The organism is Acidianus ambivalens (assembly GCF_009729015.1).
Lineage (GTDB): Archaea > Thermoproteota > Thermoprotei_A > Sulfolobales > Sulfolobaceae > Acidianus > Acidianus ambivalens.
The window spans coordinates 113,296-340,271 of sequence record NZ_CP045482.1 but is presented as its reverse complement, the minus strand read 5'-3'; the positions used below and the strand labels follow the sequence as shown (position 1 = coordinate 340,271).

At 33.9% G+C, this 226,976-nt stretch carries 257 protein-coding genes, 10 tRNA genes and 3 pseudogenes (2 of these 270 only partly in view); 145 read left to right on the top strand and 125 right to left on the bottom strand.

Annotated features, from left to right (window positions below):
- On the bottom strand, window positions 1–2,868 hold the 5' portion of the coding sequence (rgy, locus tag D1866_RS02015; protein ID WP_152941090.1) for a reverse gyrase. Its footprint begins 591 nt before the window's first position; only the first 2,868 of its 3,459 coding nucleotides appear in the window; its start codon is at window positions 2,866–2,868; its stop codon lies off the left edge, out of view.
- Window positions 2,869–2,984: 116 nt separating this feature from the next.
- On the opposite strand from rgy, the gene albA reads away from it, so the two are divergent.
- Together albA and D1866_RS02005 are read left to right on the top strand one after the other, a co-directional pair.
- Window positions 2,985–3,281, top strand: a complete 297-nt coding sequence (gene albA, locus D1866_RS02010) for a DNA-binding protein Alba (RefSeq protein ID WP_048054665.1) — start codon at window positions 2,985–2,987, stop codon at window positions 3,279–3,281.
- Between the two features lie 73 nt (window positions 3,282–3,354).
- Window positions 3,355–3,675 carry a hypothetical protein gene (locus D1866_RS02005; RefSeq protein ID WP_013776209.1) on the top strand — a complete coding sequence of 107 codons (321 nt, stop codon included), beginning with the start codon at window positions 3,355–3,357 and terminating at the stop codon, window positions 3,673–3,675.
- Here the strand turns inward: D1866_RS02005 and D1866_RS02000 are convergent.
- Window positions 3,650–3,925 (bottom strand): hypothetical protein, encoded by a 276-nt coding sequence (locus tag D1866_RS02000; RefSeq protein WP_152941088.1) that lies wholly within the window; start codon window positions 3,923–3,925, stop codon window positions 3,650–3,652. The genes D1866_RS02005 and D1866_RS02000 overlap by 26 nt on opposite strands.
- 104 nt (window positions 3,926–4,029) lie before the next feature.
- On the opposite strand from D1866_RS02000, the gene D1866_RS01995 reads away from it, so the two are divergent.
- Entirely contained in the window at window positions 4,030–4,533 is a 504-nt protein-coding gene (locus tag D1866_RS01995; RefSeq protein WP_152941086.1) for a hypothetical protein, read from the top strand.
- Here D1866_RS01995 and D1866_RS01990 read toward each other — a convergent pair.
- Together D1866_RS01990 and D1866_RS01985 are read right to left on the bottom strand one after the other, a co-directional pair.
- Entirely contained in the window at window positions 4,500–6,134 is a 1,635-nt protein-coding gene (locus tag D1866_RS01990; RefSeq protein WP_152941084.1) for a DEAD/DEAH box helicase, read from the bottom strand. The two genes, D1866_RS01995 and D1866_RS01990, sit on opposite strands and share 34 nt — an antisense overlap.
- Window positions 6,094–6,462 (bottom strand): hypothetical protein, encoded by a 369-nt coding sequence (locus D1866_RS01985; RefSeq protein WP_155861015.1) that lies wholly within the window; start codon window positions 6,460–6,462, stop codon window positions 6,094–6,096. Before D1866_RS01985 ends, D1866_RS01990 begins: the two co-directional genes overlap by 41 nt.
- A 34-nt stretch (window positions 6,463–6,496) precedes the next feature.
- Between D1866_RS01985 and cutA the strand changes: the two genes are divergently transcribed.
- The 5 genes from cutA to D1866_RS01960 are packed head-to-tail and all read left to right on the top strand — an operon-like array spanning window position 6,497 to window position 10,290.
- Window positions 6,497–6,814, top strand: coding sequence for a divalent-cation tolerance protein CutA (gene cutA, locus D1866_RS01980; RefSeq protein ID WP_152941081.1), 318 nt, complete (start codon window positions 6,497–6,499; stop codon window positions 6,812–6,814).
- Entirely contained in the window at window positions 6,811–7,101 is a 291-nt protein-coding gene (gene gatC, locus D1866_RS01975; RefSeq protein WP_013776203.1) for an Asp-tRNA(Asn) amidotransferase subunit GatC, read from the top strand. Before cutA ends, gatC begins: the two co-directional genes overlap by 4 nt.
- Before the next feature lies 1 nt (window position 7,102).
- Window positions 7,103–8,521, top strand: coding sequence for an Asp-tRNA(Asn)/Glu-tRNA(Gln) amidotransferase subunit GatA (gene gatA, locus D1866_RS01970; RefSeq protein ID WP_152941079.1), 1,419 nt, complete (start codon window positions 7,103–7,105; stop codon window positions 8,519–8,521).
- Between the two features lie 39 nt (window positions 8,522–8,560).
- A complete protein-coding gene (gene twy1, locus D1866_RS01965) occupies window positions 8,561–9,640 on the top strand; it encodes a 4-demethylwyosine synthase TYW1 (RefSeq protein WP_152941077.1) in 1,080 nt (359 codons plus the stop codon).
- The gene (locus D1866_RS01960; protein WP_152941074.1) at window positions 9,634–10,290 is read left to right on the top strand and encodes a DUF120 domain-containing protein; all 657 of its coding nucleotides are present in this window, start codon (window positions 9,634–9,636) and stop codon (window positions 10,288–10,290) included. Before twy1 ends, D1866_RS01960 begins: the two co-directional genes overlap by 7 nt.
- On the opposite strand, the gene D1866_RS01955 is transcribed toward D1866_RS01960, so the two are convergent.
- Together D1866_RS01955 and dph5 are read right to left on the bottom strand one after the other, a co-directional pair.
- Complete coding sequence (locus tag D1866_RS01955) at window positions 10,287–10,955, bottom strand: DUF357 domain-containing protein (protein WP_152941072.1); 669 nt, start codon at window positions 10,953–10,955, stop codon at window positions 10,287–10,289. The genes D1866_RS01960 and D1866_RS01955 overlap by 4 nt on opposite strands.
- The gene (gene dph5, locus D1866_RS01950) at window positions 10,943–11,701 is read right to left on the bottom strand and encodes a diphthine synthase (RefSeq protein WP_152941070.1); all 759 of its coding nucleotides are present in this window, start codon (window positions 11,699–11,701) and stop codon (window positions 10,943–10,945) included. Before dph5 ends, D1866_RS01955 begins: the two co-directional genes overlap by 13 nt.
- 40 nt (window positions 11,702–11,741) lie before the next feature.
- Between dph5 and D1866_RS01945 the strand changes: the two genes are divergently transcribed.
- From D1866_RS01945 to D1866_RS01935, 3 genes are all read left to right on the top strand, one after another.
- Window positions 11,742–12,488 (top strand): metallophosphoesterase, encoded by a 747-nt coding sequence (locus D1866_RS01945; RefSeq protein WP_152941068.1) that lies wholly within the window; start codon window positions 11,742–11,744, stop codon window positions 12,486–12,488.
- A 75-nt stretch (window positions 12,489–12,563) separates the two neighbouring features.
- Window positions 12,564–13,130, top strand: a complete 567-nt coding sequence (locus D1866_RS01940; protein ID WP_256445595.1) for a TATA-box-binding protein — start codon at window positions 12,564–12,566, stop codon at window positions 13,128–13,130.
- A 23-nt stretch (window positions 13,131–13,153) separates the two neighbouring features.
- Complete coding sequence (locus tag D1866_RS01935; RefSeq protein WP_013776195.1) at window positions 13,154–13,354, top strand: DUF5622 domain-containing protein; 201 nt, start codon at window positions 13,154–13,156, stop codon at window positions 13,352–13,354.
- On the opposite strand, the gene D1866_RS01930 is transcribed toward D1866_RS01935, so the two are convergent.
- Window positions 13,346–14,395 carry a DUF373 family protein gene (locus tag D1866_RS01930; protein WP_152941436.1) on the bottom strand — a complete coding sequence of 350 codons (1,050 nt, stop codon included), beginning with the start codon at window positions 14,393–14,395 and terminating at the stop codon, window positions 13,346–13,348. The genes D1866_RS01935 and D1866_RS01930 overlap by 9 nt on opposite strands.
- Complete coding sequence (locus D1866_RS01925; RefSeq protein ID WP_152941066.1) at window positions 14,367–15,275, bottom strand: coiled-coil protein; 909 nt, start codon at window positions 15,273–15,275, stop codon at window positions 14,367–14,369. Before D1866_RS01925 ends, D1866_RS01930 begins: the two co-directional genes overlap by 29 nt.
- Window positions 15,276–15,486: 211 nt before the next feature.
- Between D1866_RS01925 and D1866_RS01920 the strand changes: the two genes are divergently transcribed.
- The 3 genes from D1866_RS01920 to D1866_RS01910 all read left to right on the top strand — a co-directional run bounded on the left by D1866_RS01920 (window position 15,487) and on the right by D1866_RS01910 (window position 17,077).
- Window positions 15,487–15,759 (top strand): H/ACA ribonucleoprotein complex subunit GAR1, encoded by a 273-nt coding sequence (locus tag D1866_RS01920; RefSeq protein WP_013776192.1) that lies wholly within the window; start codon window positions 15,487–15,489, stop codon window positions 15,757–15,759.
- Window positions 15,756–16,634 (top strand): transcription initiation factor IIB, encoded by an 879-nt coding sequence (locus D1866_RS01915; protein ID WP_013776191.1) that lies wholly within the window; start codon window positions 15,756–15,758, stop codon window positions 16,632–16,634. Before D1866_RS01920 ends, D1866_RS01915 begins: the two co-directional genes overlap by 4 nt.
- A 68-nt stretch (window positions 16,635–16,702) precedes the next feature.
- Window positions 16,703–17,077: a winged helix-turn-helix domain-containing protein gene (locus D1866_RS01910; protein ID WP_152941064.1), complete on the top strand. Its 375-nt coding sequence runs from the start codon at window positions 16,703–16,705 to the stop codon at window positions 17,075–17,077.
- Here D1866_RS01910 and D1866_RS01905 read toward each other — a convergent pair.
- Genes D1866_RS01905 through D1866_RS01885 form a run of 5 tightly spaced genes read right to left on the bottom strand, consistent with a single transcriptional unit; the run spans window position 17,060 to window position 21,439 of the window.
- Window positions 17,060–18,199: a tRNA (guanine(26)-N(2))-dimethyltransferase gene (locus D1866_RS01905; protein WP_152941062.1), complete on the bottom strand. Its 1,140-nt coding sequence runs from the start codon at window positions 18,197–18,199 to the stop codon at window positions 17,060–17,062. The genes D1866_RS01910 and D1866_RS01905 overlap by 18 nt on opposite strands.
- Entirely contained in the window at window positions 18,180–19,076 is an 897-nt protein-coding gene (locus D1866_RS01900; RefSeq protein WP_152941060.1) for a helix-turn-helix domain-containing protein, read from the bottom strand. The genes D1866_RS01905 and D1866_RS01900 overlap by 20 nt, the downstream gene beginning before the upstream one ends.
- 1 nt (window position 19,077) lies before the next feature.
- Entirely contained in the window at window positions 19,078–19,503 is a 426-nt protein-coding gene (locus D1866_RS01895; RefSeq protein WP_152941058.1) for a DUF61 family protein, read from the bottom strand.
- Window positions 19,504–20,205 (bottom strand): fibrillarin-like rRNA/tRNA 2'-O-methyltransferase, encoded by a 702-nt coding sequence (locus D1866_RS01890; protein ID WP_013776186.1) that lies wholly within the window; start codon window positions 20,203–20,205, stop codon window positions 19,504–19,506.
- A gap of 4 nt (window positions 20,206–20,209) precedes the next feature.
- Entirely contained in the window at window positions 20,210–21,439 is a 1,230-nt protein-coding gene (locus D1866_RS01885; RefSeq protein WP_152941056.1) for a C/D box methylation guide ribonucleoprotein complex aNOP56 subunit, read from the bottom strand.
- Between the two features lie 62 nt (window positions 21,440–21,501).
- Here D1866_RS01885 and D1866_RS01880 point away from each other — a divergent pair, with 62 nt between their 5' ends.
- Genes D1866_RS01880 through D1866_RS01865 form a run of 4 tightly spaced genes read left to right on the top strand, consistent with a single transcriptional unit; the run spans window position 21,502 to window position 25,971 of the window.
- Window positions 21,502–21,657 carry a 30S ribosomal protein S30e gene (locus tag D1866_RS01880; protein ID WP_152941053.1) on the top strand — a complete coding sequence of 52 codons (156 nt, stop codon included), beginning with the start codon at window positions 21,502–21,504 and terminating at the stop codon, window positions 21,655–21,657.
- A 31-nt stretch (window positions 21,658–21,688) separates the two neighbouring features.
- The gene (gene gatD, locus D1866_RS01875; RefSeq protein WP_152941051.1) at window positions 21,689–23,008 is read left to right on the top strand and encodes a Glu-tRNA(Gln) amidotransferase subunit GatD; all 1,320 of its coding nucleotides are present in this window, start codon (window positions 21,689–21,691) and stop codon (window positions 23,006–23,008) included.
- Complete coding sequence (gene gatE, locus D1866_RS01870; RefSeq protein WP_152941049.1) at window positions 23,001–24,908, top strand: Glu-tRNA(Gln) amidotransferase subunit GatE; 1,908 nt, start codon at window positions 23,001–23,003, stop codon at window positions 24,906–24,908. Before gatD ends, gatE begins: the two co-directional genes overlap by 8 nt.
- Window positions 24,901–25,971, top strand: coding sequence for a hypothetical protein (locus tag D1866_RS01865; protein ID WP_152941047.1), 1,071 nt, complete (start codon window positions 24,901–24,903; stop codon window positions 25,969–25,971). The genes gatE and D1866_RS01865 overlap by 8 nt, the downstream gene beginning before the upstream one ends.
- On the opposite strand, the gene D1866_RS01860 is transcribed toward D1866_RS01865, so the two are convergent.
- The 3 genes from D1866_RS01860 to D1866_RS01850 form a co-directional block, all read right to left on the bottom strand.
- Window positions 25,961–26,335, bottom strand: a complete 375-nt coding sequence (locus D1866_RS01860; RefSeq protein ID WP_152941045.1) for a transcriptional regulator — start codon at window positions 26,333–26,335, stop codon at window positions 25,961–25,963. The two genes, D1866_RS01865 and D1866_RS01860, sit on opposite strands and share 11 nt — an antisense overlap.
- Window positions 26,336–26,383: 48 nt before the next feature.
- Complete coding sequence (locus tag D1866_RS01855) at window positions 26,384–28,912, bottom strand: adenosylcobalamin-dependent ribonucleoside-diphosphate reductase (RefSeq protein ID WP_420809229.1); 2,529 nt, start codon at window positions 28,910–28,912, stop codon at window positions 26,384–26,386.
- Between the two features lie 93 nt (window positions 28,913–29,005).
- Window positions 29,006–29,362 (bottom strand): DUF1059 domain-containing protein, encoded by a 357-nt coding sequence (locus D1866_RS01850; protein WP_152941041.1) that lies wholly within the window; start codon window positions 29,360–29,362, stop codon window positions 29,006–29,008.
- Between the two features lie 86 nt (window positions 29,363–29,448).
- On the opposite strand from D1866_RS01850, the gene D1866_RS01845 reads away from it, so the two are divergent.
- Window positions 29,449–29,646, top strand: coding sequence for a DUF1059 domain-containing protein (locus tag D1866_RS01845; RefSeq protein WP_152941039.1), 198 nt, complete (start codon window positions 29,449–29,451; stop codon window positions 29,644–29,646).
- Window positions 29,647–29,778: 132 nt separating this feature from the next.
- Here the strand turns inward: D1866_RS01845 and D1866_RS01840 are convergent.
- Together D1866_RS01840 and D1866_RS01835 are read right to left on the bottom strand one after the other, a co-directional pair.
- Window positions 29,779–29,853 (bottom strand) — tRNA-Arg (locus tag D1866_RS01840).
- A 10-nt stretch (window positions 29,854–29,863) separates the two neighbouring features.
- Window positions 29,864–31,735, bottom strand: a complete 1,872-nt coding sequence (locus tag D1866_RS01835; protein ID WP_155861014.1) for an arginine--tRNA ligase — start codon at window positions 31,733–31,735, stop codon at window positions 29,864–29,866.
- A 53-nt stretch (window positions 31,736–31,788) separates the two neighbouring features.
- Here D1866_RS01835 and D1866_RS01830 point away from each other — a divergent pair, with 53 nt between their 5' ends.
- Window positions 31,789–31,983: a hypothetical protein gene (locus D1866_RS01830; protein ID WP_152941037.1), complete on the top strand. Its 195-nt coding sequence runs from the start codon at window positions 31,789–31,791 to the stop codon at window positions 31,981–31,983.
- On the top strand, window positions 31,970–32,350 hold the full coding sequence (locus tag D1866_RS01825; protein ID WP_152941035.1) for a hypothetical protein: 381 nt from the start codon (window positions 31,970–31,972) through the stop codon (window positions 32,348–32,350). The genes D1866_RS01830 and D1866_RS01825 overlap by 14 nt, the downstream gene beginning before the upstream one ends.
- A 7-nt stretch (window positions 32,351–32,357) precedes the next feature.
- Here the strand turns inward: D1866_RS01825 and D1866_RS01820 are convergent, their stop codons facing one another.
- Complete coding sequence (locus D1866_RS01820) at window positions 32,358–32,657, bottom strand: regulatory protein RecX (RefSeq protein WP_013776174.1); 300 nt, start codon at window positions 32,655–32,657, stop codon at window positions 32,358–32,360.
- A gap of 109 nt (window positions 32,658–32,766) precedes the next feature.
- Here D1866_RS01820 and D1866_RS01815 point away from each other — a divergent pair, with 109 nt between their 5' ends.
- Entirely contained in the window at window positions 32,767–33,126 is a 360-nt protein-coding gene (locus tag D1866_RS01815; RefSeq protein ID WP_155861013.1) for a hypothetical protein, read from the top strand.
- Here the strand turns inward: D1866_RS01815 and thsA are convergent.
- Window positions 33,123–34,811: a thermosome subunit alpha gene (thsA, locus tag D1866_RS01810; RefSeq protein ID WP_152941030.1), complete on the bottom strand. Its 1,689-nt coding sequence runs from the start codon at window positions 34,809–34,811 to the stop codon at window positions 33,123–33,125. The two genes, D1866_RS01815 and thsA, sit on opposite strands and share 4 nt — an antisense overlap.
- Window positions 34,812–34,916: 105 nt before the next feature.
- Here thsA and D1866_RS01805 point away from each other — a divergent pair, with 105 nt between their 5' ends.
- Window positions 34,917–35,666 (top strand): hypothetical protein, encoded by a 750-nt coding sequence (locus D1866_RS01805; protein ID WP_152941028.1) that lies wholly within the window; start codon window positions 34,917–34,919, stop codon window positions 35,664–35,666.
- Here the strand turns inward: D1866_RS01805 and D1866_RS01800 are convergent.
- From D1866_RS01800 to D1866_RS01780, 5 genes are all read right to left on the bottom strand, one after another.
- The gene (locus D1866_RS01800) at window positions 35,569–36,378 is read right to left on the bottom strand and encodes a hypothetical protein (RefSeq protein ID WP_152941026.1); all 810 of its coding nucleotides are present in this window, start codon (window positions 36,376–36,378) and stop codon (window positions 35,569–35,571) included. The genes D1866_RS01805 and D1866_RS01800 overlap by 98 nt on opposite strands.
- An 11-nt stretch (window positions 36,379–36,389) precedes the next feature.
- On the bottom strand, window positions 36,390–36,731 hold the full coding sequence (locus D1866_RS01795) for a hypothetical protein (protein WP_048054658.1): 342 nt from the start codon (window positions 36,729–36,731) through the stop codon (window positions 36,390–36,392).
- Between the two features lie 155 nt (window positions 36,732–36,886).
- Window positions 36,887–37,597, bottom strand: a complete 711-nt coding sequence (locus tag D1866_RS01790) for a helix-turn-helix domain-containing protein (RefSeq protein ID WP_196773457.1) — start codon at window positions 37,595–37,597, stop codon at window positions 36,887–36,889.
- 122 nt (window positions 37,598–37,719) lie between these two features.
- Entirely contained in the window at window positions 37,720–38,781 is a 1,062-nt protein-coding gene (locus tag D1866_RS01785) for an ATP-NAD kinase family protein (RefSeq protein WP_152941024.1), read from the bottom strand.
- Entirely contained in the window at window positions 38,759–39,376 is a 618-nt protein-coding gene (locus tag D1866_RS01780; protein ID WP_152941022.1) for a DUF4443 domain-containing protein, read from the bottom strand. Before D1866_RS01780 ends, D1866_RS01785 begins: the two co-directional genes overlap by 23 nt.
- A 31-nt stretch (window positions 39,377–39,407) precedes the next feature.
- On the opposite strand from D1866_RS01780, the gene argF reads away from it, so the two are divergent.
- Window positions 39,408–40,331, top strand: coding sequence for an ornithine carbamoyltransferase (argF, locus tag D1866_RS01775; RefSeq protein ID WP_152941020.1), 924 nt, complete (start codon window positions 39,408–39,410; stop codon window positions 40,329–40,331).
- On the opposite strand, the gene D1866_RS01770 is transcribed toward argF, so the two are convergent.
- Genes D1866_RS01770 through thrC form a run of 5 tightly spaced genes read right to left on the bottom strand, consistent with a single transcriptional unit; the run spans window position 40,324 to window position 45,712 of the window.
- On the bottom strand, window positions 40,324–41,556 hold the full coding sequence (locus D1866_RS01770) for an Nre family DNA repair protein (RefSeq protein WP_152941017.1): 1,233 nt from the start codon (window positions 41,554–41,556) through the stop codon (window positions 40,324–40,326). The two genes, argF and D1866_RS01770, sit on opposite strands and share 8 nt — an antisense overlap.
- Window positions 41,553–42,170, bottom strand: a complete 618-nt coding sequence (locus tag D1866_RS01765; RefSeq protein WP_152941015.1) for a PHP-associated domain-containing protein — start codon at window positions 42,168–42,170, stop codon at window positions 41,553–41,555. Before D1866_RS01765 ends, D1866_RS01770 begins: the two co-directional genes overlap by 4 nt.
- The gene (gene asd, locus D1866_RS01760) at window positions 42,167–43,219 is read right to left on the bottom strand and encodes an aspartate-semialdehyde dehydrogenase (RefSeq protein WP_152941013.1); all 1,053 of its coding nucleotides are present in this window, start codon (window positions 43,217–43,219) and stop codon (window positions 42,167–42,169) included. The genes D1866_RS01765 and asd overlap by 4 nt, the downstream gene beginning before the upstream one ends.
- Window positions 43,207–44,544, bottom strand: coding sequence for an aspartate kinase (locus tag D1866_RS01755; protein ID WP_152941011.1), 1,338 nt, complete (start codon window positions 44,542–44,544; stop codon window positions 43,207–43,209). The genes asd and D1866_RS01755 overlap by 13 nt, the downstream gene beginning before the upstream one ends.
- Window positions 44,531–45,712 carry a threonine synthase gene (gene thrC / locus D1866_RS01750; protein WP_152941009.1) on the bottom strand — a complete coding sequence of 394 codons (1,182 nt, stop codon included), beginning with the start codon at window positions 45,710–45,712 and terminating at the stop codon, window positions 44,531–44,533. The genes D1866_RS01755 and thrC overlap by 14 nt, the downstream gene beginning before the upstream one ends.
- A 97-nt stretch (window positions 45,713–45,809) precedes the next feature.
- On the opposite strand from thrC, the gene D1866_RS01745 reads away from it, so the two are divergent.
- Window positions 45,810–47,255 (top strand): UbiD family decarboxylase, encoded by a 1,446-nt coding sequence (locus D1866_RS01745; protein WP_152941007.1) that lies wholly within the window; start codon window positions 45,810–45,812, stop codon window positions 47,253–47,255.
- Here D1866_RS01745 and D1866_RS01740 read toward each other — a convergent pair.
- Entirely contained in the window at window positions 47,227–47,502 is a 276-nt protein-coding gene (locus D1866_RS01740; protein WP_013776158.1) for a hypothetical protein, read from the bottom strand. The two genes, D1866_RS01745 and D1866_RS01740, sit on opposite strands and share 29 nt — an antisense overlap.
- 73 nt (window positions 47,503–47,575) lie before the next feature.
- Between D1866_RS01740 and cdvB1/B2 the strand changes: the two genes are divergently transcribed.
- Entirely contained in the window at window positions 47,576–48,232 is a 657-nt protein-coding gene (gene cdvB1/B2 / locus D1866_RS01735) for a cell division protein CdvB1/B2 (RefSeq protein ID WP_152941005.1), read from the top strand.
- Between the two features lie 145 nt (window positions 48,233–48,377).
- Window positions 48,378–50,669 carry a pyruvate, water dikinase gene (gene ppsA / locus D1866_RS01730; protein WP_152941003.1) on the top strand — a complete coding sequence of 764 codons (2,292 nt, stop codon included), beginning with the start codon at window positions 48,378–48,380 and terminating at the stop codon, window positions 50,667–50,669.
- Here the strand turns inward: ppsA and D1866_RS01725 are convergent.
- Together D1866_RS01725 and D1866_RS01720 are read right to left on the bottom strand one after the other, a co-directional pair.
- Window positions 50,644–50,934, bottom strand: a complete 291-nt coding sequence (locus tag D1866_RS01725) for a hypothetical protein (RefSeq protein WP_196773455.1) — start codon at window positions 50,932–50,934, stop codon at window positions 50,644–50,646. The two genes, ppsA and D1866_RS01725, sit on opposite strands and share 26 nt — an antisense overlap.
- Window positions 50,912–51,997 (bottom strand): inositol-3-phosphate synthase, encoded by a 1,086-nt coding sequence (locus tag D1866_RS01720; RefSeq protein WP_152941434.1) that lies wholly within the window; start codon window positions 51,995–51,997, stop codon window positions 50,912–50,914. The genes D1866_RS01725 and D1866_RS01720 overlap by 23 nt, the downstream gene beginning before the upstream one ends.
- A gap of 95 nt (window positions 51,998–52,092) precedes the next feature.
- Here D1866_RS01720 and D1866_RS01715 point away from each other — a divergent pair, with 95 nt between their 5' ends.
- The 9 genes from D1866_RS01715 to D1866_RS01675 are packed head-to-tail and all read left to right on the top strand — an operon-like array spanning window position 52,093 to window position 59,825.
- Entirely contained in the window at window positions 52,093–52,365 is a 273-nt protein-coding gene (locus tag D1866_RS01715) for an acylphosphatase (protein ID WP_048054926.1), read from the top strand.
- A 49-nt stretch (window positions 52,366–52,414) separates the two neighbouring features.
- On the top strand, window positions 52,415–53,689 hold the full coding sequence (locus tag D1866_RS01710; RefSeq protein WP_152940999.1) for a TrpB-like pyridoxal phosphate-dependent enzyme: 1,275 nt from the start codon (window positions 52,415–52,417) through the stop codon (window positions 53,687–53,689).
- Window positions 53,686–54,420 (top strand): tryptophan synthase subunit alpha, encoded by a 735-nt coding sequence (gene trpA / locus D1866_RS01705; protein ID WP_152940997.1) that lies wholly within the window; start codon window positions 53,686–53,688, stop codon window positions 54,418–54,420. Before D1866_RS01710 ends, trpA begins: the two co-directional genes overlap by 4 nt.
- Window positions 54,410–55,450 (top strand): anthranilate phosphoribosyltransferase, encoded by a 1,041-nt coding sequence (trpD, locus tag D1866_RS01700; protein ID WP_152940994.1) that lies wholly within the window; start codon window positions 54,410–54,412, stop codon window positions 55,448–55,450. Before trpA ends, trpD begins: the two co-directional genes overlap by 11 nt.
- A complete protein-coding gene (gene trpF, locus D1866_RS01695) occupies window positions 55,440–56,030 on the top strand; it encodes a phosphoribosylanthranilate isomerase (protein ID WP_013776149.1) in 591 nt (196 codons plus the stop codon). The genes trpD and trpF overlap by 11 nt, the downstream gene beginning before the upstream one ends.
- Window positions 56,027–57,307 (top strand): anthranilate synthase component I, encoded by a 1,281-nt coding sequence (locus tag D1866_RS01690; protein WP_152940992.1) that lies wholly within the window; start codon window positions 56,027–56,029, stop codon window positions 57,305–57,307. Before trpF ends, D1866_RS01690 begins: the two co-directional genes overlap by 4 nt.
- Window positions 57,285–57,866 carry an aminodeoxychorismate/anthranilate synthase component II gene (locus D1866_RS01685; protein WP_152940989.1) on the top strand — a complete coding sequence of 194 codons (582 nt, stop codon included), beginning with the start codon at window positions 57,285–57,287 and terminating at the stop codon, window positions 57,864–57,866. Before D1866_RS01690 ends, D1866_RS01685 begins: the two co-directional genes overlap by 23 nt.
- A 2-nt stretch (window positions 57,867–57,868) precedes the next feature.
- A complete protein-coding gene (gene trpC, locus D1866_RS01680) occupies window positions 57,869–58,615 on the top strand; it encodes an indole-3-glycerol phosphate synthase TrpC (protein ID WP_152940987.1) in 747 nt (248 codons plus the stop codon).
- A gap of 13 nt (window positions 58,616–58,628) precedes the next feature.
- Entirely contained in the window at window positions 58,629–59,825 is a 1,197-nt protein-coding gene (locus D1866_RS01675) for a pyridoxal phosphate-dependent aminotransferase (RefSeq protein ID WP_152940985.1), read from the top strand.
- Between the two features lie 13 nt (window positions 59,826–59,838).
- Here the strand turns inward: D1866_RS01675 and D1866_RS01670 are convergent, their stop codons facing one another.
- Window positions 59,839–62,259, bottom strand: a complete 2,421-nt coding sequence (locus D1866_RS01670) for a valine--tRNA ligase (protein WP_231136467.1) — start codon at window positions 62,257–62,259, stop codon at window positions 59,839–59,841.
- Window positions 62,260–62,371: 112 nt separating this feature from the next.
- Here D1866_RS01670 and D1866_RS01665 point away from each other — a divergent pair, with 112 nt between their 5' ends.
- Genes D1866_RS01665 through D1866_RS01655 form a run of 3 tightly spaced genes read left to right on the top strand, consistent with a single transcriptional unit; the run spans window position 62,372 to window position 64,021 of the window.
- Window positions 62,372–63,346, top strand: a complete 975-nt coding sequence (locus D1866_RS01665) for an NAD(P)-binding protein (RefSeq protein WP_152940981.1) — start codon at window positions 62,372–62,374, stop codon at window positions 63,344–63,346.
- Complete coding sequence (locus D1866_RS01660) at window positions 63,327–63,707, top strand: hypothetical protein (RefSeq protein ID WP_013776142.1); 381 nt, start codon at window positions 63,327–63,329, stop codon at window positions 63,705–63,707. Before D1866_RS01665 ends, D1866_RS01660 begins: the two co-directional genes overlap by 20 nt.
- Before the next feature lie 5 nt (window positions 63,708–63,712).
- Complete coding sequence (locus D1866_RS01655) at window positions 63,713–64,021, top strand: hypothetical protein (RefSeq protein ID WP_152940979.1); 309 nt, start codon at window positions 63,713–63,715, stop codon at window positions 64,019–64,021.
- On the opposite strand, the gene D1866_RS01650 is transcribed toward D1866_RS01655, so the two are convergent.
- Both D1866_RS01650 and D1866_RS01645 read right to left on the bottom strand, forming a co-directional pair.
- Window positions 63,982–64,296 (bottom strand): hypothetical protein, encoded by a 315-nt coding sequence (locus D1866_RS01650; protein WP_152940977.1) that lies wholly within the window; start codon window positions 64,294–64,296, stop codon window positions 63,982–63,984. The genes D1866_RS01655 and D1866_RS01650 overlap by 40 nt on opposite strands.
- Window positions 64,293–64,511: a hypothetical protein gene (locus D1866_RS01645; protein WP_152940975.1), complete on the bottom strand. Its 219-nt coding sequence runs from the start codon at window positions 64,509–64,511 to the stop codon at window positions 64,293–64,295. Before D1866_RS01645 ends, D1866_RS01650 begins: the two co-directional genes overlap by 4 nt.
- A 109-nt stretch (window positions 64,512–64,620) precedes the next feature.
- On the opposite strand from D1866_RS01645, the gene D1866_RS01640 reads away from it, so the two are divergent.
- The 6 genes from D1866_RS01640 to D1866_RS01615 all read left to right on the top strand — a co-directional run bounded on the left by D1866_RS01640 (window position 64,621) and on the right by D1866_RS01615 (window position 70,258).
- Window positions 64,621–65,136 carry a hypothetical protein gene (locus tag D1866_RS01640; RefSeq protein ID WP_152940974.1) on the top strand — a complete coding sequence of 172 codons (516 nt, stop codon included), beginning with the start codon at window positions 64,621–64,623 and terminating at the stop codon, window positions 65,134–65,136.
- Window positions 65,078–65,692, top strand: a complete 615-nt coding sequence (locus tag D1866_RS01635) for an N-glycosylase/DNA lyase (RefSeq protein WP_152940972.1) — start codon at window positions 65,078–65,080, stop codon at window positions 65,690–65,692. The genes D1866_RS01640 and D1866_RS01635 overlap by 59 nt, the downstream gene beginning before the upstream one ends.
- 173 nt (window positions 65,693–65,865) lie before the next feature.
- Window positions 65,866–66,840 (top strand): D-2-hydroxyacid dehydrogenase, encoded by a 975-nt coding sequence (locus D1866_RS01630; protein WP_152940970.1) that lies wholly within the window; start codon window positions 65,866–65,868, stop codon window positions 66,838–66,840.
- Window positions 66,837–67,955 carry a pyridoxal-phosphate-dependent aminotransferase family protein gene (locus D1866_RS01625; protein WP_152940968.1) on the top strand — a complete coding sequence of 373 codons (1,119 nt, stop codon included), beginning with the start codon at window positions 66,837–66,839 and terminating at the stop codon, window positions 67,953–67,955. Before D1866_RS01630 ends, D1866_RS01625 begins: the two co-directional genes overlap by 4 nt.
- A 36-nt stretch (window positions 67,956–67,991) precedes the next feature.
- Window positions 67,992–68,279, top strand: a complete 288-nt coding sequence (locus tag D1866_RS01620; protein WP_152940966.1) for a DNA-directed RNA polymerase subunit K — start codon at window positions 67,992–67,994, stop codon at window positions 68,277–68,279.
- Window positions 68,246–70,258, top strand: a complete 2,013-nt coding sequence (locus tag D1866_RS01615) for a DNA topoisomerase I (RefSeq protein WP_231136466.1) — start codon at window positions 68,246–68,248, stop codon at window positions 70,256–70,258. The genes D1866_RS01620 and D1866_RS01615 overlap by 34 nt, the downstream gene beginning before the upstream one ends.
- A gap of 58 nt (window positions 70,259–70,316) precedes the next feature.
- Here D1866_RS01615 and cdvC read toward each other — a convergent pair whose 3' ends face one another.
- Genes cdvC through cdvA form a run of 3 tightly spaced genes read right to left on the bottom strand, consistent with a single transcriptional unit; the run spans window position 70,317 to window position 72,942 of the window.
- Complete coding sequence (gene cdvC / locus D1866_RS01610) at window positions 70,317–71,429, bottom strand: cell division protein CdvC (protein ID WP_048054653.1); 1,113 nt, start codon at window positions 71,427–71,429, stop codon at window positions 70,317–70,319.
- A gap of 4 nt (window positions 71,430–71,433) precedes the next feature.
- Window positions 71,434–72,210 (bottom strand): cell division protein CdvB, encoded by a 777-nt coding sequence (cdvB, locus tag D1866_RS01605; protein ID WP_152940964.1) that lies wholly within the window; start codon window positions 72,208–72,210, stop codon window positions 71,434–71,436.
- Between the two features lie 18 nt (window positions 72,211–72,228).
- Window positions 72,229–72,942, bottom strand: a complete 714-nt coding sequence (cdvA, locus tag D1866_RS01600) for a cell division protein CdvA (RefSeq protein ID WP_013776131.1) — start codon at window positions 72,940–72,942, stop codon at window positions 72,229–72,231.
- 164 nt (window positions 72,943–73,106) lie between these two features.
- Between cdvA and D1866_RS01595 the strand changes: the two genes are divergently transcribed.
- Window positions 73,107–73,355 (top strand): hypothetical protein, encoded by a 249-nt coding sequence (locus D1866_RS01595; protein ID WP_013776130.1) that lies wholly within the window; start codon window positions 73,107–73,109, stop codon window positions 73,353–73,355.
- Between the two features lie 2 nt (window positions 73,356–73,357).
- Here D1866_RS01595 and eno read toward each other — a convergent pair whose 3' ends face one another.
- On the bottom strand, window positions 73,358–74,611 hold the full coding sequence (gene eno / locus D1866_RS01590; RefSeq protein WP_152940962.1) for a phosphopyruvate hydratase: 1,254 nt from the start codon (window positions 74,609–74,611) through the stop codon (window positions 73,358–73,360).
- Between the two features lie 357 nt (window positions 74,612–74,968).
- On the opposite strand from eno, the gene D1866_RS01585 reads away from it, so the two are divergent.
- Together D1866_RS01585 and D1866_RS01580 are read left to right on the top strand one after the other, a co-directional pair.
- Entirely contained in the window at window positions 74,969–75,292 is a 324-nt protein-coding gene (locus tag D1866_RS01585) for a chromatin protein Cren7 (protein WP_152940960.1), read from the top strand.
- Window positions 75,279–75,695, top strand: a complete 417-nt coding sequence (locus D1866_RS01580; protein WP_152940959.1) for a signal peptidase I — start codon at window positions 75,279–75,281, stop codon at window positions 75,693–75,695. Before D1866_RS01585 ends, D1866_RS01580 begins: the two co-directional genes overlap by 14 nt.
- Window position 75,696: 1 nt before the next feature.
- On the opposite strand, the gene gcvPB is transcribed toward D1866_RS01580, so the two are convergent.
- Window positions 75,697–77,205: an aminomethyl-transferring glycine dehydrogenase subunit GcvPB gene (gene gcvPB / locus D1866_RS01575; RefSeq protein WP_152940957.1), complete on the bottom strand. Its 1,509-nt coding sequence runs from the start codon at window positions 77,203–77,205 to the stop codon at window positions 75,697–75,699.
- Entirely contained in the window at window positions 77,189–78,541 is a 1,353-nt protein-coding gene (gene gcvPA / locus D1866_RS01570; RefSeq protein WP_152940955.1) for an aminomethyl-transferring glycine dehydrogenase subunit GcvPA, read from the bottom strand. The genes gcvPB and gcvPA overlap by 17 nt, the downstream gene beginning before the upstream one ends.
- A gap of 39 nt (window positions 78,542–78,580) precedes the next feature.
- On the opposite strand from gcvPA, the gene gcvT reads away from it, so the two are divergent.
- The 10 genes from gcvT to D1866_RS01520 all read left to right on the top strand — a co-directional run bounded on the left by gcvT (window position 78,581) and on the right by D1866_RS01520 (window position 85,970).
- The gene (gcvT, locus tag D1866_RS01565) at window positions 78,581–79,621 is read left to right on the top strand and encodes a glycine cleavage system aminomethyltransferase GcvT (RefSeq protein WP_152941432.1); all 1,041 of its coding nucleotides are present in this window, start codon (window positions 78,581–78,583) and stop codon (window positions 79,619–79,621) included.
- Window positions 79,622–79,629: 8 nt separating this feature from the next.
- Complete coding sequence (gene gcvH / locus D1866_RS01560) at window positions 79,630–80,037, top strand: glycine cleavage system protein GcvH (RefSeq protein WP_013776123.1); 408 nt, start codon at window positions 79,630–79,632, stop codon at window positions 80,035–80,037.
- Window positions 80,030–80,779 carry a proteasome assembly chaperone family protein gene (locus D1866_RS01555; RefSeq protein ID WP_155861006.1) on the top strand — a complete coding sequence of 250 codons (750 nt, stop codon included), beginning with the start codon at window positions 80,030–80,032 and terminating at the stop codon, window positions 80,777–80,779. Before gcvH ends, D1866_RS01555 begins: the two co-directional genes overlap by 8 nt.
- Window positions 80,780–80,784: 5 nt before the next feature.
- Complete coding sequence (locus D1866_RS01550; RefSeq protein WP_152940951.1) at window positions 80,785–81,099, top strand: hypothetical protein; 315 nt, start codon at window positions 80,785–80,787, stop codon at window positions 81,097–81,099.
- 79 nt (window positions 81,100–81,178) lie between these two features.
- On the top strand, window positions 81,179–82,174 hold the full coding sequence (locus D1866_RS01545) for an AbrB/MazE/SpoVT family DNA-binding domain-containing protein (protein WP_152941430.1): 996 nt from the start codon (window positions 81,179–81,181) through the stop codon (window positions 82,172–82,174).
- Window positions 82,175–82,191: 17 nt separating this feature from the next.
- On the top strand, window positions 82,192–82,932 hold the full coding sequence (gene sufC / locus D1866_RS01540) for a Fe-S cluster assembly ATPase SufC (RefSeq protein ID WP_152940949.1): 741 nt from the start codon (window positions 82,192–82,194) through the stop codon (window positions 82,930–82,932).
- Window positions 82,933–83,048: 116 nt separating this feature from the next.
- The gene (gene sufB, locus D1866_RS01535; protein WP_152941428.1) at window positions 83,049–84,488 is read left to right on the top strand and encodes a Fe-S cluster assembly protein SufB; all 1,440 of its coding nucleotides are present in this window, start codon (window positions 83,049–83,051) and stop codon (window positions 84,486–84,488) included.
- Window positions 84,489–85,637 (top strand): SufD family Fe-S cluster assembly protein, encoded by a 1,149-nt coding sequence (locus tag D1866_RS01530; RefSeq protein ID WP_152940947.1) that lies wholly within the window; start codon window positions 84,489–84,491, stop codon window positions 85,635–85,637.
- A gap of 78 nt (window positions 85,638–85,715) precedes the next feature.
- Window positions 85,716–85,841, top strand: a complete 126-nt coding sequence (locus D1866_RS01525) for an aCcr1 family cell cycle regulator (protein ID WP_048054650.1) — start codon at window positions 85,716–85,718, stop codon at window positions 85,839–85,841.
- 42 nt (window positions 85,842–85,883) lie between these two features.
- Window positions 85,884–85,970 (top strand) — tRNA-Met (locus tag D1866_RS01520).
- A gap of 516 nt (window positions 85,971–86,486) precedes the next feature.
- On the opposite strand, the gene D1866_RS01515 is transcribed toward D1866_RS01520, so the two are convergent.
- Entirely contained in the window at window positions 86,487–87,320 is an 834-nt protein-coding gene (locus D1866_RS01515; RefSeq protein ID WP_420809242.1) for an MFS transporter, read from the bottom strand.
- A gap of 351 nt (window positions 87,321–87,671) precedes the next feature.
- Window positions 87,672–88,095 (bottom strand): annotated as a pseudogene (locus D1866_RS01510) (conjugal transfer protein).
- Window positions 88,096–88,542: 447 nt separating this feature from the next.
- Here D1866_RS01510 and D1866_RS01505 point away from each other — a divergent pair.
- A complete protein-coding gene (locus D1866_RS01505) occupies window positions 88,543–89,274 on the top strand; it encodes a GNAT family N-acetyltransferase (protein ID WP_152940945.1) in 732 nt (243 codons plus the stop codon).
- 417 nt (window positions 89,275–89,691) lie between these two features.
- Here D1866_RS01505 and D1866_RS01500 read toward each other — a convergent pair whose 3' ends face one another.
- The 3 genes from D1866_RS01500 to D1866_RS01490 all read right to left on the bottom strand — a co-directional run bounded on the left by D1866_RS01500 (window position 89,692) and on the right by D1866_RS01490 (window position 91,457).
- Window positions 89,692–89,904, bottom strand: a complete 213-nt coding sequence (locus tag D1866_RS01500; RefSeq protein WP_152940943.1) for a pepsin/retropepsin-like aspartic protease family protein — start codon at window positions 89,902–89,904, stop codon at window positions 89,692–89,694.
- Window positions 89,905–91,010: 1,106 nt separating this feature from the next.
- On the bottom strand, window positions 91,011–91,358 hold the full coding sequence (locus D1866_RS01495; RefSeq protein ID WP_152940941.1) for a hypothetical protein: 348 nt from the start codon (window positions 91,356–91,358) through the stop codon (window positions 91,011–91,013).
- Window positions 91,359–91,370: 12 nt separating this feature from the next.
- A tRNA-Thr gene (locus D1866_RS01490) sits at window positions 91,371–91,457 on the bottom strand.
- A 96-nt stretch (window positions 91,458–91,553) separates the two neighbouring features.
- Between D1866_RS01490 and D1866_RS01485 the strand changes: the two genes are divergently transcribed.
- The 5 genes from D1866_RS01485 to D1866_RS01465 all read left to right on the top strand — a co-directional run bounded on the left by D1866_RS01485 (window position 91,554) and on the right by D1866_RS01465 (window position 95,188).
- Window positions 91,554–91,626: transfer RNA gene (locus D1866_RS01485), tRNA-Gln, on the top strand.
- 30 nt (window positions 91,627–91,656) lie between these two features.
- The gene (locus D1866_RS01480; RefSeq protein WP_152940939.1) at window positions 91,657–92,415 is read left to right on the top strand and encodes a hypothetical protein; all 759 of its coding nucleotides are present in this window, start codon (window positions 91,657–91,659) and stop codon (window positions 92,413–92,415) included.
- Between the two features lie 102 nt (window positions 92,416–92,517).
- Window positions 92,518–93,765, top strand: coding sequence for a phosphoglycerate kinase (locus tag D1866_RS01475; RefSeq protein ID WP_152940936.1), 1,248 nt, complete (start codon window positions 92,518–92,520; stop codon window positions 93,763–93,765).
- A complete protein-coding gene (locus tag D1866_RS01470; protein WP_152940933.1) occupies window positions 93,762–94,784 on the top strand; it encodes a phosphorylating glyceraldehyde-3-phosphate dehydrogenase in 1,023 nt (340 codons plus the stop codon). The genes D1866_RS01475 and D1866_RS01470 overlap by 4 nt, the downstream gene beginning before the upstream one ends.
- Window positions 94,781–95,188 (top strand): universal stress protein, encoded by a 408-nt coding sequence (locus tag D1866_RS01465; protein WP_152940931.1) that lies wholly within the window; start codon window positions 94,781–94,783, stop codon window positions 95,186–95,188. The genes D1866_RS01470 and D1866_RS01465 overlap by 4 nt, the downstream gene beginning before the upstream one ends.
- On the opposite strand, the gene glyA is transcribed toward D1866_RS01465, so the two are convergent.
- The 6 genes from glyA to speD (D1866_RS01435) form a co-directional block, all read right to left on the bottom strand.
- The gene (glyA, locus tag D1866_RS01460; RefSeq protein ID WP_152940929.1) at window positions 95,181–96,476 is read right to left on the bottom strand and encodes a serine hydroxymethyltransferase; all 1,296 of its coding nucleotides are present in this window, start codon (window positions 96,474–96,476) and stop codon (window positions 95,181–95,183) included. The genes D1866_RS01465 and glyA overlap by 8 nt on opposite strands.
- 26 nt (window positions 96,477–96,502) lie before the next feature.
- On the bottom strand, window positions 96,503–97,732 hold the full coding sequence (gene hmgA, locus D1866_RS01455) for a hydroxymethylglutaryl-CoA reductase (NADPH) (RefSeq protein WP_152940927.1): 1,230 nt from the start codon (window positions 97,730–97,732) through the stop codon (window positions 96,503–96,505).
- Window positions 97,719–98,126, bottom strand: a complete 408-nt coding sequence (locus D1866_RS01450; RefSeq protein WP_152940925.1) for a Zn-ribbon domain-containing OB-fold protein — start codon at window positions 98,124–98,126, stop codon at window positions 97,719–97,721. Before D1866_RS01450 ends, hmgA begins: the two co-directional genes overlap by 14 nt.
- 2 nt (window positions 98,127–98,128) lie before the next feature.
- Window positions 98,129–99,196, bottom strand: a complete 1,068-nt coding sequence (locus tag D1866_RS01445; RefSeq protein WP_152940923.1) for a thiolase family protein — start codon at window positions 99,194–99,196, stop codon at window positions 98,129–98,131.
- Window positions 99,196–100,242, bottom strand: coding sequence for a hydroxymethylglutaryl-CoA synthase (locus tag D1866_RS01440; RefSeq protein WP_152940921.1), 1,047 nt, complete (start codon window positions 100,240–100,242; stop codon window positions 99,196–99,198). Before D1866_RS01440 ends, D1866_RS01445 begins: the two co-directional genes overlap by 1 nt.
- 137 nt (window positions 100,243–100,379) lie before the next feature.
- Window positions 100,380–100,766 (bottom strand): adenosylmethionine decarboxylase, encoded by a 387-nt coding sequence (speD, locus tag D1866_RS01435; protein WP_013776100.1) that lies wholly within the window; start codon window positions 100,764–100,766, stop codon window positions 100,380–100,382.
- A 147-nt stretch (window positions 100,767–100,913) separates the two neighbouring features.
- Between speD (D1866_RS01435) and D1866_RS01430 the strand changes: the two genes are divergently transcribed.
- A tRNA-Arg gene (locus D1866_RS01430) sits at window positions 100,914–101,002 on the top strand.
- A gap of 67 nt (window positions 101,003–101,069) precedes the next feature.
- Here D1866_RS01430 and D1866_RS01425 read toward each other — a convergent pair.
- From D1866_RS01425 to D1866_RS01350, 16 genes are read right to left on the bottom strand one after another with little or no spacing between them, the layout of a single operon-like run.
- Window positions 101,070–101,687 carry a DUF434 domain-containing protein gene (locus D1866_RS01425; RefSeq protein WP_152940919.1) on the bottom strand — a complete coding sequence of 206 codons (618 nt, stop codon included), beginning with the start codon at window positions 101,685–101,687 and terminating at the stop codon, window positions 101,070–101,072.
- Window positions 101,650–104,358 carry an alanine--tRNA ligase gene (gene alaS, locus D1866_RS01420; RefSeq protein ID WP_152940917.1) on the bottom strand — a complete coding sequence of 903 codons (2,709 nt, stop codon included), beginning with the start codon at window positions 104,356–104,358 and terminating at the stop codon, window positions 101,650–101,652. Before alaS ends, D1866_RS01425 begins: the two co-directional genes overlap by 38 nt.
- Window positions 104,359–104,418: 60 nt before the next feature.
- Window positions 104,419–104,736: a 50S ribosomal protein P1 gene (gene rpl12p / locus D1866_RS01415; RefSeq protein ID WP_152940915.1), complete on the bottom strand. Its 318-nt coding sequence runs from the start codon at window positions 104,734–104,736 to the stop codon at window positions 104,419–104,421.
- A 43-nt stretch (window positions 104,737–104,779) separates the two neighbouring features.
- Window positions 104,780–105,790: a 50S ribosomal protein L10 gene (locus tag D1866_RS01410; protein WP_155861003.1), complete on the bottom strand. Its 1,011-nt coding sequence runs from the start codon at window positions 105,788–105,790 to the stop codon at window positions 104,780–104,782.
- Window positions 105,787–106,443, bottom strand: a complete 657-nt coding sequence (locus tag D1866_RS01405) for a 50S ribosomal protein L1 (RefSeq protein WP_152940911.1) — start codon at window positions 106,441–106,443, stop codon at window positions 105,787–105,789. Before D1866_RS01405 ends, D1866_RS01410 begins: the two co-directional genes overlap by 4 nt.
- Window positions 106,444–106,448: 5 nt before the next feature.
- A complete protein-coding gene (locus tag D1866_RS01400) occupies window positions 106,449–106,955 on the bottom strand; it encodes a 50S ribosomal protein L11 (RefSeq protein ID WP_152940909.1) in 507 nt (168 codons plus the stop codon).
- A gap of 12 nt (window positions 106,956–106,967) precedes the next feature.
- On the bottom strand, window positions 106,968–107,426 hold the full coding sequence (locus D1866_RS01395) for a transcription elongation factor Spt5 (protein ID WP_152940907.1): 459 nt from the start codon (window positions 107,424–107,426) through the stop codon (window positions 106,968–106,970).
- Between the two features lie 9 nt (window positions 107,427–107,435).
- Complete coding sequence (locus D1866_RS01390; protein WP_152940905.1) at window positions 107,436–107,612, bottom strand: protein translocase SEC61 complex subunit gamma; 177 nt, start codon at window positions 107,610–107,612, stop codon at window positions 107,436–107,438.
- Window positions 107,613–107,644: 32 nt separating this feature from the next.
- Window positions 107,645–108,769 carry a signal recognition particle-docking protein FtsY gene (gene ftsY, locus D1866_RS01385; protein WP_155861001.1) on the bottom strand — a complete coding sequence of 375 codons (1,125 nt, stop codon included), beginning with the start codon at window positions 108,767–108,769 and terminating at the stop codon, window positions 107,645–107,647.
- Window positions 108,766–109,209 carry a prefoldin subunit alpha gene (gene pfdA / locus D1866_RS01380; protein WP_152940902.1) on the bottom strand — a complete coding sequence of 148 codons (444 nt, stop codon included), beginning with the start codon at window positions 109,207–109,209 and terminating at the stop codon, window positions 108,766–108,768. The genes ftsY and pfdA overlap by 4 nt, the downstream gene beginning before the upstream one ends.
- Window positions 109,210–109,215: 6 nt before the next feature.
- Window positions 109,216–109,479, bottom strand: coding sequence for a 50S ribosomal protein L18Ae (gene rpl18a, locus D1866_RS01375; RefSeq protein ID WP_013776089.1), 264 nt, complete (start codon window positions 109,477–109,479; stop codon window positions 109,216–109,218).
- Window position 109,480: 1 nt separating this feature from the next.
- Window positions 109,481–110,152, bottom strand: coding sequence for a translation initiation factor IF-6 (locus D1866_RS01370; protein ID WP_152940900.1), 672 nt, complete (start codon window positions 110,150–110,152; stop codon window positions 109,481–109,483).
- Window positions 110,149–110,415, bottom strand: coding sequence for a 50S ribosomal protein L31e (locus D1866_RS01365; protein ID WP_152940898.1), 267 nt, complete (start codon window positions 110,413–110,415; stop codon window positions 110,149–110,151). Before D1866_RS01365 ends, D1866_RS01370 begins: the two co-directional genes overlap by 4 nt.
- A 4-nt stretch (window positions 110,416–110,419) precedes the next feature.
- Window positions 110,420–110,575, bottom strand: a complete 156-nt coding sequence (locus tag D1866_RS01360) for a 50S ribosomal protein L39e (protein ID WP_013776086.1) — start codon at window positions 110,573–110,575, stop codon at window positions 110,420–110,422.
- A complete protein-coding gene (locus D1866_RS01355; protein WP_152940896.1) occupies window positions 110,572–110,922 on the bottom strand; it encodes a DNA-binding protein in 351 nt (116 codons plus the stop codon). The genes D1866_RS01360 and D1866_RS01355 overlap by 4 nt, the downstream gene beginning before the upstream one ends.
- A gap of 9 nt (window positions 110,923–110,931) precedes the next feature.
- Window positions 110,932–111,390, bottom strand: a complete 459-nt coding sequence (locus tag D1866_RS01350; RefSeq protein ID WP_152940894.1) for a 30S ribosomal protein S19e — start codon at window positions 111,388–111,390, stop codon at window positions 110,932–110,934.
- Window positions 111,391–111,446: 56 nt separating this feature from the next.
- Between D1866_RS01350 and D1866_RS01345 the strand changes: the two genes are divergently transcribed.
- The gene (locus D1866_RS01345) at window positions 111,447–112,607 is read left to right on the top strand and encodes a nicotinate phosphoribosyltransferase (protein ID WP_152940891.1); all 1,161 of its coding nucleotides are present in this window, start codon (window positions 111,447–111,449) and stop codon (window positions 112,605–112,607) included.
- A 6-nt stretch (window positions 112,608–112,613) separates the two neighbouring features.
- On the opposite strand, the gene D1866_RS01340 is transcribed toward D1866_RS01345, so the two are convergent.
- A complete protein-coding gene (locus D1866_RS01340; RefSeq protein ID WP_152940889.1) occupies window positions 112,614–113,663 on the bottom strand; it encodes a phosphate signaling complex PhoU family protein in 1,050 nt (349 codons plus the stop codon).
- Window positions 113,664–113,712: 49 nt separating this feature from the next.
- The gene (locus tag D1866_RS01335) at window positions 113,713–114,714 is read right to left on the bottom strand and encodes a DUF711 family protein (protein ID WP_152940887.1); all 1,002 of its coding nucleotides are present in this window, start codon (window positions 114,712–114,714) and stop codon (window positions 113,713–113,715) included.
- 52 nt (window positions 114,715–114,766) lie between these two features.
- On the opposite strand from D1866_RS01335, the gene D1866_RS01330 reads away from it, so the two are divergent.
- From D1866_RS01330 to D1866_RS01315, 4 genes are read left to right on the top strand one after another with little or no spacing between them, the layout of a single operon-like run.
- The gene (locus tag D1866_RS01330; RefSeq protein WP_152940885.1) at window positions 114,767–115,168 is read left to right on the top strand and encodes a DsrE family protein; all 402 of its coding nucleotides are present in this window, start codon (window positions 114,767–114,769) and stop codon (window positions 115,166–115,168) included.
- On the top strand, window positions 115,165–115,389 hold the full coding sequence (locus D1866_RS01325) for a sulfurtransferase TusA family protein (RefSeq protein ID WP_152940882.1): 225 nt from the start codon (window positions 115,165–115,167) through the stop codon (window positions 115,387–115,389). Before D1866_RS01330 ends, D1866_RS01325 begins: the two co-directional genes overlap by 4 nt.
- 55 nt (window positions 115,390–115,444) lie before the next feature.
- Window positions 115,445–116,332, top strand: coding sequence for a cysteine synthase family protein (locus D1866_RS01320; RefSeq protein WP_155860999.1), 888 nt, complete (start codon window positions 115,445–115,447; stop codon window positions 116,330–116,332).
- Window positions 116,329–116,991: a BUD32 family EKC/KEOPS complex subunit gene (locus D1866_RS01315; RefSeq protein WP_152940878.1), complete on the top strand. Its 663-nt coding sequence runs from the start codon at window positions 116,329–116,331 to the stop codon at window positions 116,989–116,991. Before D1866_RS01320 ends, D1866_RS01315 begins: the two co-directional genes overlap by 4 nt.
- On the opposite strand, the gene D1866_RS01310 is transcribed toward D1866_RS01315, so the two are convergent.
- Window positions 116,975–117,160, bottom strand: coding sequence for a zinc ribbon domain-containing protein (locus D1866_RS01310; protein WP_013776076.1), 186 nt, complete (start codon window positions 117,158–117,160; stop codon window positions 116,975–116,977). The genes D1866_RS01315 and D1866_RS01310 overlap by 17 nt on opposite strands.
- Window positions 117,161–117,194: 34 nt before the next feature.
- On the opposite strand from D1866_RS01310, the gene moaA reads away from it, so the two are divergent.
- Genes moaA through D1866_RS01290 form a run of 4 tightly spaced genes read left to right on the top strand, consistent with a single transcriptional unit; the run spans window position 117,195 to window position 120,809 of the window.
- Window positions 117,195–118,121 carry a GTP 3',8-cyclase MoaA gene (moaA, locus tag D1866_RS01305; RefSeq protein WP_152940875.1) on the top strand — a complete coding sequence of 309 codons (927 nt, stop codon included), beginning with the start codon at window positions 117,195–117,197 and terminating at the stop codon, window positions 118,119–118,121.
- The gene (locus tag D1866_RS01300; RefSeq protein ID WP_155860997.1) at window positions 118,115–119,170 is read left to right on the top strand and encodes a M24 family metallopeptidase; all 1,056 of its coding nucleotides are present in this window, start codon (window positions 118,115–118,117) and stop codon (window positions 119,168–119,170) included. The genes moaA and D1866_RS01300 overlap by 7 nt, the downstream gene beginning before the upstream one ends.
- Window positions 119,171–119,221: 51 nt before the next feature.
- Window positions 119,222–119,860: a GTP cyclohydrolase I gene (gene folE, locus D1866_RS01295; RefSeq protein WP_152940871.1), complete on the top strand. Its 639-nt coding sequence runs from the start codon at window positions 119,222–119,224 to the stop codon at window positions 119,858–119,860.
- Window positions 119,861–119,909: 49 nt separating this feature from the next.
- A complete protein-coding gene (locus D1866_RS01290; RefSeq protein ID WP_013776072.1) occupies window positions 119,910–120,809 on the top strand; it encodes a DUF7343 domain-containing protein in 900 nt (299 codons plus the stop codon).
- On the opposite strand, the gene glnA is transcribed toward D1866_RS01290, so the two are convergent.
- The 4 genes from glnA to D1866_RS01270 form a co-directional block, all read right to left on the bottom strand.
- A complete protein-coding gene (gene glnA, locus D1866_RS01285; RefSeq protein ID WP_152940869.1) occupies window positions 120,806–122,221 on the bottom strand; it encodes a type I glutamate--ammonia ligase in 1,416 nt (471 codons plus the stop codon). The genes D1866_RS01290 and glnA overlap by 4 nt on opposite strands.
- A gap of 120 nt (window positions 122,222–122,341) precedes the next feature.
- On the bottom strand, window positions 122,342–122,953 hold the full coding sequence (locus D1866_RS01280) for an ATP-binding cassette domain-containing protein (RefSeq protein WP_155860995.1): 612 nt from the start codon (window positions 122,951–122,953) through the stop codon (window positions 122,342–122,344).
- The gene (gene trxA / locus D1866_RS01275; protein ID WP_152940866.1) at window positions 122,950–123,348 is read right to left on the bottom strand and encodes a thioredoxin; all 399 of its coding nucleotides are present in this window, start codon (window positions 123,346–123,348) and stop codon (window positions 122,950–122,952) included. The genes D1866_RS01280 and trxA overlap by 4 nt, the downstream gene beginning before the upstream one ends.
- A complete protein-coding gene (locus D1866_RS01270) occupies window positions 123,335–124,708 on the bottom strand; it encodes a class I adenylate-forming enzyme family protein (RefSeq protein ID WP_152940864.1) in 1,374 nt (457 codons plus the stop codon). Before D1866_RS01270 ends, trxA begins: the two co-directional genes overlap by 14 nt.
- Before the next feature lie 37 nt (window positions 124,709–124,745).
- Between D1866_RS01270 and D1866_RS01265 the strand changes: the two genes are divergently transcribed.
- From D1866_RS01265 to D1866_RS01250, 4 genes are read left to right on the top strand one after another with little or no spacing between them, the layout of a single operon-like run.
- On the top strand, window positions 124,746–125,606 hold the full coding sequence (locus tag D1866_RS01265; protein WP_155860993.1) for a beta-ribofuranosylaminobenzene 5'-phosphate synthase family protein: 861 nt from the start codon (window positions 124,746–124,748) through the stop codon (window positions 125,604–125,606).
- Window positions 125,597–126,643, top strand: coding sequence for an RsmB/NOP family class I SAM-dependent RNA methyltransferase (locus tag D1866_RS01260; protein WP_196773453.1), 1,047 nt, complete (start codon window positions 125,597–125,599; stop codon window positions 126,641–126,643). The genes D1866_RS01265 and D1866_RS01260 overlap by 10 nt, the downstream gene beginning before the upstream one ends.
- 3 nt (window positions 126,644–126,646) lie before the next feature.
- Window positions 126,647–127,162: a gamma carbonic anhydrase family protein gene (locus D1866_RS01255; RefSeq protein WP_152940860.1), complete on the top strand. Its 516-nt coding sequence runs from the start codon at window positions 126,647–126,649 to the stop codon at window positions 127,160–127,162.
- On the top strand, window positions 127,152–128,120 hold the full coding sequence (locus D1866_RS01250) for a radical SAM/SPASM domain-containing protein (RefSeq protein ID WP_152940858.1): 969 nt from the start codon (window positions 127,152–127,154) through the stop codon (window positions 128,118–128,120). Before D1866_RS01255 ends, D1866_RS01250 begins: the two co-directional genes overlap by 11 nt.
- Here D1866_RS01250 and xerA read toward each other — a convergent pair.
- The 3 genes from xerA to D1866_RS01235 are packed head-to-tail and all read right to left on the bottom strand — an operon-like array spanning window position 128,117 to window position 130,563.
- Window positions 128,117–128,977, bottom strand: a complete 861-nt coding sequence (gene xerA / locus D1866_RS01245) for a site-specific tyrosine recombinase/integron integrase (protein ID WP_155860991.1) — start codon at window positions 128,975–128,977, stop codon at window positions 128,117–128,119. The two genes, D1866_RS01250 and xerA, sit on opposite strands and share 4 nt — an antisense overlap.
- A gap of 45 nt (window positions 128,978–129,022) precedes the next feature.
- Window positions 129,023–129,790: an oxygen-binding di-iron domain-containing protein gene (locus tag D1866_RS01240; RefSeq protein ID WP_152940856.1), complete on the bottom strand. Its 768-nt coding sequence runs from the start codon at window positions 129,788–129,790 to the stop codon at window positions 129,023–129,025.
- Window positions 129,791–129,795: 5 nt separating this feature from the next.
- The gene (locus D1866_RS01235) at window positions 129,796–130,563 is read right to left on the bottom strand and encodes a hypothetical protein (protein ID WP_152940854.1); all 768 of its coding nucleotides are present in this window, start codon (window positions 130,561–130,563) and stop codon (window positions 129,796–129,798) included.
- Between the two features lie 110 nt (window positions 130,564–130,673).
- On the opposite strand from D1866_RS01235, the gene D1866_RS01230 reads away from it, so the two are divergent.
- On the top strand, window positions 130,674–131,576 hold the full coding sequence (locus D1866_RS01230) for an ornithine cyclodeaminase family protein (RefSeq protein ID WP_152940851.1): 903 nt from the start codon (window positions 130,674–130,676) through the stop codon (window positions 131,574–131,576).
- Here D1866_RS01230 and D1866_RS01225 read toward each other — a convergent pair.
- The gene (locus D1866_RS01225) at window positions 131,554–132,072 is read right to left on the bottom strand and encodes a cob(I)yrinic acid a,c-diamide adenosyltransferase (RefSeq protein WP_170254124.1); all 519 of its coding nucleotides are present in this window, start codon (window positions 132,070–132,072) and stop codon (window positions 131,554–131,556) included. The two genes, D1866_RS01230 and D1866_RS01225, sit on opposite strands and share 23 nt — an antisense overlap.
- Window positions 132,073–132,105: 33 nt before the next feature.
- Between D1866_RS01225 and D1866_RS01220 the strand changes: the two genes are divergently transcribed.
- From D1866_RS01220 to D1866_RS01205, 4 genes are read left to right on the top strand one after another with little or no spacing between them, the layout of a single operon-like run.
- Window positions 132,106–132,783 carry a TatD family hydrolase gene (locus D1866_RS01220; protein ID WP_152940847.1) on the top strand — a complete coding sequence of 226 codons (678 nt, stop codon included), beginning with the start codon at window positions 132,106–132,108 and terminating at the stop codon, window positions 132,781–132,783.
- Window positions 132,783–133,517 (top strand): SDR family NAD(P)-dependent oxidoreductase, encoded by a 735-nt coding sequence (locus tag D1866_RS01215; RefSeq protein WP_152940845.1) that lies wholly within the window; start codon window positions 132,783–132,785, stop codon window positions 133,515–133,517. The genes D1866_RS01220 and D1866_RS01215 overlap by 1 nt, the downstream gene beginning before the upstream one ends.
- 41 nt (window positions 133,518–133,558) lie before the next feature.
- Entirely contained in the window at window positions 133,559–134,614 is a 1,056-nt protein-coding gene (locus D1866_RS01210) for an extracellular solute-binding protein (protein WP_152940843.1), read from the top strand.
- Window positions 134,611–135,375: an ABC transporter permease gene (locus D1866_RS01205; RefSeq protein WP_152940841.1), complete on the top strand. Its 765-nt coding sequence runs from the start codon at window positions 134,611–134,613 to the stop codon at window positions 135,373–135,375. The genes D1866_RS01210 and D1866_RS01205 overlap by 4 nt, the downstream gene beginning before the upstream one ends.
- Window positions 135,376–135,475: 100 nt before the next feature.
- On the opposite strand, the gene D1866_RS01200 is transcribed toward D1866_RS01205, so the two are convergent.
- Window positions 135,476–135,567 (bottom strand) — tRNA-Ile (locus D1866_RS01200).
- A 142-nt stretch (window positions 135,568–135,709) separates the two neighbouring features.
- On the opposite strand from D1866_RS01200, the gene D1866_RS01195 reads away from it, so the two are divergent.
- The 3 genes from D1866_RS01195 to D1866_RS01185 all read left to right on the top strand — a co-directional run bounded on the left by D1866_RS01195 (window position 135,710) and on the right by D1866_RS01185 (window position 138,856).
- Window positions 135,710–135,785: transfer RNA gene (locus tag D1866_RS01195), tRNA-Gly, on the top strand.
- Between the two features lie 37 nt (window positions 135,786–135,822).
- The gene (locus D1866_RS01190; protein ID WP_152940839.1) at window positions 135,823–136,503 is read left to right on the top strand and encodes a hypothetical protein; all 681 of its coding nucleotides are present in this window, start codon (window positions 135,823–135,825) and stop codon (window positions 136,501–136,503) included.
- 76 nt (window positions 136,504–136,579) lie between these two features.
- Window positions 136,580–138,856 (top strand): STT3 domain-containing protein, encoded by a 2,277-nt coding sequence (locus D1866_RS01185; protein ID WP_152940837.1) that lies wholly within the window; start codon window positions 136,580–136,582, stop codon window positions 138,854–138,856.
- A gap of 9 nt (window positions 138,857–138,865) precedes the next feature.
- Here D1866_RS01185 and D1866_RS01180 read toward each other — a convergent pair whose 3' ends face one another.
- From D1866_RS01180 to D1866_RS01145, 8 genes are read right to left on the bottom strand one after another with little or no spacing between them, the layout of a single operon-like run.
- Window positions 138,866–139,036 carry an RNA-protein complex protein Nop10 gene (locus D1866_RS01180; RefSeq protein WP_013776052.1) on the bottom strand — a complete coding sequence of 57 codons (171 nt, stop codon included), beginning with the start codon at window positions 139,034–139,036 and terminating at the stop codon, window positions 138,866–138,868.
- Entirely contained in the window at window positions 139,033–139,821 is a 789-nt protein-coding gene (locus D1866_RS01175) for a translation initiation factor IF-2 subunit alpha (RefSeq protein WP_152940835.1), read from the bottom strand. Before D1866_RS01175 ends, D1866_RS01180 begins: the two co-directional genes overlap by 4 nt.
- Window position 139,822: 1 nt before the next feature.
- On the bottom strand, window positions 139,823–140,020 hold the full coding sequence (locus D1866_RS01170) for a 30S ribosomal protein S27e (RefSeq protein ID WP_152940833.1): 198 nt from the start codon (window positions 140,018–140,020) through the stop codon (window positions 139,823–139,825).
- Window positions 140,020–140,307: a 50S ribosomal protein L44e gene (locus D1866_RS01165; protein ID WP_013776049.1), complete on the bottom strand. Its 288-nt coding sequence runs from the start codon at window positions 140,305–140,307 to the stop codon at window positions 140,020–140,022. Before D1866_RS01165 ends, D1866_RS01170 begins: the two co-directional genes overlap by 1 nt.
- A 9-nt stretch (window positions 140,308–140,316) precedes the next feature.
- Entirely contained in the window at window positions 140,317–140,763 is a 447-nt protein-coding gene (gene gins15 / locus D1866_RS01160) for a DNA replication protein Gins15 (protein WP_152940830.1), read from the bottom strand.
- Window positions 140,753–141,760, bottom strand: a complete 1,008-nt coding sequence (gene priS, locus D1866_RS01155; protein WP_152940828.1) for a DNA primase small subunit PriS — start codon at window positions 141,758–141,760, stop codon at window positions 140,753–140,755. The genes gins15 and priS overlap by 11 nt, the downstream gene beginning before the upstream one ends.
- Window positions 141,705–142,439 (bottom strand): DNA polymerase sliding clamp, encoded by a 735-nt coding sequence (locus D1866_RS01150; protein ID WP_152940826.1) that lies wholly within the window; start codon window positions 142,437–142,439, stop codon window positions 141,705–141,707. Before D1866_RS01150 ends, priS begins: the two co-directional genes overlap by 56 nt.
- 40 nt (window positions 142,440–142,479) lie before the next feature.
- Window positions 142,480–143,244 (bottom strand): ATP/GTP-binding protein, encoded by a 765-nt coding sequence (locus D1866_RS01145; RefSeq protein WP_152940824.1) that lies wholly within the window; start codon window positions 143,242–143,244, stop codon window positions 142,480–142,482.
- A 51-nt stretch (window positions 143,245–143,295) separates the two neighbouring features.
- On the opposite strand from D1866_RS01145, the gene D1866_RS01140 reads away from it, so the two are divergent.
- The 3 genes from D1866_RS01140 to D1866_RS01130 are packed head-to-tail and all read left to right on the top strand — an operon-like array spanning window position 143,296 to window position 145,969.
- Window positions 143,296–144,174 carry a ribose-phosphate diphosphokinase gene (locus tag D1866_RS01140; protein WP_152940822.1) on the top strand — a complete coding sequence of 293 codons (879 nt, stop codon included), beginning with the start codon at window positions 143,296–143,298 and terminating at the stop codon, window positions 144,172–144,174.
- Entirely contained in the window at window positions 144,171–145,103 is a 933-nt protein-coding gene (locus D1866_RS01135) for a TRM11 family SAM-dependent methyltransferase (RefSeq protein WP_152940820.1), read from the top strand. The genes D1866_RS01140 and D1866_RS01135 overlap by 4 nt, the downstream gene beginning before the upstream one ends.
- Complete coding sequence (locus D1866_RS01130; RefSeq protein ID WP_152940818.1) at window positions 145,100–145,969, top strand: ribonuclease Z; 870 nt, start codon at window positions 145,100–145,102, stop codon at window positions 145,967–145,969. Before D1866_RS01135 ends, D1866_RS01130 begins: the two co-directional genes overlap by 4 nt.
- Here the strand turns inward: D1866_RS01130 and D1866_RS01125 are convergent.
- Together D1866_RS01125 and D1866_RS01120 are read right to left on the bottom strand one after the other, a co-directional pair.
- The gene (locus D1866_RS01125; protein WP_152940816.1) at window positions 145,966–146,403 is read right to left on the bottom strand and encodes an RNA-binding domain-containing protein; all 438 of its coding nucleotides are present in this window, start codon (window positions 146,401–146,403) and stop codon (window positions 145,966–145,968) included. The two genes, D1866_RS01130 and D1866_RS01125, sit on opposite strands and share 4 nt — an antisense overlap.
- Window positions 146,400–146,930 carry an AAA family ATPase gene (locus tag D1866_RS01120; protein ID WP_269199659.1) on the bottom strand — a complete coding sequence of 177 codons (531 nt, stop codon included), beginning with the start codon at window positions 146,928–146,930 and terminating at the stop codon, window positions 146,400–146,402. Before D1866_RS01120 ends, D1866_RS01125 begins: the two co-directional genes overlap by 4 nt.
- A 39-nt stretch (window positions 146,931–146,969) precedes the next feature.
- Between D1866_RS01120 and thpR the strand changes: the two genes are divergently transcribed.
- The 3 genes from thpR to D1866_RS01105 are packed head-to-tail and all read left to right on the top strand — an operon-like array spanning window position 146,970 to window position 149,361.
- The gene (gene thpR / locus D1866_RS01115) at window positions 146,970–147,518 is read left to right on the top strand and encodes an RNA 2',3'-cyclic phosphodiesterase (RefSeq protein WP_152940814.1); all 549 of its coding nucleotides are present in this window, start codon (window positions 146,970–146,972) and stop codon (window positions 147,516–147,518) included.
- Entirely contained in the window at window positions 147,515–148,768 is a 1,254-nt protein-coding gene (cca, locus tag D1866_RS01110; protein WP_152940812.1) for a CCA tRNA nucleotidyltransferase, read from the top strand. The genes thpR and cca overlap by 4 nt, the downstream gene beginning before the upstream one ends.
- On the top strand, window positions 148,723–149,361 hold the full coding sequence (locus tag D1866_RS01105) for a serine/threonine protein kinase (protein ID WP_152940810.1): 639 nt from the start codon (window positions 148,723–148,725) through the stop codon (window positions 149,359–149,361). The genes cca and D1866_RS01105 overlap by 46 nt, the downstream gene beginning before the upstream one ends.
- Here D1866_RS01105 and D1866_RS13730 read toward each other — a convergent pair.
- Complete coding sequence (locus tag D1866_RS13730) at window positions 149,347–149,556, bottom strand: glycine--tRNA ligase (protein ID WP_155861207.1); 210 nt, start codon at window positions 149,554–149,556, stop codon at window positions 149,347–149,349. The two genes, D1866_RS01105 and D1866_RS13730, sit on opposite strands and share 15 nt — an antisense overlap.
- Before the next feature lie 180 nt (window positions 149,557–149,736).
- On the opposite strand from D1866_RS13730, the gene D1866_RS01095 reads away from it, so the two are divergent.
- The 4 genes from D1866_RS01095 to D1866_RS13180 all read left to right on the top strand — a co-directional run bounded on the left by D1866_RS01095 (window position 149,737) and on the right by D1866_RS13180 (window position 155,500).
- Window positions 149,737–149,833 (top strand) — tRNA-Pro (locus tag D1866_RS01095).
- 348 nt (window positions 149,834–150,181) lie between these two features.
- Window positions 150,182–152,317 carry a glutamate synthase-related protein gene (locus D1866_RS01090; protein WP_152940808.1) on the top strand — a complete coding sequence of 712 codons (2,136 nt, stop codon included), beginning with the start codon at window positions 150,182–150,184 and terminating at the stop codon, window positions 152,315–152,317.
- Window positions 152,314–154,284: a GltB/FmdC/FwdC-like GXGXG domain-containing protein gene (locus D1866_RS01085; protein WP_152940806.1), complete on the top strand. Its 1,971-nt coding sequence runs from the start codon at window positions 152,314–152,316 to the stop codon at window positions 154,282–154,284. Before D1866_RS01090 ends, D1866_RS01085 begins: the two co-directional genes overlap by 4 nt.
- Before the next feature lie 1,003 nt (window positions 154,285–155,287).
- Complete coding sequence (locus D1866_RS13180; RefSeq protein ID WP_231136349.1) at window positions 155,288–155,500, top strand: hypothetical protein; 213 nt, start codon at window positions 155,288–155,290, stop codon at window positions 155,498–155,500.
- A gap of 79 nt (window positions 155,501–155,579) precedes the next feature.
- Here the strand turns inward: D1866_RS13180 and D1866_RS13565 are convergent, their stop codons facing one another.
- Window positions 155,580–155,711, bottom strand: a complete 132-nt coding sequence (locus tag D1866_RS13565; protein WP_269199635.1) for a hypothetical protein — start codon at window positions 155,709–155,711, stop codon at window positions 155,580–155,582.
- Between the two features lie 454 nt (window positions 155,712–156,165).
- On the opposite strand from D1866_RS13565, the gene D1866_RS01070 reads away from it, so the two are divergent.
- Window positions 156,166–157,575: a hypothetical protein gene (locus D1866_RS01070; RefSeq protein ID WP_152940804.1), complete on the top strand. Its 1,410-nt coding sequence runs from the start codon at window positions 156,166–156,168 to the stop codon at window positions 157,573–157,575.
- Between the two features lie 47 nt (window positions 157,576–157,622).
- Here the strand turns inward: D1866_RS01070 and D1866_RS01065 are convergent.
- The 11 genes from D1866_RS01065 to D1866_RS01015 all read right to left on the bottom strand — a co-directional run bounded on the left by D1866_RS01065 (window position 157,623) and on the right by D1866_RS01015 (window position 163,771).
- Window positions 157,623–157,700, bottom strand: a tRNA-Arg gene (locus D1866_RS01065).
- 49 nt (window positions 157,701–157,749) lie between these two features.
- The gene (locus tag D1866_RS01060) at window positions 157,750–158,079 is read right to left on the bottom strand and encodes a transcription factor S (protein ID WP_048054636.1); all 330 of its coding nucleotides are present in this window, start codon (window positions 158,077–158,079) and stop codon (window positions 157,750–157,752) included.
- 26 nt (window positions 158,080–158,105) lie between these two features.
- Window positions 158,106–158,354, bottom strand: a complete 249-nt coding sequence (locus D1866_RS01055; RefSeq protein WP_152940802.1) for a DNA-directed RNA polymerase subunit M — start codon at window positions 158,352–158,354, stop codon at window positions 158,106–158,108.
- Window positions 158,347–158,622, bottom strand: coding sequence for a DNA-directed RNA polymerase subunit L (locus D1866_RS01050; RefSeq protein ID WP_152940800.1), 276 nt, complete (start codon window positions 158,620–158,622; stop codon window positions 158,347–158,349). Before D1866_RS01050 ends, D1866_RS01055 begins: the two co-directional genes overlap by 8 nt.
- Complete coding sequence (locus D1866_RS01045) at window positions 158,612–159,178, bottom strand: exosome complex RNA-binding protein Csl4 (RefSeq protein ID WP_152940798.1); 567 nt, start codon at window positions 159,176–159,178, stop codon at window positions 158,612–158,614. Before D1866_RS01045 ends, D1866_RS01050 begins: the two co-directional genes overlap by 11 nt.
- A gap of 5 nt (window positions 159,179–159,183) precedes the next feature.
- Window positions 159,184–160,179: a diphthamide biosynthesis enzyme Dph2 gene (gene dph2, locus D1866_RS01040; RefSeq protein ID WP_155860989.1), complete on the bottom strand. Its 996-nt coding sequence runs from the start codon at window positions 160,177–160,179 to the stop codon at window positions 159,184–159,186.
- Window positions 160,176–160,706, bottom strand: coding sequence for a 50S ribosomal protein L16 (locus D1866_RS01035; RefSeq protein WP_013776023.1), 531 nt, complete (start codon window positions 160,704–160,706; stop codon window positions 160,176–160,178). Before D1866_RS01035 ends, dph2 begins: the two co-directional genes overlap by 4 nt.
- 25 nt (window positions 160,707–160,731) lie before the next feature.
- Complete coding sequence (locus tag D1866_RS01030; RefSeq protein WP_152940796.1) at window positions 160,732–160,986, bottom strand: KEOPS complex subunit Pcc1; 255 nt, start codon at window positions 160,984–160,986, stop codon at window positions 160,732–160,734.
- Window positions 160,970–161,995, bottom strand: coding sequence for an SSO0295 family DNA-binding domain-containing protein (locus tag D1866_RS01025; protein ID WP_152940794.1), 1,026 nt, complete (start codon window positions 161,993–161,995; stop codon window positions 160,970–160,972). Before D1866_RS01025 ends, D1866_RS01030 begins: the two co-directional genes overlap by 17 nt.
- Window positions 161,964–162,893 (bottom strand): lysylphosphatidylglycerol synthase domain-containing protein, encoded by a 930-nt coding sequence (locus D1866_RS01020; RefSeq protein WP_170254123.1) that lies wholly within the window; start codon window positions 162,891–162,893, stop codon window positions 161,964–161,966. The genes D1866_RS01025 and D1866_RS01020 overlap by 32 nt, the downstream gene beginning before the upstream one ends.
- A gap of 8 nt (window positions 162,894–162,901) precedes the next feature.
- Window positions 162,902–163,771 (bottom strand): HesA/MoeB/ThiF family protein, encoded by an 870-nt coding sequence (locus tag D1866_RS01015; protein WP_152940790.1) that lies wholly within the window; start codon window positions 163,769–163,771, stop codon window positions 162,902–162,904.
- A 64-nt stretch (window positions 163,772–163,835) separates the two neighbouring features.
- On the opposite strand from D1866_RS01015, the gene D1866_RS01010 reads away from it, so the two are divergent.
- Genes D1866_RS01010 through D1866_RS00965 form a run of 10 tightly spaced genes read left to right on the top strand, consistent with a single transcriptional unit; the run spans window position 163,836 to window position 173,095 of the window.
- Window positions 163,836–164,651 carry a transketolase gene (locus D1866_RS01010; RefSeq protein ID WP_152940788.1) on the top strand — a complete coding sequence of 272 codons (816 nt, stop codon included), beginning with the start codon at window positions 163,836–163,838 and terminating at the stop codon, window positions 164,649–164,651.
- Window positions 164,620–165,558, top strand: a complete 939-nt coding sequence (locus D1866_RS01005; protein ID WP_152940786.1) for a transketolase family protein — start codon at window positions 164,620–164,622, stop codon at window positions 165,556–165,558. Before D1866_RS01010 ends, D1866_RS01005 begins: the two co-directional genes overlap by 32 nt.
- A complete protein-coding gene (locus D1866_RS01000; protein ID WP_152940784.1) occupies window positions 165,555–166,607 on the top strand; it encodes a chorismate mutase in 1,053 nt (350 codons plus the stop codon). Before D1866_RS01005 ends, D1866_RS01000 begins: the two co-directional genes overlap by 4 nt.
- Window positions 166,591–167,580: a 3-deoxy-7-phosphoheptulonate synthase gene (aroF, locus tag D1866_RS00995; RefSeq protein ID WP_420809241.1), complete on the top strand. Its 990-nt coding sequence runs from the start codon at window positions 166,591–166,593 to the stop codon at window positions 167,578–167,580. The genes D1866_RS01000 and aroF overlap by 17 nt, the downstream gene beginning before the upstream one ends.
- Entirely contained in the window at window positions 167,577–168,614 is a 1,038-nt protein-coding gene (gene aroB / locus D1866_RS00990) for a 3-dehydroquinate synthase (RefSeq protein ID WP_152940779.1), read from the top strand. Before aroF ends, aroB begins: the two co-directional genes overlap by 4 nt.
- Entirely contained in the window at window positions 168,605–169,393 is a 789-nt protein-coding gene (locus tag D1866_RS00985) for a shikimate dehydrogenase family protein (RefSeq protein ID WP_152940777.1), read from the top strand. The genes aroB and D1866_RS00985 overlap by 10 nt, the downstream gene beginning before the upstream one ends.
- A complete protein-coding gene (aroC, locus tag D1866_RS00980; protein ID WP_152940775.1) occupies window positions 169,371–170,543 on the top strand; it encodes a chorismate synthase in 1,173 nt (390 codons plus the stop codon). Before D1866_RS00985 ends, aroC begins: the two co-directional genes overlap by 23 nt.
- Complete coding sequence (locus tag D1866_RS00975) at window positions 170,516–171,298, top strand: shikimate kinase (RefSeq protein WP_152940772.1); 783 nt, start codon at window positions 170,516–170,518, stop codon at window positions 171,296–171,298. The genes aroC and D1866_RS00975 overlap by 28 nt, the downstream gene beginning before the upstream one ends.
- Complete coding sequence (locus tag D1866_RS00970; protein WP_152940770.1) at window positions 171,279–172,466, top strand: 3-phosphoshikimate 1-carboxyvinyltransferase; 1,188 nt, start codon at window positions 171,279–171,281, stop codon at window positions 172,464–172,466. The genes D1866_RS00975 and D1866_RS00970 overlap by 20 nt, the downstream gene beginning before the upstream one ends.
- Window positions 172,463–173,095: a type I 3-dehydroquinate dehydratase gene (locus tag D1866_RS00965; protein ID WP_152940768.1), complete on the top strand. Its 633-nt coding sequence runs from the start codon at window positions 172,463–172,465 to the stop codon at window positions 173,093–173,095. The genes D1866_RS00970 and D1866_RS00965 overlap by 4 nt, the downstream gene beginning before the upstream one ends.
- Here the strand turns inward: D1866_RS00965 and D1866_RS00960 are convergent.
- Both D1866_RS00960 and thiC read right to left on the bottom strand, forming a co-directional pair.
- Complete coding sequence (locus tag D1866_RS00960; RefSeq protein ID WP_152940766.1) at window positions 173,092–173,406, bottom strand: Rieske (2Fe-2S) protein; 315 nt, start codon at window positions 173,404–173,406, stop codon at window positions 173,092–173,094. The genes D1866_RS00965 and D1866_RS00960 overlap by 4 nt on opposite strands.
- Window positions 173,372–174,700: a phosphomethylpyrimidine synthase ThiC gene (thiC, locus tag D1866_RS00955; protein WP_152940764.1), complete on the bottom strand. Its 1,329-nt coding sequence runs from the start codon at window positions 174,698–174,700 to the stop codon at window positions 173,372–173,374. Before thiC ends, D1866_RS00960 begins: the two co-directional genes overlap by 35 nt.
- Window positions 174,701–175,087: 387 nt before the next feature.
- Here thiC and D1866_RS00945 point away from each other — a divergent pair, with 387 nt between their 5' ends.
- The 3 genes from D1866_RS00945 to D1866_RS00935 are packed head-to-tail and all read left to right on the top strand — an operon-like array spanning window position 175,088 to window position 177,742.
- Window positions 175,088–176,704 (top strand): helicase C-terminal domain-containing protein, encoded by a 1,617-nt coding sequence (locus tag D1866_RS00945; RefSeq protein ID WP_155860985.1) that lies wholly within the window; start codon window positions 175,088–175,090, stop codon window positions 176,702–176,704.
- 2 nt (window positions 176,705–176,706) lie between these two features.
- Window positions 176,707–177,489, top strand: coding sequence for a thioredoxin family protein (locus D1866_RS00940; RefSeq protein WP_152940759.1), 783 nt, complete (start codon window positions 176,707–176,709; stop codon window positions 177,487–177,489).
- 34 nt (window positions 177,490–177,523) lie between these two features.
- Window positions 177,524–177,742: a sulfurtransferase TusA family protein gene (locus D1866_RS00935; protein WP_013776004.1), complete on the top strand. Its 219-nt coding sequence runs from the start codon at window positions 177,524–177,526 to the stop codon at window positions 177,740–177,742.
- On the opposite strand, the gene D1866_RS00930 is transcribed toward D1866_RS00935, so the two are convergent.
- Window positions 177,734–179,599: a hypothetical protein gene (locus D1866_RS00930; protein WP_152940757.1), complete on the bottom strand. Its 1,866-nt coding sequence runs from the start codon at window positions 179,597–179,599 to the stop codon at window positions 177,734–177,736. The genes D1866_RS00935 and D1866_RS00930 overlap by 9 nt on opposite strands.
- 187 nt (window positions 179,600–179,786) lie before the next feature.
- Between D1866_RS00930 and D1866_RS00925 the strand changes: the two genes are divergently transcribed.
- Genes D1866_RS00925 through D1866_RS00915 form a run of 3 tightly spaced genes read left to right on the top strand, consistent with a single transcriptional unit; the run spans window position 179,787 to window position 182,203 of the window.
- Window positions 179,787–180,422: a superoxide dismutase gene (locus D1866_RS00925; RefSeq protein WP_152940755.1), complete on the top strand. Its 636-nt coding sequence runs from the start codon at window positions 179,787–179,789 to the stop codon at window positions 180,420–180,422.
- Window positions 180,423–180,452: 30 nt separating this feature from the next.
- On the top strand, window positions 180,453–181,523 hold the full coding sequence (locus D1866_RS00920) for a nucleotidyltransferase family protein (RefSeq protein WP_152940752.1): 1,071 nt from the start codon (window positions 180,453–180,455) through the stop codon (window positions 181,521–181,523).
- Entirely contained in the window at window positions 181,520–182,203 is a 684-nt protein-coding gene (locus tag D1866_RS00915) for a Rossmann-like domain-containing protein (protein WP_152940750.1), read from the top strand. Before D1866_RS00920 ends, D1866_RS00915 begins: the two co-directional genes overlap by 4 nt.
- Here the strand turns inward: D1866_RS00915 and D1866_RS00910 are convergent.
- Window positions 182,192–183,349, bottom strand: coding sequence for a hypothetical protein (locus D1866_RS00910; RefSeq protein WP_152940748.1), 1,158 nt, complete (start codon window positions 183,347–183,349; stop codon window positions 182,192–182,194). The two genes, D1866_RS00915 and D1866_RS00910, sit on opposite strands and share 12 nt — an antisense overlap.
- A 44-nt stretch (window positions 183,350–183,393) precedes the next feature.
- Here D1866_RS00910 and D1866_RS00905 point away from each other — a divergent pair, with 44 nt between their 5' ends.
- The 12 genes from D1866_RS00905 to D1866_RS00850 all read left to right on the top strand — a co-directional run bounded on the left by D1866_RS00905 (window position 183,394) and on the right by D1866_RS00850 (window position 194,880).
- Window positions 183,394–183,732, top strand: coding sequence for a DUF2175 domain-containing protein (locus D1866_RS00905; protein WP_152940746.1), 339 nt, complete (start codon window positions 183,394–183,396; stop codon window positions 183,730–183,732).
- Between the two features lie 57 nt (window positions 183,733–183,789).
- Window positions 183,790–184,557: an FAD-dependent thymidylate synthase gene (thyX, locus tag D1866_RS00900; RefSeq protein ID WP_013775997.1), complete on the top strand. Its 768-nt coding sequence runs from the start codon at window positions 183,790–183,792 to the stop codon at window positions 184,555–184,557.
- A gap of 98 nt (window positions 184,558–184,655) precedes the next feature.
- Window positions 184,656–185,045: an NADH dehydrogenase subunit 3 gene (locus D1866_RS00895; RefSeq protein WP_152940744.1), complete on the top strand. Its 390-nt coding sequence runs from the start codon at window positions 184,656–184,658 to the stop codon at window positions 185,043–185,045.
- Window positions 185,042–185,539 carry an NADH-quinone oxidoreductase subunit C gene (locus tag D1866_RS00890; RefSeq protein ID WP_152940742.1) on the top strand — a complete coding sequence of 166 codons (498 nt, stop codon included), beginning with the start codon at window positions 185,042–185,044 and terminating at the stop codon, window positions 185,537–185,539. Before D1866_RS00895 ends, D1866_RS00890 begins: the two co-directional genes overlap by 4 nt.
- Before the next feature lie 7 nt (window positions 185,540–185,546).
- A complete protein-coding gene (locus D1866_RS00885; RefSeq protein ID WP_152941421.1) occupies window positions 185,547–186,725 on the top strand; it encodes an NADH-quinone oxidoreductase subunit D in 1,179 nt (392 codons plus the stop codon).
- On the top strand, window positions 186,725–187,786 hold the full coding sequence (nuoH, locus tag D1866_RS00880; RefSeq protein WP_152940740.1) for an NADH-quinone oxidoreductase subunit NuoH: 1,062 nt from the start codon (window positions 186,725–186,727) through the stop codon (window positions 187,784–187,786). Before D1866_RS00885 ends, nuoH begins: the two co-directional genes overlap by 1 nt.
- Window positions 187,777–188,271, top strand: a complete 495-nt coding sequence (nuoI, locus tag D1866_RS00875) for an NADH-quinone oxidoreductase subunit NuoI (protein ID WP_152940737.1) — start codon at window positions 187,777–187,779, stop codon at window positions 188,269–188,271. The genes nuoH and nuoI overlap by 10 nt, the downstream gene beginning before the upstream one ends.
- Entirely contained in the window at window positions 188,255–188,749 is a 495-nt protein-coding gene (locus D1866_RS00870; RefSeq protein WP_152940735.1) for an NADH-quinone oxidoreductase subunit J family protein, read from the top strand. The genes nuoI and D1866_RS00870 overlap by 17 nt, the downstream gene beginning before the upstream one ends.
- A 1-nt stretch (window position 188,750) precedes the next feature.
- The gene (nuoK, locus tag D1866_RS00865; RefSeq protein ID WP_152940733.1) at window positions 188,751–189,035 is read left to right on the top strand and encodes an NADH-quinone oxidoreductase subunit NuoK; all 285 of its coding nucleotides are present in this window, start codon (window positions 188,751–188,753) and stop codon (window positions 189,033–189,035) included.
- A 1-nt stretch (window position 189,036) separates the two neighbouring features.
- On the top strand, window positions 189,037–192,474 hold the full coding sequence (locus tag D1866_RS00860; protein ID WP_152940731.1) for a proton-conducting transporter transmembrane domain-containing protein: 3,438 nt from the start codon (window positions 189,037–189,039) through the stop codon (window positions 192,472–192,474).
- Between the two features lies 1 nt (window position 192,475).
- Window positions 192,476–193,849: an NADH-quinone oxidoreductase subunit NuoN gene (gene nuoN / locus D1866_RS00855; RefSeq protein WP_152940729.1), complete on the top strand. Its 1,374-nt coding sequence runs from the start codon at window positions 192,476–192,478 to the stop codon at window positions 193,847–193,849.
- A complete protein-coding gene (locus D1866_RS00850) occupies window positions 193,846–194,880 on the top strand; it encodes an inositol-3-phosphate synthase (RefSeq protein WP_152940727.1) in 1,035 nt (344 codons plus the stop codon). Before nuoN ends, D1866_RS00850 begins: the two co-directional genes overlap by 4 nt.
- Window positions 194,881–195,097: 217 nt before the next feature.
- On the opposite strand, the gene D1866_RS00845 is transcribed toward D1866_RS00850, so the two are convergent.
- The gene (locus tag D1866_RS00845) at window positions 195,098–197,287 is read right to left on the bottom strand and encodes a hypothetical protein (protein WP_152940725.1); all 2,190 of its coding nucleotides are present in this window, start codon (window positions 197,285–197,287) and stop codon (window positions 195,098–195,100) included.
- 579 nt (window positions 197,288–197,866) lie between these two features.
- On the opposite strand from D1866_RS00845, the pseudogene D1866_RS13795 reads away from it, so the two are divergent.
- Window positions 197,867–198,013 (top strand): annotated as a pseudogene (locus D1866_RS13795) (putative integrase); the annotation flags it as partial.
- A 44-nt stretch (window positions 198,014–198,057) separates the two neighbouring features.
- On the opposite strand, the gene D1866_RS00835 reads toward D1866_RS13795, so the two are convergent.
- A tRNA-Arg gene (locus tag D1866_RS00835) sits at window positions 198,058–198,132 on the bottom strand.
- Window positions 198,133–198,206: 74 nt separating this feature from the next.
- Here D1866_RS00835 and D1866_RS00830 point away from each other — a divergent pair.
- A complete protein-coding gene (locus tag D1866_RS00830; protein ID WP_231136348.1) occupies window positions 198,207–200,831 on the top strand; it encodes a DNA-directed DNA polymerase I in 2,625 nt (874 codons plus the stop codon).
- Window positions 200,832–200,848: 17 nt separating this feature from the next.
- Here D1866_RS00830 and D1866_RS00825 read toward each other — a convergent pair whose 3' ends face one another.
- From D1866_RS00825 to D1866_RS00815, 3 genes are read right to left on the bottom strand one after another with little or no spacing between them, the layout of a single operon-like run.
- On the bottom strand, window positions 200,849–201,286 hold the full coding sequence (locus D1866_RS00825) for a DUF2286 domain-containing protein (RefSeq protein ID WP_155860983.1): 438 nt from the start codon (window positions 201,284–201,286) through the stop codon (window positions 200,849–200,851).
- A complete protein-coding gene (locus tag D1866_RS00820) occupies window positions 201,283–201,768 on the bottom strand; it encodes a protein-lysine N-methyltransferase (RefSeq protein WP_013775983.1) in 486 nt (161 codons plus the stop codon). The genes D1866_RS00825 and D1866_RS00820 overlap by 4 nt, the downstream gene beginning before the upstream one ends.
- Window positions 201,769–201,790: 22 nt before the next feature.
- Window positions 201,791–202,105 (bottom strand): hypothetical protein, encoded by a 315-nt coding sequence (locus D1866_RS00815; protein ID WP_013775982.1) that lies wholly within the window; start codon window positions 202,103–202,105, stop codon window positions 201,791–201,793.
- Window positions 202,106–202,157: 52 nt separating this feature from the next.
- On the opposite strand from D1866_RS00815, the gene pgsA reads away from it, so the two are divergent.
- A complete protein-coding gene (pgsA, locus tag D1866_RS00810; RefSeq protein ID WP_152940715.1) occupies window positions 202,158–202,733 on the top strand; it encodes an archaetidylinositol phosphate synthase in 576 nt (191 codons plus the stop codon).
- On the opposite strand, the gene D1866_RS00805 is transcribed toward pgsA, so the two are convergent.
- Complete coding sequence (locus D1866_RS00805) at window positions 202,703–203,635, bottom strand: DNA primase regulatory subunit PriL (protein ID WP_152940712.1); 933 nt, start codon at window positions 203,633–203,635, stop codon at window positions 202,703–202,705. The genes pgsA and D1866_RS00805 overlap by 31 nt on opposite strands.
- Before the next feature lie 52 nt (window positions 203,636–203,687).
- Between D1866_RS00805 and metG the strand changes: the two genes are divergently transcribed.
- Complete coding sequence (metG, locus tag D1866_RS00800; protein ID WP_152940710.1) at window positions 203,688–205,406, top strand: methionine--tRNA ligase; 1,719 nt, start codon at window positions 203,688–203,690, stop codon at window positions 205,404–205,406.
- Here the strand turns inward: metG and D1866_RS00795 are convergent.
- Window positions 205,384–207,552 carry a V-type ATP synthase subunit I gene (locus D1866_RS00795; RefSeq protein WP_155860981.1) on the bottom strand — a complete coding sequence of 723 codons (2,169 nt, stop codon included), beginning with the start codon at window positions 207,550–207,552 and terminating at the stop codon, window positions 205,384–205,386. The two genes, metG and D1866_RS00795, sit on opposite strands and share 23 nt — an antisense overlap.
- Window positions 207,553–207,616: 64 nt before the next feature.
- Between D1866_RS00795 and D1866_RS00790 the strand changes: the two genes are divergently transcribed.
- Genes D1866_RS00790 through D1866_RS00735 form a run of 12 tightly spaced genes read left to right on the top strand, consistent with a single transcriptional unit; the run spans window position 207,617 to window position 217,837 of the window.
- Window positions 207,617–207,919, top strand: a complete 303-nt coding sequence (locus tag D1866_RS00790; protein ID WP_048054917.1) for a V-type ATP synthase subunit F — start codon at window positions 207,617–207,619, stop codon at window positions 207,917–207,919.
- Between the two features lie 6 nt (window positions 207,920–207,925).
- A complete protein-coding gene (locus D1866_RS00785; protein ID WP_152940706.1) occupies window positions 207,926–208,519 on the top strand; it encodes a V-type ATP synthase subunit E in 594 nt (197 codons plus the stop codon).
- The gene (locus D1866_RS00780) at window positions 208,509–210,281 is read left to right on the top strand and encodes an ATP synthase subunit A (RefSeq protein ID WP_152940704.1); all 1,773 of its coding nucleotides are present in this window, start codon (window positions 208,509–208,511) and stop codon (window positions 210,279–210,281) included. Before D1866_RS00785 ends, D1866_RS00780 begins: the two co-directional genes overlap by 11 nt.
- Window positions 210,281–211,681, top strand: a complete 1,401-nt coding sequence (locus tag D1866_RS00775) for a V-type ATP synthase subunit B (RefSeq protein ID WP_152940702.1) — start codon at window positions 210,281–210,283, stop codon at window positions 211,679–211,681. The genes D1866_RS00780 and D1866_RS00775 overlap by 1 nt, the downstream gene beginning before the upstream one ends.
- Entirely contained in the window at window positions 211,678–212,319 is a 642-nt protein-coding gene (locus D1866_RS00770; protein ID WP_152940699.1) for a V-type ATP synthase subunit D, read from the top strand. Before D1866_RS00775 ends, D1866_RS00770 begins: the two co-directional genes overlap by 4 nt.
- Window positions 212,309–212,476, top strand: a complete 168-nt coding sequence (locus D1866_RS00765) for a hypothetical protein (RefSeq protein WP_170254122.1) — start codon at window positions 212,309–212,311, stop codon at window positions 212,474–212,476. The genes D1866_RS00770 and D1866_RS00765 overlap by 11 nt, the downstream gene beginning before the upstream one ends.
- A 25-nt stretch (window positions 212,477–212,501) precedes the next feature.
- A complete protein-coding gene (locus D1866_RS00760) occupies window positions 212,502–212,807 on the top strand; it encodes an ATP synthase subunit c family protein (protein ID WP_048054916.1) in 306 nt (101 codons plus the stop codon).
- 42 nt (window positions 212,808–212,849) lie between these two features.
- Window positions 212,850–214,295: a proline--tRNA ligase gene (gene proS, locus D1866_RS00755; RefSeq protein WP_152940697.1), complete on the top strand. Its 1,446-nt coding sequence runs from the start codon at window positions 212,850–212,852 to the stop codon at window positions 214,293–214,295.
- A gap of 32 nt (window positions 214,296–214,327) precedes the next feature.
- On the top strand, window positions 214,328–214,618 hold the full coding sequence (locus D1866_RS00750) for a 30S ribosomal protein S26e (protein WP_013775970.1): 291 nt from the start codon (window positions 214,328–214,330) through the stop codon (window positions 214,616–214,618).
- A 37-nt stretch (window positions 214,619–214,655) separates the two neighbouring features.
- Window positions 214,656–215,666 carry a pyridoxal 5'-phosphate synthase lyase subunit PdxS gene (gene pdxS, locus D1866_RS00745; RefSeq protein WP_152940695.1) on the top strand — a complete coding sequence of 337 codons (1,011 nt, stop codon included), beginning with the start codon at window positions 214,656–214,658 and terminating at the stop codon, window positions 215,664–215,666.
- On the top strand, window positions 215,663–216,262 hold the full coding sequence (gene pdxT, locus D1866_RS00740; protein WP_152940693.1) for a pyridoxal 5'-phosphate synthase glutaminase subunit PdxT: 600 nt from the start codon (window positions 215,663–215,665) through the stop codon (window positions 216,260–216,262). The genes pdxS and pdxT overlap by 4 nt, the downstream gene beginning before the upstream one ends.
- A 48-nt stretch (window positions 216,263–216,310) precedes the next feature.
- The gene (locus tag D1866_RS00735; RefSeq protein WP_152941419.1) at window positions 216,311–217,837 is read left to right on the top strand and encodes a holliday junction branch migration ATPase PINA; all 1,527 of its coding nucleotides are present in this window, start codon (window positions 216,311–216,313) and stop codon (window positions 217,835–217,837) included.
- Here D1866_RS00735 and hjc read toward each other — a convergent pair.
- From hjc to D1866_RS00705, 6 genes are all read right to left on the bottom strand, one after another.
- The gene (hjc, locus tag D1866_RS00730; protein ID WP_155860978.1) at window positions 217,820–218,254 is read right to left on the bottom strand and encodes a Holliday junction resolvase Hjc; all 435 of its coding nucleotides are present in this window, start codon (window positions 218,252–218,254) and stop codon (window positions 217,820–217,822) included. The genes D1866_RS00735 and hjc overlap by 18 nt on opposite strands.
- 17 nt (window positions 218,255–218,271) lie before the next feature.
- Window positions 218,272–219,279, bottom strand: coding sequence for a ketol-acid reductoisomerase (ilvC, locus tag D1866_RS00725; protein WP_155860976.1), 1,008 nt, complete (start codon window positions 219,277–219,279; stop codon window positions 218,272–218,274).
- Window positions 219,263–219,592, bottom strand: a complete 330-nt coding sequence (locus D1866_RS00720; protein ID WP_013775964.1) for an ACT domain-containing protein — start codon at window positions 219,590–219,592, stop codon at window positions 219,263–219,265. Before D1866_RS00720 ends, ilvC begins: the two co-directional genes overlap by 17 nt.
- Window positions 219,570–221,288: an acetolactate synthase large subunit gene (locus D1866_RS00715; protein ID WP_152940689.1), complete on the bottom strand. Its 1,719-nt coding sequence runs from the start codon at window positions 221,286–221,288 to the stop codon at window positions 219,570–219,572. The genes D1866_RS00720 and D1866_RS00715 overlap by 23 nt, the downstream gene beginning before the upstream one ends.
- Window positions 221,289–221,508: 220 nt before the next feature.
- Entirely contained in the window at window positions 221,509–221,994 is a 486-nt protein-coding gene (locus D1866_RS00710; RefSeq protein ID WP_152941417.1) for a magnesium-dependent phosphatase-1, read from the bottom strand.
- Entirely contained in the window at window positions 221,969–222,775 is an 807-nt protein-coding gene (locus D1866_RS00705; RefSeq protein WP_152940687.1) for a GTPase, read from the bottom strand. Before D1866_RS00705 ends, D1866_RS00710 begins: the two co-directional genes overlap by 26 nt.
- 34 nt (window positions 222,776–222,809) lie before the next feature.
- Here D1866_RS00705 and D1866_RS00700 point away from each other — a divergent pair, with 34 nt between their 5' ends.
- On the top strand, window positions 222,810–223,763 hold the full coding sequence (locus D1866_RS00700; protein ID WP_152940685.1) for a hypothetical protein: 954 nt from the start codon (window positions 222,810–222,812) through the stop codon (window positions 223,761–223,763).
- Here the strand turns inward: D1866_RS00700 and D1866_RS00695 are convergent.
- Window positions 223,731–224,573, bottom strand: coding sequence for a UbiA family prenyltransferase (locus D1866_RS00695; RefSeq protein ID WP_155860974.1), 843 nt, complete (start codon window positions 224,571–224,573; stop codon window positions 223,731–223,733). The genes D1866_RS00700 and D1866_RS00695 overlap by 33 nt on opposite strands.
- Before the next feature lie 38 nt (window positions 224,574–224,611).
- Here D1866_RS00695 and D1866_RS00690 point away from each other — a divergent pair, with 38 nt between their 5' ends.
- Window positions 224,612–224,803, top strand: a complete 192-nt coding sequence (locus tag D1866_RS00690; RefSeq protein WP_152940683.1) for a PolB1-binding protein PBP2 family protein — start codon at window positions 224,612–224,614, stop codon at window positions 224,801–224,803.
- On the opposite strand, the gene D1866_RS13175 is transcribed toward D1866_RS00690, so the two are convergent.
- The 3 genes and pseudogenes from D1866_RS13175 to speD (D1866_RS00680) form a co-directional block, all read right to left on the bottom strand.
- A complete protein-coding gene (locus D1866_RS13175) occupies window positions 224,780–225,241 on the bottom strand; it encodes a geranylgeranyl reductase family protein (RefSeq protein ID WP_231136347.1) in 462 nt (153 codons plus the stop codon). The genes D1866_RS00690 and D1866_RS13175 overlap by 24 nt on opposite strands.
- A 378-nt stretch (window positions 225,242–225,619) precedes the next feature.
- Window positions 225,620–225,676 (bottom strand): annotated as a pseudogene (locus D1866_RS13725) (hypothetical protein); the annotation flags it as partial.
- The gene (gene speD, locus D1866_RS00680) at window positions 225,676–226,047 is read right to left on the bottom strand and encodes an adenosylmethionine decarboxylase (protein ID WP_148230295.1); all 372 of its coding nucleotides are present in this window, start codon (window positions 226,045–226,047) and stop codon (window positions 225,676–225,678) included. The gene speD (D1866_RS00680) and the pseudogene D1866_RS13725, both read right to left, overlap by 1 nt.
- 194 nt (window positions 226,048–226,241) lie before the next feature.
- On the opposite strand from speD (D1866_RS00680), the gene D1866_RS00675 reads away from it, so the two are divergent.
- Window positions 226,242–226,523, top strand: coding sequence for a DUF211 domain-containing protein (locus D1866_RS00675; protein WP_013775956.1), 282 nt, complete (start codon window positions 226,242–226,244; stop codon window positions 226,521–226,523).
- Window positions 226,520–226,976, top strand: the beginning of a protein-coding gene (locus D1866_RS00670) for a TIGR00269 family protein (protein ID WP_152940681.1). The gene runs 503 nt beyond the window's last position; only the first 457 of its 960 coding nucleotides appear in the window; it begins with the start codon at window positions 226,520–226,522; its stop codon lies off the right edge, out of view. Before D1866_RS00675 ends, D1866_RS00670 begins: the two co-directional genes overlap by 4 nt.

Here is a 226,976-nt window from a genome sequence, read left to right as displayed (position 1 = left end):
AGCTTGCGGATTATCTTCTATTTCCTTTTTTAACTCTTCCGCATCAATTGGCCTAGTAGGTCTTATTGCTTCATGAGTTCCTTCATTACCCCAGCTTCTAGGCATGAAACTTTTTATTAAGCATTTTTTATCTAAATATTCTTTAGCTATTTCTATTCCTTTATTTGAAACATGTATACTGTCAGTCCTATGATAAGTTATAAGGCCAGATTCAAATAGCTCTTGAGCTATTTTCATAACTCTCTCTGCAGGAAGCTTATACAAATTATAAGCATCAATAAGCAGCGAATCCGTAGTATAAGGAGGTAATGGAAGTATTATGTCATCTTTATCTTCCATTTTCTTAACTATTACCTTATCTATTTTTACATTCTTATTATCTAAGAATACCTTATGTGTATAATTTCCTAGTTTTATGCTAGCTACATAACACATGTTTTTCCTATATTCTTCAGTCCTCTTAGTTATCCAGCCTAATACTGGCGTCTGAACTCTCCCTGCACCGAAATTTCTATTAGAGAATTTTATCTGTAATAGTTTACTTAATTCAAATCCAACCCAACGATCTTCAATCCTTCTAACTATTTGGCTTTTTACTAAGTTTAAATCAATACTTGTAGGATTAGCTAATGCTTCCAGAATGCCTTTTTTAGTTACCTCGTGATATTTGATTCTATAAATGTTTGGATTATAAGCTGAAATATTCGCTGCCACATCGAAAGCAATTTTTTCACCTTCAACATCTGGGTCTGTTGCTATGTAAACTTTCTCTACTTCCATGGCTATCTTTCTTATAGCGTTAATTGTAGACATTGAGGACGAAATTAGCGTCGAACCGCAATATGGACATTTATCGATTTCTTGAGAAAATACTCTCTTGCAATTCATGCATTTATATAATGGAGAATAGTAAGGATACTTGTCCTCGTTGCGTATTTCTACTCCATAATATCCTATATTTTCTGTAGTTAAATCAGCTATATGACCTTTAGTAGCAACTATATCTAAGATATGTACATTATTTCCGTCTACTATTACTGTCTCATAGATTGGAACTCCTGCTATGTTTCTTCTTGCTGGGGCACCAAACATCTTTGCAATAGTCCTTGCCTTTGTAGGAGATTCTACTATCATTAGACCAGTGGAAATATGAAGTTCTTCGTTTTTATCATTTCTACTTCTTTCTATTTCATTTTTAACTTTCACTATATCTAAAGAGTCAAAATTAGTAGGATTAAAGTTATATATCATATACTGTAATTTGCGCTTTAACATTTCATATAGCTTAAAATCATCTATTATTGTAATGGCCAAACCTAAAGTGAGACCTCCATTTAATAACCTGCTACTTCTACCTGAGCCTTGCAAGTAAGTTATAGCATCTGGATACTCTATATAAAATTCCTTCCCTATCTTTCTTATTAAGAATGTATCTGAAATTACTTCATTAGAAACGTCCCTTAATGCAGATTTTACTTCGTCTATCTTATCTTCTAAAATCTTCTGAATCTCTCCTAGTTTTCCTGTCAGTTTTTGCGATTTAAGAAATGCAAGTTTTATTAACTGTGCTTCTGATGGAGACAACGAGAGTATCAAGTTATCGTCAATATTTACGTTAAATAACTTTGAAATTTTTAGTAAAGTGTAAGGATTATAAATTGCTTGAGAAAGCCTAACTCTAGATTTAGGAACACCATAGAATATTACATATTTTAACCTTTTTGGTTCGTCTATACCCCTTACTGCTACTCCATAATATGATGCTGAACCTATAATTATATCTATTTCCCCGCTGGAGAATTTCTCTAAAAACTTCCTACCGCTTAAAGCTATAGCTGTTTTAAATCCTAATTTCTCTAAGCTTTCGTTTACCTCTTTTATCTTATCCTTACCGTATTCTTTAGAAACTAGTATTAACCCGCCACTTCCTAATTTATTTACAATATCTACCAGAGGTAATGATGTAAACGCGTCTATAATGTTCCTAGCATATATTTGAGCAGTTGAAACGTCAAATCCAGTTATGTATTTTAAAGCCTTTTGTTTAATCCCCTTAGGTCTTAAAGTTGCACTTGCAACAACTAATTGAGAGGCTGCTCCATAATACTTAGAAATCCTGCTTTCTATCTCAGCAATTTTAGTTTCAATTTCATCTCTTTTTTCCTCTATTGCTAATAGCCTTTTCAGTTTTACAAGCTTTATTGCGTCTTCATAAACTTCTTGCGGTATGCCCATTAATGTTACCAATCTATCTACAGTTTTTCCGCTTTTTACTATGGCGTCGGCATCGTCTACTGCCACAAAATCCGGTCTATACTCTTTTATTTCCTCAAAATTTCTATTTATATAATTCACTGTTACAATACTAATTCCTGGACCTACTTTTCCACAAGACGTCTTACCCCCAATTTTTTCCATTTTTTCACATATTTGTTGCATTAATGACTTCGTTGGAACAATATAAAGTACGTTTTTATTAGAGTTTTGTAAATAAGTTGAATAAACAATTATTGTAGTCGTCTTTCCCATTCCAGTAGGAGCAGACATTGAAAAACTAGAGCCTTCTACAAGCCTTCTTAACCAAAGCTTTTGTAAGGACCATGGTTCCTTACCGGTTATTTTTTTAAAGTAATCAATAATCTCTTGTGATAGTTGATGATAATAATACAAATTCCAATATCCTTTCAGTTTATTTTCATGAACCAGTATGTTGTATATTAGCCTTATTTTCTCATCTAAAGATAGATTTTTGAACGGAGATATATCGCCCGGCAAGCACTTAGAGCAAGGTAAACCAGCCAATGCTCTATAATCCTCTAATGGGCCACCGCAATTTGGACATGCTTTTAAAAATACTGAAGTTACCATTGCTGTTTTTGTTCTATGTTTAGGACTACTTTATAAATCGAAAAACTAGATGTTACCTTGTCGGATAACTTTTTAACTTAGAGTGAGTGTTTAATGACCGAAAATCGGGTGATAAAATGAGCACGACCACTCCAACTCCAAGCAACGTAGTATTAGTTGGTAAAAAACCTGTAATGAACTATGTATTAGCAGCTCTAACTCTATTAAATCAAGGAGTTCCAGAAATAGTAATCAAAGCTAGAGGAAGAGCAATAAGCAAAGCCGTAGACACTGTAGAGATAGTTAGAAACAGGTTCTTACCAGACAAGATAGAGATAAAGTCAATAGGAATAGGAAGCCAAGTAGTAACTAGCCAAGACGGAAGACAATCTAGAGTATCAACAATAGAAGTAACTATCAGGAAAAAGGCATAAGATTAATTTTTTAACATCTCTTTTCCCTCCACTACCTTTAATAGGTTGGAAATAAATTAAGTTTTGATAGTAAATGTCGCAGCCCGCATATAAGGTAGAATTTGAAGGAAAAGCTAAAATAGGACAAATAATGGGAAATCTGGCTTCAATACAACTAAAGCCAGAAGACTTCTCAAGTCCATTATCTCTTCAAATGGCATTATCTAGAATCTATAATGAATTAATGAAAGCAATGTCACAAGGCCCACAAACCCATTACGTTGCTGATGTTAAATTCACGGACTCTTTAGGAAATCCAGTTTCTATAGGGGTAGATTTTGGAGATAAAATTCCGCCACTTTCTAAACAAGACGTTAAAGTAAAGATAACTATTGAATTTTATGACGAAGAGTAGCCCTTCTTTTTAAATAATCAATTGACATTAAATAAATATATTCATCAAAGTTTGATAATCTATATTCTAAGAAATCTACCTTGTTTATTAATCCGATTTTTTGCATATATTTTATAGCAGATAAAGATACTTTCTTAGAGAAGAAAGGTTTTAAAACATCTAACGCTTCACCTAGATTAAAAACATTATATCCAAATTTCCTATATAATAAGAAATAAATTACTATTTCCCTCTTTTTTAACCATCTCATGATTGTCACCAGACGTCGTAAGCCCGGTTACTCATCATTTATTCAGACCTTACGAGCTCGCTTCATCCACTAGTATTTTAAGATTAAAGTTAAAAAATACTCTTGTGCCATACTCTCAAGGAAAATTCTGCTTCCCATTAGAGGTTAAAGAAATAAGAAAAGGGGATATTATACTAGTAAAACCAACAAGCGTTAAGTCTAATGGAGTTCAATTAGTTTTGCCTTCTTTGTCATTAATAAGTGAATCTTGTAGTAGAAAAATTGACTCTTTAATTTGGGTTGATGGAGTAAGAATTCATGGGAATGAGGAAATAATATTTGATGGAGGAAAGTTCAAGGTACAAGGTAAAATTAAGGTAGAAAGTCCAGAATTTTTACCTGGATATACTTTAAAGAAATTGTTAGATGGTAAAGAAATTTTAATAAATAGTTTACAAGTAGACGGAATACCTATAGTTAGTATAGAGAATTATCCATTAATATACATTAAGAGAGACACTAATGGCTGTCTTAAAATTCACGTAAACTCTGTTAATAGTCCAATTTTAGAACTGGCCTCTTTATCTCTGTATTATTACATATCATCTGAATATTCCGAGGAAATCTGAACTTCGTCTAAAATAGAATCTTTTTTCCTCTTCTTTGATTGATATTCCTCTTGTGTACCAGCTACTATAATTTCGTAAAGTATTGCCCTCTTACCATTAACAGGCCTTAATATTCTACCTAGTCTTTGAATGAATTGTCTTCTCGAACTTGTACCAGTAACTATTATCCCAACGCTAGCATCTGGAATATCTAAACCTTCATCACCTACAGTAGTTAATGTAAGTACTCCGTTTTTCATAAATTTAAATGTGTCAAGAACTTTCTTTCTTTCATTTTTAGACATTTTTCCAGAAATTAGTAAAGTATTGAATCTTCTAGCTATTTCTTCTGCTTGATCTATATATTGAGTAAAAATCAGAATTTTCTTTCCTTTCTCTTTATTTAATATCTCCTCTATTTTAAGCATTTTATTCTGGGCAAAATTTACTACTTTTTTAATTTCATTATAAACCTTTAATGCTTCAATTGCATTACTATCTCCGTTTTTAGCTAGTACTATCAGTTCCTTCAATTTTCTATTCTTGGACAATACTCTAAATTTATTGAGTAAAGTAAGATATTTCTTCCTTTCTTCAGCAGTCAAAAAGACCTTAACTTGTATTATATCATAAGGTGCTAAATATCCTTTTTTAATTAACTCATCTACTGGCTTATAATAAATAATGCCTCCCATTAACTTAAATAACTCTTCATGACGTCCATCTTCTCTAAATGGAGTAGCCGATAATCCTAGCCTTTTTGTTGCTAAAATTCCTAATGCCACTTCTCTGAATTTATCTGCAGGCAAATGATGGGCTTCATCTATTATTAATAAATCGAATTTATCACTTAATTCACTAACATGTCTAAATGCTGTTTGGTAAGTTGAAAGCGTTATTTGCCTAATTTCTTTCTCGTTACTATAATATAAGCCGACCTCCGGTCTAATTGAGGAAAATTTCATTATAGTTTCTTTCCATTGCAACATTTGCTCTCTAGTGAAAGTTACTATTAATGTAGGAACCTTTGTTTCTTCTATAGCTTTTATACCAATTATTGTCTTTCCTGCTCCAGTAGGTAATGCTATAACTCCACGATAATTGTTATCCTTCCATTTCTGTATTGCTTCAATCTGATAATCCCTTAAAGTTACGTTTAATGAAAAATCGAATTTCTTAAATTCTAAATTTAATTCTTTTACCGTTAAACCATTCTCTATAAATAGCTCTTTTAAATCATAATAATAATATGGATACGTTTCAAAAACCTTCTCTTGCCTATTATACTTTATAGGTATGTTGTCTTCACTTTTCTTAATAATATCCATAACGTAAACATGGGGAGTAATTATCAATTTTCCTTCGTTTATTGAAAATTCTACATCATATGTGGGAAGTAATTTTTGTAATTCTCTATACTCTTCTTCTGTCAAACTTACGCCAACGTCTTTTAATGTTTCCTTTATTTCTTCTGCCCTTACTCTATTCTTTCTTGCCCTTTCAATATCTATTACGAACTCGGAGACACCATTTTCCCTACCTAAGAATCTAGCAAATGTTAAGAGTTTTGAGAAAGTATCCTCATCTAGCCACTGCGTTAAGTAAAAAGTCTTCGAGAACATTCTTTATCACTTCAACGTAAACTACTCTTTCATTAGTCAACCTATTAATATAATCAACTAAATCAGTTATTTCATAAATAAAATAAGTATTACCTTCCTCATATTTAAAGACACCAATTAGCCTTTTCTCGCTATTTTGTTTAATAGTCATTAAATACGCTTCAATTATCTCATCGGAATATGGATTTACATGTAAAATTATTCCATCTCCGTTTGATAGCGTAATTCCTATAAATTCCTTACCTAAGTACTCAGCCTCTGAAATCCCATATTCTAAAGATTCCTTCAAACCTGGTAAAGGTAAGTCTATTATATCCTTTATTTTCACAAGATTTAATTTACTGCATAATACCTTATTAAATATGACAGTTATCGTAGTTCTTACCACTATTTCTGGATTAGAATCAGGAAAGAAATTAGCTAGAAGCTTGGTTGAAGAAAAGTTAGCCGCTTGTGTTAATATAATTCCATTTGTTAAATCTACTTATAGATGGGAAGGAAAAGTAGTTGAAGACGATGAAAGTTTACTTATTATAAAAACAGATTCTTCTGTTAAAGAGAAAATAATAAAAAGAATTAAAGAACTACATCCATACGAATTACCAGAAATAATTACATTAGATGTTACTGGAGGATTAGAAAATTATTTGAATTGGATAGCAGAGAATGTTCAACAATGAAAATAAAAGTTGATGACCAACTGATAGAAAAGCTTCAAAGATTAGCCCTAGTTGAGATTAACGATAATGAAAAGGAAATTATAAAAAACGATATATCAAAAATCCTAGAGTTCTTTAACAAAATTAACGAGCTAAATCTAGAAAATGTTGATCCTTTATTCCATCCAATACCTCAAGGCAAATTAAGAAAAGACGAAATAAAAACTCCTCTAGATAGAGATTCTGCATTACAAAACGTAAAAAGAAAGGAAAATGGATATATTATAGGTCCTAGTACGGTGGAATAAAATGATTAGTAAGCTTGTAGAAGACTTAAAGAATGGAAATTTAGACCCAGAAGAGTATGTAGCTAAAACATTTGAGAGAATCAATAAATTAGATAAGAAAATTAATGCATTCATTACACTAAGGAATGAGGAAGAAGTAAAAAAAGAAGTAAAGGAAAGTATTAAAAGAGGAGGCAAACTTGCAGGTGTATTAATTGCAGTAAAGGACGTAATTTCTACCAAAGGAATAAGAACTACTTGTGCTTCCAAAATGCTTAGCGATTATATACCTCCTTATGACGCTACAGTTATAGAGAAATTAAAAAACGAAGGGGCAGTAATAATTGGAAAGACTAATATGGACGAATTTGCAATGGGTTCCACAACCGAAACTAGCTATTTTGGTCCCACAAGAAATCCTTGGGATTTAGAAAGAACTCCTGGAGGATCATCTGGAGGTAGTGGTGCTGCATTAGCTGCAGGATATGTAGATCTAGCGCTTGGAAGTGATACTGGAGGATCAATCAGAGCCCCAGCAGCGTTTACTGCGACTTTTGGTTTAAAACCTTCTTATGGCACTGTAAGTAGATATGGTTTAATAGCTTATGCCAACAGCCTAGAGCAAATTGGTCCTATGGCAAAAAATGCTGAAGACCTTGGTTTATTATATTCCGTAATAGCTGGAGAAGATGATAAAGATGCTACAACAATTAAATATTCGGTAGACAACCCTCCAGGTGAAATACCTATAAAAGGAATTAAAATAGGTATACTTAGCGATATTTTAGAAATGTCTGATAAGAGCGTAGTCAGCGTTATTAGAACTGCTGTTGATAAGTTGTCCTCTGAAGGAGCAATAATAGAAGAGACAAAATTAGGTTACGCAGAATATGCTTTACCAGCTTATTATATAATAGCTATGTCAGAAGCTAGTTCCAATTTAGCTAGATACGATGGAGTTAGATATGGATATAGTAAGCACTTCGAAGGAAACTGGATAGAAACATTTAGTAAAAACAGAGGAGAAGGATTTGGAATGGAAGTTAAGAGGAGAATTTTGCTAGGCTCTTTCATTCTCAGTGCAGGTTATTATGAGGAATATTATATAAAGGCTTTAAAAGTGAGAAGACTAATAAAGAATAGTTTAGACCAGTTATTTAGTAAATACGATGTTTTATTATCACCTACAATGCCGGTTTTGCCTCCTAAAATAGGCGAAGTGATTAATGATCCAATAAAGATGTACGCAATGGATGTAAATACTGTAATTGCAAACCTAGCTGCCGTACCTGCGATATCTATACCTGCAGGATTTTATAATAACTTACCCGTTGGTCTCCAAATGGTGGGAAGATATCTATCGGATACCATGCTAATTGGAATATCTATAAATATAGAAAAGATTTTAAATATGCACGATCTAACTGCACCTATTGTATAAGGTTTTTTAAATTAGATGTACTATTTTAAACTGACTATTATGGTTGTCTCAACGTTAAGGATAGACACGTTAAGTAGAATAATGGAAGAAATGGAAAAAGAGAAGTATCATATAATAGGAAATCACAGTGCCTATAAAAAATGTCATTGGACTCATGAAGCGTTAACTGAAGGAAGATATTGTTATAAAGGAAAATTCTATGGAATAGAAAGTCATAGATGCGTTCAAATGACGCCAACAGCAGCATGGTGTTGGTTTAGGTGTATACACTGCTGGAGGCTTGAGCCAGAAGACATTGGCCTAGAATGGGATGAAACTAAATTACCAATAACTGATGATCCGGAGTACATTGCAGAAAAAAGTATTGAAGAACATAAGAGAGCAGTTTCTGGTTATCTAGGAAGAAAAGGAGTAGATCCTAATATGGCTAAAGAAGCTATGAAACCTGCACATGTAGCTATAAGCTTAACTGGAGAGCCTACATTATATGATAGACTAGGGGAATTAATTCATGAATATCATAAGAGGGGATTAACTACATTTCTAGTAACTAGTGGAGTTAGACCAGATGTTCTAGCTAGTTTAGAAGAAGAACCAACTCAACTCTTTGTATCAATACAAGCTCCTAACGAAAGAAAACATAAGCTAATAAATAGACCTATAGTAGCTAATTCATGGAATTTATTCCTAAAAACTCTTGAAATACTACCGAGTTTTAGTTCTCCTACCGTAATAAGAATGACTATGATAAAAGGATTTAATATGAGTGAAGAAGATGCAAAAGATTTCGCAAAATTGATTGAAATGGCTATGCCTACTTATATTGAAGTAAAAGCTTACATGCATGTAGGACCTTCAACATTAAGGTTAAGTAGGGATGCGATGCCAAGGCATTCAGAAGTGAGAGAGTTTGCCAAATTAATGGAAAAGTATACTGGATATAAAATTATTTCAGAGCATGTGCCTAGTAGAATTGTTCTATTAAGCAAGTTAGATAAACCTATACAAATAGGTAATGCATGGAGCGATAAATGGAACTGGGCAACTAAAGATACTGAAGACGACATACACGGAGAGTATGCAGAGGCTGAATTAGGCTCAGGTAATAATCAATGCTAACTGAGATATGCACATTAAGTAGGATAATAAATCTAGTAAAGGAAAGAGGAGAAATAACACAACAAATTCTAGCGAAAGAGTTCAATATTTCTCAACAATCTGTATCTAGGAAATTAAAGGAATTAGAAGATGATAATTTGATAATTAGAATTGAAACCAAAGATGGAGAAATAATAAGACTTACAGAAAAAGGTGAAAATTTACTTTTAAATTGCTTGAACGAAATATCGTCAGCGATAGCGTTTCAACACGAAATAAGAATTAAAGGAAAAGTTACTTCCGGTTTAGGAGAAGGTAAGCTATTTCTTTCTTTACCATATTATGAGAATTCTTTTAAAAAATTTCTAGGATTTACTCCTTATCCAGGGACATTAAATATTGTAATTTATGATAGAATTTCCTTTGAAAATAGGCTACTTTTAGATACTTCGAGGTATATAAATATACCAGAATATAGAGATGAGAATAGAGTATTAGGTGCAGTGAAAGCATATCCTGCCAGAATAAATGATCTAGAGCCCGCAGCAATAGTTATACCTCTAAGGACAACGCACCCTAAAAGCGTAATAGAAATAATTTCTCCTTATTATTTGAGAGAAAAACTTTCTCTTAAAGATGGAGACGAAGTTCTGATAGAAGCTTTAATCTAAGATTTACAATACCTAGAAACAATCTCATTTATAATAGATGTGGTACTACTATGTTTCCATTTATTTATCCTTTCAGGCATCTTCACTATTTCTGCGTTTATACCTCTTTTTTCCAATTCTTTTTTAAATTCGTCTATATTGACATGCTGATCTGGACCTAGGAAAATTATATCTGGCTTTACTCTTTCAACGCTTTTTATGAAGTCTTTTTCGTCTCCTAAAAATGCATCATAAACATACCTAATACTTTTCACTACTTCTAATCTCTGCTCCTCATCGTTTATGGGTTTCCTACCTTTGATTTTCTCAGAATTTTTATCTCTTGCAACAGAGACATAAACTCTTCCTAATCTTGAAGCTTCTCTTAAAAATTCTATGTGACCTGGATGTATTATATCAAATGTACCGCCTACAAAGACCTTTTTTGAAATATCAGAGTCAGGATCCTTATTATTCATAATAAGGACTGCATCTAATAGGCCCTCTGCATATGCTATATCTACTATTGCTGTATCTATGTCGCCTTTATCTAAGTAATATTTAGCATCTTCAGTATATTGCTTGGCTAGATCTATAATTTTTTGGTACTCTGGCATACTAATTTTTGATAATCTATCGTTCATTCCGTTAATATATTTAATTACTCTATCTCTTAATGAAGACATTTCAAAGCCTCAACCTCCATATAATGGAGATTTTTAGATGGAACTATTATAATGTGAGGTGGATCTTTATATTTATATTCTAATGCCTCGCTTATTGTTAAAGCTTTAACTTCTTCGTCTTCGCAACCTAATCTTTGACCTATGATAATTTGAGTGCTAGGAGTTATAATTCCTTCTTTCTTTATCTCTTCCATTTGAAGTAAGAGTGATATTGCGTCCTTAGCACTCATTGGCTTTCCTTCTTTCAAATCAAGATAAAGAATAGTGTGTAACCCTCTAGACGAATTATCCTTTATTACCTCATAAGGAGTAGTATCAAGAATCTTATCGTAAGGATACACAACAGTAACAGATCTTCCAAATTTATATGAAGATAACATAGATTTTGAAATGATGTAACAATGAACAGAAATTCCAGGAATAATTATTACATTATACCCTTTATTCTTAGCTTCTGTAGCTAAACTTACATGAGTTGTAGCGATCATTGGGTCTCCTATAGTTGCTATACCAACTGATTTACCTTCTTCTAAAAGTTTTATAATATTTTTTGAATTATTCTCCAAAGTGCTCCTATCAGCAAGAATAATCTGCCTTTCTAGTAATTTTTCCAAATATTCCTTGTTTATGTCGCAGGAAAGCGAAGTATATGCGTCTAAATATAATACGTCAACTTTTCTCATTGCATCTATAGAAGCTTGAGTAAGAAATTTTTTTGCCAAACCTAAGCCTATAAAGTAGAGCATTTTGCATATTTTTATTCATGGAATATAAAAGGTGTTCGAAATGATAGAAATAGAGAAGGGAATCTACATTGAGGGAGACATACCCGGAATTTATATAAAGAGTATTAATACTGCAGTTATTTCTGACGTCCATATAGGCTATGAAGAAGAAATGGCAAGAAAAGGAATATTTTTGCCTAGGGTCCAGAAGAAAAAATTTTTGGATGTAGTAAATAAGATAATTAGAGAATTTAATACATATAATATAATAGTTGATGGAGATTTCAAACATATTTTTAACGGACTAGGAAAGCAAGAGAAAGAAGATTTGACTTCAGCGCTTTCTACAATAAAAGACTTAGGAGTTAAACTAACATTAATAAGGGGAAATCATGATAACTATATTTCTTTAGTAACTGATAAATTTGATATAGAAATAAGAGATGAAATAGAAACAGATAATATGATAATTTTACATGGCCATAAGGATATAGAACCTAAAGATAATGTTATTTATATAATAGGTCATGAGCATCCACGAATTTCGCTTAGAGATAAATTAGGCTTCTCAAGAAAATTGCAAGCATTTTTACTCGTACCATTAAAAAATGGGTCAAAAGCTTTAATTTTACCAGCTATAGGAAGTTACCAAGCAGGCAACGATGTCTCATTAATTCATAATAATTATATGAGTCCGCTAATAAGAAATTATGGCATTTTAGAAGAAGCTAAACCTTATGTAATAATTGAAGGGGAAGGGATAATGGAGTTCCCCAAATTAGAGCTTTTAAAGAATATTGTAGTTTAAATATGGGTTTATAAATGAGTATATAAGATATTTTATATGGTGATTTAAATCTCTAACTCCATCACTTATAAACCAATTATAAGTATAGAAAATATAGTAGCTACAGTCACTCTTGACCAACAACTAGATTTGTATGCTATGGAAAGAAGTGTACCTAACGTTGAATACGACCCAGATCAATTTCCAGGCCTAATATTTAGGCTTGAAAGTCCAAAGGTTACTTCACTCATATTTAAATCTGGTAAGATGGTAGTAACAGGGGCTAAAAGCACTGAAGAACTAATAAAGGCTGTAAAAAGGATAATAAAAACTTTGAAGAAATACGGAATAAAAATAACTGGAAAACCCAAAATACAGATACAGAACATAGTAGCTTCAGCAAACATGCATGTTCACGTTAATTTAGATAAAGCTGCCTTCCTTCTTGAAAACAACATGTATGAACCAGAGCAGTTTCCAGGATTAATATTTAGAATGGACGATCCTAGAGTAGTACTTTTAATTTTCAGTAGCGGAAAAATGGTAATAACTGGTGCAAAGAGGGAAGAAGAAGTATACAAGGCTGTTAAAAAAATATTTGATAAATTGAACGAGTTAGACTGCATAAAGCCAATAGAAGAGGAGGAAGAATTAGAAATATAAACGTCTTTTTCTTACTCATTCTTATGCTAAAGCATAAGAAATACCTTTACGTCGATACAGGAAAATATTTCATAAAAGTAAGAGTTTTAAAAAATAGAGACGAAAATTCTCCAGATTCATATATAGTAGTAAGTAAGAATATTAAAAAACCTAGAAATGCCTTAGTTAAAAAACTTGAAGATTTACCTATAGAAGTAAGAGATAAAATTAGCAAACTAGCTTGAGCTAAATTTGTATTTTTCTATTAAATTTAATACTATATATGCAAAAATTAGTACCATTGAGGATATCGTTAAAGCATAAAATGATTGAAACTGAATTATATAAATTCCTTCCTCTAAGTTTTTCAATACATCCGTAATAATATAATATGAAATAATTATAGCACTAATTTTTATAATATCGTGAAATAATTTTATACTTTTATCTAGAGCGCTAGATAAGGCTTTTGCACCTAATAATATTAGTACGCTAAATGTAATATAAGGTAACATTGAAGAAATTACTGTAGAAACTACATATACGCTATTACCTTTAATTGAAATATATGTAAAATACCCATTAATGAGTGATATTGCAAAAGATATGGAAGAGAGTAAAGCAGCTATTACCATTATTGTAGAATTTTCCCACCATTTTTCCATCATCTCGTCTAAATCAAATCCTCTTATTATCATAGCACTGCCAATAAGAATCGTAATGACTGGAACTATGTACGAGATTAAACCAAAAACTTCAAGAATTCCTGCAGCAAAAAGTATTGCACCTGGTACCCCTAAAAAAATCCGCGAATATCTTGGCTCATTTAATATTTTTTTGAAATACTTTCCTAAAAGAATATACGTTTCTTCTACTCCTCTATGTTGTTCAACTATAACCCTCTGAACTCCAGAGATTTTTAATCTAGACTGTATTATTGGTAGTGCCTTTGCATCTTCTGGGCTATCATAGACAATTATACTATCCTGAGGATTCAATTCTTTTATTATTTCGTCTAATTGAGCCGATATCCTTCTCTGAGCCTCTAAGCCTCCTTTCTGAGAGCCTGCTAGGAATACAATTTCTACGTCTTGTCCTTCTTTTTTCATTTTCTTATATATATTATAAGCTACTATCATTGAGTTAAAGTCTGAATCGTCAGCCATTATTTCTGAAGCTTTATCTATGGCTTCCTTTACGTTAGCCTCTCCTATTACTGGTGATTTAATTCCTGCTAAACTCAAGTCATCGTCTATATCAATATATATTATCACTGTCTTTACCATCTTCCTTATCATTTTCACCATAAAGTATTAAAAGTTCCTCAAAAGTAAGCCTTTGACCTGACTTTAGCTTTTCTTCGGCAATTTTCTTCTTCTTTTCTATAATTTCTTCTCTTGTTGGTCTTGATGGAGCTTCTACTTTTTCTCCTTTTAGCTGTTTTATATAATTCTCAATTTCGTTATTCTTCTCTTTTATCTGATTATTTATATTGCCTATCTTATTTCTAATTTCTTCTATTTGTTTATTTATTTCATCTATTTCTTTTTTGGTCTTCTCTCTATCTTCTTTTAGTGAATTTAAGATATTTCTTTTCTGAGATAGTTCTGTTACTATACCTGCTATTTGTTGCCTTATTGTGGATAATTCTATTCTCTTAGCTAGATATTCTGCTCTTTCTACTGTACCTTTTTCTTTAATTTCTAGCATTTTTCTTGCTTCTCCTAATTTTTTCTCTAATTCTGCTATTTTTTGAACAATTCTCTTTTCCTCATCTAAAGGTAATGAGGAAGTTTGCAGCCTCCATTCTAAGCTTTGTATTCTCCTTTCTATCGCGTCAATATCTAAACCTTGAGTCTTTTGAAGTATTGCTTTTATCTCATCAAACTGTTTTCTCATTCCTTGAATTTCCTGCAGTAACTGTTGTTTTCTATCTTTAAGCTTCTTTAATTCTTCAAGCCTAAGTGAGAATTCGTTTCTTACAGTGTCTATTTGTGATCTAATTCCTTTGAGCTTTTCTATTTTTTCTAACTTCTTTTGTTTTAATTTGTTTAAATCCTCTAAGGCTTGAGTTTTCTCTTGTTTTAACTTAGAAATTTCATCTTTTATTTCTGCTATTTTCTTATAAATAGCCTCTTCTGCGCTATTGGTAGCTGAATTACTCATCGCATTGGTATTAGGATATCTTATTAATAATTTTTCTCCTAATTATTCTGCAACAGATTATGTTAAATATATCCTTTCTTCTTAGCACCAATTTGGCTTTTAAATATAACTTGCACATAATTCTTAATCCCAATCTTGTATTACCAACGTAATTTTTACGTTGGTATTATTATAGTATAATATAAACGTAGGGTTTGCATAACTTTTGTTTATGAGAAAAGTAAGAATTATTGAGCTTGGACATTTTTATAGGTACACTTTGAAAAATAAGTGGCTCATTAAAATTGAAAATAAGAACATAAATTTTATAAAAAATGATCCAATAGGCTTTGTAGTCCTTGATGAAAATAAGCAAAGAGTAGGTAAAGTTTTAGATATAATAGGGAACGTTAACTCCCCTTACGCGTTAGTAGAACCATTTCCCCATTATAACCCTCCAAAGGAAGTTTACATAGAATTAGTAGAGAAGGTGAGAAGAAAATGAAATGCCCAGTTTGTTCCTCAGAAGATATAAGATATGATCCCGAAAGAGGTCAATATATTTGCGCAAACTGTGGAGCAGTACTGGAAGACGAAGTAATAGATCAAGGACCAGAATGGAGAGCATATAATTATCAAGATAGATTAGAGCGAGAAAGAATTGGATCCCCATTGACTTTGAAAGTTCACGATCAAGGACTTTCAACTAGAATAGGATATGATAAGGTAAAGGATAGAATAAAGCTTATGAAAATGCAAAAATTACAGAATAGAATTAGAGTTTCGTCTAAGGATAAAAAATTAGTAACATACCTTTCAATGCTTAACAGTGAGGCATCAAAACTAGATTTGCCGGAACATGTAAAAGAAACTGCAGCATTTATACTAAGAAAATTAGTTGAGAATGGTTTAGCAAAGAGAATAGATTCATATGCATTAATTGCCGCAGTATTATATTATTCATGTCAAGTAAATAATATACCTAGATATTTGCAAGAGATCAAAACTAGATATTCACTTTCCTCTAGTGAATTATGGAAAGCTTTAGAAAGAGTACATAAGGTATCAAAACAGCTACAAAACTTTAAGCCAAAAATTAAGCCAGTTGAATATATTCCAAAAATTGTAGAAAAATTGGGCTTACCTCAACTCGTAGCAACTAAATCTGCAGAGATGGTTAATATTATGTATAAGAATGGCCTAACTAGTGGGAAAGGCTATCTAGCATTAAGTGCCGCTGCAGTATATTTAATAAGCACTCTTATGGACGTGAAAAAAACTCAGAAAGAAATAGCTGATTCATTAAATATCACAGAAGTAACAATAAGAAACAGATATAAAGAAATTATTAAAAATTTCGATATTGAAGTAAGTTTATAAACAAATCTGACAGCAAAGTAATTAAACTCTAAGCTATATATTATATATTTGGCTATAGGTGATTCTTGATGGAATCAAATATATCAAGTTATGAGAATTTAATACAAGAAAAAATATTAGAAAAAGGCAATGAAGGTATCTCACAACAAGAATTAGCTAAATCTGTAGGATTATCTACAAGAGAATTAAGTATGATTGTTAAAAGACTTATTGAAAAGAAAGTTATTGTTAAAAGGACAGTTAAAGAGAACGGGAAAAGCGTCGTAAAACTCTTTGCTGCTAAGTCCTCATCTATTAATAATGATATTTATATAAATTTGGATACTGTAAAAGAAATACCATGCTTCTCGTGCAAGCTTCTTTATAAATGTAATAATGGGGCTCATGTTAATCCTGGATCTTGCAGTAAGCTTTCGGAATGGATATTATACCTTGTTGGATAAGGTTTTCATGCATTCTAAAATTTCATCAAAGCTTTTGTTAGTCTTTATGCCCTTAGAGCTAAAGTGAGTCTGTGATGCGTCTCCTAGGCATTCTATTATCTTTTCTCTTGCTGGAACATTTATTTTATATTTTGAAGCTACAAATTCCAAGTTATAGTAACCTGGAGGATATTTATTTTCTTGCAAAATTTTATGTAATAATATAGAAACTGCTTCAAAGTTTTTAATGTAGGAAAAGTTTTGTAAATAATCTATCATTTTATGAACAAAACTGTCATCATTTATCTTACCTAGCCATACAGGGCCAGAAATTTTAACTTTATTACCACATCTGGGGCATTTTTCTATTGGGTCTTTTGAAGACCCAGAAAATCCACATTTCTCACACTCATAAAAATATCCTAATTTTTCTATACTTTCATCAGCCCTTTTTGCTCCCCTAGTTACTCTTATTATTACTCTATAGTAGTAATCATTATAAAAAGCAAATATTGGCTCTACAGCTTTTTCTAATATTGCTGCCTCCCTTACTATTTTAGATAGTAAAACTCTTATGCCAACTTCTTTAGAAAAGCTTAACTTTGAATTATTGACATCATATTTTCTTTTACAAGACTTTTTTGAACTTCCCTCTAATGGAGCCAAATCCGTAGCGGTATAAGCTACATGCCCGCCATTCTTTACCGCATTAACAGAGGATAAGATAAAAGGTGAAGGAGAGCCGAACGGATCTATATCCACATAATCTGTTATAACTTCGTATAACAATGAATTAGCATCCCTATTAGTTATTTTTGCAACTTTTACTTCATTTACTTCTATATTCTTACGTATTAGATCTACAGCTACTTTACTTTTGTCATTAAATATAATTTCTTCTATAGGAGAATAGGATTCTAAGTAATATCTTATACCTCTTATACCAGATGCTGCTAATGCGTCTATTATCGATTTGGGCGATATTACAGACACTGCTATAACGCTTATGTCTCTATTAAACGTCATTCTAGGATTATAAAATACAGGAGCCCAAGATGGGTCAAATTTACCGTTTTTTTCATATTCTTTAGGATCTGGAATAAATACTCTTGCTTTACCTTCTTTAATCTCCACTAATCTCATATTTTAACTCATCTAAATTCTGATCTAAATATACTTTGAAGCCATCTTTTTCTAGTTCTTTAGCTCTACTGCTAGACTTGGATATAACTATCATATTTAAGTTAAATTCTTCAGCTATTTTACTTGCCTCTTGAATCTTTTTTATGGAGTTCTCTGGATTTCTTGATTCAATAGTTATTATTAACTTCTTTGAATTGTTTGAAGCTATTATATCTACAGCAGTAAATTTAAGCGTAGCTACCTTAAATCCTTTAGATTCTAGTATATTTATGACCTTGTGATCCTTATCAACACTAACCTTACCGTCTGCTTGATACGTTTCACAGACATCGCCTATGATTTCTGGACCGAAAATATCTATAAGTTTCTCTGCAATCTCTATGGACACGTCGGAATCTCCATTTTCATAGTCGTAAATAGTTTTTCTAGAAACTCCTAGCATTTTGGCTACGTCTCCCATGCTATAATTCATTTCCCTCATTTTTTGCCTTAATACTTCTGGTCTTATCCTTACAAACATTCCTCCCCTAGTTCTATAGACAAATATTTTATCACCTTTAAGTAATCTCTCAAACCCAAATAATGACAGACCAATAACTTTATCTTTCTCAATAGCTATGTCCTCCTCAGTTTCATCAGTTATTATTAAAGGAATACTCTGTGTAAGAGAAGAGAAATTCTTTAAGTCGGTTATTTCATCTTTTCCTATCTTATCGGATGAAGTTTTGACTACTAATTTCTTCTTTTCCTGAGAGCTCCTCTTAAACTCAACTATTATATCTATAGATTTTTTATTTTTCTCTGGATAATTTATAATAGTATAATTTAAGCCTTCATCTTCTAATATCCTTATTACATCATTTACCCTAATCGTCATTTTAGATACCTTCGTCAAGTTCACTATTTGCTGAAAACAATATATTACTACTAAGAGTTATAAAGATTAATGTTTTATATCGCCTTAATAAATCCTCTACGTCTGCAGTATTTAATATAATTTTATCTCCTTCTTCTTTATTAAGAATTAAACTGACTGCTTTTTTATCCCACTCTGAGCCTTCTAAAGAAAACTGGCCTGGTTCAGGTAGTTTCAAAATTATAATAGGAAGATAAACTAATGACCATAGATAAAGAGGAACTTTAGAAGAAAAATCTTTCACTTCAGCTAAATTTAATTCGTGATAAAAACCGTTATTTAGCCTAATCCTATTTTTGCCTTGAAGCGCATCCTTTAAAGTAACTTTTTCTGCGGGAGAACTACCAAAGATTTCCTTTAAACCTAACTCTAGAATTTTATCAAGCATTTACCCTTTAAACCTCGCTAAGACCATTGCGTGATCCTTATCGTAAGGATCTAGGTTTATTACTTGCTTCACGTCAAAATTATTCCTCTCAAGTTTAGAAGCTTCTTCTTTAAATATCTCTTCTGGATTCTTTGTTACGTCAATGCTTCTAGCCTTTATTGCCAGAAGTAAACTTCCGCCTTCTTTTAAGAATATTTTAGCGTTATAAATAGCTATATCAGTTTGATCTGGTTGTGCAATATCAACATAAAGTACATCTACGTTCTCTATTAATGGCATATAACTTTGAGGAAATCTAGCATCAGCTAATATTGGAAATAAATTAGGCCTTCTTTGAGCAACTAAGATAAGCTCTCTTACAACTCTAGGAGAAAATTCTACTCCATAAACTTTTCCTTCTTTCTCTACTATATCTGAAACATGACTAGGTGTAGTTCCAGACGCTGCTCCTAAATAAAGCACTTTTACTCCTTTTTTAACAGGGTTTTCTTTTAATCCTTTTAATATGGCTCCAGCTAGCTTACTCCTAAAAGCATTCCATTCTCTATATTCTATTCCGTTATATTTAATTAATCTCTCTCCGTAAACTGAATATCCTGGAGCTAAATTTTTAGTACATAATCTTGTAGTTCCGTCTTCATACTCACATTCAAATACATTCTCCATTTTTGTTTCTTTTACAGATTTAATACTTTCTGACATTTAATCACCTCCTACCTTTCTTCCCTTTATTTTTCTTCCCGCCACCTCCTCCTTTCTTAAAGTTCTTCTGCTTCGGAGCTTGTGGCTGTGGTTTTCTTGGAGGAGGTTGTGCATATTTAGTTTTTATTTCCTCTATTCTCTTATTTAACTGTTCTACTAATTGATCTCCTATAAATCTCCCGCTATAGTTATCTACTCTAGCAGCTATGGCTAATTTTGCTGCTAAAGCCCTAGCAATCTTACCTCTTTGCCATCTAGGAGAACTATGAATTGCTGGAAACTGGAATATAACACCGTGCTTTGGAGGCCTGCCTCCAGACCTTAGAGCTCTAAATAAAGCTTTTTCGGCACCTAAAACTTGGATAGTACTAGCAGGCATTTTTGCAAACTCCTCTAGGCTACCTGCTAAGCTTAATAGCCTTGCTCCTAGATTTGCACCAACTAGTGCAGTAATATTTGGAGCAACTTCTTTCATTACTGACTCTACATAATCTGATAAACTATTACGAATATTATATAATGATAATATAGCGTCAGAAAGTTGCTTTATTGAATTTATATCATCCTCTGAGATATCTGCACCTATACTTTTACTTGCAGCATCTAATATTTTCTTAGCTTGTTTCTCGTCAATATTAATACTCTTTAATCCTTCTAAAGTTATATTATCTCTATAACCGAAAGTAGAAACAATTTTGGCATACGTCTCGTGGTCTTCTACTAATTTGTCTAATTCTGGGAAATGTAAGCTGTACCATTCTCTTAACCTTTCTGAGAAAAGATTTATTGATTTATCAATATCATCCATTGCTCTAACTGCTTGTATTGCTAATAAGTCTCTTTTTTGCGCGGCAGTCCTTAGTTTCCTCCTTGTATATTCAAAGGAAAGCTGATAAAGGAAATTATATAGCTCGTCTTCAGAAGATACAAATTTTGAATCTAAGGCGAATTTCACTAGTGAAGATCTAAACATTTTGGCTGCTTTATGGTTTAAAGTAGCTGAAGCTTTCACTTTAAGCTTTGGAATTTCTGCCTCATTTTCTATAACTACTTCTTCCGGCTTAAGTTTTGATATTAGTTCTAAAGTTGAGGGAAAAGGTTCTCCTTTTTCATGATTTAGGAGAATTTCAACTAATTTTCCAATGTCCTTTGGATTAAGCACATAATCAACTAATTTACCGTCTTCATCGAAGGCAAATGTACCTATAGCATGCTCAACTAAGTATAACTTCATTATAGTCCCATTGCTTTTTCAACTGTAAGTTTAAATTCTTATTTATGTTATATTAAGTTGATATGCCATCCCACGGTTCGTTAACGAAGGCAGGAAAGGTTAGAAATCAGACTCCAAAAATTCAGCCAAAACCCAAGAGCAAAGAAGTACCCAGAGTTAGGAATAAGAAGGAGTTTGAAAAGAGAATATTAAAAGCTTCTAAGGAGAAAGCTACATAAGCTTTTTTACATTATATAATTATTTTTTCCTATGCTTGAAGGTTATAGAGGGTCCGCTCTTCAGAGCTTATTACAAATTAATGCAGATATAGGGGATTTGATAGAAATAGAAAAGAATGGTAATACTTATAAAGGAATTCTAATGCCTTCTTACTCTCCATATGATGATATAATAGTCATAAAGTTAGACAATGGCTACAATATTGGAGTTTCAATAGCTTCAGCAAAAATAAAGCTTATAAAGAAAAAATCTGAGAGCCGTAAGGAAACTCAGGAAGTTAGTAAAAGTACTAAAAGTGAAATAAAAATAATAAGTACTGGAGGTACTATAGTAAGTAAAATAGAATACGAAACTGGTGCCGTAAGACCTGCATTATCCACAGAAGATATTATAAAATTCATGCCAGAAATAAATAATATAGCAAAAATTTCTGCTGAAATACTCTTTGCAATACTTAGTGAAAATATGACACCAGAGCATTGGGTTAAAATTGCAGAAGCCGTAAAGAGAGCGTTTAAAGAAGGTAATGAAGGAGTAGTTATCGCACACGGAACAGATACAATGGCTTATACTGCATCAGCACTGGCTTTTTCACTAAAATTGCCTGGACCAGTAGTATTAGTTGGTTCACAAAGAAGTAGTGACAGACCTAGTAGCGATGCAGCAATAAACTTGTATTCTTCTGTACTCCTAGCTAAGAAGGCTCCATTTGGTGAAGTAGTAATAAATATGCATGGAGAAAGCTCAGATACTTACACTTTAGCTCACAGAGGAGTTAAGGTTAGAAAAATGCATACTAGTAGAAGAGACGCTTTCCAATCAATAAATGATAAACCGTTAGCTAAAGTAGAGTGGAAAGAAAATAAAGTAGAAATTCTAAGATCAGATTATATTCCCAAAAGAGATGAAGTTGAGGAAGACGCAAAATTTGATACTCACGTATTTCTTTTAAAGTACTATCCAGGTTTAACTCCTGACATTCTAGAATATTTAATGGAGAAGAAAATTAGAGGAGTGATCTTAGAAGGTACTGGATTAGGCCATGTAGCTACATCTTTTGTGGACTATATAAAGAAAATGACAAAGGACGGAGTATTTGTTGGTATGACTTCACAGTGTTTGTTCGGAAGAGTTAATATGAATGTTTATACTACAGGAAGGTTATTGCAAGAAGCTGGGGTAGTTCCATTAGAAGACATACTACCAGAGGTTGCAATAGTTAAATTAATGTGGGTTCTTGCACATGAGTCTGACCAAGAAAAAGTTAAGAAATTAATGCTTACAAATTTAGTAGGAGAAATAAACCCAAGGCACAGTTTAGATTTCTTCCCAAGGTGGAATTATGATTGATTATAACAAGCTCGGACTAAAAGTAGGATTAGAAATTCACCAACAATTAGATACGTCTACAAAGCTATTTTGCAATTGCCCGACTATACTTAGTGAAGAATATAAAAATACATTAGAAAGATATTTAAGACCAGTATTTAGCGAAACAGGAGAAATAGATGTAGCTGCATTATTTGAGTGGGAGAAAAACAAGAAATATGTATATAGAATACCTCAACAAGCTACATGTTTAGTAGAATGTGATGAAGAACCTCCTCATAGAATGAGCGAGGAAGCATTATTAATAGGATTAGCAATGACTCTAGCGTTTCACGGAACACCAGTTGACGAAGTATACGTCATGAGAAAAGTAGTGATAGATGGCTCAAATACTTCTGGTTTTCAAAGGACATCAATAGTGGGACTTGGCGGATATGTAGAAGACGAGGATGGAAAAGTTAGTATTCAAACTATTGCAATAGAAGAAGATGCTGCTAGGAAAATTGAAGATACTAAGGATTCCGTTATTTATAATTTAGATAGGCTAGGAATTCCATTAATAGAAATTTCAACTGGGCCAGATATTCATAGTCCAGAACAAGCAAAGAGAGTAGCACTAAAAATAGGACAAATGCTAAGATTAACTGGGAGAGTAAAGAGAGGACTAGGAACTATAAGGCAAGACTTAAATGTATCAATATCTGGTGGAGTAAAAACTGAAATAAAAGGTGTTCAGGAACTCGATCTGATACCTAAGCTGATAGAGTACGAGGCAATGAGACAATTAAAACTTTTAGAAATAAAGGATGAGCTAATAAAACGTGGTGCTACAAAAGAAAATATATCCTCAGGGTACGTCGTTAAAGATCTAACAGAATTATTTAAGGAAACCAAAAGTAATGTAATCCTAAGAGAGTTAAAGAAAGGAGGTAAAGTTTACGGAATAAAAGTTCCGCATTTCAAAGGAATATTTGGCATAGAACTAATGCCAAATAGGAGATTTGGTACAGAAGTTTCTGATTATGTGAAAGTATTTGCAGGATTAGGAGGAATATTTCACATTGATGAATTACCTAACTATGGAATATCTCAAGAAGAGGTAAACAAGGTAAAAGATGAATTAAACGTAAAAGACTATGACGGTTTTATATTAATTGTAGGAGAAAAATCTAAATTGGATCTAGCAGTTCAAGTAATCAAAGATAGAATATTATATGCCTTAGAAGGAGTACCTAAGGAAACTAGAGGAGCTAATGAAGATGGCACGACAAGGTTCTTAAGACCACAGCCCGGAGCAGCAAGAATGTATCCAGAGACTGATATTCCTCCAATAAGAATAACTGAAGACCTAATTAAAAAAGCAAAAGAAATTACTCCACCTACTCCTGAGGAGAAATTAAAAAGCTTAATTAACCTTGGTTTAAGTGAAGAGTTAGCTAAACAAGTTCTAAATAGCCCTAGATTAGATTCATTCGATTACTTCGTTAAGAAGTATCCTAAAGTGCCGCCTGTTGTCATAGCAACTACCTTAGAGAATACGATAAAATCATTAAAGTCTCAAGGAGGAGATCCAGAGGCAATTACAGATTACGTTCTAGATAGCGTATTTGATGCTTTAAATTCTGGTAAAATATCAAAAGATTCTATACCAGAGATACTTTTAAAGTATAGCAAAGAGAAAAAAGAAGGAGAGAATGTGAATATTGATAAAATTATTAGTAGCTTCTCTTCTTTAAGTGAAGAAGAGTTAGAGAAGATTGTTAAGGAAACTATAGAAACATCTAAGGAGGAAATAATCAAAAAGAGGGATAAGGCGTTTAACATATTAATGGGTAAAGTAATGTCTAAGGTTAGAGGAAGGGCTGACGGTAAGAAGGTAGCAGATTTAATTAGGAGAGAATTAGAAAAGATTAATGGATGAAGAATTACCCCCGAACCCGAGAGATGACGAAAAGGCATTTGTCGGACCAATAATGATAAATTTTTCCATTCCATTTATTAATATTGATACAGTTAAATTAAGTGATGAAGATCTAAATATAGCTCAATTGCCTCAACTTCTTAAGTTGTCTAATGTTAAGAAAGTTCTATGGAAATATAAGGCAAAAATAATAGGAGTAGACGGAAGTGAAATATTAGCTGAAGGAGAAGATAACATAAAAGAACCATTTATAGTACTAACTCCATTAGAAATAAATGCAATACCTTGGAGCTTTACTAAAATAGATGAGAAAGCTCTTATAAATTTAGTTAAAGATCTAATACCTTGTGATGAAGGAGACGGATATTTTAATCCATCCCCTTGGGAAAGGAAAGCATTAATAGAGGAAAGATGGTATCATTTTCGCCCAGGAGAAATAACTGAAAAACTCAATATACACACCAAAGGATACGAGCTTGCAGGATATAAAATAGAAAGTAACTTTTATAATCCCAAATTCTACTTTCTAAATCCTTTCTACATTGAAGAAAGCAGATATCCTATAAGTGCATCAAGCTTTGTATCGCTACAATCAGATTCTGCATTATCTATAATTTCTTCCGATCCATTCAATATGAAATTTAATCTAGGAAAGATAGAAATAGAAAGTGAGAGACCAGTATATATTATCAAATCGAGAAGATGGAACGAAATTAAGCCTGCAAGAATTTCATGGGATCTAAAAAACAACATAATTAGATTAGATTGTAAACCTAAATATAACGTAAGTATTTATAAAATAGAGCCATCATCAGTAATTCCTCTGTATTTTGATTATAAAAATGAAGAGTTATTATTAATTTTAGAGAATTTCTCCGACGACGACATAATTTCAACATTAATTTTCTCTGGGAGAATAGAGAGTGCTACAGCTGATGGAGAAGAGTTAATTACAGAATTCGATAGAGTAAGAATTCCAATAAGAAGATGGGGAATAAAAAACGTTAGAATAAAAATAAGACGACTAATAGAACCTTATTTAAAAAGAAAAATTATTGCTTAAGCATAAGGGATGATTCATAAGCACACAAAGGAACATCTATACCGCTACGTTTAAGAACTTTTTTACCTTCAGAGCATAACATGCAATAATAATTTGATAGATCTTCGTTAGTACCAATATACACTTTTTCGACAAAGTCGGATATCATTTCCATCATTTTCTTATCATGCTCTATGAGCTCCCTAACGCTATTGCCTCTTTTTCTATTCATATAATTTGCTACTGCTGCTGGCGTTATGCCCATTTTCTTTGCTGCTTCATATAATGGAAGACCTTTCTCTTTTACAAGCTTTGTAGCAATTATAGACCTCACTGCAGGCAATATCTCCTTTACTGAAATTTCACATGGAGGAGTAATAGACATAAGTTTATCAATTGAAAATATGATAAAGAAATATAAAAATATTTTGCATTATAGTTCACAAGTCTTACAACCGCCTGCGTAATTCTCATCTACTTCGACAAATTTCTTTTCCATCCTAAATGAAGATGGAATTATTTGCTGCTGTTGTTTCTTTTCCTGTTCTCTTTTCTCCTTCTCTTCCCTTTCCTTCTTTATTCCGAAGTATATTACTTGTTGAGATTTGCTCTTATCTCTATAAACTGTTATTCCTTTAACTCCTAACTTCCATGCCATTAAATATACTCTCTCTACAGTTTCTGGAGGCTCCTCAGACCTTAAGTTTATAGTTTTAGAAGTACCAGAATCGTTCCATTGTTGCCAAGCCGCTTGATGTAATAAATGAAATTCTGGAGGAACTTCATGAGCAGTCCTAAACAGTTTCCTAATTGTTGCTGGCATAAACATGTTTTCTCCAACAGTTCCAGTTTCAGCAACCTTCTTTACAACTTCTGGATTATCTAATTCATACTTCCTCAAATACTCCAAGAATAAAGAATCAATCTCCATAAATTTGCCTACTGCGACGTTCCTAATGAAGGCTAACGCAAATAAAGGCTCTATAGACGATGAAGTTCCAGCAATTATTGATATAGTGCCAGTAGGTGCTACAGAAACTACAGTAGCATTTCTTAATCCATGCTTAATTCTTTCTGCCTTAAGCTCAGAAAAGTCAAGTTTATCAACAATTGCGGTTAGCTTGCGAACATACTCAGAAGGTTTACCTTCCACCTTAGTAACTTCAAGCAAATATTCGAATGGCCTAGCAGATTCCCATATATCATGATATCTTAACGGATCATATACAGGGAAAGAACCTTTTTCTTTAGCTAACTCTATAGAAGTCTTGAACGCGTGATAATAAATGAACTTAGCCACTTGATACGATAAGTATATTGCATCTACGCTATCATAAGGTATACCAAGCTTTATCAACATCCTAGCTAAGCCCATAACTCCTAAGCCTACTTTTCTAGTACTCTTAGTAGCTTGCTCTATCTGCTTAAGCGGATACTTGTTAGCATCAATTACATTGTCCAGAAGTCTAACGGCATATTTTATTGTCTCAGCCAATCCATCCCAATCTATATATTTACCGTTTTCCGTCTCCTTAACAAACTTCTCTAAATTAATAGAACCTAAATTACATGATTCCCAAGGCAATAAGGGCTCTTCTCCACAAGGATTGGTAGCATTAATTTTTCCTAGGTACCAAACTGGATGCCTCCTATTTATCTCGTCTATAAATAATAATCCTGGATCTCCGCTATCCCAAGCACTTTTTACTATCTCGTTAAAGAGGGATCTTGCATTTATCCACCTTATTATAGCACCTTCTTTTTCCGCTATAACTAAAGCTTCATCTACAGTAATTATCTTACTCTCATCAAGCCATACTGCTCCACCTTTTTCTTCCAACTCATTTAATATCTCTTCCTGAGCCCACTCTTCGCTCATATAGTTTCTTGCTTTATTTATATAATAATCGTGATCTGTCCCAGGAATTCTAGTCTTTCTAGGAGTAATTAATGGAACTTCTTCGCCTCTCTCAACCTTTTCCATAAAATAATCATAAACTCCTACAGAAATGTTAAAATTCTGTAATTGTACATCTTTAAGCTTACCAGACTTGGAATTAATGAAATCCTCAATTTCAGCATGCCATACATGCATTACACCCATGTTAGCTCCTCTTCTTTTTCCTCCTTGCTTTACTACGTCAGTTGAAACGTCAAAGATTTTCATAAATGATACTGGACCAGAAGCAACACCTGCTGTCGAGGCAACAACATCTCCTTTAGGTCTAAGCTCTGAGAAATCAAAACCCGTACCGCCTCCTTGCTGATGAACTAAGGCCATAGCCCTTAGAGCATCATAAATACCGTCGCCCTCTGGTGTAGTCATTGAATCTCTAACTGGAATTACAAAGCACGCTGACAAAATTCCCAGTCTGGTTCCACTGTTCATTAAAGTTGGAGTATTAGGTAAGAATCTAAGATTACTCATGATCTCGTAGAATTTCTCCTCTAGTGCTTTTACTTCGCTCTCTGATTTTCCATACTTGAGCTCTACACTAGCTAAGTACTTTGCAACTCTCCTGAACATCATTTGAGGAGTTTCTATATAGCGTAAGGTATTAGGATCTTTTAGTAAATATCTTGCCTCAAGAACTTTGAGTGCATTATAAGTAAGTAAAAGATCCTTTGGGTCAAAATCTTTCCATTTGCCCTTTCCATAAACGTGGTTATAAATCCTTGCTAAAACATATTTCTTTGCCAAATCCATTAATTCTGGATGTTCCAAAGAATTTTCTATTAAATTCCTCTCTACAATATCTGCGATTGTTCTTGTATCAATTGTGTTATCCTTAGAATTCTGAATTATATCGTTAGCTATGCCGTCTATAACTTCAGAAGGAACAAAACCTATTTTTACTAAGATTTTCTCTAGCTTAAATTCCTCCTTTCTGCCGTCTCTCTTTATCACTTTAATCTTATTAAGCGATAATAAACTTACAGTACTAGTTTGCATTGCTATCATATTATATTATTTTCTAACATTTAATTAGATAACGGTGACAAGTAAAGGTATGACCACGAAAACAGAAGAAAAAGACTAAAAAATGTGTTAGTTTTAACTTACCTTTATTTTCTGTTTTATAGCATTTATTGTATCTTGAGGAATATTGTTCATCTTATGACTCATTCTTGCATGAATACTCAATTGCTGAAGTAACTCATCTTCACTTGAAGCTCCTATTATTTCAAATCCGCAATTCATTCCAATGTCTGCACAACTAAATGAATATTTACCAGACTTTCTAATAGCTTTCTTTATCTTATCTATCAATTCTGGTGGAATTGATGTTATTCCGTGATCCATCTTTGCATGAGTTTTTAACATTTCTAATAGCTCCTCTTCACTTCCTGCATTTATTATTTCAAATCCACAGTTCATCCCTATATCTGCACAACTAAATGTGTATTTCATATGCATACTAAGGAGAAATAATACAAAAGGATTAGTTAGAAGATTTCTAACACATACGTTAATACAAGTAATGTGCCTATATTCTTATGAAGCTATTTTCAAAGAAAAAGTATTATTTCGAATGCAAATCGATAGGAATGAATTGCGGATTTGAAGTAAAAGGTTCGTCGAGCGAAGAAGAATTGCTAGAAATCCTTAGAGTTCATGCCAAATCAGCTCACGGAATTTCACAAATACCAGAAGATCTAATAAATAAGATAAAACAAAACATAAGGAAAATGTGAAAGTATTATTTTATTATAAAGGTATGTAATTTTTCTTATATATGAGATTTAATACTCTGAAATTTTTCTTCATACATTACTCACGTTATCGTTACATTAATAGAGAAAAACTTTCAATTTGTGAAATTGTTACGGACCCGCCGGGATTTGAACCCGGGACCACTGGCTCCGCAGGCCAGCACTCCGTCCTGGCTGAGCTACGGGTCCTAGATATTTTTCACATACGAGTTAAAGAAGCTATACCTAAAGTATTAAGCCCATTTCTTAATACAGTCTCTACGCCTTTAACAATAAATAATCTTGTTATTCTCTTTGATTCGTCTGGTTCTTGTAGGACTCTTTCTTTATCATACCATGAATTAAATACATCAGCAACTCTTCTTAAAAATACTGTAAGAACTTCAGGCTGTAAATGATCTACGGAATTGATAAATATATCCGGGAATTTGGCTATCATTAAAAGAAGCGTTCTTTTCTCATTCTTTAACTCATTCTCGTCTATTTTAGAAATATCTAGATTTTCTGTAGATTTAGATAATATGTTGTAAGCTCTAGCATATGTATATTGTAAATAAGGACCGCTATTCTCTTCAAAATTTGCAACTCTTTTTACATCGAACGATACAGGCTTATTTGCGGACACTGAAATTATAGCATATCTTATAGCAGAATTAACTATTTCATTAAGATTCTCCAATATTCCTTTTTTCTCCTCAATTTTTGCCTTAACTACTTCAGCTACTTTATCGTATACCTCGTCCAGCGAAATATACTTACCTAACCTTCCGCTCATTTTCATTCCTTGTAGTGTTACCATTCCGTATGAGAAATGAATCAAATTGATAGCAAATTTTTTCCATCCCAATATATATAAAGCAGCTCTTAATTGCATTTGCGGTACAGATTGCTGTTCAGCTATTACATTTATTACCTCGTCTGCGTTAAATTGTCTAAATTTATAAATAGTGTATGCTATGTCCCTAACTGTATATAATGTTGTACCATCAGATCTCATTAAGACTAGCGGGGGTATTTCTAAACCTTTAGGAATTCTTATCTCCTTTCTAATATCGTCGTCAATATAATTTTGTAAATCTAATGCTGCAGTGCCCTTATAGTTAATTTTAGCAATAGAGGTTAATGCAAAATCTAAAACTAATTTTACATCATTATTCCATAAAAGATCACTTTCATAATCGAAATTATCGAAAGTTATATGCAATTTCTCCAAGCTTTCTCTAAATCCTTCTAACGCAAAATCAACGTATTTTCTTACTATCTTCTTTATCTCTTCTTCTCCTTTTTCATACTTCTCTATTATTTTGGAAATTTCGCCTTCTGGATCTTTATCGTTCATTATTTGATCAGAAAGTTTGTTAAAATATTCTTGATTTCTCTTACTTAATTCAGAGGCTGAAATTAATAACTCGTCCCTTCTCGCTATTTTTTCCTTATATTCTGAATCGTTGGTTGTGCTCTTTAGTTCCTCATTTATTTTCTTAATTTCTAGGATAACATTAGTCATTGCATAGATTAGTCCTAACCATTGGTCTTTTTTCTCTCCACTGGGTGGATCTGGATATCCTAGTTTTGAGAGGCCATAAATAAGTAAAGCTACCTGCCTTCCACTATCATTTACATAAAATCTAACATTTACTTCATGTCCTCTAGCTTTGAGCATCCTGGCTAAAGTATCTCCAAGTATGGCATTTCTTAAATGCCCTATATGCAAAGGATGAATGGGATTAGCACTTGTATGTTCAACCACTATTCTTAAAGGTCTTTCTGTCTTAATTATTCCATAATTTTCAGAAAAATTCGTAAAAATCTCCTTTAATAACTCCTTTTCATTTAACCTCGCATTAATGAATACTCCATCTCTCCAAACTTCTTTTATTAACCTCCCGTTGTATTCTCCTTTAATCTCAATGTCGAATTTCTTAGTTACTGAAGGTAATGGTAAGGCTAAATCTGCTATTTGCTCTTTTGCAGGATATTCAATACTATTTAAAACTTTCTCCTTATCCACATTAAGTACATTACTAAGATAATTGGCTAGTTCATCTTTTGCTTTTGCTAAAGCATACACAAGTGGTATTAGAGGGTTTGATTTTTAATTCTTTGTTACTTAACTCCATATTCATGAAAATAGCAGATATTTTAATAGTTGAAGATTCCTCAAAAAAAGTAAATGAGAATAAGATAAAGGAAGTACTTGATAAAATAAATATAGAAAAACTTGATAAAATAAATATAAACAGGATTCATATACCAGGGTTATCAGATGATGATATCTTAGGAGTCCATGTAATAGTGAGGGATGTTGCAGAAACGTGATATATGCCCTTTTTATAAGAATGGATATTGTATCTCTCCAATGTTGGATTCTCCTTCAGATATAGTAGTAAGTGCTAGCAGATGTTTTAAAACATACAAGACTTGTAGGTACTATGTAGATCAAGGAGAGGAAAAACAAGGATTAGAAAATTTCCAGCAAGATGAAAAAATAGATCAGGATATAAAATTTTATCCTAAAATAAGTTTAATTCAAGAAAAAATTGATAGCGGTTGTGAATTCTTTCAACTTATGAAAACAGAAAACGGCTTTATTGCATCTTGCAAAATATTAAACAGGATAATTACAGAGAGTCAAGCAAAATTATGCTCAAAATACTGGCAAACGTGTCCATTAAGACGTGGCTAAATAGCCTTTATTCTGTACCTAACTTAGCGTATCTTCCATCTTCTAGTAAAGTCACTTGGCCTTTTTCAGTGAGACTAGCTAATGCTCTTCTTATTTTATCTTCACTAGCAATTCCAGATAATTTACTATGTAACTCCTTCAAGTTCATTGGTTTCTCGCTTAGTAAATCTAACAAAATCTGCTTTAGTTCTTCCTCATTTGGAGCCGTCATTACTACAACGTCTTTATCGGAATAAACAACTTTTAATTTATTTTCAACATCTTCTGTCTCATCTGATTCTTTCTTCTTCCTCCTTCTACTACTCATCACTATCCACTATTTTCTTTTTACTTTTCAGACTTTTAAATATTAATTAGGAACTAACTACGTTAATCCTTTTATACATGAGTATAATATATCATGTTTAGGCGAAATAATTTTGAGCCCTCCAGATTTTCTGAGGCATATAGCTAATAAAGTACTGACTCCAAATACTCTAGATCCTAAAAGGTTAGATGAAGTAAGGAAATTGTTAGGAGAAGCTGAAAACAAATATAATTTTTCTGCATATGGAGGAAATCCAAAAAAACTCGCAGATTACTTATTAAGTCCAGATTTTACTGAACTTGTGTTTATTATAGGAATAGATTTAACAAAGAAATTATTAGAAGAAATAATTAGCGATTATGACATAGAAGAAGTAAAAAATACGGCAAAAAAACTTTTGGACGAAATTGATGGATATAAGGAAATTGAAAATTCTGATGCAATACTATATAATAAAAATAGATTTTAGCTACTTGATGAAGTTGAAGATGACTCTTCTCCTTCTTTCTTCTCGCTGCCTTTCTCTCCTTCTTTACTACTCTTTAATTGAGAAGCTGCTATTAAGTCATCAATCTTTAATACTGCAGTTGCTGCTTCAGTAGCACTCTTTAATACTTGCCTCTTTACTCTTATTGGTTCTACTACATTAAGAGTGTATATGTCATCAACTATCTTACCATTTATTGCGTCAACACCAGCATTTACTAATCCTTTAGCATGTTTAGCTCTAAGCTCCATTAATGTAGATATTGGCTCCATTCCTGCAGTTTCAGCTAATATCATTGGAATCTCTTCTAATGCATCGGCATAAGCTTCAATTGCTAATTGTTCTTTCCCTCCTACAGTTCTTGCGTATTCTCTTAGCCTCATTGCCAACTCTAATTCTATAGCTCCTCCGCCTGGAACTATCATTGGTTCTAATAAGATATTCCTTAATGCATGTAATGCGTCGTTAATACTCCTTTCTGCTTCATCTAAGGCCATATCATTTGATCCTCTTAATAATATATTCACTGCCCTAGGATTCTTTGCTCCTTCAATGAATACCATCTTATCGTTGCCTACTTTCCTCTCTTCTACTAGCTCTGCATATCCTAAATCTTCTGGTGATGCGTCTTTAATATTGCTTATTATTCTAGCGCCTAATGCTTTCTCTAACTTTTCAATATCGCTTCTCTTTACTCTTCTTACGGCCATGATTCCTTTCTTTGCCAAGAAGTGCTGTGCTATATCGTCAATTCCTTTTTGGCATATTACCACGTTAGCTCCTATTGATGCTAACTTGTCAACCATATCCTTCAAGTACTTAGCTTCCTCATCTAAGAAAGCCTTTATCTGCTCAGGACTTGTTATACTAATCTTAGCAGAAATTTCTGGTTTTTCAACTTCTAATGAAGCATCTAATACTGCAATCTTTGCTTTCTCAACTCTTCTAGGCATTCCTGGATGAACTACTTCTTTATCAAGTACTATACCTTTAATTAGCTGGCTATCTTCGATACTTCCTCCTTTCTTCTTGTCAATCTTAATTAAGTCTAAGCTAACATTATAACCTCCAGTAGGTAAAGGTTCAGCTACAGTTGCTACTGCGTCTATTACCATGTCCATTATCTTGTTAAATTCTTCTCCTTCTGCTAGGAATTTGCTTGACATTGTAGTATAAACTATTTTCCTTAAATTCTCTCTGGCAGTAGATGAGTTAAGGTCTGATACATCAAGCTTTGTTGCAATTTGTGATAATAATTCTAAAGATTTCGTAAACGCTTTCTTATATCCCTCAATTATAATTGTTGGATGAATATTTTGATCTAATAATGCGTCTGCTTTCTCTAATAAAAGACCTGCAAGAACTACTGCACTTGTAGTTCCGTCACCAACCTCGGCATCCTGTGCCTTAGCAGCTTCAACTAAAAGTTTAGCAGCTGGATGTTGAATCTCCATCTCTTTTACTATAGTAGCTCCGTCATTAGTTATTGTTACGTCACCAAAGCTGTCAATTAGCATTTTATCTAATCCTTTTGGACCAAGACTAGTCTTTAACATTTCGGCCAAGGTTCTTGCTGCAAGGATGTTATTCTTTAAAGCTTCTCTTCCAGAACTTCTAGAAGTACCTTCTTTGAATAATAAGACAGGAACTCCACCAGCAGATGCCATTTCCTCACACCTTTCAGCAGACCTTTAGTATCGCTTATATATAAATTTAACTATTATACTGCACGAGATTAATTTAAAGAAGGTTAAGGAAAAGTAAAAGAAAGTTTGATCTGCACAAAATGTGGTAAAAATCAGGCTGAAGTTCTAATTAGTGGTAAGTATCTTTGTGTTCATTGCGCTAGGAGTGAGATAGTAAAAAGATTTAGGAAGGAATTAAGCTTATCAAAGTTCTTAGATAGAGAAGATAAAGCAGTAATATTAGCAACTGAAAATTTTATGGACGTGGCCAACTTAATAAAAAAACTACTATATAATATATGTAAATCATGCAAATTAGACGTTTTAATTGATAAAATAGATGAAGAGGAAGATATAAATAAGACTTTATGGAAAATCATGATAAAAATTAGAGAATCAGATTTTAAAAAGATTATATTACCATTTACAGCCGATTTTTTCTTATCATATCTCATATATTCAATAAGTATTGGATATATGGGGTATTTAGATTTATACTCGCAATTCACTGAGCTTTATTCGAAAAAAATCTTTATACCTTTCTATTCTACTCCAAGATTTGAGCTTTTAGGATTCTCAGAAATAACCGGGGAGTTAAAAACAAAGGACGCCTTTCTAAATGAGATAATTAAATGGGCAAGTAAACAGTTTGCAGATAATGAGATATACCACACTTTTGGAAGCTCTATTAACGTAATAAGATTAGAGAATAGGAAAAGATGCAAGATTTGCAATGCGATCATTGAGCGTGGGGATTGCTGTAAATATTGCTTAGAGTCTTTTTCTCATCTTTGTTCAGAACAACCTCAAAAGCAAGGACTTGAGGAGAAGGCCTGAATTTCGAAGGGGGAATAGGACCTTCCGCGGTATAGTAAAAATATCCTGAAGTTATTATTTCTTTAAATCCCTCAGGATCTAACGAGTAATAATCTTTTAATATTTGTATAACATTTATTTGTGATTTTAATTCTTTCATGCTCATAACATATTCGCATACTTTACATGATAAGTCTGGCATTATAGAGCTAAATCCACATTTTGGACATATTATAGGAGACACTATTCCATATAAATTCCAATTATATCTCAATACATCTATTAAATCTTTTCTATTTCTTTTTAATGCTTCTCTATAAAGTTTAGGCGCAAGATCTACTATAGCTTTTTTAGTATTATAAACTACAAATTCAAACTGTTCACAATTCATTTTTTCTATATCAATTATTCTAACTAATCTCATTGCAATATATTCCATCATAGCATCTCTATTCGCAGTAAGTCTATTAATTATAGTCTTGGATTTGGGTTTAGTTTTTACTTGACCTACAGCTGCAACAAATGGTTCTTTTAATATTTCCTTGTACTCTTCAGGTTTTAATTTCAGAAAAGATATCCCTAGCCCTAAAACTACTTCATCTAAATATTCGTCTAATAACGCTTCCGCATTAACAAATTTCTCTTTCTTCTGTGCTTTTTTCTTTTTAGTTTTACCCTCCTCATTATTACTTTCTTTTTTGCTTTCCTCATCAGTTTTTTTCTTTCTGGGCAAAAATCATTCCCTTACACTGACTGTGCAAGATCTAAGAAATCTAGAGGAAGTATTTTCTTTTTAGAAGTATATTCTTGATATTTATTATCCAGAAATGCTAGGAATACGGGACAATTGTCATACCTACCTTCTCTATTGCATTTCTTATTACTATCATTACTGCTTAACATAAGGAAACAGTTAGAAGTTTTCTTATCATAATATGGACATAATTTATAATATGTTTTGGCACTTTTTAACATTTTATCAATCCAAATTTTCTTATGATCTCTCTTTTCTGCCTCTTTTTCGGCTTTTGCTAACGCTTTATTTATCTCGTCCTCAGTCATTTTAACTGATTTATTTGAAGACAAATATTCCACCTCAAGTGAAGTCTGGATACATTTGATTAAATAGATTACTACTACTCTATTTAGCTTTTTTGTCTTCAAGAAAAATAAGAGTTTGCATAATGTAACTTAAGCAAACCAAGTGTGACAAAAAATTTGACCTAAAGAAGTAGAAGATTTTAACAGTTCAGTTTCTCTTTAAAGGATTTTGAGAACCCGATTCTCAAGCCTAGTTTAGGGTCTTGATATAAGTAAACTATTCTCTTAGTTTGTAATTGTCTTAGAACTTTAAACAACCAACCTGGATCTGCTTTATACTCTTCTTGGATTTGATCAATGTAAACATATGTTGAGCCCCACTGTTTATATTTATTAATTAAATATAATAAAATATCTTTTTCATCATCATCTAATTTTTCTAGAATTTCTTTAATGCAAACCGTTGGGTCCTTATTTTGTTGTTTTTTTACTGTGTTATTGGTTTTTGAGTCAATAAACGACAAAATTGCCTTCTTTTCTTTTTCCTCTTTTTGTTCATTTTTGTTGTTCATTGGCTCTTTAACCTGTTCTAACATTTGTTTAGCTATAACAAGCATTTCCTTAAACCTGGAATTAGAATATGAGTCAATTATGGCCTTAGCTAAATTTTCTCCTTGTGGAGTAAGATACCATCTTCCGCCATCTTGATAAACTAGCCCTTTCTTTTTCCAATAACTTAAATAACTACTTATATATTTTGTTTGATAACCTAAATTGGATGCAATTTCAGATGTTCTTAAAGGCCTTGCATGTAAAAGTATTATTATTGCCTCAACTAGTTTTGACCTTGGAGAACCTTCTAGTTGCTTAGTTAATTCCTCAGCAAGTTTCTCAACGTCTGTGTCAGTCACACAAATACTTATTCGCCAAAATTTAAAACGGAATAATTAGATTCGCTAAAAAGTAATATCATTAGATTTACGTCAAGTCATACTACACGTCTTTATTGTGTAGTAATATCATTAGATTTACGTCAAGTCATACTACACGTCTTTATTGTGTAAAATTCATCATATCCAACTATAACTTTATAAATTCCGTGTAATAATTTATCTACATTAGGATCTCCAGAATCTATTCTTAAACAATCAATTCTTGAGATTTTTTCTTTTGAAGATACTACTATTATGTTATCTTTTCCTGCTTTTTTAAGAATTTCAGGGCCTATTTCTTGATTTCCTCTGCCAATTAAAAAACCTTGGCCACCTATCGGAGTTAAAATTATCTTTAACTCCCCAGTTAATTGCAATAGTTCCATATAATTTACTCCAGATTTTATTAATCTTTTGCCTAAGAATAAATCTATGCTTAGGAAATTCGTGGTATATCCAAGTTTTTCCTCTATTGCCTTCACTGTACTACCTGGCCCCATGATATAAAATGTTGAGTCTTCCATGTTGTCTATGATGTATTCGGCTATCTCATCAAGCTCGTAAGAAGGTGAAGAGATTTCTTCTTTACTATGCACAAGAAGTCCTTTGAAATTTATTGTTTTTGTAATATAATAAAGTTTAACCTTATAAATTCCTTTTCTATAAGCGTCTTCGTCAATATCCAAGACTTCTGCTTCTACTATATTTGCCATACCTTCTGCATAAGCGTTAACTAACATTCCAGCAGTTTCTGGATTTATAGCAAAAACTCCGCTGTGCATTTTTACTCCTGCAGGTACGCCTAAGATAGGAACTTTTGATTGTGATCCTTCTACAACGTCTCTTGCAGTACCATCTCCGCCTACGAAGACTATTAAATTTGTTATATCCGATAATAACCTTGCTGAAATTATTGTATCCTCTCTTGTAGATTTTTCCTTTCCAGCGTTTATAGTCTCATATTTTTTACCGAATTTCCTTAGAAAATACTCACCCATTTTGAATTTAGGAGAAACAAATTCTATATTACTATTAACTACATCTAAAAATCTCTTTACTCTATTTTCAATCTCTGGATTCTCTATATATAGATCATCACTTCCTTTATAACCTAATCTACCCCCAGAACCTGCATATGGGTTAACTATTAATCCAATTTTCAAATAGTAACAACCCCACCTTATAAGCTAAATGAAGATCTTTAGGTAAAATATAAGTGATTAAATCGTTATTTTCACATAACTTACAGGAATTTTTAATATCCTCTAGTAGTTCCTTCATTCCGAACTCTTCAGTTTTTGGAGGTAATTCTACCTTATTATTCAAAAATACTGAAATTAATACACTATCAGCTCCCAATTTTATTATTTTATCTCTAAGCTCTATAACTTTTTGCTTTTCTAGGATTTTGCTACCACCTTTAACTATTATCATGCTACAATTCCAATTTATTGATTTTAGTTCGGCTTCTCCTATTTTTATTACAGAATTCCACTCTTGTAATGCTTTTTTACCTTCTTCTGTAATTTCGGCTCCACCTACTTTATCTACTTTTATGACACCTAATTCCTTTAATCTTCTCAATAACGTCCTTACTGTAGCATCTCCTAGCTGTAATCTTTTCTCTAAAGTAGGTCTTCCAATTGGTTGTTCTTTTTGGATAATGAGTAAAGCGTGAAGAACGTGAGATTCGTCATATTTAGGTTTATTACCTTGTTTAGGCTTAGTAGCTTCCGTAATTATCGTCAGGATATCCATATTTATAATTTCAAAGTTATACTTTAAAATCATGCTAAAAGGAAATAGTCTTCTTTGCCTTCTAGATTTTGAGAAGCAGGACATTGAAAGGATAATGGAAGTATCATTTTTAATGAAAAATTTTGTAAAAACCAACTCAGTTCCTAAATCTCTTGATGGAAAAAGAGTTGCATTAATCTTCGAAAAACCCAGTACTAGGACAAGAGTTAGTATGGAGTCTGCGATATATTTACTAGGAGGATATCCTATAGTGCTCAATAAGAGTGATATTCAGTTAAGTAGAGGGGAACCAGTTGAAGATACTGCAAGAGTATTAGGTAGATTCGTTCACGGTATTGGTGCAAGAGTATTGTCTCATGAGTCCTTGATAAAACTAAGAGATTATTCAGGATTGCCGGTCATAAATTTGTTAAGTAATTTATCCCACCCTCTTCAAGCTTTAGCAGACTTTATGACAATTAAAGAAAAGTTTGGTACTTATGAGAAACCTATTGCTTTTGTTGGCGATGGTGGGGATAATGTCCTAGTTAGTTTAATGGCATTTGCAGCAAAGATGGGCCTAGAGTTAAGAGTAGCATCTCCTAAAGAGCTTAGGCCAAAGCCAGAGATATGGAAAAGAATAGAAGAGGAGAGCGAGAACTCCGGCGCAGTAATAGAATTTTATGATGATCCTTATTTTGCAGTCAGAGGTAGTTTTGTCGTATATACAGACGTCTGGGTTAGTATGGGTGAGGAGAATATAGCTAATAAGAAAAAGGAACTTCTGAAGAATTATAGAGTAACAGCCGATTTAATGCGTCATGCATCTAAGGACGCAATTTTTATGCACTGTTTACCTGCAATGAGAGGAGAAGAAGTCGATGCTGAGGTTATAGATGGTAAGCAAAGTGCAGTATGGGATGAGGCAGAAAATAGGTTATATATAGCAATGTCAGTCCTCTCATTAATTATTTAGAAGAAGAGAAGAACTGATCTATGCTTTTTTGCTTTAAAATTCTTTTTATAGAATTTAGTTCCCTTAGATCTATTTTCTTTGCATTTAATCTTTGATTAACAAAAGATAATGCGTTCTCTAAGTCTTGGAATCTGCCTATTTTATTTTCCATTGCTTTTCTTACCGTTTCCCTTATGTGCCAATTTCCTAGTGGGGCAAAGTACTCACTTGTTATTTCCCTAATTATTATAATTCCTGCAGATCTTTTTATATTATCTAGATATTCTAGTACGGCTAATCTCGCAGCCATATAACCGCCGTCCATGGTTGAGTATTCTCCCCAATAGTTTTCAGTTAATTCTGATATTGTTAGCTCACTAGCCCATAAGGATAATGGATGCCATATTTCTATCCAAGTTACTTGGTATGCAGAAGGATAAAGAATAACGTGGAAATAATTTCCTAAATACTTTTGATAATATACTTCTACTTCACTTATTTCTTGATAATTCCTTATCTTTTGTATCAAGTTTTTAGCTATTATCGAATCTACAGCAGTTATTGCCCATCTTGTAGGTACTAATTTTCTATTCTTTTTCACTCCAAGTAAGCCTAAAGATAATGCATTGATTATAGTATAGACGTCCTTAATATCCTGGTAAAGCTTAACTACTGCCTCTTCCGCTTTTATGTCATCGAAAATTAATTTATCTAAAGTCTTGTTAATCTTGGGATTTTCGATAACTTCTAAGTTTTGAGTTTTTGCGGAAGGACCTCTAGGCAATACATATCCGTCAAATCGTAATTTAGGTAAAATAGTTCCATCTATTCTTGATTCAGATTGTACTGGCTTTTCAGATACTGCTGCTAATGATAATTCTTTTTCATATAATTTCCATACATCTTCAATTTTTACCTCAAAAACGTTAGAAAGTAAGGATGTACGATAATTTAATATATCATATATTGATGCCTTACCCCACCAACCTTTAGGGTTTTCGTAGTTTTTAGCCTCCTCACCGTAAATATCTGGAGGTATATTAAAAGATATGCTTACTTTAGGGTAATTCTTTTCTCCAATTACTATACTTGGGGGTGTAGATCCTTCAATTTCATTTTTATTATATACTTTATTTACTACATTTATCGTAGACCTAAATCTTTCTAGGATCGGACATGCATGAAGGCCGCAGAGTAACTTATTTCCTTTACATTTTACGCATAATTCTGCAGGTATTGCTCTCAAATTTTCCTCTCAATATACCATTGTAAAATCTTGAATTTAGCTGTTATTGACAATCCAATGCCTATAGGCCTCGCTTTTCCTTTCCTTACGCTTTCAAGTATTTCATCTATATTAAACTCGTTTATTTCGATTTCATTATATGCCGAGCCTATAGCTTCCTTTACGTGTGAGTCGCTATTAGCTAAACCGGGGAGTTTAAGCTCTTTTGCCGCGTTATATGCTTTCTCGTTAGCAGATTTAGGAGCTTTTGAATTGAAAATTTCTATTGCATCAAATTTATACTCAAAAATCCTGTTTCCTATCCCTTTTCTAAAAATATCAAATGGATGCGAAGGAAAAATTATGCAAGAGTTCTCTTTTGCATAGTCAACTAGTGAAGAAATATCTTTAGGAGGATTTGGAGGAAAATTACATAATATAACTACGTGTCCGAATTGAGTTGTGACTTCCTCTCCTGGAATTACTGCTTCTTCTTTTACTTTCTCGTAACCCTTACTGGTATCATGGTCAGTTATTGCAATATATATTCCTTTTCTTTTTGCATATTCTACAAGAGCTTTTGGATCTTCCTTACCATCACTATAATTTGTATGTGTATGAAAGTCGAATTTCATATGTAACCTAACTCTTTCATCACTTCTACTGTTAAAATTGTAATTCCTGCTGCTCCTCTCACTAAGTTATCCCCAAGTACTACCATCCTAAGTACGTTATTTTCTACGCTAATTCTACCTACAGATACAGCCATTCCGTTTTCTATTTTAAGGTCTATTTCTGGTTGTGGTCTGCTTTCATCTTCGTTAACAATTATAGGTTTTTTAGGAGCAGTAGGTAAGTTTTTCTCTTGTGGAAGTGATTTGAAATTTGCTAATTCTCTCTTAATTTCTTCTACATCAATTTTATCGCCTTCATCAAGTAAAATGTTTATAACGCCCATATGGCCAACTTTTATTGGGACTCTTATGGATGTCACTCTGGCATTTATTTTGGCATTCAGTATCTGCCCATCCTGGACTTGACCTAGCATTTTTCCTACTTCTTTAGGAATTTTCTCCTCTTCTCCTTTTATATATGGAATAATATTGTTATATATTGACATGAAAGATAATCCATTATAGCCCGCACCACTTACAGCTTGCAAAGTGGTCATTATTATCTTTCTCTGTGTTATCAACTCTGTTAAAGGTTTTAATGGCAAGGACATTATTGCGGCTGTGCAGTTAGGATTTTTTACTAAGAGTCCTTTCCAACCTCTTTTACTCTGTTGCGTTTTTAGTAATTCTAGGTGTTGCCAGTTTATTTCGGGGTTAATTAACGGAACTTCTGGATCCATTCTATACGGGCTTGCATTAGATACTACTATTTTTCCTGCTCTAACAAGTTTCAGTTCAATATCTTCTGCTAACTCATTAGGTAGTGCAGAAAGTACAACATCTACGTCTTTATGATCTTCTGGTTCCGTTGATACTAATCTCATATCCTTAACATCTTCTGGAATTTCTCCTTCAATCCATTTTACTGCCTCTTCGTATTTTTTGCCTATTTTAGCAGGTGATGCACTAACTTTAGTTAATTCTATAAAAGGATGGTTTGAGAGCATTTTTACCATTTTTTGCCCAACCATCCCAGTTGAGCCTAGTAAAGATACTTTCAATTTATCCATTTTAACACGACCTCGTGCAAACTTTTAGCTAAGTTATATCCTTCTTCTTTTTTAACTATAAATGTAGCACTGACGTTCTTTAAGCCTCTTGACATGGAAAGTATATCATATTGAAGAGCTACATTTTCCACTTCCTTGAATATTTCATTATTCCTAAGTCCGCAACCTACTATACTTACCGCACTAACGTCTTTAATCTCTATGTTATCTATATCTTTAATCTCCTTTAGCTTAGTAGCAAGGATTTCCGCGTCGTTAGAGTTTACAACAAGGCTTATTGTAGTTTCTGATGCTGGCTGTGAAATTGAAACAATATTTACATTTGAATTTTTAGCCTCAGCCATAACTCTTGCTGCAGATCCAATTTTTCCTACTATTCTAGTACTTTCTATATTTATCATTTTTAGGTCATCAAGGATTGTAACTCCTTTTAGTTTGTCTTCATCTTCACAAGAACCACTTACTATAGTCTCTCCTTCTTCATACAATCCTTCAATGGTAACTTTCATATTTGAGGAAAACATTGGCTCAAAAGTTCTAGGATGTAACCTTTTTGCGCCCATTTGGGCTAATTCTACTGCCTCTTCTAGTGATAATCTTTTAATTGTTGTTGCGCTTTCTATTTTTCTAGGATCTGCTGTCATTATTCCTGGAACTTCTGTTACAAGTCTTACATTCTCTACATTTAGAAGCTTCCCTAGTAAGGTAGCAGTATAATCGCTGCCCCCTCTACCTATTGTAGTATATTTTTCATCTATAGTTTTGCCTATAAATCCTGGTATTATCAATATTTTACTCTTTTTACTTAAAATTTTTTCATTAATTTCCTTTAAGGTAAGATCTTCCAAGACATTTGCCTCTCCGAAATTATTGTCAGTAACTAATGGTGGTTCAGGGTAAGCTATTGAATCTAATCTTCTTGACCTTAATGTTGCGTTTAATACTATTGTTGCCATTCTTTCTCCAAAGGACAAAATATAATCTCTAACCCTAGGAGTAATTTCGTCTAAAACTCTTATAGACCAGGCTATTTTAAATAGCTCGTCCGCCATTTTTGAAAGATCTTTAAATGCAATCTCAAATTCTGGGCCATCAGCGACTTTTGATAGAATTTTAATATGTTTATCATATATATTTCCTATTATTTCAGTAGATTTATCTCTATTTTCAGTAGCAGAAATTAAATCATTAGTTATTCCTCTCATTGCAGATGTAATTACAAGTACCTTATCTTCATTATTAGAATATTTCTCTATCTTTTCGGAAATAAGCTCATAATCTCTCTCATCTTTTTGTATAGATCCTCCTATCTTAATTATTATCATTTATCTCACCTAAAACTATATTTTCTATATGTTCTGGATTAATTAGGATTCTTCTTGCATCTAGTCTTAGCATTGCGTCTGGATCTTTTAACGCATGTCCTGTTAAGATTAACACATTCTTTTGATCCTTATCTATTATACCTTCGTTGATTGCCTTTTCATAACCTGCTAAGGCTGCAGCGGATGCAGGTTCTGCTCCTATTCCTTCTTCTCTTGCAAGCTTCTTTTGCGCATCTATAATTTCTTGATCAGAAACTGATAATGCTGTACCTTTTGAACTCCTTATGGCTTTTATTGCTTTTTTCCAATTTACTGGCTTACCTATTCTAATAGCGGTAGCAATAGTTTCTGGATTTTCAAAGAATTCTGGCTCATTAAGTCCTTTTTCTATGGCTTTAGCTATTGGTGCAGCACCTTCTGCTTGAATTCCTATCATTCTAGGTATTTTAGAAATAACCCCAGCCTCTTGCAGTTCAGTGAACCCTTTCCAAATAGCATATATGTTACCTGCATTTCCTACCGGAACGATTACGTTATCGGGCTCTCCTATTTCTTCCGCAATTTCGTATGCAATAGTTTTTTGCCCCTCCAGCCTCCAAGGATTAAATGAGTTGAGAGGATAAACAATTCCTAGATCCTTATACAGTCTCATTACAGATGCCATGGCTATATCAAAACTTCCATTGACCTCTAGTATTGTTGCACCATATAGAATAGATTGGGCAAGCTTACCTAATGCTACTTTGCCTTTAGGTAAAACAAGGTATATTCTTAATCCTGCTCTTGATGCATAAGCTGCTGCTGAAGCTGCAGTGTTTCCTGTAGACGCTGCTGCAACTACCTTATATCCCGTATTTACTGCTGAGCTTACTGCAACGGTCATTCCTCTATCTTTAAAGCTTCCAGTAGGGTTTGCTCCTTCAAATTTATAGAACGTTTGCTTATAAATTCTTGAAGGTATTAATGGAGTATTTCCTTCATTTATACTTACTATCTTAGAGTAATTTCCAGGAATTGCGTCTTTATATCTCCAAACTCCTCTTCCTTTAAGGTTAGAGAATGAGAAGCCTTTTAGTTTTACTTTAATTTCTAAAAGGCCGCCACATCTGGGACAGGTTATTATTTTTTGATTAATATCTGTTTCATATCCGCAGTCTAGGCATTTCATGTATCCTTCTAGTTTGTTTCCAACCTTTTGTCACCAGCCGATTAAGCTGAATTAAATATAAAAATATAAGCTTTGTGCAAAATGAATGTTATAAAATATGACATTTGAAGATCTGAGAGATTATATAAATTTTATGCTTAAGAGGGGCAAAATTGTACAGATTGATGATGAAGTTGACGTAAATTTAGAGATTGCTGAACTAAGTAGGAGAGCTACTTACTCACATTTACCTCCACTTCTATTTACTAACATTAAAAATTATAAAGAATGGAAATTGATTACTAATATTTTTTACTCAATAGACGCTGTTAAGGAAATTTTAGGAGTAGATAATTTAGAGGATATAGGAAAAAATTTTCTAACTGAATTTCAAGGTATACCATTATCTCTTATTGATAAAATAAAATCTCTCCCAAATTTTTTGAAACTAGGAAAAATCATGCCAAAATCTGGAAAACCAAAGTTTAAGGAAAGAGAAATGGGACTAGAAAGTTTCCCTGCACTAAAAACGTGGCCTAAAGATGCTGGTAGGTTTTTTACATTTTCATTAGTAGTAACTAAGGATCCAGAGACTGACGTTCATAATGTCAGCGTATATAGAATTCAGATATTAAATGATAAGGAAGCATTAATGCATTGGCAAGCATTTAAAAGGGGATCGTTAGCTGCGGCAAAATATAAGGAAATGGGAATTAATAAGATTCCCGTAGCAATTGTTAATGGAGTAGATCCAGTAATAGCTTTTACTGCAGCCTCTCCTGTCCCTCCAGGCATTGATAAATACCTTTTTGCAGGTATCTTAAGAGGCGAAGGTGTAGAACTTTATAAGTTAGATAATGGAATTTTAGTTCCTTCTTCTGCCGAGTCTGTAATTGAAGGTTATGTAGATTTAGAAGACTTAAGGCCAGAGGGTCCTTTTGGAGATCATTTAGGCTATTACACGCCGGTAGATTATTATCCTACATTTAAGGTAGATAGAATTTACATCAGAGATAATCCAATATTTCATGCTACCTCTGTTGGAAAACCTCCTCTTGAGGATGCATGGATAGGTAAAGCAGTTGAGAGAATATTCTTACCTTTTATAAGGTTAGTTATTCCTGAACTGGTAGATATGAACTTACCTGAGTATGGCCTTTTTACTGGCATAGGCATTTTCTCAATAAGAAAGACCTTTCCTGGCCAAGCTAAAAGAGTTATGATGTCAATATGGGGAAACGGTCAGCTGAGTTTCCTTAAATTTATTATAATAGTCGATGCTGATGTAAATGTTCACGATATTAATCAAGTAATGTATGCAATAGCTACTACTGTAGATCCCGCAAGGGATGTTTTAATAATTCCTAACGCTATGAACGATTCATTAGACCACACATCTCCTCATCCGCCACTGGGTAGTAAAATAGGCATAGATGCTACTAGAAAATTTAAAGAAGAATTGGGAAGAGAATGGCCAGAAGAGGTAAAAAGTGATGAGAATGTAGTCAAAAAGATAGAACCGATATGGAATAAAATTATAGGGAAATATCTTCCCTCAAAGTAATCTCGTCTTGCCTATAAATTACAGATATTTCTGCTACATCTGTAGAAACTAATGGAATTTCTATCTTATCTTGAACATCTCTATTTATCTTTATACTATCTGTTATAGTTTTTAAGGCAGTCTTTTCATCGACAGTAGTTACTGTTACCTTGTATTTTATTAGGATCTCTCTAATAAAAAGTGTTTTTCCGCTTTTATTTTGCAATATAAGCTTTTCTCCACATATTTTAGCTTCAAATGCCCTCATTTTATAACGTCACTCTCTTACGTATTATAAGTCTCTCTATTTAATTTAAGTTAAGCTAAAGATCTAAATCAACATGGCAAAGATGGAAGAATTCGTAAAGGGATGGAATGGAAAACAAGAACCAAGTCTTGCAGATAAAATCAAAGGTGCCTTCAAGAGTAAAGAGCCATTGAGATATAAACTAATAATGGCTCAATACAGATTAAGAACAACATTAAGTAGGTTGGACGTTTACATCTCTAAGATGCAGGAAAGGGATAGAACTTTATTCGAGAGAGTAGTTGAGGCACAAATGAATAAAGATGAAGCTAGAGCTGCAATGTATGCTAACGAGATTGCAGAAATAAGGAAAGTTTCAAAGCAGCTTATAACTACGCAAATAGCTCTAGAGCAAGTAGAACTCAGATTAGAGACTGTTACAGAATTGGGCGATGTATTTACTAATCTAGTTCCAGTAGTGGGAGTAATAAAAGAGCTTAGAGAATCGATGAAAGGTATGATGCCAGAATTAGGTTTAGAATTAGAAGAGATAGAGGAAGGATTACAAGAAGTTGTAATTGAAGCTGGAGACTTTACTGGTGGAAATATAGATTATGTAGCAAGTAACCCAGAGGCTAAGAAGATATTACAAGAAGCATCTGTAATAGCTGAACAAAGAATGAAAGAAAACTTCCCAGAATTACCCTCTATGGTCACTACTACTCAAAAGGCTGCGCCTACACAGAAATAATTTTTATGTTTATTACCTTTTTTGTTAGTTTAAATAATCTAAGTAACTTTTTAAGGTATTAAGCGTATAAATTATTTGGTGATAAATTATTGTCGAAGCTCTTCTAAAAGATGCAATTCTCGACATTACAAAACTTAGAAAAGATATGATAGAACTCGCTGGGGGCAAGGGGGCTAATTTAGGTGAATTAGTGAGTTTTGATATAAGGGTTCCTCCAGGTTTTGTTATAACATCTAAAGCTTATTCTTATTTTATCTCGTATAATAATTTAGAACTAAAGATTAAGTCTATTTTAGAAGAAAAGGATTCTGCAACCGCTAGTGAAGAAATTAAAAAATTAATAATTTCGTCTCGAGTTCCTCCAGATCTTGAGAATGCGATTCTTTCTTCTTATGATGAGTTAGCAAAAAAAGTTGGTAAAGAGATTTTAGTTGCAGTGAGATCATCTGCTACTGCAGAAGATATAGAAAATGCTAGCTTTGCAGGTCAACAAGATACTTATCTTAATGTGAGTAGGAGTGAACTTATTCAAAAAGTAAAAGAAGTTTGGGCTAGCTTATTCAATGAAAGGGCTATAGAATATAGAAAAACTAAAGGAATAGATTCAACAAAAGTAGAAATGGCAGTTGTTGTTCAGAAGATGGTTAATTCTAGGTCAGCTGGAGTAATGTTTACTTTGCATCCTGCAACTGGAGATTCTAGATACATTGTTATAGAATCGTCTTGGGGATTAGGAGAAGCGGTAGTAGGCGGTAAGGTAACTCCAGATGAGATAGTTATAGAAAAATCCACATTAAGAATAGTAGAAAAGAGAGTATCTCATAAAATTTTAAAATATGTATACAATCCCCAAAAGAAGGCTAACGAGGAGGTAGACTTAAGTAATTCGCCAGAAGCGGATAAAATAAGCATTTCTGATGAGGAAGCAATAGAATTGGCAAAGCTTGCACTTAAGATTGAAGAGCATTATAAAAGGCCTATGGATATAGAGTGGGCCATAGACGCTGATCTTAAATTCCCAGATAATGTTTTTATTGTTCAAGCAAGACCCGAGACTTTCTGGAGCTCTAAGAAAGCTACTAAAGAAGAAAAAGAGGTAACTAGCGTAGAAAATAGAAAAGTCTTAGTTAAAGGTCTTGCAGCAAGTCCTGGTATAGCAAGCGGTATAGCTAGGGTAATTCTTGATGTAAAAGAGGCTGGGAATTTCAAGAAGGGAGATATACTAGTTACTAGAATGACGGATCCCGACTGGGTACCTATAATGAAAATAGCATCAGCAATTGTAACTGACGAGGGAGGTATAACTAGTCATGCGGCTATAGTTTCTAGAGAGCTAGGAATTCCAGCAATAGTAGGTACTAAAGAAGCTACCAAAGTAATAAAAGATGGACAAGAGATTACAGTAGACGCTACTAGAGGAATAGTTTATGAGGGAAGGATTGTAGAAGAGGTAGAGGAACAAAAGCCTCAAGTCGCTCAAGGAATAAGCGGAATAAGTAGAGATACTCTAATGAGTCTATATCCCATCACTGCTACTAAGATTTACATGAATTTAGGTCAACCTGATGTGATAGACAAATACGTTGATCTTCCCTTTGATGGAATTGGTTTAATGAGAATAGAATTTATAGTATCAGAATGGATTAAATATCATCCACTTTATCTTATAAAAATAGGTAAGCCGGAGGAGTTTGTAAATAAGCTAGCGGATGGAGTAGCAAGAGTGGCTACTGCAATTTATCCTAGGCCAGTAGTTGTTAGGTTTTCAGACTTTAAGACTAATGAATATAGAAGACTTATAGGTGGAGAAGAATTTGAACCTGAAGAAAGAAATCCAATGCTTGGGTGGAGAGGAGTATCTAGGTATGTTAGTCCCCAGTATGAGCCTGCATTCAGACTAGAAGTTAGAGCTATAAGAAAAGTTAGGGAAGAAATGGGCCTAAAGAACGTTTGGGTAATGTTCCCATTTGTTAGGACAGAATGGGAACTTAAAAAAGCATTAAAAATCATGGAAGAGGAAGGATTACAGAGGTCTAAAGACTTTAAAGTCTGGATAATGGCTGAAGTGCCTTCAGTAATAGTATTAGCCGACGTGTTTGCGAAAATTATCGATGGTTTTAGCATAGGTAGTAATGATTTGGCACAATTAACTCTTGGAGTAGATAGAGACTCTGAAATTCTAGGAAGGATGGGATATTATGATGAAAGAGATCCAGCAGTATTACGCTCAATGAAGAAGTTAATAAGAATAGCTCACAAATACGGTGCCACAGTATCTATATGCGGTCAAGCTCCTAGTGTTTATCCAGAAGTTGCTGAGTTTCTAGTTAGAGCTGGAATTGATAGCATAAGTGTAAATCCTGATGCCGTGATATCAACTAGAAGAAACGTTGCTAGCATAGAACAAAAGATCATGCTTGAGAAACTGAGGAAATAATTTTTGAACTTACTTTTTTACTATAACACTCCTTACATATTCTTCTTGAACCGTCAAAATAGGCTGTACACTTATCACATATTAATCTTCCGCAAATTTCACAATATCCTAAGGATAGATGCTGATGGCATATCTGACATAAACTAATTTCACATACCTTACAAATTCCTTTTTCTTTGACAAAATCGTCTTCGCAGGCTTTTCTTCCGCAAAGTTTGCAGGAGTATTTAGCCTCTTTTTCTTCACATATTTCGCACAAATTCATCAAACCATTTGTACGCCTCCTCATCATTTTTTGCCTGTATTGGAGGATGCTTGAAATAGAATGCAGATACTTTAATTAGAGGTCCACCAATTTTTCTATCTAATGCAAGTTTTACGGCTCTTATTACATCTACTAGTACTGCGGCACAATTAGATTTATCATCAACCTCTAAGCTAGCTTCAACTTTTATAGGCATTCCAGCAAATCCTGAACCTTTAACATAAATGTAAGCTACTTTAGTATTGCCTAAGAATGGTATATAATCGCTGGGACCTATCCTTATTTTGCCTTCTTTCTCTATTTCTTCTTCGTTATCTAAAGTACTAGTTACTGCTTTAGTTTTACTTATTCTTTTAGACTGCAACCTTTCTTCTGTTTTCATATTTAAAAAATCTGTATTACCGCCAACGTTCAACTGGTAAGTTTCTTCTACTTTAACTCCTCTTAACATGAAGAGCGAGGTTATTGCTCTATGAAATATTGTTGCGCCTACTTGTCCTTTTATATCATCTCCAGCTATAGGTAATCCTCTTTTTGCAAATTCTTCTGGAAACTTACCAGTAGGGTCACTAGCTATGAAGACTGGAATAGCGTTAATGAATGCTACACCTGCCTCTAAAGCAGCTTTAGCGTAAGTTCTAGACGCTTCTTCGCTTCCTACAGGTAATAAATTTATTAGAATGTCTGCTTTGCTTTCTTTCAATACGTTAACTACGTCTTCTATGTTAACTTGTTCTTGAATAGGATTAAATACAGATCTCATATGTGGTGCTACTCCATCCAACACAGGCCCGGGCGAAACTTTTACTCCAGTTTTCCTCATTTCTACTATTTTTGGAGTTATATTTGGCGGTTGAAATATTGCTTCTGCAATGTCTTTTCCAATTTTATTCTTGGAAATGTCAAATGCCGCTACTACTTCTATATCGGTTACTTTATAATTGCCTATAATTGGAGTAATTAATCCTTCATAGTAATTGTCTCCCTTATTTTTATAATATTCTATTCCTTGAATAAGCATTGAGGCACAATTTCCTAAACCGGCTATTGCTATTCTAATCATCACTTTTAAAGGGAAAATGTAGATTAAATATATATTGTTGATGAAAGGGATTTGTCTGAGCAGTGAGGAAGTGGAGCGACACTGAGGTGATTATGTTGTTAAGAAGAATGAAGGCTAAAGTATATGGTAGAGTACAAGGTGTAGGATTTAGAAGATTTGTTCAGATAAATGCAATAAGATTGGGAATAAAAGGTTATGCAAAAAATCTAGACGATGGAACAGTGGAAGTAGTTGCTGAAGGCTATGAAGAAGCCTTAGAAAAACTTCTTGATTACTTAAGACAAGGTCCTCCATTAGCCAAGGTTGAGAAAGTAGATTATGAAATGGAGGATTATAAAGGTGAATTCGACTCCTTTGAGACATATTAGTTTATATACCACAGCTTAAACATTTTATATTGGTGTTCTTGTTGAGCCAATGGCAATAGAGAGGGAAGAAATTCTTCCCAAATATTGGTATAATATAATACCGGATCTTCCCAAACCACTCCCGCCTCCAAGAGATCCTCCAGATGCGGAATTTTCTAGGATAGATCTATTAAGAAAGATAATGCCAAAGGAAGTTTTAAGGCAACAGTTTACTGTGGAAAGATTTATAAGGATTCCAGAAGAGGTAAGGGAAGCGTACCTTAATATAGGTAGACCAACTCCCTTAATGAGGGCAAAAAGACTTGAAGAAATGTTAAACACTCCTGCAAAAATTTACTTCAAGTTTGAAGGTGCCACTCCCACAGGTTCGCATAAGATAAACACTGCTTTACCTCAGGCATATTTTGCTAAAGCAGAAGGAGTTAATCATGTAGTTACAGAGACTGGAGCTGGGCAGTGGGGTACAGCCGTAGCTTTAGCAGCAAGGATGTATAACATGGAATCTACAATTTTCATGGTAAAAGTAAGTTATGAACAAAAGCCTCAGAGAAGAACTATAATGGAATTATATGGAGGAAAAGTTTACGCAAGTCCTACTAATTTGACGGAATATGGAAGGAAAGTTTTAGCTGAAAATCCTTCTCATCCAGGATCTTTAGGAGTAGCAATGAGCGAGGCAATAGAATATGCCTTAACTAATAATTATAGATATCTGGTAGGTAGTGTATTAGATGTAGCAATACTTCACCAGAGCGTTATAGGCCAAGAAGCAATGAAGCAGATGGACATTCTAGGAGAGGAGCCAGATATCTTAATAGGATGCGTAGGGGGAGGAAGTAATTTCGGTGGCTTTGCGTTTCCTTTGTTAGGAGCTAAAAGAGGAGAAAAATTCATTGCAGTAGGTTCTTACGAAATACCTAAATTTAGTCAAGGAGATTATATGTATGATTTCCCAGATAGTGCAGGTTTATTGCCAATGGTAAAGATGATAACTTTAGGTAAGGATTATGTACCACCCCCAATATATGCAGGAGGTCTTAGGTATCACGGTGCAGCACCGTCCTTAAGTCTGCTCATAAAAGAAGGGATAGTCGAATGGAGAGAATATAGTGAGCCAGAGATATTCGAGGCTGCAAAAATGTTTGCTGAAGCTCAGGGAATAGTTCCAGCACCAGAATCGGCTCATGCAATAAAGGCTGTTATAGATGAGGCATTAAAAGCTAAGAAGAATCACGAGAGAAAAGTTATAGTATTTAATTTAAGTGGTCATGGGTTATTAGATTTACCAAACTATGAGTCAATGATGAAAAGGCTATCAAAATGAGTAAGATGCTAGTTTCTTATGCAACACTAGGCTATCCTAAAGAGAAGGAATACTTGGAATTTATTGATGGATGCGTCAAGGAGGGTTCGGATATTTTAGAAATTGGTGTTCCCCCAAAATACGCTAAATACGACGGTCCAGTTATAAGAAGAAGTTATAAGCAAGTATCTAGCTGGTTAAAGGACATTTGGCCATTATTAAAAGATACTAGAGATAGAGTAAAAATTCCCATAATAATCTTAACATATCTTGAAGATTGGTTACCAGTACTTGACGATTTCCTCTCTAATTTAGCTAAGATAGGCATAGATGGTATACTATTTCCAGATTTAATAATAGATTATGTAGACGAGTACGAGAAATACGTTAAGAAAATTAAGGATCATGGGTTAAAAGCCGTAATTTTTACTGCTCCTTCAGTTCCAGATCCCCTGATACAAAAAGTATCTAAAATTTCTGATATTTTCTTATATTATGGAGTAAGACCTACTACTGGAGTTCCTATTCCAGTAAGTGTAGACTCATTAATTACAAGAATTAGAATATTAGTAGATAATAAGCTAGTAGTAGGTTTTGGATTGTCTGATGTAGAAGACGTGAGAAAGGCATTAAGAGCTGGAGCGGATGGCATAGCTATAGGTACAGCATATATAGAAGCTATAGAGAAAGGTGGAGTTCAAGAGGCAATAAATTTAGTAAAATATTTCAGAGGTGTTTTAAATGAATTTTAAAGAGATTTTAGAAAAAATAACTGATAGACAAGATCTAAGCGCAAACGAAGCGGAATTGATTGCAAACTCAATAATGAAAGGCGAAATTCCAGAATTAATCTCAGCTGCAATTTTATCATCTCTTAAAACTAAGGGTGAAGCTCCTGAAGAGATAATAGGGTTTGTAAGATCAATGAGAGCTAATGCAGTAAAAGTTGATTTAGGTGACGTAATTGACACTGCCGGTACTGGAGGAGATGGCTTAGGAACAATCAATGTAAGTACTGCTACCGCAATTGTTATAAGTCAAGTTTGTAGGGTAGCAAAGCATGGTAATAGGGCTGCTAGTAGTAAGAGCGGTAGTGCAGATTTCTTAGAAACTATTGGTTATAATATAAATGTAACTCCAGAAAAAGCCAAAGAACTGATTTCTAAGGATAATTTTGTGTTTCTATTCGCGCAACTTTATCATCCAGCAATGAAGAACGTGGCAACTGTAAGGAAAACTCTTGGAATTAGAACAATATTCAATTTTCTAGGTCCATTAACAAATCCTGCTATGGCGAAAAAACAAGTTATGGGAATATTCGCAAAGAAATTTATGGATAAGATAGCTACAGCCGCGCTTTCTCTTTCTTACGATAAGCTTTTAATAATTCATGGAGAGCCTGGAATGGATGAAGTAAGTCCTTTGGGCGTTACTACAATATATGAGATTAAAGGTAATAATATTGATAAATACGAATTTAACTTTGCAGAGATTATAAAATATAAACCAAAAATCTCAGAATTGTTAACTAATGACAGTAAAGAGTCAGTAATCAAAGTTTTGAGAGCTTTTGCAGGAAAAGATAAAGCCGTAGAGGAGTTCATAAAGGTAAATTCTGCAGTTGCTTTATATTCATGCGGTCGTGTTAAGGACTTTAAAGATGGCTACGAATATTCTTCTCAATTAATTTCTACATCGTTAAATAAGCTAACAGACATAATTTCACATAATGGTAATTTAAGCATATTTAAGAATTTTATGGCGATGATAAGTGACAATTAAATTAAAAATTTGTGGAATATCTACGATTAGCGATATCTTAGAGCTATCTAAGATGAATATAGATTATCTTGGGTTTGTTACTGACACTATAAGTAAAAGATATGTAAAGGACGAGTTCATTAATATTGCTAAAAAAATTTCAGAGAAGCCTATTGTTTCTGTTAAAGTAAATGGAAAAATTTCTGAATTAATCGAAAAAGCGAAATATGCCGACCTACTACAGATACATAGAGTCCTAAGTGATTCTGAGCTAGAAGAGTTAAACTCATATGATAAGAGGATCATATTATACGTTCCTGCTAGTGAAAAGTATTTAGCATACTTAAATAAGGCAATTCGTTATTCAGACATGATATTATTAGATTCCCCTAAGAAAGGAGTTCAGATAGATCTAAATTTTGCTAGAAAAATAGCAAAAGAATACGATGTAGGTATTGGTGGCGGGATAAATATAAATAATATTGATAAAGTGATAGAAATTGACCCAAAGTGGATAGATATTTCAAGTGGAGTTGAAGTATATCCTGGAAAGAAAGATACGCAAAAAGTAATAGAAATAGTGAGGCGTGTTAAAGTATGAATGTGTATCCTATAACTTCCTTTGCTCAACCATACGAAGTTTTCAAATGTGTAAGAGCAAATGAGGATTTTGCTGCTCTTTTAGAGAGCGTTAGTGGACCTCAAAATAAAGCAAGATACAGTATAATAGCATGGGGCAAGAAAGATTATTTGAGCTCTGAGTATTCAGAAGATATTGCAGATAAGCTTTATTCAATTTCAACGTATGGAGGTTTTTCAATTCCAGAATTTAATGCGTATATTGGTTATGTGTCTTACGATGCTGTTAGGAACTGGGAAACTGTTAAAGATATTAAACCAGTAGCAGAATCGTGGCCTAACGGAGAATTTTTCTTACCAGAGAACGTTATAATATATGATCATAATAGTGCGAAAGTCTATGTTAATGGTGATATACCTGGAATTTCTAGCTGCGGAGAAATAGGTGATATAAAATTCTCTGGCTATGACCAATCTATGAATAAAAATGAATTTGAAGATGCTGTAAATGAGATCTTAGAATATATTAGGAACGGCTATGCTTTTCAAGTAGTACTTTCTAGGTTTTATAGATTCACATTTAAAGGTGACTTAATGAAATTCTATTATAATCTTAGGAAAATTAATCCGTCTCCTTATATGTTTTATCTTAAATTTAAGGAAAGAGAACTTATAGGTTCCAGCCCAGAGTTGCTTTTTTCTGTACAAAACGGCGTTGTAGAGTCTTATCCTATAGCTGGGACTAGACCTAGAGGAAGCACTCCAGAAGAGGATTTTGAACTAGAACAAGAACTTCTTTCTTCGGAAAAAGAAAAAGCTGAACATTTAATGCTAGTGGATTTAGCTAGGAACGATATAGGTAAAGTTTGTTATCCGGGTACAGTAAAGGTTCCAGATTTCATGTATATAGAGAAATATAGTTATGTTCAGCATATAGTGAGCAGAGTAATAGGTACTTTGAAAAAAGGATTTACGCCAGTTGATGTGCTTAAGTCGACATTTCCTGCTGGCACAGTGAGCGGTGCCCCAAAGCCTATGGCTATGAATATTATAGAAACTTTAGAACCATTTAAGAGAGGCCCTTATGCAGGCGCAGTAGGTTTTATATCTAAAGATTCTGCAGAGTTTGCAATTTCTATTAGATCAGCCTTTGTCAATAAAGACTTATTTAGAATACAAGCTGGCGCTGGTATAGTGTATGATTCTATTCCTGAGATGGAGTATTTTGAAACTGAGCATAAAATGAGGGCATTAAAAGTCGCTATGGGTGTTAAAAATGGACTTGACTTTGATAATTGATAACTACGACAGTTTTGTTTATAATATTGCACAAGCTGTAGGCGAACTAGGAAGCTATCCTATAGTTATAAGAAATGATGAAATAACTGTTAAAGGAATAGAGAGGATAAATCCAGATAGGATAATAATATCTCCTGGTCCAGGTTCACCAGATAAGAAGGAGGATATTGGAATCGTAATAGATGTTATAAAGCAGTTAGGTAAAAGAATTCCAATTCTAGGTATATGTTTAGGTCATCAAGCAATTGGTTATGCATTTAACGCTAAGATAAGAAAAGCTAAAGTAGTTTTTCACGGTAAATTAAGTACAATAATTCAAAATTCTTCTGCGGTAATCTATGAAGGATTGCCGAAGGAATTTAAGGCTACTAGGTATCATAGTCTTGTAATAGATGACGTAAAACCTCCTTTAGTTATTGATGCATATTCTAAGGAAGATAATGAAATAATGGGAGTTCACCATGAAGAGTACAAGATCTTCGGAGTCCAATTTCATCCTGAAAGCATAGGCACGCAAGTAGGACAAAAGATATTTTATAATTTCCTAAATAGGGTATGATAATGGTTAGATTCCTAACTGGCTGGTTAAAAGATGTAGTTAATAATGCATATAGCAGACCTTATGTTCATAAAATTAGAGATAAGCCAGTCTTCTCATTAATTGATGCGATAAGAAAAGTAAAAGAAGAAAATAAGAACCCTATCATAGCAGAATATAAAAGAGCTTCTCCTTCTGGATTTTCTGCAGATAGAGATCCTATAGAATACGCAAAAGAAATGGAAAGATCAGGTGCTGTAGGAATTAGCGTGTTAACTGAAGATAAATTTTTTTCTGGTTCATACGATTATTTATTTATAATATCTCATACTGTTAAAATTCCAGTTTTAATGAAAGATTTTGTGGTCACTGAAAGGCAAATAGATAACGCATACAACTTAGGTGCTGATAGTATTTTGCTTATAGTTAGAATTTTAACTGAGAGAGAACTCGAAAGCTTGATACTTTATGCAAGGTCGTATAGATTAGAGCCTTTAGTAGAAATTTTTGATGAAAATGAACTAGAAATAGCATTAAACGCAGGTGCAAAAATTATTGGCGTTAATTCTAGAGATTTGCTTACATTTACCATTGATCAAGAAAGGGTGAAAAGAGTCTTGAGAAAAATTCCATCAAACGTTATAAGAGTAGCCGAAAGCGGTATAACTTCTAAGGAACAAATAGAAGAACTAAAAAAATACGGTGCAGATGCTTTTCTAATAGGAAGTTCCCTAATGAAAGAACCAAGTAAAATTAAAGAATTAATTTAGACTATTATTCACAATGAGTTTTTCACAAGCTATAGGTAATTTGACAGGAGAATCTACTTTACTTTACCAAGAAATAGCCAGACGAGTTGAGAAGGAAAAAGGAATAAAAACGATTAATTTTGGAATAGGGCAACCAGATGTGGTGACGTTTAAAAGAATAAGAGAAGAAGCTAAGAAAGCATTGGATGAAGGATATACTGCTTATACGCCAGCAAAAGGGATTGACGAATTAAGACAAAAAATTGCAGACTTTTTATCACAAAAATATGGGGATAAGATTAAAAAAGATGAAGTAATCATAACGCCTGGAGCTAAAACTGCACTTTTTCTAGCATTTTTACTTTATATCAATCCTGGAGACGAGGTTATACTCTTTGATCCAGCATTTTATTCTTATGCAGAAGTAGTAAAGTTACTCGGCGGTAAACCAGTTTATGTTAACATTAATTTTGATAAGGAAAAAGGATTTTATATAGATATTGGTGATTTAAATTCAAAAATTAATGCAAAGACAAAAATGATAGTGCTAAATAATCCTCATAATCCTACTGGAATGGTTTTTGAACCTAAACAAATTATTGAAATCCAAGAAATTGCTAAAGAGAGAAAGATTATACTATTGTCAGACGAAATTTATGATTATTTTATCTATGAAGGTGAAATGAGGAGTGTTTTACAAGACTCTGGTTGGAGAGATTATGTCGTTTATATTAACGGTTTTAGTAAAACGTTTTCAATGACAGGATGGCGTTTAGGTTATGTTGTAGCTAAGAAAGAGGTTATTGATAAAATGGGTATATTAGCTGCAAATATTTATACATGCCCTACTAGTTTTGCTCAAAAAGGAGCCTTGGCAGCTTTTGATTCTTTTGATGAAGTAAGGGAAATGATAAAATTATTTAAAAAGAGAAGAGACGTAATGTTCTCTGAACTTTCTAAGATAAGGGGTATAGAAGTATATAAGTCCCCAGGAGCGTTTTATATGTTTCCTAATATGAAAGAAGTAATAAAGAAAGTAGGCAGTTCTAAGGAATTAGCTATAAAATTAATAGAAGAAGCTGGCGTAATAACGATACCTGGAGAAGTCTTTCCATTAAATGTTGGTAAAAATTTCTTAAGGTTCAGCTTTGCAATAGATGAAGATAAAATTAAAGAAGGCGTTAAGAGAATTAAAGATGTGATAGAAAAAATTGTTGATGAGAAGAGCTAGAGCGATCAGTGAGCTAAACTCCCATGGGCTGATTTTCAGCTTTTTCAATTACGACTTCTTCTCTATCCTGTGATGGTATATATTCTAGCGAGTTTATTTTAAGCGTAATTTTTACATCATTTTCCACTTTCTTAATGCTCTCTATCATTTCATTACTAGCGTAAAGCTTTACGTTTACTGGAGTTACTATTGACATTTTATTTTTAATCTTTGAAGTTCTCACCATAGAGTTGAATTTCTTTACGTAATCACCTATTTTTTCAGCTTCGTTATCTTCCTCTATATCGTCAACATTAGGTAATTCTTCCAATAATACGCTTATTTTATCTCCAAATAGTCTTGAATAAATTTCTTCTGTTATATGCGGAACTATTGGGTGCAGAAGTATTATTATATCCTTTAATAATCTCCTTAGCGTGTATAGAGCTGATTGATCCTCGTTAAAGAGTCTATATTTTATAAGTTCCAAGTACTCATCTGCTACGGTTTCCCAGAAATAGTTATAAAGCTCGTCTATTATGATGTAAAAGTCATAAGAGTTATATGCCTCAATTGCTTTCTTGACAAACTTCTTATGCTTTATTAATATCCATTTATCTAAAACATGAAGATAGTTAGGTTTACTTATATTCTTTCCGTGAATAAATGGATAAGAAAGCCTACTTGCGTTCCATAATTTTTGTAATAATAACTTTTTGCCTCTTACATTATCCCATTTGAATGGGAAGTCCTCCCCTATTGATGCATCTAGTAAGGTCATTCTTATTGCGTCCGCTCCAAACTCATTTACCCTTTCTAAAGGTGAAACTACATTACCTTTGCTTTTACTCATCCTGCTTCCGTCGGGTCCCAATACTTGACCGTTTATAAGAACTTGCTTGAATGGTACATTCCCGGTGAGCATTAGTGTCCTAAAGAACGTATAGAATAACCATGTTCTAATTATATCTGTACCTTGAAGTCTTAGTGATGCTGGGAAAGCTTTAGCGAATCTTTCCTTATTAGTATAAAATCCTGATAAGTATATCACGGTAACGCTAGAATCTATCCAAACATCTGCAACGTCGGTTACTGGTTTTAATGGCAATCCACAGTAAGGACATTTTTCATACGGTGGTTTAGTTTTTGTTGGATCTACTGGTAAATCTTCTTCTTTAGCCGGAATTAAGTGGTTATTATCGCAATACCAGAAGGGTAGTGGAGTACCGTAAACTCTTTGCCTACTTATGTTCCAATCCCATTCTAAACTCTTTATCCATTCTTCTAAATAGTAGGACATTCTTGAGGGCTTAAATTGCATCTTTTTGTACTCTTCAAGAAGCTTATCCTTGAATTTTAACACATCTATATAAATTTGCTTCTTAGTTAAAAATTCTATAGGAGATAAGCAATCGCTTCTTTCAGTGTGAGAGAGCACGTTATGCTTAATCTTTTCTATTCTTCTCACATATCCTTTCTCCTTTAGTATTTCAATCATTTTTTGCCTGGCCTGTGCAACTGTTAGCCCATCAAGTATTCCAGTTCCTTTTATTCTACCTTTATTATCAATAATTTCAGTTGATGGTAAATTGTACTTGAGTTTCCATTTTATATCTTGTGGATCACCATAAGTACTTACCATTACGGCTCCAGTACCAAAGTCCTTCTCTACTGCTTCGTCTGCCATTATTTTAACTTCTTTATTAAATATTGGAACTATTGCAGTCTTTCCTATAAGATCCTTATATCTTTCATCTGTTGGATTTACTACAATTGCTTGAGTAGCTGCAAGTAGTTCTGGCCTGGTAGTTGCTATTACTATTTCTCCTCCATCTTTTAACGGAAAACCTATGTATACGAGAACTCCTTCTTTCTCTAGATATCCTACTTCGCTTTGTGCTACTGCAGTTTCACATTTTGGACACCAATATACTGGTCCTTCTTTAATTTTTACTATTCCCATTTTATACATATCTAGTAAACTTTTCTGTATAACTTTTCTATATTCTGGTGAATACGTTTTGTATTCAAAGTCTTCCCAGTCTGGCCTATAGCCTAGTCTTATCATTGCTGTTTTCATTCTATTTATCATTTCGTTGGTCCATTCTATACATTTTTGTAAGAATAATTCTCTATTTTCCTTAGGTATACCTAGCTTATATTGAACTTTTAATTCAGTAGGTAAACCTTGAGTATCCCACCCTTGCGGAATTAGAACATTGTATCCTTGAAGCTTCTTAAACCTTGCAATTGCGTCGGCAATTGTCACCCAGTATGCATGTCCCATGTGGAGTTCTCCACTAGTAAATGGTGGGGGAGTATCTATGTAGAAAACTGGTTTGTTACTTTTCTCATCAAAACGAAATACCTTTTCCCAGTATTCCTTACTTAACCAAAGATTTTCCCACTTAGGCTCAATTTCTGCAGGGTTATAATGCTTTGGCCATTCTTCCATTTTCTTTGTTACATATTCCTGACTTAACAATAGCTGACCACCATCCGTTTATAAAACTTACAAATGAGATACTTACAAAGCATATTTTATACTTTTCTTACATTCTAATTTTATGGAAAAGATTGCCATAATAGGTGGTGGAGTTAGCGGTTCTTATTTAGCTTATTTACTTTCTAATTCGGGGTACGATGTTACATTATTTGACATTAAAGAAAAATACTTTAAACCGTGTGGAGACGTAGTTCCTAATATTTATAAACCCAAATTTGAATGGAAAATAAAATATTACATAAAAAATTTTGCATTTTATTTAGATGGAGAAAGAATATATGATGTTAGTTATAGGAATCCAAAGTGGATTGTAATAGACAAGCCAGGATGGATAAATTCTATGAGAGAGAAGGTTAACCAGGTCATTTCTACAAAGGCAGATAAGTCAAAATTCGACCTAGTAATAGACGCTAAGGGCCCATATGACATGGACAGGCAAGTAGTTTATACTACTAGAGCATTAATTGAGACTAATGAATTCAATGATGAAGCAATATTAGAGTTTAATACAAAATTTACTGGATTTTTCTGGATATTTCCTGATGAGGAAGGAGTTTTAAACGTAGGGGCAGGCTTTATAGAAAACAAAAATTCTAAAGATCTTCTCCTAAATTATATTAAGAATAAATTTAAGGATTACAAAATTCTGGATTTAAGAGGAGCACCAATATCAATAGGCAGTGTTAAATCTAAGTCATTAAAAATTGGAGAAGCTAGAGGCTTAGTTTTTCCTATGAGCGGAGAAGGAATAAGACCCTCTGCAATTTCTGCAGAAATAGCATACGAAGCCATAACAAGAGGAAAGAATTTTGATGAATATTTATCTTATAACTTGACTAAAATTGAGAGAAGGATTGAAATACAGAGAAGATTATTAGACGTGTATATGAAGTCTAGCATTAATGCCAGAAAGTTTTTGTTAAAAACTTTCTTAAGAAATGACGTATTAATAGATGCGTTCCTTGAGGATAAATTAGATTTTGAAGGAATTTTAGAATCCGTCAGGGGTATAAAATATGGTTCAATTGTACGTTGAAAACTCAAAAAGTAAGTCTGGAAAACACGCTATAAGAACTTTATTATATAAAGTAGTAGATGGTAAACTTATTGAAGTAAAGGATGAAGGAAACAAAGTTTCTCCGACTTATAAGGTAGGCGAGGCAAAGGTTATTAATATTAGCGATAACGGAATTTATATTTATGTAAAGTTGGTTAAAAATATCTATAATAGAATTATTGGAGAAATATTAGTTATAGACAATAATTCGATTGTATTAAAGCTCAAATATAGGAAGTTAAAAATAAAGAAAATAGAAGGAGACGAAAAATACTTTGATAAAGTAAAGGAATTATTTGAAAAGCTAAAGATTCCTATAAAAAGAGCTAACTTAAAGTGATAAAATTGTTCAACATAAAACTTTTAGTTCTAGAAGAACCGGGTAGGTTAAGAGAAGTCTTCTATAGTATGGAAGGAATTTTAACTAATATTTGCAAGCCAATACGCCTTGGTGCTTCATATATTTGCTCTGTCTCAAAAAATACGCTAATTAGTGTATATCTTAGCGGCAATTTAAAAAATTTTCAGCTTCTAATAGAAATAGAAAGTGAAGATGCAGAAGAACTTACATCTACTTTAGATAGAATTATTAACGAATTAAAAAGTAAAGGAATTCATATTACATTATTTAATACTTCTACAACTTCCTTGTAGATCTCTTTTACCTTATTTTCATCATATTCGCTAATACTGCCTTTAAGTTCAGCAATTGCATAACAAATAAATAACTTATCATTAATTTTACATATTCCCTTTTTAAGTATATTACCGTACTTAAACGGAATATTTACATCTATGAACAGCATTTTACTCTCAGTTAACGTGACATTGCTCTTGTCTAACTTTATCTGTACGTCCATAATTATAAATAGGGAAGAATTATCTTCAAGAAGAGTTACTTGATTTCCGTTAAAAAAATACTTTATCATATTACTGGAACCAGTTCGCTACCGCAATATGGGCATTTGCCCTTTAATCCTCTCTTATCTGCCTCACAGAAGTACGCTTTATACTTCTTTTCACACTTTGGGCACTTGTATACTACGTCTACGCCTATAGTAAGTTTTCTGTTGCATATTCTGCAGTATACTTGAAACCATCCTAAATGTCCATAAGCGTTAGTCCCTCTTATTCTGACACTCATGATCTCTCCTTAAGTTCTACCCAGTATTGTATATATAATTTTCTGCAAAGGTTTTACCATCAACTTCAAACTAGGATTTAATATTTTGAGTGATAAAATATAGTCGACTATGAAAGCTACAGTGGAGTATTATAGGCCAGAGATTATTAATGCTAACAATTTTTCCCTAGTAAGTATTAAGAAATATAAGGAAGAAGAGGTAGATTATTCAGAAGATCTAGAATCTAAAACTATTAATGGCGAAGTTATAATAGTAAAATATAAAGAAGGAGAGATCATTAATGCTAGTGTAGATTGTAAGTATAAATTTCCATTTCCTGTAAAAATATTTAGAATAGGCGTGCCAAAGGAATTTAATAACGAAAATGTAAAGATAGATTACATTAATGTTGCTGTCGACTCTTTGATCATAGGCTTAAATTTTGATCTCAAGGATTATCCGTTTATAATCTTAGATACTAGTGATGGAACTAAGATTATTTCTTCTTCTGATATAAATGAAGTTAAACCTACAATAGTTAAGAATAAGAAGAAAAAGAAAGGTAAGAAAGCAAAGAAGAAAAAGAATGCTAAGAAATCTAGTAAAAAACGTAAAGTTAAGAGCAAAAGTGCTAGAAAGAGCTGAAGAATTTAAACTTAATAATAAAGCAGGAGAAGACGTATGGTTTAGAGAATTAGTATTGTGCATATTAACTTCTAATTCCTCATTCATTAGTGCATATACAGCGTTAAATAATTTGTACGATAAATTATTTTCTTTAGATGAAGACGGAATTTCGAAAGTTCTTAAAAATTCAGGATACAGATTTTATAATTTAAAAGCTAAATATTTATTTAATATAAGAAAATATTACGGTAAGCTAAAAGCTTGGATTTATCCTATAGCAAACAAGGATGAATATGAAGCTAGAGAAGAACTTCTTCAAATTGAAGGAATAGGGATGAAAGAAGCCAGTCATTTCCTAAGAAATGTAGGTTACTTTGATTTAGCAATACTAGATAGACATATATTAAAATTTTTATCTTCTTATTATTTTTCTTACAACAAGAAGTCTTTGCCAAAAAAGGATTACATTTATATAGAGTCAGTTTTGAAAAGCATTTCCATTTCTTTAAATTTACCAGTTGGTTTACTTGACCTGTTTATATGGTATAAGGTGACTAATAAGTTAGTAAAATGAATAAAAGCATATAAACCAGAGATTTCTCATATATATGAGCTAAAAATGATAACCGTAGCCGACTTCAAAATTGTTCAAGAAAGTTTAATTTTCTCCTTCTATAATACTGCTTCTTCTTATGTTTTTTCATCATCATGGTAAGCAATAGATAACTTCTTGTAACGGTGATAAAAATGGAGCAAACAACTATACAAACCAATTCTCTAAATAAAGAAAATCTAAATATCTTAATAACCGATCCTGTAGCAGATGTAATGCTAAATACTCTAAAAGAGAAAGGCTTTCATGTAGACTATCAACCGGAGATTTCTAAGGAAGAATTAATGAAGGTAATTGAGAACTATGATATAATAATAGTAAGGAGTAGAACTAAGGTAACTAGAGATATTATAGAAAGAGGAAAGAGACTTAAGATAATAGCAAGAGCAGGAATAGGATTAGATAATATCGATACTGATGCAGCACAAGAAAGAGGAATAAAGTTAGTTTACGCACCAGGAGCGTCTACAGATTCTGCAGTAGAGCTAACAATAGGTCTTATGATAGCAGGAGCAAGGAAAATGTATACTTCTATGACATTAGCTAAGAGCGGAATATTTAAGAAAATAGAGGGTTTAGAATTAGCTGGGAAAACTCTAGGAATAATAGGGTTTGGAAGAATTGGTACTAAAGTCGGAATAATTGCAAAAGCTATGGGAATGAAAGTATTAGCATATGATATAATGGATATAAAAGATAGGGCAACGCAATTAGGAATAATTCCCGTAACCCTAGAAGAGTTATTGAAACAGTCTGATGTAATTTCTCTCCATGTGACAGTAGGTAAAAACGCTAAACCAATTCTTGACGAGAAGGCATTTGAAATTATGAAAGATAACGTAATTATAGTAAATACTAGCAGGGCAGTAGCAGTAGATGGTCAAGCTCTATTAAAATATATAAAAAGTGGTAAAGTTTATGCGTACGCTGCAGACGTATTATGGCATGAGCCGCCCAAAGAAGAATGGGAATTAGAGCTTTTAAAACACGAGAGAGTTACAATAACTACGCACATAGGTGCACAAACAAAAGAGGCACAATACAGAGTAGCAGTAACTACTACCGAGAATTTACTTAATGCTATAAAAGAACTAGGTGTTCAATTTTGATTTTAATACCTGGTCCAGTTAATGTACCTCAAAGTGTTTCTTTTGCAGCAACTAGGGTTGTAAATCATAGGTCTGATGAATTTAGAGAAGTAGTAAAGTCCTTGGAAGAAAAGATGATAAAGCATTTTGACTCAAGCAGAGTCGCGTTACTTACGGGCTCAGGAACTTTAGCTGTGGAATCTATGGTCTTCTCATTATTGAAAAGAGGAGAAAAAGTGATAGTATTTACTTATGGTGAGTTTAGTAATAGGCTATTAGATTCTATAAATAGGAGGGGATGTGCAACAAAGGTTTATTCTAAACCTGCAGGAGAGGGATTTTCGTTAGAGGATGTAAAAGTGGCTTTAGATGAAAATAAAGACGCCGATGCAGTAGCTTTAGTACATAATGAGACTAGCACTGGAATAGCGTTTAGAAACTTGGGAGAAGTTACTAAACTTGTTAAAAATTCAGGAAAGAAGTTTATAGTTGATTCTGTTTCAGGCTTTGCAGCATATGAGATAGATGTCAATAATTGGCATATTGACGCTATAGCTACTGGTAGTCAAAAAGCATTAGCTTCAGTACCAGGAATGGGGTTTGTAGCAATGTCTGAAGAAGGGGTAAGCGAGCTTCATGACGATGATATGCCAAATTACCTTAACTTGAAATTAGCATTAAAATTCCAAGATAAGCATGAAACTCCATTTACTCCATCTACTGGAGCTTTCTTTGCCTCATTAAGGGCTGCAGAAATTCTGGAAATGGAAGGATTAAAAAATAGAATAAAAAGACATGAGGCTTGTAGTAGATATCTAAGATCTGTACTGTCTAGTATTAGCTTTTCGTTATTTGGTAATGAGAGTAACTTTTCTAACACAGTAGTTGCAGGGATTCCTCCTATCCCTTCTAAAACTCTTAGGGAAGAGTTAAAGAAACGTGGAATAGAAATAAGTGGGGGAATGGGAGAATTAAGGGATAAAATAATTAGAATTGGTATATTAGGAGTTGTGGATGATAGAGCTATATATAGGTTATTGCTATCGCTTTCTGACGTATTAAAGCAGGATATCGAGATTAAACCACCAGCAGAATGTAAGCTTCCAGAATTCTTAAGGCAAGAGGTTATATGGTAAGGTAAATTTATTTTCCTAGATTAATATGTACTTAAGATGTCTGAATTAGAAATCGTTAATAAGCTGAATGTTGCTTATATAGAATCTTGGAAGAAGAGATTAACAATTTATGAAATTGCAAGAATAGTTAGTGCAAGAGCTTTACAGCTAGCTATGGGCGCAGTACCATTAATAGATATATCCGGATTCAAACCCGAGCAATTAAACTCCATATCCATTGCTGAAGAGGAGCTAAAAAGAGGAATTTTACCTATAACAATTAGAAGAAGATTCCCTAATGGTAAAGTAGAATTAATTTCAGTGAAGGAGATTTTAGGGGGTTAAATATATCCTGTAATCCGAGAAATTATACGTTAATTATAGCTGAAAAACCTAAGGCGGCTAGAAAGATAGTAGACGCTTTTTCTTCAAAATTCATAACTTGTAAATCTAACTCTGCACTATATTGGGTAATCCCTAGTAGGAATATAGTAATAGCATCCGCCGTTGGTCATATGTTTAATCTAACTGGACCTTCTGGATTCCCAGTATTTGAGGTTGAGTGGAAACCACTATGGGAGATAGACAAGAAATCCTACTATACTAGGAAATATTTGATTTTGCTCCAAAAATTATGTAAATATGCTAAAGAATATATAAACGCATGCGACTATGATATAGAAGGTTCAGTAATTGGTTACATGATAATTAAAAATTTTGGAGATTTGAAAAAAGCTAAAAGAATGAAATTCTCGTCGTTAACTAAGGAAGAGTTAATTAAATCTTTTAATAATTTACAACCCTTGGATTATAATATGGTTAATGCAGGAATTGCTAGGCATATAGTTGATTGGCTTTGGGGTATAAATGTCAGCAGGGCTTTAATGAATGCAGTAAAAGATACCTCAAAGAAAAGTGTAATATTGAGCGCTGGAAGAGTGCAGAGCCCTACGCTAATAGAAGTTGTTAAAAGGCATCTTGATAGAGAAACTTTCGTTCCTTTGCCTTATTTTAAAATAGAACTAAAAATAAGGCTTGGGAATATAATAAATACAGTATACTTAGACCAAGAGTTTCATAATATTGATGACGTAGAATCATTAATAACTAGGTTAAAGAAAGATAAGCTAATAGTAGATAAAAATATTTTAAATAAGGATAAAATAATTAGACCTCCTCCTTTCAATTTAGGAGATTTACAATTAGAAGCTGGAAGATTATTTGGATTGTCTCCTTATAGAACTGAGAGAGTAGGAGAAGAGCTTTATCTCGATGGAGTAATAAGTTATCCAAGGACTAATAGTCAAAAAATACCGCCTACCATTAATATCAATGAAATTGTAACAGGATTATCTCAAAGATTCGGAGAGTTAGTGGACGAATTAAACCTTATGACTAAAGGGAAATTTATAGTTAGACAAGGTAATAAAGACGATCCGGCACACCCAGCTATTTATCCTACAGGAGTTATTCCTAAAAAACTAGGTAAACAAGAAAGTGAAGTTTACGAGCTTATTGTTAGGAGATTTTTAGCATCTATTTCTAGAGATGCAGAAGTTACCAGACAAAGAATTATTCTAGAATTTGAGAAGGAGAAATTAAAGTTACAATTAGATTTTCAAAAGATAACCTACGAGGGTTGGCTAAAGATTTATCCCTATCACAGATTTGAGAACGAAGAACTTGTAAACGTTAATGAAGGAAGTGAGGTAGAAATAATTTCAATTAAACCAAAGCTTTTACTGACAAAGCCTTTAACAAGGTTTACTAGGGTTTCTCTACTTAAATGGATGGAAGATGTAAAAATAGGCACTGAAGCTACAAGAGGAAAAATTATAGAAACGCTATTCCAGAGAAAGTATGTAGTAACTAGAAGAAGTTATATCTATCCGACAAAACTAGGTATAATTGTTTCTGAAGTTCTCGAGAAATACTTTAACGAACTAACTGACGTTAAAATGACAGCAGATATGGAAGACAAATTGGACGAAATTATTTATGGTAAGAAAAATAAAGATGAAGTAATTAATGAGGTTAAAGATAAAATTTCCAAATACTTTGAGAAATATAATGAGGAAAAGAAAATTATAGGCTTAGAGCTAGCCAAAGGTTTGAATTTAGTTGCATATAATAAATGCAAACTATGTGACTTTGAGGCTATGAAGGACGGATTATGTAAATATCATTTAATTGCTAAAGAAAAGCTTGATGAGGCAATTAAAATCTGGGAAGACAGAACTGGATATGACATAAAGATGATTTTAAAATATATTAAAGGAAGTAAGTCAACAGGAAAATTAATAAGCGATTTGCTGTCTATTTAACTTAAATGATGTTAGACATGCCAACTGACCGATGAAGGGCACTTGGGGTAGCTGATTATTATAATGCCTTAAACTTTTCAGTCCAAGCTTCATAAGCTTTAAGAAGTTCTTGGTTAACACTGGGCTTTCTTATCTTTAGGACTTCTTTGAAATCGTCCATAGTTATTTCTCTCGGTTCAGATAAGTTCTTCTCAAACATTTCTTTCACAACTCTCATATGAGCAGACTGTACTATGTCTCTTATGTCGCTTGCTGAATAGCCTTCAGTCATTTTAGCTAGTTCTTGAAGATCAACATTGCCTAGTTTAACCTTTGATGTATAATACTTAAATAATGCTAACCTTTGATTAAAATCTGGTAAAGGAACGTAAATTCTCTTTTGGAATCTCCTTAAGAAAGGTTCATCTAGTCTCCAAGGCTTATTAGTAGCACCTATAACGTAAACCATGTAATTTTCATTTTTATCCATTATTCCGTCCATTTCCTTTAAGAATTGGTTTCTAACTCTAACTTCTCCTCCAACTTCTGAAGTATATGTTCCAAGTAACGCGTCAATTTCATCTACAAAGATTATAGCTGGCTTATTATCTTTCTTAGAATATTCTCTCGCAGTATTGAATATTTTTGCTACATTCTTTTCCGCCTCTCCTAGCCATTTCGACATTATAGATGCTGCATCAACATGAATAAAGTAGGAGTCTATTTCGTTAGCTACGGCTGCAGCAAGCATTGTTTTCCCATTACCCGGAGGTCCATATAAGAGGATTCCTCTCGGCCAACCTAATGGGAATAAATCAGGCCTCTTTGAGGGGTATATTATTGCTTCTTTTAAAGCCTCTTTAACGTCATCTAAGCCTACAATGTCGGAGAATGAAACTTTAGGTTTTTCTTTCATTATTAGTTCGTCATCTGTTTTTTGGGAATTATCCTCTTGAGGAGTCTCTGGTAACATATTTTCAAGAACGCTTACTCGTTTTTTGTATTCATCAATCATTTGCTCATAAGCTTGCCTTGTCGGAGAATCTGGATATAAAACAACTATCTGAGTTAAAACGTCTATGGCTTTCTTATAGTAAGTTATTGCTTCGTCTCTATTTCCTTCCTTGTCAGCTCTTACTGCGGCTATAGCGTATTTTCTTGCCATTTCTTCTAACATTATAGGAGCGCTCATTTTCTCATGCCTCGATACTGATTAGCCCTTTATTTGCCATTTCCTTAAGTAATCCCATTACCTCGTCTTTTTCTACTCCATATTTTTTAACTACATATTCTACATCTAAGAAGCCGCCATTACTATTGATATAATTTAAGAGCTCTTTTTCATCCAACTTTCTCTTTTCATACTGAAGTTTAACTTGAGTTGTAGAGGGCGGATGAGGCAAATCTGGCAACATTTCCTTTATTTTAATTTCTGCGGTTTTCTGTGCCTCTTCCATTATCTTCTTAGCTTGTTCATCTATTGTAGAAGGTAAAACAGTTTTATCGCTCAAAGCTCCAGTCTCTACTGCAATACTGTTTACACTACTTGTTATGGAATCTAAAGCCAAAGCTACCTCTGGTGCGATTCCTTTTATTTGATCCTTTAATTCACCTAATATTTTAACTACTGGGAATAAAACTAGCGACACGCCTTGTAATTCTTGAACAGTATCTAGTTTTAATCTTACTTTTTCTATTGCTAAGAACGCTGTATAAATTATTTTAATCATCTTTCTAATATCAGAAATTTCCTGTGCGTAAATTGTAGCTCTCGCAGTATCTCCTTCTATTTGAGCTCTAACTAGCTTTTCAAAAAGCTCTTTATCCCTTTCCTTTAATCTATGCATTCCCTCTTCTAGCTTGCTTTGTTGATCTTTTAGTTTAATTGATATCTCAGTTAGGAGCTTACCGAGTTGAGCTCTCTTTTTTTTATCACCATTAAAGCGGGAAAATATGGGTAACTTTTCTAGCATTCTATTTCACTGGCTTGGTCATAAAGTATTTATTACCTTTACTGGTATAGGCATTGGTATGTCCGACTTATTCTGATCGTTCTTATTACTCTGATCTGAAGTATTACTTATTGGCGTTGGTGTTTTTAAGTCGAGTCCTTCTTTATCTAATAGGTCAAGTTTATCTAATGTTTTCCTTATGTCGTCTTTTTCCATTGTATAACTATCCTTAGCCTGCCTTAAAATTTCTATAGAGTTTTTATACGAGGATTCAGACATTTCTGCAGCTATGTAACTCATTTTTACAGCTATCATTGCTTTATCAATTTGCGTTAGTTGGTCTTCCACGTCATTAAGTCTTTGTTTTAGCTTATTCTTAATCTTTGTATAATCATCTCTTATCTTTACCATTTCAGTATCGAGTTTTCTTTTCATATCGTCATAAGTTGATTTTGGAATCTCTTGTTTAGCGTATAATTCCTCTAACGCCCTTTGCCTTTTCCTAATTTTTTCCATATATGTTAAGGTCTTTATAGCCTCGGCTTTCCAATCTGGTAAAACTACAATGTTGTCTCCGTCAATTTTTATTCTAGAAGGGTCTATAGTATTAAACGAATTTCCTTGAGCTACTTCTATTCCAGTAACGCTTCCATCAACTTCAGTATAAACGTGAACAATGTACCCGAAATCTCTGCCATATGGATCTTTTACTTTTTGTCCAATGTATTTCATTAATATCTCAGCTGATATCATGGTAATACTCCTCAAAGTTACATGTTGAGATAAAATATTTAAAAGGGTTAAGGCTCGTCAGAAGGTCTTTTTCATCACAGATAAGCGCTTTTAACCTTCATCATCAAGCGAGTAATATTATGGGTTGTGGTATAAATAAACTTTATACATAAAAAGGATAAGTGATGGCATTAAGCGAACTTAATAACATTACGTCGCAGATATTCGGTAATATTAATATACAAACTGTACCTATTTCTGAAATATTAATAGTGACAGGTATTGTTATAGCATCAATAATCTTATTTGCAGCATTTATATATGGAATGTTTAAATTAGCGAAGGCATTACCTTCAATGTCTGTTAAGAATTTTATGCTACTTATGCTAGTAATTGCGGCAGTGCTAATAATTATAGGTATCCTTATACCATAAAGTTAGATAATATTTTTATTTCCATATTCTATTTCATATTCATTTTCTATCTCTAATATTCTATTATATTTAGCTGTTCTTTCTCCCCTTGCAGGAGCTCCAGTCTTTATAAAATCACTGTTTAATCCTACAGCTAGGTCTGCTATGAAATTGTCTTCAGTTTCTCCGCTCCTATGGCTTATTACTGTTTTTATAGAATTTTCTCTGGCAGTGTCAAAGAATTCGTAAGTTTCTGTTAAAGTTCCTATCTGATTAGGCTTAACTATAACTCCTCTAGTTGATTTATTTTCAATTCCTTTCTTGAGATATTTAACGTTAGTTGTATATAAATCGTCTCCAGTTATAATGGTATTTTTAAGTTTAGATTGAAGTTCTGCAAAATGCTCAAAATCGTTCTCGTTAAATGGATCTTCTAAATATAGAATTGGGTATTTTCCTGCTAATTCTGAGTAGTAATCTATCATTTCTTCTGCAGACTTTTTAGTTCCATCTATTTCGTATACTCCTTCTTTTTCATTGTAAAAATCTGAAGACGCAGCGTCCATACCAAAGAAAAATTCTCCTTCATATCCTGCCTTCTTTACTGCATCAGATAACAATTCTAATGCCTCTTCTGTTTTATTTAATGGTGGGGATACTCCACCTTCGTCCCCTAATGCTGTATAAATTTTACCGAATTTTTCAGTAACTAAGTTTTTCAACTGCTTATAAACTTCTGTTGATGCAAATAAAGCTTCACTAAATTTATTAAATTTTAGAGGAATTATAATAAATTCTTGAATTTTTAGATTATTACCTGCATGAAGTCCTCCGTTTAATATATTTAAAAGGGGAACAGGAATCCTATGTTTTCTCCCACCACCTATATATTGAAAAATTTCAAGCCCTAGTGCTTTAGCTGCAGTTTTTGCTACAGCTATTGAGGTAGCTATTATTGCATTTGCTCCCAATTTTGATTTGTTATCTGTCCCATCAAGTTGTATTAATGTTCTATCGATATCTTCTTGTCTTCTTACATCAAAGCCTCTTAATGCATCATTGATAAAGTAATTTACGGAATCTATAGCGGGTTTAACTCCACCTTTACTATCTCTTAATTCTATGGCTTCCCTGCTACCTTTAGACGCACCTGCAGGTGCATCGCCAAAGGATTTTATTCCTCCTTCAGTTTCTACAAATACTCTTATAGTTCTATTTCCTCTAGAGTCAAGTATTTCTATTCCTTTTATTTTTTTAATAATGAACTTGTCAGACAATTTAAATTACCTCCATAGAATTTACTATTCAAGGATATAATGTTCATCGTCCCTTTTATATTCTTAATTTATGGAATTCTCTCGCCAGTGTATTTTGCAATACTTAAAGGAAAGCTTAGTAACGAAAAGGCTTTTTTATTTACTTGGACTTTATCTCCTTTCATTATATCTTACGTTTATAACTGTATTTTTACTTTCTATTATATTTTAATAATATCTAATTTTATTTTCGTATATGCGTCATTAAATGATAAGTTAAGCAAGTATTTATGGAACGGAGTTCTATTTTTAGTTCTAGCTTTTTTGATAGAATTTATTTATAAGATTTTTTAAGTCCTAAATAGTGATAGATGATATATGCCAAAAAGAAAACAAAAAGAAATAGATGTTTGTCCCAACTGCGGTACTAAGGTAGATAAACCAGTTAAAACCTGGAATCTAGTTTCTCCTTTACCAGACGCAGAAGGTAGAATTACTATTACCGTTATGGGATCATACGTTTGTCCAAATTGCGGATACAAGTGGAGAGGGGTAGTATCTAAGATAAAAGCAGGAGGCTCATCTGTGGAAATTCAAGGAAAAAATGGTACGGTTAAAAAGATTGGAGACGAAAAACCAGAGAAAAGAGATGAGGGAGAAATCATAGAGCTTGATTTAAGTGATTTAGATGAAGAAGAGTGACATTATAATAATTATTTTTATAGCTTTTGTTTACATTCTATTCTTTACTAATATAATTACTACCGCAAGCGTAGAAGGAGTGTCAATGTATCCAGTTTTTCAGAACGGTGCACTAACGTTTTACGGTCCACCAGAAAATATACAGTACCATAATGTTATAATTTATAAATCCCCAGAATACGGAATTTATGTTATTCACAGGGTTGTCGGTATAGATGGTAATCATTATATTACACAAGGCGTTGATAACATATCAAATCCATATTCTGATAATAGAATTGGATTAGAACCACCACAAGGAATTCCTAGTACAGATGTAATAGGAAAAGTGACTGAAGTAAACGGTTATATAATTTCGATACCATATTTAGGCTATCTTTCTATATTATTTTCCTATCTGTAAGCTATTTTAATATTTTTATTACACCTTTTTCCCTAAGTCTAAGTACTCTATAAGACGGTGTTACACTAGTAGGATGATTAGCTTTAACTTGATCTAATCTTTTTACGGTTGTATTCTGAGGAGTTTGGTGTATCTTCTCTGGATCTTTATAGCTCTCCTCTAGGATTTCCTTTAATGCATCTATGAATTTATCTAAAGTCTCTTTAGGCTCTGTTTCAGTAGGTTCTATCATTAATGCTTCTTCTATAATTCCTGGGAAGTAAATAGTTGGAGCATGAAAGCCTCTATCTAATAATGCCTTTGCTATATCTAATGCAGTAACTCCTTTATCGTTAAGCAAAGGTTTTGCACTAAATACAACTTCATGCTTTCTTGGTCTATGCGGTGCTAATAATTCTAAGCCTTTAACATTTTTAAGCTTAGAAATTAAATAATTGGTAGCTAATGTGCTCATTTTTCCTACTTGTGAAACGCCTTGAGGCCCTAAGCCTAATATGTAAACATAGGCTCTTATAACATTTCCTATATTACCATAAAAAGACGCTATTTTACCAATAGTTTTTACTGGATTCCTTAAAACATACTTATCTCCTTCTTTATCAACTATAGGATACGGCAAATAATCTTTTAGCTCGCCTTTAGCACAAATTGCTCCCGCTCCAGGTCCCCCGCCACCATGTGGTACTGCAAACGTCTTATGTAAGTTTATATGAACTATATCAAATCCCATATCCCCTGGTCTTGCCACTCCTAGTATACCATTTAAATTTGCACCGTCGTAATATAATACTCCGTCGATAGAATGAATTATCTTAGAGATCTCTAATATATTCTCCTCAAATAATCCTAAAGTATTAGGATTTGTGAGCATAAATCCCGCAGTTTTTGAATTAACTACTTCTTTTAGTATATCAATATCAACAAGCCCTTCTTGATTAGATTTAATATAAATTACCTTATATCCGGCCATTGTAGCACTTGCAGGATTAGTTCCGTGAGCAGTATCTGCAACTAGCATTTCGTCTCTTCTTCTATTTTTAGATTCATGATATTTCTTGATCATTAGAACTCCAGCCAATTCTCCTGCAGCTCCTGCAGGAATTTGAAGACTGCATTCGTCCATTCCAGTAATTTCTGCTAGCCATTTCTGCATTTCGTACATCATTTCTAGAATTCCTTGTACAGTATCCTCGTCTTGTAACGGGTGATAGTTTTCTACCACCCTACTAGTTAACTCCTCAACCTTAGGGTTATATTTCATGGTGCATGAGCCTAGTGGCATCATTCCTAAGTCTACGCCAAAGTTCTGCTGTGAAAGTCTTACAAAGTGTCTTACAACTTCTAATTCGCTTAATTCCGGAATTTCGAGTTCATTTTTTCTCTTAATTTTCTCAGGTATGTCAATTTTTACATCAATATCCTCTTCTGGTATTATAATTCCTTGTTTTCTTTTTTTGTCGCTTGATAATTCGTAAATAAGTGGTTCGTTCCAATTAGCTTGTCTCCACAATTTTCTTCACCTCTTCTATCATTTCATTTATCATATGCTTTGTGTGTACTTCGGTGACGCAAAATATTGCATCTTTATCTGAGATTTTTAATCCTCCATAAATTCCTCTAGCTTTCAAATTCTCATGAATTTTACCGTAGCTTATGGGAAAACTTACTGTAAATTCCTCAAAGAAATCGGAATTAAACTTTCTTTTTCCAATTCCTTTTCTCTCAAATTCTAAAAGAGCATAATGACTTCTCTTATATATTTCTTCTGCAAGTTTCCTTAAACCGGATTTTCCTAGTAATGATATATACACTGCGTTAGCTATGGCCATTAAGGCTTCATTTGTGGTTATATTGGAAGTAGCTTTTTCTCTTCTTGTGAATTGTTCTCTTGTCTGCAAAATAAGAGTATAACCCCTTTTACCTTCAGAATCTGTAGTTAATCCTACTAATCTACCAGGCATTTGCCTTACTAATTTACCATCCCATTTAGTGGCAAAAATTCCCATATAAGGTCCTCCAAAATTTAACGGTAAACCTAGTTCCTGGCCGTCTCCGACCGCGATATCGATATCGTATTCTCCAGGCGGTTTTATTAAACTTAAAGATAGTGGATTCACGCCCATAATCGTAATGGTTCCTTTCTTTTTAGCTAAATCAACTATTTCTTCAATGTCAGTCTCAAATATTCCAAAAAAGTTTGGTTGTTGAATATAAACAGCGGAAGTTTCTTCATCTATTTCTTTCTCTGCAACTTCTAGGTTAATCTTTCCTTCATTAGAATAAGGAATTTCCTTTATTTTTATCTCTTTCCCATAAGTCCAGGTTTCTAAGACCTTTTTGTGGTAAGGATTAATTGATGCGGGAATTACAACCTTTTTCTTACCGTTTATCCTATAAGCCATTAATACTGCTTCAGCTAACGCAGATCCCCACTCGTACATTGACGAATTTACTACTTCCATTTCAAGTAAATCTGCCATCAAACTTTGATATTCGAATAAAGCCTGGAGTAAGCCTTGGCTTATTTCTGGTTGGTAAGGAGTATATGAAGTGTAAAACTCAGACCTCGATATAACAAACTTTACTGCTTCTGGTACGTAATGGGGACATACTCCTCCCCCTAAAAATGGAGGCATTCTTAATTTAGCGTTCTTATTTTCAAGTTCCAAGAGCCTTAAATAAATTTCATATTCTGAAAGAGGTTTTGAATAACCAACATTCAATAATCTTTTTAATTTTATTTCCTCTGGTATATCCTTAAATAGGTCGTCAATGCTATTTACTCCTATTTCTCTAATCATTTCGTTCTCATAATCAAGGTTTGGTAGCCAAGGGTGGTAGACCATTTAAATTTCATATAGTATATTTTATAGAGGATTATAATGTTGTTTAAAACTCCTCTTTCAGCAGTTGAAGAGAGGATAGGTGCAAATTTTGGAGAATTTGCTGGATGGGAAATGCCAATGGATTATACTTCTTATCAAGACGAGCACATGGCTGTAAGGCAAAATGCGGCGTTTTTTGACTTGTCTCACATGGGTAGAATAAGAATAAAAGGAAAAAAAGAAGAACTAGATAAGATAGTAACTAGGTCATTATCGACTGAAAACTTTAGGATGATAGGGCCTTCTGCAATGCTAAATGAGAAAGGTGGATTTATAGACGACATAATGATTTACAAGGTTTCAGATACAGAGTTTTTAATGGTGACTAATGCTATTAATAGAGATAAAGATATCAACTGGATAAAACGTAATTCTTCGCTGGAAGTTGAGGACTTAACTTTCGATTATGTTATGCTGGCAATACAAGGTAGAAGAGTATGGGAATTATTAGGATATAAAACGGACCTACAACCTTTACAGTTTGTTTTAAATTCTAATTTTCTAGGAGAAGACGTATTTCTACTAAGTAGATCTGGATGGACAGGAGAAGACGGTTTGGAAGTTTGGGCTAAGGTGGAGGTTGCCGAAAGGATAATAAATAAACTCATAGAAAAAGGAATTAAACCGGCAGGGCTAATAACGAGGGATAGTTTAAGGCAAGAAATGGGTTTTGTACTATATGGAGAGGATATAGATGAAAACACGACACCAGTAGAGGCCAGATATTGGGTCTTTGATTTAGATAAAAATTTTATAGGCAAAGAGAAAGTTGAGGAACAACTTAAGAATGGCGTAAAAAGAATAAGAGTTGGGTTTAAATTGCAAAAAGGTATAAGAGTAATCCCTCGTCATGGTTATAAGATAAGAATTCTAGAAATAGAAATAGGAGAAGTAACTAGTTCGACTTATTCACCGTACTTAGGTAGGGTAATAGGCATGGGTTATATTAATTCATCTAACGCCTTCTTTGGATTTCATGCTAATATAGAAATTAGAGGCAAGGAGTATAGAGCTAAAATCTCAGACTTTCCATTAATCTAGGTGTTCGCATGGGAGAAATAAAAGTGGGAAAATACATAGTCCTAGATGATAGGCTTTATACCGAGACTGATGAATGGGTAAAGATTGATGGAGACGTTGCTGTAGTGGGAATAACTGATTATGCTCAAAAGAAGTTAAGGGACATTGTTGGAATTGAATTACCTAAGGTTAATCAAGAAGTTAAAGCTGGAGATCCTGTTGGAACTATAGAATCAGTTAAGGCTGCTTCGGATCTTTATTCGCCATTAAGTGGCGTAGTAGTAGAGGTAAATGAGGAGCTTGAAACTTCTCCAGAAATTATAAATAAAGATCCTTACGGTGAAGGTTGGATGTTCAAGATTAAAATTAAAGATAAATCGGAAGCTCAAAGGCTATTAACTCCAGAAAAATATATTGAGAAAATAAGAGGTGAGTAAATTGTCGTTTGAGATCAGAGAATCGTACATTCCTCAATTAACTAAACCAAGTTATATGATAATTGGATTACCGGATGCTGGCCTAGTTGGAGAAATTGCTACAGAATTTTTAATAGAAAAAGGAGGATTCAAGGAATATGGCGAAGTTTTTTCCAAGAAATACATTCCGCCAGTTATGCATGTTACTAATGGTATAGCTAAGTCTCCTCTAAGAGTATATCATAATGTTAATACCATAATATTACATGCATGGACAGCGTTATCTGCGTCTTCAGCATATCCGTTAGCAGAGTTTATAGTTGATTATGCAAAGAAATACGGAATAGATACAATAATTTCTATTACTGGTGTTCCAATACCTAATAGGTTAGATATAGAAAAGCCTACTGCCTATTGGATAGCAAGTGAAGAAGGATTATCAGAAGAATTGTCAAAGACTAATTTAATGCAAAAATTTGATGACGGGTATATTGCAGGTCCTTATGCACCTATATTACTTGAAGCGTCAAGGAAAAATGTTAGAAATTTTGTAGTAGTTGTTGAATCATTCCTCGATATACCAGATCCAGAAGCTTCTGCAGTAGCATTGGATATTATATCAAAATATATAGGCTTTAGTATAGATGTTAGCTCTTTACTTAAAGAAGCAGAAGAAATAAGGGCTAAAATTAAAGGCTTAATGGAGCAAACTAAGAAAGAACTTCCCTCATATTCTTCTGTAAGGCCTATGAGTTATGCGTGATAAAAATGCCAGCATTTAGAGATCTTTACGATCTTGTGAAAAAGATGATGGAAGAGGAAATAGAGAAGGAATTTAACGAGCCATTATACACTTATTATGAAACAGATAAGGAAATCTACTATATAGTAGATGTTCCTCACCTAGAAAGTCAAACTCTTTACATTAAAATGGAGAATAATAAATTAGAATTAAGCTGCAAGGACAAATATGGTAAATGTTATCATTTAGAGCTTCCAGTCAATAACGTAGAGAAATACGACGTGGACGTCGTGAGGAATAAAGGATTTATAAAGATAATTCTGAAGAAGAAATCCACTTAAAAAGCTTCTTTTATAAGTTTATAATAAAGTTGCAACATATTTATAAACGCTGTTTAACATAGTAAAAATAGTGACTGACTTGGAAGAGTTTGACAATTCCAAGGATATTGAGACTAGGAAAGTACAAAAGTTAGGTTCTTCTTCACTTTTCATCACATTACCCAAAAAATGGATAAATAGATGGAACATTAAGCCTGGAGACAAAATTTTAATAGAAATTTCCGATGACGGTTCACTTAAACTTCTTGCAGAGAAGATAAAGCTCTTATCTAATAGGAAAACAATAAAAATTGATATAGATGCTATAAAGCAACCAATACCCAGCATGGTTTTATGCCTTTATTCTTTAGGCTATGACGAAATAGTATTCGAGTCTAAGAAACAAATTGTCCAAAAAGAGATAGAGGACTTAATTTCAACAACTAAACAAATGGTTGGCGCAGAGGTGACCGAGGCCTCGGAAAATAGAGTAAAATTAGAATGCTTACTTGATGCTGAAAAAGTGGGCTTAGAATCTTTACTAAGGAGAATTTTAAACATCATCTCAAAGAAAGTCGATGGAATAATCTCTTATTTATCTGGAGAACAACCGAAAGATAGTGAATTAACCCAGCAGGAGGACTTAAGAAGAGTTTACTTAATGTTACTAAGGCATGTTGTAGGGAGCAAATATGAAGTTTCTTCAAATTTAAATAAGAACTTTTTAGTAGTCATGAATGCTGTAATTTTACTTAATATCTCAAGACTAATAGATAGAATAGATTCTACGATAAAAACAACTAAACTTAATGAAGATACTCCAATTTTAAAGGAGATCTTACAGAAAATTAATGATCTATTAGACGAAGTAATAATGAGCATACTATTTCCTAGCATGAAGAGAGTAAGTAATGGACTAAACTTAATAAATCAAATAAATTCATTACTACAATCATTTAATGATAAATCTTCAATAATCTATACATCTGTTGTAGATATAGTATCTAACTTACAATTGGCATTAGAAAATTCTTCTTGCACTTTATTTTTAGAAGATATGCCTTGGATAGAAAGAAACTTTAATGTTGTTAAATAACATATTATTGACAGAAAATGTCAACACTTAAGATAGAAGACCTTCACGTTGAAGTTGAAGGCAAGGAAATCATAAAAGGAATATCACTTGAGGTAAAAAGCGGAGAAGTTCATGCAATAATGGGGCCAAATGGCAGTGGAAAGACTACATTATCTTTGGCAATAATGGGACATCCTAAGTATAAAATAACAAAAGGAAGAATATTACTTGATGGAGAGGATATTACTAACCTTGAAACTGACCAGAAAGTTAAGAAAGGCTTATTTTTAGCGTTCCAAAATCCAATAGAGATTAGCGGAGTAAAATTATCTACACTTTTAGTTGCAGAATACAATAGAGTATATGGAAGTAATGAATCAGTTACTCAAGTATTCTCTAAAATAGCTAGTTTATCTAAATCGGTGGGTATCTCAGATAGTCTTCTTAACAGAGGAGTATTTGAGGGCTTTAGCGGTGGAGAGAAAAAGAGAGTAGAAATTCTTCAGTTGCAGATATTAAAGCCTAAATTTGCAATTTTGGACGAACCAGATTCTGGAGTTGACGTTGATGGTTTAAAGACAATTTCTGATGTAATAAAGAAAGTCAAGGAAGAGAATAATACTGGATATTTAATAATAACTCATTATAGGAGAATCTTAGATTATGTGAACGCGGATAAGATCCACGTGTTGTATAAAGGAAGAATTGTAGCAAGCGGAAGCATGGAACTAGCTAAATTAATAGATGAGAAAGGCTATGAAGGAGTAATAAAGCAATAACTACTATTTTATCATTTAACTTTATAATCTAATTATTTTTGCATTTCTTGAAATATTTTACTTTAACATGGAAAGGTTTAAATGCTTTCTTTAACAGAGTTAAAGATGGTAGAAAAATGACAGAAGAGAAAGTGTCAGTAGATATAAACGAGATACTTGATGCTGCCATAGAGGCCAAGTATAACAGAGTAGATCAAATTGAATTTCATAGAAGAGTTGTAGAAAGCGGGTTATCTAGAAGTACAATAGAAGCAATTTCTAAGGCAAAGAAAGAACCAGAATGGATGTTAAGATTAAGGCTGAAATCTTTAGAGCTATTTGAAAAGCTTCCTACTCCTAACTGGTTACCTGACGTTTTAAGTTCGCTCAATGTGTCTAACTTAGAATTATACATAAAACCGGACGTTGAAAGAACAGATAGCTGGGAACAAATCCCTAAAGAAATAAGGGAATACTACGAGAAGTTAGGTATTCCTCAATCTGAACAAAAAGTTTTAGGAGGATTAGTTGCAGTATTTGAGTCCGAGCCAATTTATGCTAATGTTAAACAAGAGTTACAGAAAAAAGGAGTAGTAATGATGCCACCAGAAGAGGCAATGGTAAAGTATCCTGATATATTTAAACAATACTTTATGAAAATATTCCCAGCTTCGGATCATAAGTTTGCTGCACTTCACGGAGCTTTATGGAGCGGAGGAGTATTCGTTTACGTTCCTAAAGGAGTTAAGATTACTACTCCAGTTGAAGGATTCTTTGTAATAGGAACTGAAATGGAAGGACAGTTTGAACACACTTTAGTTATTGCAGACGAGGATTCTTACATTCACTTCATTGAAGGCTGTTCTGCACCGCAGTTCAAGAACTTTTCATTCCACGACGGTATGGTAGAATTATTTGCAAATGACAACGCTCACATAAAGTTCACTACAATTCAAAACTGGAGTAAAAACGTAATAAACTTCAATAACAAGAGAGCTTGGGCAAACAAGAACTCAGTAATAGAATGGGTTGAGGGATCTTTAGGTTCAAAATACAGCTTCGTATATCCGTCAACAATACTTAGGGGAGAAGGAGCTTCATCAACTAGCCTGGTAGTAACTTTAGCTTCTGCAGAGGGAGACTGGAAGGATAGTGGCTCAAAGATGATTCATGCAGCACCTCATACAAGAAGTAGGGTAATTAATAAAAACATTGGATTTAACGGAGGAGTCAACGTTTATAGAGGTTTAGTTAAGGTCAATAAAGGTGCTGTAGGTTCAAAAGCCTTTGTAAAGTGCGACTCATTAATGTTAGACGAAAAGACAAAGGCTTATACATTCCCTCATAACCAAGTATTTGAAGAAGATGCTGATGTAGCTCACGAAGCTCACACTTTCAGGATGAGTGAAGATCAATTATTCTATCTAATGAGCAGAGGAATAAGTGAGAAGGAAGCTACTTCAATGTTAGTCCTTGGATTCATGGACGAAATAATGAGAGAATTGCCTTTTGAATACGCTGCAATGTTAAATAAAGTTATAAAATTAGAGTTAGATAAGTTAGGAGCAGTGGCATAAATGCCTTTAGTCGATATAGATTCAGCTAAAAGTTTTCTTTCTTCTTTAGAAAATAGGTCAGAAAGAGAGGAGCTCTTTTCAATTTATGAAAGATTACCTTATCAGTTAATTAATGATTCACCTACAGTTAAACATTATACAAGATGGGAAAATTTAGATAAGCTTAATTTAAAAATAGAAAGTTTAGACAGGAAAGGAGGAGGTAATTATCCTAGCATTCCAGGCTATGTAAGGGTTGTAATTCATAATAATTTGGTGAAAGAAACACCATTAGAATTTTCATCCAGTGTGGGGAATTCATTAATAAAACCAGAAGACCACAAGTTGGTATCCTTAACTCTTTCTCTATCAAGGAAGCTAGAAATCAAACAAGGCGGGAAATATTTAATTTACCATTATACTGACGTGGAGGGGAATTTTTCTCCAATAAACATTGAAATTAAGGTTCCAGAAGGAGAAAGTGCAGACGTAATATATTATTCTGAAAATAAGGGTAAATCTATGAATTCTGCTGTAATTTCAGCCTATGTAAGTAAGAATTCTTCACTTAACCTTACTCTAGTAAACAAGGGTAACTCAAGCTATAATTTTGTTTACTCAAAGGCTAAAGTAGAAGGTTCCATAACTACTTATATAATATCTTCCGGCTTCTCAGAAGGTCACGTAGAATACCATTCTTATCTAGAGGAAGGTGCACAAGCATTCTTCAGTTCCAGAGCCTTAGGCGTTGAGAATAATAACATAGATGTAATAACGAACGTCTATCACGACGGTCCTAAAAGCGTCAGTAACGGATTTATGAAATCGGTTTCAGCAGGTTCCTCTTTTGTAGTTACTAGGGGAGATGCAAGAATTAACGAGCAAGCAATAGATTCTTCGACTTCAATAGTAGGTAGGGCAATAATGTTAGGCGAATCTACTGCCGTTGTTGCACCAATGTTAGAAGTTAGAACTGGCAGAGTTATAACAGCTAAGCATTCAGCCTCGGTTTCTAAGGTTCCAGAAGATTTAATATTTTACCTTCAGAACAGAGGATTTGACAAGAAATCTGCAGAAGGTTTAATAATAAGGGGCTTTATGGAGGAAGAAGGAGATACTGAAATTGTTAAGAAATTAATAGATGAAATAATTACATCATTAGGTTATTAGTTTCGGTCAACTCTCTCTTTTTACCTTTGTGCAAATAAGGATAATATATAGGGGAAGAAGAAAGGTAATACGAGGGCCATGAGAGTAATAACATTTAAAGCAGAAGAAGAGTTGTTACAAAAGCTCGATTTATATGCAGCTAATAGGAGATTAACTAGGAGCGAAATTATAAGGGATGCAATTAGGAAATATTTAGAGGAATAATTTTACGGAAATTTTTTAGCCTCACTTTTCGATTATTTAATTGCCGCCGTAGCTCAGCCTGGTTAGAGCGCCGGACTCATACGGCAGGGGGACATCCGGTTGTCCGGGGTTCAAATCCCCGCGGCGGCATTTCCCTAATCTTTTTCAGAAATTGAAAAAGATTTACGTTCTCAGACTGAGAATGATTGGAAAGCTTATGGAAACAGTAGGCTATCAAAAAGCAGAATCTTTTTTAGAATATTACCCTTTAATATAGACTCATTTTAAAGGCGATAACTTTTTAGTATGACCAAAAATGATCTTTCTTCTCTCATTCATTTTACTCAGTATTTACGTGGAAAAAGATAACAATATAAGAAGCGACGCTAAGTTTAGAAAGACTATAATCTCGACGTAAGGAGTTAAGAGAGTTCTGAAATATGAGGCAATGATTAGTCCTATAGTATTACTTACAACTCCTTAAACGCTTCTTATTCCAGAGGCTGCTATTCTATCCTTATTCCTAACTGAAGACATTGTATAAGCAGTGTTTGAAGTAGTGGCAATTCCAGACGACGCGCCCAGTTAAAAATTCTCCTAAAATAACGTTAAAGAAAAGGGATAAGGAGGATAAGGTCATTAATGCAAAACCGAAAGATGTAACTCTCAGCTTATATTTATCGTGAAGTCTACCTGCATAAAGTGAGATAAGCGTAAAAGAAAGAGGATAAAGTAGTCTAAAGAGCCTATCTCTAAAGTCGATAAATGAAGAGAGTACAAATAGAACACAAAGAATGCTGCTATCATGTTTCTTATAATAGAATGTAGAAAGCCCGAAAGGCTAGATAGGTAAAATCCCTTACCTAGCTTTATTTTCCATATAGTCATTATCAAACCTAATATAGAGAGTACAAAGAATGGGTAATAGTAAAGTCCTAGAATTATACCGTCAAATATTAATGAGGCATAAATTACATTAATCCCCAATCCCGATTTAGCATGCATTTCCTTAAGAGTAGATAATAAGTAAAGCGAGCTAAAGGAAAGTGCTGAGGTTAACAAGAATAAATACTTCCAGTCAATTTCGGCTATCAATCCCCCTAAAGGTAGCCCTAAAACGTAGCCTAGGCTTACTATAGTGTGATTTAACCCTATCATTTTACCTCTTTCTTCATCAGAGCCTATAAGGCTAGCATAAGATAAAGAGGTTAGAAGAACCATTGAGGCTCCAACACCTTGAACAATTCTGAGGGCTAGAATAAGCGTGAAAGAATTAGATAAGACTATAGGGAGGGAGGATAACCCCATTATTGTTGTTCCTATTTTCATGGTTCTTTTTGCTCCTATTCTTTCGGCTAAAAGTGAAGATGGAATGGGAAGTAATACTTCTATAACCACGTAAAATGCTAGGAGAGTTGAAGCTTCTACAAACGTTATTGAAAAATCTTTAGCTATTAATGGAATGGTCATCAAGATCATTGTAGTTTCAAGTGAAGAGATGAATGAAGGTAACGAAGAGAAAAGTACGATCTATTTGATATATAGCGAAAGACTGAATACATGTAGATACATTAGTTATCAACAAGGAAAAATAATTAGTAAAAGAAGAGAGGGTTTATTACAATCTATTATCTGTTTTAAAACAAATACGTTTGGAGGTGAGATGTAAGGATGAGTGAATTATCTAGATTTTATGGTATAATACGCTTTGGTAACCTGAAAAGTTCAAATAATGAGCGAAGTACTCAGTTATCCACTGATTGTTACATCATTACCTAGGAGGAGATTAGTATATTTGGGTAAGAAAGGAAGATAGCGCAATTACTTCTTCAGATACAATAAATTATGAAGTCAAATCCTTGAATTAATCTTAACGAGTAATTTAACGTTCTTATCGAAACGTATCGTTACTCTAGAAAAGAAGTCGTCCCTACCTAATATTAGGCTGGGGTAAATCCCTCCGATTTCTCCGAAATCGGCTACTGCAACTGGGATTTCTAAATTCTCATAAGTTCCATGAAATGAAATTTTAGTTTGTACCTTTTTGTATGCAGGTTCAGATTGTTAATACTACTGTGTCCAAATAACGATCTTCCAGATTATTATAGCACTCGTTTAGAGTCTTCTTATTTATTAAAGAGAACCTACTGCCACTATCTGGTAAAGCGTAAATTAGTAAGTTCCCTCCTACCCTGGGGCATTCTATCTCACCTTTCAGTAAAGGTACCGCATAGCCTCTTAAGGTAATGAAGGGAATTTCTATGTAGTTACTCATACTAATTCTTCTCTGCTTCCACTACCGTTAAAATATCGTATTGACTCCTTTTATACCCCTTCTTTTTCATAATCTCCTCAACTTCCTCCCAAGAATTACCCTCTGCCACAATATTCCTATTTCTCGTCTATTGCATAATATTTTCTTACTATCCTAATGGTTTCGGGCATATGCTCTCAAATTAAATATGACCTTCTGAAACTATAACTTTATCTATTATACTACACTCTATTATTTTAGGATTCTGTACTAAATAGATGTGTTAAACATCTAAATTAAAAGCATGAAACATAGTTTTGCTCACGGTAAAAAGAAAAGTAACGTTTAGGAGTTCTTGGAGGAGTTTTCCGAGACTTATTCCAAGTATTGATAGCTTCTTTAAAGACGATAATTTATTGACTATAGTAGAAGCTAATTTATAATTTCCTATAATAACTACTATTCATCATGCTAAGTCAATTAGAGAAGTTATTCCTTACGGACCCTGTTAGATTCGCATTTGAGATTTACGACTTAAGGTTTGACAAGGAATATACTGAATTTAAGACGGTTAGGGAAGGCTATTTAATGATATATAGAAAATTTTATCCGCCAAGAATAATTCTTTACGCAGATAAAGAGTGTACTGCGAGAGAATTACTTTCAACGCTGAAGAACGAGGAGAGTAAATTTGTTCTATTCATAGAACCAAAATGGTCACAGTTGCTAGACTTTCCTAATATGAAAATTTATCCAGAAATATTAATGACTTGTGATAAACCTAGCGTGTTCAGAAGAGAAAACGTGAGAAGGCTAGGTATTGAAGATAAGGAGGAGATTTTTGCCCTTTACGGTCAAGGTCTGGGTAATGTTATACTTCAATTACTAAGCGAGAACAAAACTACTGCATACGGATTGTTTCTAGATAATCACCTTGTTTCAGCAGCATATACATGGATTGAGCTAGAGAACGTTGCTGTAATAGGAGGAGTCTTAACTAAGGAGGAATTTAGGAATATGGGCTTAGCTACTTCAGTCGTGTCAATGCTAACTGAAGACCTTACTAAAAGAGGTAAGGTAGCCTCTTTGTATGTGAGAGAAGATAACAATCCTGCAATTCATGTATACAAGAAGATAGGTTTCAAAGAATATTGGAGAAGGTTATGGGTATCTGTAAATACTGATGAGAAACCATTATAATACTCACATTTAATTTTAAGATCCTGAAATTGTATATAGTCAGATAAAGTAACTAGAAATAACGAAGATATTATTAGTCTAGGAATTGTGACATATAGAAAAGATTAGAGGTATTATTAAGGCTCTTGAAGAGCTAAAACAAAACGATACAGTAAAGGTTCTTTTTATAATTCAGCTATTTCACGTTAATTTTATTATTTGCTGATAGGTTATATCTATATTTTCTGCATTATACGTCTTATCTTGTTGTATTATGATAAATAATGTGGCAAGCATTAGATCTTTAAGTTATTGAACTTATTTTCTATTATTTAAGGATCAGTAATCGTGAAATTTTTATAATCAAGCAAAAGGCCTGTTTTTATTAGTACCCCTTCACCTACAATATTTTCTTCAATTTCTGGAACCCATAAAGCCCTACATAATATTTGCCTGCTTAAAATATTCAACGCTAACAACTTTTTGTAAGGCTGAAAAACAAAGGTCTTTAGCAACGCAAATTTCTCCTCCGTCTGAAGGTTTTGCACTTATTTCATCGAAAACATCAGACTTTACTATTAAATCACCACTAAAGCCCGTATCTATTAAAAACCATTCTTCAACGTTCTCTACTGTAAGCTTAACTCTCATTCAGTGTATAATTCTGCAGGAGCTATTATTCTAATTTTTTGCCTTCTTTTATTTTTTCCTTTGCGAAATTATACGCGTCTTCCTCACTGCTGAATACTCCCAAAACGTTACCAACGTCGTCGACAACTAATATTCTCATGAGATAAATTTTGCCTTGATAGCTAAAAGTTTTACATTACTAATTAGATTCATCGCAATGGTATGGTTTTTGTGATTAAAAATGAAATTTTATGAAATCATAAATAAATATGAGATAGGGTATAAGTATCAATTAAAATCTTATATTATTTGATAAGGTGATAAAAGATGCCATCTTATGAAACTATTTCCAGAATATGTAACCATTATCATCTCCCACTTATTATAGTATATGGTATAATATCTATTTTTATGACAATCTTCAAGCAATTAATTCTAACCTATATTATATATTTGGTCTATTCTATATTATTACTTTTTATGACATTTTTGCCATATTTGATTATATCCAGGTATAAAATTTATACCTTATTTATGATTGTTAGTTCTGTAATAGTGATGTTAGTAGTATCTCTTGTATTCATGTACTCTACTGCATATTTAATTTCACCTTATGTAGCAAGTTTTATATTAACAGTTAATCGCATATATTACAATATCATTATATATGATTAAAAAATATAATGTAGAACTAACTGTAAATAAATACGAGATTTTGCAATCAGTATTTCTAGGGGGTTATATAATTGTTAATCTCATTACTTTAATATAATATGAAAAATATGACTTATTACCTAATATCTTATCTTATGCATTACTTTTTGGTTTATTTTTAGCGTTATCTTATGAAAAGAAGCAATTAAAGTGAAAGATTACACTTGGCGATCGAAAATGGACAAATATTATGAGAAAGTATGCTGGAGATACAGTTTGTAACTTGTAGGGACTTCAGCTTTTGCTGGAATTTACATGCCAACATTATATCATAATGATTAATTTGTACTTAAGATAAAATCATGAAATATCGTAAAAATATGTCGAATTTATGAGAATATTATATTTTTGTTATTGTCAACGTATATTATTATCTGCAATCTTTAGCTAACTTTACGCAAACAGTGAATAGCCTATTTACTCTTCTGCTTAAGGTAAATGTAAATCTTGTATCTTATGCAATCCATTAGCCTATCGTGATAGTCCGACATATGTAGAGCAATATAATCTAGAACGTCATCATTTTTAAGTAATTCTTCCACACTTGTAGTCGCATTTACTATAAATCCTGGATCTGCTTTAGGGTTCTTAACTTTCCTGTTTTTAACTAGTTCCTTAAGGTATTCATCGGTGTAAGAAATCCACTTTCTAATTACAGCCTCTATGTCGTCTCTATTTACTCCTAGCTTCTTAGCAATTTGCTTTACTGGTCTATTCTCGCACCTCATTTGCGCAATTTTCTCCTCAATCTTGGGATTCATGACTTTCACTAGAGCCGCCGGCGGGATTTGAACCCGCGACCGCCGGCTTTCTTAGTAGACCTTACAAGGCCGGCGCTCTACCCGCTGAGCTACGGCGGCATATTAAATTTTGGTTAATAACTTTAAAAGTTTATCAGCGTAGTTAACAGCTTTAGTAGAGAAAGGCTTATTAGGTGAATGTAAAAATAATAACTCAGCCGGGTCGTCTAGCGGTCAAGGATGGCGGGCTTTGGCCCCGTCGACCTGGGTTCGAATCCCAGCCCGGCTATACATTTTAAAGTGCATGGGTAATATTTTATTGAGGTTAAAGATTTTGCCATTCTTTGGTATTTTTAAACGAAACAAAGAGAAGGAGCATTACGCCTATGATGAACTCGGAGAATGGGTAATAATTTCTGGAAATTCGAAACTAGGATTTTTATATTCAATAATTTCAAAAACAGTGTCCAAATTGACAAAATATTATGATCTTTACATTTTACAGTTTCTTGAAGATTCAGAAATTAGGAATTTTTACACTATTAAAGCAATGGTATCAACTAGATCTCCTATAAAGGATTCTTTACTTTCTTCTAAGCTTTCTCAATCTCTTTCAAAACATGGTACATTAGGTCAAATAGATGTTGTAAAATTAAGATACTGCGGAATGAATTACTTGTTTTTCAAATTTAATATTCTTCTTAAGAAGAGTAAGAATGTCAAGGAAGACGTTAAGGTGCTTTTACCTCCTTTAGGAGTTAGCGCATCGGGAATTCCTTATTCAACTAAAGATCTTTTTAAGTCGATTTTTGAGTATAATTCTAATGCAGTTTGTCAATCTATTCTGGAGTTTAAGGATGATAATACTGCAAGGATTTTAGCTAATTGTAGTGATTATGTAGATCTGGAGGGGATAAAGTATTCATTATCTTACTTTTCTAAAGATTTTAAGACAAGTGTTAGATCCTCTATTAGGTCTGTAGAAGTTGAGATTGAAGCTAAAGATTTTAATAAGCATGCACTGATTCCTTTACTTTGGAACAATTTTCTTGATATATATTCATCATCATCTTGTTAAATCGTGAGATTAGGATCTAGAGCATTTCCCTTATCTCTTCCTTATAACAGCTACTAATTAAATATAAATTTTGAGCTTTCGAATTATTCTTGGTGAATACTTCTGATAAAGGTAAACGATCTCGAAATTCCTACTCTTGACGATATTAGCTTTTCTGGTAATAAGCTTTTAGTAAGAATTGATATTAACTCCCCAGTAGACCCAAAGACCGGTAAGTTAATTGATGATTCACGTATTAAAGCTTATAATGAAACTATAAAAGAGTTGGTAAATAAAGGGAATTCCTTAGTTTTAATTTCGCATCAAGGCAGACCTGGAGATAGTGATTTTATTTCACTTGAAGAGCACGCTGAGCTTTTGAGCAAATACTTGGATATGAACGTAGAATTCGTGGAAGACGTAATGGGACCTTACGCTAGAGAGAGAATAAAAAACATGAAGAGCGGTGAAGTAATTCTTTTAGATAACGTGAGATTCGTTTCTGAAGAGCTTATAGAAGCTCCGCCTACTCAACATGCTAAAAGCTATTTAGTTAAAAGGCTATCTCCTCTTTTTGACGGTTATGTTAATGACGCTTTTGCAACAGCTCACAGAAGTCAGGCTAGTATAGTAGGCTTTCCAATGGTTTTAAAATCCACAGCCGGCAGGGTAATGGAAAAAGAAGTCTCGGCCTTGGCAAAGATTTTTAACGCTGACGAATTTCCTAAAGTTTTTGTCTTAGGTGGAGGTAAGGTCCTAGACAGTATAAGAATAATAGAGAATCTAGTAAAAAGGAGGTTAGCCGACAGAATTCTAACCGGTGGTTTAATTGCGGAACTTTTTGCGGTTGCCAAAGGTTTGGATTTAGGTAAAGAAAATATGCAGATATTGGAAAAGAAGGGACTTATATCCTTAATTCCTAGGGCTAGGAAAATCCTTCTCTCTGGTGGCCCAATAGAAATTCCAGTAGACTTTAAGGTAGAGAAAGAAGAAGGAAAAGTCGCTGAGGAACCCAGTAATAAGGTTACTGGAGTAATAAAAGATATAGGAAGCACAACTGTGGGTATTTATTCATCATTTATAAAGGATGCAAAGGTAATAGTGATGAGGGGTCCAATGGGAGTAATAGAAGACGAAAGGTTTAGGGAAGGTAGTAAGAAATTACTTGATAGTGCGTTAGAAAGCCAAGGTTATCTTATAATAGGTGGAGGGCATATGATAAGCATGCTTGGCGGTAGTTCGGAAATAAATCCAAGTAAAGTTCACGTTTCAACTGGTGGCGGTGCATTGCTTTTATTTTTAGCTGGTGAAAGATTACCTGCGCTCGAGGCTTTAGATCTTTCCTATAAAGAGGTGGTGAAGAAGAAATGATTAAAGTAGCATTAAATGGTTATGGAACTATTGGGAAAAGAGTAGCTAACGCAATTATGTTACAACCCGATATGAAGTTAATAGGCATTGCAAAAACTTCGCCTAATTATGAGGCATTTGTAGCACAAAAAATGGGTATAAATATCTACGTTCCTCAGGAATCAATTAAATCCTTTGATGAGGCAGGGATAAAAGTTGCGGGAAATATAGAGGATATGATAAGGGAGACTGATATTGTAGTTGATGCTACTCCTAATGGAGTTGGAGCACAATATAAGGAACTTTATCAAAAATTTGGTAAAAATGCGATATTTCAAGGAGGAGAAAAGGCTAACGTTGCAGATGTTTCTTTCTCCTCTCTTTGTAATTATAATGACGCTATAGGAAAGAAATACATAAGGGTAGTGTCTTGCAATACTACTGCGTTACTTAGGACTATATGTACTTTAAATAAACTAAGTAAAGTCGAAAAAGTTAGGGCTACAATAGTTAGAAGGGCCGCAGACCCTAAAGAGGTTAAAAAGGGCCCTATAAATGCTTTAGTACCAGACCCTGCTTCAGTTCCTAGTCATCACGCTAAGGATGTCAACACTGTGCTTAAAGACCTAGATATAATCACAATGGCAGTTATTGCTCCAACAACATATATGCACATGCATTTACTTAACGTAACTCTTAAGTCTCAAGTAAGTAAAGAGGACGTCATAAATCAGTTTTTGAATACAAATAGGTTTCTGCTTGTAAGAGGTAAATCAAAAGTTAATTCTACTGCGGAAATTATTGAGGTTGCAAGAGATTTAGGTAGAATAAGGAATGATATTCCTGAAGTAGTAATATTTGAAGATTCAATTTATACTAAGGGTAATGAAGTATTTTTAATGTATGCGGTTCATCAGGAGTCTATAGTAGTTCCTGAGAACATCGATGCAATAAGAGCTTCGTTAAATTTGGCCAGTGCAGAAGACTCGATAAAAATAACAAATACTAGTCTAAATATAGGTAAAGGGTATCTTATATGAGCTCTCCAACATATACCGTAAGTTTATGGTTTAGAAGAATCTTAGTCCCTGTGGACGGGTCAGAAAATAGCATGAGAGCTTTAGAATTGGCAACAGATTTTAGCCTTAGATACGGTTCTAAAGTTACAGTAATTCACGTATGTAATACTTGTGAGGAAGCCGAGCACATTAAGAAAAAAGTTGAGGAAAGGATAGGGGATAAAATAGATTATGATTTTAAAATAATAAAAATGTCTAATGACAGTAGTGTTCCTAATGAGATATTAAAAGTGATAAATGAGGACACTTTTGATGCAGTAATCATGGGTTCTAGAGGTACTTCAGTCAACAGTGATATAAATATAGGATCAACAGTGTTATCTGTTGCAGCAAATGCTTCAATAACTGTTATAATTGTTAGATAATCATTGGAATACTCTTACTGGAGTAACTTGATAGGTCAACGTTAAATGTGTATTTTACTTCAAGGAATCTCTTTCTTAGTTCTATTACTTCTTTCCTGACTTCTTTAGGATCTTTTCCATCTATTGCGACTTTCTTCATTAATTCGGCAATTTCGTCCATTTCGTCTTCTTTCATTCCGTATCTAGTCATTTCTTGAACTCCTATTCTTAATCCGCTAGGATTACTGACAGTTTCTGGAGTATCACAAGGCAATAAGTTTTTATTTACTATTATATTGGCCTCCTCTAGTAATTTGGCTATTTTAGCCCCTCCGCCTAGTTCTCTAACGTTAACTGCAACTTGATGGCTTTTAGTGTATCCTAAATGCTCTCCTACTACCTTAAATCCTCTCTCTGCTAAGGCCTCTGCAAGTTTTTTTGCATTTTTAGTTATTTGTGAAGCATAATCTTTACCGAAGTATTTCATTTCTATTAAAGTAACTGCAGTTGCTGGCAGTCTGTGTAAATGATGATTGCTTACAAACCATGGAAATATTGTCCTCGATATTTCTTTGAACAGATCATCATCATTTGATAGTATAGAACCTCCTTGAGGCCCAGGAAAAGTCTTATGAGTGGAGGTAGTCATTACATCTGCTCCTTCATCTAATGGATTACTCCAAGCTTTACCAACTATTAATCCGTAAACGTGAGCAGCATCGTAAACTAGTTTTGCCCCGACTGCATGAACGTGAGGAGCAAGTTCTTTTGTAGGATGAGGGAATAAATATAAGCTTCCTCCAAGAACTACGAATTTTGGTTTAACCTCTTCTATCATTTTAATAGCCTTATCTACATCAACGTTTATGTTTTCTTTATCAAAAGGCATTTCTATATGTTGTATTCCTAGTGCTCCTAAAGTTCCGAACTTTGTGTGACTTACGTGAGAGCCTGCCTGAACTGGAGCTATTAATGCCTTATCCCCAGGGTTTGCTAAAATTCTGAATACTGCAGCGTTAGCTATTGTTCCACTTATTGGCCTTAGGTCGGAGTTTTTAGCTGGAGTTACTTCGTTCATTAATTCTATTGCTAGGCTCTCTATTTCGTCAACATATTTTGTACCTTGATAAAACCTCTTATAAGGCTTACCTTCAGCGTATCTTGACATGAAATCGCTCATATATACTGCCTCTGCTAGTGGACTCATCACGTTCTCTGATGCTATCAGATTTATTGCTTCAGTCCGTCTCCACGTATTTTGTTCTTTAGTTAATTGAATAACTTTCGTTAACTCTTCGGGCAATTCCATGGCTTATAGTTTCACAAAAGAGAAAATTAAGCTTTTATGCCCCTACCTAACATCTTGTGAGCTCTGCCTAACTCCTTATTGCTAAGTGCTGAAAGCAGATTTAATTCTCCTGCTAATACTGTTGATGCAATTATTTCAGCAAATTTTTTGGCATTACTCCCTGGTGGATTTCCTCCACCAGCAACCCCCATGATGGATAATGCCTCTCTTTGAGTAGGTAGTCTTGTTCCTCCGCCGACAGTTCCCACTTCAAGTGACGGTAAAGTCACGCTTATATAAAGATCTTCTCCTCTAACTTCAGTCCAAGTATATCCACTACTGCTTTCTACTACTTGCGCCATATCTTGTCCTGTAGCAAGAAAAATTGCTGCAATTATGTTAGCAAAATGCGCATTAAATTGATAAACATTTCCTGCTCTTGCGCTTCCTAACAAGTTTTTCCTTAAATTTACTTCATGTATTGCCTCAGCAGTAGTGTGAAGAACTTCCTTAAGTATTGTGGAAGGTATTAAAGCTTCTGCAATAACAGTTTTGCCTCTACCAAAAATTGAGTTAACCATTGATTGCTTTTTATCGCTACACATATTTCCGCTAACTGCAATGCATTTTGCTTCGGTAAACTCGCTTTCTATAAAATTGCAAATTGCTTCAGAGGCTATAGTAGCCATGTTCATGCCCATAGCATCTCCTGTCTCAAATACGAATCTTAACCATACATTATTTCCTAAAACAAAAGGTTGTATTTCTTTCAATTTTCCGTGAGAAGTAGTTGATTCTGCTACTTCCTTTATTTTATCTAAATTTTTATTTATCCACTGCAAAAAATTTACCACGCTGTCTATATTAGGTAATTTAAATATTGGTGCTCTAGCCATACCGTCAGAAATTATCTTAACTTTAGCTCCTCCAGCCTTTGTAATTGCCTTACAACCTCTATTTACGCTAGCGATTAACGCTCCTTCGGTAGTTGCGAGCGGAACGTAAAAATTACCCTTAGCATAATCTCCATTAACTTTTAAAGGGCCTACTATGCCGACTGGTATTTGTATTCCACCTATTACATTTTCTGCATTTCTATTTTTTATCTCAGAATAGTCTAAAATTGTTGACCCTATAGAAGGTAAACTTATGCCAAGGATTTTTTCTAATGCAAGCCTTCTTGCAACCATTGCAGCATTTGCTTCCAAAAAATTATCAATTTCATGAAGCTCTATTTCCCCTTTAACAGCTTTTTCTACTACCTCATCTATGTTCATCTTCTACCAGCCTAAATTTTATACCGTATTCTATCAAGCCATTACTCGAGTCTGCCTTTAACCTCCTTATGACTGCTTCTACTCTAGAATTATCTTTAATTTCACCAGTAATGTCTGTTAATGGGGCTACAATTTCAATGCCTTCATCTAATCTTATCAAACCTACGTACTCTGGAGCTGTTTTTTCAAAGCCCGGTCTAGTTTGATATGATACAGTATATGAAATTAGAGTTCCACGTCCGCTTAATTTTACTTTAGAGACGCTTGTAGAACCGCATTTATTACATATTTCTCTGTAAGGGAAGAATAGATTACCGCATTTATTGCACTTGCCAGCGATTAATGAATATAGACTCTCTTTATTTCTCCAAACTTGTGCAGGAAAGACTTTCATTTTTAACACCTCTTTAATCCAATTACATAAGCTGAAGTACCTAAATCGTCCGTTGATATTATCACTCCTTTTTCGCCTTGTGCCCTCTTGCCTGGGAAAGAACCTGCTAATTGCATGAAAGATTCTGCAAGTTGATAAATTCCGGTAGCCCCACCTGGGTATCCTCTAGATTTTAAACCACCGCTATAATTCACTTGAATTGAGTCTAGCATATTCAAAGATTTGCCCTTTTCGAAGCCTATCTCTTCTAGGATTAGTGCTGCATTAATGCTATAAGAATCGTGAATTTCCATGAAATCTGCTTTGTATTCTCTAAATTGTGAATAGGCCTGTCTTACTGCAGGCATACTCAGTGTTGTAAATTCTGAAACTGCTGAGGAAACACCAGTTATTTTTACTTTAATCTCTGGTTTAAACTCCTCATTAGTAAGCAATACTGCCGCTGCGCCGTCTGCTCTTGGTGAAGTATCGAATAGTCTAAGAGGTTCAGAAATAATTTGTGATTCTTCTATAGTTTTCTTATCTACTTGGAATTTTAAATAAGCGAAAGGATTTTCTGAACCATATTTATGCATTGCTAAAGGCCATTGGGTGAAATAATCGTAATCTACACCGTAGCTCTTCATGTATTGTTTCATTTGTAATGCGGCAAATGGCTGTAAAGTTAGTCCTTCTCTATATCCAAATTTTTCGTCTAAATTTTCTGCAGTTATTTCATTGAGATAGCTAGTAGGAAAGTCACCCATTTTTTCTACGCCTATTAATAATACAGACTTAACTAACCCAGATTTTATCATGTAATAAGCTGTCTCTATTGCAGCACCTCCGCTGGCATCTCCATTTTCTATTCTGGTTGTGAATCCTGAAAAACCTAACATGCTGGAAATCTTACTAGCTAAAAGAACTTGATTAACTGTAGTTTCAGAATAAGCATTTGCTAAAATTATCGCGTCTGGCTTTATTTGAGAGTTAAACTTACTCATTACCTCTGCTACTAAGTCTACTAAGTTTTTCTCATAATATCTATCTATTTTTATCATTGAAGAATCATAAACTAAGACGTCTGTCATTATTCATACACCTTGTATTTATTTGTGAATTTCGCATATTCTGCATAACTTACAATGATCTTATTTGAAATATAATAATCCGTCGTATGAGCGAGCTTTTGTTTCTCTAAGATATTCTCAGTGGTAACAAAACTAAAAGCATCTGCACCGGCACCGCTACCAAATGGGGCAACTAGAATTCTTTGTCCTGGCCTTGCTATGTCAAGTACTTTAGCAAATCCTAGTAATGCTGAGGCGTTATACGGATTTCCTATGTATGGAGATACTAAGCCTGGCTTTACTTTCTCTAATGGTACCCCAAGTTTTTTAGCAACTTGAATTGGGAATTTTCCATTAGGTTGGTGAAAAACAAAGTAATCGAAGTCAGAAACCTTATAACCATAATCCTGGAATAATTTTTCAACAGCAGAAATTATATGCGCGAAATATGCAGGTTCTCCAGTAAAAGCTTCTCCGTGTAAAGGATAAGGCATTCCGTCCCTTCTCCAGAAATCTGGAGTATCAGTATTGAAAGAAGCAAATCCTTCTAATACAGCTGCAGATTCGTCAGATTTACCTACTATAAATGATACTGCTGCAGCTGCTGAACTTAACTCAAGAATATCTCCCGGATTAGATTGTGCGGTATCTGAACCAACTACCATACCGTATTTTATCTTTCCACTCTCAACCATACTTAAAGCCAAACCCAGCCCCACAGATGCAGCTCTGCAAGCAAATTCCATATCTGCACTTAATGAGTAATGTGAAACACCTAGGGCATCTATAAGTACTGCAGCAGTAGGTTTTACTGCATAAACTTTAGATTCTGAACCAAATAATACTAAGCCTATTTCTTCCGGGTTTATTCTAGCTCTATTTAACGCATTTCTTGAGGCTTCTATAGCCATAGTTGTTGAATCCTCATCTGGTGCCGGTACAGATTTTTCTGTTAAACCTAAAACTTTAGGAGTAGTGGCTTCTTTTCCCCAAACCTTTGCTATGTCATTGACGTTTATTCTATATTTAGGTATGTAAGATCCCCATCCAACTATACCTGAACGCATCTTAATAATTCATCTTTGTATTTTTTAAAGATTTTCTATTGTCGATATACCTAATAGACTATTGTCTATAAAAAAGTAAAGTATGAAGACAAGAAAAAAGAAAGAATTAATTAAAAGAGAAAAAAGAAAGAGAGGGTTTAATCGGAGCTTCTATCTGCGTAAAATACTTGGTATCTTCTTGGTTTTAACGCCTTTACAATATAATCAAAAGCAGCTTGCGGGTCACTTTGCTCTCCGCAAGTATAAACGTCAAGTGTGGCGTAATTATATTCATTCCATGTGTGAAGCGCTATATGACTTTCTTCCACTAAAGCTAGTACGGAAACCCCACCTTTTTTGCCTCCAAATGACCAAGACTTTGCTTCTACTAATTTCATGTTTGCTATCTTTACTGCTTCTAGAACTAACTTTTCTAGATATTCTCTGTCAGTAAGTAATTTAGGATCTATATCGTATAGGTTTCCGAATACATGCTTTCCTACAATTTTATCTTCAGAAGATTTGAGAACGAGTCTCTCTTCCATTTCCTGTTCTATTACCCTCCACGTTTACATGAATAATTTACATTTATAAATGTAACTGAGCAATTCTATTTGGATTATTTTATATGATTTTATCTAGGTATTTTATCTTCCGAAAACTCTTTAATCGCTTAGATATTATAGAATAATGGACCCGTAGCTCAGCCAGGATAGAGCGCCGGCCTCCTATGGCTGAAGAAAGCCGGTGGTCACGGGTTCGAATCCCGTCGGGTCCGCCACACTATTTTGATATTATTTGAAGCTAAGGGGCAAAGATCTACCCAATATACCTCCATTTAGCTATCCTTATATATCTTCTGGAATTTTAGGTAAATCTATATAACCTTTTAAGAATAATCCAACCAAATCAAATAGCTTGGCAGAATTTTTCATTATTACGAAATCATTGCTTATTATTGTTAATTCGCTAGACATCACAGTCTTATCAGCTTTATTTACAGTTTTTGCGTTTATGCCTCTTTTCCTGAGATTTGATGCTAACTCACCACTATGACTAATCTGCGAATCTAAAATTATTGTAAAAGATAGACCTAAAGAGTAACAAAATTCTGCGAATAAAATTAATATATCTTCTATTCTGTCATCTCCTTTCTTTGAACCTAAGCCTAGATCTCTTACGAAGCCATCATCGCATATAAATGCCTCATCGTTATCTAGGGCATTTAATATAGTTATTGCAACATTATAGCCGTCAATTGCTACATTCTTTTCTAGGATCGTCTTTTCCTTTATTTCCTTAATTTCTTCGTCGGAATGTGTGCATCTATAAAGAAGTAGTCTTTCCTTAAAAGAAAGAGAATATCTTCCAGTCACAAGGTCTAATGCGGGCTTTCTATTATATCCTCTATTTAACAAATATTTATAATCAATGTATGCTTCTTTCAATTCCTTCCTTAATATCATTAATTATCTCTTCCCTTGATTTCCCTTCTAGCATCATGCTAACATAAGTTCCTTTTCCTCCCCCTTTTCCTCCCTTGTTTCTCAGAAAGCTTGCTAGCTCGTCTAACTTTAAGTCTTTGCTAGATGCAATGTCTACAGTTTTCTTGCCTATAAATACTGCTATAGTTTTACTACCTTGAGAAGTCAATTTTCTTAATAAGTCTTTAACTATGTCTTTATCTATTATTTCTGGCAATATCTTCAAATTAATTCCATTAACTTTCTCTTCAATTACCTTACTTTCTACGTAACTTGAATACCAGTTCCTATACATTGATAAAGTTTCTTTAATTTCCTTCATTTCCTCTAATGTTCTCTTTAATCTTATCTCAACTTGTTCAGGTGAGGTTTCTAAATCCTCTGAGATTTTGTTTATTTTATCCTCAATACTTCTGGCATAATTTGAAACCATATCTCCTGCAACGTATTCTAATCTTATTACTCCGTCTTGTATTTTCTCTACATTAATAATCTTTATTGCACCTATTTCACTTGTATTGCTTACGTGAGTTCCGCCACAACTTTCTACGTCCCAATCCTTAATTTCTAATAGTCTAATAGTAGGTTTATTTACAACTCCACCTTCATATATGGAAACTCCAAAAGTCATTTCAGCTTTCATTCTATCCATTTCTATAGCTGTCACCGGTCTTCTATCATTTATCACATAATTAGCCATATCTTCAAGTTTCTTTATCTCTTCAGGAGTTAGCATCTTATAATGAGTAATATCAAGCCTGGCCTTTTCTGGAGTTTTCTCTGCTCCAGCTTGCCAAACGTGTTCTCCAAGTAATTTCTTAGCTGCAGCCAATATAACGTGAGTTGCAGTATGATGTCTCATTAACCTATATCTTCTTTGCCAGTCTATTTCGCCATAAACTTCTTCTCCAACATTAAGCTTTGCTTCCTTATCTAAAACATGAACTACAACATCACTTACTTTTTGAGTATCTATCACGTGGTATTCTTCTCCACTCTTTGTCTTTATTATTCCAGAATCTCCTAATTGTCCTCCTCCCTCTGGGTAAAACGTAGTCTTATCTAAAATTAAGAAGTTCTTATATACTCCAAGGACTTTTCCATTAAAGCTTCTCATATACTGGTCTTTATAGTAAAGCTTGTCCGTTGGTTCAAACTTTTTAGCAAATTCTACTACGTCTGGCGTAAGTTTAGCCTTCTCTTTTTCTCCCTTAATTGGTGCGGATTGGTGTCTCTTCGCAACTAAAGCATAAAAGTTAAATGGAACAGAAATCTCTATTCCTTTCTTCTTCAGTTCTTCTGCAATTAAATCTGGAGGAATTCCATTAGTGTCGTAAGTTTTTATTAAATCTTCAATGGTAATGTTGCCTTTTTTAGCTAAAGCTGAGGCTACTGAAGGAACTTTTTGTAAAGTCTCTTCATACTTTTCTTGCTCATATTCTACAACGTCTAGAATGTAATCTTTATTCTTAAGAAATTGTGGGAAATCTTCTTTCCAGAACTCTATTTGTTCAAGAACTAAATCTTTTAATCTAATATCACTGCCTAAGATTTTCATTACGCGGAGAGCTCTCCTTATTAGTAATCTTCCTAGATATCCTTCGCCAGAGTTTGAAGGTACAAGTCCATCAGCTAACATTAGTGTAATAGTTTTAGTGTGGTCTAAAACTTGAAAAACTCTTGCTGCTCTTGTAAGTTCTTTTTCTACTTCTTCTTTCCTCAATCCTAGCGCTTTAGCGACCATCTCTCTATGATGTGTTATAGTTAATGGATTGTCTGGGTCAATTCTGCCAGCAAATCTAGCTGCAGTCTTTAGCATTTCCTCATCTACGTAAGGTTGATCCAATTTTTTAAAGAATGTATAAACTAAATTTCCGTAAATTGCGTGAAACGCTGTAGGAGTCTTTTGAGTAAACCAAGCTATTCTTTCTATTCCATATCCTGTATCAACTATTTTTAATTTTAATGGGACATATTCTCCATTAACTACTTGATACTGCATAAATACTAAGGTAGCCAATTCTAATCCGCCGACAGTAACCTCAAACGACGGTCCGGCATTTCCTCCTCCTTCCCACCATGATTCTTTAAAAGTTAGAAGTTCTTCTGGAATTTTCAATTCTTCAGTAAAGAATTCCTTTGCTAATCTAACAGTCTCATCTTTCCAATATACGAACTTATCTGGATAGTTAAAGGCGTGATGCCCTCCCATCTCAAACGTTGTCAAATGTCTTCCGAATGTTATTCCGACGTTATCAACGTCTTCTAATCTTATACAAGGTTGAGATACTACTAATGGGTTTGCAGGAGGTTGAACCATTCCGCTAGTTACATGAGGCTGAAAATCAACAATACTTGCTATTGTTAGGTATAAATCATCTCTCCATCTAGCTAAAACTGGCTTTGGTGGTATAATAGTATGTCCATGTTTGTGAAAGAATTCTAAGAATTTTTTCCTAGCTTCACTAACGCTAAGGTTTAGTTTTCCTATATTTGAATCGAGAAAAGTGTAATCAGTACACGGTATATCTGCACAATTATCTCTATTTTCGTCGGTAGTCCAGAATGGGGTTTTACATGATATACACTGTTTTCTTACATAATGATTCTCTAGGAAGAATTTTAACCTATATTCGTTCTCGTCTACTTTCATCCTATAACAAAACAAGAAAACAAGAATTAAAGACTAATGTAGAATAATCAAAAAAAGTTTTTATCCGAATAGGGATGATAGTCCTCCTGCTATTTCTTCTTCGCTTGGTCCTTTCTTTTCTTCTTCCTTCTTTTCTTCTTTCTTCTCCTCCTTTGCTGGTGCAGCTTGTGCTTGAGCTGGTGCCGCTGCAGCTACTGGCATTGCTACTGCATTCTTTAATACTTCATCAATATTTACTTCTTTTAATGCTGCAACTACTGCTTTTACTCTTACTTCATCTACATTTACTCCTGCAGCTGTTAATACGTTCTTTAGATTATCCTCTGTTATATCTTTTTTAGCTGAGTGTAGTAACAAACTTGCGTATATGTATTCCATTTTTAATCATCTTCATCTTGTTAAGAGGAATTTAAAAGCTTTGTTAACCGAATAGGGATGATAGTCCTCCTGCTATTTCTTCTTCGCTTGGTCCTTTCTTTTCTTCTTCCTTCTTTTCTTCTTTCTTCTCCTCCTTTGCTGGTGCAGGAGCTTGCTGTGCAGTTGGTACCTGTATTCCTAGATCAACTTTTCCACTTATCGCTCCAGCTAAAGCATATGCTTTAGCTAATGCTAACGAGAAGACTGCTTGAGCAGATTCTGGTGTTATATAGCCAGACTCTCCAGCTAAAGCCATAGCATTTCTGTAAGCTTTTCCTAAGGTTATCTTGAGTATCTCTGGTTCTGGGTACGCTATTTCTACTCCTAATGCCAACGCGTTCTTATAAGATTCTAGGATTTGTGATTTGTATTCATCTAATTTTAATTCTAGTTGTTCCCCTGGAATAATTAAATTGTCATGATATGCGACTTTTAGCCTTAATTTCACATATACTGGCATTATTCCTAGCTTTTGTAAAACTGGAACAATTTCTGGTGGAATTGGTTGCCCGGGCTCTGCTACTACTGTATCCTTTGTTATCGCAATTTTTCCATCTTGAACTCTGGTTGGAATCTTTAATTTACCAAATACGCTTATCATGGGTCCTGCAGGTATTCCAGTATCCCCTGCAGGTATTACCACTTCCTCGTCTGCCTTATCCCCTGGTAAGGCATACCTCTTTAATTTGAATTTCGATAACATTAAAGATATCTCAAATGGATTCTTATTGCTGAAAATAAATGCATTAGTGCCAGTTAAATATTGTTCAATTTTACTTACATCTATTCCGCTTTCCTTAGCGGCTCTCTCAAATAGCTTATTTTTAGATACTTTTATCTCCATTACATTTCTAAATTTCTTCCTTATTTCATGAAGTTTATCTGTCGGAAATCCGTCTAGGCTAGCTATTATAACTGTCTTGTGCTGTTTTATTTTCTCCTTGAGTTCTTTTACTTCTTCGATTTTCCATTGGGGAATTTTATGTTGTTGAACGGTTAAGCTCATTTTTATCACTTAAGTTTAATTTCTACTGGTTTACCCATTGTGGTTTTCACATATATAGCTCTTATTATTGAAGGTGACCTTATTTTGCCCTCTATTGCTGTTAATACTGCGTTAGCGTTTTCAGCTAAATCTTCTGGTTTTTGATCTTCTGTGCCTATAAATACTTGTGTATGAGGCTGATCTTTTGTCTTAACTATTGTAGTGTGTTTAAATCTTATAATATATTCTGTGACATCTGATGTAGAAGGTAAAGGAGTGGGGAACTTACCTCTTGGTCCTAAAGCCGGACCTAATATCCTTCCAGCTAAGGCCATTGATTCAGAAGAGATTAAGAACCAGTCATTTTGCCTTGCATACTTCTTAATTATTCTTTTTTGGCCCATAAGTTTTTGTAATTCTTCCTTAGTTAATATTACATTTGGTTCCGCTTTCTTTGCGGATTCTAATTGTTCAAAAGATGGAACAACTAGAACTTTCTTAACTTTAGATGGTATTTTAGGCAAAACTACCATTTCTCTAAGTTTTACGTCTCCTTTTTTCATGTCAACATCTTTGAAAGTTACTATTAAGTCTACGCTTTGAGTGAATTTTCTTTTAGGATTATTCTTCTCTGATAATGCCTCTTTTAATCCTTCTATTAGATTATCTTTTGGAACTATCATGACTGTTACGCCTTACTCCACTTTTCCTCATATTTTGAAAAAAGTTCGTCATATTTTCCTTCGTCTATCTCATTTATAAGCTCTTTTGGATCCTTTTTATCTACTGTTAAGCCAATCTGCCTAGCAGTTCCTAGTATTGACTTTACTGCAGCCTTAAGAGTTTTTGCAGTAAGGGATGGTTTCTTTGTTATTGCGACGTCTATAATATCCTCTAAGCTAACGTTTCCAATTTTTTTATGCGCGGGATCTCCAGAAGGTGCTTCAGCGCCTGCTTTTTTAAGCAGTAGAGAAGAAGTTGTGGGTATACCTACCGATATTTCAAATTCCTTTGTATCCAGATCAACATCTATTGTTACCGGTACTGTCATTCCCTTAAATTGAGCAGTAGCTTCGTTTATCTTTTTAACTACCTCACCTACGTTTAATTTTAATTGAGATAACGTTGGTCCTAAAGGTGGTCCAGGTTTTACATTACCACCTTCTACTACTATTTTTATGGTTTTCTTAGGCATGAATCCATCACCTTAAGTTTTTTTCACGGGTTTAACTTGATCTACGGGTATAGTTACTTGTAATGGGAAAGCGGATTCTAAAATATTTAACACTACCTCTCCCTTTCCTTCAGTAACTTTTACAACCTGAGCTTGCATTCCTCTAAATGGTCCAGAAACTACTTCTACTAGGTCTCCTTCCTTTATTGTTGGGCCAGTAACTTTCTTAGACACCATCTTTACTATATCGTCTTTAGGTACCAGTCCTTGAGCTATTCCTCTAACATGCCTTATGCCAGCAATTAGTAATTTGACTACATGAGGTCCAGAAGCTTCAACTATTACGTATCCCTTAAGACCAGGAGGTACAATTATTGAATATATTTCTGGGATATTATTAGTTTTAGCTCTCTCCTCAAGCATAAGCCCTACGCTAACTTCTTGTCCTCCAGTAACTTTAACTGCATAATAGTTTCTGATCTTTGATTCCATTAACTCACCTCAGATTATAAACGCCAAGACTAATTGTATCAAGTAAGCTAAAAGTCCTACGAAAGCCATTACTATAAGTGTTACCTTTAAGTACATGCTGAAAGTATCTTTATCTGGCTTTTTAGCAACAGTTATTATTCTTTTCCAATCCTCTGGCAATTTCTTTATTCTTTCTAGTAGATTCATACACTCATATTTTAGGACTGAGTAAATTAACTTTAACTAAAAATTCTCTCGATAAACCAATCTACACTAAAAGGAATTAAATCGTCATAATTCTGTCCAGTTCCTAAGAAGATTACTGGTTTTTTCAATTCATATGCTAAAGATAAAACAACCCCACCTTTTGCATCAGCATCAACTTTCGTTAATATCACACCATCATAATCTACAACGTTCTCAAAATACTTTGCTTGCTCTAATGCATCATTACCTGCTAATGCGTCTATTACTAATAACTTTAAGTTAGGTTTTGAGATTCTTACTATTCTTTTCAATTCCTCTGTTAAATCCTTATCAACATGCATTCTACCTGCAGTGTCAATAAGGACTACGTCTATTCCTCTACTTTTCGCTGCCTGAATTGCGTCAAAGGCTACAGATGCAGGATCTCCACCATATTTGCCTTTAACTAGTGGTATTTCCAATTTTTGACAATGTATTGCAAGTTGTTCTTGAGCTGCAGCTCTAAAAGTATCGGAAGCGGAAACTATTACTTTAAGTCCAGCTTTTTTTAACATATATGCAACTTTTGCAATAGTTGTAGTTTTACCTACTCCGTTAACTCCGAAGAACATTATAACATAGGGTTTTGGAGATCTTTTAATTTCCTCTATCAAATTTCTTTCAAATCTATTTTTCTCTAAAATTTCCATTATAGAATTTTTTAATGATTTTTTTACTAATTCATCTAAATCTTCACTTCTGTTTACTTTTTTACCTATTAACGATGATTTAAGGTCCTCTAGGATTTTATCAGTAACCTCCAGACTAACATCACTTTCTAATAATTCTGTTCTAAGCTCTTCAATAATGTCGTCAATGTCGTCCTCCTTTATTTCCCTATATCTAAAGATATTGAAGATATTTAATTTACTTCCTATGCTCCCTTTTTCCTTAGTAGGTTCTTCCTTTTTTTCTTCTACTTCGTTCTTTATTTCTTCTACTCTATTTTGCTCATTTTGTTCAATCTGCGAAGAAGGTTTTTGGGCTTCTTGCGTTACAAGCTGTGTTGTAGAATTCGATAAAGTCTGTTGTGGTTCTTCAGATTTTTCCTCTCCTTTTTGTCTAAGTTTTTCTGTAAAGGAAGAAAAAGCCTTTTTTAACTTTTCGAAACAAATTATTCACCTTTTTGTTGGGCTTGTGCTTGAATCTGATTTAATATATCTACTATTTGATCATATGCCGCTTTACTCTCTGCAAGCTTTTTATCTAGCCCTGTTGATGCTTCTTTTAGTTCGTTTTCTCTCTCATCTAAAATTTTTAATGCTGTGTCCATATCAACCTCTACATAATATGATAAGCCTAAATAAACTAGAACTTTTTGAGGCGGTTGATTATTAATCTTAAACATGAGGTATCCTTTCTTATCCGAAGATACTAACATCTCTTGTTGAGTTTTTAGTTCTTGTATAGAAGCTTTAGCGGCTTCAATTGAAGCTACAGAGTCTAATAGTTCAGCTCTAGCTGCCGAGAGATCATCTATTTGTTTCTTTAAGAGTTGAGCTTGCGCTAATAAGTCGTCCAAAGATATTACTACTTTATTCTCTTGCTGATCGGACATGATTTATCACATTAAAATAATCTTGTCTAGCTTAGCAATATCTTTTATTCTCCTATCTGGAACTTCGTCCAACGGAATTTCCTTAATTTCTTCAATTTTGATGTTATGTCTCTTTATTTTATTTTTACTGCCAAAGTATGCATAAATATACTCTGTAGCTTGTTTTTCATTTAATGCTCTAACAAATTTTATAAATTTTTGTCTTGTTGGGAATCTACTTTCATTAAATAGTGCAGTGCCTTTTACCATGTAAACTTTAATCTCCTCCATCTCATTCACCTAAAGCTTTCTGAATTCTTAAAATCTCTGGTCCAGTAGTAGATGAACCAACTAATATTCCTTTATCATTTGCCACTAGGCCGCTTCTAACAAATGCGCTACCGAAATTTACCGTGCCTATATCTATGTTAATTTTGAATAGTTTAGATAGTTCCTTTATTTCATCGTCGCTGGCATCTATGTGTACAATTCCACCTTTATCTGTAACAACTCCTACTGACCCTACAACAGATACATGCGCAATTCTACCTTTTTTAATTTCGTCAACTTGTAATGCTTCTTTAATTTGCTTGACTTCTGCGTCTGAAAATTCCGGATAAACTAATGCAGCGTTATCGTTTGTCAATATTACATTTCCAAGTGCAGTGGTCTTCAAGTTTAATACTTCTACTCTTATGTCCTTAGCCAGTTCTTTTACAATTTTTAATTCGTCGTCTCTAATATTTTTAGGAAGAAGAAGTGCTTTATTATTACCTGTCATAAAAATTCCTATTAAGAAACTATCTGCTATTGTAGTTTCTATAATTTCTGTACCTAAATTTTCTTGGATAAGCTTTTTAGTTTCATTATCTAGATTTTTTGGAACAAAAGTATATTTATCGTTAGAAAATATGTATACTCCTATATTATCGGTTCCAAATATACTTAATCTCTGTATATTCATTCACTCTTAATTGCAAGCTTTACTAAATATGTTTTTTCATCTAATTTGCTTACTACTACTCTTATTCTGCTTTTTATCTTATCATATCCGTTAGTAGATAACGACTTTACTACTAATGGGTCTATCACTACTCTATCTGCCCCAAAATGTCTGATTATTTTACTTCTAATTTCCTTTAATGCTCTTCCTAGCCTGTTAGTCCTCTTACCGGTAGCTATCTTTCTTAAGTTAATTACCATTTCAAAATTATCCTTCTCTCTCATGCTTTTACACCTTTAGACTATTCCTTCTCCAGTTTCTTCTAAGAGGATTTATTCTTACTTTTCCATTAGTTTTTAATATAACCCATGCTGGGATAGCTGAGTTTGATTTTAGAGCCTTGGCTAATCTTAATTTTTTAGCTAAAGGTTTAGTTGTGCTCATTTCCAACCCCTTTCTCTAATTTGAATCTTATAATCTCTTTTATTTTGTTCTGCCACTTGGGCTAAGATTTCCTTTAACTCGTCGTCAGTTATAGGAACTCTAATTCTTCCTGCTTGTGCAAGTGCTATTAATTGATTTTCTAAAGATTCAGCTAGTTCTGGCTTTACTAGCTTTACGTTATTTAGCCTTTGCCTTGCTTCTGGTGTTAAAATAACTCTAAGCAAAGCCTCTTTTTGTTTCTCATATTCTTCTCTTTTTCTTCTTTCTTCTAATGCTCTTCTACTTTCTTCTTCAGCCCTTCTGGCTAGTAAATTTTGTAACTCAGGATCATATTCATCTTCTGACATAGAACATCACTATTCTAAGTATTTTTTCAAAGAAGGATTATTTTCTACCAAGCCTTTAAAGATTTCGTATGATAATTTATCTAATAATGATCTTCCCTTTGGTGAAAGACTTCTACCATTTTTAGTTTTAATTACTAGACCAGCCTTTTCTAACTGTTGAAATATTAATCTATTAGCATGACCAGGAGCTTTTACAGTGTGAGGGGGCTTAGTTCCTCTTCTTTTTAGTCCGCTATATATTGTTCTTGAAGTGCTAACTCCAAAAGCTTCTTTATACAATTTCCTAAGTAAAGACGCGGCTCTAACATACCACCAGTTTTCTAAATCGTCTGGAACTCTTTCCTTGTAGCTTGCAGTCTTTGCAAAAAATGCCCACTCTGGAGGCTGTACTTCTTTGACGTTTTCTTTTATATAGTTTGCTAACTTATCTATTAGCAAATTTGGAGGTACCATATCAGCTGTAATCATGTCTATTTCACTGCTATCTTTAAGGTTTAAAAATTAACTTTAGATTAGAGATAACTATGAAGTTCTATACAGCAACAGAGGACGAAATTTTGAGCGGTAAGATAACCGATATTTATTTTGATAGAACTATAAAAACACTAGAACATCTAGGCATAAATAACGTGGAAGTGAGAATGGAATTTCATTCTTATGGACTTCCTAAAGGGTATAGTTGGGCAGTATTTACAGGATTAGAAGAAGCCCTTAAGTTACTTGAAGGAAAACCAGTTACAGTATATGCTATGCCAGAAGGAACATTATTTAAAGAAATAGAGCCAGTAATGATAATTGAAGGAAACTATCTTGATTTCGGAGTATACGAGACAGCTTTATTAGGTATACTAAGACATGAAAGTAGTATTGCAACAAAAGCTGCAAGAATAAAGAAACTTGCTCAAGATAAAACTGTATTATTTTTTGGGCTTAGAGCTCTTCATCCAGCAATAGCTCCTATGGCCGATAGAGCTGCTTATATAGGTGGTTCTGATGGGATTTCTGGAGCATTTGATAAGGATATTTTCGACATAGAGCCTTCTGGAACCATGCCACATGCATTGATGCTTTCAGTAGGAGATAACGAGAAGGCTTGGAAAGCGTTTGACGAAGCGATGGACGAAAAAGTACCAAGAATTGCATTAGTAGACACTTTCGAAGATGAAAGGACTGAGGCATTAAAAGCTGCTAAGTTACTGGGTAAAAGACTAGCAGGCGTTAGGCTAGATACTCCTTCAAGTAGACGTGGGAATTTCAAAAAGATTGTACAAGAAGTTAGATGGACTCTTAATATTAATGGTTTCTCGCACGTTAAAATATTTGTAAGTGGCGGTATAGATGAAGATGACGTAGTAGAATTAAGAGATTATGTAGATGGTTTCGGAGTAGGAACCAGTATTTCAATGCCCCCTAGTGTAGATCTAAGCGCTGATATTGTTGAGAAGAAAATTGAAGGTAAATGGGTACCATATACTAAAAGAGGCAAATGGCCTGGAGCTAAACAAGTATATAGATGTAGCGGATTTAATGATATAATAACTTTACTAGAAGATAAACCAATAGAAGGTTGCAAGCCATTGCTAGTTAAATACATGGAAAATGGGAAAATAATAAGAGACTTACCAAGCTTAAAGGAAATAAGAAACTATGTACTTGAGCAATTAAGGGAAGTCCAAACACTATAACTTTTTCTATTCTATAACTATTTCCTTTAAATTCTCAATACTTCTATTGAAAGCTATTTCGGCTATTGGCTCCATTCTTCTTATAGCATTATATAACCTTAAGTTTAAGCTTCTAAATACGACGGTAACTCTAGTTGAATTATTTTTCTCAATTTTTTCCTCAGCCATTAGTGCTTCTGTCATAAGAACTCTTCTTAGAGTCCTTAGCTCTTCTAATACTTCATTTACAAGCTTTAGATCTTCTTTATTTAATACTTTTACTACATGATCTACAACGACTGCTGTTTGGTCAACTATCATATCTATTTTATCCCACGATACTTTTAGTACTTCTAAATCCTCTGGATGTAACGAAAGTAAATCGGATGCGGCTTCACTTATTTCGTCTGCTGCTTCTTCTATTGCTTTCATTAAAATTCTATTTCCTATTATTTGGATTCTCTTTACTCCTATCATATAGGCTAGGCTCCTATTTACTTGAGCTAATAGTAATTGTCTTAATGACAAGTAATAAAGCCTATCAACTTCCTTCTCTAATTCTAGGACTTCTTGTAAAAACGTTCTACTAGCCTCTTTAATTCCTAAATTCAAGTAATGCAACATTTGCTTTAATGTGTTACTTAACCTACTAACTAAACTAGCCATGCTATACTTTGTTGGATCTAAAAACGATTGTATCTGTAAATTAGTAAGATCTTGCGATACAATTTCTAATCCTATTAAGCTTCTTACAGTATCTTTAACTTTCCTTAATATATCCTCATTAAATGGCCCGTCTGTAGACTCTATTGTTATTTTATCAAATCCTAGGATATACAAGCTATAAATTATTCTACTTATTAGTTCTGGGCTCACGTTAGTTTTTATTTCTATCTTCATTTCTTTACTGCTTCCTTCAGTTTTCAGATTAGGCGGATAAACCTTTAGGCTTCCATCCTCATCAACTTCTAAGTAAATACTTTCTCCTGGGTTTAAACCAACTTCCTTAACCCAGTCTGCGGGTAATGATACCATTAATGTCGATTTACCAAATTTTTGTACTCTTCTAACTTCCATTTTACTCAACTATATATTACTAGACATATAAAAGTAATTTAAATCTTTTCTATACGACTTTAATGGTTGGTATATAACCGAATTCTTTTATATAGATCTTTTTCTCACCCCTAGAAGGTATAATTCTTATACCGTATGGTCTTTTCTTCACGAATTGAATAGCCATTGCGTCCTTGATAATATTCTTATATAATTCCTTATCCTCTTCTATCCCTACCATATCTAATCCTGCTGCGCATGAGAATGTCATACTTAGTAATTGCGAGAGCGTTAAAGATTCCTCCTCAACGCGTTTAGATAATATAGCATCTTCACCTACTGGTAGCATAACTTCAGAATAACCTATCGGTGACACCTTAGCTTCCCACGCGCTTGAGAATAATTCTTTATTAAGCTCGCCTACAGTCCATACGTGCCCTCTATTAAAGATCTTTTTTCCGCTTCTTTCTTCAATTAATCCTCCAACACTTTCCTCTCCCCAAGGAGAAAGCGAAATGTCTATTCCTATGTATTTTAACCCAGTTTTACTCTCAATAGTTTTTCCTATTGCATCAGCCTTTTCTAAACTTTGTACAGCTTTTCTTTCCTTGAAATCATTAACGTAAAGTAAAGATAATGCAAAGGAGTCTCTAGCTACATCTGCGGTAGAAGTTGGAAAATAAGGTGTTAAAAGGAAGTAATCATTAATAAGTATTGCAAATCTTGAAGCTTCTGAAGGTTCTAGCCTTGTTATAAGATTTACAATTTCGTCAACATAAGAGGGTGATGTTAATAATACATTTGCATATATATTTTCTCCTGCCGAAAGTACATCTTTAACTTGGCTTAATCTTTTGTCCTTATCCTTTATACTTATCAAGCTAAAAATTATTGAGTTATCAACTACTAAATCTAGAAGTTTCGAAAATTCTATATTAGGATTTGTCTCAGGAAAGCTTATTCTCTTGGTTAGTATATCTTCTTCTTTAATGGAATTTAATTTGTTAGTAATAGATAAAATTTTATCTTTGTTTATATCTGCTACGAAAGCCGTTACGGCTCTTATTTTCATGGCTAAATATACTTTGCTCGTTTTTATAACCTTTAATCATGTTATACTATCTATGGCAAAATTAACAATATTACTTGCGGATAATAGTATGGATAAATTCTATCATGGATTAGTTCTAGCTATAGGGGGCAAATCATTAAATTGGGACGTTAAATTTTTCGTCACTTCACAAGCAGTGATTCTATTTACAAAAGAGATGAAAGGTAAATCTAAGCTTAAAATGGGATTTTTTGCAAGACTTTTTATTAACTTTCAAATGAAGAGAATGAATATTCCAGATACATCTAAATTACTAATGGAGGCAATAAAAGAAGGTATTGAGTTCTACGTTGATGAAGCAGGGTTAAAATTGGCGGGTTTCTCTAAGTCTGATTTACTAGATGGAATAAAATTGTCCGATACCATATCCTTTTTAGAGGAGGCAAAGACTTCAGACGTGGTGATTACGTTATGAAGGAAATAAATTCTGATGGAATATGTCCAGTAGTTTTGCTTGAAATTTATAGAGAATGGAAGTCCTTAAAGGAGGGCGAAGAGGAAGATGTGATAATAAGAACTCCGTGGGAAGCTTCAGTTCAAGCTCTAGAAAAATGGTGTAATGAAACTGGAAATATATTTTTAAGTTATGAAAAGCAAGGAAGTAAAATAGTGATTAGGTTAAAATTAAAGAAATAAAAAAGAAACTCTTTTATACGTTATATTAGGATAGATTAGTAGGTAGATGCATATTGTGTCAAAAGATCTTCATGTATTTGAAGACCCTATAGAATTGTTAGAAAATATGTGGCCTACTCCACTTTTAAAATTAAAAATAGGAGAAGACGTTTGGGCAAAGCTAGAATTCTACAATCCCTTCAGTCATAGTATAAAAGATAGAACTGCATGGTTTCTCTTTAGACAAGCTCTGGAGAATAATGCTAACGAGATAGTTGAAGCAACGTCTGGTAATTTAGGAGTAGCGCTTGCTTCACTTTCTGCAATATTTAATAAGAAATTTACTTCTTTTATTCCTGCTAAGGCTCCTCAAAGCTTCAAAGTTATGATGAAAATTCTAGGAGCACAAGTTATACAAACTGGAAAATCCACCACAGAGTTATTACCATTAGTAAAACAATACTCAAAAACTACTGGGGCCTTACATTTAGACCAATTTAGAAATCCATTAAATTACATGACTCATTATTATACAACAGCTAAGGAAATAGACGAACAATTAGAGTATCTAAATAAGAAACCCCAACGCATAATAGCCACAGCAGGCACTGGGGGCCATCTAACTGGAATAGCTAAATACTTCAAGGAAAAATATGGTAGTGATGTAGAAATTATAGGAGTTCAACCTGCAGAAGGAGAAAGAATTCCTGGAATCAAAAGGCAAGACGAAAATAGCTTTATAGGACTAGTTAAAATTGATAGAATGATTGATATAACCAGGAAGGAAGCAGTAGAAGGAATAGTAGATATTGCTAGAAGTAGTGGAATTCTAATAGGTATAAGTGCAGGAGCTACTGTAGCAGCATATAAGAAACTTGCTGATGATAAGACTACCGTATTAGTGTTTCCAGATGATGCGTTTAAATACTTTATGGAATTAGAAGATATAGATTCTAAAATATGAAGTTTGAAGATGTGATAAAATCTCTATACTTACAGAGTAAGTTAATCAAGCTTGAAGAAAAAGAGTACGTTATTAAATGTTATTCTACAAGTGCAGGAATTAAATGGTATTTTATTTCCTCATTTTTTAAATCGTATCCTTATGCTTCGAGTCCTCGAGAGCGAATGAATAGAGAGATTGATTTTTTTACTAGGAAATGGAATGGAATAGGAACCCCAAAAATTATAGATATGGATTATGAGACTAACTGTATAATGAGAGATTACATAAAAGGAAGACCTATAGAAACAGAAGAAGATTTTCTTATGCTAGGCAAGGCTTTTAGGATAATTCATGATAACGGGCTATCATTAGGAGATACAAAAATAGAAAATTTTATTGTAAATGAAAAGATTTATGTTATAGACGCAGAACAAGCTATCCAAACTAAGGAAGAAAAATACTTTGCGTGGGATATTTTAGTTTTTCTTCTTTTCCTAAGTTATAAATATATAAATGATTTAAAAAACTTTGAGAAAATGGCTAGAGTATTTTTAAACTCTTATAAGCCTACTCAAAAGGAGATATCCTATATCCTCGATATAAGAAATATAGGAGTATTAACTTTATTCCCTCCAATGGCATTAAATTTAATCAAAAAAATTACTGCAGAACTTTAATTATTACCGCACTATCTTTCTTTAAAATCTTCATTATACTTTCGTTTATTTTTGTTCCACAAGCAGGACATCTATAGAAATATCTAACTTCTCTTCCTTCACTGTTACTTTCAGTTTCTGCCATGAATTCCATCCTTATTCCGCATTTAGGGCAAAGTACTTCTTTCATCTAGTTTATTAAGGTTAAAAACAATTTAAAAGTAATGAAGGACAGATTTGGAAGAGACCTTGAGGACTTAAGAATTACGCTTACCCATGCATGTAATTTTTCTTGTTTTTTCTGTCATATGGAAGGTGAAGGGAACGAAAATTTATCGGGATTACCTTTACGCGATATACTACTCGTAGCCAAGGCTTCTAAAGATTTTGGGATAAAATACATAAAATTAACAGGAGGAGAACCTACTTTACGAAGAGATTTAATAGAGATCGTTAAAAGCTTGAAATCTTTGGGTTTTGAAATTTCCATGACCACTAATGGCGTTTTACTTCCTAAACTAGCTACTAAATTAAAAGAAGCAGGATTATCTAGAGTCAACATTAGTCTTCACGCATTAGATAGGGAAACTTTTAAGAAAATTACTGGAGTCGACGCTCTAGATAAGGTTTTAGAAGGAATAAAATCTGCTATTAATGCTAATCTTAGACCTGTAAAATTAAACTTTGTTGTAAATAAAATGAATATTAATGAAGTAAAAAAGATCATAGATTTTTCAGAGAAACTAGGGATAGATGAATTACATTTAATAGAAATGCATCCTGTAGGGTTAGGCAAATCTTCGTTTTCATATCACGAGAATTTAAATATAATAGAGGATTATCTAAAGAAGAATTCAACAAAAGTAACAATAAGGAATAAGCATTTTAGGCCTAGATATTATTTAAATTCTGGCTTAGTAGTAGAGGTAGTAAAACCTTATGCTAATCCAATATTTTGTGCTGGATGCAATAGAATAAGACTTACAGTAGATGGCAAGTTAAAAACATGTTTATATAGAGAAGATAAGGTAATTGATATTTCTGGAATACTTAAATCGAACTTGTCAGAAGACGATAAATTAGAACTAATAAAAGAGGCATTTAAGTTAGCAATAGCTATTAGAGAGCCAAATTTTAAATATACATTATGAGACTCAAAAAGCTTGAAGAGCTCTCTCAAAAATATAATAATTCATGCATAATAATAAGTGGAGATCCTAATGTTTATTATTTTACTAATTATAAAGGAGCAGGTAGTATAATATATTGTGACGGAGTTGCGACACTTTTAGCACCTCTATTAGAGGAGAATAGAGCCAGAGAAATAAGCGGGCTAGACGTTAAAATATATTATCCAAGTAATATAGCTAATGGGATTCTTGTAGGCTCCTTATCAGATATTTTACCTAAGTTAATTACTAAGAATACTGTAGCATTAGATATTAACTGGTCTACTGTTAACGTTTATAGGCTTTTATCCTCAAAATATAATTTAATTGATATATCAAAAGACATTTCTGAAATGCGTAGTATTAAAGACGATGAAGAATTGGAAAAAATAAAGAAATCTGGAGAAATAACTTCAGAAGCAATGAAGGTTAGTATGGAGAAAATTCTAGAAGGTGAAATAACTGAAAAACAGCTATCTGGAATAATAGATTATACTATGAAAGCCAGTGGTGCTGAAGATTACGCTTTTCCTTCAATAGTAGCAGCAGGTAAAAATTCCTCTTTCCCTCATCATATTCCTACAGATAAGAAAATCCTAGAAAATGATAATGTAGTTGTAGATATAGGAGCAAAATTTGATGGATACTGTTTTGATAGCACAAGAACCTTTAATGTTAAAGGCGAAGTAAGGAAAATCTATGAGATAGTTTTAGAGGCTCAATTAGAGGCAATAGATGCAGTAACTTCTGGAGTAAATGCTTCAGAAATAGATAAGATTGCAAGAAAAGTTATTGAAAAATATGGATATGGAAGATATTTTGTTCATTCTACTGGTCACGGAGTTGGTATAGAAGTTCATGAATCTCCTTATATATCGTTTAATTCTAACGATGTACTAAAGAAAAACATGGTAATAACTGTAGAGCCCGGCATATACATTAAAGATAAGTTCGGAGTACGGATAGAGGATACATTAATAGTAACAAACGGTAAACCCGAGGTTTTAGAAACGGCTTATAAGCTTTTGTAAGTTTTTTTATAAAAACTATTTAATTAGCAGAGTCTCAGAATACTAATTGGCATGGAAACATCAATATCTCAAGAAAAATTAGTAGAAGAAATTGCAAAAAGAGTAAGAGAAATACTAGAACTTTTAGGGGAAGATCCAAACAGAGAAGGTTTAAGAGAAACGCCAGAGAGAGTTGCAAGAGCTTTAATAGAAATGACTTCTGGTCTAAGAAGTCCACCACCTAAAATAAAAGTATTTAATGCTAAAGATATAGGCGAAGATATAACTGAAGATAAAAACGGAGATCAAGTAATTCTAATTAGAGATATACAATTCTCTTCCCTTTGCGAGCATCATCTCTTACCATTTATAGGGAGGATTCATGTTGCTTATGTTGCTAACGATGATGGCAAAGTTGCCGGATTTAGCAAAATAATAAGAATAGTTAACTATTATTCAGCAAGACCTCAGATCCAAGAGAGATTAGTTTCTCAGATAGCTGATGCAATAATGAATAGCGAAATAAAACCAAAGGGAGTTATGGTAATTGGTAATGGTATTCATATGTGTGCTTATGTGAGAGGAGTAAAAGACAAGGAAGCCAAGCTAGTTTCAGTAGCAACTAGAGGAGTCTTTAAGACAAACAGGGCATTAGTTAATCAAGTATTTAGATTATTAGATACTACGCATGAAAGAAGTTTAAGATTATAAGAAAGAAGAAAACTTTAAGTTTAATAAAGTGTTTTTTAAATTTTTAGTAATGAAAGGAAGAGATAGAATTCTTAGTATTCTTAAAGAGAGAGGATCATTACCTCAAACTGAGTTAGTTAAGATTTCTGGAATGTCAAAAAGTAGAGTATCTGAAATACTTAATGAATTAGAAAAAGAAGGAATAATATTCAGGAAACAATTAGTTGGAAAAAATCTTATAGTATCGTTAAATGAAACGAAATTTCTCAGGCTAGGAATTATAAATGCTGCAGAATATCCTTTTATTATTCCATTTATAAAAAAACTTAGAGAAAAAGGAATAGAAGTTGAAGTAAAAATTTACGACAATGGCCTTCAAGTTACTAAAGATTTAGTCCTAGGTAAAATAGACATGGGATTTTCGCCAGTTATTTCGCAAATAATATTTTCAAAAATATTTGATATAAAAATTATAGCAGGAGGTGCAAAGGGAGGTGCAGGAATAGTAGGCGAATCGTGCAATATAGGTTCTACAGTAATGTCTAGTATGGAAACATGGACTCTAGCAGAAGTAAAGAATGCTAATATAATTCCTTTTAATTCTCCACAAGAGTTAGTTAAAAATTTTGAAACAAAAAAAGTTCCGGCAATAGCTATTTGGGAGCCTTATTTATCTATACTTGAATCTAAAGGACATAAAGTAACTCATGTATTTGAACCAAATCACTGTTGTACATTAGCTATAAGAAGCTCTTTAGAAGATGAGGAAAAAATAAAAGAGATATATGAAGATGCATTTTCCTGGTTTTTATCTTCAAAAGATAGATGGATTTCGGATTATTCCAATTTATTAGGTGAGGATTACAATATAATGAAAAAAGCATCTGAAAGATATTACTTCGATAGCTATTTAGATTTAAAAGAAGTTTACAAAAATTTGAAAAAAATGAATATATATATTCCGGCTTAAGAATCTAGATAATAGTATAACTCCATTGGATGCGGATACATTTGTAGAGTCTTTGCTTCTTCTCTCTTTAAGTCGATGTATGTATCAAGTATTGTTGAATTGAATACCGGCTTTAAGAATTCTTTATCGCTCTCTAGTTCATCTAATGCTTCATCTAATGATCTCGGTAACTCTTTGATACCTAATTGCTTTCTCTTTTCTGGAGTTAGATGATAAATATTCTCATCTACTGGATCTCCTGGATCTATTTTCTTATTTATTCCATCCAATGCGGCCATTAATATTGCAGCGAACGCTAAGTATGGATTGCACGAAGGATCTGGCGCACGATATTCTATTCTCTTTGCTTTTTCTATTCCCTTATAATATGAGGGAACTCTAATTATTGCGCTTCTATTAGATTTGCTCCAAGCAATGTATACTGGTGCCTCAAATCCGGGGACTAATCTTCTATAACTATTAACAGATGCAGAAACTATCGCAGACAATGCTCTTGCATGATGTAATATTCCTCCAATTACATACCTCCCTGTCTGACTTATTTCAGCATATTCGTCATTAGGATCGTACATTAAATTCTTTTTGCCATCAGCAGTCCATAAACTGAAATGAGTATGCATTCCTGTTCCATTGTCTCCAAACATCGGTTTTGGCATGAAAGTCGCTACCATGCCATGTTTTGCTGCTACGTTCTTTACAACATATTTTAGAGTTTGTACTTTGTCCGCAGTATCTGCTAATGTGGAGAATCTAAAGTCTATTTCTCCTTGACCTCCAGTAGCTACCTCATGATGAGTTGCCTCAATTGTGAATCCAAAATATTTAACTAGAGTTTCCACAGCCTCCAGTCTTACATCCATTAGTTGATCTACTGGTGGGGCTGGATAGTAACCTTCTTTATATCTAATTACGAATCCTCCACTATTTTGCCATGGTGCTTCTCTAGCAATAATTTTGTATCCAGTTCCTCTTTGAGGGGTGGCTACATCAAGGTCTATTTTATCGAAAATGAAGAATTCCATTTCTGGACCAAAGAAGGAAGTATAACCTTGTGATAACTGGTATTTTTCAGCCTCCTCTGCTATGAATCTAGGATCTCTTTCAAATCTTCCTTTTCCTCCGCCCCAGAATACTTTAGTAATAACTCTCGCAACTCCTGGCGTCCAAGGAACTAATGTCATTGTTTCTGGTACTGGTAATAGCACCATATCGCTTTCGTAAATCATTGTAAAACCTTTTATGCTACTTCCGTCAAGTTTTCCAAAGCCCGTCTTTACAGTATTCTCATCAAACTCGCTTGCTGGAATTGTTATATGATGTAATCTTCCTGGAACATCTGTGAATTGTAAATCTACCCATTCAATTTTATTATCTTTTAAGAACTTTAACATGTCTTCTGGACTTGATGGCATGAATCGAGTTCTGTTAAAGAGTATATAAGCTTTTATTGTAATTCGTATATAAAGTTTTTAGATGACAAAATAAATTTATAATTACTTTTCATGACTATTGAAAAGTTCAAGTAATATCTTTTAAAAAATTTTTAACAATTTTCCATCTTCCATGCGTAAGTGAGAATTTGCGAATTGCGAATCATTTATGTCTTGAGTAGTAAATATCAATTCTATGGAATTTTTACGCATTATCTCAATAGTTCTTTCTACGAAATCCTCCTTATCATTAATGTTAGAGAACGCTTCGTCTATGAGTATAACCTTAGGTTTAGCAAGAATAGCAGTAAGTATGGAAACTCTTTCTCTTTGGCCTAGGCTCAGTTTGTCTACTTTTTCATCTAATGAGATTCCGTCTAATAGATCTTTATACTTCTCAAGTTCATTAATATCATATTTAATTTTCCTAATTTTGGCCCCCCACACTAAGTGAGATTTCACTTTAAGTCCAGGAATATAAGAGTCTGGAGTTATTATAACAGTTCCTCGTTTTTCAGGTGGAAGTTTTGTTACATCCACGTTGTTAATTTTAACATAACCTTCATCGATATTCAAAAATCCTGCTAAACTCCTCAAAAAAGTAGTTTTTCCACTACCGTTTTTTCCAGTAATACATACTATTCCTTGTTCTTTGATTTGAGCATTAAGATAAAAATTGCCTAGCTTTTTTACTATTTTAGCTTCAATTGTCACGATATATATTTTTTAATAGTATCCTCTAAAGTATTTTCATCAACTGCTCCAACTAGAGAATCCTTTAATTGCCCATCAACGAAAATTAGTGTAGTTGGTATATTCAGAACATTATATTTATCTGCAAGCTTCTGGTTTTCATCAACGTTAAGCCTTCCAAAGAATGCTTTATCCTTATATTTTTCTGCCACTTTCTTAAATATTGGTTCATATAAATGGCAGGGAGCACACCAGTCAGCCCAACAGTCAATTACTACAACTTTATTTTTAGAAAGAATTTCGTCAAATTTATCTTCACTGACGCTTTCTGGCTCATATTTCGGTGATTTTATACTTTCTGCCCTTTTCTGTAACTTCTCAGCAATCTCCTTTATTAAGGACTCAATTTCGCTCAATTTTATCCACTATATATACTTTCTTTAGCCTCTTATAAAATGCAACTCTTTGGTTAACATAATTAAGTAATTCGTCTTCAAGACCTTCTTTATGCTCTTTAACTATAACTTTAGCTACAGGGTGAGTGCCTAGATTTCCAGCGTCTTCGCCGTAAACATATGCTTCCTTTACTAATGGATGAGTGAGTAAAATTTCCTCTAAATCTCTAGGGAAAATCGGATACCCCTTATATTTCAGCATTCTCTTTTTCACACCTTTGAAATAAAGTAACCCTTTTTCATCCATGCTAACTAGATCTCCAGTTTTTAGCCATTCTCTTTCAAATACTCTTTTAGTTTCTTCCTCATCTTTGTATCCTAACATAAGCCATGGAGCTTTTACCCATAATTCTCCAGTTTCTCCAATTTTTGCCTCTTCTCCATTATCCTTAACTACTTTTACTTCAGCATTAGGTAAGGGTTTACCTATGCTTATTACCTGAGAAAATTCAGGAGGCTGATACGTTATTACTAATCCTTCTGTAAATCCATATTGTTGTACTATATCCTTATTAAATCTCTCCTTGAAAGCCTTTATTGTTGATGGGAATAATGGTGCTGCTGTACTAATACAGAGTCTTAAACTATCTAGATTACCTTCTTTCTCTTTAGCTAATGCGTCGTAAACCATGGGTACTGTTGCTAAATAGTTTATTGAGAACTTATCTATTGCTGATATTATTTCTTTAGGATCAAATTTTCTCAAAATGTACATAAATCCACCTGCTTCCAAAGTTACTCCTAAAACGCTGTTACCCAGTACATGAGCCAATGGCACAGTTAATATACTAGAGATATCCTTAACTCCTAGGGCCTTATAAAGGGATGCAGAATTTAATTCAACTCTTTCTGCGCTATGTAATACTTGCATAGTCCTTCCTGCTATTCCGGCATAATAATAAATCAAGCCAACTTCATCTTCTCTATATTCATATGGTGAAGTTTGCTCATAACCGCCATCGGCGGAGTCTATTATCACTTTATAGTCCTTTAATACGTTCTTTTCCCTTTCGTATACTTCATGATCAGTCAAAACTAATGAAGGCTGAGAATCTTCTAAAATGAATTTTAAATCTTCTGCTGAGGTTAAGGGATCTATTGCTACTACTTTTCCTCCGGCCCAGTAAACGCTTAAATAATTTATTACAGATCTAGTTGAGTTAAACATTATATGTGCAACTGTTTCGCCAGGAGAGATTAATGATGCAGTTCTTCTAACTTCATCAACAACTTGTTGGTATGTTAAACTTCTATCCCCTCCTAAAAATGTCTTGGAAGGATTTTTCTTATACCATTCATAAAGGACTGTTGCTAAGCTCATGAGTAACCGTTTTAAACTTATAAAAAGGGTCTAAAAAATAATGAAGCTTATAGGTATTTCAAGGATTCATATTACACTATTTGACCTCGAAGGTAAGTACGGTAGACTAGACGGAGGGATGGGAGTAGCATTAAAATATCCTAGGATAGTTATCAAGACTGGCGAATGCGAAGAAATTAACATAGATGGAGTTCCTAAGGAGAAGTTTTGCATAGAAGAGGACTACCCAGCTCACGTAGGTTTAGGGCATACAACACAGTATTTATTATCAATAACGAAGTATGCGTTCGAGAAGAACTTCCAAAGAAAGAGCTCTGTAGAATTAGCTAAGTTAGTGAAAAGAGGTTCAACTTCCGGTATAGGTGTATATGCATTCGAATACGGCGGATTTATTGTAGATGGAGGTCATTCATTAAAAGTTAAGAAAGAGGCCTTACCTTCAGATTTTTCCACAGCCCCTCCGCCACCGCTTTTACTTAGGGTAGATTTTCCTTGGTATATTTATGTAAACATTCCAGAAGGCAGGAGAATCTTTGGTAAAGAAGAATTGGCAGCATTTAAAAATGCTAAGCTTGAAGGATTAGATACTTTAGCTAGAGTAGTTCTCATGGAATTTATTCCTTCTGTCATAGAAAAAGACTTAGAAAACGTACTGGACGCGCTCGATAGAATACAAAATCTAGGTTTTAAAAAGATTGAGGTATCTTTGCAAACGGATAAGGTGAGAGAACTTATGAAAAAACTTAAGAGCAAAGGTTTCCCTAGCGGAATATCATCCTTTGGTCCAGCAGTTTATACTTTTGTCAATTCTAGAAGAGAAGGAGAAGAACTAGTTTCTACATTTGGTGGATTTTTAACAGAGCCAAATAATAAGGGGGCTAAGGTAGTTTGGAATTAGATTATGATGAATTTGTCATAGAAGAACTTAGGAAAGTGTATGGGAAAAGTCTGAATAGCTTTCTGGATTCTATTAAAAGACCAAATTCAAGGCTTTACGTTAGGGTTAATACGTTAAAGACTACAGTGGATGAAGTTTTACAATCGATGTATGGATTTAAAAAAGACGAAGATTTTCCTGAGGCTATCTATGCTGAAGTTAAAGGCCCTAATAAGTTAGAAAGTTTAGACTCTAAGGTTATTGTAGATAAGAAAACTGCTGAGAGCGTAATGCTGGGAGCGGACGTTTACCCACCAGGAATTAAGAAGATAATTGCAAATGAAGGCAATTCTGTAGAAGTAGTAAGCGAAAACGGAATAACAGTTGCTAATGGAGAGTTAGTAAGGTTACCTGGAGGAAAATTTATGGTCAAGGTTTATAATTCTTTGTACTCTTCACCTAAGTTAGCAGATACAAAGGAAATAAAAGAAGGTAAAATTTACGTTCAAGGTAAAGCTTCAATGTATGTAGCTAGGATAGTAGACCCTCGACCTGGAGAATTTATAGTAGATACGACAGCCGCACCTGGAGGCAAATTATCGCACATTTACCAACTAGAACCTAGGGCAAGAATTATAGGATTTGACCATACATATAAAAAAGTTGAAAAAATGAAACAGCTATTTAAGAAAATGAATGTAAACGTTCAAGTATTTGTTCACGATTCCAGGTATTTAAGTGAGCTAGGAATAAAAGATGTGGATAAGGTGCTTATAGACCCTCCATGCTCTGCTCTAGGATTAAGACCTAAAGTTTATGACAAAAAGACTAAAACGGATTTAATGAATCTTCATGCGTATCAAAAGCAATTCTTGAATTCAGCGTATGAGATCCTAAAAAAAGGCGGAGAGGTTATTTACTCTACATGTACCGTTACTGAAATAGAGAATGAAGAAGTCGTTAATGACCCTAGATTTGATATAGAATATATGATAAGATTTCATCCTCAAATACATGACATGACCGGGTTTTTTATAGCCAAGTTGAAGAAGAAATAATGTATGCCTATAGAAGATTTTATGGGCAGAAAGCCAAGAATTTCTAAGAACGTTTTCTTACATCCTACAGCTTATATAATTGGTGATGTTGAAATAGGGGAAATGAGTAGTGTATGGCATTATGTTGTCATAAGAGGAGATAACGATTCCATAAGTATAGGTAAAGAATCTAACATTCAAGAAAATTCAACAATACATACAGACCCAGGATTTAAAGTTGAAATAGGAGATAAAGTTACAGTAGGACATAACGCAGTTATACATGGAGCTAAAGTTTCATCAAACGTCATCATTGGTATAGGTTCTATTTTACTTAATGGTTCAAAAGTAGGCGAATATAGCATAGTTGGAGCAGGAAGCGTAGTACCGCCAAATGCCGAAATTCCTCCTTATAGTGTAGCAATGGGAATTCCAGCTAAGGTAGTAAGAAAAATAAGAGAGGAAGAAATTAAAATGATAGAAGATAATGCGTATGAATATGTTTTACATGTAAAGAGGTTTCTGAACTATGAATCGTGATATAAAAGCGATTAGATGGTTCATAAAAACGCAATTATTAAAAGATCCGTTTAATCCTGGGTATGCAACTTTTAAGGTTACTTCAAGGTGCAACTTGCACTGTACTTTTTGTAATCCTGAATATTATAATGGTGAGCTCGGTGAAGGAAGTACAGAAACTATAAAGAAGATAATTGATAATTTGAGAGATTCATCAATAGTAGTACTTTCATTTGAAGGCGGAGAACCTACTATTAGAAAAGATATTCTAGAGTTGTTGGAGTATGCACATGACGGTTCATTTTACGTAATGCTAACTACAAATGGATATAGGTTGAACGACGACGAATTCTTAACTAAACTTGCAGATAGAATAGATTTCCTTCATTATTCAATAGACGAGTATCATTGGAACGTTAAAGCCTTAGATACATTATGTAAATTTAGACAATATGGAATAAAGGTTAATGTGCAAACAGTAGTAACTAGATATAACTTGAATAAGTTGGAAGATAAAATCAAGAAAGTTAGGGAATGTAACTACAAAATCCTTGTTTTACCTGCAGTAGATTATCCAAATTCAAAGGTAAAACTTGCACCAGATCCTGAACAGCTCTATAATGTACTTTCAGAACTTAAAAAGAAATATTCTTCTACTCTCAATAATTCTTGGGGATTTATTAAAGCATTAAAAGGTGAATATCCAAAGAGGTTAGTAAGCTATGCAATAACAATTTATCCTAATGGTGATTTGCCTTATCCTGACGATATAAATGGAGAAATTGTAGGAAACTTAAGCAAGGAAAAGCTTAACGATATTCTGAAATCTCCAAGAGTTAAGGAGCTTCAGAGGAAAATGTTGGAAAATCAAGCAAAATTTGAATATCTTCATCTGCAGACAGCATCATTTAATAGCTTAAGAGATTTGGCAGAATATGTAAAGGATATGGCTAAATGGAGATTTACAGGGAAAGCTTAAGTAGTATTTTCTTCGAACACTTTTTTATATGCCTGCATTAAGTCTTCTAGAACTAAGTGAGTATATATTTGTGTAGTCTTAATATCTTTATGGCCTAGCAACCTTTGTACTGCCGGTAAAGGCAAACCTCTCCTTATTGCAATAGTTGCAAATGTATGCCTTAATATATGTGGCCTTAGCCCCTTAATTCCAGCCCTTTCTCCTAGCCTTTTAATTAATTTATAAAGTGCTTGGTATGTCATAGGAAAGAGTCTCTCGGAACTTCCTTGTTTAGTTAAGTACTTTCTTAACAATTTTTCAGTTTCCTCAGTAAAGAATACTATCCTTTCTTCTCCATTCTTTGTTTCCCTAACTCTTATCATTCTATTCTTTAGATCTATATCTTCAACCCTAAGCGAGAGCAACTCCTTAGATCTTAATCCAGTATCCAAGAATAAGCGTAAAATTAACTTATCTCTAAGCCTTCTTGTTGCCTCGAAAAGCCTTTTTATTTCGTCTTCGTTTAAAGCCCTAATCTCTTTCCTTCTTGCTCTTGGAATTACTGGATTAACGTTTACTCCAATCCACTTTAAAAATCTTCTTACTGCAATAACATAGTTCCTTAAAGTTACGCTTCTTGCCCTTTTCATTTCTGTTCCTTTTATTTTTCCTTCTTTAGACATCAAGTGGATTATCCATCTATTAACGTCTTCAGAAGTTACGCTTTTGGGGTCTTTCTTAATAAATTCTAGAAAGTCTTTTACCGCAGTAGAGTAAAGCTTTACTGTTCCCTCTCCTGCTTCAGCTGCTTTTAATGCTATAATAAAAGCGTCTAAATAATTTCCGTCAGAAGGAGGGCTACCAAGTTGTAATTTCACAATAAAAAATAATCTTGGAGGAAATAAAAGGAGGATAACTAAATATTACCATATATAATCTATTCCTACTTTATCTAGGCTTTTGAGCCATTCTATGAATTTTTTCACATTTTCTCCTTGGAATATTGAACCGTGTTGTGGTGCTATGATTTTTATATCAAGTCCTTTAATTTGTTCTAGCCAATGATCTATGGCTTTTTTGCTTACTATGTATCTTCTGTGGAAAGGTTCCATGTACTTTACGTGTTCGTCAAAATTTTCTACAAATAAATACCATTTGCCTGTCGGAAACACTGCAGCTCCTAAATCTCCAGAGAAGTAAATCTTGGATACTGGATCATAATAATGGAAATTTCCTACCGAGTGCATAAAATGTGCCGGGATAGCTTTAATCTCAGATTTTCCAAATTTTATGCTCATTCCTTGATCTGGTATATCGATTATTCTACCGGCAGCTTCAAATCCTAAATGAGGAAGGAATCTCTCCCAGAGCTCTGAAACATAAATTTGAGCATTAGGTGCAACGTCTAACCATAAGTTAAGTGAGCCTATAACATCAGGATCTTGATGAGAGAATAAGAGATACTTAATATTTTCTGGTTTTATAAACTCCTTAACGTTTTCATAAACTCTCTCAAAAACAAAATATCCTCCTGCATCCAATAATGCACCTTCGTCTCCATCAACTATAAGATATTGGTTTGTCAGTATTCCTTTTTCATGCTCTGACTCGTCCAATCCTAACCAGACAAATTTGTGATCTCCTTCCTCGTATAGTACGTAAGGTTTATGAACTTTTAGATTAACTGACATTTTTATCACCTTTCTTGTTCCAAAACTTCTACTATTCTTGGAGATATTCCTACATAAACGTGAATCTTAAATTCTCCGGAAAGATGATTAAGATCATCCTCATTGAATGAATCTTTACCGTCTTTTAGAATGTATATGCCTTTTAGCTCACCATTAAGGAATAATAATCTAAATGTCGAAGAACCAGATCCGCTTATGTAGATTAAAGGATAATTTGCAAAATCGCTTATTATTCCTTCTACGTAACTAAGGACTTCCCCTTCTTTTAAGGTAACGTCATCAGTTTTAGCTAACTTTGATTTCATTATTAGCTTCGATATTGATGAAATTTTAGATAGTGATAATGAGAAATTTTTACTGCCTACGGTTTGTTGTTCAACTTCTGGAAGCTTTGATAATTCGTTCTTTATGCCGTTAGAAATTTCTTCCAGTATCTTATGTAATCCTTTACCAACAATCCATTCTTTCTCTCCAGAATAACTTACTGATAATTTTACTCCACTCTTTCCTTCTGCAGATATTATTATTTTTATCTCATTTCCTTTTTTGTCTGTTAACTTATATTCTACAATACCGCTTCCTATAAAGGAAGGTTCTACAACAAATTCCCCTTCGAACGAAAATAGTAAAAACCTTGTGAATTTTAACTTTACTACGTTATTTTCGATACCTACTACATTAGGTAAGATTGAAATAATGTTCGAGGGATTTTTTGCCCATGCTATGATTGCATTAGACCTCTTATCTTCAATATCCATAGTTTCAATTTTCATGAGAAAATCTATTCTCAACCTTCTATAAAAACTATAATTATAAAAATCGTGTAGAAATGCAATTAACAATGTTAATCTTAGTTTTAAAACTCTAGAATATGTATAATATTATGCTTTATTTAGATGGTAAAAAGCTTGAAGAAATATTATCTGCAAAAGATGCAGTAAATGCAGTAAAAGAAGCCTTCTCTTTATACTACCAAGGGAAAGTGACTCAACCACAAAGACAAGTTTTAACAATAAAAGGTAACTGGTGGGGAATTATGTCTTCTTATACTGATTTTTCTGTAGTAGTAAAAATTGTTAATGTTATAAATGAGAATAAAAATAGAGGCTTACCGTCAGTACAAGGTATAGTAATTCTAATGTCTCCAGATACTGGAGAACCTTTAGCAGTAATTGACGGTACTATATTAACTGCCATAAGAACAGCTTCTGCAAGTGTATTATCTACTGAACTTTCTTACGGAAATAGAATTCCTACCCTAGGAATTATTGGAGCAGGACTAGAAGCTTATTATCATGCAAAGATTGCGTCAGAGTATTTGTCAATATCTAGAATTCTCATAACTGCAAGAAAATCTCATATCGAGTTAGCAAAGAAAATAGGTGCAGATGCAGTAGATTTACAAACCTTGCTTAAAGAGTCTGACGTAATATTTTCAACCACATCTTCTAAAGAACCGGTAGTACTAGGGAAATTTTTGAAAGAAGATTTTCATATAAGTAGTATAGGTGCCCATACTCCTGATGCTAGAGAGATTGACGACGAAACTATAGCTAAAGCAAAGACTTACATTGTAGATTCTTTACAAGCAGTGTCTTCAGAATCTGGAGATTACATACAGCCCCAAAAGAAGGGATTAATAAAAAATGTAATAGAAATAGGTAAAATAATAACCGATGGAATAAAAATTGAGAGACCTTCTATATTTAAGACAGTAGGAATTTCAGCGCAAGATAACTTAACTGCATACCATGCTTATAAGCTTAGCCAAACCTTTTCCAAATAACGTTAGGACTACCAGATTTTTCATTTACCCACAAAGCTAAAACAAAAAGTAACGAAGACAACCTATTAAGATATTTCACATGAACGTCTCTCGCCTTACCTTCTCTCATTATCTTTACTACACTCCTTTCTGCTCTCCTACATATTGCTCTAGATAAATGAAGAAAAGATGAAGCTAAATGCCCTCCAGGTAAGACAAAATTTCGTAGAGGTTTTATTTCTCCTCCGAACTTGGCTATTAAATCCTCAAGTTCCTTTATCTTTTCTTCGCTAAAATTTAAATTAAATCCTGCAATTTCCGAAGATATTACAAAAACATCATCTTGAATTTTGTATATTAAATCAAAAAGTTGTGGATAAAGAGAAGAAATAATGCCTAGAGAAGCGTTCAATTCATCTAAATTTCCTAAAGCTTCTACTATGTCATCGTCTTTCCAAACTTCACCTTTTGACGGAACTTTAGTCTTTCCGCTATCTCCAGATCCAGTATACCACATGTGGTTAAATACCATTAAAGAAAGTATTAAATCATGCTATACGACGCTCATTGTCACTATTCCTTACTTAAGAAAAAATATGAAGGATATTTTATAGCTGCAGTTTCCATGGATTATAATTCCTCTGTGGAAACCTTATCCTTAAATGATAAAAATATTCTAAAAGGCGTAGCAATACATCCTTGGAATGTTCATAAAGAGAAGATAGAGAGCGTTTTACCATTAATAGATAAAGCGGATTTTGTTGGAGAAATAGGTTTAGATTATAAATATTCCGAAGCTCCCAAAGAACTTCAAATAAGATATTTTGAAGAGTTCCTAAAAAATTCTCAGGATAAGACTGTTAATATTCACGCAGTGAATTCTTGGGACGACGTGTTAAATCTTTTAATTAAACATGATATAAGAAGAGCTATAATTCATTGGTATTCTGGTCCGAAAGAATTACTTCGCGATATAGAAGGCGCAGGATATTTCATAACTATTAATCCATCAGTTACTTTCCAGGAAAAGCATAGGATTATTGCAGAGAACGCCTCACCTAACATTGTGCTAACTGAAAGTGACGGAGGATATGTATATAAAGGAAAGTTACTTGAGCCTACTGACATTCCTTCTATCATAAAGTTTCTTTCTAAAATTTGGAATGAAGATGAGAGATACGTGGAGAAGAAGATAGAGATAAATTTTAGGAAAGCCTTTAATTTATAATGATTGCAGTCGTTACTGGAGCTTCTAAAGGAATAGGCAAAGCCACTGTAATTAAGCTAAAGGACTTAGGCTATACGGTGGTTGCAATATCAAGAAGCTTACCGGAAGTTGGTGACGAAAAAATTCAAGTTGATGTTAGTAATAAAGAAGATGTTTTTAAGACAGTGAATTATTTAATTTCCAAATATGGATTTATAGACGTCCTAGTTAACAACGCAGGTTTCGGAGTTTACGGCTCATTTCTTGAAACTGATTTAAATGAAGAAGAGTATATGATAAGAACTAATTTATTAGGCCCCATCTATTTCATGAAAGCAGTATTGCCTTATATGGTTAAAGAAAGGAGAGGCTCAATAGTCAATATCATATCTGAGGCCGCATATGTTTCCTCTCCTAAACTCCTAGTTTATTCTGCAACTAAGGCAGCTCTAGCTCACATAACTAACGGTTTATGGGCAGAGATGAGGAAATATGGCGTAAAGATTTCTGGAATTTATCCGGGTCCAGTAAAGACAAATTTTACTTCTCATCCATCGTTTAAAGGAGTAAAAGACTCTTTCTCTAAGTTCGCAGTAGAGCCAGAAAAAGTAGCAAACGCTGTGGTAAAAGCTATAAAAACTGGGAAGAGAGAAATTTATGTTCCATCAAAACTTGCTTTAGATCCTTATTTTTTGAAACTTTCTTATATTATGCAATCAATAACTTATAGGTTTGTCGGTAAATATTTTAGTTAGAAATATTTTTTAATTAGCATATATACTTTTATCTGAGAACCATGAATAAGCTGGTAATAATCGGTATAATAATAGTAGCAATAGTTGTAATAGGAGCAGTAGCGTATTTGAGTCTAAGGACACCTACTACAACAACGAAGACACCTACTACGACAACGAAGAAAACTCAAGTTATAATATATGTAGCTGATGCATATACTAAGGAAGCTTGTTGTCTAGGAAAGTGCTTCTCTTCTGCTAGCGGGATACCGGTAGTTTTACCACCTAAAGGAGGAGGGTCTTTCGCACTTGCTAGAGAAATTGGCTCAGGGGCATCTGTCACTGTATTTATGCCAGTAGCTTTAAGTGCAGTAAATGATCTAGGAAGTAATAATCCGGGTTGGGCAATAGCATTTGTTTCCGATCAAATTACTATAGCTTATACCAATACAAGCATATCTAGCAACCCATGTGCACAAAAGGCATTAAGCTATGCTGAAGATGCGATAAAAACTGGAAATTCAACCTATTGGTATAAGTTTTATTGCATTTTAACATCAGGTAAAGTTAAGGTAGGAATTTCTAATCCTAACACAGACCCCGCAGGTTTTAGAGCTTGGATAAATCTAGAGATTGCAGGTTATCTCTTTGCTAATAATACTTATTACTTTTATGATAGGATGTTAAGCAATCACGGTAATGTTACTGCAAGCAATGCTGCAGAATTAGTTCCAGATTTAGAGTCAGGAGCAATACAATTCCTATATATTTATAGATCTGCGGCAGTAGCGAAAGGCTTAGACTATATCCAACTGCCTGCAAAGCTAAACTTAGGCTGTTATAAGTGTTCGTCATTCTATGCAATGTTTAATTATACTCTTAACACAGGAGTAGTAAAAGGGTCTCCAGTATATCTATTTATAACAATACCTAAGAATACTAATAACTACAATGAGGCAATAGATTTTGTCATCTATGTTATAGAGCATTCAAGTATATTAAAGAAATTCGATTTATGTCCTCTCCAACCGGCTATTCTTTTCAACTCTACTGCAGTACCTCCTCAGATAGCTTCATTGTTGACTGAAGGAAAGTTAATAGAAGGAGGTACTCTATGAACTGGTTTAAGCTATTAGGAATTTTTTTATCAATTATACTCGCAGTTCCAGTTCTCTTCCTTATTTACATGGGATTCTTCGTGTTCAAAAGTCCTCAAGCTTTCTCTCAAGCATTCTACTCTGGAGTCGAACTAAGTGTCTTATCTTCAGCATCTGCAGCTGGGATAGACTTTGCTCTCTTTACGCCTTTAGCGTATTATCTTTCTAGAGAAAAAGATTTTATAACAGATTCATTAGTTGACGTTCCCGCGTCAATACCTCACCCTATAGTAGGAGTAGCATTAGTGTTCTTAGATAGTCCATATTCACCTTTCTATAAAATATTTCAGGACTTGGGAATAAACTTTTTTGATACATACTATGGTCTAATTTCCGCACTTGTGATTGTCTCTGCCCCAATATACATAAGGAGCATGAAGAATTACTTTGACTCGATGCCTAGAGTTTACGAGGAATACGCAAGATCTTTAGGTGCTGGAATGGGAAGAGTGTATTTAATGATTATGAAAAACTCATTAAAAGGAGCGTTATCTTCTTCATTGACTAGTATGTCTAGGGCAATGAGCGAATTTGGTTCAATTGCAATAGTTGCTTACTATGTACTTTATGGGCCTTTAGCTGGAACTTCTCCTGCTTCAATCTTAATTTATGAGTATTACGGATACTATGGACCGCAAGTAGCCGTTACTGCATCTGCAATAATGATTGTAGTTGGATTAGTGTTATTAATCTCTTTAAAACTTGTACAATACTTGAAGTAGTTTTTAATTCAATTTTGTCAATTTTTACATATTTTAAACCGAATAATGAAAATTAAATCCCAAATATTGATAGAATGTCCTAGTTAGTACTTCTAACTTATGGTGGGCCCGGGGGGATTTGAACCCCCGACCTCCCGGTTTCTGCCCATAAGTTATCAGCCGGGCGCTCTAACCATGCTAAGCTACGGGCCCAATATCATTCTTTTACCTTTTTATTTTAAACTTATCTATGCATGTCTACTTAATATGTTCTCTTTTGAACTTCTAATAAAAGATAAATTGTTCGGGATAAGAAAGCGAAAATTATTAAAGCAGGGTAGTTTAAGATTATATTGCGGCTGTAGTCTAGCATGGATTAGGACGCGGGCCCTCCAAGCCTGAGATCCCGGGTTCAAATCCCGGCAGCCGCATACAAAACTTAAATAGCTTCTCTTTTTTCTCTATATCATGGATAAGGCTGATCTACTTTTTAATGCCTATAAAAGTAGGAAAGAAATTGAGCCTTTTGAGGTAAATGAAAAGGAAGCTGAAGAGATATTCAAAAAGTTCTCTTCAAGACTAGTGGAGGAAGAGGGTTTAGGAGGATATAAGATCTCTTTGGTTACAAGGGAACATTTGAAAAGATTCCATGGTAAAGAGCCTATGTATGGTATATTAACTAAACCGATGATAACGTCAGATAAGGAAATAGAGCTATGGTTTAATCATAATTTTGCTGAAGTTGAAGTAGTATTTTTTACGGATTCTTGTAGAAATGATAATTTTCCTCAGTGTATTAAAGAAACTAGGTTGGGAGTAGAATTGCCTGCTACTAGATTTAACACTTGGAATTTGAATGCATTGCAATTAAAGGCTGACGATTCTGCTGCTGGTAGGCTTTATATAGGAGAGCAAGTTTCACTGCCAATTAAAGGCGTAGAGATGTTAATAAACGATAAACTAGTAGGCCGAGGTGTTCCTAACTTTATTTATGGTGGACCAATGGATATGGTTAAATGGCTTATCTCAAAAATTGGAGAAGTTAATGGTTATGTATCTTCTGGCGTTTTTATAGGTCCGTTTGAAGTTAAGAAAGGAGATAAGATTACAATATTAGGCGACGTTAATTTTGAAATAAAGCTAGTCTGAATTTTAATGTTTGAATATTTTTATTGTATCAACTTCTTGGATTAAGTTTATATTGATATTTATTAGAAAAGGGCTTATGCAGTCTACAAAAACGCTAACAAGGATTTTAGAGCGTACAAATATTATTGATACTCTCGTAGTTTCAGGAATAGCACTAATTTCAATTTTAATAAGGTCATTAAGCACTCAATATCCTTTAGGAATCAACGGGTTCGACTCTTGGTACTTATTTTATAACGCCTTATTAATTGCTCAAGCACACGGTAATTGGTATGCAGTACCCCCAGATGTTCATGCATGGTTCCCTTGGGGATTTTTCATAGAATTAGGTGATACAATAGGATTACCGTTTATTGTTGCACTTCTTTCTCTGCCTTTCTATTCTACTTATGGTGCTAACGCAGTATATACTGTTACCTTATTCCTATATGTTGCACTTGCTGGTTTAGGAGTAGCAGCAGCTTATGTTGCTGTTTCTGGACTAACTAAAAGCAGGATAGGCGGTTTTGTAGCTGCAGCAATAATAGCTGTATCTCCAGCTTTAACTGTTAAGAACATAGTCGGTGGATTGCCAAAGACTTCATGGGGAGGAGTATTCGTATTATTTTCAATATATCTACTAAATTATGCTATTGAGAAAAAGAAACCAATTTATGGAGCATTTGCAGGAGTGCCTCTATTTTTAGCTGAAGTATCATGGGGAGGATCTACATATATTGATTTAAGCTTGTTAGCTGGAGCTTTCCTACTAATCTTACTTAATAGGAACAATGAAGAGACTGCAAAAGCTTTTACTCTCATGGCAATAGTTACTGCGTTCTTAACCTCTTGGGCGCCAAATAGTATTGGATTCCTTTCAGGATTAGCTCACGGGCTTTCATTGTTAATAATTGGTGCACTACTATTTCTAGACCTTTATTTGAAGAATATCTTACCTAAGGAAATTTTAGATTCTAGAGCATTAATAATAACTGCAAGTGCAGTATTCATATTTGTAGTAGCAATAGTAGGTCTCTCATTTTTAGGTGTAACGCCAATTCCTTCAAGATACTATGCAATAGTTAATCCATTCTATCAAGTTACTGTACCTATTGATAAGACTGTAGCAGAATATATACCGCAGCCAATAACATCAATGATTACTGACTTCGGGATAGCATTATTCCTTTCAGTCATTGGCATGTATTACTTAATAAGGGAAAGTAACCTTGCAGGACTTTGGTTACTCGTTTTGGGTGTAATAAGTATCTACGGTACTTCAGAACAGCCTTATCTCTTTAATTATACTGCATACATGATAGCTCCATTAGCTGGTGCAGGAGTATTTTACATTATAGATAAAACTAAGGAATATAAAGCGAAAATTATTCCAATATTTGTGCTATCATTGGTAGGAATTTCACTTGTAGCAGACGCAGGTGCAGCAATAACTATGAGTAACGTTCCAAACGAAATAGTAACTTCTGCTAGTCCCTATCCTATAATTAATTATGCTTGGGTATCAGCATTAGATTGGATAAATCAGAAAACTTGTCCTCATGCATTCATACTAAGCTGGTGGGATTACGGATATTGGGAGGAAGTTATAGGAAATAGAAGCGTCATAGCAGAAAATAATACACTTAATGGTACCCAGATAAAGCTCATGGCTGAGATGTTCTTAAATAATGAGACTTTTGCTGCAACAGTACTAGAAAAAGATTTTCACTTATATCCTTATGGTAATCCTAATTATACTATCCCAGTTTACATAGTAGCTTACGATGCAGTGACTTCAGTTAATTCAAGTAGTGGAGAAGAATGGTACATAGGTTATCCATCAGATTTAGGTGGAGAGTTTTTAGGATATACAACATCCTTAGGAGATATAGGTAAGGCAATGGGTGCAATGACAGTAATCGCAGGATATCCAATAAATGAATATCTAAACACCAGTCTTATCACCTCTGAAATTTCATACTTAAATTCTACTTTAGGTAGCATAGCACAGTATGACCCAAGCGTCGCTACTGAATTAAACGAACTCTCAAGCATTATAGGTCAAGCATATCCACTTGCGTGGACTCCAAAGGCATATAACTCATTAATTGTTAACATGTTTGTTGAAGCTTTAGAAGGCACAGGATATCCAGTGATAGCGCCATTTAGCAGTAAATTGGAATTCAGCATAAGTGGTTTGCAAACAACACCAGGGACTCCGTTCCCAGAAATTCATATGGTTTATTTCCAACCAGTCTATGTAGCCTTATTCCCATGGGTTAAAGGACCTAATTATGAAACATATATAATGGTAATGATATACCAGTTTGTACAACCTGGGACAGTAATTCCAGAATGTGTTTATTACGGATAAAACAAATTTTTAGCAATTTAATTTAATACCTTTTTTGGCTTCTATTCTGTATTTTACGTATTTATCTTCTGGAGAAAATCGTGGGGGATGAGGCACTATAGTCGGGGTATTACATTTAGGACATTTTTCTTGGAAAGTATAAGTACCGTCTACTGGGCATTTTCTTATTAGCCAAGTCATTTTTGTACACTTATTTCTACTCCTTCTTCCTTAGCAATTTCTTGGAGCTTTTCTATAATAGAATTTAATCTTTCTGCAACGGCTTTAGGTTCAGTGCCAGTAACATCAACCCTATATCTAGGAGCACCTATTGTGTAAATCTTTATTGTAAAATCTGTATCTTCTTCTCCTTCTACTGCCTTTCCGAATAAACTCCTAATTTTTTCTACTCCGTTTGGATCTAGCGTTTTAACTACAACAACTTTTGATTCTTTTACTTTCTTTTCTTCACTATGTTTGGAAGCTTCTTCTATTAGTGGTTTTATCCATATCTCAGGAACTCCAGCATCTCTTAATATTTTATCTCCTTCCTTTACTGCTTTTTGTAAAGCATCAAAAACATCTCCATATTTGCTTTCTAATTTCCAAGCAACTTGTTCCCAAGCTTCTTTTTCTGTCTTTCCCAGTTTTTGCGAAACTAACTCAAGAATTTTGTCCGTTTTTTGTAGTTTTTTCCATTCGGCATTCTTTTTCCTTCTTTCGTCATCATTAACTTTCTTTAAAGATACGTCAACTGTTCCTTTCTTTCTATCTACACGAATAACTTTAACTACTATTTTCCTTCCTTCCTTTATAACATCACGAATATTTTTAACCCATCTAGTACTTATTTCACTCCAAGGTAAAAATGCTTGTAAATTTCCATACTCGTCAAGAGTAACATAACTTCCGTAATCAAAAACTTGCTTAACAGTTGCGATTAAAATATCTCCTTCTCTTGGAAGAGGATGCTTATTATATATCATTTTAACCCAGTTCTTTAATTATCTCGCCAACTATTTTTGCTTTACCACCAGTAGGATAAGCCAGTTGTGTTCCACAAGCTAAGCACCTTACTGGAAAAGTCGCATGGCTAAAAATTACTTGCTCGTTACCACAATTAGTACATTTTACTCTGATAAATTTTCCTTTAGGCTCTGGAATTAAGATCTTAGTTTTCTTCATTACTTAGCCACCTCTACTATCTCCATCTTCTTTATTCTCATTCCAGGTTTCATTATTACATAACCGCATTTAGTGCACTTTAACATTAATACTGCTTTTTTAGTTACTTTTGCAAATCTTTTTTGCTCTGGCTTTCTTTGACCTCCATATCCTAAGTTCTTCCTATCATATCTTCTTTGACCTTCAGCTAGAGTCCTTCTTTTACCTCCTTTGTAAAGAGATACTGAGTGCGGTGTATGAGTTTTGCACTTTGGGCAATATGTAGTTATCGTCTTGGGAACTTTCATAACTATCACTTAGCTTACTATTTTACACGGAGTTATATATTCTGCGGTCCATAAAGCTAGTGCTTTTTGTAAATCAAGAAAGATTAAATCTCCTTTCTTTAGCTCTATACTTTCAATTATTGTATCCTTCATAACTTTACACAAGATTTTACCATCATTAAATATTAGATTTCCGCTCAGTAATGAAATGTAAAGTTCCTTAATTTTATCTAGGATATTAAATACGAACTCATCAAATCCTTTTCCTTTATAATTATCCTCAAGATATTTGCCAAGCCTAACTTCAAATAGCGATCCTGCGAGCTCTTCATAAACCTTTATTTCATTCTTATGAATTTCGTCGTCATAACTTATCCTTATCTTTGCTAAAGTTTGAGAAATTTTCTGAATCTCTGAAAGTGAAATTTCTACAGGAGTATCGGATGAGATTTCCCTATTAAGTATTTCATCTAACATATAATTTCACTTCCCCTAAACCTTTTAAATGCGCGTAAACTCCTATAGATGCATCTAGCTTTATGGGAACGCCTCTAGAAAATTCTATGTTTTCGCCCAATATTTGAAATTTTCCAGTTATATAAGGTAAAAATGTAACGTAACCAGAAAAAGGTGATAAAGAAGTGGAAAATTCGAAATTACTTTCTTCTATTTTTCTTACTAGTAATCCTGATTTACCATGTATAGAATTTGGGATTCTAAATAATCTTTTTATATCTATGGTTACCTCTTCATCTAGAATTACTCCTTGAATTCGTCTAGCCTTTCTTCCAGCCCAGCCAGGATCTGTTGGTAAGGCTGAAGAGTATTTAGGAACTCCAATACCCTTTATGTAATCAACTATTTCTTTTCTATCTTCAGAATCCAATAGAGCACAGTCTCCGCTACATCTTACGTAAACGTGAAAACCTCTATTTCCAGAGAAATATAGTTCGGGATTTAAACCAAAATCATCTTTTAAAATATCCTTGATTATTAGAGCGTTTTCTAATGCTTTATTTATACAATCAGAAGTTATCTCAGCAAATTCCACAGTTTCAACGTTATCTTTAGGGCATTTTTCTCCATCAACCTCAGAACCACACACTGGGCAAAAGTTTATCTTTCTTATATCGCATAATTCATCTGCATCTATATCAAACTGTAAGTCTGCCCCCATCCACCCTTTTTCGTCCATTTCTTTTGCTGAGGGTATTTGATATTTTGCTGTAGAATAAAATAAATGTAAAGGAAGATTTTCAAGTATGAAATTTCTTAACTCTAGAGGAGAGGAAAAAGATAAATGTCTAACATATGTATCTTTACCAAAAGGTTGTATCGCGAATTCTCTTAATTCCATATCATCAGGTAATTCAAGTTCTGCTTTTTCATAATATGATTTAAATAGCATTAAAATGATTTTATTCAACTCTTGGGGCAATATAAAACTCACCGTATCCTCCTTGAGGCAATTCATAATGAAGCTTTAGCGGTATCTGAGAACCAAAGTACAACTCCATAGTGTCCGAAGCTTTTCTCATTTTTGTAGTATTTAATACGTATTCCATACCGTATGTTGACTTAGCATCATTTCCACTTGCCTCTAATAGTGCTCCGTTATCTGTGGAAAGTTCTACTTTAGATTCTCCCATGTCACCTTCTACAGAAAGATATAGTTTTCCTCCCTCAGAACTTACTACTAGTGTATCGCCTAAATCTGCTAAACCGTCCATAACGTCTGAGAAAGTTACTGTGAGCATTTTTGCCTTAAATGGGAATTCTAAGTTGAGAGAAGGATTTTTTTGCTCTTCCATAGATAATAAAGGTAATGAAAATATTCTTTGGAAAGATCCTTCTATTATTATCTTAAGATTACTTCCATCTGTTTCAAAGCTTAATGTATCGTCTTTCTTTACTCTTGCTAAGATTGATGATAGATCTTCTAAGTTCACGCCTATTACTTCTTTATCTTTAGACTCATAATTTTCAAAATATCCTGCAGGCAAAAATATATCCAAAAATACTACTCTAGAAGGATCTATTCCATTTATTCTTATTCCATCATTAGTTGAAACTATAGCACCTTCGTCCATAAATTCCGATATTGTTTTTATTATGTATACAAACGCAGGAGCGTCAAGAGCCTTGAATTTCATAATTAAGAATAGTAAATCTAAAGTTTAAAACTTGTTAAGCTCAAAGTCTAGGAGAGTTCTCTTCTGTTAAATAATCTTCTCCACCAGCAAATATCCTTTGTAATTCTGCATAAAGTTCGTCAAACCCTTCATCGTTTGTGGAAGAAACTGGAACTGGTGCAGAGTCAAGGCTTTCTATTAAGGTTTTTACTAGCTCGAATGAATAATCATCAACTTCACCTAATCTATCTATTAGTTCTTCTCCATTACTCCAGCTTTTTATTTCTTCTAATTCCTTAGGTGTCAAAAGGTCTATTTTTGATAAAACATTAACTTGAGGTAAGTTCATTCTAAACCGTATTGCACTAGATAGAAGTAATAAAGATACGTAAGTTCTAGCTTCTCTTGCAAGGAATGAGTCCATTAAAAATACGTTTGCTGCCTTATTATCTCCAACTATTAGTGATGAAATAAGCCTTCCAGTATCTCTATACGCAAAGAGTTCAACTTGACCCGGAGTATCTATTAAGACATAATTAGCTTCTATTTCACTGACCTCATTTTTTATTTCTACGGCTTTAGTCATTAGTAGATCTATTGAGGCTATTAATGAAGAATTGGGACCTAATCCATATTTTTCCATAACTTCAAACGCGTCTACATACTCTCTTACATCAAAATCTGGAGTGTATGGGAGTTTTTCTACTGCTGGATCTAAATTTATGACCGCTGTATCTAACTCTTGGTCAAGTAAATAATCTTGAAATTCCTTAACTAAAGTAGTCTTACCAGAGCCTGCTGTTCCAGTGAAGAAAATATAGTACATCATATTAACTTGACTTTTAATCTTAAAAACTCTGTCTAATACCTATAACTAATGATTATTGTAGGAGGACCAGCCTCAAACGGTATAGACGAAAAGCTTTCAGAGATGCTTAATGTGAAGCTTATAAAAGCAGAACATAAGATTTTTCCTGACGGAGAATCTTATATTAGAATTCCTGAAAGTGTTAGAGGAGAAGAAGTAGCAATAGTCCAGTCTACTTATTATCCTCAGGATAAGCATTTGATAGAATTACTTTTAATGATAGAAGCAGTGAAAAATTTAGGTGCAAGTAAAATTATTTCTATAATTCCATATTTAGCTTACGCGAGGCAGGACAGAAGATTTAAAGACGGAGAAGCATTAAGTCTTAAAATAGTCCTAAACCTTATTTACGAGAGCGGTAGTGACGAATTAATTACGGTGGAACCTCATAAACCCGATGCAGTCATTTCATATTTTAAAGGTAATGTCAAAATAGTGGATCCAACTCCCGCTTTAGCTAGAGAAATTAAAAAGGAGGTAGAAAATCCCTTCGTATTAGCTCCAGATCGTGGTGCTTTAGAAAGAGCTGAAAGACTCGCTAAGGAGCTCAATTCTCCTTATTCTCATATTGAAAAAGAAAGAGATAGAACTACTGGAGAAGTGAGAATTAAAGAAGCTCCTCATTTAGATTTACATGGAAAGGACGTTGTGCTTATAGACGATATAATAAGTACTGGAGGAACTTTAGCCCAAGCTTCTCAGCTTTCTTATAATTTAGGTGCTAGAAAAGTAATAGCTGTAGCAACTCACGTATTATTAGTTAATGACGCTTACGATAAGCTCACTAGAGCTGGAATAAAATCAATTATAGGAACTAATACTATAAAAGTTGAGAATAAAAACGTTAAAATTGCGGATATTTCAGACCTTATAGCTGTTAAACTATGAAATATGCGATATTAAGCGCAGACGAGCTTTTTATATCTCTAGCGGAGCTTAAAGCCCTACTAAAGAGGCCTTTTTCTTACGTTACTGGGGTAGCAATATTCGATGGAGAAGCTAAAAACATTGCAAGGAGATCTTCTACAATTAAGGCAATAGGCGAAATTCTAGCAATTTCAGACAATCCAAAGGATATAAATGATGCTCTTAAAGGTAAATGCTTTAGTATAAAACCTAACGTTATTATGAGCTCAGACAAGGATTTATTTCCAGTTCTATATAAAGAAATTGTAGGTAGCGTAAAATTTAGTAAAAAATGTGATAAGCTTGATTTGATATTTACTGACGGCATTATATTAGCTGGAATTAGGCAAGAAGAGAGAGACTCAAAAAGCCTTCAGGCTCACGCTAAAAAACCATATTCTCAATCTGGAACCATGGATGCATATACTTCAAGACTTTTAGTCAATTTAGCTAATCCAGATAAGACAATCCTTGATCCTTTTGCAGGCGTAGGTTCTATATTAATTGAGGCATCTTGGTTAGGATATGACTGTATAGGAGGAGACATTGATAGTAAAATGATAGAGAAAACTAAGTATAACCTAAAGTATTTTAATTATGAATGTCAAATTATTCAAGAAGATATAAGTAATTTGCCTATTAAGGAAAACTCTGTAGACGCAATTGTTACAGACCCCCCTTACGGTAGATCAGTTAATGCTAGGGATGTAAAATTTGATGAATTATATGAGTCACTTTTCTTTAATTCGGCAGAGATCCTAAAGAAAAGTGGAAAATTAGTTTTTGCTACAGATTCTAAGTTTGACTGGAGGGATAAAATTAAAAGTTCTGGATTAAAAGTTGATTCTATTCATTTTATTTATTTACATAAAAGCCTATCGAGAGGAATCTACGTGGTGGAAAAACCTTGATGGAAGTTTATTTTATAGGCACTGGTGGTGGAGCGCCGTCAAAGAGAGGTCTTCCGGCATTTTTAGTAAGGAGGCAAGGCTTTAACGTACTTTTAGATTGTGGTGAAGGAACGCAAATTACAATGATTAATCATGGACTTAACATTATGGCAATAAATTTGATTGCAATAACTCATCTTCATGCAGACCACGTTTTAGGGCTTCCTTCATTAATCCAAACTATGGGAATGTATAGTAGAAAGGAGAAATTATACATAATTGGTGACGTGAAGGATCTTTTAAATAAGGTTTTTGAGGAAACTTATTTTGAACCTCCTTTTAAAATAGAGTACGTTGACAGCTACGAAGATAATGAGTTAAAAATTACTCCTTTCAAGACTTGTCACGTAGTTAAGTCTCAAGGGTATTTAATAGAAGAGAAAGATAGGAAAAATATTGATATAGAAAGACTAACGAAGGAAGGTATTAAAGATTGGAGAATTATTAGGCAATTAAAGGCCGGTAAAGAAGTTATATTTAATGGTAGGAAGCTTAATCCAGAAGATTATTTAACAACTAAAAAGGGAATAAGGATAGCTTATACCGGGGATACTGCCATCTGTGATAGTGTAATAAATTCTGTTAAAGGAGTAGATTTGTTAATTCACGACTCCACGTTTTTAGATGATATAAATGCTAAAGAATATGGACATTCTACAGTTACTGATGCGGCAACTGTAGCAAAGGAGGCTGAAGTAAAAAGATTAGCTTTAGTTCACATTAGTGGGAGATATAAAGACGCTAAAATTATGGAAGAAATTGCAAGAAGAACTTTTTGGAAATCTTTTTTGCCGGACGATTTATCATATTATATCTTAAAAGACTAATCCTCTGGAATTTTATTTTCCCATAATGGATGGCCTTTAGCGGTTCTTGGCGCTAGCCAATCTACAACCTCATTAGGATTCTTATGTTCTATGTAAAATGAAATAGGACCTAATGGCGACTCTCTTTCATCGTCCACGAAAGAGATTACACCTATTGCCGCTGCTTGTTTATGTAACATAAATGAAATTGAATTGTCTGAAATTCCTCTCCTTAAGTATTTTCTTGCAACGTCAAGTATTTTCTCTTCTCTTAACGCATCGTGAAATTTTTGCAGACTTTTTAGTGTTCTTGATTCTTCTACAATGACTACAATATAATCTCCTCTCTTTTCCTTTGTTATTTTTTCATAATCGAAGAAATTAGCTATAGCCGTTAAGACCTTAGATTCGTCTTCTGAAGGCCTAACTTCAGCCGTTACAACTATTTTTGTCATTTCGTAATCCTTAATATAACTTCTTCTGCTCTCTTCTTAAATTCGTCTATCGTGGAATCGTTAATTATTATATAATCAGCTAGAGCTATAACTCCTCCTATTCCTAGTCTTATCTCGTCAAGGTCTCTTCTCCTTAGATCTTCAATATTCTTAGAATCGTCAGGCCTCATCCTTGATATCATTCTTTGATATCTTAATGAAGGAGGAGAATGAATTGCTATTATTATAGGGTTTCCTAATCTTTTAAACTCCTCAACTTCTGCTAAACTCCTCACTCCTTCGAATGCAATCCTGCTCATGGTTGGCGTGATTTCCTCCATAGATAGTCTAGCTACTACTCCTTCACCATATATTTCTCTAATTCTTTTAGCAAAATCCATCATTCTTTCACCTATTTTTGCCTCTTTTTCATACCTCTTTCTTAATACGTCGCCCATAGAGATAACATAGAATCCTTTTTCTCTCAATAAGTTTGCAAACAATGTTTTGCCTGAGCCTGGCATTCCAGTTATAAGAATTACATTAATTAGTGACCACCATTTTCTTCTTCATAGTGGTTTAAAAGCATGAGGTTATTCATTGCAATAAAAGTTCCACAATTCCAAAAACTGAATGATATCTATAATGAAATTAAATTAAGTGGAGCAGATGTAAAGCTTGTAGAGACAGATAATATACACATAACCCTAATCTTCATTGGAGAAGTGCCAGACAATAAAGTGGACTTAGTAAAAGAAGCGGTATCATTACTTCAGTTCAATAAATTTAAAATAGCCATGAAAGGAATGGGAGCATTTCCAAGCATTACAAAGCCTAGAGTTGTATGGGTTGGAATTTCAGAAGGATTCCCTCAACTTAGGGAGATAAGGTCTTTTTTATTAAAAGAGCTTAGAAGTAGAGGAATTAGACCAGAAGATGAGAAAGAGTTCGTTCCTCACATAACCTTGGGCAGAGTAAAAGGTCCTTCAAATCTATTTAACTTAGCAAACGTTATTAATCAGCATTATAACGATTACTTCGGAGATTTTATAGTTGATAAAGTTATACTTTATAAAAGCACTTTAACACCAAAAGGCCCAATTTACGATGAAATTTTAGGAGTGGCTGGAAAATGAGCGAAGAGCTTCTAAAGAAAGTTTTAGATAAAATAAAACCTACAAGGGAAGACGAGGAGAAGGTTAAGTTAATAGTAAATGAAGTCATTGAGAGACTTAACGGCCTAGATGCAGAAATTCATGGGTCTTTTAGGAAAGGAACGTGGTTAAAGGGCGATGCAGACGTTGACGTATTCGTATTCTTTCCTAAGAATGTGGGAAAGGAATATATATCTACAGAAGCAATTAAAATTTTGAGAGAAAGATTATCTGGATTTAATATTACAACTGCTTATGCTGAACATCCTTATTTGATTGTTAATCATAAGGGTATTGAGATTGATATAGTTCCTGCTTTAAAAATTGAGGAAGGAGAAAAACCAATTACTGCCGTAGATAGGACGCCTTTCCATACAGAATTTATAAATTCCCATTTAAGTGAGGAGCAAAAAGACGAAGTACGCCTACTAAAGAGGTTTATGAAAGGAATAGGAGTTTACGGTGCAGAAATAAAAGTTAGGGGATTTTCGGGCTATGTTACGGAGTTACTTATAGTAAAGTTTGGCAGTTTTCTGGAAGTTTTAAAGAACGCCTCAAAATGGAAGCCTCCGGTTAAAATTTTCATTGTAAAGCCAGAAAGGGATTTTAAATGCCCCTTAATTTTACCAGATCCAGTAGATCCATCCAGGAACGCTGGAGCAGCAGTTTCTCTCAAGAGATTAGCAGAATTTTCTATAGCCTCTAGGTACTTTCTTAAGAATCCTTCCGAAAAGTTCTTCTTCCCACCAGAGCCAGCTGGGGATAAGATAAAAGGAGACGTTTTAGTTACTAAGATAGAGATTCTAGATAATAACGTAGTAGAGGATTTACTTTGGGGTCAAATAAATAAATCTGTTGAAAAGATCTTTAACATTCTAAGAAATTATGGATATAGAGTTATAGATGTTCAAGCATATGGCGATATAAAGAATCTCTTGTTTGCTTTACAGCTTGAAAGTAAAGAAATAGGCAATTACAAGTTAAACCAAGGTCCTCCATTTTATATGGATTTAGACGATTTTATTAGTAAGAATGATAATATATGGGTTGGAGAAGACGGAAGACTTTACTCAATTAAAGAGAGGAGAAATGATAAAATTGAAGATATAGTTAAGTCCGCTATATCGCTGAAATACAATTATAAAGTCGTGGAACAATATTGGTTAGATAGAGAGCCAAAGGAGCCATGCTTAAAGGCATTCCTGAGGAAAACTCCAACCTGGTTGAAATAAGCAAATTCATTTACCCAAAGTACTCTAAAGATGTAGAGGAAGAATTAAAGAGCGCAGGGATATATTATGCCTATTCTTTTGGTAATGTTAGTCTTGGAAAGGTTAACGTAATAGGCAAAGGCAAGACTGGAATAGTAGTTTACATAGGAGAAGGAAAGGTTGTTAAAATAAGAAGAACCGACTCTCCAAAAAATAGCCTAGAATTAGAGGCAAAAATTCAAGAGATATCCTATCCTTCTGCGCCTAAGGTATTCGGCCATGGAGTTAATTATATTATTATGGAATATGTAAACGGTAGCCCTCTTACTAGGTATGATTTAAGATATTTAGGAGATCTTTTAATTAGGGCTAAATATCTTGAAGACGTACACGTACAACATGAGGAGATATCAAGACCCTGGAAAAACGTTTTAGTTACTCAAGCAAGGACTTACATCATAGATTATGATTCTGCATCAATTAAGGAGAGACCTTTAAATGTTACAAAGATATTATCTGCTTTTGGATTTTATCAACTAGGAGAGAAATATAAAAGAAATGAAATAGAATTCGAAGAAATTATTAATTTTATTAAAGAACTAAGAAGTAGCTAAAATTGCTTTCTTTCTTAACGCTATCTTAATTTCGCTTAGAGATGGCACTCCTAGCGGATGTCCACATTTTGGACATTTTCCACCATATATTGACTTTATTTCCGAGGGAGTTCTTACACCGTAAAAGTCTTGTCCTACCTTTTCAAATCTATATAACTCATACCCACAGTTTTTACAAACGTATCTTACTGGGATTTTGCAACACCTAAAACTACAATGTGTTGAAAAGCAATTTATATTAACCCCTAGAGTTTTGTAAAGAGTATTATGAGCGTATTACAATGCTTTAGCTTAGTTTAATACTTTCGGCTACCTCTCTCTCTCAAAGTATTATATGGGGAATGATTTTTAAATGAAAATATAACAACTATAAATGGGGCCGTAGTCTAGCCAGGACTAGGATGCCAGCCTGGGGATAGATCCCTAACCACCAGAACGCTGGTGGTCCCGGGTTCAAATCCCGGCGGCCCCACGTTAAATACAAATTTTGTGATGGTTTGAATAATTAACTTTGCATTTTTCCAAAAATTAAAGGTATCGTAGTAAAATCTTTTTCAAATTTTTAAGCAATAAAATCATTCGATAAGATTACCTTTAATTATGAATCCTTTTCATAATATACCTGGTATAATTAAATAGTTTATGCTATCTTTAGGTTTTATCGAAGCATAGTTTATAATGCATTATATAGTTGTTCTAAGTTTTAACTATGATAGTGATGAAATGATGATTAATTTACATTAGTTCGAACCATAATTTACGTAAAAGATTCTCATAAACACATATATAACAATATTGACACATTCTTTTTTGACTCGCTTTGATTATCAAGGCGTATTTACCTTTACCTAAGCAAACAGATTCAGAATTTTGGACTATAGATAAAATAGAGCATATTAGGCACTTAGCCATTACAGGCAAACCTTACAAAATTCTTGATAAAAGAAGGAATAGTTTACGGATATTAGATAGAATTGAATTTAAGAATGTAGAAGGGAAAATAGTTGAGAAGCCTTTGGCCAGTACATATCTTTCATTCTCCGGGATAGAAATGACAACTCCCCTTTATTTAGGAGACATGTCTTATGGTGCGTTAAGCGGAAATCCTAATATTGCTATTGCAACTGCAGCAGATTTAACTGGTACGCTAGCTGGAACTGGTGAAGGTGGACTTCATCCTGAAGTAGCAAAGCATAAGAGAATTTTTGTCCAGTGGGCTTCAGCAAGGTTTGGCGTTGATATAGATGTGTTAAATGCAGGATTAGGAGTAGTGATAAAGATAGGACAAGGTGCAAAACCTGGGATAGGAGGTCATTTACCCGGAAGTAAGGTTACTAAGGCTATTTCTATGACAAGGCGAATACCAGAGGGAATAGACGCTATATCCCCAGCCCCTCATCATGATATATATTCTATAGAAGATCTTGGACAAAGGATAGAAGCATTAAAGGAAGCTACTGGAAAGCCCGTCTTTGTTAAAGTCGCGGCCACAAATTACATACCGTATATAACTTCTGGAGTAGCAAGAATGGGAGCTGACGGAATAATAATAGACGGCCACGGAGCAGGAACTGGAGCTACTCCAGAAGTTATTAGGGATAATTTAGGCATACCTATAGAGTTAGCCGTAGCTTCTGCAGACAGCGTATTAAAAAAGGAAGGATTAAGAGACAAGTTTACCATAATAGCCGCAGGTAGGATTTCAGATGCTACAGATGCTGCAAAATTAATAGCTTTAGGTGCAGACATTGTAAGTGTAGGTACTGCAGCACTAATAGCAATGGGCTGTGTGATGGTTCATAAATGCCATATAGGTTCTTGTCCAACTGCTTTAACTAGTAAAATTGACGGTACTAGGATCTTTGATATTGAGTTTGGGGTAAAAACTCTAGTTAACTTTGTTAACGGATTCTCGCTAGAATTAGCTAACATTTTGGATAATTTAGGCTTGAGCTCTATTCAGGAATTGAAAGGAAGAAGGGATTTATTATATGGTTTTGGTCTATCTAGGGATGTTTTATCTATTTTAGGTATAGAAGGAGAAGCTGAGGAGTTAAATCCAAAGCTTGGAGAACTTTGGAATAAAAGAAGGAAGTCCCATCTTCATGAATTGATAAACAAAGGCGAACCAACTATTACTAGCATGGGAAGTACTGCACCACCAGACGTTGAGAAACCTGCAAGGATATTAGATTGGTTAAGAAGTGACGGTGCACAAGTTACTAGACCTCCTATTGATCCTTACAGAGAAGATATAGATACTAGCTTTTTACTTAATAAAGGTAAAGTATACCTTTCTTTACCTGTAATATTTAACGTCATAGGTGCTCCGAAAGAAATAGCTGAAAGCCTAAGTTGGGCTTCATATGCTTTAGGGTCTATGGTATTTGTAGAAAGCACTGTACCAAAATATTCCGAAATAAGTTTTAGTAATGATGGTAAAGGTAAGATAAATTGGAGTTATGAGATTGAAGAAGGCTATTATTTAGCCTTAAAGTCTGAGGACGAAATTGACGATACACTTGTAAATAAGGGAATACCAGGCTTTATAATAGATGAAGATATACTTAATGAGGACTTAGAGTTAGTAGTTTCTGACGTTGATACAAAGCTTAAGGAAGCTGGGGTTAGAAACAAGTTTGATATAATTGCCAAATCCTCTAAATTAAGAGACTCTGCAGACGTGTTTAAATTAGTAGCATTAGGGGCAGATGCTGTAATTATGCCTTACCAAATTCTTGAAATAGCTATAGGCGAAGGTAGTAAAGGGAATCTAAAAGAAAGAGCCTTCAATTTAATTTCTGGTATGAAAAAAGAGATTGCCTTAATGGCAGGGGCTGCTGGAGTATATAGTGTTCAATCTTCACTAACGGGAAATAGGGAATTACTGAGAGCAGTGAATTTGAACTCTTACATTGCTAGGAGAATAAGAGTTAAGCAGGCTGGTTCTCTATGATAAGTCCTTCTGGATGTGGAGTCTTTGGAATACTAAGGAAAAGAAATGCTCCTAAAATTAAAGGTAAAGACGTCGTTAGCGCCATAGACCTCGTAAGATACAGGGGTAGCGATAAAGGGGCTGGATTTGCAGTATTTAACCTTAAGGAAGGCAATTCTTACTATATTAAGGCTTTCTATTTTGGAGACGGAGAAGAGATAAAGAGAGAAATAGAAGATCAAGGAATTAGAATAAAGGGATTCAACGAGAAATATATGGGCGAATTATGTGATTGTGATTTTGAAATTTCCTTAGGTAGTATAGCTTCTCTTAAAAAAGTTGTAAGGAATATAAATGAAATTCTATGGAATAATGGAAAGAAAGGAAGAATTTACAGTGCAGGAAAATCCTTACAAGTGTATAAAGGCGTAGGTTATCCTGCAGATATTGCGAGACAATATAATATTTATGAAGTTGAGGGCGATATGTGGATAACTCACACTAGACAGCCAACTAATTCTCCAGGCAGTTATCCTTATTGGTCTCATCCATTTTCAGCATTTGATGTAGCGATAGTTCATAATGGTGATGTAAGCTCCTTTGGTGCAAACGTTGAATTTTTACAGTCCAGAGGTTGGGGAGGTTTTGTAGGTACAGACAGCGAAGTTATGGCATTCCTATTTGAGGAGTTAATAAGTGAAGGATTAAGCGTAGAAGAAGTAACTAGGATAATGTCAAATCCTTCTAGAAGGTTTAGTAAGCTAAACGTTGAAGAGGACTACATTTATAGAAATGCCAGGCTAGATGGTCCATTTACTGCAATTATAGGCTACGACTCTGGGAATGACTTATTCATGATCGGAATAGCTGATAGGGCAAAGTTTAGGCCAGTTATAATAGGAGAAGACAAAAATTACTATTACATTGCCAGCGAGGAAAATCAGATCAGGTTGCTTAGTCCTAGTGCGAAAGTTTGGACTCTTGAGCCTGGCAATTATTTTATAGCTTCTTTACTCAAGGGGTTGATCAATCCAGGGAGAGAGGTTAGTAAAATATCCTCATTTTCTAAACCCATATTTTACACAGAGAAATTTGACATAGACGCGAGAGGACTTGGATATAAAGACGTAAATAAGGCAATTATTGAGTTTGTAAATAAATCTGGTAAAAAGGAAGTAACAGTAATAAATCTTTTAGGGCATAGATATATAGGAATAAGCTTTCCTAAAGCAGGACTTAGATTAAACCTATACGGAGTAGTAGGAAATGCTATGGCTAACTTGAATGAAAATAACGTATTCCACGTTTACGGTAATGTAGCAGATGACTGCTGTGATACAATGCAAGGCGGTAAAGTTGTAATTCATGGCGATGCAAGGGATGTTTTAGCTCAAGCTTTTCAAGGGGGATATATTTACGTCAAAGGCAATGCTGGTAACAGAGTCGGAATTCAAATGAGGGAATATATGAATAAGAGGCCTTATTTAGTGATAGGCGGGATGGTTGACGATTACCTTGGAGAATACATGGCTGGAGGAGTAATAATGGTTTTAGGCTTAGGAATTAAAGGCGAGCCAGTAGGCAATTATATTGGCTCTGGAATGGTGGGTGGCAGAATTTACATAAGAGGAAAAGTTAACCCAGAAAAAATAGGTTTACAACCTAGTAGACAAGAGATGGTTAGATTCCTTAAGGCATTACTTCTAGACAATATGATCTCTGAAGAGGAATATAATAAGCTAAAAGAAATGCCATACATAGAAGTTATAAAAGAGTTGAACGGCGAAGCTAAGAAATACGCACAAAAACTATTTGAGGAAAAGGTAGGAATTCCTACGTATGAATATAGAGAACTCACAGAAGACGAAATAAAAGAATTGGAACTTGTAGCTAGAGATTATGCGATTGAAACTAATCAAAATAAAGATGTCATTGTTGAGATGCTTAAAGAAAAATACACTGTCATAACGTCTTCTTTACGTAAGTAATTAACATAGTTTTGTTAGCATTATTTAATGCTTTATTATCATAACAATAGGATGCGTTCCTAACAACTTAATATCCATTCATTTATATGAAGTTTTAGAACAGGAATTTTTATTTATTCACCTTCTGAATTTAAGTCTAAAACTTTCTGGAAATACTGACGTAAAATATCTGTTCTCTTTGTCGTGGATTTGATATACATATGTAGATTTTATTGGTTAGAGTATAAAATTCAGATCAAAGAAAAAGAATACGTTCTCTATTACTACTTCAAATAAGGAGAATAAAGTTTCATATTAGCATTTTGTACGAGTCTTCAATAAGTTAGATTTGCCAGATTACGTGAGGGATAATTTAATTTTAGATTTAACTTAATTCTATCATTCTTATCTTTCAATTACTTCTAAAAAGTATCGGGTTTCCCTGTAGATAAGGGATTCGTGAAATAAATGTACATTAATTACTATTTTTTGATAGTAAGGCATTGCCTTTTAAACTATTTAAAGGAAGTAGAAATCGGGAGCGGGTCATGATGAGCCAGGCTACGCTGAAGCGTGATGAATATCGTGTGAGCCAACCCGCCCCCTTAGTTCTGTTATTCCTCTCTAGACTATTAGGTCTTTTTACTTATCTTTTTCCCATTCCGGGCAGAGAAGGTTATTAGGAATGAAGTTTAGGCATAGAACAATAAGAGGCATGAGGTAGCATTGTCAATTATTATTTACTTATTAGGAATGTGACTTTTATGCTTTAATAATACAATTTAGTGTAATATAAAAGCAATATATAACGAGTCTTATTTTACATTATATCGCAAGATATGAACTGCCACATACACTGTATAAAATACATTAGATGTAAATTTAACTAGAGAATTCAAAAACGATAGTGATGCATAACTTAACTGAGGAGCAAAAAGATCGTGAAAATGGATGAAAGATAGAATAGATTATATCATATGAGGAATATTTAGACGCACTAGCAGAATTTGAAAGGACTGAAATATTGAAAGTTCATGGAAAAGTCCTTTATGTAAGAAAATACAAGAAGAGGAAAATAAGGATAAACAGCTTAACTTTCAATAATTCGCTTTATGATTTCTCCTGTTGGCTTATTACAAGTTCGTCTTCCTTTGGCAGATTATCTGCAACTTCAGTTAAGGCCTTCATTAATTCCTCTTCTACATTTTACTTAAGCTCTTTAACTGATAACTCATAATGCAAACACTGTTCTCTTATTAGCATTAACGAAAAGATGAGAAGATATTAAATAGTATGTTAATACTACTAAACTCCTGCTAATGATATAAATACTTTAGGTCTTCTATTGCAGAATAAATCATAATGCTTATAACGTCCAAGTAAATTACCCTACTAGTATTAGTTAGTTCTTCATCGCCTTTCTTTACTTTTTCATTCTTCGTACCCACTTAATAATCCTTCTAAGATTTGTATCAGCTTACTTTCCATGGAAACCTTAACTGCAAGTTTCTATTAAATTATTTAGTTTATGGGCTATTTTTTGCATAGTTTTGTTAACATTATCTAACACTATTCTCACAATTTGTATTCATAGTAGAGCTTAATTTTATGCTCATTCTAATCAAATTGGCAGATTTGGAAAAATAACACGTGTTTACTACTTATTTCTTAAAATGGATCAACACAGAACCTCTTTATACGTCGCAACAAATAGACAAGGTGTACTCAGATATTATTTACAGTTTGTAGATGCAAGATATTTAGATATGTAACTATACTAATATGTCTTGTGTTTAAGATAGAGTATGTTAGAGAAGAGAATTAGTTGTTGTTTACCCATACTTTCAATAAAACAGAGGCTATTTGGAATAAGTATAAATGTGAGAATAAAGAGAATGCGTTATGAGCGTAGAGACTTCCTCTTCTTTGCGTTATTTGGGAGGAATAATAGGGACGTTATTAGAAGGTGTAATAACTTTAGATTGCATTCAAGAGAATTGCGTTAAAGAAGGTTTGAAAAGGTATAATTCCATGGAGTCTTTTCAAAGGTATGAGATTTATCCTGCAATATCTGCCGGCATGAGCGTATTAAAGGATGCATCAAGTTCCCCGGAGAAAATCTTTAGGCAGGGGATTGTTGTTAAAACTAGTGATACCGGAGATTGGTTTTACATTGGTGGAATTTCTCCCTATTGGGGCCATGACCAATTAATAGTTTACCAAGGCGGTAGCAAGGCTTCTTCTCAAGGTAAGTTAAATAGGGGAATAATTGACGATTTTGTGAATAAGGGAGGGTTAGGAGTAGTTCCTTTATATAAGGAGAAGGTTCCGCCAGTGTGGTATAATCCAGTATTATTCAAGGATTGTCAAGGATCTTTCGGAATATTCTGGAATTACTTAGGAGAATTCCAAGGAGGAATATTATCAATATTTAGCAACGCACCAAATATCCTAAGGTATACGGAAGATTTAATAGAAGGTAGAAAAGCTAGTTTAACATATTCAAGCTATGGCCATTATTATCTTTCTATAGCGGCAGAGAATGATGTTATGCGTCCAGCTTCTGATATTTATCCTTATGTTTATTTAGCATTGGGTACTAATCCTTTAGTTGCAAAGAGTCATGGTTTGCAAATTTACCCTGGTTTTACTTTTGATACTGTGACTTCTGACGTTTCATCTTGCTGTGAGAAAATCATGCCTAAGCATTATTGTAAATCTTCTTTCTTGGATTATATTAAGTTTAATGATATTGATATTGGTGCTCCAGTTTATGCTACACTGCCTTGTGGTAATTCTTGTTCTACTTTTGGTCTTGCGGGTTTAATAATGAGCATTTCTTCGATGACTGTTAATAATGTTCAATTAATTTATTTGACTATTGCTCAGCCTCCTTCCGATTTAACAACTTCTGCAATAATTGAGTGGAGTAAGACAATGGGATTTTATGATTCTTTGAGTAAATTATTTGAGGCTGGTAAGAGGTTTAAGAAGGCTATTGCTGATTTGTCAACTGTATTTCCTGAGTTTATTGCTATTGCTGCAGCGCTTACGGTTGATTGGCTCGAGTCTTATGATGATGGTTTGAAAGAGGCTGGGGTTAAGGCTAGGGAGTTGAATGAGTTGTATAATAAGGTTGTTGATGAATTGGCTGGTAAGCCTCCTTCAATAACTAATAGGTACGTTTATGATCAGTGGTGGGAGTTTAAAACTAGGGTTGAGGAGTGTGCAAGGGAGATAATCTTGGAATACCCTGAGATAACTTATGATGAGTTAGTGAAAGAAGTGCAAAACTGTGCTGAGTTTGAATGAAGTGTATGTAAATTAGAATACAATTATTTTTTCTTTAGTAATAATTGTGGCGGACCCGGCGGGATTCGAACCCGCGACCACCGACTTAGAAGGCCGGCGCTCTATCCTGGCTGAGCTACGGGTCCACATTATCAGCATTATCTAAAGAATAAAATAAGATTTACGTTTACTTTTTTACTCGTATTCTCTCCAAACCTTACCGCACTTAGTGCACTTATAAAACCTAGTTGCTGGCTCGTCCGCTGCTCTAGTTTGTAAGATCCAGAAGTACGCTTCGTCATTCTTACAGTTAGGGCATATTACTCCTTTAATTTTCTGAGCTCCTTGTGGCATTTCTTCCTCTAAAACGAGGGTTTTTTCTGTTTCAGAGTGTTTTATCTTTGTAGTTATTACTTCAGAGGACTTAACTTCTTCCTCATAACCGCATTTTAGACATTTATATACATTTTTACCATTAATTTTTCTAGGTACCATCATTGAATGACATTTAGGACAGAACTTCATGAACTATCGCCCGGCAATACATTAAACTAAGAATTTACTTTATTTATTTTTTGCGATATCTTCTCTACTATAAATCTACATATTTCTTCAAGGTCATTTGAGGCTGAAGTGCTCGTAATCTCCTTACTTACAGAAGAATTATTAAATTGTGAAAGAACTTCCTCTTTACTCTTACCTAAAAAAAGATGCTCCAGAAATTGTCCTCTAAAAACGCAGATAGCACTTATTTCTTTACCTTCAACTAGCACTGCTATTCTTCTTTCTTTTTTATTCAATTTTCTTTATTTCCTCGAGATATTTATTTGCGTAATTTTCTGCAATTTCTATAGCCTTTTTAATTGCATCCATGGGCTTAATTTCTCCATTAGTCATTACTTTTAATACTATTGAATTGACTAATGGATGAGGTTGATAATATGAAGCATAAATAACTCCTTCAACTTTCCTTAAACTTCCGGCTAAAAGATTTCCTAGAGTATGCTCTTCTCCCTCAATTTCTATTTCAGCATATGTATCATTAGATTTTAATATCTTAATTTGCATATTTTTTCACCACGTAATTTCCTACTTTTCTCTGTTCTACATTACCGCAATATACACATTTTAAATGTTCCTCATCTAATTTGATCATCATATGCCCGCAAATTGAACATTGGGCAAAGATTACTCCTAGATCTTTTTGTTTTATGGTTAAACTAATTGGGGGAGTAAATGTCAAAGGTTTAGCTTTTATCACGTCTCCAACTCTGATTGCTTCTAATATAGAGTTTAACCTTTTATTACTTATTTGAGAGATGTGTAAAAGTCCAGAAATTGGTGTTATGAATTTCTCTTCTATGCTTACAATATCAACGTTGGCTACGTCTTCCTTTATTAGATTTACTATACCGTAAACGTATTTAGCCTTCCTTAAAGTTACCATAATAGATTTTTTAGGAGAAAGAACGTTGCTTCTTCTGTTGATCATGTCATAAAATACTTTTCCTATAGTCGAAGACCTAACATTTCCGTCTTCTTCATAAGATCCTTCTCCAGGAGAAAATTCTTCGATTACTCCCAGTAAATCTCCGGGGAAAGTTATCTCTCCTTGGCCTTTCATTTCAATTACCAAGGGAAAATATATGGTTCTAACTTATTATTTATAACCATTCTAGCCTCTCCTGGAGTTAATACTGGTTTTTCAAAGTTATATAAATCGTCGGTAGGAAGTCTTGGGCACGAAGTTACTACATATGCGTCTATATAACTCCTATCGATATTCCTTAAAGTGTCCACGTTAAGTACCTTGTTACTTATGACGTAAACTTTGTACCCTTTTTCTTTTAACTTCTTTTCAAGGTATTTTACCATTAAAGGTCTATTTTGCCCTACTTTAATTCCTTGAATTATAACCCAGGTCTTTGCATCCAATGCTTGCATTATTTTAGAATATCTAATTTTCAGGATTTTGTTAACTTCATTAGTTAAGTCTTCGGCTCTTTTAGAATAGGGGTCAATATTTATTACAGGCTTACCAGTGTATAGTCCTATTCCTAATGCGTGGAATTTTCCGCCAGAGATGTTAATATGCAGATCTACGTCTAAGGGTATTGCCTTATAATCGCAACCCAATATTTGACCGTCTAACATGAAGGGATTAGAAGGCTTTCCTATTTCTACTTCAAATTCTGTGAAATGTTCTTTTAATTCTGGCAAAAGTTTTGCGTGCTGAATAGTTGCTGAAAGCGATATTTTCCTTGGGTTATATTTTTTTGCTAACTCTTTCGTCTCGTCTATCACTTTTTCTTCAATCTTTAGGTTACTTTCTGTTGGTATGAATACTGTGGGAAATTTAGGATAATACCAGGTGTAAGGCGTGTGACCAAAATGTATTATTAAATCTACGCCGAGTATTTGTGCTTCGTCTTCAGCTATGTCGCAAGCTCCCCAACTTGGTTCTCCGGATATTATAAATTCTACGTCCTTTATTTTATCTTCTAACTTAGAAACAATTTCTGTAGAAAAATATCTTAAACCTTCAGGAAATTGTAATAAAACTTTTTTTGCATTCCTCTTTTTTATTTCCTCTACTACCTTATCTTCATCAAAAAAATAGTTCACTGAGTTTTTGCCTCCTGTTTTAACGGAGTAATGACAATCTCTACGTCTAAAGGAAGTTTTTTAGAGGCAACTTCAAAGGCTTCTTTTGCAAAGGCTAAGTGCTCTTTCTTAACTCTAAGTATCATTAGGACGTCTCCTTGTTTTACTATTCTTACTGCAGTTCCTATGGGTTTACCGAAAGATAATCTCATTCCGTCTTGTAATCTGTCTGCTCCAGCGAAAGCCATCATCTTGTTTTCTCTTAAAACGTGGTGAGGATATTTTAATACCCAGAGGAAGAAGTCTGTTTCATTACCTACTAATTTTGAAATTCTCTTTAAAGCCATTACTCTTGCCGCTTCTAATGCATTATGTCTTATTTGCCCTAACTCCTTTACTATCATTCTAACCTCGTAATCGTAATCTTTATTTGCAGTACCCATAGTGAATTTTGTAATTTTTGGCATTGGTACTCCTGGTATGTATTCTTTTCTAGTATAAGCTGGCCCAGAGAAGTGCCTGTAACATCTACCTGGTCTTAACGGCATAGGTGTTTATTAACTTAAGAGATATTTAAGCTATCCTTTTATTTTCTAGGAGGTTTATAATTAAATTTGCATGTTCAAGTATCTCGTCAGCCGTGTTTCTTAAAGTTAATATATCTTTAGGAGAAGAAATTTCCATTATTATTTTTATATTTGCATAATTCTCATTATAGTTCATATCTATTTGCATATCCTGTGGAATGTTTATGTTATCAACTTTCAAACTGTTTATAATTTCTTTTGCGTGAGGGCTCTGGATTTGAATATTAATCTCTGCCTTCAACTTCTATCAATCCTTCCTTTTCAGTGTTAATAAAATATCTTGACGTTAATAATTTGTTGCCATCTTTTATCACTATTGGCTTATCCTTTCTTACCTTCTGTGTTTGCAACAAAATTAATTGTAGGAGAGTAGGTGATTTCAAATTGCTATCTACTATAAAGAATTTTTTATCCTCAGTAATTGATCCTATTGAAAATCCTTTTCCTATGATTTCTCTAAATTTATTAATTAATATTCTTGCAATTGATTGGTTTAAAGCAAAGTCGACCAAAATTTTTGAACCTATAGTATCTAGAAAGTAAATAAAGGAGAAAGCGAGTTCTAGTGAATCGTAATTAAGGTAGAATATTCTATCAGTTATTATGTCATCTCTAGTGACCTTAGGATTTATTTTCATTATTAAACTTACAATTTTGAAAATTAACGTATTTAAAGCCCCTTCATTAAGTTCAGTTAGTTTAGAAAGTTCATCAATACCTATCTCATTTATTAATGCTATCGCATTTTCTCTGCTTCCAGTTACCGTAGGTATATACGGATCAAAAGATTCAATTAGGGATAAGAAAATTGGTGCATCATGATATGAAGGAATTTTTAGGTTTTTCTCTATAGTAATTCCTAAATTTTCTGAGTTCTTCATTATTGAAAGCTCCCAATCGCTAAAGTTTCTCCTTTCTAATACTACGCTAGAGGATATTCCAGTTAATATTGGTAAGATATCTTCAGTAGTTATTGGTATTATTGATGAGAAAGACGAGTTTCCAATAAAAACCTGAGTATTTTTAAATCTAACAAATTTACCTTCTTCTTTTTCAGAAAATTCTAATTCACAATTACTTGAAGAGAAGGATATTGCAGAAGGACTCTCCATGTATTTTATAATCAAAGAAGCTGCAAGTATTGCATCCACATTATAAGGAATTCTTATACAAAGACTTTCCTCTTTGTTAATGCTTTCTATTAGTTTCTTTGCCTCCTCAGGAGTCGGCTCTTTTATAAAGTTCTCCATCTTTCTTTATTTTATCTATATCTTTTTTAAGTTCACTAAAGCTAACTTCTCTCAAGAAAATAAATCCCAATGCATAACTTACATATTCTAGAATGATTATATCAAAAACGTAAGAAGACGGTAGTACTATTGCTAAGGCAAGTTCTGAAACTCCTGATGCAGCAGGTATAGGGAAAAGAGTGGCTGCAAAATATGCCATGATTATTATAATATCGTAAAAATAATTTGGAATTAAAGGATATAATCCTGCACTTAATACTAGATAGCCAAGAAAGGATAAAGCCATATATATTATGAATCTTTTATTTCCTATAGAATTTTTTATACTATCTTTACTTTGTAATAAAAGAAAATAATATTTATCTATTTTTATTAATTTCATTAATTTTTTCTCAGTCTCGACATATTTTCCAGCTGTTGAATAAACATAAGTCATTCCAATACTCCACCCTATTATATTCCCTAATGCCACTATAATATATATAAATTCAATATAATAAAATTTTAATGGAAGAACGATAATAAATAATATTGCACCAGAAATAACATCAAATGGAGCTTCGGCAATAGATAAACTCAAACTTTCAATAAAATTCTTTTTTTCTAAATTATAAATTGCAGCTCTTGCAAGTTCTTGTCCAGCCCAGCCTGGAATCAAAAGTGAGCTAGCATTTCCTAATAGTCTAGCCTTAAATGCATTTTTATAAGACACTTTTACTATATATTTATCTCTAATTGAAATAATTAACATTTGTGCTATATAAGCTGATAAGAAACTCAGTACAACTATATAATTAATTTTTTCTAAGGCAAGAATTATATTTACGTGAAATATTAATGAGTAAATGAATAAAGCTAGAAATGGCAGCATTATTGTGATAATGTTTTTCCAGTTCATCCGCATTTTTACGCTATCCTCTTTTTAAAACATTTTTGGTTATAGCAAATGATATAGCCTCCATTATATTTATACAGTTCTACACCATTAGAGGAAAATATTCTATCTCCTTCTGCTTTTTCAGCTCTAGTTAACCCACAGTTTATATCCATATGCCTTAAATATTTGTATTCATGAAGGGAACATGCTTCGCATTGTGGATTTTTTTTCATTTTAATCTTATCAAGTCGAAGATCTTTTAGATCAGCAATTACGAGTTCATCCTCAGAATATCCTCTTAGGTAGTTTATGAATAGTTGAACTTGAATTGATGCCAAGAAATTAGGAACTACTGTAGTTGTTCCAATGATATCGCAGGCATTTCTTGAATCTGATGGCTGTAAAAAACAAGCTAAGCATGAAGTTTTACCTGGAATAACTAATTTAGCGTTGCCGTATTCTCCTGATATTCCAGCGTAAATTAAAGGCTTCTCATATTTTACACATGCATCATTAAGTATTAGCCTATAATTTATATTATCTAAACCATCAAAAACTACATCTACGTCTTTTACTAAATCTTCGGCATTGGTTTCATCTATTATATCAAAAATAGGCTCAATTTTTACTTCAGAGTTTATTTTTTCAAGGAATTCCTTGCAGGCAAGGACTTTTGGTTTCATTAAATCTTTTTCAGTAAAGATGTGAGTTCTATGTAAATTACTCAGTTCTACAACGTCAGCATCTACAATTTTTAACTCTTTAACTCCTAATCTAACTAGAAGTTCTGCAATAGAGCTACCTAAAGCACCGCAACCAGCAACTAGAACTTTAGTACACATTATCTTTTCTTGAACGTCTATACCAAGGGTCAATAATTGCCTAGAAAACCTATCCATACATAATAATGAAAATTTATTAAATAAGAATTTAGGTATTAATAGGGGTCTTGATGTCACACCAATGGGTGAGCGTGATGGAATTCCAATATCAATAGATGAACTAAATAAATTAAAGGCAATAGCAGAAAGAGCTAGAAGAAACGTTATAAAAATGCAATTTTACGACCACTCTATACATGTAGGGTCTTCTCTAAGTAGTATAGAGATTCTTACTACCCTTATATTTAGATATATAAGAGACGGTCAACAAAAGATAAATAAAGATTGGTTAATTCTAAGTAAAGGGCATGCGGCACCAGCGTTATATGCAGTCCTACATGAAAAAGGCTTGATTAAGGAAGAAGAATTATGGAAAATTCAAGCAATAGACGGCTTATTACAAGGACATCCTGAAATCTACATCCCCGGAGTTGACATGTCTACTGGTAGTTTAGGCCAAGGGTTAAGTTTTGGCATTGGGGTTGCTACTGGCATAAAGATGGCTAAAGGTAGCGGCAGAGTATTCGTAATAATGGGAGATGGGGAACAAGACGAAGGAGAAGTATGGGAAGCGGCAACTCATGCGGTTGCAAGAAATCTTGATAACCTTATAGCATTCATAGAAGTTAATGGTTACCAACTTGATGCGAAGACTTCAGAAGTAAAACCAAAGGATTTCTTACCGGACGTTTATAAGGCTATAGGTTGGAGAACGTTTTCATGTGACGGCCATGATATATTAAGTATAATTAATGCTGTAGAAGAAGCGTTAAAGGCAAGAAAACCTGCAGTAATTTTCGCTAAAACGCTTAGAGGTAAAGGTTTCACTCCAATTGAAAATACAAAAATACAGAGGGCGAATCCAGATGTTGCAAGGCAGTTTCTACTCAATACGTGAAGCATTTGGAAGGACGTTAGTAAAGCTTGGAGAAGAAGATAAGGACATCGTGGTAATTACTGCTGACGTTGGGGATTCTACTAGAGCTTCTTATTTTAGAGAAAAATTCCCTGATAGGTACTTTAACGTTGGTATTTCAGAGCAGGATATGGTAAATTTTGCCGCAGGCTTAGCAGCAGTTGGTAAAAAACCTGTTGTTGCGAATTTTGCAATGTTTACAATGAGGGCATGGGAGCAAATAAGGAACACCACTGGAAGAATGAACCTTAATGTTAAGTTTACTGTTACTCATGCTGGTTATAGTGATAGTGGAGATGGATCCAGTCATCAAGCTCTAGAAGATATAGCATTAATGCGGACTATACCTAATTTTAAAGTTGTAGTACCAGCAGATGCAGCAGAAGTCGAGAGAAGTCTTCCAGTTATTATCAAGGAACAAGGGCCTATATATTATAGAATGGGAAGAGAATATTCTCCATCAATAACTACTGGTATGGACTATAAATTTGAGATAGGCAAAGCTTACGTATTAAAAGATGGTGATGATTTAGCTATAATGGGAGCAGGAGTAGTACTATGGGACGCTTTAAAGGCTGCAGAGGAGCTCGAAAAGATGGGAATTTCTACTGCAGTAATTAACGTTCCAACGATTAAGCCTATTGATGAGAATACGATAGAGTATTATGCAAGGAAGACCGGTAGAATAGTCACAGTGGAAGAGCATACGATATACGGTGGAGTAGGTTCAGCGATAGCTGAAGTTGTGGTACAAAAATATCCAGTGCCTATGAGGTTTATCGGAAGCACTACTTTTGGTAGGTCTGCTAGGAGTCAAAGAGAATTATTGGATTATTATGGTATAAATGCTGAAAATATTATTAAGAAGGCTTTAGAGTTGATGAAATGAGCGAGCTTGAAGATTTAAGGAAAGAAATAGAAGAAATAGATGAAAATATAATAAAACTATTATCTAGGAGGTTTCAAATTTCGCAACAAATTGGGAAGATAAAAAAGGAGAAAGGAATTCCAATAACTGATGAGAATAGGGAATCTAAAGTTAAGGAAAAATGGATAACTTTAGCCAGAAAATATGGTATTCCAGAATCTTTCGTAGAATCCTTTTTAACAATGATTTTTTCTTATTCTAAATTATATCAAGTAAATCCCAAATATAAGAGGAGAATTGTAATTATTGGCTATGGCGGTATGGCTAGATCTTTATCGTCACTTTTCAAAATATCTGGGCAAGAAGTAGTTATAACTGGTAGAGATCTTAAAAAGGCTGAGGCTTTGTCCTCTGAGTTTAACTTCGTAACAATGAATGTTGAGTCTGCTTTAAGCTGGGGAGAAGTCATAATTTCTACATTACCTCCATCAGCGTATTTTTCGGATTTTATGAGCGAAATGTACAGGAAGATGAAAGCCAAAATTTTTATGGATATAACTTCATCTAAAGCCAAAATTTTTAAAGATATAGAAGATAAGTCAATAAAATATAATTTCATGTATTTATCTATTCATCCTCTTTTTGGTCCGTATTTATATCCTGTAGGGGAGAAAGTTGTTTTAATTCCATCTAAGACTTCAACTTCTATTGTAAGGGATATTTATGAGTTTTTTATGGATAACGGTTTAGTTCCTTTAATTTCTAGCTTAGAAGACCATGAAAAGGCAATGAGTGTAGTTCAAGTTTTACCTCATTTTTACTTATTAGCTTTATCATCTAGCATTCAAGAGCTTTCAAAAGAACTTGGAATAGATTTTAAAAAATTTGAAACTACGAATTTTAGAGAGGTATATAAAATTATTAACAGAATAAATGAAATTAAAAACGTCATATTAGAAATTCAAGAAAATAACCCTTATGCTGATAAGGCAAGAGAATTTGGAGTAAGAGAATTAAATAACCTATACACCCAATTAATGGGGAAGAAAAATGATGCTCTTCATTCTTAGGAACGATAGTTCAACCTTAAGGGAGAAGATTAAGGAAAGTTCAGCCTCTTATAAATTTCTAGACTTGTACGGAAAGAAGCTAGCGTTAGTATGGCCAGACGAGGAAGCAGAGAAAATTAATGATGATAGTATAGAAATGAAAGTTAAAACAAGGAAACCTTACATTTTAGCTAGCAATGAGTGGAAAAAAGAACCAACAAAAGTTAGCGTAAAAGACGTTGAAATAGGAGGGGATAAAATAGTAGTTGCTGCAGGCCCTTGTGCAGTAGAGTCGGAGGAGCAAGTTGAAACAGTAGCCAAAGCTGTTAAGAGGGCTGGTGCATCTTTATTAAGAGGAGGAGCATTTAAACCTAGGACAAGTCCTTACTCTTTTCAAGGCTTAGGAGAGGGTGGGCTAAAAATCTTGAGGAAAATTAGTGATGAAGTAGGATTACCTATAGTTACAGAAATAATGGATGCAAGAGATTTGCCTTTGTTCAAACAATACGATATAGACATGTTACAAATAGGTGCTAGAAACGCTCAAAACTTTACATTACTTAAAGAGGTAGGAAAATTTGGTAAGCCTGTTTTATTAAAGAGGGGTATGGCTAACACTGTGGAAGAATGGTTACAAAGTGCCGAATATTTATTATCAGAAGGTAATGGTAACGTTGTACTTTGTGAGAGGGGAATAAGAACCTTCGAGAAAGCTACTAGGTTCACGTTGGATATAGGTGGTATGGTTGCCGCAAAGATGATGACTCATTTACCAATGTGTGCAGACCCTAGCCATCCAGCAGGTAAAAGGGAGTTAGTTCACTCTTTAGCCTTAGCATCAGTAGCCGCTGGTGCGGATATGTTAATAATAGAGGTTCATCCTAATCCGGAAAAAGCGCTTAGTGATTCTGAGCAGCAATTAACTCCAGAATCTTTTGAGGTACTGATGAACAGAATCAAAGCATTGGCTAATGCATTAGGTAGATCTGCATGAGGAAAATATCTGAGGATATATGCTGTTCTAAAGTAGATGTTCTTGTAAATACTAGCTATAAGGATTTTTTAGATTCTCTCCAAGGTAAAAAAGCAATATTTTATTCAAAAAACTTGAGCATAGACTACAAGGGAGATCTTAATATACCCATAGAAGATGGAGAAAAAGCTAAAGACGTAAGTAACGTTCTAGATTTAGTAAAAGCACTTTATGATAATGGTTTTAACAGAGGAGATTACGTCATAGCTATAGGAGGAGGAACCGTTTTAGATCTAGTAGGTTTTGTATCTTCAATATATATGCGTGGCCTTAATTTAATTAATATTCCTACAACACTCTTGGGGATGGTTGATGCAGCAATTGGAGGTAAAAATGGAGTTAATTTTGGTAACACAAAGAACATTCTAGGAACTTTTTATCAACCTTCAGCAATTGTCATAGATTTAAATTTCATTAAAACTCTTCCAGAAGAGGAGATTAGAAAAGGTCTTGCTGAAGTGATAAAATACGGTCTAGTATTAGATAAGGAACTTTACGACTATCTTGCAATGAATGATAAGAAAATCTTGGAGAAAGATGAGGGAGCCCTTGAGGAAATAATTTACAAGTCAATTAAAGATAAACTGACTGTAGTAAAAGAGGACGAAAGAGAAACTAAAGGAATTAGAGTGGTTTTAAACTTTGGGCACACTATAGGTCATGCAATAGAGGCTGGGTCTAATTTTACTATACCTCATGGATATGCAATATCTGTAGGAATGGTTTGTGAGGCTAAAATTGCTGAAGAAATGGGTTATTCTGAAGAAGGAGTTGTAGAGGACACTTTATGGATACTTAGTCTTTACGGTTTGCCAATAACTCCAGAAAAACTTCCTTCTAAGTACTCAAAAGAACTAGCTTTAGCTTCAATAGAGAAGGATAAAAAAATCAGAAACGATGAGATTTTAATGCCATTTCCTACAAGGATAGGAGATTATAAAGTAGTTAAAGTTCCTATACAGACAGTTAAAGGGTTTGCCTCACAATGTTTATAGATTATTCAACAAAACTTTTCGGAATAATAGGTAAGAAAATTTCTTATACATTATCGCCTGCAATACATAATTATTCTTTTGAAAAGTTGGGAATAAATGCAGTTTATCTAGCTTTCGACATCGAAGAGGAAAAATTTGACCTGATAGTAAAAGGCTTACTTGAGGTTGGAGAAGGATTTAACGTTACAATACCTTATAAAGAGAAGATAATCCCATTACTTGAAGGATTAAGCAAAGAAGCAGAAGAAATCGGAGCAGTAAATACGATATTCAGGAAAAAAGGGTTTAATACAGATTATCTGGCAGTTAAAAGTTTAGTTTTAGAAAAAGGAGAAAAAATCGAGAAAAGTCTAATATTTGGAGCAGGAGGTGCAGCTAAAGCCGCATCATTCGCTTTAAGCTCATTAGGTTCTGAAATTTTCATAATTAATAGAACTAGAGATAAGGCTCAAGAGTTAGTTAATAGGCTAACCGAAAAGGGTTATTACGCTAAAGCTGTTGAATCATGCAACTTCAGCTATGATGCAGTAGTTAATTCAACACCTAATCCTTCTTATATTCCTGATGATTGTATTAAAGGAAAATTAGCAATTGAATTTGTTTACTCTCCTTTAAATACTGAGTTTTTAATTAAAGCTTCTGAGAAGGGGTTAAGAGTTATAAATGGCTTAGAAATTTTAGTAAGACAAGCCTTAGAGGCACAAAAGATTTGGTTTGGAAAGTCTTTAAATGACAAAGAAGTGGTGGATTTTCTATATGCCAGGAAACTCGTTAGGTAAAGCATTAACTATAACAACTTTTGGAGAAAGTCACGGTCCTGCAATAGGAGTCGTAATAGATGGAATTCCTGCAGGATTACCTTTAAGCAAGGAAGATATTGAATTTGAATTATCGTTTAGAAGGCCAGGAAAACTTTTTGTGTCAGGCAGAAGGGAAAAAGATGAACCGGAGATACTTAGCGGAATTTATAACGGAAGGACAACTGGAGCTCCAGTAGCAATAATAATAAGGAATACTGACGTTATATCTTCTCTATATGAAGAAGTTCATTACAAACCAAGGCCAGGACATGCAGATCTTCCTTACATTATGAAATACGGCTTTGAAAATTGGGACTATAGAGGTGGTGGTAGAGCTAGTGCAAGGGAAACTGCCACAAGAGTTGCTGCAGGGGCCATAGCAAAGAAGCTTTTAATGCTTACTAATACCGTAATAGCAGGACACTTAATTAGTTTAGGAAATGTTGAACTAGAAGAGAAAGTATCTTTTGAGGATATTCTTTGCTCTAAATATAGTCCAGTTAGGGCAAGTAAAAAATCCTTAGAAGAAAAATACGAGAAATTGCTTATGGAGGCAACAAAGGAAGGAGATAGCTATGGCGGAGTTGTAGAAATAGTTGTAAATAACCCACCTATAGGCCTTGGAGAGCCAGTATTCGATAAAATAAAAGCTGATTTGGCTAAGGCAGTAATGTCAATTCCTGCAGTAGTTGGTTTCGAATACGGTTTAGGATTTAAGGCAGCGCGTATGAGGGGTAGTGAAGCTAATGATGAAATTATATTAAAAGATGGTAAACTTGGTTGGAAATATAACAACGCCGGCGGAATCTTAGGAGGTTTAACAAATGGCGAGCAAATAATTTTAAGATGTGCTTTTAAGCCTACATCGTCAATAAGAAAACCTCAAAAAACTATAGATTTAAGGACTATGAAGGAGACGGAAATTTCAGTTATAGGTAGACACGATCCTGCAGTAGCAATTAGGGGAGTTGCGGTAGTAGAAGCAATGGTAGCATTAGTTTTGGCAGATCATGCAATAAGAGCTGGAATAATTCCTCAAGTTAGACTAGACGATAAGCAAGCCTCTCTCATTGAAGAAAATTGGAAGAGGTATGTTAACGCATGCAGGCCTACGGAGGGGTCTCAATAGTTAATGCTATACCTTCTTGGTATGGATCATCAATGGCAGTAAATTTGAAAGTAAATGTGGAAATTACTAAAGGAAAATATAATAGAGGAAGTAAGTTAATTTCCACTATCATAACGTATCTTAAGGAAAAGTTCAATTTAGAAGATTTCGACGTTAAAATAAACTCTGAGATTCCTCAAGAAAGTGGATTAAAAAGTAGTAGTGCAGTTTCTACAGCGTTGATTGGTGAAGTTAAGAGAAAATTTGGGTTAGATATAGACGTAGTTAAGTATTCTGCAATACTATCAATATTGGCAGGAATTTCTTACACTGGGGCACTGGATGACGCTGTTTCCGCATATTATGGAGGAATTTCTTACACATATAATAAGGAATTTAAAATTATTAAAAAATCCGAGCCACCTTCAGATATTTCAATAATTATATTGCCAAAAGGAGGAAGAGGTAAAGTTAATTTAAACAAATTAAGGGACTACGAGCTAATTTTCTATGAAATTTTTAAGTTATCATTATCAGATCCAATAACCGCAATGAAATATAATGGTATACTAGTTGGTGAAATTCTAGGTTATGATTTAAAACCCGTGAAAAAAGCTTTAGAGAAAGGGGCATTAGCTTCTGGAATATCTGGTAATGGGCCTTCAATATTTGCTGTTACAAAAGAAGGTGAGGAAGGGCCAATAATAGATGAATTTAACCTTTACGGTAAAGTAATATTAACAAAGGCTGTTAGACTTGAAAGCGAAGATAAGTAGCTCTTACATAGAAGGTAAGATAAGGGCGCCTCCATCAAAAAGTCTTGGAATTAGATTAATATTTCTCTCACTGTTGACAAAGGTTAATTTATATGCAAGCCGGGAGTTATCGGATGACCTTTTAGTAGCTAAAAATGCTGTAAATGCCTTAAAAAATGGTGAAAATTACGTATATTTAGGAGGCTCTGCAACTACATTAAGGATGCTAATTCCAATTGCATTAGCTTTAGGTAAGAAAATAAAAATTGATGGAGATGAGACTCTCAGGAGGAGGCCCTTAAATGCTATTATTAAGGCATTAAAGTCGGCAAAATTTTCATCAAATTCCTTACCCCTCATAATAGAAGGTAAGTTAGAAGAAGAAACAGTAATAGAAGGTTGGGAAAGCAGTCAATACATTTCTGGATTAATTTACGCATATCATATAATAGGAGGGGGTAAAATTAGAATAATACCTCCAATATCTTCGAAGAGCTATATAGAAATGACTATTGATCTCTTTAATAGAATTGGCTCTGACGTAAAATTTGAGGGGAATGAGATTTTAGTTAATCCTAGACCCCTAAGAGGTTATGAAGGAGAAATACCAGGAGATTATGCTTTAGCATCATTTTATGCATTGGCATCGTTACTAACTGGGGGAAGAATAGAGATATTTGGCCTTTATGATCCTCCAGAGTATTTCGGAGATCATAATATCGTAGAAATATTTTCTAATATGGGTGCAAAAAGTTATTATTCGAGTTCTTGGATTGTGGAATCTGCTGACGAATACTATCCAATAAAAATAAACGTTAATGACGTTCCAGATTTAGCTATTTCCATTGCCACATTATCGTCTGTTGCCAACGGATGCTCCGAAATACAAGGGATTGAAAGACTTAGAATAAAAGAAAGTGACAGGATTTCTACCATAATTTCTACATTGGGTGCATTTGGAGTTAGTGCAAAATATACAAATGATAATATTACAATTAAGGGCATTAAAAAGGAAAAAATTCTCAAAGGAAGCATTATATGCCCTTCTGATCATAGGATAGCTATGATGGCTGGAGTATTGTCACTAATACACGGAGGAGAAGTTGACAATGCTGAGTGTGTAAAAAAGAGTAATCCTCTCTTTTGGCAAGATTTAATAAAACTAGGAGGAAAAATATCTCTAGAATGAGACCGTTAATAGTAGCCTCTTTGCCTATTTATAAAGAAGATGACTTACTTAAGGCAAGGAATATTAAAGAAGCAGACATGATCGAGTTAAGACTAGATTATTCTCCAAAGCTAATTGAGCTTGAAAAAATAAAGGAAATCTTAGGTGATTTGAAAGGAAAGCTAATTTTAACAATTAGAGACGTAAATGAGGGAGGAGTATATAAAATTGCAGATGGTGAGAAAGCTAAGTATTTACAGGAAGCTAACGTAGAAGGTTTTATTTATGATGTAGAAGCTTCATTTTTAGAAAGATTTGACGTACCATTTAAAGGTAAAATTGTTTCTTCTCATTACTTTAATGAATTACCAAAATACGAAGAAGTAGAGAGAATAATTAAAAAATATGGTAATGACGCACTTTTTATAAAAATAGCTACTATTGGAAAAGGAGAATATAAGGAACTCTTAACTAAACTATTGAAATTTGATAAAATTGTAGTTTTACCAATGGGTGTAGATCCATTAGAAAGAATAGCACTAGGTATTCTTGGTTCGCGGTTAATCTACACTTTCGTTGAAGCACAGACTGCTCCAGGTCAGATGCACTATTCTAAGGCTTTCAAGATTATTTCTTGCTTATACGATTAGCCTTCTATTATCAGCTCGTCGTTTTTACCCACTTTTACTTGATAAATTTTAAGGGGTTTTTTAGAAGCTCCCTTAGTAGGTTTTCCATCCTTTATTGAAAAATGCGAAAAGTGACATTGGCAAACAATTTCTTCTCTAATAAGCACTCCATACTTTTCTAAATCGCAACCAAGGTGAGGACAATATGCATCAAAAGCTATATATTTATCTCCACCTAAATATAATAATACTATTTCTTTCTCTTCTCCGTTTATATTGGCTTTTATTTTAGTCTTCTCACCTATTTTCAGTTGAGGCTTTTTGATTTGCATATTTCTTCTTATTTAAGGCTCTCGGTAGAACTAAATAAACGCAAAGGTCTCCGCACATTGTACAAGATCCTGCTTCGAATTTCTTGTATTGCCTATATATCCTTCTAGCTCTTTCTTCATCGAAAGTTAACGAGAACATCTTTTGCCAATTAAGAGAAGCTCTAGCTTTGCTCATTTCAGTATCTAATTTTCTGGCTTTTTCTCCTAATTTTATTATGTCTCCAGTATGAGCTGCAATTTTAAACGCTATTAAACCATCTTTTACTTGTTCAGGAGTAGGTAAGGAAATATGTTCTGCAGGAGTTAAATAACATAACATATCTGCTCCATACGCTGCAGCTAACGCACCGCCTATAGCCCCTGCTATATGATCATATCCTGCAGCTATATCTGTAGGTAATATTCCAAGTACATAATAAGGAACTCCTCCAGTTAATTGTTTTTCAAGCTTTATATCCATTTCTATCTGATCTAATGGCATATGGCCTGGTCCTTCAATCATTACCTGAACTCCTTTCTCTATCGCTTTCTTAGCGAGTCTAGCATTAACTAATAATTCTCCTACGTGGAGCTCATCATGCGCATCATCTATTCCTCCAGGCCTTAATGCGTCTCCTAGACTTAATACAACGTCGTATTCTTTCGCCAATTCTAATAGATAATCAAAATTCGCATAAAGAGGATTTTCCTTTTCATTATATATTTCCCATGCGGCTAATATAGTCCCTCCTCTGCTTACTATTCCTGCAGTCCTCTTTTGCTCAGCAGCTTTCTTAGCTAGATCTAAAGTTACTCCAGTGTGTACAGTTACAAAGTCTACTCCATCTTTAAAGTGTTTTTCAATAACGTTAAACAAATCGTCTTCAGTAAAATCAATTACGTACTTTCTTTTTGTAACCATTTCGTAGTAAACCTGGTAAATTGGCACTGTACCTACTGGCATTTTTGCTTTCGCTAATACTTTCCTTCTCATTCCGTCTATGTCTCCTCCGTCAGTTAAATCCATTATTGTATCGGCACCGAATTTGTTAGCTATTTCAACCTTTTCCAACTCTTCATTTTCGTCGTAGTGATCTGTCGATGCGCCTAGATTAACATTAACTTTGGTAAATAAGCCTTCTCCTATTGCAGTATATCTTTCTAAATTTTGTCTCACAATATTCTTAAATATTACTACTTTCCCTTTAGCTACACGATCCCTAATTTTTTCTGGACTTTCTCCTTCTAGTTTGGCTACGATTTTCATTTCCGCCGTAACGTTTCCGCTTTTAGCTTCAGTAATTTGAGTTGCCATATATAAGTCACTTAATAAGTTACTTATAATCCTTACGGTGTTACATCATGGACGAAGAGATAAGGTTTTATAATGTTAAAACAGTATATACATATAGAGGTGAAAACATACGTCAGAAATTAAGGAGATTAGCAGATCAAAAATTGATTATAGAATTGTTGAGATTGCACAGAGTTCTCCAAGTACTGAAGTAGAAGCTACAGTTATTTTAAATGTTCCGCCATCAGAGGACGTATTAAAGTCCTTCGAGAATGTAAAAGTAGAGAAAGTTTTCAATTTTATGCAGACAATTAAAATAAGAGGAAAAGCAAAGGACGTGCTTTCAATAGCTAGTAAAGACTTCGTAACATATATAATGCTTGACGAAATTATAGTTAAGAGCGAAGAGTGGATTTAAGGGATTGGCAAATAAAATTAAAAGACAAAGTTTTAGATTCGTTGAAAAGAGGATTTTTAGTTGCTTTAAATTCTCCCACTGGTAGTGGTAAAACATTATTTTCTTTGGTTGTTGGTACTGAATTTAAGGGTAAGGTAGCTTATATTGTAAGAACGCATAACGAATACTATCCAGTATATAGAGAAAGCAAAAGGCTAGGTAAAAGTTTTTCATTTCTAGTAAGTAAAGCGCTTGCTTGTCCATTTTCTACTGCTGATGTAAATCCAGAAGATATAAAATGTTCAAGTTGTGATATATTTTCTAGTATTCCAATAAAGGTCGACGATTATCCTTTTTCTTTTCTTTCAAAGTTAAAGAAAGAGGGAGAAGAGGAGGGATTTTGCCCATATTATTCATTACTAGATTCTTTATCTAATTCTGACGTAATAGTTCTAACTTACCCATATTTTTTCATACCTAGATTGAGAGAAGCATTAGGATTAGATTTTTCACAATATGTTGTGGTTGTGGATGAAGCTCATAATTTAGATAGATTAAATGAGCTTGAAGAGAGAAAACTAAATTTAACAATAATTGATAGAGCAATTTCTCAGATTTCAAATACTACTGTAATAGAGATACTAAGAAGATTAAAAGAAGAAGTTAAGAAGAAAGTGTTATCTGAGGAAAAATATATTCTAGTACAAGACTATCCTAAGCTTACAGACGATGAGCTAGAAATAATAAAAGAAGAGTACGAAGCTTTAAGAGAAAAAATGATAAAAGAAAAGCGAATAAAACAGATTTATTTGAATAATATAATAAAATTCTATGAAACTGAAGGGAAAGTGTTCTCCTACAAAGGAAGTCTAGTAAAAAAGCCTATAACACCAGAAAAGTACATTTCAATACTTAATGATCCGAGTCTTTCAGTAATTTTAATGTCTGGAACTTTACAATCAAAAGAATTCTTACGTAATGTACTCGGGATAACTAGGCAGATAGAATATATCGATACTGAAAAAGAAATGAAGAAAAAACTAAGTGGCACTATAGATTGCATTCTGGCTCTTGATGTAACCTCTGCTTATAGTTTAAGAACTAAAGAGATGTGGAAGAAGTACGCTTCGTATATTTTAAAAATATTTTACCAAGCGAAAGGCTACGTATTAGCCGTATTCCCTAGCTATTCATTAATGAATGAAGTTATGAAGCTAGTTAATTTGCCAAAGCTTGTTGAAGATGAGAAAACAAGTCTAGAGGATGTATATAAACTGAAAGAGAAGTCTATTATTGCAGCAGTAGCAAGAGGTAAGCTTTCTGAAGGAATTGAACTTACTAAGGACGGTAAAAGTTTAATTTCAGACGTAGTACTAGTAGGAATACCTTATCCTGCAGTAGACGATTACCTTAAATTGCAAGCAGAGGAGATTTCAAAAATTACAGGGCAGGACGTTAAGGATTTGCTTATAAATACTACAGCACTTATAGCTGTAAAACAAGCAATAGGTAGGGCAATTAGAAGTGTAAATGATAGGGCAAATGTTTGGTTATTGGATAAAAGATACGATAGCATAATGTGGAAAACTAAGATTAATTGTTTAAATCCCAAAAAGATTAAGCTATAACCATGAAAGTGGAAATTTTTACTCACAAAAATTGCACGGAATGTAATCTACTTTTAGAGTATTTAGATCAAAAAGGGCTACTAGGAAGAGTTCAAATAATAGATACAGAACTTTATCCTTTCTTAGCATTAGAAAGAGGAGTAATTTCAACACCTTCAGTTTTTATAGATGGAAAACTAGTTTATGCTGGTACAGTAGATTTTCAAGAATTTGAGAAGCTACTTCAAGGAGAGAAGATAGTAAAGAAAATAAATAAGGATGAATTAGTGGACAAGCTAATGTATGGAATAGTTGATTCTTTTGCTGCTACAGCATGGCTTTACGTGAATTTAGATTTCGACTCTTTCATGGCTCAAAAAGATTTTGTAATGGCAGTAACAGGTCTAGTATTTTCAGAGGATGCAGAAGAGCTATATAACTATTTGAGAAATTTAATGATAAAAAATGGGTTAGAGTATGTAAAGAAATGGGAAGATAAAATGCTAAGAAATATTTCCTCAAACTTTGTTAGGGAGATCTATTGGCTCTATGGCTCAAAACTCTCATTAGAGCAAATTAAGGCAAAATATCCATTAGAAGTCTTTGCGCATTGGCTCATGGTTAGAGGGGGATCCACAGGGAGAGTCGGATTAAGAATACATCCATTAACAGAAAAGGATACTATGGAGAGAATTTCAAAGGCTTATATGTACATGATAAATAATTATGATCAGTTATGGGAGAAAGTAGAGAAAGAACAAAAATCTTTGAAAAGTATAGAAGTTGAAAGAAAAGCTATACTTTAGTAACATTTAAAAATTTCGAAACAAAGTAATTCACATGCAACAGCTAGATCTTAGAAATAAGTCTTGCGAGGAATTTATTGTCGAACTATCTAAATATTTAGTCTCAATGAAAGCTGGAGAAACAATAACACTCCTTGCAGAAAAGGATAGAGTCCTATGCCTTCATCAACTTTTACGAAATGCTCCAAGATATCTCTTCAATTACGAAGATAAAGAGGATCATGTTGTAATAAATATAAAGAGATTAAGATAAGCAAATTTTGTTAGTGTCTAATTTTACATTTATATTCCTTTCTTTTAGATACTCTATAACATAGAAACTTAACTTGCTATTAATTCCTAACTCTTCTAGCTCAATGCATTGTTCCTCATTCAATTTTTCTCTAATTATATCTTCATTTTCCCTTAATATTGTAAATAAAGCATATATATTATCTTTTTCCTCAATTATCTTCTCTGCATTAGATATCTCAGGAATTGCAGTTAGAACGTCAGAAAGTTTCTTAAGTATTGCATCATCTTTGTTTAATTCATTAATTAAGCTGTCTATAACTTCTATTTTATTTTTTATGTTGCTTAATTTACTTATTTTCCAAATTTTTTCTAGCTCATTTTTTATATTATTTAAGTATTCATTCATTATTATAAGTAACTGATTAGATTCTCTCTCTATATTTTTAATATCAGATAACAAAATTTCCTTTCCATAATATTCGTTTAATTTTCTAGCTATCTCCAGTTTTCTATTTTCGAATCCATAAAATTCCAACTTAGTTAATATGTCCCTATCGTAGTTTACGCATTGATTAACGTACGTGAGTACGTTATTCTTTTTTAGATAATCTATAGCACTCACTATTGATGAGTATTCAGTAATGTAAAATCTATTTAGTTTTATTCCGGAGATTTTTTCTATAGAGTCTATTATGGAATTAATTTCAGATACTCCTACCGATATATTCTTATTAATAGTGGATAAAATCTTCTGTATTTTGTCTATGTCATCTTCTGATAGCATAATTTTCTCTGATGGAATACTTATTTCCTCCAAATTTATTCCATTTTTCTTTAATTCTTTTATTACATTATTATATTCGATTACGGTATTAAAGATGTATTGTGAAAGTTTATCTTCAATATTTTTCTTAGCCGATATAAACTCATTATAAATAGAATTTATACAGTCTAATGATTTACATTGATCAGCTTTTTTACTAATTTCAAGTATACTTTTTTCGTCTTCTGCAATTATATTACTTAAGCTGTCTTCCAATTCTGCATAGCTTCTAATCCTTCCTAAACTTATTATACTGCTATCTATTTCCTTTTTAATTAAAGATAGTTCCTCCTGAGTTTTCTCTTTCATCTGTTTTCTTATTTTTAATTCATAAAATCCAGTAAAAATAGTATTAACAATCGCAGCAACAATTATTGTATAAATAAGATTTAAAGGAATAGGATGAGGTAACGGCGTTAAATAAAATAATGTAGATAATCCAATAAAACTAAATATGATTCCTGATATACTAATTAATTGCTTTAAGCTGAATAGTATGGATGCAATGACTAAACTTATAATTCCTAATAGGATATAATAATAAAAAAGGACATTAGTAGAATACATTATAGCATCAAAATGATCGAATATTATGAAAAATAGAGGTAGACTAGATAAAACGTTAGCAGTCAGATTTCTTTTTTCAGCTATTCCTGATAATAATAATAGTGAACTTATAGGAAAGCCAATTATTGCTTCTGAAGACATAAAGCCTTGCATTGATCCATACTTTATCTCAATTAATATTGGTACCAAAATATTAAGAATTATTATGGATATAATTTCTATCATTCCAGATAATTGATTTAAATTCAATTCTGTATGTGCTAAGTATATTGTAAATAAAATAGTTAATGCGGGGGATACGATCTCTGGTAAAAAGAATGAGATTACTGCAACCACAGATATAATTTCAAGGTTATAGTTATAAATGAAATGCAAATTTAATGATAAAATATAGACTAGAATGGAATTTAGTATCATCAATATAATTTTTTCGTATAAGTTATAGTAATTTGAAGTTAATTTTATAAATGGGTCCCTAATTGACATTTCTAAATAATGATTATTTAGAAAGGATTAATAAAGTCATATAGAATCTAAATTATGATTTAAGGTAAAAATTGAGGTAAAACGCATTCAAAATTTTTCCTATATGCTCAATAATATGGTATAGATATAATACGCTTCTAGATTCAACTTAGAAAGAAATAAAAATAACTACTAAGTAAGTATAGTTATGAGTTCGTTAACTTATTTAAAAAAGTATGAATTGCCACCTCTACCTTATAACTTAGATGCATTAGAACCATACATAAGTAAAGAAATAATAGATGTGCACTACAATGGTCATCATAGAGGTTATGTTAATGGAGCTAATTCCTTTGTTGACAGGGTAAACAAAATTCTAAAAGGTGAAATATCCTCAGGACAATACGATATACAAGGCCTATTAAGAGGATTGGTATTCAATATAAACGGACATAAGTTACACTCACTATATTGGCAAAACATGGCTCCAGCAGGTAAAGGTGGAGGTAAACCTGGTGGAGTAATAGGAGACTTAATAGAGAAGCAATACGGTAGTTTTGAGAAATTTAAAGCATTGTTTACCGAGGCAGCAAATTCGTTGCCAGGCACTGGTTGGACTGTTCTCTATTATGAAGTAGAAAATGGAAACTTACAAATAATGACTTTTGAGAATCACTTTCAAAACCATATAGCAGAGCTACCAATTTTACTAATATTGGACGAGTTCGAACACGCTTACTACTTGCAATACAAGAACAAGAGAGCAGATTATGTTAATAATTGGTGGAACTTAGTCAACTGGGACTTTGCCGATAAAAAACTTCAACAGTACATGAAAAAGTAAGTTTTTTTACATCCTAACCTTTAATATATTATGGTTTCTGCAATTATTTTGGCTGGAGGATACGCTACAAGACTTAGGCCCTTAAGCTTAACTAAACCTAAGGCATTATTTCCGGTTTTAGGTAAGCCTATTTTAGATTATATCTTAGAAGGATTAGAGAATGCAGGAATTCATAATGTTTATCTTTCGTTAAGGGTGATGGCTGATAAAATACTATCTCATGTAGACGGAAAAAACATTACACCTATAATTGAAAAAGAACCTCTAGGAGATGCGGGAGCTTTAAAATTTGTCTCTACACAAGCAAAGCTCGATGATGTAGTTATTGTAATATATGGCGATATTTATACTGAAGTTAATTTTTTAGATCTACTTAAATTCCACGCTCAAAGTGAATGTCCAGTAACTCTTTTAGCAACTAAAGTTGATAATCCTAGAAGATATGGAGTCTTACTTACAGAAAATAATAAATTAATTGATATTATAGAGAAGCCATCTAATCCTATTTCTAATTTAATAAATGGTGGAGTTTACGTATTTAATAAGGATATATTGAACTTTATACAAGGTCCATCAATAAGCAGAAACTTTTTGCCAAAAATTCTAGAGAAGTATTGCGTTTCAGTTTATAAGTACGACGGAATATGGGCCGATATAGGAACTCCTTATGATTATATGAAACTTAACTTCGAATTGCTAGGAAAAAGATTTCCAAGAGGGTATATATCAAATACTGCAACAGTATCCGAAAGAACTACATTAACTCCGCCTTATTTTATTTCAGACGGAGTTATTATATATGAAGACTCGTATATTGATTCTAATTCAATAATAGGCAAAGGTTCTGTAGTTAAAAATGGTGTTTATATTGGAGAATCATTACTCATGGAAAATGTATTTGTAAATGAAAATAGCTTCATAAAAGGTTCGATAATTGCTGATAAATGTAAGATCGGTAAGTGGAATCATATAAGGGAGGAAACAATATTTGGGGAAGAAGTAATAACTTATGACGGTATTTTAATTAATAAAAAGAACATTATATTACCTAATAAGGAAGTAACAGAACCTATATACGAGGAGGATAAGATAATATTATGATATTAGACGAAATTATAGATGAGTTATCTTACGATTTAAAGCAGAGAAAAATAATAAACATTTGTGTAGGTACATCTTATACTGCAGTAATTTTAGACGATCAAAGCATGGGAGTATCCCATACTATAGCAGAAGGCGAAGTAGACTATGCTGGGGAAATAATTGGAAAAAACGCTTACGATGTAGCAGTTGATGTGGATAATCCATTAAAAAGGAGTATTTCTGTCGCTATATTAAATTCCATATCAACTGGCAAGCTAACAAGTGGTGATCCCCTAACTTTATATTCTGGAGGGAAGGTTTGTGCGTTCGGATACTATCCTTATATTTCCGCTGGCAATTTTTCCAGTGTAGTCTTATACGACTTTTCTACGCAACCTCAAAATAACGCCAAACCTTTTTCACAATTTAATGGCGAAACGTGTGACGTAGCTGTTATTTTCGGTTCAGCACTTATAAATAATACTATAGATAAAATAGTCAAAAACGTAAAAGCAGACCACTTGATTTTAACTGGAATATCATCTGTAGAAGCAGTTTCTACACTTAAAAAATATGGGTTTGAAGCTATTGGCAAAATAGTTCCAGTTGATCAATATAGAGCATTTAGGACTATTTGTGAAGGAGGAAGTGCAAAACAGCTATCAAAATATGTTACAAAAATGTATTTAAAAATATGAGAATTTGATTTCTTCAATTTTTTCGTAGCATTTCCCATCTTTAAAGTACTTGCATTGGGCTTGCTTTGAAAATTCTATTCTTAAATCTGAGTAAGGTCCTTTTTCGTTTGTCCTTATCAAATCTTGTAATTTTATTAATGCTATAGAAATTCTTGCTAGTACTCTAGGATCTGAGGAGCCTGCAAATGCACAGTTTATTGCTTTTTTAGCGAAATCTGCAGATTTTTCTTCTCCAGTAATTGCCCAATACCTAGCAAAGAATATCCCTGCTTCTGAGTTAGCTAAAGGCTCTAAGAAAGTAATTTTACTTAATTCATCTTTTATCAGTGTGTCTCTAAATCCTTTCTCGTGAGAAAGATTGTTTATAATAAAATCGTAAATTTTTTTAGCATAATTCAAGTATGTATCATTTAAGGTATTTTCATATTGTGTGAGTAATGCATTGCCTGCCATTACTTCGTCAATCAATAAGCCTTTATTCTGTTTTCTGGTACTTCTATAAACTATTCCGTCATCGCCTATTAATTGTAATAGATCTTCCACTTTCCTTAGTCCATATATTGTGTAGAAGGAAATTTCAGTTGTATATGTTGAGTTAGCATTTATTGTTTTCTTTCTACCAAGAAGAAATTCAGAAATTTCATTTAACGGTTTAATGACTTTTTCAGCTTTACTATAATCCTTGTTTATACTTGAAATAAACTTGTAAAACTCTATCATTCTAAAGTCTGCAGGATAAGATGCAAGTAATGCGTCCATTACGTCATATATTATTTCTTTTCCAACCTCCACTGGTTCAGGTATAAATTCGGATAGTCTTTCTCCTTTATATCCCTTGTAATAAGCCTCAACTATTTCTCTTAGTCTTGCTTCTATTTCTTTAACATCTGTAGATTCTATAACTCCCATAATTCCTAAGTCTGGAGATAAAATTGATAATGTAGGAATCATACCTCTGGTTAATCTGTTTAGGTATTCTGGATACTCCAAACCATTAATTTCTTCTATCATTAGCCTCTTTGAAATGGGCAATTCTTTAATTTTCTTAATAAGTTCGTCACACTCCTTGCAATTATCTGCAGTAAAGAATACTCCTAGGGGCTTGTCATAAAACTTTAAATCAGAGATCAATTTTTCGGATATCATCAATACCGTAATCTTTATTTAGTATATAATTCTACTCTTTCACCATGAGTAGGGCACCCCCAACAAAGTGGACGTGTGATATATGTAAAAATACAATATACTGGGATGAATTATTCACTTTTACTTCAAAGAAGACTGTAGTTCATTATACGTGTTTCAGAGAAAAAGCACTAAAGACTGCTAAAGTAGACCAAGAGCAACTAACTGCAGTACTAGACTCATTAGAAGATGAGCTAAAAATGATAGTTGTATACAAGCAGAGACTAGGAAAAATAAAAGATGAAGAAGTTAAAAAATATATGGAGCAAGCTGAAAAAGATGCAGAAAAGAACTCTGCAATGCTTACTAGAGCTGTAGAGAAACTTAGCGGAGTGCTTGAGTGAACGAAAATATTATCAAGCAAGCTTAGTTTTTATTCTCCATTTTTAAGTTAGTAGACAATGAAAGTTGAGCTCGTTTCTTACACCAAGGACGGAGAAAGAGTTGTAGCAATTGCTTCTAAGATGAGCAGATCAAGGAAAGGCTGGGATTACCACGAGAAGACAATGACGGATGAGGAAGTAGAAGTATGGATTCGTGACGCTATCATTCACGGTTACTGGTCACCCCTAGAGCACTCTTCTTACACTTTCTCCATTGAAGGAATTTCCAGAGTTGCCTCTCATCAACTAGTGAGACACCGCATTGCATCATATACACAAATGAGCCACCGTTTCGCTAAGCCCGTCGACGAGTATTATCAACCAGTGACGCCACCTTCTGCGGAAAAAAGGAATGAGGAATTAGTTAAGAAGGCTTACGACGACGCTTACAAATACTACTATGAGCTATTACAGAACGGCGTCCCAGAGGAAGATGCCAGATACGTCCTACCTAACGGAGTAAATACGAATATTGTTGTGACAATGAACGCTAGAGAGTTGTATAATTTCTTTGCCCTCAGATTGTGTTCAAGGGCACAGTGGGAAATTAGAGCAGTAGCATGGAAAATGCTAGAAGAAGTAAAGAAAGTTCATCCTCGTCTATTTAAGTATGCTGGACCTAATTGCATAATTCACGAGAACTTTATTAGAGAGACGCCAATTTCTCTTGACGAACTTAACGATAAGACGGAATTTCTATCTCAGCGTTGTGTTGAAGGAGTACCTAGGGACGGGATATTAAAATGCATACAAAATGCTAAGAGCATCCTAAATAAAATTAAATAATATATTTCCTTTTTTGTATAGTAGGATATAAATTTTATAAACACGTTTAGGTTCTGTTAAGAAAAATATTTTAACCACGTTTATTGTTACTCATCTGTATGAGCTTAGTTCAATCACTTGTGGCTTTTGGATTACCTTCAATTCTCACTTTAGCATTGGGTTACGGAGGTTACAAAATAATTTCACTAATGGTTCCTCATAATCCTACTCCGCTCAAAATAAGTAGATTTGAAGCTGGGAATATACCATATGGAGAAGGTAGACTTTGGTTTCCTCTACAATACTATGGATACCTTCTAATGTATGTTACTATAGAACCAATTCTAGTGTTACTTTTTGCGATAGCATCAGCACCTTTGCTGGGTAATTTTATTCTATTCAGAAACTTAATGATAATTATCGGATCATTTATAGTATTAATTTATCCAGTAATGCATTATTCAATGACTCAAATTAATATGATACAAAACTGGGAGTTGAGACAATGAGCCAGACCACTGTTCAAAAGCCTATAGATAAAATAATATCAGAATTAAAGGCAAAAGGAGTAATAGCTAAAGCAGAATCTGAGAATAGAGGATCATTAGAAGTTACAAAGGATAAGATTACAGAAATAGCCAAAATAATGAAAGAAATAGGTTTCGATCACGTAATAGCAGTAACCGGGATAGATTTTCCTGAACAACAGAAAATTCAAGTGGTCTATCACGTTTCTTCATATTCAGTAGAAGACTTGCAAAAAATAATATTTGCAATTAAGACTTATGTAGATTATAAGGATCCTTCTTTACCTAGCTTAACTCAAATTTGGGGCAGCGCATGGACGGGAGAAAGAGAAACTTATGAAATGTTAGGAGTAAGATTTGAAGGTCATCCACAACTATCTAGATTATTCCTTCCAGAGGATTTTGAAGGAGTTTACCCATTAAGAAAAGACTTTAAAATAAAATTGGAGGGGTTATTCGTTGACAAGCCTGGATAACTATGGAATGGAAGTAGAGGTAGTTCCTGTTCAAGGAGAACTTAATGTAGGTCCTCAGCATCCAGGATCCGGACATATGAGGATACTTGTTAAACTTAACGGTGATATAGTAGAAGATTGCGAACTAGACGTAGGTTATGTTCATAGGGCTGTGGAAAAGTTAGGAGAAAATAGGAATTACATGCATTTGATTCCTTTGGTAGAAAGACCGGCAATTTTGGATTCAATACACATGAATATGGGTTACGTGATGGCAGTAGAGAAAATACTTAACGTTGATGTACCAGAGAGAGCCTTATATTTGAGGAGCTTTGCTGCAGAAGTTAATAGAATAGCTAGCCATCTTTACGGTTTAGGGATTCTAGGTATATTTATTGGTCATTCAACTGCTTTTATGTGGGGCTTCGGAGATAGAGAAGTTTGGCTTCAAATACTTGAAGCGTTAACTGGTGCTAGAGTTACTAATTCCTATATAATTCCTGGAGGAGTAAGGAGAGACCTGACGCCAAGTATTATAGAAATGACTAAGAAAGCGATTGTTTATATGAGAAAGAAGCTAAAAGATTGGGAAAAGATTTTCCTTAAGAATCCAACTATCATGGATAGGTTGCAGAACGTTGGAGTAATGACTAGAGAGCAAGCAATAGAATGGGGTGCAGTAGGGCCTAATCTTAGGGCATCTGGAGTTAATTTTGATATTAGAAAAGCTGAACCTTATGCCGCATATTCTAAGTTGGATTTTGAAATTCCAGTGTATAAAGAGGGGGACGGATACGCAAGAACTTTAGTTAGATTTGAGGAAATGGAACAAAGCATGAGAATTTTAGAACAAATAATAAAGGACATACCAGAAGGACCAATATTAGCTGATAGGTTCTTAAAACAAATTCCGCCAATTAGAATGAAGAAGTGGGTTCAAGGACAAGGAAGGATAGTTTTACCAGGTTATTATGCTTCGTTTAGACCGCCTAGGGGAGAAGCTGCTGCCAGAGTTGAGGCATCTAGAGGAGAACTTTTCTATTATGTAGTAAGTGATGGATCTCCTAAACCTTATAGGTTAAGGATGATAACTCCGTCTTATAGGGCAATTTATGTATTCAAAAACTTATGTAAAGGTGCTAGATATGCTGATATTGTAGCAATATATGGAAGTTTAGATTACTTCCCTCCAGAGGCTGATAGGTAATGATAGGTAACTTGTTATCTTTAATAAGATTTTATTTCTTTTATCCGTCATTTTTTGTTGTAATTATATTTCCTGGTTTATTATTTACTGGGATTCTTTTATTGACAACAATATGGTTTGAGAGAAAAGCGGCAGCTAGAGTTCAAATGCGAGTAGGTCCTTACTATGCTTCAAAGAGATTAGGCGGATATTTGCAATTAATAGCTGATGCATTGAAGTTCGTTTTTTCCGAAGTTATAATACCCGCAGGAGTTAATGAAACATTATTTGTAATAGCTCCAGTTCTATTACTTTTAGTTTCAATTTTACCTTTTGCGGTAATTCCAGTATCAGTAATTCCTCAAAGTGGATCTGTATTTTCAATCTATTATCATGATTTCTACGATCCAAATGTCGGCTATGGAGTTCTTGCCGGTATTTTCACTTGTTATAACTTATTACTTATCTTAGCTTTAGAGTCAATATATCCTATCTTTGTAATATTCTTAGCTTGGGTTACTAATAACAGGTTTGCAATTGTAGGTGCTGTGAGAGAAACTTTCTTATCAGTTAGCTATGACGCTCTAATTCTAATAGCAACTTTATCTATGGCTATTGAATATCATACCTTAGACTTAGCAGTTATAGTGCAAAAAGGAATTCCTGGGGTAATAGTAAATCCTATAGCAGCTTTTATTTTCATTGTAGGTATGCTAATAGGTAGTTCAAGGTTTCCTTTTGATATTGTTGAGGCAGAAACGGAATTAGTTATAGGTCCTTATACTGAGTACTCTGGATTCTTGTTCGTATTAACCATGGCAGGATCTTATGTGGGTAATTTTATATATTCCCTAGTTTTTGCCGACCTATTTTTAGGTGGTTGGTATCCATTTAGCGGTCTACCCGGAGCAGCGTTTTTGACTTTCAAAGCAGTATTGCTCTTATTCTTTTCAGTATTTTTAAGGGGAGTGTATGGTAGATATAGGATAGATCAAGCTCTTAGGGGTAGTTGGAAATACTTATTTCCTCTATCCCTAATTTCATTAATTACGGGTACATTGGTGGGTTACTTATGGCTGTAAAAGAATATAAAAAGGAAAATCCGTTTAGGTTATTTGCCAATCATTTACAATCAATAGGTACTGGAATAAAATACATGATAAAACCTCAGAGGATTACACTAAAATATCCTGAAGAATCGTTAACTCTTCCTAATGGATATCGTGGTATAATAAGACTATATAAGGACGTGTGTATTGGTTGCACGTTATGTGCAATGATCTGTCCAGCAGATGCTATGAAAATGATGACATATCAAGGCAAAAAATTACCTACTATAAATTACGGTAGATGTGTGTTTTGCGGCTTTTGTGTGGATATATGCCCTGTAGATGCCTTAAAAGAGACTGGAGTTCACGACGTCGCTTTCTCAAATAGGAGGGATTTAATATTTGATCCAGAAAAATTCAATAAGAACTTTGATAACCCTCCTGAGGATAAGGTAGTTAAAAAAGTTAGAGCGGTTATAGATGAAGAGAAGGGTATAAAATATGTTCCAGAGTCTTAATCTTTGTTTAATTTTATTCTTATTTTTCTCTATAATATCGATTTCTTCCGCAATATTCATAGTTAGTTCAAAGAATCTCTTTTACGCCGCAATATCCTTAGCTTTCCTAGGAGTTAGTATAGCAGTACTTATAGCACTTATTTCCTTCCAATATTCCTTGTATTCGGTCTTTCATCTTTTATTGTACGTAGGTGCAACGGTAGTTTTCTTATCAATATCTTTAGTCATGTTTAAAGGATTGGAAGTTAGGCAAATAAATATAGCTTGGGCACCAATTGTGGCTGGAGTTTCAGCTGTGCTTATATTTATAGCAGTAGTTCTTTCGTTATCAGGAGTTCAGGTAAGTCAAGTAGGAGAAATTAATCTTCAGACTCTTTCCTCGATAATTTTAGAGAAGTACTGGTTCCCTGCAGTAGTTCTAGTGGTTGGATTGTTAACAACATTAATAGAAGCAATAACTCTTGCTAGGAGGGATTAGAATGATATTGGGAGAATTTGGCGTATCTCTGTCAATTACATTAATAGGAATAGGTATTTACGGTTTGATTAATAGTAGAAACATAATTAGAATTCTTTTATCATCCGAGATAATTTTAAATTCAACTATTCTCCTTGTTTTCTCTATTTCCAGTTTATTTGGTAAAGTATATTCTCCTATTATTTTTTCAATTTTTGCAATAAGTATGGCTCTCATAGAAGTAGTAGTAGCTTTTGCTTCGATAATTCTATATTATAGAAATAAAGGATCTCTTGAGGTGGATTAAAATGATATCCATATTAATTCTAATTATATCTCTCGCTCTCTCTTCCCTAGTATTTTTTATTAAAGAGAAAAAGAGCGCTTTTATTCTTTCGATTATTGCGATAGGTATAAATTCATTCTTCCTATTAAGGAGGGGCCTTTTTGAGAATTTCTTTGTTGGTACTGATATAGGTTACTTCGGCCTCACCGTTAATGATCTGAATTACTCCTTCCTCTTAGTAATTTTGACAGTAACTATTGTGACTACAGTATATTCATTAAGGTATATGGAGGAAAAAATAGGAGAAGGAAGTTGGGGTCTGTATTACGGTCTATATTCATTATTTGCGGTGTCCATGATATATATATCAATTTCAACTAATCTTCTGGAAATTTATGTGTTTCTAGAAATCTCCCTAGTAACTTCTTTCCTCTTGATTTTACTTTACGGTTATGGTGATAGAAGAAGAATTAGCTTAATGTATTTTATTTGGACTCACATTGGAACAATATTATTACTTGCCTCTATCATAATAATTGGATTAGAATCTCACACGATGGATATTTATTCCTCTTATGGTGTAACTAACGTATTATCGTCAATACCCTTTGCAGAATTAGTTCTCCTCTTAGGAGTTATAGGAATGTTAGTAAAATCAGCACAAGCAGGATTTAACATTTGGCTACCTTATGCTCACGGTGAAGCTCCAACTCCTATATCAGTGTTATTAAGCCCTAATTTAGTGGGATTAGGAGTTTACGTAATAATACTTTACTTCTATCTATTCCCAGCTTTCTCTTATTTAGCACCAATATTCATAGGTTGGGCAGTTATTACGATGATTTACGGAGGAATAAACGCCTTAGCTCAAAGGGACTTTAAGAGGTTTTTAGCCTACTCTACGGTTTCGCAGATGGGTTACATGTTATTAGGCTCATCTGCAGCATACATGCTAGGTTTAGGAGGAAATGTTAATCAAATGCCTATAGGAATACTCTCTGCAGTGCTTATCTATGCATCTCACGGATTTGGGAAAGCAATATTATTCATGAGTGCAGGAGCTTCAATTACTGAGCTAAATACTAGAAATATAGAAGAACTTGGAGGACTTTATCTTTCATCACCACTTCATACTACCTTATCTTTCATAGGACTTTTAAATATCCTAGGATTACCACCAACTATAGGATTTTTGAGCGAAGTATTATTATTACTTGCGGTAGGTCAACTAATTCATGTTTCGTCACCGCTTTTATTTATATTATTAGTAATTGGAGTGACAGTAGGCGTAGGTATATCAAGCGGATATTCTGCTTATTTATTCAAGAAAGTTTATGCTGGGAGAAAGGAGATAAAGAGTATTGACAAAATAGCTGAGTACTCTATTCCAATGCTTTTGCTAGCATTAATAAGTGGAGTTTTCTTCTTTTATCCATCATTACTTTCCATTTCTTTCAATAACTTTATTCAAACCTTACCTTCCTCGACTCATATTTGTTTATTCTTAATAGTTATTCTTCCTGCAGTCGGCTCTCTAATCTCCCTAATTTCAGGTAAACTTAACCAAGACGTTAAAGGCACAATAGTCTCAATACTAATAGGACTTTCGATGATTCTTTCGATTTACAATTTGATTAATACAGTTAGTACACCTCACCCAAACTTCTTTGTTCCTGCTTATACATTTACAGCTTTTGAGTACTTTCAGTTTAGCTCTTCTTTACTTCAAGCAATTTTAGCAGTATTTGTATCTACCTTATCTTTCTTTATAGCAATTTATAGCATAGGTTACATGAAAGAAGACAATGTACTTAGGAGATATTGGGGTTTCTTCGGTTTCTTCATTTCATCAATGCTTTCAGTAGTTTTAGGTGATAATATACTAGTATTCTTAGCTGGTTGGGAAGGAACAACCTTAGCGTCTTATGGGCTAATAAGCTATTGGCTAGACGATAATGAAAAGAATGTTGTAGGCGACTTTAAGAGATTCGTGCTAGGAATAGAATATCTATCTAGACCGACTACCAGTGGAATAAGGGCATTAGTATTTACAAGAATAGCTGATATCGGAATGATAATGATATTAGGATATTTACTTTACCTAACGTCGCAATCTACCTTAACTGGAATTACTGTTATATATCCAGTAATTCATTCGTCCATTCAAGGTTTATTCTCAGAACTTCCATCTCTCCTTATCTTGCCATATTCTGTAATATTTCTTATTTTACTATATTTAGGTGGTCTATCAAAAAGCGCTCAGTTTCCATTTACTCAATGGCTGGTTACAGCAATGACTGGCCCTACTCCAGTTAGTGCACTGATACATGCTGCAACCATGGTAAACTTAGGGGCAATATTTACGTTTTTAACTTATCCTTTCCTCATACAAGGATATTCTACATCTCTAGAAATTTTCTTAGAAATAATTGTAGGAATAAATATTTTCACTGCAATATTTACTTCATTTAATGCGTTAGTTTCGAATGAGCAAAAGGTTATATTAGCTAATTCAACCGCTGACCAAATTAGCTTAATGATACTTTCCTCTTCTCTCGGTGGATTATTGGCTATTCTGCTTCACAATTTCGCCTTAGTTTATGCAGGAATTTCAATAGGCTTAATACAGATGATTGCTCACGGAATATATAAGGCCACACTGTTCATGAATGCAGGTTCTGTAATACATTATACTGAGAGCAGATACATAGGAGAATATCCAAATCTGTACAAGAAACTTAAATTATTATTTGTATTACAACTTTTTGCAGCACTAAACCTAGCTAATATTCCACTTTTCATAGGATTTTGGGCTCACTCATTCATTTCATATTTAACTTCATATAATTCTTACATTGATATGATTTATATAGGATTAGAGTTTGCTAGTGCTATCTATATTATAAGGTATATAGCTAGGTTATTTATGTACGGCTCTGGAGAAAAAGAGGCTGAAGGTCATATATCATCTATAATGTATGTCTCTCCAGCAATTCTTATGATCTCATCTATAATACTCTCTATAGAAATATTTCCCTTGGTTTCATTTATAGGAAAAGAATTTTCAGTACCACCAAATGTTTTCATTTATAATAATCTCGACTTCATAGTTTCATTAGTTGGAATAGCTATAGCTTTTATAATTTATAGTGGAGGCATGTTTAACAATAAATTCCTATCTCCAATTATAAACTTCTTCTATTATGGGTGGTATATCTATCCTATAATGGATATCGCAGGAATATTAGCTTTGAAAGTAAGTTCTGCTATATTTAATTACGTAGAAACTAGGGGAATAGATAATTCTCTTAATTATAAACTTCCAAACGGAATAATTTACTATGGCGGTCGGCTATTCAATAAACTTCAAAATGGGCTTTTAAGGGATTATTTAGGTTATTATGTAGGTGGCATTATATTATTAATGGTCATAGTAATTATTTTGTTGTTGGGGGATTAAAATGTTTATCCAAGATTCGCCAATAATAATTTTGTCTGTGTTATTTCTTTTTTCTGCCATAGCAGTGTTGTTTATAAAAGAATTTACTAGGGCCTTTTATTTATCATTAAGTGTGAATATTATAGGAATAATAATTTTATCATTTTTCTGGATAATAGGATTCGTAGGCTATACAATATTCTCGTGTACACTATATCTGGATAATGTAGGTTACCTTTTCTCAATAATAGTGTTAATAGGAACTACCGTTGTCATACTAGGAGGTAAATCGCACATTGAGAATTGGAGTACTAAGTCTTCAATGTTATCTTTACTTTTACTTACTGGACTAGGATTAGTTTACATGGCTTTTGCTTATAACATTTTGATTATATTAGGAGCTTGGGGTATATCTTCTGCAGCATCTTATGCAATTACTATGCTCAGAAAGGATTACAAATCAGTTGATGCTGGAATTAAATACCTAGTTATGGGATTAATATCTTCGTCATTTATGATATTTGGCTTTGCATTGTATTTCCTTTCAGTTAATACTTTTTCCCTGAACTATTCTACAATAAAATATCCTTACCTTTTCATGCTTGGTATCTCGTTGCTTTCTGTTGCTTTCTTCTTTAAATTGGGAGCTTTTCCATTCCAAGGTTGGCTTCCAGAAGTTTATATAAATGCTGATAGAATTTCTGTATCATTTATATCAAGCGTAGGAAAATTGCTAGGAATTATTCCTCTTTTAAGGATTATATCATTAGGAGACCCTACACAGAACGTTATAACGTTTTTCGTTGTACTATTCTCTATAATGGCTATACTTAGTATGTTTGTAGGAAACATCATAGCGTTTTCAAGGAAAGATTTGCCTTCCATATTAGCCTTTAGTAGCATAGCACAAATGGGTTTCATTCTAATAGGATTTGTTGCCCTTAAGGTAAATACTCAAATAGCTGAAGCAGGATTAGTAACTCAAAGCTTAGCTTACGTTATAGCGCAAGCAGGTCTCTTCAATTTTGTTAATCATATAGAGAAAGTTTCCGGAACTGCTAGATTTGAGGGATTAAGAGGTTTAGCGAAATCAGATAGAGGTTTAGCGACTTCAGCCTCAATCCTGATTTTAAGCTTACTAGGAATTCCTCCAATTATAGGCTTCTGGGGTAAATTATTCCTCTTTGAGTCTGTTTATCTATATCCATGGTTAATAATTATAACTGTCTTAAATAGCGCAATATCTGCAGGATATTATATTCCAATAATTAGAGAAATGTTTAGGGAAGGAGAGTTGAATTTCGTAGAAAGTGAAGAGAGAGACAGTGTTATATTTTCTGCCATATTAAGCATAGGTATTGGTATAATATCTCCCCTAATCTTGGTGGTAGTATGATAAGAGTTGGTCTTGTAGGAATAGGAAATGTTGCGTCTGCACTAGTTCAGTCAATAGAAATGGTTAAACAAGGTATAGAAATTCCAGGAATTCTTAACTTACCTATAAAAGCAGATGAGATCGAAATAGTTACTGCTTTTGATATAGATAAAAGAAAGGTTGGTAAAAAACTATCAGAGGCCATTTTTTCAAAGCCTAATGTAGTTCAAAAGTACGTGGATGTTAAAAGCGATGTTGAAGTATTAAGAGGTCCAACTTTAGACGGCGTGGATGAGCAACTATCCAAAGTTATTGAAGAATCGGAAGAGAAACCCGTGAATGTTAAAGAAGTATTAAAGGAAAACAATGTAGATGTTGTAATAAATTTATTACCAGCCGGAGCAGATAAGGCAAGTCTATTTTATGCTGAGGAAAGTCTCTCTGCTAATTCTTCATTTATTAACGCGACTCCTTCTAATGTAACAGAGAGAATAGGAGATAAGTATAAGGAAGCAAAGATACCAATTTTTGGAGACGATTTACTTAGTCAAATAGGTGGTACGATCTTTCATTCCGGTATAATTGAATTTTTACAGAAAAGAGGAGTAAAAATTTTAAGATCTTACCAAATTGACATAGCTGGGAATACAGAAACTTTTGCGACTTTAGAGGATTGGAAGAAAGATCTTAAAAAGAAGATAAAATCTTCTTTTATCTCTCAAAGATCGGATAATGCTGAAATAGTTGCAGGTACTTCAGACTATGTAGAGTTTCTAGGAGATAGAAGAGTAAGTTACATGGTTATAGAAGGAGAATATGCAATGGGCGCAAAAGTTAGAGTAGACATTTCGCTAAAGACTTACGACGCACCTAACGCAGTTCAGCCATTAATTGATCTTATAAGGCTGGCTAAAATCCTTAAGGACAACAATATAGGCGGTGTAATTCCTGAAGTTTGTGGTTATTATTTTAAGAATTCTCCAGTTAGGTATAAGTCTATAGATGAGGCAAAAGCTCGCTTTGACGATTTTCTAAAGAAAATAATAAAATGATAAATCAGTCCTCACACGGTGGCATCACTGCTCAGACCGGGGTTCAGTCATCACTAAGTCTAACTAGTTCTAAAGATAATTATTTCTTACTACAACATTTTTCTCCTTCTCTTATAGTTAGAATGAGAATCAATGGCCTAAACTATAGATTAAAAAGAAGATATTTGAATAAAGGCTTGCAAAATTATAAAAAATATATATAACTTAATAAAAGATTTTACATTAAAGGTAATGTTAATACCCAAGGAACTGGTCTTACGAATGTTAGGTTAATGACTATACCCTTTCCTATTAATATTGGATCGTGTAGTACATAACCATACATGCCAGACTTTGTTAATCCCCAAGTCCACATGTTGGCTCCGCAAGATGGTGTCATAATTACTGTTATAAATGGCTTAGATGCCACATAGTGGAATGATACGCAGTTATTTATTGCATAAGCGAATACTAGGAACGGTACTTGTCCTGGTTCTGGAGCAGTTACGTTTTGCGGTGCATAGAATACTACAGAGAAGTTGAACGTTGTTAGAGTAGTTCCGCTAGGTGTGGTTATAGTAGTTCCAGGCTGTATAACTACTAATATATTTCCGGCCATTACTACTCCGCCAGTTATCCCATTTACCTCATAAGTATAGTCTGCTATTGGAGATAATCCAAATACTTCTTTTGGTGTAACACTTACTGGTGTTGGAGGCATTCCAACTGGTTCGCAAGAGCTTTCGAAGATCCATAGTACTGGCTTAAAGAACTGGTTATTCACTATTACTCCATCTCCATATATCCAATGGTCAGCAAACTTGTAACTTCCTCCTATATATGCTGTACCATTAAATGTTCCGCTAAACCATGTCCATGTTGTCCAAGTATCTGGTGCATAAACTATTGTTATTGCGGGATCTGGAGATCCACTAGCATTTACCAATGCATACTTAGGCGATATTTGACCGTTTATAGCAAATGCGAATGCATATGTAGGTGTTAAGTTAAAGAAGTCTTGTGCAGGAGGCATTACTGCTTGCAAGCTGAAGGTAATTAAAGAGAAGTTATATATGCTTACCATACTTCCATTAGGTAGCATTGCGTAAGTTCCAGGCTTTATGACAGTAACTATATTGCCTTCTTGTAATATTGCTCCTTGAGAAGCGTTTACAGTTACTGTATCTTCACCAATTACCTTGAATATTGGCATGTTTAGGTTATAGTATAAGGTATCTTGTAATATTGGAATCATTGTTGCGTTAAATATCTGCTTTTCTATCTGCCAGGATGCTGTAGTTGAGTTATATTGTAAGTATGTAACTAAATTAACGTGAATATCGTAGATGTTGGGGAATCCTGGTTCTCCTTGATTTACGAAACCTATGAATGGTGTAACGTTTGCAACTACTACTGCCATTGTTCCAGATGGAGATAATTGAACGCTTACGCTAGGTGGTACAGCAGTTCCATTAGGCAATAAATTCTGTGAATACTCTGCAACAAATATGAAGTAGCTATCCCATGTAGAGAAGAAACTTTCTATGTTTGATATTCCAGTATAATTACCTGGAGTGAAAACTGATGGCAATTGGCCAGTAACTTCTAAAACTGCATTTGGAGCAAAATTTTGTGCGATAGTTGCTGGGTTAAACTCCGCTCCAAGGCCGTTTATCTCCGATAATACTTTACTTAATACTACGTTAGATTCTAATGTATGCTGTGATGGATATCCGGCTATTACCGCAGAAGGTGGTAATTCATTGCCCATCCATGTAAGTGAAGTTATTTCCATTTTTCCATTAATGTCTTGTACTATGATTGTGTTAGATGCATTAAATACTTGTAAATATATAGGATCATTTGTAGGTGCCACGAAGAACTGCACTACGTCTGTTACTTCATAAGTATTATGAGAGATTTGGGTTATTGTAGGTAATGCCGTAGTATAGAAGTACACTGTCTCATAGTTTGAGAAGAAGTCTGCTAACCATGTATTATTGAAAGACTCTAAATTGTATGTCCCTGGGAATGGTACTCCTTCTATTGTTGCAGTAAAGTTTGGAGCTAAGTAAGGTAATACGTCGTTAGGATTCTCTATTGAGATTCCATCATACGCTTCTAAAACAGTATCTAATGCTGCTCCTTCTGCGTTCTGCTTATATAAGCTCTTATACATCATGTAAAGCTGTGAATAGTTTTCTGCTTCCTTCATGTAGATAGTCTCGTTTTGTTCCGCTTTCTGTAGTTGAGCTGATAGAGAAGAATAAGAGGAGTTAAGAGAGCTATATGAACTGCTGAGGGAGGAATACGATGAAGATAGTGAAGAATAGCTACTTGAGACTGACGAATATTCATAAAAACCAATTGCTGCCGCTATTAATAGTATTATAATTACACCTATGAATCCTATGATTTTTCCTTCCATTTTTGTTCAGCAAAAAAGCGTAGTGAGTATTAAAAAGGATTTACCCAAATTTGCGTTTGATAAAAATAAAAAGAAAATAAGGTATATTGTGATTATAAGTGTTTATAGAGCTTTACAAACCGGTTAATTGTTGTAAGTAGATCAGCATTTGCCTCTGATTTGGCTAGCATAGACAAAGTTATATTACAATTAAAAATAGCTAGAAGATGATATGTGATAACATCAAATTAAGGAAGAGAGTAAATGTAATTCTTAGATTGAGCATAGTATGAGTTTAGAAAACCTTCTAAAAGGGATTTATTTTAAGTCGCGTTTAATTTTATTGTCTTATTTATGGAAACCTCTTTCAATTTTTCAAATCATTGCGATCCGCTGGGACTCGAACCTGTAATCATAGGCTCTGAAGAATTCGAGAGTGAAGTTAACGTTCTATATGGGAATATGGAGTGAGTCTTCAATTTTTTGCGTTATTGAGGAATCTTTGCATCTTCTTTCAATTCGTCGAATTTTGACGACAAAAATTGACGAGTTGCCAATGCTTTTAAGGTCGAATTGGCAACCATAATACGGTAAGGAGTTCTGACGGAAAAGCAGAGGCGTCATAAATTCGGCGATTATATTTTACGTGAAAGAAAAGGTCGTTATTATGTTTACAAATTAGAGAATGTGAACGGTGAAGTGAAAGAGCGTTACGTCTGCCCCTTAACTGACGTAGTCGAAACTTATGAGAAATTGAAAATAGCAATGGGGGTGTGGGGTACTCCCCACAGCGGACCCGCCGGGATTCGAACCCGGGATCACAGGCTCCGAAGGCCTGCGCTTTGTCCTGGCTAAGCTACGGGTCCTTGAGTTAAATTATTTTCTCTGTATAATAAATGAAACCCTAATGCTTAAAGAGTATTTCTTCCATTTATATAATGTGGCAAAACAGATTACGCTCTTTGATTTCTCAATAAAACAAGAGACTCATGGTGAAAGAAAAGGAGTAGAAAAAGAAGATGAAGTGCAACAATTAGAAGTCGAGAATAAGAGAGGACAAGTTGAGTGGATTAAGGAAGCTAAAGAAGGTAGGACTTACTACTTACTAGGTGTAGATTATGACGGCAAAAAAGGGAAAGCAGTAATGAAATTATACGATCCTGAAACTCAAGAGGCGGCTATACTTTACGATAATACTGGTCATAAATCCTATTTCTTAGTAGATTTAGATCCTGAAAAAGTTAGGAAAATAGCTAAGATTATTAGAGATCCTTCCTTTGACCATTTAGAGGTAGTAACCAAGATCGATCCTTATACTTGGAAGCCTATTACTTTGACCAAGATTGTAGTTAAAGATCCTTTAGCAGTAAGAAGGATGAGAAACTACGTTCCTAAAGCTTACGAGGCTCACATAAAGTATTTCAATAACTATATTTATGATATGCAATTAATTCCAGGGATGCCTTATAAAGTGAATAAGGGTAGACTAGAAGCTATTATTCCTAAAGTTGATACTGAAGAAGTTACTAAAGCTTTCCAAGATTCAGATGAAGTAACGAAAGAGATGGCTTTACAATGGGCTCCGCTCTTTGAGTCTGAAATACCTTCAATTAAGAGGGTAGCAGTAGATATTGAAGTTTTTACTCCAATGAAAGGTAGGGTTCCAGATCCCTATAAGGCAGAATTTCCTATCATAAGCATATCTTTAGCTGGTAGTGATGGATTAAAGAAAGTCTTAGTAATAGAAAGGGAAGACGTAGGTGAGGGTAATACAAACAATGAAGGAATATCTGTAGAGAAATTTAAGACCGAAAGAGAAATGTTATCAAGATTTTTTGAAATAGTGAAAACTTATCCTCTCCTCTTAACGTTTAACGGCGATGACTTCGACGTACCATATATTTACTTTAGATCTTTAAAGTTAGGTTTCTTTCCAGAAGAAATTCCTTTTGATATTGGGAGTAGAGAAACTAAATTCCTTCCTGGATTTCATATAGATCTCTATAGGTTCTTCTTTAATAAGGCAGTAAGGAATTACGCATTTGAAGGAAAGTATAGCGAATATAACTTAGATGCAGTAGCAAGTGCTTTGCTTGGTATGTCAAAGGTTAAAGTTGATAGTCTAATTAGTGATCTAGATATTTCCAAGCTTATCCAATATAACTTTAGAGATTCGGAGATTACATTGAAGCTAACTACATTTAATAATGAGTTAACTTGGAAATTAATAGTACTTTTTGCTAGGATATCCAAATTAGGAATTGAAGAACTGACTAGAACGGAAATTTCAGCCTGGGTAAAGAATCTTTACTATTGGGAGCATAGAAAAAGGAATTGGTTAATTCCTTTGAAAGAGGAAATATTGCAAAGATCTTCAACGCTAAAGACTTCTGCAACAATTAAAGGTAAAGGATATAAGGGAGCAGTAGTAATTGATCCACCAGTAGGAGTTTTCTTTAATGTTACTGTATTAGATTTTGCCTCACTGTATCCTTCAATTATTAGGACCTGGAATTTAAGTTATGAGACCGTTGATATTGAAAATTGTAAGAACATAGTAGACGTTAAAGATGAAACAGGACAAGTTCTCCATCACGTTTGCATGGATAGACCGGGAATAACTGCAGTTATTACTGGGTTACTTAGGGACTTTAGGGTTAAGATATATAAGAAAAAGTCGAAGCAAAAAGATCTAGATCCTGAACGTAAAATGATGTATGAAGTAGTACAAAGAGGTATGAAGGTGTTTATTAACGCAACTTATGGAGTATTTGGAGCAGAAAGTTTCCCGCTTTATGCACCAGCAGTAGCAGAAAGCGTTACAGCCCTAGGTAGATACGTAATCACTAGCACAGTTAAAAAAGCCCAAGAGGTTGGAACTAGAGTTCTTTACGGCGATACTGATTCGTTGTTCTTATATCAGCCTACACAGGAACAATTAAATACCATAATCAAATGGGTTAAGGAGAACTTTAAGTTAGATCTAGAGCTCGATAAAAGTTATAGGTTTGTGGCGTTCTCAGGATTGAAAAAGAACTACTTTGGAGTTTTCACAGATTCCACGTTTGATATAAAAGGAATGTTAGCTAAGAAAAGAAATACTCCAGAATTCCTGAAGGAGGCATTTAAAGAAGTTAAAGATCTAATGGGCACAATAAATTCTCCTTCAGATCTGGAGAAAGTAAAGAAGGAGGTAGCAGAGAAAGTAAAGAGCGTCTATGATAGGCTGAAGAATAAGGAATACAACCTAGACGAGTTGGCTTTTAGAGTTATGCTTTCTAAAGATTTAGATTCTTATACTAAGAATACTCCACAACATGTAAAAGCAGCAATGCAATTAAGGGCCTTAGGAATTCAAGTATTACCTAGAGATATGATACTATTTGTTAAGGTAAAAAGCAAGGAAGGAGTCAAGCCAGTACAGTTAGCTAAGTTAACAGAGATAGATTTGGATAAATATTATGATGCAGTAAAAAGTACTTTCGAGCAACTGTTAAAGTCTCTAGGCATTAGCTGGGACGAAATAGCATCTACAATATCTATAGATTCTTTCTTCAAATTTTAAATAAAAACATAAGAGTTTTATTCTTCTTCCTCCTCTTCCTCTTCTCCACTATCTTGAGGTTTTTCTTCCGAAGTAACTCCTTGTGCGTATTCAATCAATTCTTTCTTAAGGTCGTCGTTTAGATAATAAGAGACAACATAAACTTTCTTATCTTGGAAATTTTCTTCTTGCCATATATTGTCATAACTTATAATGAATATTGGTATTTTCAGTATTGCAGCAGATTTTTCTTTTCCGGCTAAAAAGTTCTTTACAGCTTCGTAAACGTCAGGCTTTAAAGGTAATGGCAATTTAGCCTCTTGTGAGTCTTTCATGATTATAAAATCCGACGTGAGCTCATTCCATTCTTTTAGTGCTTCAATAGCTGTATTTCTTACTACCTCGGCTAGGTCTCCTTCTGTTATTTTTTCTGATGTTATTTTTCCATTCTCACTTTTTAGAATTATAACTTTCACTTATGTTCACCTATAACATAAAGGTAAACTATATGGTTCATATTTCCGTCTTCAACCTTAACAACTTCCTTTGGAGTCCAACCTCTCATTTCAAACTCGTGCGAAACTACTCTAGTTCCTGGCTTAAGCTCTTTTTCCAATTTAGGCTTAAGCATTTCGTTTACATTTGTTAATAAAAACATTGTAACTACTGTTGCTTCTGATAGATCCACATCAAAAAAGTTACCCTTTTCGATTATTACTTTCCCTTCAACACCATTCTTTTTAACGTTCTCTAAAGCTTCTTTTATTCTTTCGTCGTTAATATCTATGCCTACTGCTTTTTTTGCATTAAATTCTTTTGCTGCAGTTATTACAATTCTCCCGTCTCCACAACCCAAATCATATACTATATCTTCTGGTCCTACTTTTGCTATTTCTAGCATTTTCCTTACAACTGGTTCTGGTGTTGGTACATATGGAACATGTGGTGTGTATGTCATTTTTAACCACTTCAAATAATGTTTATGAAGTTAGGCTTTTTATTTTATTTAGAGCCTCTTCTTTGCCTTTTGTTGAGTCAGCCTTTAAATCTGCTCCCAATGGCATTTTAGTTAAAATAGGAACTATTTTACCGTCTTCCAACTCTACGAATAATTGAGGTAACCAAGACATCCCTAAATCGTCCTTTTCTCCATAATCTGCTAAAAATGAATAATCCTCCATTTTTACTTCCTTTTCAATTCCCAACTCCTTTGATAGCTGATCTGTAACATTTAGGAATGCCTTATGCATTGGATGTGCTTCTGACGTTACGAGGATTAACTTTTTAGCTTTCATAACAATCTCACTCACAATCTCGTGAAACTGGTTTAAAACAGTAGTGGTAACGATGATTACTAGATTAAGGAGGGAAAGTAAGAGAATATTAAGGCCTATAGCTAATGCACTAGCAAAAAATGGGATAAAAGCTAATGAGATTACTATACTAGGACTTATCCTTTCTATTATTTATTTTATAGTGTTATATATTTCGAAAAACCCACTTTACGGTGCAATATTACTTGCGTTATCTTCATTTTCCGACGCATTAGACGGTGAGGTCGCAAGGATCTCTGGAACAGCCGGAAACAAAGGTGCGTTTTTAGATTCTTCTCTAGATAGAGTAGAAGATACGTTATTTTTAAGTCCTTTAGTACTATATTTCCAGCCTATTCTAGTCTCGCTTCTTGTAGGAATTTCACTCATTATTCCATATTTAAGAGCTAGAGCAGAAGCTTTAGGAATCAAAGCTGAGGGAAGAGGCATAATAGAAAGGGGAGAAAGGATAATATTCACTATGATAATACTTATTTTGTTATTCTTCAATTTTACATTTACTATCTATGTATTTTATATATTTATCGTATTATCAATAGTTACTGTAATTCAAAGATTTCAACTCGTATTATCTAATCTACCAAAATAGAGTTGTAAAGGATTTTTTACTCCACACTCTGATATACATAAGTTCATTTTCTTTAGCTGTGTACAGTTGTAAAGTATGTATCTAGTTTTTCTATCTTTTATAAAGTGATTTAAGAAGTCTTCAGGATTTTGAATACCGTTATTTTTAAGCATAGTTATTATTGAATCCATACTGCTGCCTATATCTATCATATAAACAGTGAGAATTTTTAGTTCTTCTTCGCTTTTTTTATCCTTCTTAAATAAAGCAGAAATGCAAGGTGGCGTTATGCCTTTTCTCAGAAAGAGTAGATCTCTTATAGTATCTGGGATCTCTGACAAAGGAATTGGCTTTACTAGGCTCATCATTTTTTCGTAGATAACTTCCTTCATTAAGCTTATCAATGTCTTTCTATCTATAAAGACATATCCATCTTTAAGAATTCTTTCTGATAATGAAAACTTAGAATTCTTCCTTAGATTTTTAGTTAGCCTTAGATAATCTATGAAATATATTGCATAATTTAGAACAACTTTACCTTTAGTTACATGGTATTCAATTTTCTTCTTTTCAATTTTTATTCCTAGAAAATTAGCCATTTCAAGTAAATTTTCTTCATCTTCTTTCTCTAAATCCTCTGCAAAAAGTTCAGCCTCTTTTCTGCAAACTTTTTCTGCAATTTTTTTATCTCCTAGAACTGAAAGTATTAGAAGAACTGAATAAAATAATAATTGAGGATTTTTTGTATCCTTATAATGTTTTATATCCTCACCTTTAATTATTCTATTTATCCTTTCCTTAGCTTCTTTTATAGTATCTCCGTTATTGGAAATTACGTCATAAAAAGATAAGCCCCCATATCTAGAGAGAACTTGTTCTAAACTGACTCTAAATGGATAAGCTTCAGTATTTACTATTGCCACAGTTTTACTTATTCTCGCAACTTTTTATAAATCAGCTTTGCTTATTAAACCTATGAAAATTTATGTAGCATCTGCCTGGCCATATGTGGAGGCAGTTCCGCATTTAGGAAATCTAATAGGTTCAGTACTATCAGCGGATGTTTTTGCTAGGTATGCTAGATTAAAGTACGGTAAAGACAACGTAATTTTTGTAAGCGGAAGTGACGAACATGGTACACCGATAGAGGTTGAAGCAATAAAGAGGAAAATAAATCCTAGAGATTTAACTAATCAAGCTCACGAGTACGATAAGAAGTTATTTCTAGATGTATGGAAAATAAGTTATGATAATTATACGAGAACAGAGTCTGAGACTCATAAAAGGTTCGTAAGGGAATTTCTCCTAAGTATTCAAGACTATATAAAAGTTCAAGAAGAAGAAATGCCGTATTGTGAACACGATAAGATATTCTTGCCAGACCGTTTTGTTAAAGGAACTTGTCCTTACTGCGGATATGAAGACGCTAGGGGAGATCAATGTGATAGATGCGGAAGGTTACTTTCGCCAACGCTTTTAATAAATCCTAGATGTGCTATATGTGGTTCAAAGCCAGTAATAAAGAAGACTAAGCATTGGTTTTTTGACTTAAGTCAATTTTCAGATAAACTAAAGGAGTGGTTAGAAAATAATAAGGACATGCCGGATAACGTAAAATCTGTAGCTTTAAGCTGGATTCAAGAAGGACTTAAACCTAGGAGCTTAACAAGGGATACATCTTGGGGAATTCCTGCACCATTTGAAGGCGCAGAAGGTAAAACTATTTACGTTTGGTTTGAAGCACTTCTTGGATATATTTCCGCTACTATAGAGTATTTCGAAAAGACAGGAAATCCTGACAAATGGAAAGAATTCTGGTTTGGAGATGACGTTAAAAGTTACTATTTTATAGGAAAGGATAACATACCTTTCCACGCCGTTATATTTCCTGCAATGCTCATGGCATCTAAGAAGGGTTACAAATTACCTTCAGTTATTTCGTCAACTGAGTATTTAATGTATGAGGGACAAAAATTCAGTAAAAGTAGAAGGATAGGAATATGGATAGATGAGGCACCAAGACTGATGGACGTAGATTATTGGAGGTATGTTCTAATAAGATTAAGGCCTGAAGAGAAGGATACGAACTTTTTATGGAGAGAAGCTATTAGGATAATAAATACAGAGCTTAATGATGATATTGGAAATTATGTTAATAGAGTTATAACTATGGTCAATAGATACTTTAAAGGATATGTGCCTAACTTTAATGAGGATAAATTAGACGACACAGACAGGAAATTTATGGAATTAGTAAAGACCACGCCAGTCGTAGTTTCTCAACTTTTCGAAAAAGGTAAGCTCAAAGCTGGAAGTGATGAAATAATAAAGATTGCAAGAGAAGGTAATGCTTATCTTAATCAAAAAGCACCGTGGGATAAGGTTAAAAATGATATTAAAGTTGCAGAAAATACATTATATATTGCATCGAATTCCGTTAGAACTCTTTCAATTTTACTTTATCCGATAATTCCTACATCAGCAGAAAAGATTTACAACCAGTTAGGTTTGAGAGGAATTGAGAATGAAAAATGGGATTCTGCCGGAGAATTCGTATTGGATCATAACCACAAAGTAGAACAAGCTTCTCCGATATTTAAGAAAATTGACCAGAATTTTGAGAAAGAACTTAATGAGAAATTGGAAAAAATTAGGAAGGAATTAGATAATATTAGGCCGCCTTTACTTCGATAACTTCTCTTTCTTTAGCTATTTCTTTTTCTCCTTCTTCTAGTTCTACATAATTCATTACTGGCATGAATTTTCTTCCCTGTCCTTCGTAGAATTTACTAAACATTTCGTAGAAGTGAAGCCTCATATCTTGTATAAATACTATTAATCCTTCTAACGCTATTGCTAGTAAGTTTCCTAAGGCTATTATTATTCCAGCTATTATTACTGCGGCAACATAGGGAACTGAACTATATAGTACTAGGAGCCCCATGTAGCTAAAGGCGTATAATAAATAGTAGTGAGCTAGGGCAAATACTAAAATTCTTATAAAAGATATAGTGTTTGAAAGTAGTAAAATCCCTGCTTCAAAACCTCCTTCTATAAAGCCCATTCCTATCGCAGCTCCTAAGCCTACGTGTCCTTCATGTCTCTTTATTAGTATAACTTTGCTTATCCAATTATAAATTAGTCCAATCTCTACCCATAGTATTAGTATATAAGCAAGAGCATAAGTCGGCGTTGAGAGATTAGGTGGAAAACTGAATATATTAGTAAGTAAGCCACCCAGTAAGCATTCTACCTTTCCAAAATAGTCACTTATATCTACAAATCCGTAGCCGAATATTATAAGCGGTACTGTGTAAAGAATCAACAAGGGTAATTTTTCGTAAAATAAGAATTCTGGATCCTTCTTATCTATAGCATTAATAACACCGAGCAAAGAGCTTACAAATAGTGCAAGCGCTCCTATGAATATTGATAATATCATTGTATCTTCTATTTCTACAGATAGGATAGAATAATTGCCAAAAGGTATCAAGTACTTTAGAGAATCAGAAACGCTTACTGGGACTGGCCATACGTAATACAAAGGTCCTACTGGATAACTATCATTATTAAATACTTCTCTTGGGCCTCCTACTAGTACTGGCCCGAAAAATTCTCTAGCAAGCAAGCCAGTGATCATTGCAACTATGCTTGAGTAAATTAGCACTAAGCTGAGCTTCTCTGTATTCTCACTACCTTTCCTTTTACCGTATTTGTAGAACCATATCGCAAATAAAAATACAACTAAGGCATTACCAAAGTCTGGGAACATTAGCCCAAAGAGTATTGGAAAAGTGAATATAAGGAATATTATTGGAGAAATTTCCCAATAGGAGGGAGTACCATAAAGTTCTACAACCGATTCTATTACCCTTATACTCTTAGGAAGGCTAATTAATGTAGGTGGCTTATCCTTTTCTCCATACCTTCTAGGCAGTCTCTCAGTAATGAAGGCTTCTCCTTTTAATTGATCCTTGAGTTTTTTAACCATTTTAGTTGGCGCGTAGCCTTCAATTTGGACATAAAACTCTGATACTCTTGCTCTAGATATAATAGTTAATGCATCTCTCACAGTTAGTAATCTACCATAAATTTCTTTCACATGAAGTTCGCAAGCTCTTAGTTTTTCTTTTAATTTTGCTCTGGTTTCTTCCAAGATCTTAGTTAACTCATTAATCTTATTCTGGACTTCATTGTAAACGTCGTAAGGGGCTTTTCCTTCAGGGGTTTCAAAAACTTTTGCACCTATTTCTTTTTCTATTTTGTCCTTTTGCAATATTCCTTTAGGTGCCATGATAATTACAGCGTAAGTTTTCTCATTTATTCTCTTAGTAAGAACTAATGCATTATCAAATTTCACTTTATCTAATTGACTGGATAAAATAGTGAGTAAATATACATCAAATAGCTTTAAACTATATAATTTACTTAAATTAACTGTTATATCCTTAAATGGTAATACTTCATTTAACTGTGCTTTGTATAAATCTAGTTCACTCTTTATCTTGCCAATCTCCTCTAGTAACTCCTTGTATTTTTCCTCTTCTTGTGTTGCTTCATTATCTACCTCGTCGGCTATTTTATTCCAGTTCCCTGCCTTCATTTTTCCTTTTGGTTCTATTGTAACTCCTGCGAGATCCATTATTATTTGGAATTTATTTAGATGTTCTTGTATTATTCCAAGCTTCCTTCTGGCTTCTTCAAATCTTTCACTGGATATTGGTTCCTCCGGTTCTTCTGGTTCGAAATTTTGGAATTTTAGAATTCTTGTAACTACGTCATCTAAAAGTTCCTTATTAGCTATAATCTGTACCCTACTCATTTTTTCGGGAAGGATCACTATAGCTCGATATAGAGTATGAATGATGATTAAAATATTTAATCTACATTACAGATTTGAGAGCATGGGAAAAATTTTGCTCCTTGGAGATAGATATACGGTATCTTTATTTAGGATGATGGGAGCTGAGGGGAAAGTTGTTGAAGATCCCTATTCACTGGAAGATGAGATAAAAAATGTAAGGAAAATGGAGGACGTCGACCTAGTTTTAATTACTAAAGATTTGTACGATCCGGTAAGAGAAAGACTTGAAAGCGTTATATCTTCTCAAACAAAACCTTTAATTACAGTAATTCCTTCTCCTTATAGTGAAGCTGAACCTATGGACGTGAGAAAGTTGATTTTAAGGGCGTTAGGTTTTGGGTGAGAAATAATGGAATTAAATGATTTGCTCGATTACGCAATTAAAAAAGTAATGGAAGATATAAGGGAAAATTTAGAACAAGCATTAGCTGAGGCCAATAAGATAATTGAAAATAAGTACAATGACATACTTTCTGATTATGATAAGAAAATAAGAGACCTAATTTCAAAGAGAAAGGAACAAATAGAAGGTGAAAAAGCTAAACTTGATGTAGAGAATAAAAGAGCTATATTAAATGAAGAGAACTATTGGTTACAAAAGGTTTATGATGAGGTAGTTAAGAATATTAATGTAGTTACTTCTTCTAAAGAATACGCAGAAGGTTTACAGTCAATAATAAAGAAAGAGATTTCATCATCTACAACAAAAGCTAAGATAATATGTAATAAGAGCGATGAGGAACTTGTTAAGAAAATCCTTAAGGATAATAAGTTAAGTGCAGATGTTGAGGAGGATAATAACTTGTTAGGAGGAATAAAGATTTATTATCCTGACGTAGGACTCATGAGGGATTATTCGTTAAATCTTATTTTAAGTCAAGTTTTTGAATCAGTTAAACCTAAAGTTGCAGAAATATTATTTGGTGGTGAAAATGGTAGGTAAGATAGTTAGAGTAAACGGTCCACTAGTAGTTGCAGATAATATGAGAAATTCACAAATGTATGAGGTAGTTGAAGTAGGAGAATTAAGGCTTGTAGGTGAAATAACAAGAATAGAAGGAGACAGAGCCTACATTCAAGTTTACGAAGATACTAGTGGGCTTAAACCAGGTGAACCAGTCTATAATACTGGGGGTCTTTTATCAGCAGAGCTAGGTCCAGGCTTACTGGGAAAGATATTCGACGGATTAGAAAGGCCGTTAAGTACTATTGCTGAGGTCACTGGTTCACTTTTTGTCAATAGAGGCGTAAAAATACCTCCTTTAGATAGGCAAAAGAAATGGCATTTTGTTCCTAAAGTTAAGAAAGGTGATAAGGTTTCTCCTGGAGACGTATTGGGTGTTGTACAAGAAACTTCGTTGATTGAGCACAAAATATTAGTTCCTCCAGATCGTCATGGAGAAATAAAGGACATAGTTCCAGAAGGAGATTACACTGTGGAAGACACAATAGCTACACTTGATATGAACGGTGACCAAGTTTCATTAAAAATGATGCATAAATGGCCAGTAAGAATTCCTAGACCTTATAAAGAAAAATTAGAGCCTTCAGAGCCATTGCTAACTGGAGTAAGAGTATTAGATACAATATTTCCTTTAGCTAAAGGAGGAACAGCTGCAATTCCAGGGCCTTTCGGTTCTGGAAAGACGGTGACTTTACAAAGCTTAGCAAAATGGAGTTCAGCAAAGATAGTAATATATGTAGGTTGTGGCGAAAGAGGAAATGAGTTAACTGACGAACTAAGATCATTCCCAACGTTAAAAGATCCTTGGACCGGAAAGCCATTACTTGAAAGGACTATATTAGTCGCTAACACAAGCAATATGCCAGTAGCAGCAAGGGAAACTAGTATTTACCTAGGCGTAACACTTGGAGAATATTTTAGAGATCAAGGCTACGATACGTTAGTTGTAGCAGACTCTACTACTAGATGGGCGGAGGCATTAAGAGACCTAGGAGGTAGAATGGAAGAGATGCCTGCAGAAGAAGGATTCCCAAGCTATTTGCCTTCAAGATTAGCAGAATATTACGAAAGAGCAGGAAGAGTTATAACTTTAGGTAATCCAGAAAGAGTTGGTTCAGTTACGTTAGCTTCAGCAGTTTCTCCACCAGGAGGAGACTTCACTGAGCCAGTAACTAGCAATACTTTAAGGTTCGTTAGAGTATTCTGGCCGTTAGATGTCTCATTAGCCCACGCAAGACATTTCCCTGCAATTAACTGGTTACAAGGATTTTCAGCTTACGTTGATTTAGTAGGAAAGTGGTGGATTACGAACGTTGATCCGCAATGGAAGGAAATGAGAGAATTCATGGTAAAAACCTTGATAAGAGAAAACGAGTTACAGCAGATAGTTAAATTAGTTGGGCCAGAATCTCTCGCTGAGAAAGATAAGTTAGTTCTAGAAGTGGCCAGATTAATAAAGGAGGCATTCTTAAAGCAGAACGCATTTGATGATATCGATGCGTTCTCTTCCCCACAAAAGCAGGTTAGGATAATGAAGCTAATCTACTTATATAATACTCTCGCATCCCCATTAGTCGAAAAAGGAGTTCCAGTAAAGAAGATCATAGATAGTATAAAAGTAGTGTCTGACATAATTAGATCTAAGGCCACAATTCCAAATAACGCCCTCGAAAAATATGACGAGTTAGAAAAAACATTAAGGGCACAATTTGAACAGTTATCAAAGGAGGTGAGCGGGTAATGGAAACTACCCTAAACGTAAGAGAATTTTCGAATATATCAATGATTAAAGGCCCACTAATGGTTGTTAAGGGAGTTACGGACGCAGGATACAATGAACTAGTAGAGATTGAAATGGAAAATGGAGAAAAAAGGAGAGGTATAGTAGTAGATAGTCAATTAGGTATGGCAGTTGTGCAAGTATTTGAAGGAACTACTGGAATATCTCCTACCGGTACTAACGTTAAGTTCTTAGGTAGAGGCTTAGAGGTTAAGATTTCTGACGAAATGCTTGGCAGAGTGTTCAACCCATTAGGTGAACCTTTAGATAATGGACCTCCAGTAATATCCGGTGAAAAAAGAGATATAAATGGTTCTGCAATAAATCCTGCAGTTAGGGATTATCCCGAGGAATTTATTCAAACAGGAATATCGGCTATTGATGGATTAAATTCTCTATTAAGAGGTCAAAAATTACCAATCTTTAGCGGCAGCGGATTACCTGCAAATATACTAGCAGCTCAAATAGCTAAGCAGGCTACAGTAAGAGGAGAAGAAAGTAATTTTGCGGTAGTTTTTGCAGCGATAGGAATAAGGTATGATGATGCATTATTCTTTAGGAAATTCTTCGAGGAAACTGGTGCAACAAATAGAGTAGCAATGTTCATGACTTTAGCTAATGAGCCTCCAGTAGTTAAGATATTAACTCCAAGGACTGCATTAACTTTAGCAGAATATTTAGCCTTTGAGAAGGACATGCATGTTCTTGCGATATTAATAGACATGACTAACTATTGTGAATCATTGAGAGAAATAAGTGCAGCTAAGGAAGAAGTGCCGGGTAGAGGAGGGTACCCAGGCTATATGTATACTGATTTAGCAACTATATATGAAAGGGCAGGAAAAGTGAAAGGCAAGAAAGGTTCCATTACCCAAATGCCAATATTAACCATGCCAAACGATGACATGACTCACCCTATTCCAGACTTAACTGGATACATAACTGAAGGTCAGATAGTATTGGATAGATCATTGTATAATAAGGGAATATATCCGCCAATCAATGTGTTAATGAGTTTATCTAGATTAATGAAAGATGGAATAGGAGAAGGAAAAACAAGGGAAGACCATAAAGACCTTGCTAACCAATTATTTGCAGCCTACGCAAAGGCTGTCGACACAAGAGGTCTTGCAGCAATAATTGGAGAAGATAGCTTGTCTGACATTGATAGAAAGTACTTATTATTTGGAGATGCATTTGAAAGGAAATTTGTTAATCAAGGAGTTAACGAGAATAGAGATATAGAGACTACTCTTGATATAGGTTGGGAGATTCTATCCATATTGCCAGAGAGAGAATTAACTAACATAAAAGAGGCTTACATCAAGAAATATCATCCTGCGTATCGTGGTAAGAAATGAGCTCAAATAAGGTTTTGCCAACTAAATTAAATCTTATTAGATTTAAAAATGAGTTAAAGCTTGTATCTACTATAAAAAGGCTGTTAGAAAGCAAAAGGGAAGTTTTACTTATTTATTTAAGGACTTATGCCGCGGAGTATGAGAAATTATATAATGAGGTTAATGAGGCTTTAAAGAAAACTTACAATAGCTATATGCAGGCTGTTGTAGATGAAGGCATAACTACTATTGAGAAAATTGCTGATTCTCAATCTCATTCCTTGAGTGTATCTAGTTCATTAAGGGTAATCTTTGGAGTGAAAATCCCAGTTATCCAGCTTAATGAAAGTTCTATTCCGGAAAAACCCTTTAGTGAAGTCGAGACTTCTCCCTACCTTTCTGAGGCATATGACGAAATGAGAGAGGCATTAGTTAAGGTCGTTCAGCTGGTTGAATTAGAATCAACTATTAGATCTTTGGCTGCAGAATTAAGAAGAACTCAAAGGCTAATAAATGCAATAGATACTTCTATACTTCCCTTTTATAGAGGTTCAGTTAAGTACATAAAATCAGTTTTAGATGATAAAGCTAGGGAGGAATTCGTAAGGCTTAAAATTACTAGGAGAATACTTGAGAGGAGGAGACAAAGTGGAGAGTGAAGTTGAGAAATATTTGAATAATATAAAATCAGTTTTAGATCAAAAGAAGAAAGAAAGCTTTCTTCAGTTGCAAAAGAAATTTGATGAGCTAATACAAAACAAGGAAAAACAGCTAGAGGAAGTCAAGAGAAAGGCTTTAAAGGAAGTATCAAAGTAATTAGTGGTGATAAATTATGAAGAGAATGAAGTCTGCAATTTTATTACTTTCTCTATTTTTGGGAATGATAACTGCAATCCCAGTAGGTGCACAAGTAGGTTATAGTAGTCCTCAAGGATTTGAAGGAGTAAACATCGGAGCTGGATTAGCTATAGGCTTAGCAGCAATTGGTGCAGGTGTTGCAGTAGGTATGGCAGCAGCTGCAGGTATCGGTGTTCTAACAGAAAGAAGAGACATGTTTGGTACTGTACTAATATTCGTTGCAATCGGTGAAGGAATAGTAGTATACGGGTTAGTGTTTGCAGTGTTAATGTTGTTTGCACACGTGTAAAAACCATATAAATTTTTTAGGCCATTCTATTTTCTTTTCTCAATGCAAATTCCTAGAGAAAAATGGAAGAATAATTTCAGCGAATGGTTTGATAATGTAATTTTTCAAGCTGAAATATATGATTATGGAAGGTACCCTATAAAAGGAATGGGCGTATGGATGCCTTATGGTTTTAAGATAAGACAGAACGTTATTAATATTATTAGGAAGTTTTTAGATGAGACTGGACACGAGGAAGTTCTATTTCCATTATTGATTCCAGAATATTTACTCAGAAAAGAAAGTGAGCATATTAAAGGTTTTGAAGGTGAAGTTTACTGGGTCACTAAAGGCGGAGAAGAAGATTTAGATATTAGGCTAGCATTGAGACCAACTTCAGAGGTTGCAATAACTTATATGGAATCATTGTGGATAAAAAGCTATAAAGAATTACCAAAGAAATATTATCAGATAGTAAGCATTTTTAGATACGAAACTAAGGCAACGAGACCAATGATAAGGCTAAGGGAAGTTACGACTTTTAAAGAAGCTCATACATTGCATGTTAGCTACGAAGACGCAGAAAGGCAAGTTAAAGAGGCAATAGAAATTTATAAGAAAATATTCGATACACTTGGGATACCTTATATCCTTTCAGAAAGACCGGAGTGGGATAGATTTGCTGGAGCAGAACACACTTACGCTTTTGATACGTTAATGCCAGACGGTAGAGCATTGCAAATAGGTACTGTTCATCATTTAGGACAACACTTTACTAAAGCTTTAGATTATAAAATACAAAAAGCTGACGGTTCTCTAGATTATCCTTATCAGACAAGTTATGGAATTTCAGATAGAGTAATAGCAGTATCTATAGCAGTAAACGGCGATGATCATGGACCACTACTTAATCCAATAATAGCTCCAATTAAGGTTGTTATAATCCCAATACCTGCAAAGACAGAGGAAGATAATAAAAGAGTAGACAATTATTGTAAAGAAATTCAAGAAAAACTCTCTTCAGCAGGAATTTCTGCAGTGGTTGATTCAGATAAAGAGAAGACTCCTGGAGAAAAGTTCTATTACTGGGAAATGAAGGGTGTTCCTTTAAGGATAGAAATTGGATTAAGAGAAGTAAACAATGAGACTATTACCATAAAGAGGAGAGATACTTTAGAGGCTAAAATTGTAAAGAAGGACGAGTTAATAAAAACTGTTACCGAACTTCTTTCTTCTCTCTCAGAAGATCTGAAAAAGAAAGCTTGGGATTTCTTTAATTCCAGAATTTTCTATACTAATGATGTCAACGAGGCTAAAAAAATACTTGAAAACAGGGGAGGGATAATAGAAGTTCCCTGGTGTGGCGATAATTCATGCGGGTTAAAGATAGAGGAAGAGCTTAATGCTAGAGTATTAGGGTATCCTATAGATGCTAAAAAGACTAGTGATCCTTGTGTCATATGTAAAAAACCTTCAACTAATGTTTTAAGAGTAGCAAAAACTTATTAGATATTAGATAGCCATTTTAATTGGGTGCTAATTTGCCAAAGAAGAGAGAGAATAGAGGTAGAAGGAAAGGCGATAAAGGCCACGTTGGCTATGTAACGTGTGATAACTGTGGAGCAAGAGTACCAGAGGATAAGGCTATATGCGTTACCAGAATGTATAGCCCAGTTGATGCGGCATTAGCTAGCGAACTGGAGAAAAAAGGTGCAATAATTCCAAAATATCCAGTAAGGAAATGCTATTGTATTAACTGTGCAATACACTTTGGAATAGTTAAGATAAGGGCAGAGGAAGAAAGGAAAACAAAGCCTACCACTTACTTCTAATAAAAGTTTTTAACTATATTCACCATTCTCTTTTTTAATGAGACTCTACGAACTTTCGTTTAATGAAATTGAGGAATTCTTCTATAAGCTGGCTGAAGTAAGAGATATAATAAAAGATTCAGGATTAATGTCATTTTTACCTGAGAAGGAATTACCAGAAATTGCTAATGGTACTGCTAGAGTAAAGCATGCTTTCCCAATATTTCAAAAAGGTGGAGTAATAATGGACGTTACTAACGTTGAACAAGCAGGAATTGCAGAAGATGCAGGTGCTACTTCCGTCATGGTTTTAGACAAACTTCCTTATGACGTCAGAAAATCTGGTGGAGTAGCTAGAATGGCAGATCCGAAAATTATAGAGGAAGTAATGAATTCTATAACAATTCCAGTAATGGCTAAAGTTAGAATAGGCCATTATTATGAAGCTAAGCTTCTTGAGGCTTTAGGCGTCGATACAATAGATGAAAGCGAAGTATTAACACCAGCTGACGAGGAACATCATATTAATAAATGGGAGTTTAAGGTTCCATTTGTAAACGGTGCTAGGAATTTAGGCGAGGCGTTAAGGAGGATAAGCGAAGGAGCTTCAATGATAAGAACTAAAGGTGAAGCAGGAACAGGAAATGTTAGTGAAGCTGTAAAGCACATGAAAATAATTAATGCGGAAATTGGTGCGTTAGTTGGAATGAGTGAGGAAGATAGAGTTAAGAAAGCTAGAGAATATCAAGTTCCTTACCAGTTAGTAGAACTAACTGCAAAAATAAAGAGGCTTCCAGTAGTTAATTTTGCAGCAGGAGGTATTGCTACTCCGGCTGATGCAGCATTAATGATGTGGTTAGGTGGAGATGGAGTATTTGTAGGATCAGGGATATTTAAGAGTCAAGACCCCGCAGAGAGAGCAAAAGCTATAGTATTGGCAGTAGCTGGTTGGGAATATCCTGAAGTAGTTCTTGAAGCACAAAAGATGATAAGTGAACAAAAATCGATGATGGGAATTGATATAAAATCGTTAAAACCTGAGGAATTACTTCAGGTGAGAGGACAATGAAAATAGGAGTTTTAGCATACCAAGGTAGTTTCGAGGAGCATGCACTCCAGACTAAGAGAGCATTGGATAAGTTAAAAATAGACGGTGAAGTTATTGCAGTTAAGAGAGTTAGTGATCTCGACGTTGATGGAATAATTATTCCTGGAGGAGAAAGTACTACTATAGGTATTGTAGCCCAAAGAATGGGACTTTTAGAGCCATTAAAGGAAAAAATTATGGAAGGATTACCTGTTTTAGGCACTTGTGCTGGTGCAATAATGTTAGCCAAAGATGTTAGCGATGCTAAGGTTGGTAAAAAATCTCAACCATTAATTGGCGTAATGGATATTTCGGTGATAAGAAATTATTACGGTAGGCAAAGGGAGAGTTTCGAAGCTAATGTAGATCTAAGGAGTATTGGAGGAGGAATAGAGAAAGTAGTATTCATAAGAGCTCCGGCAATAGTTAAGGTTTTTGGTAATGCTAAATCTTTATCCCAGTTTAAGGATGTTCATGTTATGGTACAGGAAAACAACTTATTAGCAACTACCTTCCACCCTGAGCTATCAGGAACTACAATTGTTCATGAATACTTCATTTCAATGATTAAGAAATAGTTTTTTATTTTACATTTGAAACTATTTTACGTAGTGGGGAACATAGTATTGAGTGAATTATTAGTCGACAAGTCTGCCTTATTGTTGGGACTTTCTAAATATATTGAGAAGGGTCTAATTAATGGTAATATCCTTATTCATAGAGCGTTGTTATCTGAGTTGGAAAAAGAGACTAGAGATGGGTTAATTTCTGGAGAAATAGCGTTAGATGAAATAGAAAAAATTAGAAAATTATCAGAGAGATACCTCTTCTCGGTAGAAATAGTTGGAGAGCCAAGTTCAAATGTAGATAATGCACTAAGAGAATACTGCTCACAAAGAGATTGTAGCATAGTTACTGCGGATGAAATTCAAAAGCAAATATGCTCATATTTAGGCATCAAAGTAGTTTATCTACAACCTTTTGAAGGATCTTTAAGCATAGAAAAATTCTTCGATGAGAATACTATGAGCGTACACTTGAAAGAAGATACTATACCTAAGGCTAAAAAAGGTAAGCCAGGAAATTGGCAATTTGTAAACTTATCTAACACTCCTATGTCTGCAGACGAAATTAAAAGTTTAGTTGGTGAGCTTATTAATGAAATAAAGTATGTTAAAAACTCTTTTATAGAAATAGAAAGAAAAGGTTCAACCATTGTCCAGCTCGGCAATTATAGGATAGTAATAACTAGACCTCCGTTAAGTGATGGTTGGGAAGTTACTATTACTAGGCCAGTTACTAAAAAGAGCCTTGAAGACTACAATTTGCCAGAAAAGCTAATTGAAAGATTAAAGGAGAGAGCAGAAGGAATCCTTATAGCAGGTTCTCCAGGAATGGGTAAAACAACTTTTGCACAAGCGCTTGCAGAATATTACATGAAACTAGGTAAAGTAGTTAAAACTATAGAGTCGCCAAGGGATATGCATTTACCTCCAGATATAACACAGTACTCAAAGAACTATGCTGAAATAGGAGAACTTCACGATATTCTATTATTAAGCAGGCCAGATTATACAGTTTATGATGAAATGAGGAATGACGACGATTTTAGACTTTACATTGATTTAAGATTAGCAGGAATAGGAATGATAGGTGTAGTTCACGCTACCACTCCCATAGATGCAATACATAGGTTCCTTAATAGAGTTGATTTGGGAACTATTCCGGGAATTTTAGATACTGTAATTTTCATAAGTGAAGGAACAGTAAAGAAAGTTTATAGTTTGGACATGACAGTTAAAGTTCCACTAGGATTAAGAGAAGCAGATTTAGCTAGACCGGTAGTTGAAATTAAGGACTTCTTAACAGACCAAGTAGAGTATGAAATTTACGTATTTGGAGAGCAAACAATGATTGTTCCTGTATCAAAGACTAAGGGAGGTAATAGCGTTGAAAATAAGATTGCTAAGACTGTAATGGACAGTATACCAGGAGCTGAGGTAAAGTACGAAAATGGAGAATATGTGATAACAATTCCTAAAACAGAAATTGGTAAATTTAATAGAAGGCTTAACTCTAAACTAAGGAAATTGGAAAAGAAACATGGAGTAAGGATAAGGATAAGATTAGGAGATTCAGATGAAGAAGTCTAAAGTTTTACTAAACTTAGCTTCAACTGCTCTTACTAAATCTTCAAGACTAAGTCCTTCTTCAATTACTTCTTCATCAGCTACGTAATTTCCGCTTTCTGTTATTCTAAGTTTACTAAATGGTATAAATTTGAGGAATTTGGGAAACTTTACTGCTAGAAAAAGTTCTCCTCCACTCTTTTTTGCAAAATTAATTATTCCTTCTGCCTGGCTTCTCGGAACGTAAACCTTATTCTTTTCTTTTCTACTCTTAACTTCGATTAATAGAATTACGCCATTCTTCATTGCTATAATATCCGGTATTGGATCTTTTCTTTTACTTCCACTTGCTGGTGCTCTAACTACTGCAAATCCTTTATCTCTGAGAGAAGAGAGTATATAGTGCTCTACACTAGTTCCTTTCCTTTTCCTTTCGTTCACAAGAATAATTAAAAAATCTAAGATTTAGGCTTTCCTCTCTCAATAATTTCCTTTAATCTTCTTCTAGTTTGCTCCTCTAAGCTATTCTCTATTTCTTCCAAGCCTTCCTTTATTGTAGGACTTCCTCTGTTATATTCCTCTATCCATTCCTCAGCGAATTTACCAGATCTTATTTTTTCTGCAGCTTCTAGCATTCTTTTTCTAACTTCCTCATTTATTACAAACTTTCCGACAGTTAATCCTCCGTATTTTGCTGTGTCAGAAACTGCCTTAAGCATACCAGTGAAGCCTTTTTCATAAATTATATCTACTATCATCTTCATCTCATTGATTGTCTCAAAGTAAGCTACTTCTGGTTGATAACCTAATTCAACTAACGTCCTGAAAGCTGACCTCATTAATTCCATTACTCCGCCTACTAATGTAGTTTGTTCTCCGAATAAATCAGTTTCAGTTTCTTCCTTAAATGTGGTCTCTATTACTCCAGCTCTTGTAGCACCTATACCTTTTGCAATTGCTAAAGCCTTTTCCATTGCCTTTCCAGATGGGTTTTGCTGAACTGCCACTAATGCTGGAACTCCTCCTCCTTTAGTGTAAAAGTCTCTTACTGTTGCTCCTGGCCCTTTAGGTGCTACCATATAAACGTCGCTGGTACTAGGAGGATCAATTAGCTTATAATGTATATTAAAACCGTGGGCAAACACTAAATCTGCTCCTTCCTTCATATTTGGTTGTACTTTTTCTCTATATACGTACCTCTGAACCATATCAGGAATTAGAAATATTATAATATCAGCCTGCTTTACTGCATCTTCTGTATGTACTGGCTGAAAACCGTCTTGGACTGCTTGTTTCCACGAATTTCCTTCTCTTTCTAAGCCTACTATAACGTTTAACCCTGAATCCCTTAAGTTTAATGCCCAAGCTCTTCCTTGATTACCATAACCTAATACTGCAATTTTTTTATCTTTTATAGGATCTAAACTTGCATCTTGGTCTGTATATATTTTAGCCAACTTTTTCACCCCAACTATAGGTTGTTACTTTTGTATATGACGGGATAAAAAACGAATCGTTTTGGCAAGGAATCAATTTACCGTCTTCTAGAACCTCAACTTTTTCTACGTCTACAGTTTTACTTAAGTTGAGTATTGCCAAGTGAGTATTCTTAGTTTCTCTAACTAGGAGATAAACCTCGTATAAGCCGTCATCACTTATTCTCCTCGCTGTGACCCAATCTATGTCTACCCATAGTTTTCTAAATGTACTGATTACTCTCTCTAGGAAGCCTGGATCTCTATAATACCCGGTTACTTTAACTATTCTTCCTTGGGTCACTTACTATCACCTGCTTTAATTTTCCTCCAGGAGGTAAAGTAGGTAAAGCTAATTCGTTTTTATCTATTGGTAATCTAATTACAGTTGGCATATCTTCCCTTATTGCGGTTTTTATTGCTTTTTCTAGTTCCTCATAACTATCTGCATTAAAACCTAAAGCACCAAATGCCTCAGCATATTTAACGAAATCAGGCGATGGCCCGTAATCTACTCCTACTATTCTTTTATTCTGGAATAGGTCTTGTACCTGTCTTACTAAACCTAGAGATCTATTATCGAATATAACTGAAATTACTGGAATATGCTCATCAACGGCTGTAGCTAAATTATTTCCAGTCATCATAAAGGATCCATCGCCATCCAAATCTACTACTACTTTATCTGGCCTAGCCAGCTTTGCACCCATGGCTGCAGGCAGTCCAAAACCCATTGTACCCATGCCCGTTGAAGATAAGAACGTCCTAGGTTCTAGAACTTCCCAAAATACTTCGGCCCACATTTGGTGTTGTCCTACTCCAGTTGTTACTATTGCATCCCTAGGAATCGCATTTCTTATTGTCTTCAATGCCTTCCACGGTTTTATTTTACCTGGTTCGTCTTGATAGTAAAATTGTGCATAATACTCTTTCAATTCCTTAACTCTTTTCATCCATGCGGATCTATCTTTTTTCATTCCGACTTTAATTACTGCGTTTAATAATTCCCTAGTTAGAATTTTTGCATCACCATACATAGCTACATCTACTTTGAACGCTCTCTCTGTATCGGTTGGGTCTAAGTTTATCATGATGAACTTCTTCTTAGTCTCTATCATCTCATCGTAAGAAGTAAATGTTCTATCACTTAATCTAGCCCCTATTATTAACATTACGTCTGATTCTAACGCAGCAAGTGATGCTTCCGCTCTTCCATAGTATCCCATGGGTCCAACATATAATGGATGATCGTGTGGAATAGCCGATTTACCAGGTAAGGTTGAAATTATTGGGCAAATTAGAGTTTCTGCTAGGTTTAACACTTCAGTAGTTGCATTGGACCAAGTTACTCCAGTACCAACTAGAATTATTGGTTTTTCTGCATTAACTAGTATTTCTGCTGCCTTCTTCAGTTTTTCAGGTTCTATAACAGTTCTGAACGGCTTATATCCTCTTACCATTGGTTTTTCTGGCCATTCTACCTCATCCATTTTTTCTAATTGGATGTCTCTCGGAATATCTACAAGTACTGGGCCAGGTCTTCCCGTAGTGGCAATGTAAAATGCGTTCTTTATCCATATTGGAATTTCACTTACAGTTTTTAGTTGCACTACATACTTTGTTATATCTTTAAATATCCCAGGTTGGTCTGATTCTTGAAAAGCCATTTTTCCTATTGAAGATCTATTTACTTGTCCCGTGATCGCTATTACTGGCGAGCTATCCCAATATGCTGTTATCATTCCAGTTACTAGGTTATTAGCTCCTGGACCGGATGTAGCAGTAACTACACCTGGGAAACCTGAAACTCTTGCAAATCCGTCTGCGGCGTGAGTTGCTCCTTGTTCATGTCTCATTAATACGTGTCTTATTTCTTGGTTTTGTATTTCATAGTATAATTCGTCATAAAACGGCATATTATATAATCCTGGTATGCCGAAGATTACTTTCACTCCTTCTCTCTTTAGCGCTTCCACTAGAATTCTGGCACCGCTAGGCAATACTCTTCACCTCTGCTATTATTTTTAGAAGAAGCAATTGGTTGACTTGAAAACATTTTAGAGAACTTATTGGATTTGGAGGGTATGATCACCTATCATCTTTTCCACGGCTTAGCAAATATACCGTTAAATTTTTAAGCTTTATCTTTTCTCTTTAAAGACTCTTATGATAATTTTTTAACTTTTTAAAAAGTTATGGATCCATAGCTTTAAAAATAGTTTAATCTAACATGTGAAGAATTTCACTATGACATTTTATATCTTTCCACATTTCAACACATTTAATATTTCCTAAATACAACCATACATTTCCAAAATGAGATCTTCTATCGTCAACAAACATTGTCTCCTCTGGTTTTATTTTAATCCCCTTATTTCTCAGCTCATTAAAAATCTCATTTATCATAATAAACTTGTAAGGAAAGTCTCTGGAAACAATAACGTCAAAATATTTATATAAATCTAGAATTTGTAAAATTTTTTGTGTCTTATCCGGATAATTCCATGTCGCTAAACCCAGTATTATTCCTTTCTTCTTCAGTTCTTCTAAAGTGTCTCTAACATCTGGAAAAACTTTTAGCTTTCTGCCTTTAGCGTCTTCAATTTCGTTTTTATTAATAACTTTTATCGGATCTTCAAATTCTGAAATATTATAGTGATCCCAAAGAGTTTTGTCTGCATCAAATATTACTACTTTTATTTTCATCATTAGACTCTGATGGTGGGAGGGTAAAATAAATTATCTTTCCTTCGTGGTAATCTCTAATTAATTGCCTTGCGGCTTCTTCAATAAGGGGTTCTTTATCTTTTTTATAAAACCAGCCTCTCTTAATTGCAATCTTTTGGAGTAAATCCAATCCATCTGAATAATCAAGTTTATAAGCAGACTTCAACGCATTTTTATCAAACTTTTCAATTCTATCTATAAGTAATAATGCTACCTTTACTGGATCCTCTATTTTCTCAACCGCTTGGCCCCTTATTGCTCTTTCCAGTGGGCTTCCATCTGGAGGAATAATTCCGGGTGTATCCCAAGCGTAAATTTTTGAATCTACCTTGAACTTTTGTATAGTTTTTGTATAACCATAAGCCATTGGATGAGCAGAAGTAGAAGCGGAATGTCTTCCTTTTAGTGCATTTATTATAGAGGATTTCCCAGTCTTTGGATAACCTACTAAGCAAATTGTTCCTTCATTTCCCTTTAGTACTTCCTTTATCGCATTACGTAAAATTTTAGTCCCTAAATGAGAAGTTGCGGAAATGTAAACAGTTTTTATTCTATCTTCCTTTTCTATATATCTCTTCCATTTTTCAAGTACTTCCCTTGGCACTAGGTCTCCTTTGTTAATAACTATTAAAAGTCCTTTACCTTCCTTTTTTACTATGTTCTCTATCTTTTTGGATCTAGTAAGGTCGGGTTCCCTAGAGTCCACTATCTCTAGTACAGCATCTGATTTCTTTATAACCTTTAACACATCTCCTAGCATTCATTTTATTTTCTTTTTTCCTCATTATATATTCATGCCAATTGGTAAGATTGCAACATTTGACGAAGGAAGCATAAACGGTAGTATTGAATATTCAACTTTGCTAAAATCAACAAAAGTTAGCTCTGAAAATAGGGAACTACTTTATACATTTTATGCAGAGAAAAAACCCGTAAAGGCATATATTGTTATAATAACGGAGACAAGAGATTTAACAACTAAGTGGAGACTTTGGTTAAACAATTTTTCATTAACTAAGGAATTCAAGCCTATAGATATCGTGAGAGTTGGTGGATCTTATTATAATCTAAATATCTATGACGTTACTCATTTGACGCGAGAGGGCAAAAACGAGTTCGTTGTATCTCATTCTTCAATTGAAGGGATTTGGGTTCATATCATAAATTCAGTTCTATTTTATGAAGTTCCAGAGTTTAAAACGAATTATAAACTTAGAGCAGGAATATATTTAATACAACCTTCGGAAGAAATAGAATTAGACGGAGAAGGCAAAAATTACGTTGTAGTCAGGAACCCTAATAAGTCAATATTAAGAGTTGTTAATAGTACAGGAACTGTTACAACTATTGGAGGGAGTTTAGATAGTGATGAAATTGAGGTAAAAGGTCACTTGAGCATAATTCATGAATCGTCGCAAAGGAGTCCTGCTTTCCTATTTTTACATTATTCAGAAAATTCAATAACTCCAAATATTTCTATTAACGTAAATGGTAAAATAGGAAAAGATAATAAGGCCGTTATAACTCTTTATAACGACGGTGAAGTTGATTTAGATAGGGTTTTGCTTAATGCGATGTTGAACGGAGTTACTATACACTTTAAATCTTTTGATAATATAAAAATAGGACAAAAGATTAATTATGAGTTCTTTGTGCCAAAAAAGGGTAACGTGCATCTAAGAATTGTAGGTGTAAAATCCGGTTTTAGGAAAATTTTAGATAAAGATCTTGAATGGGAGACTGCCTAGGATAAAAGCTATCATACCTATGAAAGCTGAACCCTTTAATAAACCTCTAGCTTCTCCTCCACCTCTTGGTGAAGTTTCTGCAAATATTGCTTTTAAAGTGAAGAAAGTAAATGGAATTAAAAGTATTCCATAAATAATGTTAAATCCAAGTAGAATTGGCAACGGAGAGATTGCTAACATTAAAAGTAATATCACTCTTGCAGTATTCCAAGTGAATCTAATTCCCTTGGTAGTCGCTAATGTTCTCACGCCGTATTTCTTGTCTCCTTCATAGTCTTCTATACCTTTAACCAATTCTCTTCCTAATGTGAGAAGAAAAGAGTATGCCGTGGGTATTATTACTCTCTCAAACCAATTCCCTTCAAAATATGCTATACCACCATAGAATATTGATAAAGCAGTAGTAGTTGCTACGATAATATTACCAGGCAAGCCCTGCCTTTTAAGCGTTTTAGCGTAGTAAATTAAAGCTATTGAAGTCAGTATTGCCAATAATCCTTGTAAAATTCCAAGGATAAAAGCTAACCCACTGCCTATTATCATTGTTGAGTACGATAAAGTAACTGCGTTCTTTATGCTTATTCGTCCAGATGGTAGTGGTCTATCTGGTTTATTTATCTTATCTATTTCAACGTCGTATACGTCATTTATAGCATAACCGCCTGCTGCAACTAAAGACACTACAATCAGGGAGATTACTAGCTTCTCCAGATTAAAATTCCAGGCAGACGATACAACATATCCTGTAAAATCTCCTATTGCAGCGCCTATAACGTTATGTATCCTTACAAGTTTTAGATAAGGATTCACGATAACGTTAAATGAGTGTAAGAAAATAAAATTAGAGTATGGAAAAGGACATAGAAATTGCTGAGAAATATTTTAGAAAATATATTTCTGTTGGGGAAATTATTGCTGTCAGGGATTTAAAAGCACTAGGAGTTAAAGATCCAGAAAAAGTTATAGTTGAATTAATGAACAAGGGAATTATAGAAAAGGGCGAGGGATGTTTCAATTTAGTGAGAGAAAAGAAGCATTGAATGAAAATCGAATTCCTTTTCCGCCTTTATTGTTTTATCCTTGTAAATTCTTGCTAAAGATAACCAAATTCTCCAACTTTTCTCTACTAATGTAGTTAAATAGTATTGTTTTCTAATCTCTTTGGACAATTCTGAAAAAGTCTTAATATAATTATTTGAGGAAATTAGCTCGGCTATTCCAAATATTCCACCACCAGTAAATGTTTTTATTAATCCTGTTCTATCTCCAAAGGCTATAATGCTACTTTGGGGTTTAATTGGTTTTACTCTAGGTATTGAACCACCGTGTATCTCAATTAATCTTTTATCTACAACTGGTAAGAACAGCTTAGGATTAGAGTAAGATAAGGAGCCTACTAAAGTTTTATCTGGCAAAGGTACTATCCACGAAAACCCTCCAGGATTCTTTGAATCAATAAAAACTTTAATCGTATCCATTTCTGGTAAAGGCTCTTTTACTTCTTCTATTGCTCTGATCCATTTAGCCTTTCCTTTCCAGCCGGAGCAATCGATTACTTTGCCATGATATACATTGTTATTTACTACTACTTCCTTCTCGTTCTTAATTTCTGCATTAACTGGCCTAATAACTTTTAACTCCTGGTCTAGCCATTTTTCTAATTTTTCCCTGTTTAGTCTTAATACGTGAGTTTTAACGAAAACTGAATATTTATTGTTTATAACGATTTCTATTTCTTTAAAATCTCTATCTATGAACTCTCTTGGTATTCCTAATTTTTGAAAAGTAGAATAGCTTATTATTCCAGTACATTTTTTACCAGGAAATCTTTTCCTATCAAAAATAAGAATTTTTTCTTCTTTGTCCTTATTTTTATATCCAAATAAAAGCCCTGCTAATCCTCCGCCTACTATTAAAAGTCCGATGATCTATCAGCCTCATTCATGCTATACCTTTTTGCCCCAAGCTCCTTTACTATGTAAGCAAAGGCTTTCTTGGGGTCGCTTTTTGCACCGCAGGAATAAACGTCAACCGTGGCAAATTTGTACTCAGGCCATGTGTGAATTGTTATGTGACTTTCTAATACTATAGCTACAACGCTAGCTCCTTCACCGATTTTCCAAGCCTTAACGTCAAGGAGGGTCATGTTACCTATTTTAGCTGCATTTATTACAATATTCTTCAGTTTTTCCACATCTTTTAAAACTTCCTCATCGCAATCATATAAGCTTCCATAAACTTGTTTTCCTATAACTTTTGGTACTTCTTGGTTTATCCCCATCATTTTTAAACCCCCCTTTATATACCCCCGAACCCTATTTATTTAAAATTAACCTAAACATGTTACAAGGTTTTTAAGACTTAAACTATAGACAGCTTTAATATTTTTAATACTTAAAATCCCAGATAATTGAGATATATTCAAGGTAAAAATTAGATTTTTAACGCTAAAGTCCTTATTTAACACATTGATGAAGAGTGAGTATAAGAAGGATTGTTCTTGACGTTTTAAAACCAATTAAGGGCACAACAATAATAGATTTAGCCGGTAAACTAACTGAACTAGAAGGAATAGATGGAGTTAATATTAGTGTAACAGACATGGACGTAGAAACTATGGGTTTAATGGTGGTTATAGAAGGGCCTAACATAAATTTTGAGGAAGTAAAAAAGGTCTTAGAAGAAGACGGTTGTGCAATACATAGCATAGATGAAGTTGCTGCAGGAAATAGATTAGTTGAGGGAAGGAAAGGAAAATGATTTGTGACGTTTGTAAATCTAGAGAGGCTGTAGTTTATCAGCCCCATACTGGGAGAAGATTATGTAAAGAATGTTTTATAGATGATATAAGACAGAGAGTTAAGAAAGAAGCTGAGAAACAAGGCCTTCTAAAGGCTAACAAGATTCTTTTAGCAGTTTCTGGAGGGAAAGATAGTTTAACTTTAGCAGACACATTAGCTAGTTTCATTGATCCTAAGAAATTGGTTGCCTTTAACATCGTGGAAGGGATTTCTGGATATAATAGGAAGGAACAGGCAGAGAAATTAAGAAAATACCTTGACGATCTTGGTATAGAATTAATATCAACCTCATTTAAGGATTCTGTAGGTTACACATTAGACGAGATGGTGTCCTCGGCTAGAGCTAAAGGGCTAAATATATCAGCTTGCACTTTTTGTGGAGGATTTAGAAGAAAATTAATTAACGATGCGG

What these genes read in the sequence shown, in the direction of transcription:
- albA (WP_048054665.1), top strand. Translation starts at nt 2,985, where the DNA reads ATGAGCACGACCACTCCAACTCCAAGCAACGTAGTATTAGTTGGTAAA.
- D1866_RS02005 (WP_013776209.1), top strand. Translation starts at nt 3,355, where the DNA reads ATGTCGCAGCCCGCATATAAGGTAGAATTTGAAGGAAAAGCTAAAATA.
- D1866_RS02000 (WP_152941088.1), bottom strand. Translation starts at nt 3,925, where the DNA reads ATGAGATGGTTAAAAAAGAGGGAAATAGTAATTTATTTCTTATTATAT.
- D1866_RS01990 (WP_152941084.1), bottom strand. Translation starts at nt 6,134, where the DNA reads ATGTTCTCGAAGACTTTTTACTTAACGCAGTGGCTAGATGAGGATACT.
- cutA (WP_152941081.1), top strand. Translation starts at nt 6,497, where the DNA reads ATGACAGTTATCGTAGTTCTTACCACTATTTCTGGATTAGAATCAGGA.
- gatC (WP_013776203.1), top strand. Translation starts at nt 6,811, where the DNA reads ATGAAAATAAAAGTTGATGACCAACTGATAGAAAAGCTTCAAAGATTA.
- gatA (WP_152941079.1), top strand. Translation starts at nt 7,103, where the DNA reads ATGATTAGTAAGCTTGTAGAAGACTTAAAGAATGGAAATTTAGACCCA.
- twy1 (WP_152941077.1), top strand. Translation starts at nt 8,561, where the DNA reads ATGGTTGTCTCAACGTTAAGGATAGACACGTTAAGTAGAATAATGGAA.
- D1866_RS01960 (WP_152941074.1), top strand. Translation starts at nt 9,634, where the DNA reads ATGCTAACTGAGATATGCACATTAAGTAGGATAATAAATCTAGTAAAG.
- D1866_RS01955 (WP_152941072.1), bottom strand. Translation starts at nt 10,955, where the DNA reads ATGTCTTCATTAAGAGATAGAGTAATTAAATATATTAACGGAATGAAC.
- dph5 (WP_152941070.1), bottom strand. Translation starts at nt 11,701, where the DNA reads ATGCTCTACTTTATAGGCTTAGGTTTGGCAAAAAAATTTCTTACTCAA.
- D1866_RS01945 (WP_152941068.1), top strand. Translation starts at nt 11,742, where the DNA reads ATGATAGAAATAGAGAAGGGAATCTACATTGAGGGAGACATACCCGGA.
- D1866_RS01935 (WP_013776195.1), top strand. Translation starts at nt 13,154, where the DNA reads ATGCTAAAGCATAAGAAATACCTTTACGTCGATACAGGAAAATATTTC.
- D1866_RS01930 (WP_152941436.1), bottom strand. Translation starts at nt 14,395, where the DNA reads ATGGTAAAGACAGTGATAATATATATTGATATAGACGATGACTTGAGT.
- D1866_RS01925 (WP_152941066.1), bottom strand. Translation starts at nt 15,275, where the DNA reads ATGAGTAATTCAGCTACCAATAGCGCAGAAGAGGCTATTTATAAGAAA.
- D1866_RS01920 (WP_013776192.1), top strand. Translation starts at nt 15,487, where the DNA reads ATGAGAAAAGTAAGAATTATTGAGCTTGGACATTTTTATAGGTACACT.
- D1866_RS01915 (WP_013776191.1), top strand. Translation starts at nt 15,756, where the DNA reads ATGAAATGCCCAGTTTGTTCCTCAGAAGATATAAGATATGATCCCGAA.
- D1866_RS01910 (WP_152941064.1), top strand. Translation starts at nt 16,703, where the DNA reads ATGGAATCAAATATATCAAGTTATGAGAATTTAATACAAGAAAAAATA.
- D1866_RS01905 (WP_152941062.1), bottom strand. Translation starts at nt 18,199, where the DNA reads ATGAGATTAGTGGAGATTAAAGAAGGTAAAGCAAGAGTATTTATTCCA.
- D1866_RS01900 (WP_152941060.1), bottom strand. Translation starts at nt 19,076, where the DNA reads ATGACGATTAGGGTAAATGATGTAATAAGGATATTAGAAGATGAAGGC.
- D1866_RS01895 (WP_152941058.1), bottom strand. Translation starts at nt 19,503, where the DNA reads ATGCTTGATAAAATTCTAGAGTTAGGTTTAAAGGAAATCTTTGGTAGT.
- D1866_RS01890 (WP_013776186.1), bottom strand. Translation starts at nt 20,205, where the DNA reads ATGTCAGAAAGTATTAAATCTGTAAAAGAAACAAAAATGGAGAATGTA.
- D1866_RS01885 (WP_152941056.1), bottom strand. Translation starts at nt 21,439, where the DNA reads ATGAAGTTATACTTAGTTGAGCATGCTATAGGTACATTTGCCTTCGAT.
- D1866_RS01880 (WP_152941053.1), top strand. Translation starts at nt 21,502, where the DNA reads ATGCCATCCCACGGTTCGTTAACGAAGGCAGGAAAGGTTAGAAATCAG.
- gatD (WP_152941051.1), top strand. Translation starts at nt 21,689, where the DNA reads ATGCTTGAAGGTTATAGAGGGTCCGCTCTTCAGAGCTTATTACAAATT.
- gatE (WP_152941049.1), top strand. Translation starts at nt 23,001, where the DNA reads ATGATTGATTATAACAAGCTCGGACTAAAAGTAGGATTAGAAATTCAC.
- D1866_RS01865 (WP_152941047.1), top strand. Translation starts at nt 24,901, where the DNA reads ATGGATGAAGAATTACCCCCGAACCCGAGAGATGACGAAAAGGCATTT.
- D1866_RS01860 (WP_152941045.1), bottom strand. Translation starts at nt 26,335, where the DNA reads ATGTCTATTACTCCTCCATGTGAAATTTCAGTAAAGGAGATATTGCCT.
- D1866_RS01855 (WP_420809229.1), bottom strand. Translation starts at nt 28,912, where the DNA reads ATGATAGCAATGCAAACTAGTACTGTAAGTTTATTATCGCTTAATAAG.
- D1866_RS01850 (WP_152941041.1), bottom strand. Translation starts at nt 29,362, where the DNA reads ATGAAATACACATTTAGTTGTGCAGATATAGGGATGAACTGTGGATTT.
- D1866_RS01845 (WP_152941039.1), top strand. Translation starts at nt 29,449, where the DNA reads ATGAAGCTATTTTCAAAGAAAAAGTATTATTTCGAATGCAAATCGATA.
- D1866_RS01830 (WP_152941037.1), top strand. Translation starts at nt 31,789, where the DNA reads ATGAAAATAGCAGATATTTTAATAGTTGAAGATTCCTCAAAAAAAGTA.
- D1866_RS01820 (WP_013776174.1), bottom strand. Translation starts at nt 32,657, where the DNA reads ATGAGTAGTAGAAGGAGGAAGAAGAAAGAATCAGATGAGACAGAAGAT.
- thsA (WP_152941030.1), bottom strand. Translation starts at nt 34,811, where the DNA reads ATGGCATCTGCTGGTGGAGTTCCTGTCTTATTATTCAAAGAAGGTACT.
- D1866_RS01780 (WP_152941022.1), bottom strand. Translation starts at nt 39,376, where the DNA reads ATGGATATCCTGACGATAATTACGGAAGCTACTAAGCCTAAACAAGGT.
- argF (WP_152941020.1), top strand. Translation starts at nt 39,408, where the DNA reads ATGCTAAAAGGAAATAGTCTTCTTTGCCTTCTAGATTTTGAGAAGCAG.
- D1866_RS01765 (WP_152941015.1), bottom strand. Translation starts at nt 42,170, where the DNA reads ATGAAATTCGACTTTCATACACATACAAATTATAGTGATGGTAAGGAA.
- asd (WP_152941013.1), bottom strand. Translation starts at nt 43,219, where the DNA reads ATGGATAAATTGAAAGTATCTTTACTAGGCTCAACTGGGATGGTTGGG.
- D1866_RS01755 (WP_152941011.1), bottom strand. Translation starts at nt 44,544, where the DNA reads ATGATAATAATTAAGATAGGAGGATCTATACAAAAAGATGAGAGAGAT.
- thrC (WP_152941009.1), bottom strand. Translation starts at nt 45,712, where the DNA reads ATGAAATGCCTAGACTGCGGATATGAAACAGATATTAATCAAAAAATA.
- D1866_RS01745 (WP_152941007.1), top strand. Translation starts at nt 45,810, where the DNA reads ATGACATTTGAAGATCTGAGAGATTATATAAATTTTATGCTTAAGAGG.
- D1866_RS01740 (WP_013776158.1), bottom strand. Translation starts at nt 47,502, where the DNA reads ATGAGGGCATTTGAAGCTAAAATATGTGGAGAAAAGCTTATATTGCAA.
- cdvB1/B2 (WP_152941005.1), top strand. Translation starts at nt 47,576, where the DNA reads ATGGCAAAGATGGAAGAATTCGTAAAGGGATGGAATGGAAAACAAGAA.
- ppsA (WP_152941003.1), top strand. Translation starts at nt 48,378, where the DNA reads ATGATAGAACTCGCTGGGGGCAAGGGGGCTAATTTAGGTGAATTAGTG.
- D1866_RS01725 (WP_196773455.1), bottom strand. Translation starts at nt 50,934, where the DNA reads ATGAATTTGTGCGAAATATGTGAAGAAAAAGAGGCTAAATACTCCTGC.
- D1866_RS01720 (WP_152941434.1), bottom strand. Translation starts at nt 51,997, where the DNA reads ATGATTAGAATAGCAATAGCCGGTTTAGGAAATTGTGCCTCAATGCTT.
- D1866_RS01710 (WP_152940999.1), top strand. Translation starts at nt 52,415, where the DNA reads ATGGCAATAGAGAGGGAAGAAATTCTTCCCAAATATTGGTATAATATA.
- trpA (WP_152940997.1), top strand. Translation starts at nt 53,686, where the DNA reads ATGAGTAAGATGCTAGTTTCTTATGCAACACTAGGCTATCCTAAAGAG.
- trpD (WP_152940994.1), top strand. Translation starts at nt 54,410, where the DNA reads ATGAATTTTAAAGAGATTTTAGAAAAAATAACTGATAGACAAGATCTA.
- D1866_RS01690 (WP_152940992.1), top strand. Translation starts at nt 56,027, where the DNA reads ATGAATGTGTATCCTATAACTTCCTTTGCTCAACCATACGAAGTTTTC.
- D1866_RS01685 (WP_152940989.1), top strand. Translation starts at nt 57,285, where the DNA reads ATGGACTTGACTTTGATAATTGATAACTACGACAGTTTTGTTTATAAT.
- trpC (WP_152940987.1), top strand. Translation starts at nt 57,869, where the DNA reads ATGGTTAGATTCCTAACTGGCTGGTTAAAAGATGTAGTTAATAATGCA.
- D1866_RS01675 (WP_152940985.1), top strand. Translation starts at nt 58,629, where the DNA reads ATGAGTTTTTCACAAGCTATAGGTAATTTGACAGGAGAATCTACTTTA.
- D1866_RS01670 (WP_231136467.1), bottom strand. Translation starts at nt 62,259, where the DNA reads ATGGAAGAATGGCCAAAGCATTATAACCCTGCAGAAATTGAGCCTAAG.
- D1866_RS01665 (WP_152940981.1), top strand. Translation starts at nt 62,372, where the DNA reads ATGGAAAAGATTGCCATAATAGGTGGTGGAGTTAGCGGTTCTTATTTA.
- D1866_RS01660 (WP_013776142.1), top strand. Translation starts at nt 63,327, where the DNA reads ATGGTTCAATTGTACGTTGAAAACTCAAAAAGTAAGTCTGGAAAACAC.
- D1866_RS01650 (WP_152940977.1), bottom strand. Translation starts at nt 64,296, where the DNA reads ATGATAAAGTATTTTTTTAACGGAAATCAAGTAACTCTTCTTGAAGAT.
- D1866_RS01645 (WP_152940975.1), bottom strand. Translation starts at nt 64,511, where the DNA reads ATGAGTGTCAGAATAAGAGGGACTAACGCTTATGGACATTTAGGATGG.
- D1866_RS01640 (WP_152940974.1), top strand. Translation starts at nt 64,621, where the DNA reads ATGAAAGCTACAGTGGAGTATTATAGGCCAGAGATTATTAATGCTAAC.
- D1866_RS01635 (WP_152940972.1), top strand. Translation starts at nt 65,078, where the DNA reads ATGCTAAGAAATCTAGTAAAAAACGTAAAGTTAAGAGCAAAAGTGCTA.
- D1866_RS01630 (WP_152940970.1), top strand. Translation starts at nt 65,866, where the DNA reads ATGGAGCAAACAACTATACAAACCAATTCTCTAAATAAAGAAAATCTA.
- D1866_RS01620 (WP_152940966.1), top strand. Translation starts at nt 67,992, where the DNA reads ATGTCTGAATTAGAAATCGTTAATAAGCTGAATGTTGCTTATATAGAA.
- cdvC (WP_048054653.1), bottom strand. Translation starts at nt 71,429, where the DNA reads ATGAGCGCTCCTATAATGTTAGAAGAAATGGCAAGAAAATACGCTATA.
- cdvB (WP_152940964.1), bottom strand. Translation starts at nt 72,210, where the DNA reads ATGCTAGAAAAGTTACCCATATTTTCCCGCTTTAATGGTGATAAAAAA.
- cdvA (WP_013776131.1), bottom strand. Translation starts at nt 72,942, where the DNA reads ATGATATCAGCTGAGATATTAATGAAATACATTGGACAAAAAGTAAAA.
- D1866_RS01595 (WP_013776130.1), top strand. Translation starts at nt 73,107, where the DNA reads ATGGCATTAAGCGAACTTAATAACATTACGTCGCAGATATTCGGTAAT.
- D1866_RS01585 (WP_152940960.1), top strand. Translation starts at nt 74,969, where the DNA reads ATGCCAAAAAGAAAACAAAAAGAAATAGATGTTTGTCCCAACTGCGGT.
- D1866_RS01580 (WP_152940959.1), top strand. Translation starts at nt 75,279, where the DNA reads ATGAAGAAGAGTGACATTATAATAATTATTTTTATAGCTTTTGTTTAC.
- gcvPA (WP_152940955.1), bottom strand. Translation starts at nt 78,541, where the DNA reads ATGGTCTACCACCCTTGGCTACCAAACCTTGATTATGAGAACGAAATG.
- gcvH (WP_013776123.1), top strand. Translation starts at nt 79,630, where the DNA reads ATGGGAGAAATAAAAGTGGGAAAATACATAGTCCTAGATGATAGGCTT.
- D1866_RS01550 (WP_152940951.1), top strand. Translation starts at nt 80,785, where the DNA reads ATGCCAGCATTTAGAGATCTTTACGATCTTGTGAAAAAGATGATGGAA.
- sufC (WP_152940949.1), top strand. Translation starts at nt 82,192, where the DNA reads ATGTCAACACTTAAGATAGAAGACCTTCACGTTGAAGTTGAAGGCAAG.
- sufB (WP_152941428.1), top strand. Translation starts at nt 83,049, where the DNA reads ATGACAGAAGAGAAAGTGTCAGTAGATATAAACGAGATACTTGATGCT.
- D1866_RS01530 (WP_152940947.1), top strand. Translation starts at nt 84,489, where the DNA reads ATGCCTTTAGTCGATATAGATTCAGCTAAAAGTTTTCTTTCTTCTTTA.
- D1866_RS01525 (WP_048054650.1), top strand. Translation starts at nt 85,716, where the DNA reads ATGAGAGTAATAACATTTAAAGCAGAAGAAGAGTTGTTACAAAAGCTC.
- D1866_RS01505 (WP_152940945.1), top strand. Translation starts at nt 88,543, where the DNA reads ATGCTAAGTCAATTAGAGAAGTTATTCCTTACGGACCCTGTTAGATTC.
- D1866_RS01500 (WP_152940943.1), bottom strand. Translation starts at nt 89,904, where the DNA reads ATGAGAGTTAAGCTTACAGTAGAGAACGTTGAAGAATGGTTTTTAATA.
- D1866_RS01495 (WP_152940941.1), bottom strand. Translation starts at nt 91,358, where the DNA reads ATGAATCCCAAGATTGAGGAGAAAATTGCGCAAATGAGGTGCGAGAAT.
- D1866_RS01470 (WP_152940933.1), top strand. Translation starts at nt 93,762, where the DNA reads ATGATTAAAGTAGCATTAAATGGTTATGGAACTATTGGGAAAAGAGTA.
- D1866_RS01465 (WP_152940931.1), top strand. Translation starts at nt 94,781, where the DNA reads ATGAGCTCTCCAACATATACCGTAAGTTTATGGTTTAGAAGAATCTTA.
- glyA (WP_152940929.1), bottom strand. Translation starts at nt 96,476, where the DNA reads ATGGAATTGCCCGAAGAGTTAACGAAAGTTATTCAATTAACTAAAGAA.
- hmgA (WP_152940927.1), bottom strand. Translation starts at nt 97,732, where the DNA reads ATGAACATAGATGAGGTAGTAGAAAAAGCTGTTAAAGGGGAAATAGAG.
- D1866_RS01450 (WP_152940925.1), bottom strand. Translation starts at nt 98,126, where the DNA reads ATGAAAGTCTTTCCTGCACAAGTTTGGAGAAATAAAGAGAGTCTATAT.
- D1866_RS01445 (WP_152940923.1), bottom strand. Translation starts at nt 99,196, where the DNA reads ATGACAGACGTCTTAGTTTATGATTCTTCAATGATAAAAATAGATAGA.
- D1866_RS01440 (WP_152940921.1), bottom strand. Translation starts at nt 100,242, where the DNA reads ATGCGTTCAGGTATAGTTGGATGGGGATCTTACATACCTAAATATAGA.
- speD (WP_013776100.1), bottom strand. Translation starts at nt 100,766, where the DNA reads ATGGAAGAGAGACTCGTTCTCAAATCTTCTGAAGATAAAATTGTAGGA.
- D1866_RS01425 (WP_152940919.1), bottom strand. Translation starts at nt 101,687, where the DNA reads ATGATATTAAGGAAGGAATTGAAAGAAGCATACATTGATTATAAATAT.
- alaS (WP_152940917.1), bottom strand. Translation starts at nt 104,358, where the DNA reads ATGAAAGTAGACGAGAACGAATATAGGTTAAAATTCTTCCTAGAGAAT.
- rpl12p (WP_152940915.1), bottom strand. Translation starts at nt 104,736, where the DNA reads ATGGAATACATATACGCAAGTTTGTTACTACACTCAGCTAAAAAAGAT.
- D1866_RS01405 (WP_152940911.1), bottom strand. Translation starts at nt 106,443, where the DNA reads ATGATAGTTCCAAAAGATAATCTAATAGAAGGATTAAAAGAGGCATTA.
- D1866_RS01400 (WP_152940909.1), bottom strand. Translation starts at nt 106,955, where the DNA reads ATGCCTAAGAAAACCATAAAAATAGTAGTAGAAGGTGGTAATGTAAAA.
- D1866_RS01395 (WP_152940907.1), bottom strand. Translation starts at nt 107,426, where the DNA reads ATGGAATCAAAGATCAGAAACTATTATGCAGTTAAAGTTACTGGAGGA.
- D1866_RS01390 (WP_152940905.1), bottom strand. Translation starts at nt 107,612, where the DNA reads ATGAATCTACTAGAAAGAATAAAGAAATTGCCAGAGGATTGGAAAAGA.
- pfdA (WP_152940902.1), bottom strand. Translation starts at nt 109,209, where the DNA reads ATGTCCGATCAGCAAGAGAATAAAGTAGTAATATCTTTGGACGACTTA.
- rpl18a (WP_013776089.1), bottom strand. Translation starts at nt 109,479, where the DNA reads ATGGAGGAGATTAAAGTTTACATGGTAAAAGGCACTGCACTATTTAAT.
- D1866_RS01370 (WP_152940900.1), bottom strand. Translation starts at nt 110,152, where the DNA reads ATGAATATACAGAGATTAAGTATATTTGGAACCGATAATATAGGAGTA.
- D1866_RS01365 (WP_152940898.1), bottom strand. Translation starts at nt 110,415, where the DNA reads ATGAGAGAGAAGGATAATTTTGAAATGGTAATTAACTTAAGAAAGATA.
- D1866_RS01360 (WP_013776086.1), bottom strand. Translation starts at nt 110,575, where the DNA reads ATGAGCACAACTAAACCTTTAGCTAAAAAATTAAGATTAGCCAAGGCT.
- D1866_RS01355 (WP_152940896.1), bottom strand. Translation starts at nt 110,922, where the DNA reads ATGTCAGAAGATGAATATGATCCTGAGTTACAAAATTTACTAGCCAGA.
- D1866_RS01350 (WP_152940894.1), bottom strand. Translation starts at nt 111,390, where the DNA reads ATGATTACAGCTGATATGGTACCTCCAAATTTGCTAATAGATAAGTTA.
- D1866_RS01345 (WP_152940891.1), top strand. Translation starts at nt 111,447, where the DNA reads ATGAAGTTCTATACAGCAACAGAGGACGAAATTTTGAGCGGTAAGATA.
- D1866_RS01340 (WP_152940889.1), bottom strand. Translation starts at nt 113,663, where the DNA reads ATGGAAGTTAGAAGAGTACAAAAATTTGGTAAATCGACATTAATGGTA.
- D1866_RS01335 (WP_152940887.1), bottom strand. Translation starts at nt 114,714, where the DNA reads ATGAAAATAAGAGCCGTAACGGCTTTCGTAGCAGATATAAACAAAGAT.
- D1866_RS01330 (WP_152940885.1), top strand. Translation starts at nt 114,767, where the DNA reads ATGGCAAAATTAACAATATTACTTGCGGATAATAGTATGGATAAATTC.
- D1866_RS01325 (WP_152940882.1), top strand. Translation starts at nt 115,165, where the DNA reads ATGAAGGAAATAAATTCTGATGGAATATGTCCAGTAGTTTTGCTTGAA.
- D1866_RS01315 (WP_152940878.1), top strand. Translation starts at nt 116,329, where the DNA reads ATGAAGTTTGAAGATGTGATAAAATCTCTATACTTACAGAGTAAGTTA.
- D1866_RS01310 (WP_013776076.1), bottom strand. Translation starts at nt 117,160, where the DNA reads ATGAAAGAAGTACTTTGCCCTAAATGCGGAATAAGGATGGAATTCATG.
- moaA (WP_152940875.1), top strand. Translation starts at nt 117,195, where the DNA reads ATGAAGGACAGATTTGGAAGAGACCTTGAGGACTTAAGAATTACGCTT.
- folE (WP_152940871.1), top strand. Translation starts at nt 119,222, where the DNA reads ATGGAAACATCAATATCTCAAGAAAAATTAGTAGAAGAAATTGCAAAA.
- D1866_RS01290 (WP_013776072.1), top strand. Translation starts at nt 119,910, where the DNA reads ATGAAAGGAAGAGATAGAATTCTTAGTATTCTTAAAGAGAGAGGATCA.
- glnA (WP_152940869.1), bottom strand. Translation starts at nt 122,221, where the DNA reads ATGCCATCAAGTCCAGAAGACATGTTAAAGTTCTTAAAAGATAATAAA.
- D1866_RS01270 (WP_152940864.1), bottom strand. Translation starts at nt 124,708, where the DNA reads ATGAGCTTAGCAACAGTCCTTTATGAATGGTATAAGAAAAATCCTTCC.
- D1866_RS01255 (WP_152940860.1), top strand. Translation starts at nt 126,647, where the DNA reads ATGCCTATAGAAGATTTTATGGGCAGAAAGCCAAGAATTTCTAAGAAC.
- D1866_RS01250 (WP_152940858.1), top strand. Translation starts at nt 127,152, where the DNA reads ATGAATCGTGATATAAAAGCGATTAGATGGTTCATAAAAACGCAATTA.
- D1866_RS01240 (WP_152940856.1), bottom strand. Translation starts at nt 129,790, where the DNA reads ATGTCAGTTAATCTAAAAGTTCATAAACCTTACGTACTATACGAGGAA.
- D1866_RS01235 (WP_152940854.1), bottom strand. Translation starts at nt 130,563, where the DNA reads ATGAAAATTGAAACTATGGATATTGAAGATAAGAGGTCTAATGCAATC.
- D1866_RS01230 (WP_152940851.1), top strand. Translation starts at nt 130,674, where the DNA reads ATGCTTTATTTAGATGGTAAAAAGCTTGAAGAAATATTATCTGCAAAA.
- D1866_RS01225 (WP_170254124.1), bottom strand. Translation starts at nt 132,072, where the DNA reads ATGTGGTATACTGGATCTGGAGATAGCGGAAAGACTAAAGTTCCGTCA.
- D1866_RS01220 (WP_152940847.1), top strand. Translation starts at nt 132,106, where the DNA reads ATGCTATACGACGCTCATTGTCACTATTCCTTACTTAAGAAAAAATAT.
- D1866_RS01215 (WP_152940845.1), top strand. Translation starts at nt 132,783, where the DNA reads ATGATTGCAGTCGTTACTGGAGCTTCTAAAGGAATAGGCAAAGCCACT.
- D1866_RS01210 (WP_152940843.1), top strand. Translation starts at nt 133,559, where the DNA reads ATGAATAAGCTGGTAATAATCGGTATAATAATAGTAGCAATAGTTGTA.
- D1866_RS01205 (WP_152940841.1), top strand. Translation starts at nt 134,611, where the DNA reads ATGAACTGGTTTAAGCTATTAGGAATTTTTTTATCAATTATACTCGCA.
- D1866_RS01190 (WP_152940839.1), top strand. Translation starts at nt 135,823, where the DNA reads ATGGATAAGGCTGATCTACTTTTTAATGCCTATAAAAGTAGGAAAGAA.
- D1866_RS01185 (WP_152940837.1), top strand. Translation starts at nt 136,580, where the DNA reads ATGCAGTCTACAAAAACGCTAACAAGGATTTTAGAGCGTACAAATATT.
- D1866_RS01180 (WP_013776052.1), bottom strand. Translation starts at nt 139,036, where the DNA reads ATGACTTGGCTAATAAGAAAATGCCCAGTAGACGGTACTTATACTTTC.
- D1866_RS01175 (WP_152940835.1), bottom strand. Translation starts at nt 139,821, where the DNA reads ATGATATATAATAAGCATCCTCTTCCAAGAGAAGGAGATATTTTAATC.
- D1866_RS01170 (WP_152940833.1), bottom strand. Translation starts at nt 140,020, where the DNA reads ATGAAGAAAACTAAGATCTTAATTCCAGAGCCTAAAGGAAAATTTATC.
- D1866_RS01165 (WP_013776049.1), bottom strand. Translation starts at nt 140,307, where the DNA reads ATGAAAGTTCCCAAGACGATAACTACATATTGCCCAAAGTGCAAAACT.
- gins15 (WP_152940830.1), bottom strand. Translation starts at nt 140,763, where the DNA reads ATGTTAGATGAAATACTTAATAGGGAAATCTCATCCGATACTCCTGTA.
- priS (WP_152940828.1), bottom strand. Translation starts at nt 141,760, where the DNA reads ATGAATTGCCTCAAGGAGGATACGGTGAGTTTTATATTGCCCCAAGAG.
- D1866_RS01150 (WP_152940826.1), bottom strand. Translation starts at nt 142,439, where the DNA reads ATGAAATTCAAGGCTCTTGACGCTCCTGCGTTTGTATACATAATAAAA.
- D1866_RS01145 (WP_152940824.1), bottom strand. Translation starts at nt 143,244, where the DNA reads ATGTACTATATTTTCTTCACTGGAACAGCAGGCTCTGGTAAGACTACT.
- D1866_RS01140 (WP_152940822.1), top strand. Translation starts at nt 143,296, where the DNA reads ATGATTATTGTAGGAGGACCAGCCTCAAACGGTATAGACGAAAAGCTT.
- D1866_RS01135 (WP_152940820.1), top strand. Translation starts at nt 144,171, where the DNA reads ATGAAATATGCGATATTAAGCGCAGACGAGCTTTTTATATCTCTAGCG.
- D1866_RS01125 (WP_152940816.1), bottom strand. Translation starts at nt 146,403, where the DNA reads ATGACAAAAATAGTTGTAACGGCTGAAGTTAGGCCTTCAGAAGACGAA.
- thpR (WP_152940814.1), top strand. Translation starts at nt 146,970, where the DNA reads ATGAGGTTATTCATTGCAATAAAAGTTCCACAATTCCAAAAACTGAAT.
- cca (WP_152940812.1), top strand. Translation starts at nt 147,515, where the DNA reads ATGAGCGAAGAGCTTCTAAAGAAAGTTTTAGATAAAATAAAACCTACA.
- D1866_RS01105 (WP_152940810.1), top strand. Translation starts at nt 148,723, where the DNA reads ATGCTTAAAGGCATTCCTGAGGAAAACTCCAACCTGGTTGAAATAAGC.
- D1866_RS01085 (WP_152940806.1), top strand. Translation starts at nt 152,314, where the DNA reads ATGATAAGTCCTTCTGGATGTGGAGTCTTTGGAATACTAAGGAAAAGA.
- D1866_RS01070 (WP_152940804.1), top strand. Translation starts at nt 156,166, where the DNA reads ATGAGCGTAGAGACTTCCTCTTCTTTGCGTTATTTGGGAGGAATAATA.
- D1866_RS01060 (WP_048054636.1), bottom strand. Translation starts at nt 158,079, where the DNA reads ATGAAGTTCTGTCCTAAATGTCATTCAATGATGGTACCTAGAAAAATT.
- D1866_RS01050 (WP_152940800.1), bottom strand. Translation starts at nt 158,622, where the DNA reads ATGCAAATTAAGATATTAAAATCTAATGATACATATGCTGAAATAGAA.
- D1866_RS01045 (WP_152940798.1), bottom strand. Translation starts at nt 159,178, where the DNA reads ATGAAAGGCCAAGGAGAGATAACTTTCCCCGGAGATTTACTGGGAGTA.
- D1866_RS01035 (WP_013776023.1), bottom strand. Translation starts at nt 160,706, where the DNA reads ATGCCGTTAAGACCAGGTAGATGTTACAGGCACTTCTCTGGGCCAGCT.
- D1866_RS01025 (WP_152940794.1), bottom strand. Translation starts at nt 161,995, where the DNA reads ATGGAGAACTTTATAAAAGAGCCGACTCCTGAGGAGGCAAAGAAACTA.
- D1866_RS01020 (WP_170254123.1), bottom strand. Translation starts at nt 162,893, where the DNA reads ATGAACTGGAAAAACATTATCACAATAATGCTGCCATTTCTAGCTTTA.
- D1866_RS01015 (WP_152940790.1), bottom strand. Translation starts at nt 163,771, where the DNA reads ATGGATAGGTTTTCTAGGCAATTATTGACCCTTGGTATAGACGTTCAA.
- D1866_RS01010 (WP_152940788.1), top strand. Translation starts at nt 163,836, where the DNA reads ATGGGTGAGCGTGATGGAATTCCAATATCAATAGATGAACTAAATAAA.
- D1866_RS01005 (WP_152940786.1), top strand. Translation starts at nt 164,620, where the DNA reads ATGTTGCAAGGCAGTTTCTACTCAATACGTGAAGCATTTGGAAGGACG.
- D1866_RS01000 (WP_152940784.1), top strand. Translation starts at nt 165,555, where the DNA reads ATGAGCGAGCTTGAAGATTTAAGGAAAGAAATAGAAGAAATAGATGAA.
- aroF (WP_420809241.1), top strand. Translation starts at nt 166,591, where the DNA reads ATGCTCTTCATTCTTAGGAACGATAGTTCAACCTTAAGGGAGAAGATT.
- aroB (WP_152940779.1), top strand. Translation starts at nt 167,577, where the DNA reads ATGAGGAAAATATCTGAGGATATATGCTGTTCTAAAGTAGATGTTCTT.
- D1866_RS00985 (WP_152940777.1), top strand. Translation starts at nt 168,605, where the DNA reads ATGTTTATAGATTATTCAACAAAACTTTTCGGAATAATAGGTAAGAAA.
- aroC (WP_152940775.1), top strand. Translation starts at nt 169,371, where the DNA reads ATGCCAGGAAACTCGTTAGGTAAAGCATTAACTATAACAACTTTTGGA.
- D1866_RS00975 (WP_152940772.1), top strand. Translation starts at nt 170,516, where the DNA reads ATGCAGGCCTACGGAGGGGTCTCAATAGTTAATGCTATACCTTCTTGG.
- D1866_RS00965 (WP_152940768.1), top strand. Translation starts at nt 172,463, where the DNA reads ATGAGACCGTTAATAGTAGCCTCTTTGCCTATTTATAAAGAAGATGAC.
- D1866_RS00960 (WP_152940766.1), bottom strand. Translation starts at nt 173,406, where the DNA reads ATGCAAATCAAAAAGCCTCAACTGAAAATAGGTGAGAAGACTAAAATA.
- thiC (WP_152940764.1), bottom strand. Translation starts at nt 174,700, where the DNA reads ATGGCAACTCAAATTACTGAAGCTAAAAGCGGAAACGTTACGGCGGAA.
- D1866_RS00940 (WP_152940759.1), top strand. Translation starts at nt 176,707, where the DNA reads ATGAAAGTGGAAATTTTTACTCACAAAAATTGCACGGAATGTAATCTA.
- D1866_RS00935 (WP_013776004.1), top strand. Translation starts at nt 177,524, where the DNA reads ATGCAACAGCTAGATCTTAGAAATAAGTCTTGCGAGGAATTTATTGTC.
- D1866_RS00930 (WP_152940757.1), bottom strand. Translation starts at nt 179,599, where the DNA reads ATGTCAATTAGGGACCCATTTATAAAATTAACTTCAAATTACTATAAC.
- D1866_RS00925 (WP_152940755.1), top strand. Translation starts at nt 179,787, where the DNA reads ATGAGTTCGTTAACTTATTTAAAAAAGTATGAATTGCCACCTCTACCT.
- D1866_RS00920 (WP_152940752.1), top strand. Translation starts at nt 180,453, where the DNA reads ATGGTTTCTGCAATTATTTTGGCTGGAGGATACGCTACAAGACTTAGG.
- D1866_RS00915 (WP_152940750.1), top strand. Translation starts at nt 181,520, where the DNA reads ATGATATTAGACGAAATTATAGATGAGTTATCTTACGATTTAAAGCAG.
- D1866_RS00910 (WP_152940748.1), bottom strand. Translation starts at nt 183,349, where the DNA reads ATGATATCCGAAAAATTGATCTCTGATTTAAAGTTTTATGACAAGCCC.
- D1866_RS00905 (WP_152940746.1), top strand. Translation starts at nt 183,394, where the DNA reads ATGAGTAGGGCACCCCCAACAAAGTGGACGTGTGATATATGTAAAAAT.
- thyX (WP_013775997.1), top strand. Translation starts at nt 183,790, where the DNA reads ATGAAAGTTGAGCTCGTTTCTTACACCAAGGACGGAGAAAGAGTTGTA.
- D1866_RS00895 (WP_152940744.1), top strand. Translation starts at nt 184,656, where the DNA reads ATGAGCTTAGTTCAATCACTTGTGGCTTTTGGATTACCTTCAATTCTC.
- D1866_RS00890 (WP_152940742.1), top strand. Translation starts at nt 185,042, where the DNA reads ATGAGCCAGACCACTGTTCAAAAGCCTATAGATAAAATAATATCAGAA.
- D1866_RS00885 (WP_152941421.1), top strand. Translation starts at nt 185,547, where the DNA reads ATGGAAGTAGAGGTAGTTCCTGTTCAAGGAGAACTTAATGTAGGTCCT.
- nuoH (WP_152940740.1), top strand. Translation starts at nt 186,725, where the DNA reads ATGATAGGTAACTTGTTATCTTTAATAAGATTTTATTTCTTTTATCCG.
- nuoI (WP_152940737.1), top strand. Translation starts at nt 187,777, where the DNA reads ATGGCTGTAAAAGAATATAAAAAGGAAAATCCGTTTAGGTTATTTGCC.
- D1866_RS00870 (WP_152940735.1), top strand. Translation starts at nt 188,255, where the DNA reads ATGTTCCAGAGTCTTAATCTTTGTTTAATTTTATTCTTATTTTTCTCT.
- nuoK (WP_152940733.1), top strand. Translation starts at nt 188,751, where the DNA reads ATGATATTGGGAGAATTTGGCGTATCTCTGTCAATTACATTAATAGGA.
- D1866_RS00860 (WP_152940731.1), top strand. Translation starts at nt 189,037, where the DNA reads ATGATATCCATATTAATTCTAATTATATCTCTCGCTCTCTCTTCCCTA.
- nuoN (WP_152940729.1), top strand. Translation starts at nt 192,476, where the DNA reads ATGTTTATCCAAGATTCGCCAATAATAATTTTGTCTGTGTTATTTCTT.
- D1866_RS00850 (WP_152940727.1), top strand. Translation starts at nt 193,846, where the DNA reads ATGATAAGAGTTGGTCTTGTAGGAATAGGAAATGTTGCGTCTGCACTA.
- D1866_RS00845 (WP_152940725.1), bottom strand. Translation starts at nt 197,287, where the DNA reads ATGGAAGGAAAAATCATAGGATTCATAGGTGTAATTATAATACTATTA.
- D1866_RS00820 (WP_013775983.1), bottom strand. Translation starts at nt 201,768, where the DNA reads ATGACATACACACCACATGTTCCATATGTACCAACACCAGAACCAGTT.
- D1866_RS00815 (WP_013775982.1), bottom strand. Translation starts at nt 202,105, where the DNA reads ATGAAAGCTAAAAAGTTAATCCTCGTAACGTCAGAAGCACATCCAATG.
- pgsA (WP_152940715.1), top strand. Translation starts at nt 202,158, where the DNA reads ATGATTACTAGATTAAGGAGGGAAAGTAAGAGAATATTAAGGCCTATA.
- metG (WP_152940710.1), top strand. Translation starts at nt 203,688, where the DNA reads ATGAAAATTTATGTAGCATCTGCCTGGCCATATGTGGAGGCAGTTCCG.
- D1866_RS00790 (WP_048054917.1), top strand. Translation starts at nt 207,617, where the DNA reads ATGGGAAAAATTTTGCTCCTTGGAGATAGATATACGGTATCTTTATTT.
- D1866_RS00785 (WP_152940706.1), top strand. Translation starts at nt 207,926, where the DNA reads ATGGAATTAAATGATTTGCTCGATTACGCAATTAAAAAAGTAATGGAA.
- D1866_RS00780 (WP_152940704.1), top strand. Translation starts at nt 208,509, where the DNA reads ATGGTAGGTAAGATAGTTAGAGTAAACGGTCCACTAGTAGTTGCAGAT.
- D1866_RS00775 (WP_152940702.1), top strand. Translation starts at nt 210,281, where the DNA reads ATGGAAACTACCCTAAACGTAAGAGAATTTTCGAATATATCAATGATT.
- D1866_RS00770 (WP_152940699.1), top strand. Translation starts at nt 211,678, where the DNA reads ATGAGCTCAAATAAGGTTTTGCCAACTAAATTAAATCTTATTAGATTT.
- D1866_RS00760 (WP_048054916.1), top strand. Translation starts at nt 212,502, where the DNA reads ATGAAGTCTGCAATTTTATTACTTTCTCTATTTTTGGGAATGATAACT.
- proS (WP_152940697.1), top strand. Translation starts at nt 212,850, where the DNA reads ATGCAAATTCCTAGAGAAAAATGGAAGAATAATTTCAGCGAATGGTTT.
- pdxS (WP_152940695.1), top strand. Translation starts at nt 214,656, where the DNA reads ATGAGACTCTACGAACTTTCGTTTAATGAAATTGAGGAATTCTTCTAT.
- pdxT (WP_152940693.1), top strand. Translation starts at nt 215,663, where the DNA reads ATGAAAATAGGAGTTTTAGCATACCAAGGTAGTTTCGAGGAGCATGCA.
- D1866_RS00710 (WP_152941417.1), bottom strand. Translation starts at nt 221,994, where the DNA reads ATGAAAATAAAAGTAGTAATATTTGATGCAGACAAAACTCTTTGGGAT.
- D1866_RS00705 (WP_152940687.1), bottom strand. Translation starts at nt 222,775, where the DNA reads ATGCTAGGAGATGTGTTAAAGGTTATAAAGAAATCAGATGCTGTACTA.
- D1866_RS00700 (WP_152940685.1), top strand. Translation starts at nt 222,810, where the DNA reads ATGCCAATTGGTAAGATTGCAACATTTGACGAAGGAAGCATAAACGGT.
- D1866_RS00690 (WP_152940683.1), top strand. Translation starts at nt 224,612, where the DNA reads ATGGAAAAGGACATAGAAATTGCTGAGAAATATTTTAGAAAATATATT.
- D1866_RS13175 (WP_231136347.1), bottom strand. Translation starts at nt 225,241, where the DNA reads ATGGATACGATTAAAGTTTTTATTGATTCAAAGAATCCTGGAGGGTTT.
- speD (WP_148230295.1), bottom strand. Translation starts at nt 226,047, where the DNA reads ATGATGGGGATAAACCAAGAAGTACCAAAAGTTATAGGAAAACAAGTT.